We start from the raw sequence: 229,271 nt of genomic DNA on the forward strand, positions 1-229,271 counted from the left end.
GCCCTGCGGGCCGGTGGCACCGGTGGCACCCTGGTCACCCTGCGGACCCGTGGCACCGGTCAGGCCGGTCGAACCCGTGGCACCCTGCGGACCCAAAGGACCGGTGGCACCCGTGGAACCCGTGGCCCCGGTGTCGCCCTGGTTGCCCTGCGGACCCGTGGCACCGGTGGTCCCGGTGGCACCCTGGTCACCCTGCGGACCCGTGGCACCGGTCAGGCCGGTCGAACCCGTGGCACCCTGCGGACCCACAGGACCGGTGGCACCCGGGCCACCGTCGTCACCCTGGAAGCCCTGCGAACCCTGGACACCCGGACCACCCTGCGTGCCCGGGTCACCCTGGAAGCCCTGCGAACCCTGTGTACCGGGGTCACCCTGCGAACCCTGCACACCCGGGCCACCCTGCGTGCCAGGGTCACCCTGCGAACCCTGCACACCCGGAACGCCCTGGAGTCCCTGGAGTCCCTGGAGTCCCTGCACACCCTGGAAGCCCTGCGGCCCCTGCGGACCCGGGCCACCCGGCCCACCGGGGCCACCCTGGAAGCCCTGGAAGCCCTGGAAGCCCTGGGCACCTTGCGCACCGCTGCCCACGCCACCAATACCCTGCGGGCCCTGCACACCGGGGTCGCCCTTGTCCCCCTTATTCCCCTTGTCGCCCTTGTCGCCCTTGTCGCCCTTCGGCCCCTGAACGCCAGGGACACCCTGCGGGCCTCGGGAGCCCGTGTGGCCCTGCGGTCCCCGGGGGCCGGTGTGGCCACGCGGTCCCTGCGGTCCATGGTCACCGCCGAGCCGGTCTGCCTTGTCCCCCTCCGCCAGACCCTTGACGCTGTCCTTGCCCTTGCCACGGTCGGCACTCGTGGCGCCGTTCGGGCTGGGCAGCGCCACACTGCTGTTCGCGCCGGACCGGTGGATCGCGTCGGCGACAGCCACCGCGCTCGGAGCGATGTTGAGCACGACGGCAAGCGCGCCCACCGAAACCATGGTCGCGGATTTCACGCGTGAAACGCGCGAACTTCGCATTGTTCTACGGCTCACTGAGAACCTTCCTCGCGAAACTTGGGGAAGTGACCACACAAGGAGCACACGCACTGAATGCGCTCACCCCACCGTGGCAACCGACAGAGACATTGTTCACTTCCGACGATGGAATGACTGCGAATCAGCCCCTGGCATAGTCCAAAATCACCCGGGTGGCCGCAATGAGCCGAAATAGCGCAGCGCGAGCAAGAAATTCCGGATCAATGGAACTCGGCGACCGCGAGACTTCTGCGATACGCGCTGCAGGCGTCGAGGGAAGGCAGCAGGCCCGCCCGTCGGGCCTCCTCCAGCGTGGGCGCCGCCGCGTCCTTGTCGGAAAGGCACGGTACGAGATCCTCGGGCCAGGCGATGGCCAGCGACGGGTCGAGTGGATTGATCCCGAACTCCCGCTGCGGCGCGTAGCCCTCTGAACACAGATAGACAACCGTGGAGTTGTCCTCCATCGCCATGAAGGCGTGGCCCAGCCCTTCCGAGAGATAGACGCAGCGGTGTGTCGTGTCGTCCAACTGAACCGCCTCCCATTTCCCGAAAGTTGGGGAACCGGTGCGGATGTCGACCACCACATCGAGTACGGCGCCGCTGACGCACATCACGTACTTGGCCTGTCCAGGCGGAACCGACGCGTAGTGGATTCCGCGGAGAGTGCCACGAACGGAGCGAGAGCAGTTGGCCTGTGCGATGCGGAACCCCTGGCCGAGAGAATCGTGGAACCTTTCGCCCTTGAACCACTCATGAAATCGTCCCCTGCTGTCCGCGAAAACCGTGGGTGTGTCCACCCAGGCCCCTTCAATTCCCAGTGGTCGCACGTGACTGATTCCTTCCACCACGCAGCTGTTCTTGTCGAACTTGACGTCCGTGTCTTCGGGACATCTGCCGCGCGACTTTAGTCAGGAGAAGGACACCGTCACGCGAAAGCTCCGGGACCGGTGCGCAGCAGTTCCTCGCGACGTGATCCGGCGTCCCCGCTGTCCCGTGGGGACCCTACGAGGCACGGGGAATCCTCCAACAGGCCCAGCAGATAATGGCCGTATCCGCTCTTGAGCAGCGGCTGGGCCAGTTCCCGGAGCCGGCCGTCGTCGATCAGACCGGCCCGCCAGACCGCCTCCTCGATACAGCCGATCTTGAAGCCTTGGCGCTCCTCGATCACCCGCACGAATTCCGATGCCTGAACCATGGAGGCGAAGGTCCCGGTGTCCAGCCAAGCGGTGCCACGGTCGAGCCGGGTGACGTACAGTTCCCCGGCCTCCAGATAGACGCGGTTGAGGTCGGTGATCTCCAACTCGCCCCTGGCGCTGGGCCGAAGGCCGTGCGCGATCGCCACAACCCGGTTGTCGTAGAAATACAGTCCGGGCACGGCGTACCGCGACTTCGGCCGGGCCGGTTTCTCCTCGATGGACAGCACCCGGCCCCCCTCGTCGAACTCCACGACGCCGTAGGCCGAGGGGTTGGCCACCTGATAGGCGAACACCCTGCCGCCCTTCAGGCCGTCATGGCGGGCCAGCCGCGTGCCCAGGCCGCTGCCGTGGAAGATGTTGTCACCCAGAATCAGCGCGACCGGCTCGTCGCCGATGAAGTCGGCACCCAGGACGAGAGCATGGGCGATGCCCTCCGGACGTTCCTGCGCCAGGTATTCCAGCCGCAGGCCCAGTTGACCGCCGTCGCCGAGCAACCGGCGGAACTGGTCCTGGTCCTCCGGGGTGGTGATGATCAGAATCTCCCGGACTCCGGCCATCAGCAGTGTGGAAAGCGGGTAGTAGACCATCGGCTTGTCGAAAACCGGCAGCAGTTGTTTCGACACCGAACGGGTCAACGGCCACAGCCTTGAGCCGGTACCCCCGGCCAGCAGAATTCCGCGCACGCGATCACTCTAGGTGAATTGCCCACAGACACACCTTTTTGCGCGATGTGCGGCGTGTATCGCCCTACGCCGGCGCGCAACATACATACGCGTACACCTCGGCGGTCAGCGGCCGTCCGCGGGTCAACTCGCGTGCCGGGCATTCCAACAGGGGCCCGCTCTGTACGTTCTCGTACAGAGCGGGCCCCTGGTCTTTCATGATGCCGTCACCGCGGCCGGCCGTGACGATCGCTGGTCAGGGCAAGCCGGACCGGCCGCGGAGTTCTTCCTAGCCCAGGCGCCGCACCAGCGCGCGGTACTCGTCCCACAGTTCCTTCGGGGTGTGCTCGCCGAAGGTGTTGAGGTGCTCGGGCACGAGCGCCGCCTCCTCGCGCCACACGTCCTTGTCGACCGTGAGCAGGAAGTCGAGGTCGGCCTCGGAGAGGTCGAGTCCCTTGGTGTCCAGGGCGCCCTTGGCCGGCAGGATGCCGATGGGGGTCTCGACGCCCTCGGCGCGGCCGTCGAGGCGGTCCACGATCCACTTCAGGACACGGCTGTTCTCACCGAAGCCCGGCCACACGAACTTGCCCGCGTCGTTCTTGCGGAACCAGTTCACGTAGTAGATCTTCGGAAGCTTCGCCTGGTCCTTGTCCTTGGCGACATCGACCCAGTGCCCCATGTAGTCGCCCATGTTGTAGCCGCAGAACGGCAGCATGGCGAAGGGGTCGCGACGCAGCTCGCCGACCTTGCCCTCGGCGGCGGCGGTCTTCTCGGAGGCCACGTTGGCGCCGAGGAAGACGCCGTGGTTCCAGTCGAAGGACTCCGTCACCAGCGGTACGGCGGTGGCGCGGCGTCCGCCGAAGAGGATCGCCGAGATCGGCACGCCCTTGGGGTCCTCCCACTCGGGCGCGATGATCGGGCACTGCGAGGCGGGGACGGTGAAGCGTGCGTTGGGATGGGCGGCGGGCGTACCGGACTCCGGTGTCCAGTCGTTGCCCTTCCAGTCGATCAGGTGGGCCGGAGTCTCCTCCGTCATGCCCTCCCACCAGATGTCGTTGTCGTCGGTGAGCGCGACGTTGGTGAAGACGGAGTTGCCCCACAGCGTCTTCATCGCGTTGGCGTTGGTGTGCTCACCGGTGCCGGGGGCGACGCCGAAGAAACCGGCCTCGGGGTTGATCGCGTAGAGGCGCCCGTCCTCCCCGAAGCGCATCCACGCGATGTCGTCGCCGATCGTCTCGACCGTCCAGCCGGAGACGGTGGGCTCCAGCATGGCGAGGTTGGTCTTGCCGCAGGCGCTCGGGAAGGCGGCGGCGACGTACTTGGACTCGCCCTGCGGCGGGGTCAGCTTCAGGATGAGCATGTGCTCGGCGAGCCAGCCCTCGTCACGGGCCATGACGGAGGCTATGCGCAGGGCGTAGCACTTCTTGCCGAGCAGCGCGTTGCCGCCGTAGCCCGATCCGTACGACCAGATCTCGCGGGACTCGGGGAAGTGCGAGATGTACTTGGTGGAGTTGCACGGCCACGGCACGTCCGCCTCGCCCTCGGCCAGCGGCGCTCCGAGCGTGTGCACGGCACGCACGAAGAAGCCGTCGGTGCCGAGCTCGTCGAGGACGGGCTGTCCCATGCGGGTCATGGTGCGCATGGACACGGCGACGTAGGCGGAGTCGGTGATCTCGACGCCGATCGCGGAGAGGTCGGAGCCCAGCGGACCCATGCAGAACGGGACGACGTACATCGTCCGGCCCTTCATCGAGCCGCGGAAGATGCCCTTCTCCCCCGCGTCTCCTCCTCCGGTGAAGATGGCCCGCATCTCGGCGGGCGCCTTCCAGTGGTTGGTCGGGCCCGCGTCCTCCTCCTTCTCGGAGCAGATGAACGTCCGGTCCTCGACCCGCGCGACATCGGTCGGGTCGGAAGCGGCGTAGTAGGAATGCGGGCGCTTGATGGGATCGAGCTTCTTGAAGGTGCCCTTGTGAACGAGCTCCTCGCACAGGCGCTCGTACTCGGCCTCGGATCCGTCACACCAGACCACGTTGTCCGGCTGGGTCAGTGCTGCGATCTCGTTGACCCACGAGATCAGTTCCTTGTGCTGGGTGGGGACGGTGGAGGGAGCCGCGATGTCGCGCGCCACGATTGCTCCTAGATGAGGGGTTTTTTGTTGAGGCCCCGTGGGGGCTGCGACCCGGATGCTTCGGGGGCTGGATACCCATGGCGCTCATCCGGTGCCGACCGCACTCATTTGATCATCCGACGGGTTCGCCCATATGTCCAGAGGGCCTCACACGTGAGCGGAGTGACCATCGCCACGTGTATCCGCGATTCTTTGCGTACACGTTGGGTTCAGCTGAAGGTTCTTTTGCGTGGACGCCGCCTTGCGCCACGCTCGTGAGAACATGGCCACTCTTGTGCTGTTCAGTGCGCCGTACTGACACGTAACTTACGGTTCCGTAGGTAGGATTCCGCCTATGACTGCGCCCGTCCCCGACGCGCCCACGGACTCGCCGGCCGCAGGCCGCAGTCCCGCAGCGCTCTCCCCGTCGCATCCGGTCAAGCCCAAGCTCCGCGGCTGGCTGCACCTCGGCATGTTCCCGGCCGTCCTGATCTCCGGTCTGGTGCTCACCGCTCTGGCCAGTTCCACGCGGGCCCGCATCGCCTGCGGGATCTTCGTCCTGACGGCCTGCCTCCTGTTCGGAGTGAGCGCGCTCTACCACCGCGGCAACTGGAGCCCGCGGATGGACGGCGTGCTGCGCAGACTCGACCACGCCAACATCTTCCTGATCATCGCGGGCACCTACACACCGCTGACGATGCTGCTGCTCCCCGGCGCCAAGGGGCAGTGGCTCCTGTGGAGCATCTGGGCCGCCGCGGCGGCGGGGATCATCTTCCGGGTGTTCTGGGTCGGCGCCCCGCGCTGGCTCTACACCCCCTGCTACATAGCGATGGGCTGGGCGGCCGTCTTCTTCCTCCCGGACTTCATGCGCACGGGCGGCATCGCCGTGCTGGTCCTGGTGATCGTCGGCGGACTGCTCTACAGCGCGGGCGGTGTGATCTACGGGATCAAGCGCCCCAACCCCTCACCCCGCTGGTTCGGCTTCCACGAGGTCTTCCACTCCCTCACCCTCGCGGCGTTCGTCGTGCACTACGTGGGCATCTCGCTGGTGGCCTACCAGCACGGGTAACACACCTCCCCCTTCTCCTTCATGGCCACGGCTTCCGAGCCGTGGCCATTTTTCGTGTGCCTGACAGTAGATCCCCATTGACACCCACCACCTTTTGAGAGCTACTCTCATTTCATGGTTACTGTCACTCAAGACGATGGCGTGCGGCGCGACCCGCGCCGCTGGTGGGCCCTCGGGGCCCTGGTCGCGAGCATGCTCACGCTCGGATTCGACACGACGATCCTCAACGTGGCCCTGCCGACGATGGCGGGCGAACTCGGCGCCACCACCGGCCAGCAGCAGTGGATGGCGGACGCGTACGTGATCGTCTTCGCCGCGCTGATGCTCCCGGCGGGACTGCTCGGCGACCGGTTCGGGCGGCGCCGGATGCTTGTCGTGGGGCTCGGGATCTTCCTCGCCGGTTCCGTGATGGGCTCCCTGGCCGGCGACGTGAACTGGGTCATCGCGGCCCGCACGGTGATGGGCCTCGGCGCCGCGCTGGTCATGCCGCTCGCCCTGTCCGTGCTGCCCTCGCTCTTCGGACCCGACGAGCGCACCAAGGCCGTCGGCATCATCTCCGCCGCTTCGTCCCTCGGTCTGCCGCTCGGCCCGATCATCGGCGGCTGGCTGCTCAACCACTTCTGGTGGGGCTCGGTCTTCCTGGTCAACGTCCCGATGGCCGCGCTCGGCATCGCCGCCTGCATCTTCCTGCTGCCCGAGACGCGCGACCCCGCCTCCCCCAAGGTCGACGCCCTCTCCACCGCGCTCACCGCGGCAGGCCTCGGCGCTCTCATCTACGCGATCATCGAGGCGCCCGGCCGTGGCTGGGGCGACCCGCTGATCGTGGCCATGCTCACCGGGGCCGCCGTTCTGATCGCCGCCCTGGTGCTGCGCGAGCGGCGCATGGAACGCCCCATGCTCGACATGTCGCTGCTCACCCACCGCGGGTTCCTGTTCAACACGATCGCGGCGACCCTGGTGATGTTCGTCCTGTCCGGCCTGCTGTTCGTGCTGCCGCCGTATCTCCAGGCGGTGCTCGGCCACGACGCCTTCGGCACCGGCCTGCGGCTGCTTCCCATGATGGGCGGCCTGATCGTCGCGGCCCGGGCCGCACAACCGATCGTCGCCCGGTTCGGTTCCCGCGCGGTGGTCAGCGCGGGACTCGTGGTGCTGGCCTTCGCCGCGCTGCTCGGCAGCCGTACGACGGTCGACTCGGGCTACGGCTTCACCGCGCTGTGGCTGTCCATCACCGGCTTCGGCTTCGGTTTCTCGGTCGTCCCCGCGATGGACGGCGCCCTCGGCGCCCTGCCCCGCGACCGGGCCGGCAGCGGCTCCGGGCTCCTCATGACAACGCGCCAGGTCGGCAGCGCGATCGGCATCGCCCTCCTCGGCAGCCTGCTGGCGAGCACGTTCCGGGACCGCCTCGACGTCGCCGGGCTGCCCGCGAAGGCCGCCGACACCGCCGGGGAGTCCGTGGTCGCGGCGCACATCGTCGCCCAGAAGGCGGGCTCGGCCGATCTCGTGGCCTCCGCGAACAGCGCGTACGTCCATGGCATGGGCCTGGTCCTGCTGGTGTGCGGCATCGCGGCCCTCGTCACCGCCCTGCTGGCCGCGGCGTTCCTGCCGAACACCCCGGTCACGCACGCCACGAAGGAGGACGAGGACCCGGCCATGGCCACCGTTCCGGCGGATGCCGGACAATGAACAGCATGACGGCCGCACCCTCCCCCTTCAGCCCCGCCGACCGCCCTCAACTGGGACTCCGCGAGCGGAAGAAGATCAAGACCCGCGAGGCGATCCGCACCGCGACGTACGCACTCGTCAGGGAACAGGGGTACGACGCGACGACGATCGAGCAGATCGCCGAGCGCGCCGAGGTGTCGCCGTCGACCGTCTTCCGCTACTTCCCCACCAAGGAGGACATCGTCCTCACGGACGAGTTCGACCCGCTCATCATGGAGGAGCTGCGGGCCCGGCCCAAGGACGAGCCGTGGATGGACACCCTCCGGTTCGTGATGCAGAAGGCCATCCGGCTCGGCATCAAGGACGACCCCGAGGTGTCCCGGCTGCGGACCCATCTGATGGTCCAGGTCCCGGCGGTGCGCTCGCGGATGATGGAGAGCATGTCGGTCACCGGCAACATGCTCTGCCAGGCCATCGGCGAGCGCACCGGCAGGGACCCGGACAGCCTGGAGGTGCGGGTCTACGCGATGGCGATCATCGGCGGCCTGATGGAGACGTCCCTGTACTGGGCGGAGAACGACCACCGGGACGACTTCAAGGACCTGGTGGACCGCACGATGGACGTCCTGGAACACGGCCTCTCCACCGAAAAGCCCTGAGGCCAGGGCTCTGGGGCGTGACATCCTGACCGGGTGAACGGACCGGAGATCCATGTCGCCTTCGCCCCCGAACTGGGGATGTTCGTACCGCACGGGCGTCGTTCGGGAGCCACGGCGGTCGCCACCGACGGCTCCTCCACCCTCGGGCATGTCGTCGAGTCGCTCGGCGTCCCGCTGACCGAGGTCGGCGCCCTCGTCGTGGACGGCCGCGAGGTGCCCGTCTCGCACCTCCCCGGGGCCGGCGAGAGCGTCGACGTACAGGCGGTGGAGCGCCCGCAGCGGGTTCCGGGCGCCCCGCTCCGCTTCCTCCTCGACGTCCACCTCGGCACCCTCGCGCGCCGGCTGCGCCTCCTCGGGGTCGACGCGGCGTACGAGTCGACGGACATCGGCGACCCGGCGCTCGCCGCGCGCTCCGCCGCCGAGCGGCGCGTGATGCTCAGCCGCGACCGGGGGCTGCTGCGCCGCCGCGAGCTGTGGGCGGGCGCGTTCATCTACAGCACCCGGCCCGACGACCAACTCCGTGACGTGCTGGGCCGGTTCGCACCCGAGCTGAGGCCCTGGACGCGCTGCACCGCCTGCAACGGCCTGCTCAAGGAGGCCACCAAGGAGCAGGTCGTGGACCAGCTGGAGGGCGGCACCGAGCGGTCCTACGACGTGTTCGCGCAGTGCGAGGAGTGCGGGCGCGCCTACTGGAAGGGCGCGCACCACGACAGCCTGGAGGCCATCGTGGAGCGCGCCCTCACCGAGTTCGGGAGCCAGACACCTAGCGACGCCTGAGATCCTTGGCGCCGCAGGCCAGCCCGTCCCTGTTGGGATCGAGACCCAGCGGGTCGTCCTTGCCGTTGACCTTCAGACGGCCGTAGTCGTTCGTCTTCAGCCACGCGCAGCGCGAGGCCGTCGTCTTCTTGACGCCGTCCGGGAAGACGGTCGGCACACAGACGTTGATCGTCCCGTAGTGCCGGTCGCAGCCGGAGATCGTCGTGCTGACCTTCTGCGAGGTCCGCTTCTTGCCGCCCTTGGTGACCGTGCCCTCAAGGGAGTCGGCGAAGGAGTGGACGTGCGCCGAGGCGGTGTCCGTGGCCAGGGCGGCGGGGCCCTGGAGGTGCACCCACTTGGCGACCGAGGGCACCCCATTGGCGTCGACCGCGAAGAGCATGTACCAACCGGGCGGGGCCATGTTGGGGTTGCTCGTCACGTTCAGGTCGACGTTGTTGCCGTCCACCGACAGGGGCAGGTCCACGAAACGCTGGTTCGGGTCCGAGGAGTGCGTCACCGCGGCCGGGCGGATCAACTCGGCCTTCACGATGGGCCGGTCGACCGTGATGCGCTGCGTGTCCCCGTACACCCACTCGTTGTCGATCACCGAGGTGATCGTCGGACGAGTGCCCTTGAGGAGGTAGGGCGGGGTGTAGATGGACACGTTGTGATTCCAGGTGCCGTTGCCCGGGTTGTCGCCGGTGGCCATCACCCGGCCGTCGGGCAGCAGGAACGCGGAGGAGTGGTAGCCGCGTGCCTCGGGGTCGGCGGCCACCGGGTCGAAGGTGGAGGTCGCCGGGTCGAACATCGAGGCCTCGAACACCGGGTTGGCGCGGTTGTGCAGGCCACCGCCCGTCTCAAGGACCTTGCCGTCCGGCAGGAGCACGGCGGAGACGTACATCTTGCCCTGGTCGCCGGTCTCGGCGGCCTTGCCGTTGCCGAGGTCGACCGTGCCCTGCGGGATCTGCGGGCCGACGGTGTACGCCGGGTTCGCGGCCTTCAGGTCGATGATGTCGGTGAGCCGGTTCGCCTCCGGGTTGGAGTCGATGTTGCCACCGCCGATCGTCAGCACCTTCTGGTCCTGGGCCGGGGGCAGCAGCACGCTCGCGGACTGGTCGCGCTCGTCCTCGTCCTGGAGCCCGGGGATCGCCGTGACGGTGTTCGCGTCGTAGTCGTAGATCGCCGAACCCGTGCCGGGCGTGCCGTTGCCGAAGACATGGCTGCCCGAGTAGAAGAGCCGCCCGTCCTGCATCAGGATCATCGACGGGTACAGACCCCAGTACGACCAGGTCTGGTTGACCTGCCACAGCGGCAGCCACTGCTGCTGCGCCGCCGACCAGCGCTCGGCCGTCACCGACCCGGTGGAGTCCTCGCGCAGTCCGCCGAACGAGATGACGTCACCATTGCCGAGCTCGGTGGCCGACGGGTACCAGTGGCCGTCGTTCAGGTCGTTCGTCTTGCTGTACGTCTCGGTGACCGGGTCGAAGATGTACGAGTCCTTGTACCCCTCGTAGCCGTGCCCGCCCGCGACCGGGAACGCCTTGTTGCCGCTCATCACCAGCACCCGCCCGTCGGCGAGCTGGACGTGACCCGAGCAGAACATGTCCTTCGGCGTGGGGATCACCTTGTACGTGCCCTTCACCGGGTCGTAGACCGCGCTGGTGAACGTGCCCGCGTCGAAGTTCTCCTCGCTGTTGCCGGACCCGGCGATCAGCAGCACCTTGCCGTTGTTGAGGACGACGGAGTGCATGGAGCGCACCGGGTTCTGCGTGGGCAGCACGTCCCAGCGGCCGTCGGCACACTCGTCGGCGGTGGCGGTGCAGGTGGCCGGCGGGATCGGGTCGGCGACCTGTTCCATCGTGTAGTCGTCGGTGGTCGCCGAGCCGGTGCCGTACACCGAGACGCCCCAGGTGATGCGGTCGGTACCGGCCGGGACGGCGGGCGTACGGACGCTCGCCTGCGTCCAGCCCGCCGCCATGTCCAGCGTCTTGAGGTCGGTCCAGTACTGCCAGCCCGCCGTGGTGTCGTGCCGGAAGAGCGTGATCGCGGTGTCCGGCGTCGTCGACTTGTACCAGAGGCCGAGGTCGTACTGCTTGCCCGCGGTGACCACCGGCGCGCAGCTCGCGGACTCCGTGATCAGGGCCTTGCGGTCGCCGTCGACGCGCCGGGTCAGCGTGACCTTCATGGCCTTGGAGCCGGAGTGGGAATCGGCGACGGTGGAGAAGGTGAAGTCGTTGTCGCCCCAGCCGGACTTCTCCCAGCAGGACGGCATGCCGTCCGTGCCGTCGGTCTCGAAACCCGGGTTGGTGACGAGGTTGGCGGCGGAGGCGGGCTGGGGCGAGACGAGCAGCAGCCCGGCGGCCAGGCCCGCCACGGCCAGCAGTGAGGTTCTCCGTCTGGGTCGTGCGAGATGTTTCACGCGGCTCTCCTCTTTGTGTGACTCCCGCCCGCGGCCCCACTGCTGCGGCGCGGCAGATAGACCAGCGCCTCGGTGCCCACGAAGCGCAGGACGAAGGTCATCACCAGGGCCAGCGCGGTGGCGGACAGGGCGCCCATCCCGAAGTGGCCGACGAACAGGGCGATCAGCGGGATGCGCAGCACCAGATCGGCGTTGGCGAGCAGCGCGAACCGGCCCACCCGGTCCCACCAGCTGCGGTGCTTTCGGCGTTCGCGGAACAGCAGATGCTCGATGAGCAGGAAGTTCCAGGCGACGCCGAACTGGTTGGCGAGGATCTCGGCCGGTACGTAGTGCATGCCGGCGGCGGTGAGCGCGTACAGGCCGAGCAGGTTCGGCAGGAAGCCGGTGGCGCCGATCAGGCCGAAGACGACCATCCGGGCGACCGGCGAGGCGGTGCGCAGCCCGACGAGGTGACGCAGGAACCGGAAGCCCTCCTGCGCGGTCGACTTGGACTCGCCTGCGAACCGGTCCTGGAAGACGAAGGGCACCTCGGTGACCTCGCGGGGGCGGCTGCGGACGGCGAGTTCGAGGAGGATCTTGTAGCCGAGCGGCTGCAGGATCTCGGCGGTGACCGCGCTGCGGCGGATCGCGAAGAAGCCGCTCATCGGATCGCTGATACCGCGCAGTCGGCGCGGGAAGAGCGTCTTGGTCAGCCAGGTCGCGCCGCGCGAGACGGCGATGCGGTAACCGCCCGCGAGGCCCTCGCGGCTGCCGCCCTTGATGTACCGGCTGGCGACGACGAGCCCGGCGGCGGACCGCTCCCCCGACGCCACCAACTCCGGTATCAGGGACGGCGGATGCTGGAGATCGCCGTCCATGACGACGATCCAGTCGGAGCTCGCCGCCTTCAGCCCCTCGACGACGGCGCCGCCGAGCCCGCCCACGGCTTCCTCGCGGTGCAGCACGGTCACCGGGAACGGGCAGTCCTGCGCCTCCCGGGAGATCACCTCGGGGGTGTCGTCCGTGGAGTCGTCCACGAAGACGACCTCGCAGGGCAGCCGGGCGGGCACCGACTCGGTGATCCGGCGCAGGAGTTCGCGGATGTTCGCGGACTCGTTGAAGGTCGGTACGACGATGGTGACGGCGCCGGGTTCGGGAACTTCGGAGGCGCGTACGGCGGGATCGCCGAGCTCCTCGGGGACGGTGCTCTCGAAGCTGCTCATCGACTGCCCCCGGACGTCGTCGTGGTCATGGTGTTTCCCGTGCTCTCGTCGATCTGCCGGATCTCGATCCGGTCGGCGCCCTTGCCGAAGGTGGCGACCGGCGTCGAATGTTCGATGGCCGCCTTGACGTTGGGCAGGTCGACCGCGTCACGCCGCACCGTCGGGGAGGCGACGACGTAGTCGATGTCCTTCCAGCCGCGCGGCATCGTCTTGGTCACCGCGGGGTCGAGGTCCGCCTTGTAGAACCAGATGACGCCGAGCCCGGGCCGGTAGCCGTCGTGGACCAGGTCGAGCCAGAGGGCGTCGTCGACCAGGACCCGGGTGTCCGCCGGGTCCTGGACCTCGGTCTTCAGCCAGGTGGCCGCCGCCCGGTAGGGGGCGTTGGCGTCGGCGGTCACGGCGGTGCGGTCGCCGTCGTACCAGTGCGGCAGCACATAGAGCGCGGCGACCGCCACGAGCGCGGCCGCCGTCACCCGCCGTCCCCAGGTGACGTACGGCTTCTCCTCGTCGCTCCGCCACCTGCGCAGCACCAGATGGGCGAGGCTGGCGGCGCCTCCGGCGAGGACCAGCGCGAGGAACGGCAGCGCCTGGATGATGTACATCGCGGGCAGATAGCCGCTCGGGCGCAGCGCCACCAGGGCGAGGATCGCCACCGTGAGGGCGGGTCCGGCGAGGGCGCGGGCGGTGACGGACCAGCGCCAGGTGGCCAGGAGCAGCAGTGCTCCGGCGAGGCCTCCGACGATCAGCACCCGGTCGTAGTAGAGCCAGGAGTGCAGCACGCCGTACGAGCCGGTGCCGGGGTCGAGGATGAAGCCGGAGCCGGGGCGGCTCATCTGGTACGTGATGCCGTCCCAGAGCGAGACATGGCCCGCGCCCGGGAACAACTCGCCCTTGAGCAGGGCGAACAGCGGGTACGCGAGGCCGATCAGGGCGCAGGCGGTGATGGCTCCGGTGAGCGCGAACTTGCGGGTGTCGCGGTGGCCGTGGCGCCACATGGTGACCAGGAGCGCGGGCAGGACGACGAGCATCGTCTCCTTGGTGAGCACGGCGGCCGCGGCCGCGATGCCCGCCCCGAAGTGGTGCCAGAGGTGCCGGCTCGGGGACGCGGCGAGGCAGAACGCGAGCAGCGTCCACATCACCGCGATGTTGTCGAGGAAGATCTCGCGCTGGAGCACCACCGACAGCGGGGAGAGTCCGAAGAGCACCATCGCGAGGCCCGCGGCCCAGCGCGGCAGCGAGAGACGGCGCGCGAGGACGTACAGCAGGACCGCGCTGGCGGCACTGACCACGAGCATCGCGACGCGCATCGAGCCGACCGTCATCAGTGAGGGGCTGATGTGGGCGGGGATCCAGGTCAGGGCGGCTATCTGGATCCAGCCCAGGGGCGGGTGGTCGTACCAGTACGTGTAGTGCGCGAGGCCCTTGCCCTGCTGCACGGCCCACGCCTGGGCGAGATAGGTGCCCTCGTCGTCGCTGAGGGTGGGGTAGTCGGTGATGTTCCAGCCCTGCACGACGATGATCGCCAGCAGCAGGGCGCCGCACAACAGCAGGTCGGCACGCGAGGCGCGCAGCCGCTGGAGCGGCGGGCGGTCGTGGACGATGTCGGGCGCGGCGGGTCGCGTCGCGGGGACCGTGGACGTGGTCACCGCGGGAAGTGTCGAGGTCACGCGGGAAGGTCCTCTCGGGACTTTCGGTACGTTCGGGATGTTCGGGCCCAAGGACCGCGGCACCAAGGCCTGCGGCACCGGGGCATGCGGAACCAAGGCGTACGGAACCAAGGCCTGCCCGCCGGCGGGGACGCCCGGCGGGTGGCCTCAGGTCCTAGTGGGTCGCTTCGGCCTCGGTGAGGTGTGCGCCGACATGACTGGTCAACTCCCAGTCGTTGCGGCCCCTTTGCTCACGCCATACGGCACGGACGGCCGCGCCGGCGAGGAGCACCTGATAGAAGGGGCCACCGACCACGAGCTTCAGGTAGTGGACGAACCGGACGCGCAGCCCGTACTGCTTGCCGAAGTCGTGCAGTCCGACGAGCTCGAAGACGAAGGTGACCAGGGCGGTCACGGCCGGCAGGAAGGTGATGAACGCGATCCCGACGGGCACGTCGAGAAAGAGCGCGATGGCCACGTTGAGCGGGATGACCACCCCGGAGACGGCCTGCAGATACGGCGTCATCAGCGTGTAGCGGGCGAGCAACCGCTGTCCGAAGCCGGGCAGTTGCTTCCAGTCCTTCTTGCGGTAGACCTGCAGGAAGCCCTGGTTCCACCGGGTGCGCTGCTTCATCAGCGACACCAGGCTGCCCGGGGTCTCCTCCCGGGTCACCATGTCGGAGTCGTAGGCGACGACGACCTTCTTGCCGACGCTGGAGAGCCGTACCCCCAGGTCGCAGTCCTCGGCGAGGCACTCGGGGTCCCAGCCGTCCGCTTCCCGCAGTACGTCCGTCCGTACGAAGACGGTGTTGCCGCCGAGCGGGATGAAACCTTTTTGCGCATGCAGGTGCAGCCGCGAGCGGAACCAGAAGAAGTACTCCAGGCAGTTGCGCAGGCTGTACCAGTTGGAGTGGAAGTTGATGAGCTGGACCCCGCCCTGGACGACGTCCGCACCCGTCGTGCGGAACGCGTGGTCGACATGGGCGAGCAGCTCCGGGTGGACCTGGTCCTCGGCGTCGAAGACCCCGACGACGTCGCCGCGGCAGTGCGGCAGCGCCGTGTTCATGGCCTTCGGCTTGTTCTTCTTCTCGTGGTGGTCGACGACGACCCGCACCCGCCCGTCGCGGGCCTCGGCCCGCCGGGCGACCTCGGTGGTCTCCGGATCGTCGTGCCCGACGATGACGATGATCTCGAAGTCGGTGTGGCTCGATTCCAGCAGTCGCTGGATGGTGTGGTCGAGCACGGCCTGTTCGTGGCGGGCCGGCAGCAGCAGCGAGAACGCCAGCCGGTCATCGCCGTCCGGTCTGCTGAACCGGGTGGACGCGAGCACCTCGGGCGTGCGCCACGCGTGCATCTGCCACCAGAGAGTGAACGCCGCCATCCAGAACAGGGCCAGCGAAATGGCAGCAATAAAGACAGACGTGAGCAACAGATCCCCCCAGATCCCAAAACCCCCATTCGCGACGATGTGTCACATCCGCCGCGTCACGATGCAAAGACTATGGGCGATCTGTGAAGCGCACAGGCTGATCTGGTGAAGAGCGTGTTTCATCACAGTCGGATCATTTGCTGAACAATTCGAACACCGGTCGCGTTTCAGCCAGTTGATGAGCAGTCCGATGATGTGTATTTCAGCTGCTCAGAGCCGTTCGAAGCCGTTCGGGATCGGTCGTCGGAGCGTCACAAGTGAAGTTACGGCAGACATACGCGGCGGGTTCGCCCTGCACGAGGGGGCGGTCGGCGAGGAGCGGCAACTCGTCACTCTCCGGAGTGCCCACGGCGACCACGGCGCCCGGCGCGGTACCGAGCAGCGCCGTCCGGTGCAGGGCTTTTGTCAGGGGATGCCCCTCCGGCCCCACGACCGCGACCTCACGCGGCCCGTCGAGCAGCGCCTCCGCCACCGCGAGCCCCCAGCCGATGAAACGGGGAGCGCGCGGACCGAGCGCCTTCACGACGCCCAACGCCCTTTCGGCGGCGGTCCGATGGGGCTCGGCGCCGGTCAGAGCGGCATAGCTCAGCAGGGCACCGGCCGCCGCGCTCCAGCCGGAGGGCGTGGCGTTGTCGGTGGGGTCCTGGGGGCGGCGGATGAGCCGCTCGGCGTCGGCCGCGGTGTCGTACAGCGCGCCGGACTCGGGATCGGTGAACTGCGCGATCACCTGATCCAGCAGGAACCCGGCGAATTCCAGCCACACCCCTTCCCCGGTGACGGAGGCCAGCGCGAGGAACCCCTCGGCGACGTCCGCGTAGTCCTCCAACACCCCCGCGTTGGCCCCGGCCCGCCCGTCCTTGCTGGTACGGGACAGTCGCGCCCGGTCGTCCATGTGCACCCGCACGAGGAGATCCGCGGCGGCGATCGCGGCGTCCACGAGGTCGGGGCGGTCGAAGTAGGCGCCGGTCTCCGCGAGGGCGGCGACGGCGAGCCCGTTCCAGGCAGCGACGATCTTGTCGTCGCGTCCGGGAGCGGGCCGCTCGGCCCGCGCGGCGAGCAGCCGACGCCGCACGTCGGCCACCTTCTCCGCGTCGAACAACTCGTCCTGCTGGGGCAGTTGCAGCACGGAGGAGCCCTCTTCGAAGGTCCCCTCCTCCGTCACCCCGAAGTACCGGGCGGCGAGTTCGCCGTCCTCCGCGCCGAGAACCTCGCGGAGCTGCCGCGGGGTCCACACGTAGTACGCACCCTCGACGTGCTTCCCCGTGCCGTCGTCGCTGTCGGCGTCGAGCGCGGAGGCGAACCCGCCTTCGTTCGTGCGGAGTTCGCCCACCATGAAGTCGGCGGTCTCCAGGGCGACGCGACGGGCGAGCTCGGAGCCGGTGGTGCGCCAGAGATGCGCATAGACCCTGCACAAAAGTGCATTATCGTACAGCATCTTCTCGAAATGGGGCACAATCCACTCGCGATCCACGGAGTACCGCGCGAACCCCCCACCCAACTGGTCGTAGATCCCGCCCCGCGCCATCCGCTCACAGGTGTCCTGCGCCATCTGGAGCGCGCCCTCGGAACCGGTCCGCGCGTGGTGCCGCAGCAGGAACTCGATCACCATGGACGGCGGGAACTTGGGCGCACCCCCGAAGCCGCCGCGCGAGGCGTCGTACTCCCGGGTGAGCCCGAGCAGCGCCCCGGCCAGGTCCTCCTCGCCGGGCACCTCGCCGCTCCCGAAACTCATCTCCCGCTCGGCGAGATCCCGCACGATCTTCCCCGCGACCTCGGCGACCTCGCCCCGGCGATCGGTCCAGGCCGCGTGCACTCCCTCCAGCACCTGCCGGAACGACGGCATCCCGTGCCGAGGCGCGGGCGGAAAGTACGTCCCGAAATAGAAGGGCTCCGCATCCGGCGTGAGAAACACGGTCATGGGCCACCCGCCCTGCCCCGTGGCCGCCTGCACGGCCTCCATGTAGACGGCGTCGACGTCGGGCCGCTCCTCACGGTCGACCTTGATGTTCACAAAGTGAGCATTCATATACAACGCGACTTGTTCGTCTTCGAAACTTTCCCGTGCAAGGACATGACACCAATGACAAGACGAATAGCCGACGCTGAGCAGCACGGGCACACCCCGCTTACGGGCCTCCTCGAAGGCCTCGGCCGACCAGGGCCACCAGTCGACGGGGTTGTCGGCGTGCTGGAGCAGGTAGGGGGACGTCTCGTGGGCCAGTCGGTTCGGCATGTCATCCATCCTGCCTGACGGGGTCCATCCAGTCGTGGGGCCGCCCGACCCTCGGACGGTCGCTCACGCCGAGGCCACCCGATCCGCGCAACGCCACACGGGCTCAATCCGCGAGTAGTCCCACGAATGATCTCCCTTCACACCAGGTCGGACGAGGCAGCGCGTGAAAGCCGACGCGATGATCTCTCGTTTCTCTTCGAGGCCCAGCTCACCGGACTGCCAGCGGTGCCGCACGGCCGCCGACAACCGCACGTCCCCTCTCACCCCGGAGAAAAGCTGTCGTTCAAGGATCTCGTCGGCCAGCGGCCCGCTGATGCTGCATCGCCTACAACTGCGACAGGAGTACACGTAGGGGCTCCTCTTGCTTCTGCCCTTCTGGGCACACAGCGCGCCGCCACAGGCCGTGCCGTCCGGTAGGTCCGCCCCACACCGAAGGAAGCCGCTGGCGAGGTGCCGGGGAGCGGTCCCCCTCCCCGTGAGTCTCGGAGTACCGCTGCCCCTGTGCAGGTAGAGGCTGCCGGGCGAAAACGTCGCGCACACCGCCTGCCACTGGTTCGGCACGACGATGGGTTCCCACCTGCCGAGGACCGGCTGCCCCGTCTCCGGGACCAGCAGCAGCTCGCCTCTGTTGGCCCGAAAGCCGCACACCCTGGGTGCGGTCATGATCTGTGTGACGGTCTGGGCGTTGGGCCTACCGCCACGGGTGCCTTCCACCCCCAGTCCGCACCACTCACGCGCGATGGCCCGAACCGCCTTCCCTCCGATGCGGTCGGTGATCGCCTGCCGGACGAGCTTCGCCTCCTCGAAATGCAGGGTGATCCTGTCCTCCTGCCAGCCGAAGGGACGCGGCCCGCTGTGCGGCACACCCTCGACAGCGCGGGCCCAGTGCCAGTCCGACAGCCGCCGACTCCTTACGCGCGTCTCCGCCACCGCGACCTCCAGTGATCGCACAGCTTGCGCCAGGCCATCTTGCGAGTACGGATCTCGCACACCCTGCGGGTCGACGTAAACGCGTCCTGGCTGACCCGTCAGCGCGGCATAGAACCTGACGAGGTCCTCCGCACGGCGGTAGAGACGGTCGTCCGCGACGCAGATCACCCCTTCGATCGGCTGTCCGGTGTCGGTTTGCCCCCGCGTCAGGTCCGCGATCAGGCGATCGAATCCCGGCCTCACCACCCCGGCCTTGGAGGCGCTACGACCGTTGTCGCTGTACGTGGCAACCACCGCGCATCCGTATTCGTACGCGGTCCGTTCGTTGATCCGTAGCTGGTGACGGACCCCGTGCCCGTCGCGCGGCCGGGCGTCCTGCGATGTACGCGCGTAGGACGCGACGGGGATCAAACCCGCCGACTCGTGCACAGCACGGTGGTTCACGACACTCCCCGTTCGACCAATAGCCCGACAGTCACAAGAACGAGCGAGTGATCTCAAAGTCACCGAACCAGCCTCGTGATCGTCGCCCCCTCGCGCTCACGCCCCACACCAAGGACACTTGAGCGCAAGCGAGTTGCCGCCGGAGGGGGACGTGACATGCGGGAAGGCCATCGGGCGGAGGCCGAGCGGCTGTTGACCCGGGCCGTGGAGGAAGAGGTACGGCGCTCGGGCGGGCGGAGCGACGGGGCCGTGTTGCTGTCACGGGCCCGGCCCGCGCTCGACACCATGGCGGAGGCCGCCGCCGAGGAGTACGGGGCGTACACCCGGGCGCTGGACGAGGCGGAGGCCGGCCGGCTGACGTTCGGACAGCGGTACGCCCGGGAGGGCGCCGGAACTCCCCTGCTGGTGGCGGTGGTTGCCGCCGTCGCGGCCTGCGCGGCCGACCTGGCGCTGGGCACGGACGCCGCGGCGGCCGTCGGCGCGGGGGCGACCGTCGCCGTGGTGGGCGCGGCGACCACCGTGCTCAAGGTGACGGCCTCGCACGTACCGGCCGCGAGCCGCCGGGCGGGAGCCCTGGGTCAGCCGGGCGGCCCCGAGCAGTTGCGGCTCCAGTGGCTGACGGCGCTGGAGGTACGGGGCATCCGGCCCTTCCTCGATCAGCAGCGGGTGCTCAACGCCTCCGCGGGGGCCAAGCAGGGTGCGCCCCAGCTGCGGCGCACCGACAAGAGTGCCGCCGCCCGCAGACGCAACGTACTGGAGCAGTCGTTCGGTCAGCTTCCCGAGCCGGCCGGCCCGTTCACGGGGCGCCGGACCGAGCTGAACCGGGTGGCGCAGTGGGTGCACGCGGCCCGCGCCAGCACCGAGACGAAGCCGACCGTCGTCGTCCTGCACGGCGCCCCCGGATCGGGCCGCAGCACCCTCGCGATCCGGGCGGCACACAGCCTAAGGGACCAGTTCCGCGGCGCGTGCGTGGTGGACCTGCGCGGCGACAGCACCGACGAGCCGCCCCTCACCACCCGCGACGCCATGCTCCACCTCCTCAACCGGCTCGGCGCACCCCGCGAGCAGCTCCTCTTCCGTGAGAGTTCCTCGCAGGACCAGCAGGTCAGACGCCTCGGCGAGCTGTACCACCAGCATCTGACGGGCCTGCCCGTCACGATCGTCCTCGACGACGCGAGCGACGCCGAGCAGGTCCGCGCCCTGGTCCCCGAGCGCTCGGACAGCCTGGTCCTGGTCACGGCCCGCAAACCGCTCGACCTGCCCGCCGACCTCCCCGCCTGGGTGCACCAGCTCCCGGTCGACGCCCTGGACGCGGCGGGCGCCGAGGAACTGCTGAACGCGGCGGCGCAGGAGAAGCCGGACCCGTACGACGCCGAGGCCTCCGACCGGGTACGGGAGCTGTGCGGCAGCCTCCCCCTCGCCCTGCGCGTCGCGGGTTCCTCCCTCGGCCCGCGCACCCCGCGCCAACTGGCCTCCGACCTCGGCGCGTACGGCCCCGTGGAGCCGGTCGAGCGGGTGCTGTGGCTGCGCTACACCGACCAGACCGACACCGCGAGGCGTCTGCTGCGCCGGCTGGCGCTGGCCGGGCGGGCCTCGCTCGGCGCCGCCGCCGCTGCCTCCCTGCTGGCGACGGACGAACAGGAGGCCACCCGCCACCTCACCGCGCTCGCGCAGGCGGGCCTCATCGACCACGTCCGCGGCAGCCGCTACCGGCTGCACGACCTCGTCCGGGGCTTCGCCCAGGCACGGCTGCTCGACGAGGAGGAGCCGTCCGAGCGGACGGCGGCCCAGGAGCGCCTGATCGTGAACTACGCGGAGCTGGCCGACTCGGTGATCCGCCTGGTCGACGGCAAGACGTCGACGCGGGCGGATCAGTTCGGGCCGCACGGCTTCACCTCCCTCGACGCGGCCCTGCGCTGGCTGGACGACGAGTCGAGCTTCATCACGGCCGCCCTGCGCCACGCGGAAGACGTGAACCAAGCGGCCGTACTGAACCTCCTCGGCGCCCTGTGCGACTACTGCCTGCTGCGCGGCGACCTCTACCGCCTGGGCGAGATCAGCGAGTTGACGCAGGCCGTCGACCAGGGCCTGCTGGTGCGCTCGGTGCAGTGGCGCACCGGTATCGCGGCCCGCCAGCTCGGCGAGCTGGACAAGGCCCACACCACCCTGTCGTCCGTGGTGAACCTCTACTTCGAGGCGCACCACGACGCGGGCGCGGCCCGGGCCCTGGGCTCCCTCGGCATCACGCTCCACCACCAGGGCGACCTCACCGAGGCGGCCGCCAAGCTCCAGGAGGCCATGGACCTGCAGGCCTCCCCCGAGCTGGCGACGGACCGCGCGTGGACGATGCACGCGCTGGCCGCCGTGGAGCGCGACCGGGGCCATCTCGCCCTCGCCCTGAACCTGCTCACCGAGGCCCTGGTCCTGCACCGCGCGGGCGAGTCCGTGCACGGCGAGGCGTGGGCCCACTTCCAGCTCGGCCAGCTGGGCCTGCGGATGGGCGACGTTCCGCGCGCGGAACGGGAGTTGCGTGACGCGCTCGACCTGTACGGCCGTACGCGCGACGCCCGCGGCGAGGCCTGGGCCCTGACCCAGCTGGCCCGCGCCCGCCTCGTCGACGGCGACCCGTCCACCGCGGCCGAGGGCCTGCGCCAGGCGGCCTCCCGGCACCGGGAGAACGAGGACGCGCGCGGCGAGGCATGGACGATCTACTACCTGGGCCAGTCCCTGGAGGAGACCGGCAACCTGGACCAGGCGGTCCGTGAACTGGAACGCTCCCGCACGATGTTCTCGCGGATGCGGGACGTGTACGGGCTCGCCTGCGCCCGCCACCACTCGGCGCGCGTCACCCGTGACCAACGGGCCGCCCAGACCGGCTCCCTGCGCAACTCGGGCTTCGCCCGCCAGCTCCTGGTGGACGCGCGCGCCGACTTCCAGCGCATCGGCGTGGCCCACGGCGAGGCGTGGACCTGCCTGGAGCTGGCGGTGGTCGACGCCGGAAACGCCCGTACGCCGGGGGCCCTCGCCCTGTGCGACGAGGCGGCCGGCCTGTTCGCCTCGTACGGGGACCGGCGCGGCGAGGACTGGGCCAGGTTCCTGAGGTGCACCCTTCTGCCGTACGGCTCTCCGGGCGGCCTCGAAGTGGGCAGCGCCGTCGCCCAGGAGGAACTGGCGCAGCTCTCCCGCACCGGCCACCCGCTCCGCGACGGAAAGCTCGACGACTACGTGGAGGCCTACCAACTCTTGCTGGAACGGGGGGTCGACCTGGACGCGGGATGGCAGGCTTGGCGCCTGGGAATGGTGCCGAGCCGACACGCCCGGGAGGTCATGGGGGTGGCGGTGACCGCGGCGCGCTAGCGCGGTGGGGATGTTCGGGTACGAGGGGGACTTCGGTGTCGTTCGTCGGGCGCACGCGCGAACTCGCCGCGGCGCGGCGGGAGTTGGAGACCAGACGGCTCCTGGTGGTGAGCGGCGCACCCGACTCGGACCGGTCCGCGTTTCTCGACGCGGTGGCACGAGAGGTCGCGGACGAGGGGGGACTTCCGGTGTACCGCTTTCGGGTGGCGGACGCCGGGGAGCGGTCGGGGGAGGCCGGGCGGGCGCCGGGCGAGGCGGCGGACACGGTCGTCGAGGCCTGCCGGGGCGTGTTGGCCGTACGTCCCTGCGTCGTGGTGGTGGACGGAGTCCCCGGGGGGACGGCGGACGGAGTCCCCGCAGGGGCGGCGGACGGGTCGCTTCTCGCCGAGTTGATCGGCGCCTTCGCCGGGTCGCGGTCCCTCCTTCTGGTGGGCTCGACGGCCGCCCGGGAGGACGCCGCCGCCCTCTCCTCCGACTGGTGCGCCGACGGCTGGGCGCTGCTCGCCCGGGCCGCCGTCCACTGCGACCGGGGTGATCCGCGCGCGGCCGGACCGCTGCTGAGGCGGGCCGTGGAGGCCCACCAGGTCGCGGGCGACCGGCGCGGCGAGGCGTGGGCGGTCTTCCTGTACGGGCGGATGTGCCGATTACGCGGCCGGGCCGAGGACGCGCGGAGGCTGCTGCACGCCGCGCGGGAGACGTTCCGGGCGGTCGGTGAGACGTCGGGCGAGGCGTGGGCGGCCGGCGAACTCGCGCGGCTGGCCACGCGGTCGGGCTCCCCGGACCCGGACGCCCTCGCCGAGGCGCGTGGGCTGCACGAGCGCGCGGGCGACCGGCGCGGCGCCGCGTGGGCGCACCTGTGGTGGACCGTGGCACGGGCGGACGAGCCCGGCTTTCCCTGGCAGGAGGAGTTCGCGAGCGTCCAGGGCCGCTTCCATGAGGTCTCCGACCGGCTCGGGACGGCATGGACACTGCACCACCACGCACTGACCCTGGCCCGTACGGACGGGACGGACGGCGTGGACGGGACGGGCGGGACGGACGAGCGCCGGCGCGAGGCCGACCGGCTGTTCGAGGGGGCCTTGGCGCTCTTCGAAGCGGCGGACTGCCCGCACGGGCGGGCCTGGACCATGCTCGAGTACGCGCTCCGCTCCCCCGCCCACCGCTTCCTGAACGGCGAGTGGGCGGCCGAGATCCGCCATGTGTTCCACGGGATCGGCGACGAGGCGGGCGAGGCCTGGGTGGACCTCGCCGAAGCCGGACCGTCCCCGGGCGGCGAGCCGCCGTACGAACTGGCCTGCCGCTACCCCACCGCCCTGCTGGACACGCTCGGGTGGACCGAGGCCGGCGAACCGCTGATCCCGCGCGCCGCCCGCGACACCCAGCCCGAACCGCGTCCCGGCTTCCCACGCCCGGGGGACCGCGGCCGGTCCGACGACTCCCGGGCCCACGTCCGGCTGACCCTGCTCGACGACGTACCCGTCCCGGACGTGCCCGCCCGTATCGCCCTCGAAGTCGTGCCCGGGCCCGGGCACCCGTGGTCCACCGCCCCGCTCCCCCCGCTCACGGCCCGCGCGACCTCCCTCGGCCACGCGGAGCTCCACCCCGCACACGGCGTCCCCGCCGACGGGGCGGAGTTCCGCTTCACCCCGCACCGCCCCGGCTCGCACCGGCTGCGTTTCACCGTCGAGGACCCCGCCACCGGGACCGTCCTGCAGCAGGTCGAGGCCGAGATCGACGTCGTCCCGTCCGATCCGGGGCCGCACCGGCCCATCGCGCCCGCACCCCGTACGTCCGCGCGGAGGGCCTGAGCCCGATGGCCCGCGAACTTCTCAGCCAGGTCGTCCAGGACCCCAGCCGCGGCTTCACCCGCCGCCCGGCCGCCACCGTGCGTCACCCGGACCTGGTCCTCGCCCTCGACGCCCACGCCGACGACCACATCCGGGCCCGGATGTACGGCCCGGCCGCGCCCCCGTCCGCTACCGAGCACGCGCTGAGGCTGAACGTGAAGCCGGCCGCCGTCACCGCCGCCGCGGCGCATCTGCGGGCGCTGTGGAAACGGGAACTGGTCGACTTCCAGCCCGTCGACGAGCACGGGATCCCGGTCGGGGGCCGCCCCCACTTCCCGTACGCCACCTGCCCGGATCTCACCGCCGAGCCCCGGCAGGAACTGCGCGGAATCCTCGACGAGCTCGCCCGCCAGGGCTCCCACCTGCTGTACGGGGAACTGCTCGGCGACGGCGGTCGGGGCACCCGGCGCTTCGGTGAGATCCTGACCGACGCGCTGAGCCGCGAGGAGCCGTTGCGCTTCCGCGTCGACTCCGACCTGTTCCTGCCCTGGCCGATGCTCGCGCTGCCCGAGAACATCGCGCACGGGCCCGGCGGCGAGGCCTTCCGCCGTTTTCTCGGCTACCGGCACCAGATCGAGCAGACCGGCGGTCACCACCCGCGCTTCCCGGTCCCCGCCGGCGACGAGCACGACGCCCCGCCGCCGCCCTTGTCGCCGGTGGTGAGCCTGAATCACGACAAGGGCATCGACCCGCAGGGCGTCACCCGGGCCGCCGAGGTCGAAAGCGCCCTCGCCACCGGCACCGTCCGCGTCGAACGCGCCCTGCGCGACGAACTGCTGCGCGCCCTGCGCTGCGGCGGGCTCGACGAGCAGCTGATGTACTTCTGGTGCCACGGGCACTTCAGACCCGTCGCCGACGACAGCGCCCCGCTGTTCGTCCTTCGGCTGAGCGACGGCAAGGACATCGACGTCCCTGCGGTCCTCGCCGAGCGCGGCCTCGCCGACCCCCTGCTCGCGCAGCGCCCCTTGGTGTTCCTCAACGCCGGTTACGCCGGGCTGCCCGCCACCGCCGAGCCGGCACGCCTGGGCGGCGCGCTCATCGAGGCGGGCGCGGGCGGGGTGCTGGGGCCGCAGATCGAGATGCCGCAGCTGTTCGCCGCCGAGTACGCGCATGCGTACGTCACTCGCTATCTCGGCGGCCGGGAGACCGCGGGCGAGATCGTCCACGGGCTCGCCCGGTACTTCGCCGACGCGTGGAGCAATCCGCTCGGCCTCGCGTACGCCCTGCAGTGCGGCATGGACAACAGGCTGGAGCGGGCCACGGGATGACCGCGCCGACGGCCGCCCCTGCGTACGGAGGGACCCCTTCGTACGAGAGGGCGGTGCCGAGGGTGAGGGTGCGCACTCCGGCCACCCGCGGCCGGAGTCCGCACATCAGGCTCAGCCCTTCGCGGGCGAGGCCTTCCCTCCGGGACCGGCACCGGAGCCGCTCCCCTTGCCGGAGGCCGCGGTGCCCTTCCCGGGCTTCTCCGGGTCCTCCTCGAAGGTGACCTTCCCCATGTGCCGGTTCATGGACTTCATCAGCCCCCACACCGCCAGGGCCAACGCCGCGAAGACGATGAAACCGAGGACGCCGGGGGTGACCTTGTTCTCGTCGACCTCCTTGGCGAGGGGAACGAGGTGCGTCAGTGCCAGGCTTGCGCTCATATCAGGCATTGTCGCGGATGCCCGCGAAGAGGTCGTCCTCGGGGAGGGAAGTGTCGACCAGAGAGGTGGCGAGCTCGTACTCCTCGGTCGGCCAGACCTCCTTCTGGATCTCCATCGGGACCTTGAACCAGCCACCGTCGGGGTCGATCTGCGTGGCGTGCGCGATCAGTGCCTTGTCACGGATCTCGAAGAAGTCCGCGCACGGCACGTGCGTGGTCAGCGTGCGCTCGGTGCGCTCGAACTCGCTCCACCGCTTCAGCCAGTCCCCGTACGGCGACTCCAGACCGCGCTCAAGGAGGGCGCTGTGCAATGCCTCGGTCCTCGGGCGGTTGAAGCCCTGGTTGTAGTAGAGCTTCTGCGGCTGGAACGCCGGGCCGTACTCGGACTCCGGGTACTTCTCGGTGTCCGTCGCCCCCTCGAACGCCACCATCGAGATCTTGTGGGTCATGATGTGGTCGGGGTGCGGATAACCACCGTTCTCGTCGTACGTGGTGATCACCTGCGGACGGAACGAGCGGATCTGCCTGACCAGCTCTCCGGCCGCCTTGTCCACATCCTCGAGCGCGAAGCAGCCCTCGGGGAGCGGCGGCAGCGGGTCACCCTCCGGAAGGCCGGAGTCCACGAATCCGAGCCACTCCTGCTTGATGCCGAGGATCTCGCGGGCCTCGTCCATCTCCTTCTTGCGTACCTCGTGGATGTGCTCCTCGATGTACTGGTCGCCCTGGAGCTTCGGGTTGAGGATGGAGCCGCGCTCCCCGCCCGTGCAGGTCACGACCAGCACGTCCACCCCCTCGGACACGTACTTCGCCATGGTGGCCGCGCCCTTGCTCGACTCGTCGTCGGGGTGGGCGTGCACGGCCATCAGTCGCAGCTGGTCAGTCAAGACTCGATCCTCAGTAAGTCGGCCGGTGAGGCCAGTCGGCAAGTCGGCGCCCGGCGTGTTTCGGCGTCATGGGCGGCTTCTATAGTGACGGAATCGGGGGACGAATAATTCCGGGACCCCGTCCCCGAGAGGACGATCATGAGCACGGCGAGCACACAGCTGCCCGAGGGCCGGTACGGCCGCTCCGAGGACGCGCGCGCGGACCGGAAACTCAAGGTCATCGGCAGTGTGCTGGGCGTGGCCCTGCTCGCCCTGATGGGCTGGTTCGCCTACTACTACGTCTTCTCGAACAAGATCAGCGGTGAGGTGATCACCTTCAAGGCCGTCTCGGACAACGCGGTCGAGGTGCACCTGGAGGTGCGCAAGGACGCGAGCGCCCACGGCTACTGCACGCTGCGCTCGCAGGCCGACGACGGCAGCGAGGTGGGCCGCGCGGACTTCCGCTTCGACCAGGACTCCTCCCGTATCGACAAGGTCGTCACGCTCCGTACCACCTCCCGCGGCGGCACGGCGGAGCTGCTCGGCTGCCACGCCGACTGACACCACCCTCCGCGGTCCCCCCTGCACCGCTCGCCGCCTCCGGCATCGCCCGTGGCACCTACGCGCTGACCTGCGTTGACGTAATTCTGATGTCTTATGTCCTCCCCCTTCTGCCCGGGAATTGTTAGGCTCGTGGTTTCGCCCACCCGTGAAAGCACATTCTTCTGGGTAGGGCGATGCTTTGTATTCCCAGTACCTACGAGGAGCACCTGTGACCCAGACCAGCGAGAACGTCACCTGGCTGACCCAGGAGGCGTACAACCAGCTCAGGGCCGAGCTGGACTACCTGTCTGGTCCTGCGCGCACGGAGATCGCCGGCAAAATCGCGGCCGCGCGCGAGGAAGGCGACCTGCGCGAGAACGGCGGGTACCACGCGGCCAAGGAAGAGCAGGGCAAGCAGGAGCTCCGTGTGCGCCAGCTGACCCAGCTCCTGGAGAACGCCAAGGTGGGCGAGGCCCCCGCGGCGGACGGCATGGTCGCCCCCGGCATGGTCGTCACCATCGCCTTCGACGGCGACGAGGACGACACGCTGGACTTCCTGCTCGCCTCGCGCGAGTACGCCAGCGCCGACATCGAGACCTACTCGCCCCAGTCCCCCCTGGGCTCCGGCGTGAACGGCAAGAAGATCGGCGAGGACGCCCGGTACGAGCTGCCCAACGGCAAGCTCGCCTCGGTGAAGATCCTCAAGGCCGAGCCCTACAAGGGCTGAGCCGGGACCGACCACTGCGACGATGCCCCCGGCCGCGCCGGGGGCATCTTCATGCCCGCGTCACCACCGTCACCGTCTTGCGGGCCCGCGTGATGTTGCCCAGGGGCGCGTGCTCGGCGGTGACCCGCCAGGGCGTGAAGGACAGCGCGTCCATCTTCTCCAGGTTCACCGGGCCGGAGATGTCCTGCCGCGGCAGCCGCAGCTTGGCCACGGTGACGGACGGCGAAAGCTGCTCGGGCCACTCCACGGTGGTGTCCTCCACCGGCATGCGCTCCAGGTCCGCGCAGAGCTGTACCTCCGCGTGGCGAGGAGCTCCCGAGGACAGATCCGCAAAGGCGCAGGAAGATGGAACGGGAACTTGCCGAGTCGGTCGTCGTCACGTTCTCGGGCAGCCGCCTTCCCGGGGCCGTACCGAGGAGTTCGGCGTTCACGGCGACCACTTCCGGAACCTTGCTCGACTCGATCGCCGACCTGACCCATTCACCAGGAGGTAATCAATGGGCAAAGTTCTCGGTGACGTGCTGGGGCTTGCGGCCGGCGTCGCGATCAGCCCGCTCCCGATCATCGCCATCATCCTCATACTCGCCACGCCGCGGGGCCGTCTCAACGGCCCCCTCTTCACCCTCGGCTGGATCCTGGGGCTCGCGGCACTGGGCGCGGTGATGCTGGCCATCGCTTCCCCCGCGGGTGCCTCCTCCCACAATCAACCGGCCACCTGGGTGGGAGCCCTCAAGCTCGCTCTGGGCGTGTTCCTCGTCCTCTTCTGCGGCCGGCAATGGCACCGACGACCAAGGGATGCCTCACAGGCCCGGCTGCCGAAGTGGATGGGCGCGATCGACCGCCTCACGCCGGTCAAGGTCTTCGGACTCGGACTGGCCTTGGCCGCGCTCAACGCCAAGAACGCCCCGCTGACCATCGCCGCGGCCGCCTCCATAGGCTCATCAGAACTGCCGGTCGGGGAGCAGATCGCATCGCTGGCGATCTTCGTCCTGATCGCCACCCTCGGCCTGCTGGCCCCCCTGGGAATCTTCCTCCTCGGAGGAGAGCGAGCCAGAACCACGCTCGGCGACTGGAAAGACTGGGCAGCTCAGCACAATGTCGCCGTGATGGCAGTCCTGTTCTTCGTCATCGGGCTGAAACTGATCGGAGACGGCATCTCCATCCTCACCTCCTGACACGCAACGACAGAGGCCCCGGCGACTGCCGGGGCCTCTGGTCATCTGGTCGATTGAGCAGCGCCGGGGGTACAGCCGGAGCCGACATAACGCCAGGTGGCTTCTGTGGCCGTCCTCTCTCCCGGTCCCGCGCCACTCCTTCGGTGGGCAGCTCGTTCGGCGCGCAAGGCTGCGTATGTCGTCGAGTAGGCACGGGACTTAGAGGTCACGCAGATAGGCGGGGTGGCGGGCCCCGGCAGCGAACCAGGCACAGGTCTTGGTGATCATGGACTTGCGACGCTCTGTGATCACTGGGGAGACCTGTGCCTGTACTGCCATCGTGGCTGACCGAGCCGCTCGTGGGGCCAATTCGCTGCCCTGCTGCCTGAGCGGCCGCCTACGTGCCGACCCATCCGCTGGGCTGCCACCGCCCACGCATCAGCGACCGAATCGTCTTCGACAAGGTGCTGCAGCTCCTGCGCGTCGGCTGCTCCTACGAGGCGATCGCCGACACAACCTGCTCCGCCACCACGATCCGCAACCGTCGTGACGAGTGGATCCGGCTTGGCATCTTCGCCGAACTCAAGCGGATCGCGCCGGAATCCTACGACCGGATCGTCGGGCTCGTGCTTGATCAGATCGCTGTCGATGGCTCCATCACCAAAGCGCCCGGCGGTGGTGAGGTCGCCGGGCGCTCACCGGTCGACCGCGGCAAACGGGGCCTGAAACGCTCCGGCATGACGGATGGTTACGGAATTCCGCTCGGCCGCGTGCCGGCTGGAGCAAACCGTCACGATTCCCCGCTGCTCGCTCCGACCCTGGACCGCCTCAACAACCTGGGACCGCTGCCGGACAACATCACCGTGCACTTGGACGCCGGCTACGACTCGGACAAGACCCGCTGCACTTCTCGACGAGCGCGGCCTGCACGGCCGCATCGCGCGCAAGGGTGAGAAGGCGCCGATCCAGGCAGGCCAGAGGTGGCATGTCGAAAGGACCCACGCCTGGCAGAACGCCTTTTGCCGCCTCGCCCGCTGCTACGAGCGCCGGGCAACTGTCATCGACGCATTCTTCGACCTCGCCGACACCATCATCACCATCCGTAGCCTGATCCGACGGGCATGGACCCCCCATCGCTGGGACGGACGCCCGAACCCACGACCGTGAAGGCACGCCCATCTGGCGACCTCTCGCCGGCGTTCACAGCGAGCCGTCGTCGGTGGTCGGTGGGCCGGGCTGCGGGCCATGGGGGTGGAGGTGCCCCCGCCGATTGCTATCCCGGGGTGCTGTCTTCGGTCATGGCCTGGGTGCCGATGACGTTGAGGAGCCTGATCCGGTCGGCGGCGTCGCTGCCGGGAGCGGCGGTATAGGTGACGATGCGCAGATCGCTGCCGGGAGCAATGAGCACGTCACAGTCGAAGGTGAGTGTGCCGACGTCGGGGTGATGGACGGTCTTGGTGTCCGATTCATGGACGCCGACGATGCCCGTGTCCCACAGGCGTGCGAAGTCGGTGCTGACACCCCGCAGGTCCTTGATCAGGGAGCGCAGGCCGGCATCGGCCGGGTAGCGGGCGGTAGCCGCCCTGAGATCGGAGACCACGGCCGCCTCGAACCGGGCCTCCTGCTCGGGGGTGTGGCTGACCCGGCTCGGCAGACCGGCGAAGTGCCGCCAGACGAGGTTGCGCTCGCGTCCGCGCAGCGCGGATGCGTCTCCGAACAGGGCCGCCCACAACGGGTTCCACAGAATCAGGTTCCACGCGGCGTCATGCACGCTCAGCGGTGAGCCGTCCAGTTGGTCGAGCAGCCTTCGGACCCCCGGTGGGATGTGCGCCGACAGTTGCCCGGGGCCCGGCGCCGGCTGGCCCGCGAGGAGATACAGGTATTCGCGCTCGGCTGCCGACAGCCGCAGGGCGCGGGCCAGCGCGGACAGGACCTGCGCCGACGGGGAGGTGGCCCGCCCCTGTTCCAGGCGGATGATGTAGTCCACCGACAGACCGGCGAGCTGTGCCAGTTCCTCGCGGCGCAGCCCGGCGGTCCGACGTACTCCGCACGCGGGCAGCCCGACCGCTGCGGGGGCGATCCGGTCCCGCCAGCCGTGCAGGGCTCTGCCCAGTTCCCTGGATTCGCTCACCGTCCCAGTATCGCGTTGCCGCGCCCGGACAGCCTGGTACTGCCAGTCCACTGGCTGAGGCGGGCACTGTCTGTCCCTCCGCGAGGTGAGGAGGGTGGAGGCGTCACCACCCCACCGATCACGGAGTGAACACATGACCGTCACATTGATCACTGGAGCGAACAAGGGCCTGGGTTTCGAGACGGCCCGCCGCCTGATTGAGGCCGGGCACACCGTCTACGTCGGGGCACGCGATGCACACCGCGGCCGGGAGGCGGCCGACAGGCTCGGCGCCCGCTTCGTTCAGCTCGACGTCACTGACGAGGATTCTGTCAAGGCTGCCGCCGAATTCGTCCGCGCGGCCGTCGGCCGTCTCGACGTCCTGGTCAACAACGCCGGGATCGTGGGCGCGCGCAAGCCGGTCGGCGAGGTCACCGGGGCCGACATGCTGACCACGTACGACACGAACGTCTTCGGCGTCGTGCGCGTCACGCACACCTTCCTGCCGCTGTTGGAAGCGAGCGATGCCCCGGTCGTCGTCAACGTCGGCAGCGGTCTGGGCTCGCTGGCGGCGTGCGCCGACCCCAGCCGGGTGGAGTTCCAGGTAATGGCGCTGGATTACAACTCCTCCAAGACCGCGCTGGTCATGGTCACCGCGCAGTACGCGAAGGCTTTCCCCGCCATCCGGTTCAACGCCGTCGACCCCGGCTACACCGCCACCGACCTCAACGGCCACATGGGCACGCAGACCATCGAGGAAGGCACGGAGATCATCGTCCGTATGGCCTCGATTGGCTCCGACGGCCCGACCGGTGGCTTCTTCGACAAGACCGGCCCGGTCGTCTGGTGACGATCCGGTCGCTGATGCGCCTGCGATGGCAGCCCAGCGGGCGGGGCGGGTGGTAAGCCAGCCGCTCAGGCAACAGCGCGGCGAATTGATTCAAGAGCGGTTCGGTCAGCCACGATGTCGGGGCAGGCACAGATCTCCCCGGTGATCGCAGAGCGTCGCAACTCCCAAGGATCAACAAGATCTGCGCCTGCTTCGCCGACGGGGGGCGCCCCGCGCCAATCTGCGCGACCTCTTAGACACCACAATGATCACGAAGCCCGTGCCTGCCTTGTTATGCGCCCCAACCGGTCACAACCCGACCAGCCGCACGCCCCGGAACTTGCAACCGCCCTGCAACAGGGCCTCCCGGAACGCTCAGAATGGGGTCGCACCCCCGAGCTACCAGGAGGCCCTGCCTTCATGCGCGTACGGCCGGAAGATCACCCGACCAGGAACTCCGTTCGACCTGCAGGTTTCAAGATCGGTTGAGATGCGGCTTCTCACTGCAAGCGACGCCTCACCGACCTCGACTGAACCCACCACCCCGTTGATCCGTCAGATCACGAAGTACGACTGGAGCACTGGGCCACGAAGAGCACCCTGCGCTACGCCCAGCGCCACCCCGAACTGCTCATCGGTTTCCTGGCCGGAACCGGTCTGGAACTTGTCGCCCCCGCGTCAGCCCGTAGTCAGAGATCAGCATCAGCGGGGGTCTCGTCACGCGATCAGCCGTGGACGGTCTGCTTCACACCGTCCTTGGTGGTGATGTCCACGGACATACGCCACCTCGTACGCTTGCCGACCGTGACGGTGACCGTGTCCGCGAATTTCCTGCCGTGCAAATCCTTCGCCTTGATGCGGGCGCCGAACGTGGCGCTGTCGTCGCAGCCACCGACCTCGGCGCTGAGGCCGGTTCCGCTGGTGACAGTGAGACCGCCAGGTCCGAGACAGTCGTAGCGGACGCCTAGTTCGGCGATCCGGTCAGCAGAAACAGGAAGTTCGACCGTCCCGGGTCCGAGATGGCCCGGCGTCTCCTTTCCGCTGTCAGGACGGTCCGGATCAGACACCAGCACTGATTTCGACGGGCTGCCCACAGGAGCCCGATTTCCCCCTCCCCCACACCCGGCGGCCAGGATGACGATGACTGGCAGTACGGCCAGATGTCTTCTGCGCATCAGCTCTTTCCGTGCCAGGTTTCGCGACCCTCGTAGACCAGCCGCGCTGATCCACTGCGCAGCACCTTGGTGGTGCAGTTGGGCTGCGTCTGGTTGTAGTTCCACTTCGTGTACTTGACCTTCACACCCGCGTGCAGGTAACCGTGCCTCATGTTGTTCGGCACCTTCCACGACCACGTGTAGGTCGAGCTGTTCGTCCACTGCCATGCGAAGTGGTAGTCGAACGACGCCGACGCCTTGACGAAGACCACCTTCGCTTCGCCCGAGATCGATCCGCCCACGGTGGACGTCGTCGTCTTTCCCTTGTGGAAGGTGATGCTGATTGTCGTACCGCTGTCGCCGCCGGAACGGGGTTCCAGGTCCCGGTAGTAATTGTGACTGCCGGAAAAATCGTAGCCCGTGGTCATCGGGCAACTCATGGGCACAGCGGCGGACGCAGGTGTGGAGCTGATGACGGCCAGTGCCGCTGCGACACAGCCTGCCGACATGATTCGCGAAATTCGGCGCACGCGTTCCCCTCGGTTTTCTTTGGTCGACAACGGCCTCTCCAGCCGCCGAGGAGAGACCCTAGCGCCGACTCCCACCTCCGTTCGCACGGTTGAGCGAAACCTGAGGTGCGGCAACAGGCGGGACCGGGTCGCCCGTTCGGGTGCTGGTGCCCCAGTACTCCAGTTGCACTTGGCGATCTGACGGATCATCTGGGTGAAGGGTTCAGTCGAGGTCGGTGTGACGTCGCTTGCAGTGAGAAGCCGTGGCGTTCACGCTTTTCGGCTCTGGCTCAATTTCTGGATGCTGTTGGTGATCTTCACGCGGTGAGGTGAAGTCTGCCGGCTGTCCGTGAGTCGATGTTCTCGTGGTGCTGCACTGGTGCTGGGCTTGATCAAGTTCCGTGGGCGTCCGGATTCTTGGTGATGCCCAGGATGGGGAGTGCTCGTTGGGGCTCGTCGCGGATCGCCCGGGTGGTCTTGGCGATGTTGTCGGCTCCGAGGGATTTCAGCGCGCCGATGGCGAGGTTGCGGAGGGTCGCCATGGCCCGTGGTGCGGTCCCGGCGTGGACGGTGGAGGCGTCCTCGGCGAAGGTGACATCCCTGATGTGGTGCGAGGAGTTCTCCACGCCCCAGTGCCCGCGAATCGCGGCGGCCAGATCTGCGGGACCGGCTTGGTGGGCGTCGAGATTTGTGACGGCGTAGACACTCTCACGGGTCTCACGCCGGCCGGTCTGCTTGCGGCGGCGGTGGATGCGGATGGCCAGGCGGGCGTGGGGAAAGGCGATTCCGCCGAGTTTGTCGGCGATCGAGCAGGTCTTGATTGAGCGGGACTCGCGGCGTCCGTGTCCAGCCCCGGAAGCGGTGTGCTGGACTGCGATGGACTGCCAGGGCTGGGCGGCGAGTTGGGCGTGGACGGTGGGCTGGTTGGTCTTGATCACGGCGATGTAGTGGGCCTTCTTGGTCTCGACCAGCCAGGAGATGTTCGACTTGACCGAGTGCAGGGCGTCGAAGGTGACGACGGTGCCGGTCAGGTCCGGCGGTGCCAGCAGTGGACAGAAGTGTGTGGTTTCGTTCATCTTCGCGCCGGCTTCTACCTGGGCAAGGGTCACGACGGTGCCGTGGGTGACCGCGGAGAGCAGATGTCGGCGCGTCGCGATGAGACGGGCTGATCCCTTGAGTGCCTTGCCGTCGACAGCGATCACACGCGACGGCCCGAACCCGGAGGGCGACGAAGCCTGGGCGGGCTCGGTGGCGGCGCGGTGCCGGTCGGCCAGGTCCGCCGACGCTTACTGCGGCGTCAATGCCTGCTGCACACCCGCCGACCCCGGCGTCACCGTCACAGAAGCGAAGACCACATCCGGCTGCGGCTGCCAGAGCTGACCCGGACAGCCCTGAAGCCCCTCCCAACCGAGAGGGGCCTCAGGGCGGCGTGCCGTCAAGGCAGTTCCGAGGAAGCGGAGCCATCAACTGGTCGCCCGGCGGTACTTGCGGACCGCGAGCGTGCGGAAGACGACGATGATCAGGATCGAGTAGATCAGCGACGCCCAGACAGGGTGCTGCATCGGCCAGGCGTCAGACGGGGACAGGCCTGGGTCGCCGAAGAGCTTGCGGCACGCCTGAACGGTCGCGCTGAACGGGTTCCACTCAGCGATGTGACGCAGCCACGGGGTCATCTTGCTGGAATCCACGAACGCGTTCGAGATGAAGGTCACCGGGAAGAGCCAGATCAGTCCACCGGAGGTGGCCGCCTCCGGTGTGCGTACCGACAGGCCGATCAGCGCGCCGATCCACGTGAAGGCGTACCCCAGAAGAAGCAGCAGGCCGAAGCCGCCCAAGATCTTCCCGAAGTTGGTCGGGTCCACGGAGCCGGGGCGCCAACCCACGACCAATGCGACGATCGCGAGGACGAACAGCGTCAAGGCCGTCTGCACGAGGTCGGCAACGGTACGCCCGGTCAGCACTGCGCCGCGCGCCATGGGCAGCGAGCGGAACCGGTCGATGAGCCCCTTGTGCATGTCGTCGGCGATGCCCGCACCGGAGCTGGCGGTGGCGAACGTGACGGTCTGCGCGAAGATGCCCGCCATCAGGAAGTTCTTGTAGACGTCCAGATCGGCGCTGTTGCCGATCTGCATGGAACCGCCGAACACGTACGTGAACAGCACCACGAACATGATTGGCTGGATTAGCCCAAACAGAATCATTTCGGGAATCCGGGTCATCCGAATCAAGTTCCGGCGGGCGATGACCAGGGAATCGTTCACAGCACTCACTTCGCCTGCTCCTTCAAGGCGTTGGGCCGCCGGTCTCCGATGCGCGGCGAGATGGAACCTGACCGAGACGAGCGAAAAGGATTTGGAATCCGGGTCATCCGGATCACATTCCGCCGGGCGATGACCAGGGAGTCGCGCACGGGCTGGACGACGGCTCCCTGGGGGGTCGTCGCGGGGGCGGCGTCTGTCACGGCACTCACTTCGTGGCCTCCGTCTGCGCGGTTTCCGTCTGCGCGGTTTCGTTCTTCGCCGGGTCCTTCGCGGGGTCCTTCTTCGCCGCGTCCTTCTTCGGCTTGCGGCCCCTCGCGTCCCCCGCCACCCCGTTCTCCTCGTCCCTCGTCTCGGCGACATGTCCGGTCAGGGAGAGGAAGACGTCGTCGAGCGTGGGCCTGCGCAGCCCGATGTCGTCGATCTCGATGCCGCGGCCGTCCAGCTCACGGATGACCTCCGCGAGGAGCTTCGCGCCGCCGGTGACGGGCACGGTGAGCTTGCGGGTGTGCTCCTCGACGGTCGTCTCGCCCTTGCCGAAGCCGCGGAGCACCTCCGAGGCCGTCGCTATGTGCTCACGCTCGTGCACGACGACCTCGACGCGCTCGCCGCCGGTCTGCGCCTTGAGCTGGTCGGCGGTACCGCGGGCGATCACTCGGCCGTGGTCGACCACGCAGATGTCGTGCGCGAGGTGGTCGGCCTCTTCCAGGTACTGCGTGGTCAGCAGCAGGGTCGTACCGCCGGAGACCAGCTGCTTGATGACCTCCCACAGCTGCTGCCGGTTGCGCGGGTCGAGGCCGGTCGTCGGCTCGTCCATGAACATCACCGGCGGCGAGACGACCAGCGCGGCGGCCAGGTCGAGCCGGCGGCGCATACCGCCCGAGTACGTCTTCGCGGGGCGGTCGGCGGCCTCCGTCAGGTTGAACTGCTCGAGGAGTTCGGCCGCGCGGACCTTCGCGGCCTTCGCCCTCATCTGGTAGAGCTGGCCGACCATCTGGAGGTTCTCGCGGCCGGTCAGATACTCGTCGACGGCCGCGAACTGTCCGGAGAGGCCGACCCTGCGCCGTACCGCGTCGGGGTGCTTGAGCACGTCGACGCCCGCGACGACGGCCTTGCCGCTGTCGGGGCGCAGGAGGGTCGTCAGACAGCGGACGGCGGTCGTCTTGCCCGCGCCGTTCGGTCCCAGCAGGCCCAGGACGGTGCCTTCCGGGACATCGAGATCGACGCCGTCCAGAGCCCTTACGTCACCGAAGGTCTTCACCAGGCCTTCGGCATAGATGGCGCCTGGCATGTGAGTTCTCCACGTCGTTGGGGAATTTTCACGGTAACTTCTTACCTTTGCCCGTCTCGTCCCGTCTCACAGACTGCGACGGGCGCAGCGAGATGCTGGAAGCGGGCGGGGCAGGACACACCGTAACGCGATGTATCGCGTTACTCAACAGATTTTTCCGAGGTTCGAGGACAGGGGCCCTGACCTCGGACGATGGATGTCAGTCGATCAGTCGATGACCGTGTAGCCGGCCTCACGCAGGGCGCGGCCGACCTCGGCGCAGTGCTCCGGACCCTTCGTCTCCAGGTGCAGCTCGACCTCCACCTCCGTGAGCCCGAGCCGGGGATCGGTCCGTACGTGGCTCACATCGAGGACGTTAGCGTCCGCCACTGACAACACCCCGAGAAGTGTGGCCAGAGCGCCGGGACGGTCCGTCAGCCGCAGCGTGACCGCGAGGTAGCGGCCGCTCGCGGCCATGCCGTGGCGCAGGATGCGCTGCATCAGCAGCGGGTCCACGTTGCCGCCCGACAGCAGCGCGACGACCGGGCCCTCGAAGGTCCCGGGCTCGCTCAGCAACGCCGCGACGGGGCTCGCGCCCGCCGGTTCGACGACCAGCTTGGCCCGCTCCAGACAGAGCAGCAGCGCGCTCGACAGATGGCTCTCCGACACCGTGCGGACCTCGTCCACCAGTTCCTCGACGATCCGGAACGGCACATCGCCGGGCCGTCCGACCTTGATGCCGTCGGCCATCGTCGCCGGGTTGTCGATCGACACCGGCCGCCCCGCCGCCAGCGAGGGCGGATACGCCGCCGCGCCCGCCGCCTGCACGCCGATGATCCGCACATCGGGGCGCAGCGCCTTCACCGCGACCGCGATGCCCGCGGCCAGCCCCCCGCCGCCGATCCCGACGACGATCGTGCGCACCTCCGGGCACTGCTCCAGGATCTCCAGGCCGACCGTGCCCTGACCCGCGATGATGTCGGGGTGGTCGAAGGGGTGGATGAAGACCGCGCCCGTCTCGGCCGCGTACTCCTGCGCGGCGGCCAGCGTCTCGTCGACCACCTGACCGTGCAGCCTCACCTCGGCGCCGTAGTCGCGGGTGGCCGCGACCTTCGGCAGCGGGGCGCCGGTCGGCATGAAGACCGTGGAGCGCACGCCGAGCAGTGAGGAGGCGAGGGCGACGCCCTGCGCGTGGTTGCCCGCGCTGGCCGCGACCACCCCCGCGGCGCGCTCCTCCGGAAGCAGCCCGGCGATGCGCACGTACGCGCCACGCAGCTTGAACGAGCCGGTGCGCTGGAGGTTCTCGCACTTGAAGTGCACCGGGGCGCCCACCAGCTGGGACAGGTACCTGCTGCCCTCCATCGCGGTCGTCCGCGCCACGCCCGTGAGCATCTTCTGGGCGCCTCGTACGTCGTCCAGAGTCACCCTGGGCGAGGAGTCGGCCGTGCTGTAGCTCATGACCACCAGTCTCCCAGTTCACACCCGAGGACTCCTGGTGTGACCACGGGCCGAGACCGGTTTTACTCAGCGTCGGTACGACCCGCGTCCGGGCCGCGTACCCTTTCCCCCAACCCAGCTCCCCACGCATGAATTGAGCCCCCGGCCATGCCCACAACACCAGAAATGTCGATGGACATGACGACCGTCGGTGACACCGGTCTCCTCGACACGCTTCAGCACGAGGTCGCGTTGTTCGCGCGCCGTGCCGAACAGACCCGGCTCGGCGGAGTGGGGCAGGTCCGCAACTCCATGGACCGCGCCGCATACCTGCTGCTCAACCGCCTCGACAAGGAAGGCCCGATGGGCGTCAAGGCGCTCGCCGCGAGCATGGGCATCGACTCCTCGACGGTCACCCGGCAGGTGGCCCCGCTGGTCGACACCGGTCTGGTCAAGCGGACCTCGCACCCCGAGGACGGACGCGCCGTGGTGCTCCAGCTGTCGCCGCGCGGGCAGTCCCGCCTCGACGAAGTGCGCTCCTCCAGGCGGCAGTTGATGGCCGAGCTGACCCATGACTGGGCGCCGGAGGAGCGCGAGGCCTTCTGCTCGCTCCTCACGCGCTTCAACAGCGCGCTCTCGTCCCGGATGGCCACGACGGGGGGCGCGGCGGGGGAGCAGCCGGCTTCCTGACCGTCCCACCGCTTCCTGAGCCTTGACGCGCGCGTGTGTGTGCGGCTTCATCCGCGCGTGTCGTTTCGGCTTCACACGTGTGTGCCCCCGGACTCTTGACCGCGGGGCCGCGTCTGGCCTCATATGAGACCGGGTCCTTGTCGCACACGGTGCGGCCCGTCGTACGCGGCCGGACCCTTGGTTCCGTCAGGGTCGTCCTCGGGCGGGAGGCGTGGTGCGAGAACGGCGCGCGTTCCAAAACGCCCGCCGGGCCCGGGAGTTCGAGGCGTTCGTCGCGGGCGCGGCAGGGCGGCTGCTGCATGCCGCCACACTGCTCACCGCGGAGCCCCCGAACGCCAACCCGCGCGCGCGGCGCCTGCTGACGCTGGCACTGGCCCACACGTACGCCTCCTGGGACCGGCTGCGCGGTGAGGACCCGTACGACCGGGCCCGCCAGCAGCTGGCCGTCCGCTTCGCGCGCGGGGCGTGGCACCAGTACGGGGCGCTGGGACGCTCCCGCCCGTCCCCCTCGGGCGCCGGTTCCGGTTCCGTCGCCGTCCTGGCCCGGCTGACGCCCCAGGAGCGGCTGGTCCTGGTCCTGAGGATGTACGAGGGGGTCGCCGAGGAACAGACGGCGGCCCTGCTCGGGCTCCCCGTGGAACGGGTGCGGGCGATCTGTGCCAGGGCGATGACGACACTGCTGCACCCGCCGCGCGGACCGGCACCGACCATGGCGAAGGTGGTGCCGTCATGAAGCGCGGTGGTGCGGTCGTGAGATGGGTGGTGCGGTCGTGAGGTGGGTGGTGCGGTCGTGAACCTGCCCGAGCGCGAGGCGAACGTACGGCGGCTGCTGGACCAGAAGCAGCCCACCGTGCCGCCCGACCTGTACGCGGACGTCGTGCGCCGCGGGAGCCGGATGCTGCGCCGCAGGACGCTGGCCCGGCGGGTGATGTGGCTGCTGCTGTTCGCCGCGACCGTCGCCTTCGTGGTGTGGGCGTCCATGGCCCGCCCCTGGGTGGAGCCGCCTTCGCAGACGACCCCACCGCTGACGGGCTGGTGACCCCGAGGGGCCGACGTTGGACTCAGCCGAGAGCCTGCTGCAGGTCCTGGAGCAGGTCGTCGACGTTCTCGATGCCCACGGAGAGGCGGACGAGGTCGGCGGGGACCTCCAGGGCCGAGCCGGCGGCGGACGCGTGCGTCATGCGCCCGGGGTGCTCGATCAGGGACTCCACGCCGCCCAGGGACTCACCGAGGGTGAAGACCTTGGCGCGGTTGCAGACCTCGACGGCCGCTTCCTCGCCGCCCTCGACCTGGAAGGAGACCATGCCGCCGAACGCCTTCATCTGCTTGGCGGCGATCTCGTGACCGGGGTGCTCCGGGAGGCCCGGGTAGAGAACGCGGGTCACACGCGCGTGCCGGGTGAGCATGTCGGCGATCTTGGTGGCGTTCTCGCTGTGCCGGTCCATGCGCACCGAGAGCGTCTTGGTGCCGCGCAGCACCAGCCAGGAGTCGAAGGGCCCGGCGACCGCGCCCATCGCGTTCTGGTGGTACGCCAGCTCCTCGCCGAGCGCCTGGTCGCCGACGATCAGGGCGCCGCCGACGACGTCCGAGTGACCACCCATGTACTTGGTCAGCGAGTGCACGACGACGTCCGCGCCGAGCGCGAGCGGCTGCTGCAGGTAGGGGGTGGCGAAGGTGTTGTCGACGACGAGCCGGGCGCCCGCCTCGCGGGCGATCTGCGCGACGACGGCGATGTCTGTGATGCCGAGAAGCGGGTTGGAGGGGGTCTCCACCCACACGACCTTGGTCTTCGGCGTGAGGGCGGCGCGTACGGCGGCCGGGTCGCTGGTGTCGGCCACGGACCACTCGACGCCCCACCGCGAGACGACCTTCGCGAAGAGGCGGAACGTGCCGCCGTACGCGTCGTTCGGGATGACCACGTGGTCGCCGGGGCTGAGCAGCGTACGCAACAGGCAGTCCTCGGCCGCCAGTCCGGACGCGAACGCGAGGCCGCGACGACCGCCCTCAAGGGCGGCGAGGTTCTCTTCCAGGGCGGTCCTGGTGGGGTTGGCGCTGCGGCTGTACTCGTAACCGCCGCGCAGCCCGCCGACGCCGTCCTGCTTGTAGGTCGAGACCTGGTAGATCGGCGGGACGACCGCGCCGGTGAGGGGATCGGCGGTGTTGCCCGCGTGGATCGCGAGGGTCTCGAAGTGCTGACTGATGTGCCTGTCGCTCATGGGTCCCGAGCGTAGTGCGCTCGCGGGCCTGATGGCGGCTCACGGCCTGTGCGGGGCGCCTCACGGCCTGCGATCCGGGTCGGTACCGGACCGGAACCGGACCGGGTTGGCCAATTGTCGGACCCGTCTGGTTCGCTTGAGGCATGGAGATTCTCTGGGTCCTGATGGCGCTGGCCATGTTCAGCCTGGTCCTGCTGCCGGTCCTCCGGCGCAGGCGCACCGGCATTCAGCTGGTCTCGCCCGGCGACCCGGACGCGGCGGACCCGGCGAACTACGGCTTCCTGCGTCAGGAGGAGCTGGACATCCGTATGCCCGGACCGGACGGGGACCTCTTGGACGTCCTGGACCTGGTGCAGCGCACGCAGGAGTACCAAGCGGCCTCGCAGCTCCTGGCGGGCACGGAGATCTCGGGCGAGACGCGCTGGCAGCGGGTGCAGGCCTTCGCCGGCGCCGCATCCCTGGAGCTGCAGCAGCGTCCGGGCGGGGTCAGCGAGACGCCGGGCGGGCAGTGGCTGCGGGTGTGGCGGGCCGAGAAGCCCAAGGACGCGGGCGGCGCGGCGGTGCATGCGGAGTTCCTGGTACAGCAGGCGTGGCGGACGTCGACGCCGGGGACGGACGAGTTCCGGATCATCATGGAGGAGGCGAGGTCGGCCTGCGGCGAGGCGGCCCTGCTCTCCCCCGGTGACCCGATCCCGTACATCATCGAACTGTCGGTGGCCCGCGGACTCGCCTACCCCCGGCCGGAGTTCGAGGCGCTCTGGCTGAAGATCCTGGACCGCGCGCCGGCCCACATGGGCGCGCATCTGGCGGCCCTGCACTACTGGTGCGAGAAGTGGCACGGCTCGCGCGAGGTGGCGTACTCCTTCGCGGAGGCCGCAGCGGCCCGCGCCCCTCAGGGCTCCCTGCTGGCCGCGATGCCCCTCTTCGCGGTCTTCGAGCACCTCCCCGAGGTGAACCTGGTCCGCAGCTTCTACCAGAGCGAGGTCGTCACCAAGGCGGTCCACGGAGCGCTCTACGCGGTGCACGCGGCCCGCCCCGACGACCCGATGCTGGCGCACGTGCGCCACCTCCTGGTGCTCTTCCTGGTCCGCGGCGAGCGCTGGGCGGAGGCCATGAACCAGCTGGTGCACGTGGACGGCCACGTCGGCGCCCTCCCCTGGACCCTCACACCCGACCCGGCGGCGGACTACGCGCTCTACCGCGCCCTGGCAGTGGCGGGCTACGAGGCGAACGGCGGAACGCCGGCGTCACTGCCCCGCTGAGGGCGTACGAGCGCCGGAATCCCGACCGGGGCGCACCCGTTGAACACCACGGCGCCCCGGCCCCGTTCCCCTGCGACCCCGTGGAGACCGCATGTTCCTGCACAGCCGTACCCCTCAGCTCCCGACCGCCGAACAGGCACTGAGCGGCCGCCCGGAGCCGATCTTCACGGTTCCCGACCGGCACACCGTCCTCGGCAACCCCCTCCTCGGCCCCTACGCCGAGGGCCTGGAGATCGCCGACTTCGGCATGGGCTGTTTCTGGGGCGCCGAGCGCAAGTTCTGGCAGCTCCCGACGGGCGTGTACACGACCCTGGTGGGCTACCAGGGCGGCTACACCGAGCACCCCACGTACGAGGAGGTCTGCTCGGGCCTGACCGGCCACACGGAGGTCGTCCGCGTGGTCCACGACCCCGGCCTGATCTCCTACGAGCGCCTCCTCCAGGTCTTCTGGGAGTCCCACAACCCGACCCAGGGCTTCCGCCAGGGCAACGACGTCGGCACCCAGTACCGCTCCGCCATCCACACCCACACCCCCGCCCAGGCAGCCACCGCGGCCGCCTCCCGCGACGCCTACCAGAACGTCCTGACCTCCTCCGGCTACGGCACCATCACCACCGAACTCCTCCCCGCGGAAGACCGCGCCTTCTACCCGGCCGAGGGTTATCACCAGCAGTACCTTTCAGGCAGCAAAAACCCGGACGGGTACTGCGGGCTGGGCGGGACGGGGGTCAAGCTAAGTGACCCGTTCGGGCCGAACTGGGGGGCGTCCTGCCCGACGGGCATCGCGCCAGCGCCGGAGGCCACCGAGGAGTAGTCCGCTCAAGGTGACCCTGATCAGTCCCGGGCGATGGATAGGCTCACGGCATGGACGTCCGTGTGGAGATCGCCCGGGAAGCGAGTCCGGAACTCGTGGAGGCCTTCGGCCGGCTGCTACCGCAATTGTCTTCGACGGCGGACCCGCTCGGTTACGAAGCGATCGACCGGATGGTGACGTGTGATGCCAATACGGTGCTCGTCGCCCGGACATCCGACGAGATCGTCGGCACCCTGACTCTGGTGCTCCTGCCCTTGCCGTCCGGCTTGCGAGCCCGTGTCGAAGACGTGGTCGTGGACAGCGTCGCGCGGGGCCGGGGAGTCGCCGGCCTCCTCACCCAGGAGGCCTTGCGGATTGCCCAGGAGGCGGGCGCCCGGACGGTCGATCTCACCTCCCGGCCGGATCGTGCGGCAGCGAACCGGCTTTATGAACGTCTGGGCTTCCGGGCCCGGCAGTCGACGGTCTACCGCTTCCCCATCGACCGGTAGGACGTCCACGAACACTGAAACGCAGGCCGTCCCATGACCCGGATGGCTTCCCAGCGCTGAAAGCGGCTCCTCCCGAAGCGGTGGCGCCGACGTTTCACTCCCTCTCTCGCCGGGCCCGACGGATCATGTGGCGCGGCAGGCCGGCCTGGACGGGCGTCGCTGAGGGCACCGGCTCTGACGCACTCGAAAATCGCTGGCCGATGGGAAACGCTCGGCCCACCCTGTACGCCATGGAAGAACCGCAGCGCGCTGTCCGCGCACTCCACACGGCATCCACGATCACCGTCTACCAGGCGTACTCCCCGGAGATCGGCATGCCCGCGGTTCGCGAGGGCCGTTTTCCCGCCGTGTGGAAGCGGGACCGCATGACGTGGATCATCAAGCAGCGTTGACCGACCTGGATCCGCTGATCCCGGTGCGGCAGTGGGCGGGTAGGTGGTCGCGTGGCTCCATTGCTCCAGCCGCAGGTCGTGATCTTGGTGGCGGGGGCCGCCGCGTCCATGAGTTGCTGTCAGTACCAAAGGGTGAGCCCGACCGCGCCAACTCCCCTGCGCGCCGCGTAACGCAGCACCCGAAGCGGGCCGTCGATCAGCTCGTCGGTGTCGTGGTTCGGGTCGTCCGCCATCTCGTCCAGCCACAGCCGTATCCGGGCGGCCACATGGGCCCGACGTGGCGGGGAGAGGACGAGTGCTTGCTCGGCCGCGGGGAGCGCGGCCCGTACCTGAGTGGTATCGAGCAGGAACTGCCCGCAGCAGCCCGGGAGTCGGAGCGCCGTGTCGAGGCCGAGCCCCCACATGAGTGCCGCCGCGCCGTCGCCCCTGGGTACGGCGGCGCAGAACAAGCCTTCGCTCTCTTGCTGCGGGACTGCGTGAAGCAGATGGTCCTGAAACTCGTCCACCTCGGCCTTGTCGTTCCGGGCCTTGTCGACCGCGTCGGCGAAGCGGACGATTTCGTCGGTGCGCGACAGCCTCTCGGGCGTCCCGTCGAAGAACCCCGCGGGCTCGAACCGCTCGCGCCACGGGCTCAGGTCGACGGATGGCTCCGGCCACGTACCGTGGGCGCCCGCAACCTCGGGGAATCGGCGACGCGCTTCCCCAACGGCATCACCCGCCACGACGCCGACCACCCAGACACCCATCACGCTCATCCGCGCTCCTTCACGTCCACGTCGCTCACGACCGACGAGGGGGACACCTGATGCCGTGACCGGGAAAGTCACTCTTGGAGGGCCTGGCGCTGGTGGTGGCTTCGGCGCGCACGGGCCTGATGTCGCCGTCCGCGCCAGTGATCCGAGCCAGTCCACGGGGGCGCCGGTACGGGACCGTCCCCTTCCGGATCGATCCGTCGGCAGGCTCAGGCTACGACGCTCGCGGCACGGGCAGAGATACGGGTCGACGCGCAAGGGCAGCGGACTGGGTCCGGCCCTGTCCCACGAATGGTTGAAGACTCCTACACCGGCCAGGACGAGCTCATCGCCCACCTGCAGGGATGAGGGAATGGGCTCACCCGACCTCCCGCCCTCGGCCGGTCCGGGCGACAGCTGAATCGCTTCTCCCTCACTCGTTCGGGCGGAGCGAAAGTGCTCCTGCCCACTAGGCTGAGGCTTGGGACAGAATCGCGTCCATGGGAGCAGTCATGACCACCCCAGCCGCTGAGCAACCGCTCATCCCTCAGCCGCCTGCAACGGTCGCCACGCTACGGCAGGCCATCAGTCAGATCGCGCCCGCCTCGCTCCCCGCCTTCACACGGGAGCTGGACCAGGCGGCCGACCAGTCCCGGCAGGGCTCCGATCTTGCCCCTCTCCAGCGATTCATCACCCAGTGGGCCGTCTATGTCCACATCCAACGCCAGCCCAGTCTGGCAGCAGATTTCCGCCGCTGGGAGGACACCGCTGAGGCGGGCGACGCCACACAGGTACGACAGGCCGCCGCCGAGATCGGACGACTTCTCGACGAAGCCCACGCGGCCGTCGGTCTCTCAACCCGGTGAGCGCGGACTGGCACTGGGAATACGACCCCGATCACGACCACGTGGCAGGCGGCCTCCCCGCCCGCGTCGTGGCGGAAGTCGAACGTCTGGCCGGCCAGCTCGTCGACCTCGCCAGTACGGGAATCGACGTCAGTGATCTCGGCAACGGCCCGAGACCGGGCGGTCTACGTCGCATGGACGCCGCCGGCGGTTGGTTCTACTTCCTCGTGGCCCCGCGCGAGCCACTCATCATCATCGTCCGCATCGTTCCCCCGTTCGACGCTTTGTGACGCCAGGCCGTTTCTGCGTCACTTTCAGAGACCGGCCGAGTGGCTGGAGAGCCAGTCTGCGTGTTGGTCACGCACGCGGTCACGCTCTGCAGGCGTGGCAAGGATGACGTCTGCGCCGCCGTCGTAGGGATGGTGGACGCGTCGCAGTTCCGTGTCGGCAATGAAGACTTCGACGAGCACCTCGTCGCCTGATCTCCGCAGAGACCCGGCGGCGTTGCTGCGCGCGCTGGAGACCTTGGAAGCCAGCCGAGCGGTCCGGCTCAACGAGGTCGATGCCTTCGCCGTCCGGCGTCACGCGGAGAAAGCTGCCGGCCGACGCACCCCACGCCGCATCGACACACCGCAGATGACGGGCCCCCCTGGCCCAGCGAAACGGAACCCTCTCGCTTGGGACTCATCGCTGCCGTAGCGAACCGCCACGCGACGTTCCAGCGTTTTCCCTTCCCGGACGAGAGTCTGTACCGCGACAACCAGGCCCAGCAGCCGGCCGACCTGCTCGCCCGCCTCGACAGCTGTGCCACCTCGTACCTCACGAACCTCGGCCATGTGGACACCCCGACGCGAGACGCCCTGGCCGAGACGATCCTCGGAATCGAGAGCCTCATCCGTCCGGGCTACGCGCCCCTGAACGGTCACCTGCTCGTGTGGCTGCGCTTCGCGAACCTCGTCGCATACGCCGCAGCGGCCCCTCTTGGCCATTGAGCACTGTCACCAGCAGTACCTCGACAAGAACCCGACGGGCGTCGTGTCGGCTCCGGAGGTGTCGGAGAAGTAGCCGGACGTACCGGAGAAGTGGCCGGGAGAGGCGTCCTGCCGGGCCGGGAGAAACGGGAAGGTCGCGAACGGAGAGTGTGGGGAGGAACATCGGAGTCACGTAGGCAAGGTGGTGGCTATGGGGATGCCGTCGATGCATTTCAGCGAGAGTCCTGAGGATCCGTTCGCCCTTCAGCGCGGCGCCTCGGCTGTGCTCGACGATCGAGGCGCCGTGGTCGGCTGGAGCACACGTGCGCAGGAGCTGCTGGGCTATCCGGCCAAGGAAGTGATCGGACGGGCCTGGCAGGACCTCCTGGTGGACGCCCGTGACCTGCCTGTCGTGCGGTCCGTCGTCGTGGACGCCATGAGGACGGGGGGCTGGTTCGGGGTCCTGCCGGTCCGACACCGCGACGGACGGCGTATGGAGATGGGGTTCCGGGCCCGCGCGGTCACTCGGGACGGGGACAGTCAGGAGTGGATCCTGGTCGGAGCCCCCGCCGCGGAGGTCATCGCCTGGCAGCGGGACCGTGCGCTGCTGGACGGCCTGTACCGCCGGTCCCCGATCGGTCTGGTCACTTACGACCCGGACAGGAGAGTGATTCGGGTCAACCGTGCGGTCGAGAAGGCGAGCGGTGTCCCGGCCGAGGCGCCGGTGGGCCGTCGCCCCCGCGAATTCATGGTCGACGAGGACGCGGGTCCGACCGAAGAGCGGGTACGGCACGTCCTGGAGACCGGCGAGCCGTTGATGTTCAGGGAGCAGTCGGCCCGGGCACGTCATGATCCGGGCCGGGACCGGATCGTGTCCGTCTCGGCGTTCCGGATGGAAGACCCCTCGGGCCGGGTACTCGGCGTGGCCGAGACGATCGAGGACGTGACCGACCGCCACCGGGCCCAACGCAGGCTCGCCCTGCTGAACGAGGCAAGCGCCCGGATCGGAACCTCGCTGGACGTGGCACAGACGGCCCGGGAACTGGCCGAGGTGGCCTCCAACGGCCTCGCCGACTACTGCTCGGTGGACCTTCTGGAGCCGGTGACACTTGGTGACGAACCACCCCCCGGTGTGAGAGGTCCGCTGCTCCGAGTAGCCCTCTCGCCCCCGGAACGCCGGGTCCCCTACCAGGAGGGCGAGGTGGTCCCGCTCCTTCCGGAATCCCCGCAGGCGCGGTGCTTGGCCGAGCGTCGCCCGATTCTCGACCGGCTGCTGTCCCTGCGCCCCGAGTGGTACGCCATGGACCGGCGGCGGATCGAGATAGCCATGGGTCTCGGCGTTCATTCGCTGATCGTGGTGCCCTTGGTGGCGCGCGGCCTGATCCTGGGCGTGGTGAGCCTGTGGCGAGTGCGCCACTCGGAGCCTTTCGAGGACGACGATGCCGCGGTGGCCCATGAGTTTTCCTCGCGCGCGGCCGTCTGCATCGACAACGCGCGCCGCTTCACCCAGCAACAGAGCGCCGCCCTGACTCTGCAGCGCAGTCTGCTGCCGAGCGCGGCGTCCGACCTGCCGGCGGTCGAGGTGGCTTGTCGGTACCTCCCGGCGAGCGGTGAACCGGGCATCGGCGGTGACTGGTTCGACGTGATCCCGTTGTCAGGGGCCCGGGTCGCACTCGTCGTGGGAGACGTGGTCGGCCACGGGCTCCACGCCGCGGCCTCCATGGGCCGTCTGCGCGCCGCCGTGCGCACTCTGGCCAGCCTCGACCTGGAGCCGGACGAGGTGGTGGCGCGGCTGGACGATCTGGTCAGCCTGCTGGCCGCCGAGCTGGAGGCGAACGCCGACGACAGTGGGTCCGTGGTGGAGCAGATGCTCGGGGCCACCTGCGTGTACGCGGTCTACGATCCGGTCTCCCGACACTGCTCCCTGGCACGCGCCGGTCACCCGGCACCGATGCTGTCCACCCCGGACGGCGAGGTGACCGTGCTGGACCTGCCCGCGGGTCCACCGCTGGGTCTGGGCGGGCTGCCCTTCGAAACGTACGACCTCGACCTCCCCGAGGGCAGCCTGCTCACGCTCTACACCAACGGTCTTCTGGAGGCGCGCAACGGCGACATCGACGCCGCGCTGGAGCACCTGGACGAATGTCTCACCCACGTTGCCGATCCTCTGGACAGCACCTGCCAAGCCGTGGTCGAAGCGCTGCTGCCGAAGGAGCACCTCCCCAGCGACGACGTCGCGCTGCTCATCGCCCGTACCCGGGTTCTACCGCCACAGGATGTCGCCACCTGGCAGCTGCCCCTGGAAGCGACCGCCGCTGCCCGTGCCAGGGAGCTGGCCACGGCGAAACTGACCGAATGGGGCCTGACGGAACTGGCCTTCACCACCGAGCTGGTCGCCAGCGAGCTCGTCACCAACGCCTACCGGTACGCGGCCGGCCCCGTCACCCTGCGCCTCATCCGTACGCACTGCCTGATCTGTGAGGTGTCGGACGCCAGCCACACTTCCCCTCATCTCCGACGGGCCCTCAGCACGGACGAGGGCGGACGCGGGCTCTTCCTGGTCGCCCAGCTCACGGAGCGGTGGGGCACCCGCTACAGCCACGACGGCAAGACCGTCTGGACGGAGCAGCCTCTGCCGCACGCGTGACCCGCAGTCACCGAAAGCGGCGGTCACCTGGTTCCCCACGGACTGTCGTAGGCGGGTGAGAGCCTGGACCGGTGCTGATAGAGGGATTCGAGAACGCCCCCGTTGTCGCGGGGGAGGAACTGCTGACACTGCCGGGGTTCTGGGCGGCCTACCTGATGTGGCTGAGCGAGACAGAGGAGTACGACCCCGTCCCGGAGTGGTTCGGGGTCGACGGGGCCGATGCCGACGCGGCCTGCGACGTACTGCACGACGAGGACCAGTGGCCTGTCTTCCGGATCCCGTTCGCGGGCGGCCACACCGCGATGGTCCTCGGCTGCAACATGGCCGAGGATCCGGGAACGGAGTACTTCATCACCCACCCCGAGTGGGGACGGCACGGCCACCTGGCCACCCTCGGCGGCCATCAGGCCGGCCCGGGACTCTCCTGGCGAGAGCTCCACCACATCGCCCGCACGCCCGACCTCAACGCCCCGGGAGTCCACGCCGAGTACGCGCGCCTGCTCCTCCTGCTGCCGACGCTCGGCGACCAGGACATGCCCGAGGACGCCGCAGACGTACTCGGCGACGCGCCGGCGCGAGTCGGCCTCCCCGCCACGCAGGCGCCGTCCCTCGCCGAAGCGCTCCTCGCGGACCACCCCTTGTGGGAGCCGGCTGAATGGACGCTTCCTGCCGCCTCCCCGCTCTCGGGCAGCCAGGAGTCCTTCCACGGAATCCTGCACTGCGACGAGTCCATGAGTCCGCGGTGCGGTACTCACCTGGCCCAGGGCATCACCCGAGAGCAGAGCGACCGACTGGCCCACGCACTCGGCACCTGGCCCGAGGACTACCGCCGTTCGGATTGGCCGAGGCGGCCCTTCAGGTGATTGCCGGATGCCTTGTGAGCCAGGCAGTCGTCACAGGGGTACGACGTCTCAGTAGAGGACGGACCCAGAACGCCGTGAGGAGCTTGTCGATGTACGCAGCGATCCGGCGGTACGAAGGGGTGACCGATTCGGCCGAGGCCGCACGTCTCGTGAACGAGGGGTTCGTGCCGCTCATGCGCCAGGTCCCCGGCTTCGTGGCCTACTACTGGATCGATACCGGGGACGGAGCGATGGTCTCGACCAGCGTCTTCCAGGACCGGGCCGGTGCCGACGAATCGATCGCGAGGGCTGCGGACTTCGTACGGGACAACCTTGCGTCACTGCTCCCCAACCCTCCCCAGGTCATGGCCGGCGAGGTGGTGGCTTCCGCGTGACAGCGTGCGGACCGGCCGCATGAGATGGCACAGCCTCGATCTCAGGTGACGGGCACTCAGGGCAGAAGTCCTTGGTTCGGGCCATGTCCGCCCATCGGGCCCCCGCAACCGGAGGTGCCCGCCCACTCAGTGGTTCGGGCCTTTGGTCTGATGGTGAGAAACCTGTTCCCGTGCCGTCCGCCACCGTGACCGCGTCTGCTCGACCACACTGTCCCACTGTCGGTGGACCTCGTGGTCGGAAGGGCGGTGGCCCTGGCGGATCCGGCTGAGCTCGTCCCGTACTTCTCGTCCCAGTGCCGCCGACGCGACCAGGACGAGCATGGCTGCGAAGAGGGCTGAGATCATCGCGAAGACGGCGCCGACCACCCCGTAGCGTGCGGCGGAGGAGTTGAAGAGGCGCGGCATGTAGAGGGTCGCGCCCACCGAATAGGCCACCGTCAGAACGCCGGCGGTGACGCCGAAGGGGAGCAGGTCCGGCCCGCTGATCCGCTTCGCCGACAGGATCCGGCCGCTCCAGACGAGGAACGCGGCGGTCACCGGTACCTGACACACCGCGGCGGCCAGACCCAGCGCGCCCCCGCCAAGGAGCGCGGAGAGCGTCGCGGTGACCACCCCGTAGCCGCCGAGCGTGAGGATCCACCACAGGCCGTTGCGCGTGTTGCGCACGCTGAGAGGCTTGAGTTCCCATGCCTGTTCGAAGAGCCGCTGCACGGCTCGCGCGAAACTCAGCACCGAGATCGTCAGAAACACGACCCCGAAGATGCCCACGCTCGCACCGGTGCCTTCGGCAGGAGAGAAGAGGGAGTTGACCGCCGTGGCGCCCGCTCCGGTGAGGTCGTAGCGCTTGATGATCCGCTCTGCGGCGTCGTAGTGCACGAAGTTGCCGAGGACGGCGCCGAGGAGGATGGAGAGCGGGACCAAGGCCGTCAAGGCGCTGGACGCCAGGGCCATCGAGCGGTCGAAACCCACGATCTTCTGAAACCGGTTGATGACCCGCAGCGCGAAGGCGGGACGCAGCCAGAAGGTCAGCGTTCTGACGAGGCGCTCTCGATTGATCCCCGCCGTGCTGCCCTCCGTGAAGATCGGGACCTGTGGGACGACGCGAGCCTAACGGACGGTCGCCGCACCGATGAGGGGCGACACGAGCGGCCACCTGCCGGGCTCGAGCGCGGTGTCAGTTCTGGTCGATGAGCAGGTGGATGGGGCCTCGTAGGACGGGGCTGGGGCGGTACGGGGGTGGGTCGGTCACCAGGGTGGGGTCGGCCAGGCGGCGTACCAGTGCGGTCAGGGCGATCTGGGTTTCCAGTCGGGCCATCGGGCCGCCGAAGCACAGGTGGATGCCGCTGCCGAAGCCCAGGTGCTGGTTGTCCTGGCGATCGGGGTCGAAGCGGTCGGGATCGTGGAAGCGGTCCGGGTCGCGGCTCCCCGAGGCGAGCATGAGCATGATCTTCGAGCCCTTGGGGATGACGGTGTCGCCGACGGAGATGTCGCTGTACGCCGCCCGCCACGGAATGATGTGCACGGGGGGCTCGTAGCGCAGCAGTTCCTCGACCAGCGGTACGACCAGGTCCGGTTCGGCGCGCAGGCGTTGCAGCACCTCAGGGCGGCGCAGCAGCGTCAGCATGCCGTTGGTGATGAGGTTGACGGTGGTCTCGTGGCCGGCGATGAGCAGCAGGTTGGCGGTGCTGACGATTTCGGCGTCGGTCATCCGCCCGTCGGGCCCGTCGTCGTTGGCCAGCCGTGTCAGGAGGTCGTCGCCGGGGTGGCCGTGGCGTTGTTCCAGCAGTCCGCCGAGGTATTGGCGCAGGTCTTTGGTGGCCTGTACGCCGTTCTCCAGCTTCTCCTGCGGGTCGGTCTTGGGGTTGTAGTCGATCGAGTCGATGATGGCGTTCACCCACACGTGGAACCGCGGTTCGTCCTCGCGCGGCACACCGAGCAGGTGGCAGATCACGGTGACGGGGAACGGATAGGCGAAGTCGTCGACGATGTCGATCCGCTGTTTGCCCGCGAAGTCGTCGATCAGACCGGCGACGATGGCGGTCAGGTCGGGTTCCATGCCGGTCACGAGGCCCGGGGTGTGCGGAGGGCCGAAGTGACGCATCGCCAGGCGCCGCAGACGGTCGTGCTCGGGCGGGTCGAGGTTGATGAACGACGGCGTGGCGCGTTCCTGCATCGCGGGCATCGGATGCGCCAGGTTGCGGACGTCGGAGCTCAGGCGCGGGTCGTGCAGGATGCCGCTGAGTTCGCGGTAGGTGCTGATGACGTAACTGCCGTCCTCCTGCAGGGCCACCGGCGTCTTGCGCAGCTCGGCGTAGAGCGGGTACGGGTCGGCCCGGTTCGTGTAGTCGAGGATCCGGGGCAGGATATCGGGCGTCTCGGTCGTGGTCATGTCGCTTTCCCTCCTGTTCCGTCCTACCTGTTCCCTCCTAGCGGTGCTGCCGCATGGCGGTGACGCGCCGCTCTCCCGGGTCGTGGCCGGTGACGACCACCGTGGCGCCCTGGGCGAGCAGAGTGGGGCCGGGGAAGTCGACGGGCACCGGCTTCGCATCGAGGGGCTGGTCGGGCGTGGGGCAGGGAGGCGGGAAGGGCGCGGCCGTCTCGATCAGCTGCCGGTAGTGGTCCAGCCACTTGGCGTTGTTGAAGCTGACGGCGGCGGTGACGCGGCCCTGGTACCCGTATGCGGCGACAAAGCGGTGGTCGGCCACGGATCCCTGGGTGACGACGACCTCGTCGGCGTAGGTCGGTACACCGACGGACTTGATGTTGACGCCGAACTGGATCGACCAGAACGTCGGGATGGACAGGTGCGGCCAGCGGTCCGCCTGGGTGCTGACCATGTTGTGCGCCGCGATCTCGGCCTGCTCCACGGCGTTGGCCCAGTGCTCCAGCGAGATGAACCGGTACTCGTAGATCGGGTTCGGGCTGCGTGCTACGTCTCCGGCGACGAAGATGTCGTCGGTGACCAGGCCGTTGAGGTCGAAGGCGCGGCAGCCCGCGTCGCAGGCGACTCCCCATACGCCCACCGCCAGTCCCGAGTCGCGCAGCCACTCGGTGTTGCGGATGCCCCCGAGCGCCACGACCACCACGTCGGCGTCGACCGCAGTGCCGTCGGAGAAGTGGGCGCGACGAACCCGCCCCTGCGCGTCGCCCTCCAGCTGGGTGACCTTGACACCGCAGCGCAGGTCGACGCCGTGGGCGCGCTGCATGTCCGCCGCGATCTCGCCGATCATGGCACCGAGTCCCCCGACCAGTGGGGACGGCGCGAGTTCGGCGACGGTCACCGGGATGTCGCGCTCGCGGCAGATGGAGGCGATCTCGGAGCCGGTGAAGCCCGCGCCGATGATCAGTACGCGGGAGGGCCCGGCGGCGACCGCCCGCTGCAGGCCGTCGGCGTCCTCGCGCGTGCGGACCACGAAGACACCGTCCAGGGCCGCCTCGGCCTCGACGGGCCACGGCCGGGCCCGTACGCCGGTGGAGATCAGCATGCGGTCGAAGGGGATCGTGCGGTCGTCGGCGAGCCGCACGTGGTTGTTCGCCAGGTCAAGTCCGGCGGCGGGGACGCCCAGGAGCCACTCCGCGTCGATGTCACGACGCCGCGGCAGGGTGGTGCCGTCGGCCGGCACCCATCCGGTCAGCACCTGCTTGGACAGCGGGGGGCGGTCGTAGGGCTCCCCCAACTCGTCACCGATCATGGTCAGCTTCCCGGTGAACCCCTCGTCGCGCAGGGCCTCCGCGGCGCGCAGTCCCGCCAGTGACGCCCCGACGATCACCACGCGGCCGTCGCGCTTGAACCCTTGCAGGGTGTCGGCAGTGCTCATGACGGCGACGTCCCCACCGGCGCGTCCCGGCCCTCCAGCTGGTCGACCAGGATGGCCTGGAGCGGGCAGGCCGCCGCGGCGCGCAACACCTGTTGGCGCTGGGCGTCGTCGGGGTTCGAGGCGTACATCAGCGCTTCCTCGCCGTGCATCCGGAACGCGTCCGGAGCCAGGAACGCGCACTGCGCATATCCCTGGCACCGGGAAAGATCAACGACAACTCTCATCCGGACCTCCATTGCAGGGACCGCGAAGCGCTGCCTCAGGACCCGCGGACGAAGGGAGTGGGTAGGTCTCCGCAGGAAGAATCGACCATCGCGGATGAGGCCTCGGCGTCTGGAGAACCGCCCGGAGAACCTGACCTTGCCGACAAAAGCGTATCCCCCGTGCACGTGGTCCGCACGGTGAGGATTCAGGAGGCGGTGAGCATCCCCGCCACTCCGCCGATGAACGCGCTGAGCAGCGTCAAGGCGCCCAGCACGCCGAGCAGCACCCGCAGCCCGCGCGGTACTCGACGCGTACCTCCCTTGCCGCAGACGACCGCAATCCCCAGCAGCAGCACCATCAGGCCGAGCAGGGAAGTCGCCAGCCACCCGAACGAGGACGCGGTGCCCGTCTGCTCGTATCCGCCGGAGGCCACCCGCTGCAACGCGACCGTGTCGCCGACGGGCAGGTTCTTGCCGATCGAGGCGTTCGGGTCGACGACGGTGCCGTCGGAGGAGCGGAAGAGGCCACTGCAGTGCGGATACCGGTGGCCCCCGGCGTGTTCCCAGGCGCACGCTTCGACCCGGAGATGCCCCGGTGTGCCGGCCAGGCCCGTGGCGTAGGCGAAATGCGTTCCGGCGAACCAGGTCAGCCCGATGCCCGCGGCCACGAGAACGACGACCATGACCGCAGGACGGCCTGCCCGACCTCTTTCCCAGCGCCGAGCCCGGCCGTTCATCCGCTCTCCCCCGGAGTGTCCGCCCGAAACAACGCCCCGGTCGCCCCGGCCGTCCCAAGCTACGCTCCCGAACGCAATGTCCTCGTCCCTGGCCGCGACCCCAGGCCGTCGGGGTGGCGCTGCCCGGCGACGGTCACCACACGATCGCGACCTTCGACCGAACCGCTTCCTCCGACACCGAACCGAAGCGCCGCTGGTGGCGGCGCCGCGGCTGATGCGCGGAGGATGCGGCGGGCGGGGCCGCCCGCCCACGTCTCGGGGCGGGGGAACCAGCTGCCGCTCGGGCACCTCGCCCCGGCCCTCGCCGAACGCTTCGACGCGCCGATCGACTTCGGCGGGCCGCCCGGCTGACGCGTCTCCCTCCACGAGCGGGGTTTCGCATGATCAAGTGCCAACGCGTCGGTGGCCGGTGCCTCACTTCCGGTAGCCGAGGATCGTCATCATGCCGGACTCCGAGTGGTACTGGTTGTGGCAGTGGAGCATCCACAGGCCCGGGTTGTCGGCGTAGAAGTCGACGACGAGTTTGTGGTGCGGCACCACGTGGGCGGTGTCCTTGCGGGCTCCTTGCGCGCCGAAGCCGACGATGGCGAAGGTGTGGCCGTGCAGGTGCATGGGATGCCACATGTCGGTGGCGTTCATGAGGGTCAGGCGGATCTTTTCGCCCTGGCGGATCGGGTGGCGTTGCTTGATGTCGTACGGCTGGTGGTCGAAGGCCCAGTCGAACTTCTTCATCCCGCCGGTCAGTCTGATGCGCAGCTCGCGGTCCGGTTCGTCGTCGGTGAGGGCCACGGAGTCGTCCGGCACGAGGCGTCTGGCCGGGACGAGCTTGCCGTCGAGTTCGTCCGGGTGCACGGAGGGGCCGGGAAGATCCCCACCGCTGGTGCGCAGGACGGCCAGGGCTCTGTCGTTCTTGCCTTCGGCGAGCGCGACGAGCGGAAACACTCCGTCCTTGGCGGTGATCAGCACGTCGTAGCGTTCGGCCATGCCGAGCAGCAGCGTGTCCGTGGTCGTGTGCTCGACGGGGTAGCCGTCCGTGTGCGTGATCGTCATCTCGTGGCCGCCCAGCGCCACCCGGAAGGCCGTTTCGGCGCCGGCGTTGATGATCCGCAGCCGGATGCGGTCCCCCTTGCGGGCCCGGAAGACCGAAGGAGTGTGCGCGAGACGGCCGTTGACCAGGTAGAACGGGTAGTCGACGCTGCCTCCCTCGCTGTGCAGGATGCGGCTGTAGGACTTGTGCAGGACGCGGGAGGGGCCGTGGGGCTTCTCATGGCCGGATCCGTGTTCGTCGCTCTCGCCCATGTCCATGTCCGCCCGCATGCCCTTGCCGTCGACCAGCTGCGCGAGCACGCCGTCCGGGTTCGAGCCGTTCACGCCGTCCACCCAGTCGTCCAGGACGACGACCCACTCCTTGTCGTAGGACAACGGCTCCCTGGGGTCCTCGACGATCAGCGGGGCGTACAGGCCTCGGTCGAGCTGCAGTCCCGAGTGCGAGTGCAGCCAGTACGTGCCCGGGTGCGTCACGGCGAAGCGGTAGGTGAAGTCGTCGCCGGGCTTGACGGAGCGCTGGGTCAGGCCAGGTACCCCGTCCATGTCGCAACGCATGCGGATACCGTGCGAGTGCAGCGTCGTGGGCACGGGCAGATGGTTGAAGAGCTTCATACCGAGGGTGTCGCCCGCCGTGACCCGCACCTCCTTCCCGGGCAGCTCGTCGCCGTACGCCCACGATCTGACGGTACGTCCCCCCAGGTCGAGTTCGGTCTCGGCGGCGTGGAGCGTGAACGATCGGAGGGGGCCGCCATCGCGCTTCCTCTCGACGGCGAGGACCTCCGGATCGGACGGGTTCACGTATCCCTTGGGTCCCTTGGGGACGAAAGGCCTGCCGTCGTGGCCGCCGACTTCGCTCCCATGGTGCTCGCCGGGCCCGGGGTGCGAGCCGGGTCCGGAGGGAGCGTCGGACCCGGAGCAGCCGGCCAGGAGTCCCGAGCCGGCGGCCGCGATCGAGGCACCGAGCACGGTGCGCCGCGTAGGTGTGTGCATGAATGAATAACACACGTTTCAGGCTGATATGTCCCCGAACCCGGCACGGCGTGTCCTCCATTGGGGCAGGTCCCCACTCCCCCGCGACACTCCCCTGCACCACAAGGTCTAAGGTTAGGCTTGCCTTAGTCATTGATCGGAGTACCTGTGCACACCTTGGGGTCGAAGGCCGTCCTGGCCGTTGCCGTCGTCGGCGGTCTGCTGGCCGGATGTTCGTCCGGGAGCGGGGGCGGGGACAACGGCTCCTCGCGGAGCAAGAACACCGCCGGCGGCGACCGCAATCTCGTGAGCGGGGCCTCCGAGGGCCCCTCCGCCGCCCCCAGCGCCGTCGCCGCCGGGATGGGCGCGGGCAGCGCCAAGGACGGCGAATTCCCTCGGACCGTCGGGCACTTCGAGGGCAAGACGGAGATCAAGAGCGCGCCCGAGAAGATCGCCGCGCTCAGCACCGGACAGCTGGACGACCTGCTGACCCTGGGCATCGTGCCGACCGTGACGACCCGCGCGGACAACGCCGGGCTGGCGCCGGACTATCTGAACGACGCCTTCCCCGCGTACAAGAAGCAGTTGTCGGCCATGACCGACGCGGGGACCCGCACCGCGCCCAACCTGGAGACGCTCGCCGCCGCCAAGCCCGATCTGATCCTGATCAACGACTCGCTCGGCGACCTGTACCCGAAGCTGTCGAAGATCGCGCCCACCGTCGTGACGGCCGGCAACGGCATCAACTGGAAGCGGGATCTGCTCCTCGTCGGTGACGCGGTCGGCAAGGGCGACAAGGCGCAGGAGCTGCTCGACGGCATCGTGGGCGACGCCGCCACCCGGGGCAAGCAGCTCGGCGATCCCGCCGTGTCCATGGTGCGGTTCACGCCGGACCGGACGCGGATGTTCGGCGTGTCGTCGTTCACCGGCTCCATCGCCGTCGACATGGGGCTCTCCCGTCCCAAGTCGCAGCAGTTCAAGGCGATTTCGCAGGACATCGGGGCGGAGAGCATCGATGTCGCGGACGGGGACTGGATCTTCTACTCCGTGCAGGGCGACGCCTCCAAGACCGACGCGGGCAGCGTGCTCGCCGGGCCCCTGTGGAAGTCGATGAAGGCGGTCGAGGCGGGGCACGCGGTGAAGGTCGACGACGACCCCTGGTACCTCAACGCCGGCCCCACCGCCGCCCGGCTCGTCGTACGACAGCTCGCGGACACCCTCGGCAAGTGACCGCTCCCACGTCCGTCGCACGCCGCACGTCCGCCCCGGCGGGCGTGCGGCGCGCGACCTGGCTGGGTGTGGCCCTCCTCCTCGCCGTCACCGCCGCCGCCCTCAGCCTCGCCATCGGCACCCGCCCCGTCCCGCTGTCCGCCGTCCTCGACGCTCTGGTGCACGGCGGAAGTTCACCGGACGCGCTGGTCGTACGGTCGCTGCGGGTGCCGCGGACCGCGATCGGACTGACCGCCGGTGCCGCCCTCGGACTCTCGGGGGCGGCGCTCCAGGCGGTCACCCGCAACCCGCTCGCCGACCCCGGCATCCTCGGGCTCAGTCAGGGCGCGGCGGCCGGTGTCGTGTTCGCCATCGCGCTCGGCTGGGCGAACGGCTTCGACGGGTACGTCTGGTACGCCTTCACCGGCGCGGTCCTCGCCGCCTGCGTCGTGTACGCCATCGCCTCGCGCGGGCGCGGCGGCGCCTCCCCGGTGAAACTGGCGCTCGCCGGAACCGCCCTGTCGGCGATGACGGCGGGAGCCACGACCGTGGTCCTCACCTCGAGTTCGGCCACGCTGGACCAGTTCCGGTTCTGGCAGGTGGGCGCGCTCAGCGGGCGCGACGCGGCAACGGTGGGGCGCATGCTGCCCTTCCTCGCCGCAGGTGCGCTGCTCGTGCTGGCCTGCGCCCGCGGCCTGGACGCGCTCGCGCTCGGCGACGACACCGCACGGGCACTCGGTCACCGGGTCACGCTCGTACGGGGCTGTGCGGCGCTCGGCGCGACCGTGCTCACCGCGGCCGCGGTCGCCGCCGCGGGCCCCATCGCCTTCCTCGGCCTCGCCGTCCCCCACCTCGCCCGCCGACTGGTCAAGGGCGGCCACCGCTGGACGCTTCCCCTCTCCGCGCTGCTCGGCGCCGCCCTGCTGCTCGCCGCGGACGTGGCGGGCCGGGTGGTACGCGCCCCGGCGGAAGTGCCGGCCGGGGTGATGACCGCGCTGGTCGGCATGCCGGTCCTGGTCGTACTCGTACGACGCAAGGGCATGGCCTCGTGACCACAGCCCCCACGACGCCCACCGAGCCCACCGCGAACCGCACCACGTACCCGTACTCGGCCGGGCTCTCCGTGCTCCGTCACCGGCGCCTCTCCCTCCTCCTGCACCGGCGCGCCGCCGTTGTCGTCACCGTCCTCCTGCTGCTCCTCGCGGGCGTGATGCTGCTCGCGGCGTGCGTCGGGCAGACGTACGTCCCGCCGTGCGAGGTCTGGCGGGTGCTGCGCGGCCACGGCGGCCCCTACGACCTGGTCGTCGGCGAACTGCGGGTCCCGCGGATCGTGCTCGGCGCGCTGGTCGGGGCGGCGCTCGGGCTCTCCGGGGCGCTCGTACAGACCGTGACGCGCAATCCGCTGGCCAGCCCGGACGTCATCGGCGTCGGGCACGGTGCCGCCGCCGCGACCGTACTGGCGCTGGCCACCGGAACCGTCGCCTCGCCCGGCGCGCTGCCGGCCGTCGCCGTCACCGGCGGTCTCTCGGCCGCCGCCCTGGTGTACGTGCTGGCCTGGCGGCACGGAATGCAGCCGAGCCGGTTCGTCCTGACGGGGGTGGGCATCGGCGTCGCCCTCTCCGCCGTCGTCCAGCTCTACCTCACCGACAGCGAACTGGCCGCCGCCGAGCAGGTCAAGCTGTGGCTGACGGGCAGTCTGAACGGGCGCGGCTGGGAGCAGGCGGGCCCCCTCGCCTGGGTCCTCCTGCTCTCCCTGCCCGCCCTGGTGTGGGCGAGCCGCGCGCTGCGCCCGCTCGGTCTGGACGCCGACACGGCCGCCGCGCTCGGGGTCCGCGTGCAGCGCACCCAGCTCGGCCTGACCGTGCTCGGGGTGGTGCTCGCCGCGGTCGCGACCGGCGCGGCCGGCCCGGTCGGCTTCGTCGCCCTCACCGGTCCCCAACTGGCCCGCCGCCTCACACGCACCCCGCAACTCCCCCTCGCCGCCTCCGCCCTGACGGGGGCGCTGATCGTGGTCGGCGCCGACCTGGTGGCCCGCACGCTGGTGCCGCCGCTGGAGATCCCGGTCGGGGCGCTCACGTCCTTGGTGGGCGGTCCCTATCTGCTCTGGCTGCTGGGCGGATCGGGCCGCCGCTGACGGGATCGCGGTACGTACGGTGGAAACACCGAGGGCGCCTACCGGTCGTACGACCGGTAGGCGCCCTCGGTACTTCGTCCGCGACTAGATGGTGGCGGTGTCGATCACGAAGCGGTAGCGGACGTCACTCGCCAGCACCCGCTCGTAGGCGTCGTTGATCTCGGACGCGCTGATCAGCTCGATCTCGGCGCCGAAGCCGTGCTCGGCGCAGAAGTCCAGCATCTCCTGGGTCTCCCGGATGCCGCCGATACCGGAACCGGCGAGGGTCTTGCGGCCGCCGATCACCGAGAAGAGGTTGAGCTTGACGGGCTCCTCCGGGGCGCCCACGTTCACGAAGGCGCCGTCCGTCTTCAACAGGGACAGGTAGGAGTCCAGGTCCAGCGGGGCGGACACGGTCGACAGGATGAGGTCGAAGGTGCCGCGCAGTTCCTCGAAGGTCTTCGGGTCGCTGGTGGCGTAGTAGTGGTCGGCGCCCAGCTTCAGCCCGTCGTCCTTCTTGCGCAGGGACTGCGACAGGACGGTCACCTCGGCACCGAGCGCGTCCGCGATCTTGACGCCCATGTGGCCGAGGCCGCCCATGCCGAGGATCGCGACCTTCTTGCCGGGGCCGGCGTTCCAGTGCTTGAGCGGGGAGTACGTGGTGATGCCGGCGCAGAGCAGCGGCGCGGCCACGTCGAGGGAGAGGCCGTCGGGGATGTGGAGGGTGTAGTTCTCGTCGACGACGATCTTCTCGGAGTAGCCGCCGTAGGTCGGCTCGCCGTTCTTGTCGAGGGCGTTGTACGTGCCGACGCCGCCTCCGGTGCAGTACTGCTCCAGGCCGGCCTTGCAGTTGTCGCACTCGCGGCAGGAGTCGACGAGACAGCCGACGCCCACGCGGTCGCCGACCTTGAACTTGGTGACGCCGGAGCCGACCTCGGAGACGATGCCGGCGATCTCGTGACCAGGCACCATCGGGAAGATCGCCTCGCCCCAGCCCTCCTGGGCCTGGTGGATGTCCGAGTGGCAGATACCGGCGAACTTGATGTCGATCAGGACGTCGAACTCACCGACCGGGCGGCGCTCGATGGTGGTGCGCTCCAGCGGAGCCTTGGCGGCGGGAGCGGCGTACGCAGCAACAGTGGTCATGCCGGGGGTTCTCCTAAGGAGTGGTGTGTCCTGTGCCCGGCTGCCTTCGGTCGGGCACGCTCTACAGCCTGCCCGAGGGGACGGCCTTCACCCAGGTCACGGCTTTGCGTACGTCCGCTGGTCCTACTACTGGCGGGGTCAGCTTCACCGGCGTACGACCGTGAATACTGGACGTATGGACGAACAGCCCTCCCCGCCCCTGGACCGGCGTGCCGAGCTCAGCGAGTTCCTGCGCACCCGCCGGGCCCGGCTGAAGCCGGAGGACGTGGGGCTGCCCGACTTCGGCCGACACCGCCGGGTGCCCGGACTGCGGCGCGAGGAGCTGGCGCAGCTGGCCGGGGTGTCCGTGGCGTACTACACGCGCCTGGAACAGGGCAACGGACGGAACGTGTCGGCGGAGGTACTCGACGCGATCGCCCGCGCCCTGCGGCTGACGGACGCCGAGCACGCGCATCTCACGCACCTCGCGAAGCCCAAGGCGCACAAGAAGAAGCAGTCGGCGCGGCCGCAGCAGGTACGGGGCGCGCTGCGGCAGCTGCTGGACTCGATGGACGGCATCCCCGCGTACATCGGCGGGCAGCGTACGGACATCCTGGCCTGGAACCGGATGGCGGCGGCCGTGTTCGGTGACTGGTCGGAGCTGGCGCCGCAGGAGCGGAACTGGGCGCGGCTGGTGTTCCTGAAGCCCGAATACCACGATCTGTTCGTGGACTGGGAGCAGAAGGCGATCGACATCGTCTGCCTGCTGCGCATGGACGCGGGCTGCCGCCCCGACGATCCGCGACTCTCGTCGCTGGTCGGCGAGCTCTCGGTGAAGAGCGAGGACTTCCGGCGGCTGTGGGCCACGCACGACGTCAAGGAGAAGAGCCACGGGGTGAAGCGGCTGCGGCATCCGCTGGTGGGTGATCTCTCCCTCCAGTACGAGTCGTTCCGGCTGCCCGACGACAGCGAGCAGTCACTGGTCACTTACCACGCGGAGCCGGGGTCCGCCTCTGCGGAGGCGCTGCGCTTGCTGGCCAGCTGGGGGACGGACGCGACCCGCGCGGGCGCGACGACGCCCCAGTAACCCCGGCCCCCTTTGTACGTTCGTCGCCTGCGGGTCGGTGGGGGTTGCTCGCGCAGTTCCCCGCGCCCCTCGGACCGGGGCTCCGCCCCGGATCCCCGGCCGCCCGAAGCGCCTCGTCCGCGGGTCGGTGGGGGCTGGTCGCGCAGTTCCTCGCGCCCCTAAAAGCCTCGGCCCCCACCTTCAGCCCGTCCGGCGTCAGGGCTGGTACGGCGGGGCCGCTCCCCATGTCCACTTCGGTACCGGTTGGTCCCCCGGAGGGGTCGCGTCGGGGGCGGAGAAGTGGACGGCCAGCCGCGTGCCCCATTCCGCGTAGGCGAGGAAGGCGGAGCGGAACTCGGCGTCGGTGGGCAGGCCCGCGTCGTCCGCCGCGTCCTGGAGCAGGTTGACCCACCGGCGGCGCTGCACTTCGGTGATGTTCTTGCCGAGGTGTTTGGCGACCATGTGGTCATGGCCGCCCTGGGTCTCGGAGTAGGCGCGCGGCCCGCCGAAGACCTCGCCGAGCCAGAGGGCGACATGGGCGGCGTGTTCGGGGGCGAGGCCGGAGAAGACCGGTGCGAGGACGTCGTCCTTGAGGACCTTGTCGTAGAAGGCCTCGGTGAGGCGGGCGAAGGCCTCGGCGCCCCCGGCCCAGGCGTAGAGGGTGGGGACCGACGCGCCCGGGCCCCGTACCGTCGTCGGCGTGTAGTGGCGCATCTCCTCGATATAGGGGATGTAGGGCCGGATCTCGGCGAGGAAGCCGGGGAACAGCTCCGACTTCCGGAATCCCTCGACGTGGTCCTCGGTCGAGGTCCAGGTGATCCGCAGGACGAAGTGCTCGAAGTCCTCCTCGCAGCGCGCCAGCTCGTAGTCGACGCAACTCGGCGACGCGGCGAGCTGGGCCGCGGCCCGCGTGTAGGCGGCCAGGAACTCCGCGGACTTCTCCTCGGGAATGCGATACCGGATGTACTCCACGGTCTGGGTGGTCATGCTGCCCACGGAAACACGGACGGCCCGCCGGAAGCTGCTCTTCCGACGGGCCGTTCGCTATCGGCACACTTCACGTGGCCGCGCTACGGGATCACTTTCCGTAGTACGCGTTGTAGATCGAGACCGTCGACTTGTTGCCCTGCTTGTCGGTGATCTTCGCGTGGAAGGAGATGCCCTTCCCCTTCGCCGGGTTCTTGACGGTGATCTTGCCGTTCTTGACCTTGAGCATCTTCCAGGTCTGGCCGTAGTCGTACGAGACGTAGACGTACAGCGACTTGAGGTTCTTGCCCGCGGCCGAGCCCTGCACGGAGACCGGGATCGTGACCGTCTTGCCGGCCGCGACACGGCTGTCGAGGCCGGTGGTGGCGTTGAAGCGGACCGTGGAGGTGGGCAGCTTCGCGAAGTCGGCCTTCTTGGACTTGAAGGTCCAGCTGGCGTCGATCCGCGTGGAGGCCGCGGCGACCTTCACCGTGCGCTTGACCGAGGTCGTGAGCTTGTAGGTGGCCTCGGCGGCCGGGACCTTGAACTCCTTCATCCCGACGAGCGGGTCGTCGTTCGAGCCGACCTTCGCACCGTTGCGGTACAGCGTCGTCGTCACGGAGGTGTACAGCGAGGAGCCGGGGTGACCGCTCCCGTCGGCGAACAGCGGCAGGTAGCCCGAGATGCTGTTGCCGTCCCGGAAGACGCCGTAGTCCGCGTTGATCTTCGGACCGAAGACGGCTGTGTTGTACGTCCTCGTGTAGCTCTTGCCCGCCTTGAGGATCTGCGGGTAGTCGTCCGTGTAGTAGGCCTCGATGATCGGGGTCCCGGTAGCGTCGACGCCGGCGTCCTGCTCGAGGTCGAACGCCCACTGGACCTTCTCGCCGGTCGACACGTACAGCGTGCGCGAGGCCGGCAGCGTCTGGGGGACCCCGACGCTCATGCTGTCGTCGTCGGGCAGGAAGCCGTACGCGGTGACCGCGCCCGTCTTGCCGGAGGCCGCGGCCCCGAGGTTCGCCTTCACCTTGGCCAGCTCGCTCGCCTTGTAGTGCTTGACGTGCGCGCCCTGGAGCTTGGTGGTCTTGGTGCCCGTGAAGGTGTCGTACTCGGTGCTCGCACCCTTGGTCCACTGTCCGGACCAGCTCTGGAAGAGGCCGGAGGAGACCGCCGGGCCGACGTGCGCCACGCGCACGTCCTGGAAGGAGGCCAGGCCGATGCCGAGGCCGATGCCGGTGGCGTCGTCGAAGTAGTTGACGAGTGCCGACAGCGGCTTCGCCCCCGCGTCCGGCACCGTGATGTCGGCGCCCTTGGCGGTACGGGCGTCGAGGGTCACCGTGGTGTTCTTGGTGACGCTCAGCCGGGGCTGGATCAGCCAGTCGACCCCGCCCTTCGCCTCGACCAGGTCCTTCACGAAGAGGGAGTTGAGCACGTACTTGCCCTTGGGAACACGCAGGGTCGCGGTGTCGGCCGTGCTCTGCGACGTGTAGTCCCGGGCCTCGCCGACGCCGGAGTAGCCCGCCAGGTCGGCGAGGTGCGTGGGCGTCTCACCGGCACGGTCGACGTACTTGAGGGTGACGTCGTACGACTCCACCTCGCGCTCGACCGCGACGGCCGTGCGCACGGCCTGGCCACCGCCGCTCGCCGTCACGTACGCCGAGTACGCGCCGTCGAGGGTGCCCCCGAGCTTCGTGTTCGTGGTGACGTCGACGGCGGCCTTGCCGCCCGCCGGGACGGTGACCGTCTTGGCGCCGAGCGCGAAGAAGCCCGCCGGAGCCGCCTGGCCCTTGGGGTTGGTCGCGGAGATCGCCAGGGTCAGGGTGACGTCCTTCGTACCGAGGTTGCGGTACGTCAGCTGCTTGGTCGTCGCCGTGTCGTCGGTGTGCGGCCACTGCGCGACGCCGAAGCTCACCGAGGACGGGTCGGCGATCACGGTCTGCTTGATCGCCTTGTCGACGGCGATCCGGCCCGAACCCTGCTGGAACGGCGTGTACTTGCCGCCCTTCGCGGAGCCCGTCAGCGCGCTCTTGAGCTCGGTGTACGTCCAGTCCGGGTGTTCCTGCTTGAGGATGGCCGCGGCGCCCGCGACATGCGGGGTCGCCATCGACGTACCGGAAATGGTCAGGTAGCCCGCGGGCTTCTCACCGACCTCCTGGTCGATGAGGCTGCCCGGGGCCGCCGCCGCCGTGATGTCCACGCCGGGTGCGGTGACGTCCGGCTTGATGGCGCTGTCGCCGACGCGCGGGCCGGTGCTGGAGAAGTCCGCCAGCTTGTCGTTGTCGTCGACGGCGCCGACGGTGAGCGCGGCGTCCGCGCTGCCGGGGGAGCCGATCGACTCGGGGCCCTCGTTGCCCGCCGCGATCGCGAAGAGAATGCCCTTCTCGGCCGAGAGCTTGTTGACCTCGGCCTCCAACGGGTCGATGTCGGGGGTGTCCTGGCCGCCCAGGCTCAGGTTCACGATGTCGGCGCCCTGCTCGGCCGCCCACTCCATGCCCGCGAGGATGCCCGAGTCGTCGCCGCTGCCGGTGTCGTCGAGGACCTTGCCGTTGAGGATCTTCGCGCCGGGCGCGACACCCTTGTACTTGCCCCCCGACTTGGCACCGGTGCCCGCCGCGATGGACGCGACGTGGGTGCCGTGGCCGAAGTGGTCGGTCGCGTCGGCGGCGGTGGAGAAGTTCTTGGACTCGATCACCTGGGTCTTGAGGTCCGGGTGACTCGCGTCGACACCGGTGTCCAGGACGGCGATCTTGACGCCCTTGCCGTCGTATCCGGCCGCCCACGCGGTGGGGGCGCCGATCTGCGGCACGGACTTGTCGAGGCTCGCCTTGCGGACGCCGTCCAGCCAGACGTGCGCGATGCCGGAGGCCGTCTTCCCGTCGTCGGTGACCGCGGACCACAGCTCGGCCGCGTCCCGCTGCGGCGTCTGCACCGCGTCCGCGTTCAGGGCCTTCAGGCTCCTGCGCAGCGTGCCGGCGTCGCGGACGTCGGCCTTGGCAGCCGCCGCGGCCCCCCGGTAGCCGACGATCACCTTCAGGCCCCGCTGCTGGGACTTGCGGACCGCCGCCTTGTTGAGCTCGGTGACATCGAAGAGCCGCCGGTCGAGCTTGCCGCCGGCTATGAGCGCCTGGGCGTCGGCCGGCACCACCAGCGTGTGGCCGTCGGCCTTGCGGATCTGCACGGGCACGTGCTCGCGGCCCTTGGCCCGCTCGAAGCCGACGACGCGCCCCTTGGCGTCGACGACCACCCGGTCACCGGTGATCAGGGTGATGCGGTGCTTGGCCGTGATCCCCGCCGCTTTCCCGGCCGCGGACACACCCCCCGTGCGCTGCTCCGCCCGCGCCGACGCCGGGCTGGTCATACCCGCCGCCAGCGCCACGGACGCCGCCATGGCGATGGTCGCCGCGCACGCTCTTTTCACTTGTCTGCGCAAGTCTCCCCCTGGAGATCAGGTCCGGACGAATCCCCATTCATCCGGTCGGGGGAAGCCTCGTACGCATGCACGTACACCCCCCGGAATACGCAAGTATGCCCGGGGGGTGATAGCCCCCTCAATAGCGGGGTGAGGGTGAAGAGTTGACGGAGTTGTTCCGCTAAGCCCCCGCACGCTCCTTTTGCGCTTCTTTAAGCACCCGCGTTTTCCTTGACGGAGATCTTTCCCTTGCGAATCGTGGCGAGGCGCGGGGCCTTCTTCGCGATCGAGGAATCGTGCGTGACCATGATGAAAGTGAGCCCGTGCTCCTTCCACATGGCCTCGAGCACCTCCATGATCTCGTCGCGCATGGACTCGTCGAGGTTGCCGGTGGGCTCGTCGGCGAGCAGCACCTTCGGCTGCTTGACCAGGGCGCGGGCGATGGCGACACGCTGCTGCTGGCCACCGGAGAGCTCGGCGGGCAGATGCCCGAGCCGCTCGGCGAGTCCCACCGACTCCAGTGCGTCGGCGGCACGTTGCCGCCGTTCCTTCACCTTCACACCGAGGGGTACGAGGGCGGTCTCCACGTTTTCCTGGGCGGTGAGCGTGGGAATCAGGTTGAAGCTCTGAAAGACGAATCCGATGTTCTCGCTGCGCACTTTGGTGAGCTTCGCCTCGGACAGTTTGGCCATGTCCGTGCCGTCGAGTTCGACGCTGCCCGCGGTGGGCCGGTCGAGACCGCCGAGCATCTGGAGAAGGGTGGATTTCCCGCCACCCGTGGGGCCCTGGATGACGAGCCGGTCGCCGTCCGCGATGGTCAGGTCGACCCCGGCGAGCGCGTCGACCGTCTCCTTGCCCCGGGTATAGCGCTTGGTGACGCCTCCGAGTTCGTACATGGTGCAACTCCTGGATGAGGTGAAGGGGGTGCCCCGTGCAGCGGGCAACTTCGGGCACCCCCTTTGCGGGGGCTGGGCCGAGGGGCTGGGCCTATTCGACGCGGCGCAGGGCGTCCGCGGGGCGGAGTCGGGAGGCGCGCCAGCCGCCGAAGGCGCCGGCGATCAGACCACCGGTGATGGCGAGGGCCACGGCGCCGACGATGGTGCCGAGGCTGACGGGCGCGGTGAGCGCGACGTCGAGGGCCTTGGACGCGGCCTGTCGGCCGGGACCGCCGAAGCCGCCACCGCCACCGAAGCCGCCACCGCCGCCCTGACCTCCGCCGCCGCCCGAACCGCCCACCTGTGCCTGCAGGGTGGGGCTGATCTCGGTGACGGCATAGGCGCCCGCGAGGCCGATCGCGATGCCGAGGGCGCCGCCGACCAGACCGTTGACCATGGCCTCGCCGACGACCTGCCGGGTCACCCGGCCCGACTTCCAGCCGAGTGCCTTGAGGGTGCCGAACTCGCGCACGCGCCGGGAGACGGCGGAGGAGGTGAGCAGGCCGGCGACCAGGAACGCGGCCACGAGCACCGCGATGGACAGCCACTTGCCGACGTTCGACGCGAGACTGGAGGCGGTGGAGAGGGAGCCGGAGACGGTGGACGCGAGGTCGGCGGAGGTGGTGACCGTCGTCCCCGAGATGTTCTTCTGGATGGTGCTCTTCACGCTGGAGATCTGCTGCGAGTCCGACGCCTTGACGTAGATCGTGGTGACCTTGTCCTTGGAGCCGCTGAGCGTCTGCGCCTGCTTGAGCGGGATGTAGAGGTTGGCCGCCGCGTCACCGCTGTCGGGCGTGGCGATGCCGACGACCTTGTACTTGACGCTCTTGATGGTGACGGTGGAACCGACCTTGAGCTTCTTCTCCTTGGCGTACGAGACGTCGGCGACGACCACCTTGGCATCGGTCTCGGACGCCTTGAACGTACGACCGCTGGTGATCTTCGAGGAGGTCAGCGGGCCGAGGGCGGGCTTGGTGACGTCGGTGCCGTACACCGAGTAGTTGTTGACGTCGAAGTTGGCGCCGCCGCCCTCGACACGGCCCTGCGGGGACTGCTGGGCATTCGGGCGCCCGCCCCCCTGGCCGGTGCCACCGTTCTGGTTCTGCTGGAACTGACCCCGCGTGAACTGGCCGTTGATCCTGATGACCTGGAGGCTCAGTCCGCCGACGGAGTCCGCGACGCCCTTCTGGGAGTCGACCTTGGTGACCGTGGAGGCGGCCAGGGTCTGGAAGCCCTGCACCATGACGCGGTCGCTGCTCTGCTCCTTGGTGGAGCCGTTGTCGTTCGCGTCGAAGTTGAAGCGCGGACGCTGGCTGGTACTCGTCGCCGGCGCCGCCGCCTTGGTGACGGTCATGTCCGTACCCAGTCCGTACAGCGACTGGAGGACCTTGCCCTGCGCCTTCTCCATGCCGGACGACACGGAGCTGACCACGATGACCAGGGCGATGCCCAGGGCGAGTCCGGAGGCGACGACGAGCGCCGCCTTCCTGCGGCGGCGCAGTTCGCGCCTCAGGTAGGTGAAGAACATGGCGGAAAGCTAGGTACGGCGCGTGATGGCGCGATAAGCCCCGCATAAGAGGAGGATGAGAAGGCTGTGGCAGCCCGGGAATTCACCTGTGGGCGGTCCCTGAAGACTGTGAGAACGCCCGATGGCCCGCGCCCCTGGCGGGGTGCGGGCCATCGCACTGAGCGGCCGTCACGTTCGAACGACGAAGACCGCAACCATCAATTGAGGAACCACTGCGGCGAGCAGCCGTGTCCGCGAGAGCGGCGGCGGTTTAGCCGCAAAGAGGGGGATTACGCGGCCGAGCCGGCCTTCCAGGCGGACCAGCTCAGGTTCCAGCCGTTGAGGCCGTTGTCCGGGGCGATGGTCTTGTCGCCGGTGTTCTTGACGACCACGACGTCACCGATCAGCGAGTGGTCGTAGAACCAGGCCGCGGGCGTGTTCGAGTCGTTCGCGCCCTTGGTGTCGGACAGACCCACACAGCCGTGGCTGGTGTTCACCGCGCCGAAGATGGACTTCGCGCCCCAGTAGTTGCCGTGGATGAAGGTGCCGGAGTTCGACAGACGCATGGCGTGCGGCACGTCCTTGATGTCGTACTCGCCCTTGCCGTCGGTCTTCGTGAAGCCGACCGTCGAGCCGTTCATCCGGGTCTCCTTGAACTTCTCGGAGATCACCATCTGGCCCTGGTACGTCTTGTGCTCCGGGGATCCCGAGGAGATCGGGATCGTCTTGATCGTCTTGCCGTCCTGCGTGACCTTCATGGTCTTGGTCTGGGCGTCGACGATCGAGACCTGGTTGCGGCCGATCTTGAAGGTGACCGTCTTCTGCTGCACGCCGTAGACACCGCTCGCACCCTGGACGCCGTCCAGGTTGAGCTTGAGGGTGACGGTGGAGCCGCCGGTCCAGTAGTTCTCGGGACGGAAGTCGAGGCGGTTGGCGTTGAACCAGTGGCCGACGACCTCCTGGCCGCTGCTGGAGGAGACGGTGATCCCCTTCTGCACGGCGGCCTTGTTCGTGATCGCCTTGTTGAAGTTGATCGAGACCGGCATGCCGACGCCGACGGTGGAACCGTCCTCCGGCGTGAAGTTGCCTATGAAGCTGTTGGCCTGGGAGACCGTGGTGAACGAGGCGTTCTCGTGGGCGACGAGGCCCGCGGAGTCGGTGGCCTCGGCGGCCACCTTGTACGTGGTGGCGCGCTCGAGCTGGGAGGAGGGCTTCCAGCTCTTCTTGTCGGCGGATATCTGACCGGACACCGGCGTGCCCGTCTCGGTCGTCATGGTGACGGCCGTGAGCGTGCCCTTGCTCACGGTGACTGCCGCGGCGTTGTTGATGGAGGCGTTGTCGGAACCGTCCGCGGGCGTGATCTTGATCTGTGCCTGGGAGCTCTTCTTGGCCGCCGCCGCATCGGCCTGGGCCTGGGAGGTCTCGCCGTCCGAGGCAGTGGCCTTGCTGCCGTCCCCACTGCTGCACGCAGAGAGCACCAGCACTCCGCCGAGCAGGGCGGACGCGGCCGTCAGACCCTTGCGCCGCTTACTGTCCGTCATCACACGCTTCTCCATCGTCGCCGAATCACCTGGAACAACATCAGCCCCGTTCGAACCATCAACGCTACGACCGGTTCGTCCCATTCCACACACTTCCGAGGTGTGGACAACACCACGCCAGTCAACGACGTCAACCGAATCGACCCGAGCCGACGGACCCCGATCGAGTGGTACCGACAGCCGGACCGAATTCTGGTGCGGAGGTGGTCGGTGCGTCGTCGGAGACGACAAAACCCCGGGCAGCGGTTGCCACCCGGGGTCACGTTTTCCCCAAGAGGCGTCAGCCGACTCCGACTTCCTCGTCGTCATCCTCGTCGCCATCATCCTCGTCGAGGTCCCATTCCGGCGAATCGGGGTCGTAGTCGATCGGCTCGCTGCTCCAGGAAGCCTGGGCGAGGTCGACCCCGGGCACCTCGCTGACCAGGTCGAACGGGTCTACGAGATAGGCCAGGGCCTCGGCAGTGTCTTCCGTCACTGCATTCTCGGCGTGGGTCCGCTCGTCGGCCGGCATGCCGGAGTCGTCCGCGATGCGGCGCAACGCGGCCTTGGTGACGGCGTCCGCGTCATCGACTTCCAACACCAGCTCCACGCGAAGCCGGACAAATCGTGATGTCTCAGGAGTACTCATGAGACGGAGCGTACGGCCCGTGGCTCCCGCGACTTTCCCACGACCCGCGCCTTTCATTAGCATCGGCCCACACGGCCAATTCGCCAGCGCCACAAGGGGATCGATATTACGTGTCCGCCGCTCGTCGCTCGTTGCTGACCGCCACCGCAGCGGGAACCCTCCTGGGGGCCCTGTGGTTCGTCCCGTCCGCCAACGCGACTCCGGAAAAGCCTGTTCAGCACAGCAACATGTCGACGAACACCACGTCGAGAACCGCGCTGCAGGCCTCCACGGAGTCGGGCGACACCCCGTCGGGCGCCGCCGACGCGAGCGACGCCGGAGCGGACGGCACGGGCTCCGACACCACCGGGTCGCAGGACAGCGGGACCCGGCTCGCCGACACCGGAAGCGTCAACACGACGCCGTACGTCGTCGGCGGAACCCTTTTCCTGGGCCTCGGCGCCGGCTTTGTGACCTACTCGGTGCGCCGGGAGCGCACGGCGGCCTTCTGAGCGCGACGCTCCGGCCCGGAACCCCACGGGATACCCATGCGAGACCTGACCGAGCTGACTGATGTCGAGGAGCCCGCGTGGCCGCTCCTCTCCGAGGCGATCTCCAACAGCAGGGTGTCCATGGATGTGCTGCCGGTGGACCCGGCGCAGGCCCGTGGATCCCTGCTGCAACTGCAAGCCAGCGCGCGCTCCTCGCTCGGCTCCTTCGTGCTCAACTGCGGCGGGGTCCTGCTGGACAGCGGCTGGCTGCGCATCTACGGCAGCCCCGCCGACGACGCGCCTCCGGGGACGCCGAGCTTCGCCGAGATCAACGACCTCCCCGAGCGGTTCGACCCGGCATGGCGGCCGGAGGGCGGGCTCGTCATCGCCCATGACGTCCTCGGCGGCGTCTTCGTGGTCAACGGACCCGACCCCGCGCAGGCGAACCGCCCCGGCGGTCCCGGCGAGGTGCTGTACTTCGCGCCGGACTCCCTGCGCTGGGACGCGCTCGGCGTGGGCCACGCGGACTGGCTCCCCTGGCTCCTGGACGAAGGCGGCATAGAGCAGTTCTACGACACGCTGCGCTGGCCCGGCTGGCGCGCCGAGACGGGGCCCATGCCGGGCTCCCACGGGATCACCTTCGACCCGGTCCTGTGGACGGCCGCCAACCGCCGCGACCTTCCCGCGGCCCGCCGCCGCGCCGTCCACATGTCGGACCTCATGGACCTCCACCGAGGCACCGGCCTGGAACTCGACAAGATCGACCCGGGCTTCCTGGGCAACTTCGACGACTACTGAGAAGTCCCGGACCTCTGGGGGCGCGCCCCAGGAGCGCGCCCCCAGGGCGCGCCCCAGGGGCGCGGGGCCGTCACATATGCGGCTCCGCCGCGTGGGCGCGACCAGCCCCCACCGGCCCGCAGATACAAACGAACCGGGCTACGCCGCGCGACGCCCGCCGCCGCCCTGCCCGCCACGCTCCGTACGGCGCTGCTGCGGGGCACGCCCACGGCCACCGGAGCGGCCCGCACCCCCCGTACCGCCACCCGTGCCGCCACCGGCCGTGCCGCCGGCGGCACGCCGCGGCTGACGGCCCTGCGACTCCGCACCCGCACCCGAACCCGCTCCGGCCGGGCGCCTCGCCCCGCCTCCGACCCGCGGCCGTGACCGCTTCTTCGGCTGTTCGGGTTGCTGCGGCACCTCGATGACGACCGGGACGCCGGAGGGCTCACGGGCGCCGGTGAGGCGGGCGAGCTCCTCGTCGCTGGACGCGATCCGCGCCGTGCGCGGGGTGATGCCGGCGTCGGCCATCAGCCGCGTCATCTCCCGCCGCTGCTCGGGCAGTACGAGGGTGACGACGCTGCCGGACTCACCGGCCCGGGCGGTGCGTCCGCCGCGGTGCAGGTAGTCCTTGTGGTCGGTCGGCGGGTCGACGTTGACCACGAGGTCGAGGTCGTCGATGTGGATGCCGCGCGCCGCGACGTTGGTGGCGACGAGCGCGGTGACCTGACCGTTCTTGAACTGGTCCAGGGTGCGGTTGCGCTGCGGCTGGCTGCGCCCGCCGTGCAGCGCGGACGCCCGGACGCCGCTCGCGAGCAGCCGCTTGGTGAACCGGTCGGCGCCGCGCTTGGTGTCGACGAAGAGGATCACCCGGCCGTCGCGCGCCGCGATCCGCAGGGCGACGGCCTTCTTGTCGGTCTCGTCGGCGACGTGGAGCACGTGGTGCTCCATGGTGGTCACCGCGCCCGCCGAGGGGTCGACGGAGTGCACCACGGGGTCCGTGAGGAACATCTTCACGAGCCGGTCGATGTTCTTGTCGAGCGTGGCCGAGAAGAGCAGTCGCTGACCGCCCGGCTCGACCTGCTTGAGCAGCGCGGTGACCTGCGGCATGAAGCCCATGTCGGCCATCTGGTCGGCCTCGTCGAGGACCGTGATCGCGACCTGGTCGAGGACGCAGTCGCCGCGCTCGATGAGGTCCTTGAGCCGCCCGGGGGTGGCCACGAGCACCTCGGCGCCGCGCCGCAGCGTGCCGGCCTGCCGGCCGATCGACATCCCGCCGACGGCCGTGGCCACGCGCAGGTTGACCGCGGTGGCGTACGGCGTGAGGGCGTCGTCGACCTGCTGGGCGAGTTCGCGCGTGGGGACGAGGACGAGTGCGAGCGGCGCCTTCGACTCCGCCCGGCGACCCGCCGTACGGGCCAGCAGAGCGAGTCCGAAGGCGAGCGTCTTGCCGGAGCCGGTGCGGCCACGGCCCAGGACGTCGCGTCCGGCGAGGGAGTTGGGCAGCGTCGCGCCCTGGATCGGGAAGGGCTCGGTGACGCCCTGCGCGGCGAGAGTCTTGGTGAGGGCGGCCGGCATGTCGAGCGCGTCGAAGGAGTCGACGGCGGGCAGCGCCGGGGTGATGGTCTCGGGCAGGGAGAACTCCTGCGGCGCCACGGCCTTGCGGGCCGGGCCCTTGCCGGTGCCACGGCCGCCGCCGCGGCCCGCGCCCTTCGCGAAGCCGCCGGCCTGGGCGCCACCTCGTGCGTTTGCCGGCCGCTTACGGACGGGACGTTCGGATCGAGTCATGCTGGATCTGGATTTCCTTCCTGGGCCCCACGGACTGCACGCACAGCGCTCGCAACTGACAAGCACTCACAGCACGAGCCGGGACCCGCACCCCGAAGGTGCGGGCCCCGGCTCTGGAAAAGCGCGTCCCCGAAATCAGGCGGGGATGATGTTCTCCGCCTGCAGGCCCTTCTGGCCCTGCGCGACGTCGAACGAGACCTTCTGGCCCTCCAGCAGCTCACGGAAGCCGGAGCTGGCGATGTTGGAGTAGTGGGCGAAGACGTCGGGGCCGCCGCCGTCCTGCTCGATGAAGCCGAAGCCCTTTTCCGAGTTGAACCACTTCACGGTGCCAGTTGCCATGTTTTTCTCCTGAATAGGTAGGGCCCCAATCCGGAGATGCACCGGGAAAAGCCGGAGATGCCGGTAAAACAAAACGCGCCTGCGGAGGATTCCGATCAGGCGCACAAAGTAAATGGGTACCAAAAACGTATCAATGAGACAGTAGCACACTTCGGGCCGCCCCTGTGACAGCGCGGCGGCCCGAAGGCGCTCCGGTCAGGCCAGCGGTCCGGTCACCGGCTCCACCGCCGCCACCACCCGGCCGCCGCGCACGAACGCGTCCGCGGCCTCCAGGTCCGGGGCGAGGAAGCGGTCGGGGCCGGGGCCCTGGACGCCGGCCGCGCGGACGGCCTCGATGACGGCCTGCGAGGCGGGGGCCGGGGTCAGGCCCTCGCGCAGTTCGATCGCGCGGGTGGCCGCGTACAGCTCGATCGCGACGATACGGGTGAGGTTGTCCACAGCGGTGCGCAGCTTGCGCGCGGCCGACCAGCCCATGGAGACGTGGTCCTCCTGCATGGCGGAGGAGGGGATGGAGTCCGCGGAGGCCGGTACGGCGAGGCGCTTCATCTCGCTCACCAGCGCCGCCTGGGTGTACTGGGCGATCATCAGGCCCGAGTCGACGCCCGCGTCGTCCGCGAGGAACGGCGGCAGACCGTGCGAGCGGTTCTTGTCGAGCAGCCGGTCGGTGCGGCGCTCGGCGATCGAGCCGAGGTCGGCGGCGGCGATGGCGAGGAAGTCGAGGACGTAGGCGACCGGGGCGCCGTGGAAGTTGCCGTTCGACTCGACGCGGCCGTCGGGCAGCACGACCGGGTTGTCCACGGCGGAGGCCAGCTCGCGCTCGGCGACCGTGCGGGCGTGGGCGAGGGTGTCGCGTCCGGCGCCCGCGACCTGGGGGGCGCAGCGCACGGAGTAGGCGTCCTGGACGCGCGGGGCGTCGCCCTGGTGGTGGCCGGTGAGCTCCGAGCCCTTCAGCACGGCCAGCATGTTGGCGGCGCTGGCGCTCTGTCCCGGGTGCGGGCGGATGGCGTGCAGCTCGGGGGCGAGTACCTTGTCCGTGCCGAGGAGGGCTTCGAGGGAGAGCGCGGCGGTGACGTCGGCCGACTTGTAGAGCGCCTCCAGGTCGGCGAGGGCCATGACCAGCATGCCGAGCATGCCGTCGGTGCCGTTGAGGAGGGCGAGGCCCTCCTTCTCGCGCAGTTCGACGGGGGTGATGCCGGCCTCGGCGAGCAGCTCGCCCGCGGGCCGTACGACACCGTCGGGGCCCTCGGCGTCGCCCTCGCCCATCAGGGTCAGCGCGCAGTGGGAGAGCGGGGCCAGGTCGCCGGAGCAGCCGAGCGAGCCGTACTCGTGGACGACCGGGGTGACGCCCGCGTTGAGGATGTCGGCCATGGTCTGGGCGACCTCGGGCCGCACACCGGTGTGCCCGGAGCAGACGGTCTTGAGCCGCAGGAACATCAGCGCGCGGACGACCTCGCGCTCCACGCGCGGGCCCATGCCGGCGGCGTGCGAGCGGACGATGTTGCGCTGCAGCTGGGCGCGCAGCTCCGGGCTGATGTGCCGGGTCGCGAGGGCGCCGAACCCGGTGGAGACGCCGTAGACCGGCTCCGGCTTGGCGGCCAGCGCGTCCACGATCTCGCGGGCCGCGGCGAGGGCCGCCACCGCCTCTTCGGAGAGCTCGATCCGGGCGCCGCCGCGCGCCACGGCGAGTACGTCGGACGCGGTCACTCCGGACGTCCCCACCACCACAGTGTGCATATCCATATTCAGGAGCGTACGCAGTGAATTCCGTGATGTCACTAGTGGGTGGGCGGTTGACCCCTTACTCCGACGTACGTCACACACGCCCGCGCGGACTCAGGGGCGAGGGTGCTCGTGGCGCCCACGGAAGCGGCGGCGTTCGCCCCGCGCCGGGGAGGGCGCGTCGGCGAGACGCACGACCGGGTCGTCGGGGCCCTCGCGCCCGGCGACGACGGGCTTCGCGGCCCGTACGGCCTTCGCGCGGTACTGGGCGGCGTCGGCCAGCCGGAAGAGCCGCCGCGCCGAACGCACCGGACCGATCGGGTCCGCGGTCGAGGCGACCCCGCACGCCACCCCTTCCCCCAGCTCCAACTCGGCGGCGCGGCGGCAGAGTTCGTCGGCGATACGGACGACCTCGTCGGCCGGCGGGCCGACCGCGAGCAGGCAGAACTCGTCACCGCCGAGGCGGGCGGCGAGAGTGCCCGGGAGCATCGCCCCGCACAGCGACAGCACCGATCCGAACCGCTCAAGGAGCCGGTCACCGACGGCGTGCCCCCGGGTGTCGTTGACGTTCTTGAGTCCGTTGAGGTCACAGACGACGAGACTGACCGCGGCCCCTTCCTGCCGGTGCAGCTCGATGGCCTCGTCCAGGCGTACGTCGACCGCGCGGCGGTTGGCGAGTCCGGTGAGGGCGTCCGTGAACGCGAGGCGCCGGGCCTCCTCCAGGCGCTCGGTCTGGGCGAGCCCGGCGGCGACGACGGAGGCCAGCACGGTCGCGAAGTCCGCGTCGGCCCGGTCGAAGACGGGTGCCGTGACCGGGCGGGCCACATACAGCTCGCCCCACGCCCGTCCGTGCAGCACGATCGGGGCGACCACGCAGCAGCCGCGGCGGCGCCGACGCAGGGCGGCGACCCTCCCCCGGCTGACGCCGGGAGGCGCCCCCAGGTGGCAGTAGCCGACGGGACCTGCCGCCGGCCCGTCGACGGTCTCCACCCAGGCGTTCGGGCCACCGCCCCCGGCCCAGCGCTCGTGCAGGAACTCGGTGATCTCCGGGAACTGGTGCACGGGGTAGGCCTCGCCGTCCGGGAACTCCTCCTCGTCCGGCGCGCGTTCGCCCACGTTCGCCAGGACCCGCAGCCGGCCGAGCTCGCGCTCCCACACGGAGAGCGCCGCGAAGCTCCCGGCGAGCGCGTGGCAGGCGCCGAGCGCCGCGGCCCGCCAGGACTCGCGCGGGGTGCGTGCAGCCGCCATCCCCTGCGCCAGCTCCACCACGGCCCTCAGCCGTCTGTCCTCACCCATCACTCCAGGCTAGGGATATTCACGATGATTCGGGACATTGGTGAGGCGAACAGGGGTCCGAGTGGCCCTACCGGCGGGAGGGTGCCGGGAAGCGTGGGGGGCTACTCCCCCGGCCACTGCGGCGGACGCTTCTCGTTGAACGCGGCGACTCCCTCCGCGCGGTCCCCCGAGAAGGCGACGGACCGCCAGGCCGCGTCCTCCACCTCCAGGCCCGCGCGCAGGTCGAGCCCGTGCCCGAGCCGCAGCGCGCGCTTGGCGGCGCGCAGACCGACGGGGGAGTTGGCGGCGATGCGGGCGGCGAGCGCGAGGGCTTCGCCGCGGTCCTGGCCCGCGTCCACGAGTTCGTCGACGAGGCCCAGCTCCCTCGCCTCGGCCGCCTCCAGCCGCCGCGCCGAGAAGATCAGCTCGGCCGCGCGGGCCGCCCCGACCCGCCGCGGCAGCAACTGCGTACCGCCGCCTCCGGGAATCACCCCGACCGACACCTCGGGCAGCCCGAGCACCGCCGTACGGTCGGCCACGATCAGGTCGCAGGACAGGGCGAGCTCGAACCCGCCGCCGAGCGCGAAGCCGTGTACGGCGGCGATCGTCGGCATCGGCAGCTCCAGGACGCCGGTGTACGCGGCCCGTGCGACGGGGCGCTGGCGGACCAGGTCGGCATCGCTGAAGGAGTTGCGCTCCTTCAGGTCGGCGCCGACACAGAAGGCGCGCTCGGCGGTGGAGGTCAGCACGACCACGCGCACGTCGCGCTCGCCGCCGAGCGCCTCGCAGGCGGCCGTGATGGAGCGGGCCATGTCCGTGGACACGGCGTTCATGGCCTTCGGCCGGTCGAGGGCGAGCTCCGCGACGTACCCGTGCCGCCGTACGACGACGAACTCCCCGAACCGCCGCTCGTCCCCTTGCTCCGCCATGACACCCTCCCGGTGAACGGTTAACGCGGGTTAACTCCCGATGCCTCCGATCATCGCAGCCACCCCCGCCCGGCGAAACCCGTTCCCTCCCCTCCCCTCGCCCCACGCTCCCCGTTCGAGTGACATCCCGCCCAACTCCCGCCCCACGCCCCCAAAACGCGCATAACCTGCGCACCGCCGGATGCTTCGGGGGGCGCGGGCACATCGGGGAGGGATGACCATGACGAACAGCACGACGACAGACATGACGAGGCCGTCGAGCACACCGACGGACACGGGGCCCTCCGGGGGTTCAGCGGCTACGTCGGCGAGGTCGTCGGCCGCCCCCTCGCGGCCCGGCGACCCGGCACCCCGCCGGGCGCCGCGTGTGCCGACCGCCAACCCGTTGATGGCACGGATGCCGGGCGGCCGCCCCGCGGCGGGGGGCGATGGCACGCGGGCGGGGCGCGGGGCAGCCACCGATCCGCTGAGCGGCCACGCCGCGGCGGGGTCCCCGGCACCCGGCCGCGCTCCGGCGGCGCGTAGGGCCCCGGCCGATCCGACGGCCGGTCGCCCGGCCGCCGAACGGGCGACGCCGGATCCCAGGCCGACCGTTGGCATGGCCTGGGCCCCGGCGGGGGCCGGTGGCGCGGCAACCCGCCCCGCACCCCGCCCCGTAGGGGCCGACCGCACGCCCGCCGGTCGCCCGGCTGCAGGCCCCGCACCCGCAGGTGGCGCCTCCGCGGGGCTCACGGAGGGCGAGGCGGTCGGTCCGCCCCCGGAGCGGGGCGGCCGGGGGCGGCACCGTAAACCGCGGCCCCGGCGTGCGCTGTTCGCCGTGGGTGGGCTCGCGCTGGCCGCGGGGGCGTTGAGTCTGGCGCGGATGGCACCGGAGTCGGTGGTCGGCGGCGGGAGCGGGAACACGGAGGCGGAGCCGAGGTCCGGGGTCGCCACGGACGAGGCGCTCGACGCCGCGCCGACCGCCTGGACCGTGCCCTCCGCGCATCCTGCGCCCCGGGGCCCGACCGGCGCGCAGGGCGGGGCGAGCGCGACCCCGACCTCGGGCGTGAGCCCGGCGCCCGCGGCACCGTCGACGGCCGCCTCACCCTCGGCGACGGCGACGATCCCGTCCGCCCGGGCGAGCGCCCCCGTGGGGAGCGTGCCGGACACGACCGGCATCCCGACCGCGCCCGTCGTCGTCCCGTCGCAGCCGCACACGCAGCGTCCGCCGGCCCCGAGTCCCACCACCCACGCCCCGGCCCCGGCGCCCACCCAGAACCCACCGGGTCTGTGCGTGCCGATCGTCGGCATCTGTGTGAACGATCTGGCGGGCCCCGCCGGAGGCCCTTGAGGGAAGCAGGGTCTCTTGAGGGAAACGTCTCTCGAGGGAAGCAGGGCCTACGGCTGGTCGCCGTTTCGGCGGGCCAGCAGCCACGGTTCGACCACGCCGAGGCCGCGGACGGGACGCTGCCACATCGGCTGGAGGGCGAAGCGGTAGACGGGCGGCTCCTCGCCCTCCTTCTCCGCGGCGGCCGCGGCCTCGGCGGCCTCCGCCTCGGAGGCGGGCGCGTCCGCGGTGCGGATCAGTTCCTCCGCGAAGGCGCCGTCCACCAGGACGGCATCCCGTGGCGCTATCGACGTGAGCCGCGAGGCGAGGTTCACCGTCGTACCGAAGACGTCGCCCATGCGAGTCGTCACGGTGCCGAAGGCGATGCCGACGCGCAGCTCCGGCATCGTCTCGTCGTTGGCCATCGTCTCGATGAGGCGCAGGGCGATCTCGGCGGCGATCCCGGCGTCGTCCGCGGCGTACAGCACCTCGTCACCGAGGGTCTTGATGAGGCGCCCCCCGTGCGCGGCCACCAGGTCGGCGGCGGTGGTCTCGAAGGCCTCGACGAGCTCGCCGAGTTCCTCCTCCTCCATCCGGCGCGTCAGCCGCGTGAAGCCGACCAGGTCCGCGAAGCCGACGGCGAGGCGGCGGTCGACCATCTCCTCGTCGTCGCCGGCCTGGACGACGCGGCCGGTCGCGGCGGCGAGCTGGCGCCGCCATACGTAGACGATGAACTCCTCCAGCTCGGGCAGGAGCAGCTCGATCAGGGGGTACGTGACCTCGGTGCGCGTCATGCCCGGCTCGGGGGGCTCGGTCAGGCCCTCCAGGAAGGAGTCGATCTGCCATTCGGCCAGGCGGGCCGTGGTCTGCCCGGTGGAGCGGGCGACCTGGACCGCCATCGCCTCGCTCAGCAGGCCCGCCTCGACGAGACCGGCGAGGCGCCGCAGCGCCAGTACGTCGGCCTCGGTCAGCGCCTTGGCCTGGCCGATGTCGGCGAAGCCCATGGCCCGCCAGAAACGCGAGGCCAGTTCCATGGAGACGCCTGCGCTGCGGGCGGCCTGGAAGGGCGTGTAGCGGCGCTCGGCGCCGAGGATGAGCGTTTCGAGACGCAGCGCGAGGGGGTCCTCGCCGGAGTCGACGGACTCCTCGTCCATCCGGTTCTGCGCGTCCAAGCGGCTCTGTCCGTCCATCCGCCCGGTCGTCTCACCGGTCGGCCCGGCGGTCTTCTCGCCGGCCATGTCACCGTTCGTGTCGACGCGTGCGGGCGCCGGGTCGGTGACCGGCCCGGCGGTACGCCCCGGCTCACCGTCGGGGGCGGGGTGCGCACCCGTGCCGGAGCCCGTGTCGTCGACGGTCACGCCTGCTGCCCTTCCGATCTGCCGTGGTCAGGTATCGACCGCGCTCAACTCTACGGCAGGTGTGCGCTGGCTCACTCCTGACTCGTACGCCCGGTCGGAGCTCGGCACCACGATCGGTTCCGGACCCCACCGCTGAGTACGGTCCACCGGCCTCCTCGGCTCACGCCGGCCGCAGATGAACGATGTCCCCGGCTCCCACCGGCTGCTGTACGCCCTCCTCCGTGGCCAGGACCAGACGCCCGTCCCCGTCGACCGCCACCGCTTCCCCGGTGATCGACGTGTCGCCGGGCAGTTCGGCACGCACCACCCTTCCGAGGGTCGCGCATCCCGCGGCATACGTCTCCTGGAGACCGGAGGCGGCGGGGTCGCCGGCCACGGCCCGCCACTTCCCGTACCACTGCTCCAGGGAGCGCAGGACGGCCCGCAGCACGGTGTCACGGTCCGTGGTCGTGGCGCCCGCGAGGGCGAGGGAGCCCGCGCCGGGCACGGGGAGTTCGTCCTCGCGCAGGGTGACGTTGATTCCGATGCCGACGACGACCGCGTCGTTCCCGGCGCGCTCGGCGAGGATGCCGCCCGTCTTGCGCTCCTCGCCGCCCACGGTGACCAGCAGGTCGTTGGGCCACTTGAGCGCCGTGTCGACCCCCGCCACCCGGGACAGGGCCGTGGCCACCGCGACCCCGGTGAGCAGCGGGAGCCAGCCCCAGCGCTCGACGGGAACCCCGGTGGGCCTCAGCAGCACGGAGAAGAAGAGGCCCGAGCGGGCCGGTGCGGTCCACTGGCGGTCCAGGCGGCCCCGCCCGGCGTTCTGCTCCTCGGCGACGAGGACGACGCCCTCGTCGGCCTTCTCGTCCGTGGCGAGGGCCACGAGGTCGGAGTTGGTGGACCCGGTGCGCGGCGTGACCCGGACATCACCCCAGAGCCCGCCCTCGCGCACCAGAGCCCGGCGCAGGGCGGTCCCGTTCAGCGGTGGACGGTCCAGGTCGGACCACGGGTTGTCGTTCGCGTCTGAAGCATCTCGCGGCGTCATGCAACCCACCCTAGGTGTGGTAAACGCCGCACTGCCGAACGGTATCGGCACCACTACCCTACGAGTCAGTAGCAACCCCCTGAGCACATCACCCTCATATTCCCACTGAGCAGGCAGGGAGCCGCACCCCGATGTCCGAGCCGGAAGAGCTGCACCACCCCGACATCCACACGACCGCGGGCAAACTCGCGGACCTGCGGCGCCGCGTCCAGGAAGCGACGCACGCCGGCTCGGCACGCGCTGTCGAAAAGCAGCACGCCAAGGGCAAGTTGACGGCCCGTGAGCGGATCGAGCTGCTGATCGACGAGGGCTCGTTCGTCGAGCTGGACGAGTTCGCGCAGCACCGCTCGACCGACTTCGGCATGGAGAACAACCGGCCCTACGGCGACGGTGTCGTCACCGGCTACGGCATGGTCGACGGCCGTCCCGTCGCCGTCTTCTCCCAGGACTTCACCGTCTTCGGCGGCGCCCTGGGCGAGGTCTTCGGCCAGAAGATCATGAAGGTGATGGACTTCGCGCTGAAGACCGGCTGTCCGGTCATCGGCATCAACGACTCCGGTGGCGCCCGCATCCAGGAGGGTGTCAGCGCGCTCGGCATGTACGGCGAGATCTTCCGCCGCAACACGCACGCCTCCGGTGTCATCCCGCAGATCTCGCTCGTCGTCGGCCCCTGCGCGGGCGGCGCGGTGTACTCCCCCGCGATCACCGACTTCACGATCATGGTCGACCAGACCTCGCACATGTTCATCACGGGGCCCGACGTCATCAAGACGGTGACGGGCGAGGACGTCGGCTTCGAGGAGCTCGGCGGCGCGCGCACCCACAACGCGGTGTCGGGTGTGGCCCACCACATGGCGGGCGACGAGAAGGACGCCATCGAGTACGTCAAGCAGCTGCTGTCGTACCTGCCGTCCAACAACCTCAGTGAGCCCCCGGTCTTCCCCGAGGAGGCGGACCTCGCGCTCACGGACGAGGACCGCGAGCTGGACGTGATCGTGCCGGACAGCGCGAACCAGCCGTACGACATGCACGCGGTGATCGAACACATCCTGGACGACGCCGAGTTCTTCGAGACCCAGGCGCTGTTCGCGCCGAACATCCTCACCGGCTTCGGACGGGTCGAGGGCCGCCCGGTGGGCATCGTCGCCAACCAGCCGATGCAGTTCGCCGGCTGCCTGGACATCGACGCGTCCGAGAAGGCGGCCCGCTTCGTGCGCACCTGCGACGCCTTCAACGTGCCCGTCATCACCTTCGTGGACGTCCCCGGCTTCCTGCCGGGCGTCGACCAGGAGCACACGGGCATCATCCGCCGCGGCGCCAAGCTGATCTACGCGTACGCCGAGGCGACCGTCCCGCTCATCACGGTCATCACCCGCAAGGCCTTCGGCGGCGCCTACGACGTCATGGGCTCAAAGCACCTGGGCGCGGACCTCAACCTCGCCTGGCCGACCGCCCAGATCGCGGTGATGGGCGCGCAGGGCGCGGTGAACATCCTGCACCGCCGCACCATCGCCACCGCCGAGGATCAGGACGCCACCCGGGCCCGCCTGATCCAGGAGTACGAGGACACCCTCCTCAACCCCTACACGGCGGCCGAACGCGGCTACATCGACGCGGTGATCATGCCCTCCGACACCCGCTCCCACGTCGTAAGGGGCCTGCGTCAGCTGCGTACGAAGCGGGAATCACTCCCTCCGAAGAAGCACGGCAACATCCCGCTCTAGAACCCCGGACCCTTGGGAGCAGACATGACGATAAAGGTCGTACGGGGCAATCCGACCCCGGAGGAGCTGGCCGCCGCTCTGGCGGTGGTCCGAGCGCGCGCCGCGGCGGCCACCACGCCACCCGGCGCGCCCGGCACCCGGGACTCCTGGTCGGACCCCTCCCGCATAGCCGTCCAGCACCTGCCCCAGCCGGGCCCCACGGCATGGACGCGCACGTACTGGCCCGCCTAGAAGCACCCCGCCACCTCCTCGGCCATCACCTCGTACCCGGCGTCATTGGGGTGCAGGTGATCGCCGGAGTCGTACACACCCCGTAGCCGATCCGGATCCCCCGGATCGGCCAACACCCCGTTGAGGTCCACCACCGCGTCCCACTCCCCCGCCCCGAGAATCCACCCGTTCACCTCACGGCTCACCTTCGCCGCCCGCTCCCCCCAGTGATCGGACCCCCCGAAGGGGAGCAGCGTCGCCCCGATCGCCCGCAGCCCCCGCCCACGAGCCTGTCGTATCAACTCCCGGTACCCGTCGATGAGTTCATCGGGCTCCACCACCGGTGCGGGCTTGTACGTCGGCTGTTCGTCCGTCTCGCTGAACCCGATGTCGTTGAGCCCCAGCAGCACGACGACCGCCTCGACCCCGGCCTGTTCGAGAACGTCCCGCCCGAACCGTCGGACGCCCTTCTCCCCGTACCAGGCGGAGTCGTTCAGCAGCAGGTTCCCGCCGATGCCGGCGCCCGGAACGGGCCGCCCCGTGCGCTCGGCGAGCGCGTCCGACCAGCGGCGGTTCGCGCCCGGCGTCGAGCCGAACCCGTCCACGATGGAGTCCCCGAAGAGCACGACACCGTCCGTACGGCCGCCCGCGTCGACCTCGACGGCCGACAGGAAGTACCAGGACTCGCTCGTCTCGCCGAATCCGTCGCCGTCGAGGTCGTCGAGGCGGTCCCCTTCGCCCCGGTGGCTCGTCGCGAAGGCCTGGGCGTGGAAGGTCGCGGGCCCGGTGACGGCGTCGAGGTGCAGGGTGACGGTCACGGAATCCAGGGCCTCCACCACGAGTTCGGCGGGGTCGCTGGCGACCTGTCCGCGCGCGGGGATCTCGACGCCCCCGGCCCCCTCGAAGGTGAGCCGCCGCAGTGAGCCGGGCTCGACACCGGCCCCCTCGCCCGCACGGGCCACGGTGGCCCCGGCGATCCGCAGCGGCGAGGTGCCGTACGCGTTCGACAGTCGTATACGAACCCGGCCGCCGCCCGCCCCGATGCGGACGACCTGGCGCAGGGTCTGGCGCCAGAAGCCCTCCTGGGACCAGTTGGGGGTGAAGCCCACGGCGGGGAGCTGGGGCGATGCGGTCCAGGCGGTGGTGAACACGGCAGCTGCCTCCCTAAAAGGGACCAGAGTTCCTTTAGTGAATGCCATGACCGTAGCAGGCGGACGCACGCTAAAGGAACCCTGGACCCGTTTAATCGGGTCGGACGCAAGTTGAGTACGCATACTCAGGCGGTCGGCGTCCTCGCCGCCGCACGATCGAAGGCATGCTGTGGTCCGACCCGGAGAACGAGCCGCCCAAGGAACTTCGCGACATGCAGGAGATGCTGCGACGGCTCGGCCTTCTCATGGCGTTGGCCATGTTGCTCACGATGATCGTTCTCGGAGTGCTGTGATCGGCGTGCCGTGATGGGCATGCTCTGATCGGCGCGAGGTGAGCGGCGCGAGGTGAGACAGGGCGACGGGGGCGACACGCCCACGCCGATACTCTGACCGCATGACTGATCAGCCGCGCCGCCGCCTCGTGCTCGCCTCGCAGTCCCCCGCCCGGCTCGGCCTGCTGCGCCAAGCCGGACTCGACCCCGAGGTCATCGTGAGCGGCGTCGACGAGGACGCCGTCTCCGCCCCGACCCCCGCCGAACTCGCGCTCGCCCTGGCCGAGGCCAAGGCCTCCGTCGTGGCCGCCCGGACCGAGGTCCAGGGCGCCCTGGTGATCGGCTGCGACTCGGTCCTCGACCTGGACGGCGAGGCACTGGGCAAGCCCAAGGACGCCGAGGAGGCCACCGCACGCTGGAAGGCGATGCGCGGCCGGGCCGGCACCCTCCAGACGGGGCACTGCGTCTACGACACGGCCGCCAAGCGCTACGCCTCGGGGACCGCGTCCACGGTGGTCCGCTTCGGCGACCCGACCGACGCCGAGATCGCCGCGTACGTCGCCTCGGGCGAGCCGCTCCACGTCGCCGGGGCCTTCACGCTCGACGGCCGCTCGGCCCCCTTCATCGAGGGCATCGACGGCGACCACGGCAACGTCATCGGCATCTCCCTGCCGCTGGTGCGCCGCCTGCTGGCCGAACTGGGCGTGGGCATCACGGAGTTGTGGACCCCACGGGAGAAGTGATCAGGACGCGCTCGGTGTCGGGGGCGCCGTGATGGGGGATCCCCCGGTACCGCCGTTCGCGTCCCCGTTCGCGCCCCCGTTGCCGTCCTCGCCGCCCGCGCCCTCGCCCGGCGCGGCGTCGGCGGGACCCGCGCCGCGGTCGAAGGCCAACAGAGTGAACACGATCAGCCCGAGCGCCACCATCATGAACACGAACGCGCCCCAGCCCACCAGACCCACCGTGAACGCGCCGAGCAGACCGTGCACCACGGCGGCGCTGATCAGCAGGATGCGGCCGAAGAGGCCCGGGGCGCGGTCGCGCACCGCGACGAGCAGCGCGGCGACGCCGCACAGCGCGAAGTAGAGGCCGAACACCAGCCCCCCGACCTTGGACGAGACGGACATCATGTCCGAGTCGAGACCCGCAAGAGACATGTCCTGGCGGTCGACGACCACGCCGAGGAACCAGTTCAGCAGCGCGATGCCGATCGCCTCCACGAAGAGCACGATCGCCGCCACCCACGCCACCGGTCTACGCACCACCGGTCCCCACCCACTTCCGAGTGCTGTTACCCCAAGTATGTTCGAGACCTCCCGAACGCTACTAACGGGTAAACGCCGGGACAAGGGTTCGGCCGCGGGCAAAGAATCGTTGGGCCATTCGTAGGGACTCCACAAAGAAACGCTGTGCGTCGCAGCACGGCCTCACAGAGACCTTGGCCACACAGGAGGGCTAGGGTTCAGCCAAGGATTCCTGCGTACCGCGGTGTGACAAGGGATCTCGCGGGTCGAGCGAGCCTCGAATCACGCTCCGTGTGGGCAAGCTCACCATTGGGGACGGGTCGAAAGGTCGTGTCGGCAGTCCCTAAACTCGGCTTGTTTCAAGGAGGGAGCCATCGTGCGCAAGGTGCTCATCGCCAACCGTGGCGAAATCGCTGTCCGCGTGGCCCGGGCGTGCCGGGATGCCGGGATCGCGAGCGTTGCTGTGTATGCGGAACCAGACAGGGACGCTTTGCATGTCCGGGCGGCGGACGAGGCGTTCGCTTTGGGCGGTGACACCCCCGCCACCAGCTACCTGGACATCGCCAAGGTCCTCCAGGCCGCCAAGGACTCCGGTGCGGACGCCATCCACCCGGGCTACGGCTTCCTGTCGGAGAACGCCGAGTTCGCCCAGGCGGTCCTGGACGCCGGCCTGACCTGGATCGGCCCGCCCCCGCAGGCCATCCGCGACCTCGGCGACAAGGTCGCCGCCCGCCACATCGCCCAGCGCGCCGGCGCCCCCCTCGTCGCGGGCACCCCCGACCCGGTGAACGGCGCCGACGAGGTCGTCACCTTCGCCAAGGAGCACGGGCTCCCGATCGCGATCAAGGCCGCCTTCGGCGGCGGCGGACGCGGCCTGAAGGTCGCCCGCACCCTCGAAGAGGTCCCCGAGCTCTACGACTCCGCCGTGCGCGAGGCGGTCGCCGCGTTCGGCCGCGGCGAGTGCTTCGTCGAGCGCTACCTCGACAAGCCCCGCCACGTCGAGACCCAGTGCCTGGCCGACACCCACGGCAATGTCGTCGTCGTCTCCACCCGTGACTGCTCCCTCCAGCGCCGCCACCAGAAACTGGTGGAAGAGGCCCCCGCGCCGTTCCTGTCGGACGCCCAGGTGGCGGAGCTGTACTCCTCCTCCAAGGCGATCCTCAAGGAAGCCGGTTACGTCGGCGCCGGCACCGTGGAGTTCCTCGTCGGCATGGACGGCACGATCTCCTTCCTCGAGGTCAACACCCGCCTCCAGGTCGAACACCCCGTCACCGAGGAAGTCGCCGGCATCGACCTCGTCCGCGAGATGTTCCGCATCGCCGACGGCGAGGAACTCGGCTACGGCGACCCCGCCCTGCGCGGCCACTCCTTCGAGTTCCGCATCAACGGCGAGGACCCGGGACGCAACTTCCTGCCCGCCCCCGGCACGGTGACGCTGTTCGCCCCGCCGTCCGGTCCGGGCGTGCGCCTGGACGCGGGCGTCGAGTCCGGCAGCGTGATCGGTCCGGCCTGGGACTCCCTGCTCGCCAAGCTGATCGTCACCGGCGCCACCCGCGAGCAGGCGCTCCAGCGTGCCGCCCGTGCGCTGGAGGAGTTCCAGGTCGAGGGCATGGCGACCGCCATCCCGTTCCACCGCGCGGTGGTCCAGGACCCGGCCTTCGCCCCCGAACTGACCGGCTCCGCCGACCCGTTCACGGTCCACACCCGCTGGATCGAGACCGAGTTCAACAACGAGATCCCCGCGTTCACGGCCCCCGCGGACATGGAGACCGACGAGGAGCCGGGCCGCGAGACGGTTGTCGTCGAGGTCGGCGGCAAGCGCCTCGAGGTCTCGCTGCCGTCCTCGCTGGGCATGTCCCTGGCCCGCACCGGCCTCGCCGCCGGCGCCAAGCCCAAGCGCCGCGCGGCCAAGAAGTCCGGCCCGGTCGCCTCCGGTGACACGCTCGCCTCGCCCATGCAGGGCACGATCGTCAAGGTCGCGGTCGAGGAGGGCCAGGAGGTCAAGGAGGGCGACCTCGTCGTCGTCCTGGAGGCCATGAAGATGGAACAGCCCCTCAACGCCCACCGCTCCGGCACCATCAAGGGCCTGAGCGCGGAGGTCGGCGCGTCCATCACGTCCGGCGCCGCGATCTGTGAGATCAAGGACTGACAACACGGTCGTACGACACCCGAAGCGCCCGCCGAACCGAGCAATCGATCCGCCGGGCGCTTCGCCGTTCCCCGACAACCCCCGAACCGCTTTCCCCGGCCCCCACCCCACAGCCCGCCCCTCCGGGCCACGGGCCACGGGCTTGGGGGCCGGGTGACGGGCCGGGGCCGGGGGCCGGAGGCCCGGGGCCGGGGGCCGGGGCCGGAGGCCGGGGGCCGGAGGCCCGGGGGCGAGGCCGGGGCCGGAGGCCGGGGGCGAGGCCGGGGCCGGAGGCCAGGGCCGGGAGCCGGAGGCCAGGGCCGGGAGCCGGAGGCCAGGGCCGGGAGCCGGAGAAGTCGTCGCCTCAGCGGCGAGCGGCCGGGGAGGTCCGGCCCGGGGCGGACCGCATCTCACGAATCGCGACGACCCGCAGACCGTCCCCCCGGCGACGACCCACAGACCGCCTCACCCACCAGCAGGCCGCAGACCCTCCTCCGGGCCACAGCCCGCAGACCATCCCCCCGGGCCCAGGCCGCCCCAGGCCGCCCCAGGCCGGGGAATTCGTCAGCTCAGCCGGGTGAGCGGCCGGGGTGGGGCGGGGCGGGGTGGGTTCGGATCTCGGTGATTACGGACCAGGCGACCGACACCATCGGGACGGCGACGACCGCGCCGATCACACCGGCGAGGATGCCGCCCGAGATGACGGACAGGGCCACGACCACCGGGTGCAGCCGGACCGCCCAGCTCAGCACGAGCGGGTGCAGGACATGGCCCTCGATCTGGCCGACGACCACGATCATGGCGAGCACCACGAGCGCGATGATCGGCCCCCGTGAGGCCAGCGCGACGACCGTGGCCACGGCCAGCGCGATGGGCGAGCCCACCAGCGGGATGAACGCGGCGAAGAACTCCAGCAGGGTCAACGGCAGGGCCAGCGGCACGCGCAGCGCGAACAGGGCGATCCCGACCAGTACGGCGTTGGTGGCGGCCACGATGATGATGCCGCGGGTGTACCCGGCGAACGTCCGCCACGCGGCCCGCCCCCCGCGGCCCCAGGGATCCCGGGCACTCTCGGGCAGCAGGCCCTGGAACCAGTGCCAGAACCTGTCCCCGGAGTGGATGAAGAACAGCGAGCAGAACAGCGCGAGCACCCCTCCGGTCAGCACCTCCACCGCCCGCCCGACACCGCTGAGGGCGCTGCTGATCAGCGTGGAACGGTGCTCCGAGAGGTACGTCCTCACCTTGCCCTGAAAGTTCGACAGCACGGTGTGGCGGACGCGGAAGGGAGGCCCCTCCAGCCACCGCTGGATCCGCCCGATGCCCCCGGCGAACTGCTGCCCCAACTGGTCCCACTCGCCCGCGACCAGGCCGCCGACCAGCGCCAGCAGCCCGAGCATCAGCACCAGACTGCCCACCACACTCACCACGACGGCCAGCGACCGGGGCATGTGCCGCGCCAGCAGATCGGCCAGGGGACGCAGCACCGAGGTCACCACCAGCGCGAGGAACAACGCCACGGCGACCAGTTGCAACCGGCCCAGGATCTTGAAGGCCGCGTACACGGCCACCCCGAGCACCAGCAGCCGCCATGCGTACGCCGCGGCCACCCGCAGCCCCTGGTTCACCGGCACGTCGTCGCGCTCCGCGGCACGCCGGACCGCCGGCCCCGCCGTACGGAGCCGTGCCACCGCCTTCACTCCGCGGGCGGACCGGCTCCCCAGGACGACGTACCGCATCCGTCGCCGGTGCGAACGGCGCGATCCGTCGTTCACCTGTGCGTCACCGCCTCCCGTCGCCGTGTCAGGGACAGGTTGCGGGTGGACGAGGAGCCGTCGCAAGCCGGGACGCATGCGGACAAACCGCACCCGTACGCCGTGAGCTGCGGCGCTTCCCCGTAGCGCGACCGGGGGACGGTCGAGTGGAGGGTGCCCGGCGTACGCCATACGGCCCAGGGCGGTGCACGCCGGTCGAGTCGGTCAGCGGCGGCGCAAATCCGCCACTCGCGCCCGCTCCCCCGGGGACTGCTCGCCCAGGACGGTAGCGCTGCGCAACTGCGGTCCCGCACCCGGCACCTGGCCGCGGCGCGGACCGGGGAGAGGCATGTCCCGACGTGGCTGGCGCCCCGCCGGGACCGCGTCCCCTCCCGTGCCGCCGCCGGACTGCCCGGCCACCGCGATCTGTACGCCCTGATCCGCCAGGGCCTGCAGTTCGGTGACCGCGCGGTCGTCGTGCGCGGGCGGCTCGTCCGTGACCAGGCGGGTGATCAGATCGGTCGGCACCGTCTGGAACATGGTGTCGGTGCCGAGCTTGGTGTGGTCGGCGAGGACGACGACCTCCGCGGCGGCCTGCACCAGCGCGCGGTCGACGGACGCCGACAGCATGTTGGAGGTGGACAGCCCGCGCTCGGCGGTGAGCCCACTGCCGGAGAGGAAGGCCCGCGAGACCCGCAGTCCCTGGAGGGACTGCTCGGCGCCGCTGCCGACCAGGGCGTAGTTGGAACCGCGCAGGGTGCCGCCGGTCATCACGACCTCGACGCGGTTGGCATGGGCCAGCGCCTGCGCCACCAGCAGGGAGTTGGTGACGACGGTCAGCCCGGGCACCCGCGCGAGCCGGCGCGCCAGCTCCTGGGTGGTGGTGCCCGCGCCCACCACGATGGCCTCGCCCTCTTCGACGAGACCCGCGGCGAGATCGGCGATGGCCGTCTTCTCGGCGGTCGCGAGATGCGATTTCTGCGGAAAGCCGGACTCCCGCGTGAACCCGCCCGGCAATACCGCACCGCCATGCCGGCGGTCGAGGAGTCCTTCTGCCTCCAGTGCGCGCACGTCCCGCCGTACGGTCACTTCGGAGGTCTGGACGACGCGGGCGAGCTCACGGAGCGACACGGCCCCGTTCGCTCGCACCATTTCGAGGATCAATTGGCGACGTTCTGCAGCGAACACGAAACTGACAGTAACCCCAACGACCGTCTGCTTTCAGCAGTTTGCGCCGAATAACAGAAGTTGTTCGCATGGCAGTAGGTGAAGTGGTATACGCGCCTACTCGCGCCGCCTATGCCGTACGAATGGTCGACAACTCCCCGTGACCAGCGGGAAGTCGGGGTGGGACGTCAGCCTTCGTCGCCCGCCTTGCGGGTGTGCAACTGCCGGGCGACCTCGGCGATCGAGCCCGAAAGGGAGGGGTACACGGTGAACGCGTTCGCGATCTGTTCGACCGTCAGATTGTTGTCGACCGCGATCGAGATGGGATGGATCAGTTCCGAGGCGCGCGGCGCGACGACCACGCCGCCGACGATGATCCCGGTGCCGGGGCGGCAGAAGATCTTGACGAAGCCGTCCCGGATGCCCTGCATCTTGGCGCGCGGGTTGCGCAGCAGGGGCAGCTTGACGACCCGGGCGTCGATCTTGCCCGCGTCCACGTCGGCCTGCGAATAGCCGACGGTGGCGATCTCGGGGTCGGTGAAGACGTTGGACGAGACGGTCTTCAGGTTCAGCGGAGCGACCGCGTCGCCCAGGAAGTGGTACATCGCGATACGTCCCTGCATCGCCGCGACGGAGGCGAGGGCGAAGACGCCCGTCACGTCACCGGCGGCGTACACGCCCGGGGCGGTGGTCCTGGAGACCTTGTCGGTCCAGATGTGTCCGGAGTCCCTGACCCTGACACCGGCCTCCTCCAGACCCATGCCGCTGCTGTTCGGGATGGCGCCGACGGCCATCAGACAGTGCGAGCCGCTGATGACCCGGCCGTCGGAGAGCGTGACCTCGACCCGGTCGCCGACCCGCTTGGCGGACTCGGCACGGGAGCGGGCCATGACGTTCATGCCACGGCGCCGGAACACGTCCTCCAGCACGGCGGCGGCGTCCGGGTCCTCGCCCGGCAGCACGCGGTCGCGGCTGGAGACGAGCGTGACGCGCGACCCGAGCGCCTGGTAGGCACCGGCGAACTCGGCACCGGTGACACCGGAACCGACGACGATGAGCTCCTCGGGGAGTTCGTCGAGGTCGTAGACCTGCGTCCAGTTCAGAATCCGCTCGCCGTCCGGCTGCGCGTCGGGCAGCTCACGCGGATGCCCGCCGGTGGCGATGAGCACGGCGTCGGCGACGAGCGTCTCCTCGGTCCCGTCCGCGGCCCGTACGACGACCTTGCGCGAGCCGTCCAGGGACTGCATGCCCTCCAGTCGCCCACGCCCGCGCAGCACCCGCGCGCCGGCCCGCGTCACGGAGGCCGTGATGTCGTGCGACTGCGCGAGCGCGAGCCGCTTCACACGCCGGTTGACCTTCCCGAGGTCGACGCCGACGACCCGGGCCGCCTGCTCCTCGGGAGGGGTGTCGTCGGCGACGATGATCCCCAGCTCCTCGTACGACGAGTCGAAGGTGGTCATCACCTCGGCCGTCGCGATAAGAGTCTTCGACGGCACGCAGTCGGTGAGCACCGACGCCCCGCCCAGACCGTCGCAGTCGACGACGGTCACCTCCGCGCCGAGCTGGGCGGCAACCAGCGCCGCCTCATATCCGCCGGGTCCGCCACCGATGATCACGATCCGAGTCACGTACTCCATTGTCCCGCACGCTTCAAGATGCTTCCGCCCGGGGGCCGCGGCCGCCCGTATCCGAGCCCCTTCCGTTATGCGCTCATCCGTTATGCGCTTATGCGTTCTGTTACGCAAGAGGCTCCTGTGTTCCCTGCCGTACCCTCGACCTCATGTCGCTCTACGCCGCGTACGCCGGCAATCTCGACCCGCGGCTCATGACGCGCCGCGCCCCGCACTCGCCGCTGCGCGCCACGGGCTGGCTGAACGGCTGGCGGCTGACGTTCGGAGGCGAGCACATGGGCTGGGAAGGCGCGCTGGCGACCCTCGTCGAGGCCCCCCGCTCGCAGGTCTTCGTGGCGCTGTACGACATCGCCCCCCTGGACGAGGACTCCATGGACCGCTGGGAGGGCGTGGGCCTCGACATATATCGCCGGATGCGCGTACGGGTGCACACGCTGGAGGGCGAGGAACCCGCGTGGGTGTACGTACTGAACGGATACGAGGGTGGACTCCCCTCCGCGCGCTACCTCGGTGAGATCGCCGACGCGGCGGAGTCGGCGGGCGCGCCCCACGACTACGTGATGGAACTGCGCAAGCGTCCCTGCTGAGGGGCCCTTCCGCGCCCCGGGCGACCCTGCCGCCGACGCCCCTCGTGGGAAACACCGGCCCGCCCCGCTCCCACCCCTTCGTTGGAAACGACAAGACAACGATCGCAAGACCGTGACCTCTGTCATCTACGCGCGTAGGCCCGGACCGGCTACCCTCATGCGCGTGAACGCATCTCTTCTTCCGGACGACATCCAGGGCGACCCCCACGCCGCCGCTGACGCCGCAGCCACCCGCCTGCGGGAGCTCACGGGCGCCGAGACCCACGACGTCGCGCTCGTGATGGGCTCCGGCTGGGCTCCGGCCGTGGACGCCCTCGGCACCCCCGAGGCCGAGTTCCAGGTCACCGAGCTGCCCGGGTTCCCCCCGCCGGCGGTCGAGGGGCACGGCGGCAAGATCCGCTCGTACAAGGTCGGTGACAAGCGGACCCTGGTCTTCCTCGGCCGCACCCACTACTACGAGGGCCGCGGGGTCGCCGCCGTCGCGCACGGCGTGCGTACCGCCGTCGCCGCGGGCTGCAAGACCATCGTGCTCACCAACGGCTGCGGTGGTCTGCGCGCGGACATGCGCCCCGGCCAGCCGGTGCTGATCAGCGACCACATCAACCTGACGGCGACGTCCCCGATCGTCGGGGCGAACTTCGTCGACCTCACCGACCTGTACTCGCCGCGGCTGCGCGCCCTCTGCAAGGAGGTCGACCCCACCCTGGAGGAGGGCGTCTACGCGCAGTTCACCGGGCCGCACTACGAGACGCCGGCCGAGATCCGGATGGCCCGTGTCCTCGGCGCGGACCTCGTCGGCATGTCGACGGTCCTCGAAGCGATCGCCGCGCGTGAGGCCGGTGCGGAGGTTCTCGGCATCTCCCTCGTCACCAACCTCGCCGCCGGTATGACGGGCGAGCCTCTCAACCACGAAGAGGTCCTCCAGGCGGGCCGCGACTCCGCGACCCGCATGGGCGCCCTCCTCACCCAGGTCCTGGACCGCCTGTAGAGCTTCATCGCCCCCGCCGCCCCTACCCGTCCCATCCTCAACCTGGGGGCTCCGCCCCCAGACCCCCATCGGCCTGAAGGGCCTCGTCCTCAAACGCCGGACGGGCTGAAGATGCGCGCAGCGCCCCTTCAGGGGCGCGGGGAACTGCGCGAACGGCCCCCACGGGCCCGCAGCCGACACACCCACCCCCTGGCCGGGTACACAGCAAGGGCAGCACAACACAGAGAGGTTCACCCGACGTGCAGGACGAACTCATCGCACGGGCCGAGGCGTGGCTCGCCGAGGACCCCGACCCGGACACCCGCGAAGAGCTCGCCGAGCTCCTCGCCGCCAAGGACGTCCCCGAGCTCACCGCACGCTTCAGCGGCACCCTCCAGTTCGGCACCGCGGGCCTGCGGGGCGAACTCGGCGCGGGCCCGATGCGCATGAACCGCGCGGTGGTCATCCGTGCCGCCGCCGGCCTGGCCGCGTACCTCAGGAAGCAGGGCGAGACGGACGGCCTCGTCGTCATCGGCTACGACGCCCGCCACAAGTCCGCCGACTTCGCCCGCGACACCGCCGCGGTGATGACGGGCGCGGGCCTGCGCGCCGCCGTCCTCCCCCGCCCCCTGCCCACGCCCGTCCTGGCCTACGCCATACGGCATCTCGGCGCCGCGGCCGGCGTGGAGGTCACCGCCAGCCACAACCCGCCCCGCGACAACGGCTACAAGGTCTACCTGGGCGACGGTTCGCAGATCGTCCCCCCGGCGGACGCCGAGATCGCCGCCGAGATCGCCGCCGTCGGCAGCCTCGCCGACGTCCCTCGCCCGGACTCCGGCTGGGAGACCCTCGACGAGGGCGTCCTGAATGCCTACCTGGCCCGTACGGACGCCGTCCTCGCCCAGGACTCCCCCCGCACCGCCCGCACCGTCTACACGGCGATGCACGGTGTCGGCAAGGACGTCCTGCTCGCCGCCTTCGCCCGGGCCGGTTTCCCGGAGCCCGTGCTCGTCGCCGAGCAGGCGGAACCGGACCCCGACTTTCCCACCGTCGCCTTCCCCAACCCGGAAGAGCCCGGCGCGATGGACCTGGCCTTCGCGAAGGCCCGCGAGACCGGCCCCGACCTGATCATCGCCAACGACCCGGACGCGGACCGTTGCGCGGTGGCCGTCAGGGACGGTGCCGACTGGCGCATGCTGCGCGGCGACGAGGTCGGCACGCTGCTCGCCCAGCACCTGGTGAACCGCGGCGCGCGCGGCACCTTCGCGGAGTCGATCGTCTCCTCCTCCCTCCTCGGCCGGATCGCCGAGAAGGCGGGCCTCCCCTACGAGGAGACCCTCACCGGCTTCAAGTGGATCGCCCGGGTGGAGGGCCTGCGCTACGGCTACGAGGAGGCGCTCGGTTACTGCGTCGACCCGGACGGCGTACGTGACAAGGACGGCATCACCGCGGCCCTGCTCATCACGGAACTCGCCTCCGAGCTGAAGGAAGCGGGCCGCACCCTCCTCGATCTCCTCGACGACATCGCCGTGGCGCACGGTCTGCACGCCACCGACCAGCTCTCGGTCCGCGTGGAGGACCTGTCGGTCATCGCGAACGCGATGGGCCGGCTGCGCGAGCAGCCCCCGACGGAGCTGGCGGGCCTGCCCATCACCAGGTCCGAGGACCTGACGAAGGGCACGGACACGCTTCCGCCGACCGACGGGCTGCGCTACACGCTGGACGGCGCCCGCGTCATCGTCCGCCCCAGCGGCACCGAGCCGAAGCTGAAGTGCTACCTGGAGGTCGTGGTCCCGGTCGGCTCGCACACCGAGCTGCCCACGGCCCACGCGAAGGCCGCCGAGCTGCTCGCGGGGATCAAGCGGGACCTGTCGGCGGCGGCCGGCATCTGATCCCGCGTCTCGGATCCCGCGTCTCGGATCCCGCGTCTCGGATCCCGCGCCTTCGCGAGGGCCCAAGTCCAGGACTCAGCCACGTACGGGTGATTTCCGCCCGGCAGTTGACGCAGCGCTCCGGTGCGCCACCATCCGACCGAGGAACGGTTGGCGGTAGCGCACCGCCGAGCCCCAGGAGCTGCCGCGTGTCCTCGACCGCTTCCCGGCCGACATCCTCCCCACCCCGGAACGCTCCCGGCGCATTCCCCGCGACCACGAACACGAACGCGAGTACGGGCACGGGTGCGGGGACGAGCAGGAGCACAGGCATCCTGTGCTCCCTCCGCACCCAGCTGCGCCGGGCGGCCCCCGCCCTGCTCGCCTACGGGGCCGTACGCCTCGTGAGTCTGATGCTCCTCACCCTGTGGGCGCACCATCAACACCACGGCGTGTGGCCCGTCCTGGCCACGCAGTGGGACGCGGACTGGTACCTGGGCATCGCCCAGCACGGCTACACCCACCACCTGGGCACCCGGTACGACGCGAACAACCTCGCGTTCTTCCCGCTGTACCCGATCCTGGTCAAGGCGGCCGCGGTCCTGACCCCGGGTACACGCGCCACGACGGGCCTGGCGATCTCGATCGTCGCCTCCTTCCTCGCCGCGTGGGGAGTCTTCGCCGTCGGCCACCATCTGCACGGCCGGCGCGTGGCCCTGCTGCTGACGTTCCTGTGGGCGGCTCTTCCGGTCGGCCTGGTCCAGTGGATGGGTTACACGGAGTCCCTCTTCACGGCGTTCGCCGCCTGGTCGCTGTACGCGGTGCTCACCGGCCGCTGGCTCTGGGCGGGCGCCTTGGCGTCGTTGTCGGGCCTGACCCGCCCGACGGGCATCGCGGCGGCGGCCGCGGTCACCGTCACGGCCCTGCTCTCCCTGCGGCACCGCTTCTCGCCCCGCGTCCTCGCGGCCGCGGCCCTCGCCCCGGCGGGCTGGTTCGCCTACGTCGGCTGGGTGGGCGTGCGCCTGGGCCGATGGGACGGCTACTTCGCCGTGCAGCGGCTGTGGCACAACGACTGGGACGGCGGCGCGGAGACCCTGCGCCGTATGCGGGAGGTCCTCGTGCTCGACTCCAGGCCGGAGCTGTTCCTGGTGATGGTGACGCTCACACTGATCGTGTCCGTGGTCCTCTACGCCCTGAGCGTCTGGGACCGGCAGCCGCTCCCGCTGCTGGTCTTCACCGGCGTCCTGCTGCTGATCGTGCTGGGCAGCGGCGGCGTCTACTTCCCCCGTGCCCGCTTCCTCCTGCCCGGCTTCCCGCTCCTGCTCCCGCTGGCCCTCCATCTCTCCCGCGCCTCACCCCGCTTCCGGGCCCTCGCCGTGAGCGCGGCGCTGCTGGGTTCGGCGTACTGGAGCGCGTACATGGCGCTGGTGTGGCCGAGCGCGCCCTGAGCGGGCGTCCGTACGGCACCACACCTGGATTCGAACGTCTCTCGATTCACGGGGAGTTGGGCTGTCGCATGCTCCTCGGCTGCCTGCTCCGTCCCCGCGCGTCGCACGCTGGAGGGAAGCGCGGATGTGCTCCTCACCCCCCCTTGGACGCATCCGCCCGCCAGGTGTCCCGCGCCCCCGTCACCACGATGGGCGGGACGCCGCGCATGGGCCGGACACGGGGTTCAGCCCGCCCCCCAGGCAACTGAACCCCGTGTCGGGCTCCGACCGCGCAGCCTCACACGCGCATGAGGTAGCTGAAGCCCGTGTTCGGGCCGACGCAGGACTGGAGCGTGAGATCGCCCCAGTACAGGCCCTGGGACGGGGTGCCGCGGCCGGGGCTGACGTAGTGGGCGTACACGCGGTACTCGAACGTGCCGCGTGGCGTCGTGGCCGTGACGACCGTGCCCACGGGCAGCTTGGCGAACCGCTCGAAGCCGCAGTAGTCGTGGCCGACGACGACGGCGGTACGCAGCGCGTAGCCGTCCTCCGTCCCCAGGTCGGGCCCCGTCCACTGGACGGCGTCGCGGCACGCGTCCACCGCCTCCTGCCCACCGCGTACCACCCGGGCCGACCAGGAGCCGATGCGCAGGGTGGTCGAACCGTCCGGGCCATGCCGACCGAACGTCTCGGCACCGGCACCGGTCGACGGCTTCGGTGACGGCTTCGCGGGCGTGGTGCCGGGGCGCGGCGAGGTGGACGGGGGTGGCGTGCGCGACAGGTCCGGGAGCTTCGTCGTCGGCGACACGGTGGGCGCGCTGGGGGACGGCGAGGACGCCGGAGCGGGGTCGCGGGGCGGTGGAGTGGGAGTGGGCTCGGGCGTGCGGGGGCGGGCCGATGTCCCGAGCGGGGTGGGCTCGGCCGGGTCCGGGGCCGTCCGCTCGGTGGGCGGGACGGACGCGGGTGGGCCCGCCAACGCCTTGTCGGGCGCTCCGGGGACGGCGCAGCCGGCGAGGGCGACGCAGGCGACAGCGGCCAGCACGGCCGCGGTACGGGCCACCGCGCGGCGGGATCGTCCCTCGCTCGTCGCTCGAAGGGTGCCTGGCATCCGACGCCTCCCTTGGTGTGGTCGGTCGTCCTATCCGAAGCGTCCGTTCACGTAGTCCGTCGTACGCGGGTCCTGCGGGTTGTTGAACATGGCGTCCGTGGTGCCGTGTTCGACGATGGCGCCGGGGGTGCCCTGCTCGGCGAGGAAGAACGCGCACTGGTCGGAGACCCGGGCGGCCTGCTGCATGTTGTGGGTGACGATCACGATGGTGACCTCTTCGGACAGCTCGTGGATCGTCTCCTCGATGCGCCGCGTCGAGGTCGGGTCCAGCGCCGAGCACGGCTCGTCCATGAGCAGGACCCGCGGTCGTACGGCCAGCGAACGCGCGATGCACAGACGCTGCTGCTGGCCGCCGGAGAGCGCGCCGCCGGGCTGCCGGAGCCGGTCCCGGACCTCTTTCCACAGGCCCGCCTTCGTCAGGCACTCCTCGACGAGCCAGTCCTTGTTCTCACGGCCGGCCTTGATGCCACCGAGCTTCAGGCCGGCGGTGACGTTGTCGTAGATGGACATCGCCGGGAAGGGGTTCGGCTTCTGGAAGACCATGCCGATCTGGCGGCGGGCGTGGGTGATGCGGCGGCCGCGGTCGTAGATGTCCTCGCCGTCCAGCAGCACCCGGCCCGCGAGGGAGGCGGAGCCGATCAGTTCGTGCATGCGGTTGAGGATCCGCAGGAACGTGGACTTGCCGCAGCCGGACGGGCCGATGAGCGCGGTGACCTTGCGGGCGGGCATGGTGAGCGACACGTGCTCCAGGACCTTGTGGTCGCCGAACCAGGCCGAGATGGAGTCGGCCTCCAGGGTCGCCGGATTGCTCTCGCCGGGGCCGGTGCCGGAGACGGCGGGCCTGCTCGCCCTGGCGCTCCGCATCTTCACCGTCGGGTCGAGGATCTCGTCGACGAGTGTCGGGTTCGTGTCGGACATGATGGTGGAACTCCTCGTCGGTCAGAGCAGGTTGGGCAGCAGGCGGGTGGCGGCGCCGGAGACGGCGAGGCCGAGGGCGGTCAGCACGGGCACGCAGACGATCCAGGTCTGCCAGCGGCCCCACACGCGGTACGCGGCCATGGTGAGCAGGGCCGCGCCGAGCAGCCCCTGCGACCAGAGGAAGACCGAGAGCCAGGCGGCGTTCTCCGTGCCCAGGGCCTGTTCGGACTCGTCGATCCAGCCGAGCGTCAGCGGGCGGGGCGGCGCGGGCTGTACGGCACTCGCCAGGGTCGCGTCCACGCGGAGGGTGCCGGAGGGGGTGTAGGGCGCGCCGTCGGCGGTGATGAGCGTGAGCCGGCCCTGGCCCTCCTTGAGCGCGGGCGGCAGCGGGTCGCCCTTGCGGCGGATGGAGGAGACCTTGTAGGTGGCGGTGCCCTGACCGGTCGTCAGCCGGATCTCGGTGCCGAGGGGCAGTTGGTGCAGGTCGTTGAACGGGCTGCCGTACCCCCACTGACGGCCCATGAGCACGCTGGTGCCGGCCTGGCCCGGCAGCGGGGTGTCCCGGCGGTGGCCGGGGCCGGACATCAGCACCCCGGAGGTGGTGCCCTCCCCCACGACCTCCTTCAGACCCAGCGCCGGGATGCGCAGCAGGGCGACGGGCGCGCCGGGCTCCAGCATCTTGCCGTCGTAACCCCGCTGGCCCACCGGTGCCGTTCCGAGGGCGAGTTGACGGCGGAACTCGTCGTACGCGGTCTGCTGGTCACGCGCGTGCTGGAGGTGGCCGACGATGGTGAGGTTGGCGGCGAAGCCGAGCAGCAGCGCGGCGAGCACGCACAGCGCGGCCCCGGCGAACGCGAAGCCGGGCCGCTCGGCCCGCGGCGGCCCCGCGGCGGACCTGGGCTCGGGTGCGGGCGCCGGCACCGGCGGCGCGTCGGCCGGCGGGGGCGGGGACAACACGGTCACGGGGAGCGCTCCTGTGGAGAGGTGTGTGGTGGAGATACGAAGACGCGGGCGGCGGGGTGGGGGCCCGCCGCCCGTGCTCCCGAGCCGCTACGAGCGGGGGTCGCCGAACTTCAGCAGCCCCTCGCGGCGGCCGTACCGCACGGCGAGGACGCCGGCCGTGACGAGGATGACGGCTCCGAGGCCGGAGAACAGCGCGATCTGGCTGCCGGTGGAGGCGAGGCCCCCGGTGGGCGAGGTCCCGCCTGAGGTGGAGTCGCCGCCGGTGCCGCTGCCACCGGTGGTGGTGGAGCCGGACGTGGTGCCGGACGAGTCGCCCGAGGAGCCGTCGGTCGGTTCACTGCTGGAACCGTCGGTGGGCTCGTCGGAGGGGTTGTCCGTCGGGGAGCCGGTCGGGCTCGCCGTCGGGGACTCGGAGGACGGCTCGGGGACGGTGAAGTCCACCGCGAGCACCGGGTTCTTGCCGCCGGTGCAGTCCGGGCTGTAGTCCCAGTTGCTCGCCCCTGCCACGGCGTCGTCCGGCACGGTCAGAGTGGGCCAGGTCACCGTTCCGCTCGCGTCGGCCGTGGCGGCGGGGAAGGTGGCGTCGTTGTGGAACATGGCCATCGTGTACGTCGCGCTCGGCTGGCATCCGCGGATGAGGACCTTCACGGTCTGGCCGCGCTGCAGCTCGGGCTTGTAGGCCAGCAGCTTGCCCGCGGCGTCTCGCATCTCGTACCTCGGCAGCTGCACGGTCACCACGGAGGGAGCGGATTCCGAGGCTCCCCACTCAGCGGCGTTCCCCGGAGTGAAGCGGGCCGTGACGCTGTGGTCCCCCTCGGCGAGCGTCGACGTCTTGAACTCGGCCTTGCCACTGGCGACCGTGGCCTGGCCCAGCGTGGTCGCGCCTTCCAGGAAGGTGACGGTGCCGGCCGCCGCCGCGGGCGACACCGTCGCGGTGAGCGTGGTCTCCTCGCTGGGCGCGACCACGGCGGGGGAGGCGGCCAGCGCGACCTGGGTGGCCTCCGCGCCTTCGCCGACCACCCAGTTGTCGCCGGTGACGGTGATCTTCTGGGTCCAGTACGGGTCGCCCGGCACGATCGAGTCGGGCGGAACGGCCCAGTCGTAGTTGTCCACGCACCGCAGGCGCAACTCGTACGTGCCGTCACCCGTGATGGCGTCCGACAGGCTGCTGACCACCATCCCCGCGTTGTCCGCCGCGACCAGCGAGACCGCCGGGGTCGCCGCGGTGTAGGGGGCCTTGCTGGTGATCCCGTTGAGCGCCTTCACCTCGGTGCCGTCGGCCTTGACGACGTACAGGGCGAGGACGCTGTTCCAGTTGAGGTCTTCGATGGTGGCGGCGGGACATGCGCCGGGGATCCCGATCGAGCCGGCGATGGGCTGCGGGTCACTCAGCTTGCCGCCCGCGGGCGTCATGGTGAACTCGCCGACGGACGCCGCCCGGGCAGGCTGGGACTGGGACATGGCCAGGACCACGAGGCCCACGGCGAGTAAGGCACAGGCGGCCACGATCGCGGCCGCTCTTCGGAATGGTTGTGGCACTGTCACGGCGATGCCCCCCGGGGGACGGTTGACGGATTACGTGGACGGATTACGTGGACGGACGACAGCGCGTGGGGCCGGGCACCTGGAGGGTGCCCGGCCGTCACACGAGGATCAGATGGCGATCACGGATCAGCGCTCGCCCTTGAGGGACGCGGTGGTGCTGTCGCCGCAGTTGGACACGGCGCCGAAGCCGTAGGTCGCGATCGTGGTGCCGGCGGCGCAGACCTTCGAGCCCGTACCGACGAAGGTCTCGGCGATGACGGAGTTGGTGAGGTTGGCGGTCGGGACGACGTTGTAGACGTCACGGAGGAAGCCGGGGTCGAAGGCCGTGTTGAGCGCGATCGCGGAGCCCGTGCCCGTGGTGGGGGCCAGGCCGTTGATGCTGCGCAGGCGCGACTCGGCGCGACGGTTCGGGACGTCGGAGAGGCCCTTGCCCTGCGCGATCCACTGGGCGATCGAGTACGGCATGAGCTGGTTGCCGTTGAGGATCGCCGCGCCGTTGTGCTCCTGGATGGTGCCGTCGACGCAGGAGCCGACCTGCGCCTCGGTGATCCCGATGGCCGACAGCCAGAAGGTCCGGGTACCGGAGCCGGACTGCGGCAGCAGCGGCTGCGCGTTCGGGAACTCGGTGGAGTTGCACTGGTAGATCGCGGCCAACTGCGCCTTCGTCAGGTTCGTCGGCAGCGTGCTGCCCAGGTCGGTGGCGTAGGTCACACCGTCCTTGGCGTACGGGATCCACGTGAGGTCCGTGGTGGTGGTGTCCACCGGACCACGCGAGGAGCGGGCGAAGTCGATGCAGTGGGTGCCGGCGGTGATGTCGGCGTTCAGCGCGTTGATACCGGCCGAGGAGCCGTCCGGGCGGGCGACGGTGTCACAGCCGGTCGCCTTGGTCTTCACGGTGGCGGTGCCGGTGGCGTTCCACGACGCGACGATCTTGCCGCCCGCATTCGTGACGGCGTCGCCGATGCCGTTCATGACGTACTGCGTGGTGTCCGAACCGACACCCGCCAGCTGACGATAGTCGGTGACCGGGCTCGGGTCCGCCGAAGCGGGGGAGGCCAGGATGCCGAGACCGAGAGCCGCGACACCGAAAGCAGCGCCGACCTTGGCGCGAGACTTGACGTTCACTTCTGAACCCCTTGTTTTCTGGTTTTCGAAGGCTGGCCGTTCAAGCAAAATCCGGATCTTTTTCCTGCCGGCCCGTCGGTCGGCCACCGCAAACAATTCCAGGATTTCCGCGCGGTGACCAACCAATTCCCCGTGAGAGAAAGGTTACGGGCAGGCTTCCTAGGTGTCTCCTAGGGAGTCCGACGCTGCGCGAAATGCAGCATTATCGGGCCCGAAAGTCCTGCCGCCCCGCCCACGAACAGGACGACCAGAAGAATCCAGCGAATAATTCCCAGGATCTCTCCGGGGGTGAATCCCGCCTTGGCTTCCGCGACATTCTGCTGCGGCCCGGAGGAGGGTGGCGCGGAGCCTTTCACCGCGGCGGCGGAGTCCGAGGCCGAGGGGGTGGCGCCACCGCCCGTTCCGCCCGCGGACGCTCCGCCGGTGCCCCCGCCGGAGGAGGCTCCTCCGGTGCCGCCGCCGGATCCGAGCCCTCCCGCGTCACCCTGGTTCGACCCGTCGGACGAAGGGCCGGTCGCGGTCTCGCCGCGCTCCAGGGCGTCGGCGGCGGTCCGGGCCTGCAGACGCTGCTGGGCCGACAAGGGCGCGTAGCCGAAGGGCAGCTGGCCCGCCGACACACCGGGCGTCTGGCCCGATCCCGCGACGTACCTGATGAACTGGGCGTACGCCTTGCGGGCCTTCGCGTCCTGGTTCACCGAGGCCGCGGCGTAGGCGACGGCCGTCAGCGGATACGCCTGCCCCTTGGCTCGCGCCGGGTCGGGCTTGAGCACCGAAGCGTCTTCGGACGACGGCCGCATGGTCGCGACGTCGGCCGTGAGCGTGGCGGCCGAGGGCTTCACGAAGTTGCCGTCCGCGTTGCGCAGCGCCGCGGTCGTCAACCCGTAACGCTCCGCCGACGCGGCGTCGACGATCGCCATCACGGCGCGTTGACCCGACATGGGCGCGTCGTTGATGAGCTTGGCCGGCGCTTGGGCGGTGTCCCCCGACTGCCACTGGATGGTGCGGGTGTTGTTGCCCCGGCGGGTTCGCAGGGCCCCGTCGTGCAGGTCGGCCGTGAACGGGTCCAGGTCGGTGATCGTGTAGCTGAGAGGGGGTGTTCCGTTGCCGATGGCCGGCGTTGTCGTCGGGTCCACCTTGGGGTAGTCGGTCAGCGTGGTGTTCTGCGCCAGCTTCAGGTCCTGGAAATAGCGGTTCACCCGCATCCCCCATCGGTCCTTCGTCCCGGAGAGGAAGCCACGGGCGTCCGCGTCCGACTGGAGCCAGTTCCAGACGATCCGCGTGGTGTCGGAAGACTGCAGCGGAACCATGAGGCTTCTCAGCTGGTGATTGGTCAACTGCGGAAAACCTGGATTCAATTCCTTGAATTCCGGGTCCTGGACCAGGGAAGGGCTGTTCCCATTCAAATAATCAGGAGTGGCGCCCAGCGTCACGTCTTCCGAGTAGGAGTGGGTGAGCATCTTCGCCACGAGCCGCGGATTCAGTTTCATTCCCTGCACCACGCCGGACGGACCTTCTATGAAGAAGGCGATCGCCAGCCCGGACACCGCCACCGGCGCGTGCACGACCTTGGATCCGTCGTCCGGCCGGGCGACCGGATCGACGGTGAAGCCCAGCAGGGGCGAGTCGGCCGACGTGCTCAGGACCTGGCTCCTGGCCTCCTCCTCCCCGCCCTGAGTGAAGGCGAACGTGCTCCCCGTGGACGAGCACAGCTTCGGCTGCCAGGAAGTGACGGCGTCCGTCAACAGTTCGGAGCCGGCGGTGGGCAGCTCTGTCTGACCCTCCGGACAGAATGCGTCGACGGGCTGGAAGTCCAGACGGACGACCATCCGCTGAGCCCAGTTCGTCGCGGACAGCGGCGAGCTCTGCAGCGAATTGCCCGACTGGTTCGGTTGGGTGATCTCGGTGCCGTCCGCGTCGTGCGTGCCGCGCGGGACGACGACCAGCCAGCAGTGCCGCGGGACGGCGTCACTCCCGGCAGGCGCCGTGTTCATGCCGCAGCCCAGGTGGGACGCCTGGATGCCGTCCTGCGCCTCGAAGGTCACCTCGCCCGTGCCGTCGGCATAGGTTCTGGCGAACCGCTGCTCGTTGGTGTCCAGCGGACCGAAGTAGGTGAAGTCGTGGGAGGACTTGGTGGGAGGCAGGTCACCGACCGGGCGGAACGGGACGAAGCCACCGGGGTACTGGGTCTCCCCCGGATCGGTGCCGACCAGTCGGCCGTTGCCGGCCCCGAGGATCGAGCCGTCGCCGCCGAAGACGCACTGATCACGGTCGGGCCCGGCCGGGTCGTCGCCCCAACACTCCATGATCTGCAGGAAGTTGACGGCGGCGTTCTGCCCGTCGATCGTCGGCGCCCCGCCCTGCCAGGTGACCCGCACCCCCTGCGACCGCAGGTTCTTCGTCTGGTGGACGGTCACCTTCAGCTTGGAGAAGTCGTCGTACTTGCCCTGCTTCCCCGTCACCGTGACCGCGGAGTCCTCCGCCGTGCCGTCCGCCGCCGCGGCGGACGTGGTGGCGGACGGCAGCGGGAGCAGGGCCAGGACCAGCGCGGCCAGCAGCGCGCTCACGGCGGCGACGACGCGCCGCCGGGACCGGGCCATGGGGGTCATGGGGGTCATGGGGGTCATGGGGGTCATGGGGGTCATGGCGGTCATGCCACACCCCCCTTGCGGCGGGCGCGGTGGGACATCATGCGCCCGATCAGGGGTGGCCCGACGACCACGCCGATCAGGAGCACGGCCGACAGTGCCATCAGCGCGGTGCGCAGACCGAGGGCGTCGCCGGTGCCGAGGGAGACCGGGCTGGCGGCGACCGAGGTGTCGCCGGTACCCCCGTCGCCGCTGAGCACCTGGCCGGTGTCGGGGTCGACGACGCTACCTGCCGTCGTCCCACCCGTACCGCCGGTGCTGCCCGCCGTACCGCTGCCGCCGGTGGTGGTGCCGGCCGTTCCCGTCGCACCCGAACCGCCCGTCGAACCGGAACCGCCGGACGTGCCCGAGCCGCCGGTCGTACCGGAGCCGCCCGAGCCGGTGCCGCCGCCGGACGTACCGGAGCCGCTCGGCGAGGTGGGCTGATGGGCGCCGCCGGTGCCGGTGGCGCACTGGTCCGAACCCTTCTTGTCGCACGCCGCGGGATACGGGGCGTTCTGCGCCAGGAGGTTCTTCCCGTCACTGGAGAACGTCGGGTTGTTGCAGTTCTTGATGTTGATGCTGTCCGACACGGCGCCGGGGATCTTGCGCACCTGCTCCATGGCCGCCTGCACGAGGTTGATCGGCAGCGGCGAGTAGCCGAGCCGGTCGGCCAGTTGCTGGCCCTCGCAGAGGAAGTAGTTGTCGAACGCGCTCAGCGTGGCGCCCTTGGCCTTGGTGAACCCCATCTCCTCCTTGGTCGGGACGATCATGTAGCTGTAGCTGGACAGCGGGTAGGTGCGCCGGTCGCCGTACGTGTAGACCCCGTCCAGGTTCTGGGTGAGGTAGTTCGCGGACCGCGAGTCGTTGTTGATCTGCGCCTGGGTCAGGGCGACGGCCACACTGGAGGCGGTCGGCTCGACGTAGTACCCGGACTTGTTGAGGACCTTGACGACCGGGAAGCCCGCGTTCCTGGCGTAGGAGTACTCGACGTAGGTGATGGCGCCCTCGGCCTGGGGCTGCTTGGTGTAGCCCGCGACGCCGAGCGAGCCGGACTGGGCGACGAAGCCCGAGCCGGGGATGTTCGGGAAGTACGACGTCAGACCGCAGGGCGTGGGCTTGCCCGCCCGACGGCAGTAGTCGTTCCACAGGGTGCCGTACTGCTTGGACATCCACAGGGTGAACTGCGCGGTGGTGCCGGAGCCGTCGGAGCGGATGACCGGGACGATACGGCGGGCCGGCAGGGCCAGCTTGGGGTTGTCCGCCCTGATCTCCGGCGCGTTCCACATCGTGAGCTTGCCGGTGAAGATCTTGCTGAGGACCTCCCCGGACAGCCGCAGGTTGGTGACCCGGTTGCCGCCGATCTTCAGGTTGTACATGAACGACGTACCGCCGGCCACGATCGGCATGTAGGCGTACTTGCGCTGCGGCGGAGTGTCGGTCGTACCGAACTCCTTGAGGCCGTAGGGGATCTCGGACACCCCGAAGTCGGACGTGCCGTTCGCGAACTGGGTACGTCCGACCGACGAGCCCACCGACGCGTAGTTCACGGTCATGCCCTGCTGGCGTACGTTGCGGCGCCACTGCTCGATGGCGTTGGCGCTCCATGTCGAGCCGGATCCACTGATCTTCACGTAGGTGACCGCGAAGGCACCTGGCGGATGTACGGCCATGAGCGCGCAGACCAGTGCGACGACCAGCGCCAGCGCCTGGTACACGCGCACGCTGCGCGGACGACGGACGGGTGCGGATATCACGGGGTGCTCCTCGTCGATGCGGGACTGGTCGAGGCGGGGCCGGCCGACGGTCGGCCGGCGGTTGCGTACACGTCGAAGCGCTGCGCGTCACGGCGGGACGCCCTGACCCGGCGGTGTTCCTGGCGGCGGGTCAGCTTGCCCGGCCCCCGGCCGCCGACGACGCGGGCCGCGACGAACAGGACGAGCACCAGCACCAGGAGCACCGCCGCGGTGCCGAAGCCGCGGGCGATGTAGGTGGGCTCGGGGGACTCGACGAGCTTGAAGGCCGCCAGCGGCAGCGACACCATCGGGTCGTGGAGCGGGTTGGTGTTGAGCTCCTGGGTGAAACCGGCGGTCAGCAGGACCGGCGAGGTCTCTCCCACACCGCGCGCGGTGCCCAGGATGACCGCCGTGGTCAGCCCGGACCGCGAGGTGGGGAGCACCACGTGCCAGACCGTCCGCCACCGTGAGGTGCCGAGCGCGTAGGACGCCTCGCGCAGCGTGCCGGGGACCAGTCGGATCACCACGTCCGCCGCGCGGATGATGATCGGCAGCATCATCACGGAGATCGCGAGCCCGGCGGCGAGGCCGGACTGGCCGAAACCGAGGCTCAGGATGAAGGTCGCGTAGATGAACAGGCCGGCCACGATGGATGGCAACGCTGTCATCGCCTCGACGATGGTGCGGACGAACCGGCTGAAGGCGCCCGGGACCTCGTTGAGGAAGACCGCGCACACCAGCCCGGTCGGTATGCAGATCACCAGGGCGATGGAGATCTGCCACAGCGTGCCGACGATGGCGTGCACGATGCCGCCGACGCTGAGGGGCTCCAGCGGACCCGCGTCGGCCATCGACTCGGTGTAGAAGTTCAGGTGCGGCAGCGCCTCGCGCCCCTCGTAGAGGGTGTAGACGACCACGAAGGCCAGCACGGTCAGCATCACCAGGCCGAGGCTCTGGACGATCGCGGCGGCCACCCGGTCACGGACCGCGGGACCGTCCTCGTCGAAGGAGACCAGCAGCGCGTACAGGCCGATGAAGAGCGCGTAGGCGATGACGACGAAGCCCAGGGCGCCGTTGAAGGGCAGCAGCCGGTCGAAGATCAGCCAGGTGAGGGCGAGGGACGCGGCGCCGGCGCCGACCATGGCGTACACGTCGCTGGCGCGCAGCGTGGAGAGGTTCCGGCGCGAGTCTCCGCGCGTTGAACTCGCGCCGGGCCGGAGTGCGGGCAGGTGGGTGGCCGGGGCCGGGGGCGGCGTTCTCGGGGCACCCACGGGGCTCGGATCGGCCCCCGGCCCCTGGTCGCCGGGTGGGCTCTGTGGAGCGGTGACGGTCATCGGGCTCGGTCTCCTCAGGAGTCGCTCGTCGCGCCGGAACGGCTGCGGGCGACGATCGACGAAGCGGCGAAGTTGACCACGAGGGTCATCAGGAAGAGCGCGAGGCCTGCGGCCATCAGCGCCGACATGCCCATGGGGCTCGCCTCGCCGTAGCGCAGGGCGATCAGGGACGAGACCGAGCTGGTGCCGTTCTGCAGGATGTGCGGTTGGATCACGAACACCGGCGAGATGATCAGGTACACGGCGATGGTCTCGCCGAGCGCCCGGCCCAGGCCCAGCATGGTGCCGCCGATCATGCCGCCCTTGCCGAAGGGCAGGACGACGCTGCGGATCATGCCCCAGCGGTTGGCGCCGAGCGCGTACGCGCCCTCCCGCTCGCCGACCGGAGCCTGCGAGAAGACCTCCCGCACCACCGAGCAGATGATCGGCGCGACCATCAGGGACACGACCATGCCCGCGATGAAGGTGGAGGAGGTGTAGACCGTCGCGGTGGCGAGCGGGTCCTTCGGATCGGCGCCGTCGACCTTGAAGAGGGGGATCCAACCGAAGTAGGTCGAGATCCAGCGGGACACGCTGACCACGTGCCCCTGGAAGAAGAACAGGCCCCACAGGCCATAGACGACCGACGGCACGGCCGCCATCAGGTCCACGACGCTGATGAGGGTCTGGCGGATCCGCGGCGGCGCGTATTCGGAGATGTAGAGCGCGGTGCCCAGCGCCAGCGGTACGGCGAACACGATGGCGACCATGGCGATCAGCACCGTCCCGACGAGCACGGCCGCGATGCCGAAGTGCCCGCCTTCGGGCTCCCACGCCTCGGTGGTGACGAAGTCCCACTTCGCGACCGACAGCGCCTGCCAGGCCCGGTACGTCAGGAAGCCGCCGACCAGCAGCATGATCGCGAGGACCAGCCCGCCGCCGCCGCGCAGGATGCCCCTGAACACGCGGTCGGGCAGCCCCCGATCGGGGTGCAGGCGTCTCGGAGGGTCGTCCCCCGGAGCCACAGATCGCTCAAAGATTCGCGTCGTCACATGGGACGACACTCCTGACGCGTGATGGACGCACGCGCACACGAACGTGAACGAGACGCCCCCGAGGGGCAACTTCCGATGTTGACGTGAACGCGGCGACAGGAGAACGCGTGAGGGGCTGGGGTGCGCTCTTGTGGCGCACCCCAGCCCCTCACATGCACGATCGATCCGTCAGCCCCGTCCGCTCGCTCGGGGTCGTCCCCTCACTCGGCGTCGTTCCCTCACTCGGCGTCGTCCCACGGAATCGCCCCACCCGACCCGAGCTCGGCCAGAAGGGCCCGGAAGCGTTCATAGGCGGCCTGGCACGTCGAGTGCCGCTCGTAGGCACGCGAGGACACGGCCACGGCGCCGCCGGTGCCGTCACGCAGCCGCCAGACCCATCCACTGCCTTCCGCGGTGTGATGCACCGCGCCGGGTAATTTCCCGATGTCGGTACACAAGCGCTCGAACGCCGCTCGGCACTCGCCGTAGTTCCGGTACGTCCTCGCGGCCACGGCGATCACCCGCCCGTTCGTGGCAGTGAGCCGCCACGAGTAAGTGCCATCTGCACCTATATCTATTTGGCAGCGCGTGCCCGGTACGGCCGCGCCCCCCATTCTTGCCGCCATCCATCCCCACTCCTGTATCCCCATATCAGGAAGCCGCACGAGTCGACGCGGATTCGTCGGTCATGCGGCACACGCAGATTAGTGAGACCAAAGAGAAACTTGATCCACACGTGAAACACATTTCACGCGAAGGTTGCCCCTCGTTCATGCAGTCGACCATCAGGTCACCTCAAGAGTGGGCGAATTCCCCGACGCGCCGGCGGGGGGCCGCCCCCCGGGACGCCCGCCCTCCCGGCCCGCCACGAAGAGGGGCGGTACACGTAGGTGGCCTCCAGGTCCGCTGAAATTTGAACCGAATTTCCCCTTCGGCTTTCCACGGAAACGGCGCACTCGATATTCGCGCGCATTCCTCTCACCGGGAAATCGGCGACTCACGAAACCCTCATACAAACGTTCCGAAATCCCAAGGCAACGAGTACGCTGCACACGTCAATTCGGGCCTGCCGGTGTGAAATTGACAGGCCGCGGCATTCACATTGGGGAATTCGCATGCGTATGAGTTCAGCTGTCGCCGCTGCGTGTGGCGTCGTCGCCCTGTCCGCCCTCACCGTTCCGGCCGCGCACGCGGACGAGAGGTTCGGCGACACCGACATCACCGGCGTGGTCGTCAACGACGGCAACCCCGTCGTCGTCGGCACCGGCGCGAGAACCGTCACCGCCGAGGTCACCGCGACCGACCCGTCCGGTCTCCAGCAGGTCAACGCCACGCTCTACCACGGCCCCTTCGGCGCCCCGGACAGCACCGTGGCCTCGACGGCGGCCTGCGGTCCGACGGTCGCCACCACGACCACCTGCACCCTGACCTTCACCCTGACCCCCGGCACCGCCCCGGCCGACGACTCGCTGGCCGGCGACTGGCACCTCAGCGCCTACGCGATCGCTCCCGACAGCGACGCCGTGTTCCTGGACAGCGCCGCCACCGTCAGCGTGCTGCGCGACAGCCAGGTGAGCGTCGAGGCCACTCCCAAGCCGGTGAAGTGGGGCCGCGTCCTCACCGTCACGGGCGGCGTGCGCAACGCGGACTGGGCGACCGGCACGTCCGTCGGCGCCGAGGCCGGCCGACCCGTGAGCCTGCAGTTCCGCCCGAAGGGCAGCAGCACGTACTGCACGCTCAAGACCGTGCCGACCGCTGTCGGCGGCACCCTCTCCACCACCGTCCGCGCCTACTCCGACGGCTCCTACCGCTGGTCCTACGCCGGCACGGCCGACACCGCCGCCGCGGTGTCGGCGGGCACCTTCGTCGACGTGGTCGGCTGACCCCGAACGAACGGCGCCGGGCACCCCTCGGGGGCGGCCCGGCGCTGTACGGGGCCGGGAACGCGGGCGGCATGACGGCGTGCGGGGTGCGGGGACACCAGCGGCATGACGGCGTGCGGGGTACGGAACGCGGGCAGCTTGATGTCGTACGGGACCCGGAACACCGGCGACCTGACGCCTGCCGGGACCCGGAACACCGGCGCCTGATGCCTGACGGGACCCGGAACCCGGACAGCCTGATGCCGTACAGGGCGACGGGTCAGGGCCCACAGGGTCCGCCCTGGGCGACGACGGACACCGGTCCGCCGCACCGCCGTGGCGTCACCCCACCGCCAGCAGGATCACCAGGACCACGGCTCCCGCGACCGCGGGACCGATGACCTCGTACGCCCACCGCACGCTCACCTCGCCCTGCGCGCCCTCCGCGGCCGCCCGGGCCTCGGCGAGTTCGCGCAGGTCGTCCATGACCTGGTCGGAGTGCGAACGGGTGGGCCCGCTCGCCACCGAGGAGGTGCGACCGCTGCTGTCCGCTGCGGCGTTGCGCGCCTGCCGTCGGGCCGCGGCCTTGCGGGCGCGCAGGGAGACGGGGATCGCCCAGAGCTGGAACTTGGTGCCCTCGGCGTCGACCACCTCGTTGGAGTACCCGGAGCGCAGTGAGGCGACCTTGCTCCACGGCAGCACGACGACACGGAACGGGTTACGGACGCGCAGCCGGTCCTCGTTGGCGTAGACGGCGGGACGCAGGGTGAAGGCGGCCACCAGCGGAACCAGGAGGATCAGCGCGGCGAGTGCCAGCCAGGGGGTGCGGCCGTGGCCGGAGACCAGCGCGTCGATGCCGAGCCAGCCCGTGATGGCGAGCAGCAGTACGCCGCCCGCGATACCGGCGTGCGACCGGTAGATCCGGTCCTGCGACTCGGGTCGCGAGGCGTCCGGCACGGGTGGCTGGTCATCCGGGGTCGTCATGCCACCGATTCTGCCCGACGCCCCCTGAACACTTCCTTCACCCCCGCCCCACGCCGCCGCGTCGCCCCGGACGGGCGGGGATTCGTTCGTCCGCGGGTGGCCGAGAACTGATCGCGCAGTTCCCCGCGCCCCTGAGAACGGGGCTGCGCCCCGAATCCCCGTCCGGGCCGAGTGCCTTGCCCACGGGTCGACGGGGACTGCTCGCGCGGTCCCCGCGCCGGGGCGGGGCTGCGCCCCGAATCCCCGACCACTCCTGGTCGCCCGGCTGCGGGCGAGTGGGGGCCGGTCGCGCAGTTCCCCGCGCCCCTAAAAGCCTCGGCGCACCCGGCGTTCGAGAGCGAGCCCTTCGGACGACGCGGAGGTCCAGGGTCGGAGCCCCTGGCGGGGTGCCGGGGCGGAGCCCCATGGGGGTGCAGGGGCGGAGCCTCGTGGGGGCCGGGAGGGGCGGAACCCTGCGAGGTCCGGGGCGGCAGCCCCCGCGGGGTGCAGGGGCGGCAGCCCCCGCGGGGTGCAGGGGCGCAGCCCCACGGGGTGCAGGGGCGCAGCCCCGCGGGAGGTGCAAGGGGACCCCGGTGGGGTCGAAGGGGCGGAGCCCCTGGGGATGATGAGTCCCCCGGCTCGAGCGAAGCCGAGCACGGAGAGGGTAGGGGCGGGGCGCGTCCGGGCGTGGGCTCCCCCACACCCGTACCCGGGGCTGTACAGCCGCTACGCGCGTAGATATGCTCAGCTCGTGACCATGCCCACCTCTGCACCCGCACTCGGCGACGTAACCGCGTCGGACAGCACGCTGCGCCGCTTCCTCCACGGGCTCCCCGGCGTCGACACGGTCGGCCTGGAGGCGCGCGCCGCCTCGCTCGGTACCCGTTCCATCAAGACGACCGCGAAGGCGTACGCCATCGACCTCGCCATCTCGATGGTCGACCTGACCACGCTGGAAGGCGCGGACACCCCGGGCAAGGTCCGGGCGCTCGGCGCCAAGGCGGTCCATCCCGACCCCACGGACCGTACGACGCCCTCCACCGCGGCCGTCTGCGTGTACCCCGACATGGTGGCCACCGCCAAGGAAGCCGTCGCCGGCTCCGGCGTGAAGGTCGCCTCGGTCGCCACCGCCTTCCCGGCCGGCCGCGCGGCCCTCGACGTGAAGCTCGCCGACGTACGCGACGCGGTCGCCGCCGGCGCCGACGAGATCGACATGGTCATCGACCGCGGGGCGTTCCTCGCGGGCAAGTACATGAAGGTGTACGACGAGATCACCGCCGTGAAGGAGGCCTGCGGGACCAGCGCCCGCCTGAAGGTCATCTTCGAGACCGGCGAGCTCTCGACGTACGACAACATCCGCCGCGCGAGCTGGCTCGGCATGCTGGCGGGCGCGGACTTCATCAAGACCTCGACCGGCAAGGTCGCCGTCAACGCGACCCCGGCGAACACGCTGCTCATGCTGGAGGCGGTCCGCGACTTCCGCGCCCAGACCGGCGTCCAGGTCGGCGTGAAGCCCGCCGGCGGCATCCGCACCACCAAGGACGCCATCAAGTTCCTGGTCCTGGTGAACGAGACCGCGGGCGCGGACTGGCTGGACAACCACTGGTTCCGCTTCGGCGCGTCCTCGCTCCTGAACGACCTGCTGATGCAGCGTCAGAAGCTGGCCACCGGCCGCTACTCCGGCCCCGACTACGTGACGGTGGACTGATCACCATGGCATCCGCATCCGCATCCGCTTTCGAGTACGCACCGGCGCCCGAGTCCCGCTCCGTCGTCGACATCGCGCCCTCCTACGGCCTGTTCATCGACGGCGAGTTCACCGAGGCGGCGGACGGCAAGGTCTTCAAGACCGTCTCCCCCTCCACCGAAGAGGTTCTGTCCGAGGTCGCCCAGGCGGGCGCTGAGGACGTGGACCGCGCCGTGAAGGCCGCCCGCAGGGCCTTCGCGAAGTGGTCGGCCCTGCCGGGCTCCGAGCGTGCCAAGTACCTCTTCCGCATCGCCCGGATCATCCAGGAGCGCTCCCGCGAGCTGGCCGTCCTGGAGACCCTCGACAACGGCAAGCCGATCAAGGAGACCCGCGACGCCGACCTCCCCCTGGTCGCCGCGCACTTCTTCTACTACGCGGGCTGGGCCGACAAGCTCGACCACGCGGGCTTCGGCGCGAACCCCCGCCCGCTGGGCGTCGCGGGCCAGGTCATCCCCTGGAACTTCCCCCTCCTGATGCTGGCGTGGAAGATCGCCCCCGCGCTCGCCACCGGCAACACCGTGGTCCTCAAGCCCGCCGAGACCACCCCCCTCTCCGCTCTGTTCTTCGCGGACATCTGCCGCCAGGCGGGCCTGCCCAAGGGCGTCGTCAACATCCTTCCGGGATACGGCGACGCGGGCGCCGCGCTCGTCGAGCACCCCGACGTGAACAAGGTGGCCTTCACCGGCTCCACCGCCGTCGGCAAGGCGATCGCCCGCCAGGTCGCGGGCACGGACAAGAAGGTCACCCTCGAACTCGGCGGCAAGGGCGCGAACATCGTCTTCGACGACGCCCCCATCGACCAGGCCGTCGAGGGCGTCGTCACCGGCATCTTCTTCAACCAGGGCCAGGTCTGCTGCGCGGGCTCCCGTCTCCTCGTCCAGGAGTCGATCCACGACGAGCTGCTGGACTCGCTCAAGCGCCGCCTGTCCACCCTCCGCCTCGGCGACCCCCTGGACAAGAACACGGACATCGGCGCGATCAACTCCGCCGAGCAGCTGTCCCGTATCACCTCGCTCGTCGAGCAGGGCGAGGCCGAGGGCGCCGAGCGCTGGTCCCCGGCCTGTGAACTCCCCTCCTCCGGCTACTGGTTCGCCCCGACGCTCTTCACGAACGTCACCCAGGCGCACACCATCGCGCGCGACGAGATCTTCGGCCCTGTCCTGTCCGTCCTCACCTTCCGGACCCCCGACGAGGCCGTCGCCAAGGCCAACAACTCCCAGTACGGCCTCTCCGCCGGCATCTGGACCGAGAAGGGCTCCCGGATCCTCGCCGTCGCGAGCAAGCTGCGCGCGGGCGTCATCTGGTCCAACACGTTCAACAAGTTCGACCCGACCTCGCCGTTCGGCGGTTACAAGGAGTCGGGCTTCGGCCGCGAGGGCGGTCGCCACGGCCTGGAGGCGTACCTCGATGTCTGAGAAGACCGACAAGACCGAGCAGCAGCGACTGAGCGTCTTCAAGACCTACAAGCTGTACGTGGGCGGGAAGTTCCCGCGTTCCGAGAGCGGCCGGGTGTACGAGGTGACGGACTCCAAGGGCAAGTGGCTGGCCAACGCGCCCCTCTCCTCCCGCAAGGACGCCCGTGACGCGGTGGTCGCCGCCCGCAAGGCGTTCGGCGGCTGGTCCGGCGCGACGGCGTACAACCGCGGCCAGATCCTCTACCGCGTCGCCGAGATGCTGGAGGGGCGGGGGGACCAGTTCGTCCGTGAGGTCGCGGACGCGGAGGGCCTGTCGAAGTCCAAGGCTGCCGCGGTCGTCGACGCGGCGATCGACCGCTGGGTCTGGTACGCGGGCTGGACCGACAAGATCGCCCAGGTGGTGGGCGGCGGCAACCCGGTCGCGGGTCCCTTCTTCAACCTGTCCACCCCGGAGCCGACGGGCGTCGTCACCGTCCTCGCGCCCCAGGAGTCGTCCTTCCTGGGCCTGGTCTCGGTGATCGCCCCGGTGATCGCGACCGGCAACACGGTGGTCGTGATCGCGAGCGAGAAGTCCCCGCTCCCGGCGCTGTCGCTGGGCGAGGTACTGGCCACGTCCGACCTGCCGGGCGGTGTCGTCAACGTCCTCTCCGGCAGGACGGCGGAGATCGCCGCTCCCCTCGCCGCGCACCAGGACGTCAACGCGATCGACCTCGCGGGCGCGGACGACGTCCTGGCGAAGGAGCTGGAGATCGCCGCGGCCGACAACCTGAAGCGAGTCGTCCGTCCACAGGCTGTGGATTATTCACGGACGCCCGGCATCGAGCGCCTGACGGCCTTCCTGGAGACGAAGACGGTCTGGCACCCGACGGGCGCGCTCGGCGCCTCCGGCTCGTCCTACTGAGCAGTGCCCCGTGCCCCGTCCCGGGGCACGGGGCACGGGGCAGCTCACGCCCCCCGGCGACTCACACACCCCCCAGCAACCCCAACGCCTGTCCCGCCACCGGCACGCTCCCCACCGACTGCGCCTGCGCCAGCGGCCCCGTCAGGGCCCGCGAGGTCAGCGGCTTGAAGTCCGCGAGCTGGGTGCCCACCCCGTTGTCGAGCGGGTCGACCCCCGTGCCGGCGAGCGGGTTGGGCTTGAGGCCCGCGATCGGACCGGTGACATATCCCACCGAGCCGGTCAGGACCCCCAGTCCCGCCTGCGGGTCGAGGTGGCCCAGCGAGGTGGGCTGGGTGCGCGTCAGATCCACGGCGGGGGCCGCGTCCGCGACGGCCGGACTCGCGGCGGCGGCCGCACCGGCGGCGACCACCCCGAGCGCGACGGCGACGCGCGCGGTGGTGCGGGCCAGGGGGGTCTGCTGGTGTGCGTGTCGCGCCATCGGATGTCCTCTTCGGTGAGCGTGAGCGAATGCGGGCGGAGAGCAACGGGAATCGCACGCAGAGTAGTTGAACCAGATGCCGCCGCGGGCGGCGATGGCGGCGGATTCCCCTGTGCGGGTCAACAGACATACGGACGTAACCCCGATAATCCTTCGGGATAATGTTCCGGAGGCCTGCCGAAGCGCGGCATGGCCCGGCCGAGTCACAGAAGGTACAGAGAATTGGGTTCCCATCCTCCGATACCCACCCGTGTCGTGCTGCTCTGCGGCCCCTCCGGCTCTGGAAAGTCCCTTCTCGCGGCCGACTCCGGACTTCCCGTGCTCCGCCTCGACGACTTCTACAAAGAGGGCACCGACCCGACGCTCCCCCAGGTCGAGGGCAGCTCCGACATCGACTGGGACCATCCGCAGTCGTGGGACGCGGACATCGCGGTCGCGGCGATCGAGGAGCTGTGCCGTACGGGACGTACGACCGTTCCCGTCTACGACATCTCGCGGAGCGCCCGTACCGGCGCGGAGGCGCTGCACATCGAGCGGACGCCGCTGTTCATCGCGGAGGGCATCTTCGCCGCCGAGATCGTCGAGCGCTGCCGGGAGCTGGGGATCCTGGCCGACGCGCTGTGTCTGTCGCGCGGCCCGCTGACCACGTTCCGCCGCCGCTTCCTGCGGGATCTGCGGGAAGGCCGCAAGTCGGTGCCGTTCCTGCTGCGCCGCGGCTGGCGCCTGATGCGCTCCGAACGTTCCATCGTGGCCCGGCAGAGCGCGCTGGGCGCCCACCCCTGCGACAAGGCCGAGGCCCTGGGCCGACTGGCCGCGGCTGCCGCCGGACGCTGCACGGCACCGGCGTAGTCGGGGCCCTGCGCGAGGACACGTGAGGAGGCCACTCGCCGAAAGGGGCCACCACACGAAAAGAGGCCCAGGCGGACCCCCCGTCCGCCCGGACCTTTTCTCGTTTCCCCCGTGCTCCTCAGGGGTCCCCCGACCCCGTTGGTTTTCCCCCCGGTACTGCTCCCCCGTACCAACCGGTACTACCCGGTTGCCCGCTCCCCCACAGACCTTCAGGCGACGAGCTCCCCGAAGGACTCCTCCTCGTCACGGCCGAAGCTGAGGACCTCGTCCTCACGCATCCGGCGCAGCGACCGCCAGATGCTCGACTTCACCGTGCCGACACTGATGTCGAGGATCTCCGCGATCTCCGGGTCCGTGCGGCCCTCGTAGTAACGAAGGACCAGCATGGTGCGCTGGAGTTCGGGCAGCCGGGCCAGCGCCTGCCACAGCACGGCGCGCAGCTCGGTGCCGCGCATCGCGTCCGTGTCACCGGCGGTCTCCGGCAGTTCCTCGGTCGGGTACTCGTTCAGCTTGCGGCGGCGCCACGCGCTGATGTGCAGATTGGTCATGGTGCGGCGGAGGTAGCCCCCGACCGCGGCCTTGTCACTGATCCGGTCCCAGGCCCGGTACGTCGAGAACAGCGCGCTCTGCAGCAGGTCCTCGGCCTCGAAGCGGTCCCCGGTCAGGTGGTAGGCGGTTGCGTACAGGGAGGCGCGGCGCTCCTGGACGTAGGCGGTGAACTCCGCCTCCGACACCGAGCGACGTTCCCCCGTGGCCTCCCTGTACGCGGCTCCCCCGTGAGCTCCCCCGTTACCGCCGTTCTCCCCCGTGAAGGCGTCAACCACCGTCATGTACGTGGTGTGCTGACGCCCGGTGCCGCGAGCGCACCCCCGCCCGCTCACGGCACCGGACTTCTCCGAACCCCTGACGTCGTGGAGCCGCGTGACAACTGCGCTAGTGCTGGTGCTGTGCAGCGTGTTCATCTCGCGCCCCCCGTCGTGGAGTTCCGGTTCTTCGGTTCGTTCCGTCGTGCTGTGGTGCCGTCTTGCCGTCGTGCTCTCTTGCTTGTGTCGAAAAGCTTGCCCGGGCCACTTCATGGCCGTGTCCGCCGACTGTCACAGACCTGTCACAGGGCCCCTCCCCAGGCGCGTCACGGCACGATCACAGCGCGGTCACAGAGGAGAGCGGTACGGCTACGCGGACGCCCTTCGGACGCCTCCTTCTGTGCGGGAGATGGGTGGGAGCGCTCCAACTGTCGAAAGAGTCCCTCACCATGGGCCAGAATGACGTTCGTGCCTTCCCTGTTGCTGATCGAGGACGACGACGCCATCCGGACGGCCCTGGAGCTCTCTTTGACGCGCCAGGGACACCGGGTGGCCACCGCTGCCACCGGCGAGGACGGTCTGAAACTGTTGCGTGAGCAGCGGCCGGATCTGATCGTGCTGGACGTGATGCTGCCCGGCATCGACGGGTTCGAGGTGTGCCGGCGCATCCGGCGAACGGACCAGCTGCCGATCATTCTGCTGACCGCGCGCAGCGACGACATCGACGTCGTGGTCGGACTCGAGTCCGGTGCCGACGACTATGTCGTCAAGCCCGTGCAGGGGCGGGTGCTCGACGCCCGTATCAGGGCCGTGCTGCGGCGCGGGGAGCGCGAGGCCAACGACTCGGCGACGTTCGGTTCCCTCGTCATCGACCGTGCGGCCATGACGGTCACCAAGAACGGCGAGGATCTGCAGCTGACGCCCACCGAGCTGCGGCTGCTCCTGGAGCTGAGCCGCCGGCCCGGACAGGCGCTGTCCCGCCAGCAGTTGCTGCGCCTGGTGTGGGAGCACGACTACCTGGGCGACTCGCGGCTGGTGGACGCGTGTGTCCAGCGGCTGCGCGCGAAGATCGAGGACGTTCCGTCCTCGCCCACCCTGATCCGTACGGTCCGCGGAGTCGGCTACCGACTGGACACTCCTCAGTGACCCCACCGCACGACGAGCTCCGCGGCTGGGCCGCGGCGCGCCGGGCGATCCTGGCGGGGGTGCGCTTCACGAGTCTGAGACTGCGGCTGGTCGTGGTGTTCGGACTCGTCGCGCTCACGGCCGCCGTGTCGGCGTCGGGCATCGCGTACTGGCTCAACCGCGAGGCCGTGCTGACGCGTACGCAGGACGCGGTGCTGCGCGACTTCCAGCAGGAGATGCGCAATCACGCGAGCATGCTGCCGGTGCACCCGGCGCAGGACGAACTGCAGCGCACGGCGGGCCAGATGGCCAACAGCAGCCAGCGCTTCAGCGTGCTCCTCGTCGCCCAGGACGGCAACGGCAAGACGGTCATCGGCAACTCCGCGCTGGACACCTTCACGCTGGACGACGTACCCAAGTCCCTCCAGAAGGCCGTGAACAAGGAGCAGTCGCTCTCCTCGAACAACAAGTCGGCCTATCACCTGTACTGGCAGCGCATCACCGACCACGACAAGCCGTACCTGGTGGGCGGCGCGAAGGTGATCGGCGGGACGACGACCGGCTACATGCTCAAGTCCCTGGAGCCCGAGGCCAAGGACCTCAACTCGCTGGCCTGGTCACTGGGCATCGCGACCGGCCTGGCCCTGATCGGCTCGGCGCTGCTCGCCCAGGCCGCCGCGACGACGGTCCTCAAGCCGGTGCACCGCCTCGGCATCGCGGCCCGCCGTCTGGGCGAGGGCAAGCTCGACACCCGGCTGCGCGTCTCGGGTACGGACGAACTCGCGGACCTCTCCCGTACGTTCAACCACACCGCGGAGTCCCTCGAGAAGCGCGTGGACGACATGAGCGCCCGCGAGGAGGCGTCCCGCCGCTTCGTGGCGGACATGTCCCACGAACTCCGTACGCCGCTCACCGCGATCACCGCCGTGACGGAGATCCTGGAAGAGGAACTCGACGCGGAGACCGGCAGCGTCGACCCGATGATCGAACCGGCCGTCCGGCTGGTCGTCAGCGAGACCCGGCGCCTCAACGACCTCGTCGAGAACCTCATGGAGGTCACCCGCTTCGACGCGGGCACCGCCCGGCTGGTCCTCGACGACGTGGACATCGCCGACCAGATCACCGCGTGCATAGACGCGCGTGCCTGGCTGGACGCCGTCGACCTGGACGCCGAGCGCGGCATCATGGCGCGCCTCGACCCGCGCCGCCTGGACGTGATCCTCGCGAACCTCATCGGCAACGCGCTCAAGCACGGCGGCAGCCCGGTCCGTGTCTCGGTCCGCGAAGAGGCCGACGACCTGCTCATCGAGGTCCAGGACCACGGGCCCGGCATCCCCGAGGACGTCCTCCCGCACGTCTTCGACCGCTTCTACAAGGCGAGCGCCTCCCGCCCCCGCTCCGAGGGCAGCGGTCTGGGTCTCTCCATCGCCCTGGAGAACGCGCACATCCACGGCGGCGAGATCACCGCGGCCAACGCGCCCAAGGGGGGCGCCGTCTTCACGCTCCGCCTCCCCCAGGACGCCTCGGAGCTGCTCGCCGACGACGAGCGCGAGCGCGGACGGAACGGGAACGGTACGGAGGGCAGCGCCGGATGACGACCTTGGTACGAGGCCGAGGCGGGCGCCGACGGACGCCCCTCGCCTCTCTCTCCCTCCTGTCCCTCCCCCTCCTCACCGTCCTGCTCGCGGGCTGCGGCATCCGCTCCACCCAGGTCCCGACGGACTTCGGCCCGGCGCCGTCCCGGGTCCCGTGCGCGCTGTCCGGCCAGGACATCACCACCCAGTCCTCCCGTGGCATCCCGGTCCAGGTCTTCCTGATCTGCTCCGGGCAACTGGTGACGGTCGACCGGTCCGTGCGGATTCCCGACGGTACGGCGGAGGGGGCGCGGCGGGTTCTGGTGGCGCAGGGGCTCCTCGACGAACTCGCCGAGACGCCCTCCACGCCCGAGCAGCAGGCCGGCTACACGACCGACGTGCGGGGCGGGATGACGGTGAGCGGGCCTCGGCCCAAGGATCCCGAGGACGCGCTCCGTCTCAGCACTCCTCCCCAGGACCTGACCTCCGCGGCCCTCGCCCAGATCATCTGCACCTTCTCCGACTCCGCCGCCGCGCAGGACGACGGTTCGGTCATCCTCGGTGGCCCCGACGCCACCCCGTTGCGCAGCTACGAGTGCCCCACCGACGTCCGCGCCAACCCCACCACCAAGTCCCCGCCGTCCACGACGGTCGCCGGCGCGTAGTCAGGGGCGCGGGGATCCGGGGCGAAGCCCCGGGCTCAGGGGCGCGGGGAACTGCGCGGCCCTCCCCCACCGGCCCGCAGCCGAACCCCTACGCGCGACGCCGAACCCCTGCCCGCGGCGCCGAACCGTTCCCGCTCCGCACCGTACGTGTGGCGCATCCCTCACCCCTCAGCCCCAAGCTCACCGACAACCCGGAACCGATCCTGCCGACCCCCGCGTCTTGGGAGGCGTGCAACGTCAAGGCGAAGGCGGCGGCAGCGCCGTGACCCGCGTCCGTGCGGCAGGAGCTCTCCTCCTCGTCGCACATCTCGCGCTCGTCGCCTGGATCACCCTGCGTCCCCTGGACGTCCCCTGGGTGAGCCCCGCCAACCTCCGCCCGTTCGCCGGCATCAGAGCCGATCTCGCGCTGGGCCCGGTGGAAGCCGCCCGCCGGATGGGCGCGGGTCTCGGCCTGCTCGCTCCGCTCGGAGTCCTGCTCCCCATGGCCGGCGGCAAGCTGACGGCGTCCCCACTCGGCTCCCTCGTCCGCACGGTCGCCGCCGGCGCCCTGATCTCGCTGGGCATCGAACTGCTGCAGACCGGCGTTCCCGGCCAGGTCGTGGACGTCGACTCCCTGCTGCTCAACACGGTCGGCGTCGCCCTGGCCCATCTCGCGATCGTGCCGGCCGCCAGGGTCAGGCTCCGCCGCCGGGCCGAGACCCGGCGCCGCGCGGCCCTCCCCCGGGAGGACACGGCTCAGGGTCGGACCCCGACGATTCCCAGGGTCGGCATCGCCCCGTAGAGCGACGCTTCGCCCCCTTCGTCACCGTAGCGTTGAAGACATCGAAGCCGGAGACATCGAAGAAGACGCCGAAGAAGACGTCGATGTCCCAACACCCCGGCATCCCGCCACGGTTCACGAAGGAGCCATCATGACCGCCCTTGCCCGCCCCACCAACGGCCGCATGATCGGCGGAGTGTGCGCAGCGCTGGCGCGGCGCTTCGGCACCTCCGCGACCACGATGCGCGTGATCTTCGTTCTCTCCTGCCTGCTCCCGGGCCCGCAGTTCCTGCTCTACATAGCGCTGTGGATCCTGTTCCCCTCCGAGGACAAGGCCCGCACGGCCTGGTGACCCCCGCCCCACGCACGGCATGACACGCCGGTGGGGCGCACCCCCATCAGGGTGCGCCCCACCGGCGTTCGTACAGGCGAAAGACCGAAGCAAGCGGAAGGCGTCAGCCGAGCGGCAGCCCGTTCACCGGCAGACCGTGCGTCGGCAGGCCCTGCAGCGGCAGCCCCCCGAGCAGCCCGGCCACCGGCGCCGCCGGCCCGTCGGCAAGGACCTTCGCGACGGCGGGCTGGGCCGCGGCCACCCCCGCGCCGAGCGCGCCCTGCCCCTGAGTGAGCGCTTCTCCCGCACCCGGGAGCGCCGCCGCGGCGTTCTGCGCGGGCAGCGTCTGGGTAACGGTGTCCAGCGCCTGGGAGGCATCCGGCACGGCCGGGGCGGCGTTCGCGGCGCCCGCGCCGACGGCGGCGAATGCGGCACCGAGAGCGGCGACGCCGAGGGTCTTGGCAGCAGACTGCTTCATATTGAATGCGTCCTTGGATCCGTGTGACGGGGATGTGAGCGGTCCAAAAACGTAAACACGCCGAGCCACCCTCCGCAAACATCAGAAAGCAGCCGAGTCATGGAGAACAAGTGAAGACCCGGCTGCTTTTCGCTCCTCCGATCAGCCCTGTTCCCCCACGGAACCGCTGGTGGAGGCGGTCTGCTGGAACAGCCATTCGGACTTGAGCTCTGCATATCCAGGCTTGATCACGTCATTGATCATGGCCAGTCGTTCATCGAAAGGAATGAATGCTGACTTCATAGCATTGACAGAGAACCACTGCATATCATCGAGCGAATAACCGAATGCCTCGACCAGGTGCTCGAATTCGCGCGACATGCTCGTCCCCGACATGAGCCGGTTGTCCGTGTTCACGGTCGCCCGGAAGTGCAGGCGCCGCAGCAGACCGATCGGGTGTTCCGCGTAGGAGTCGGCGGCGCCGGTCTGGAGGTTGGAGCTGGGACACAGTTCCAGCGGGACGCGCTTGTCACGGACGTACGAGGCCAGCCGTCCGAGCTTCACCGAGCCGTCCGCCGCGACCTGGATGTCGTCGATGATCCGCACACCGTGGCCGAGCCGGTCCGCACCGCACCACTGGAGCGCCTGCCAGATGGAGGGGAGCCCGAAGGCCTCGCCCGCGTGGATGGTGAAGTGGTTGTTCTCGCGCTTGAGGTACTCGAAGGCGTCGAGGTGACGGGTGGGCGGAAAGCCCGCCTCGGCGCCCGCGATGTCGAAGCCCACCACACCCAGGTCGCGGTAGCGGTTGGCCAGTTCGGCGATCTCCAGGGCACGGGCCGCGTGCCGCATGGCGGTGAGCAGGGCGCCGACCCGGATGCGGTGACCGTTCTCCCGGGCACGCCGTTCGCCCTCCCGGAAGCCCTCGTTGACGGCCTCGACGACCTCTTCGAGGGTGAGCCCGGTCTCCAGGTGCTGCTCGGGCGCGTAGCGCACCTCGGCGTAGACGACCCCGTCCTCGGCGAGATCCTCGGCGCACTCGGCGGCGACCCGCACCAGCGCCTCGCGCGTCTGCATGACGGCGCAGGTATGGGCGAAGGTCTCCAGGTACCGCTCCAGGGACCCGGAGTCGGCGGCCTCGCGGAACCAGACGCCGAGTTTGTCGGGGTCGGTCTCGGGGAGCCCGGAATAGCCGGTCTCCTGGGCGAGTTCCACGATCGTCCCGGGGCGCAGGCCCCCGTCGAGGTGATCGTGCAGCAGGACCTTGGGCGCCCGGCGGATCTGTTCCGAGCTCGGGGTGTTCCGGATCTGGCTCGTCATTTTCGCACTGTAGCCCCTACGCGCGTAGATCTCCTGTCGTGCCGTCCGTCGATATGTAACGGTGACCAGGCGGACGGGTGGCGTACACCGTCACTTCTGACACTGTTCTGTCATGGCACAGCAAGCGACGCCGGTTCGCAGGGCCCGGCTGGGGAGGACGATCGGCCCGGAGCCGACGGCCGTCAGCGGAGTGGTTCTGCTGCTCCCGGGCGGCGACGAGGTCTCCGCGCGCAGACCGTCCCCGATGTTGGCGACCGCCTCCGTGCGCGCGCTCGGCCGCCGGCTCATGCGCGCGGGACACGCGGAAGGCCTGGCCGCCCATGTCGTGCACTACCGCTTCCGCGGCTGGAACGGTAGCGAGGCGCATCTCGCGAACGACGCGTCCTGGGCCGCCGACGAGGTCGTACGCCGCTACGGGGATGTGCCGGTGTGCCTCGCCGGTGTGGGCATGGGAGGCCGAGCGGCGCTGCGCGCGGCCGGGCACACCGCCGTCAACTCCGTTCTGGCGCTCGCCCCCTGGCTCCCCGAGGACGACGTGGCGGCGCCACCCGAACCGGTGAAGCAGCTCGCGGGGCGGCGCGTGCTGATCGTGCACGGCACCAACGACGACCGCACCGACCCGGAGTTGTCCTTCCGGCTCGCGGCGCGGGCGAAGAAGTCCAACCGGGACATCTGCCGGTTCGAGGTCCACTCCGACGGGCACGGGTTGCACCAGTACCGGTCCGAAGTGCACGCGCTGGCGGAGGACTTCGTGATGGGGGCGTTGTTCGGACGCGGGTTGGCGCGGCCGTTGGAGGATGCGCTGGCTGCTCCGCCGCCGTTGGGGTTGCGGATGCCGCTTGCCTCCGGCTTCGGGCGGGCGTTGCGTCGATAGGTCGTGCGCCGGCTGCGGGCTTGTGGGGGCTGGTCGCGCAGTTCCCCGCGCCCCTGAAGGGGCGCTCCTGGTGCCCCTAGTCGGGTAGCAGATGGCCCCTTCGCGACAGTAGGAACCTTTTGAAGGCTGCCACCGGTGGGGTGTCCGGGTGGCCGTCCAGCCATGCCACGCCGATCTCACGGACCGCTCTCGGGGCCGTGACCGTCAGTTCGACCACCCCTGGGCGGGGCACGGCCGGTGGGGGCAGGAGGGCGACTCCGAGGCCGGCGGCCACCAGGCCCCGTAGGGTCTCGGCCTCCTCGCCCTCGAAGGCGATGCGGGGCTTGAAGCCGGCCTCCTGGCAGAGGTCGTCGGTGATGCGGCGCATGCCGTAGCCGGGTTCCAGGGTCACGAAGGTCTCGTCGGCGGCCTCGGCGAGGCGGATGCGCTTGCGGGCGGCGAGGCGGTGGTCGGCCGGCACGACGAGCCGGAGCTTCTGCTCGTCGAGGAGGCGGCCCACCAGGTCGGGCGCGTCCGGCACCGGCGAGGTGAGGCACAGGTCCAGCTCGCCCGAGCGCAGCCCTTCCAGCATCGCCTCGCCGTAGTTCTGGACGAGGCTGAAGCGGACCCGGGGGTGGTCGGCGCGGAAGGCGCGGATCAGGCCGGGGACGGTCTCCGAGCCCATGGTGTGCAGGAAGCCGAACGCGACCTTGCCGGTGGCCGGGTCGGCGTCCGCGCGCACCTCCTCGGCGGCGCGCTCGATCTCGGCGAGGGCCCGTTCGACGGAGGAGAGGAACGTACGGCCCGCGGGGGTGAGGGAGACCGTGCGGCCCCGGCGTGCGAACAGCTCGACGCCCAGGTCCTGTTCGAGCCGGACCATGGCGCGCGAAAGGGTCGACTGGGGGACCCGCATCTCCTGCGCGGCGCGTGTGACGTGCTCCGTGCGGGCGACCCCGGCGAAGTACGCGAGGCGCGGGGCGAGCAGCCTCGACATGCCCGCGCTGTCTGCTGTGTCACTGGACGGTGACAGGTGAGGCCCTGACCTTTGCTGATGCACCATGGGAACGATTATGGCGATTCCATGCATTGGACGGATGAACGGCGGCTCTTTAGTTTCGAAGTATGCCTTCCGCCAGTACCGGGGCGTCCACCACCGTGGGCGCCACCTCCTCCGTCACGTCCTCCACCGCCGCCGTCGACTCCCGTCTCACCCCGGGTGGGCCCGGCTACCGCCGCATGAGCTTCGCGCTCTTCCTCGCGGGTGTGGCGACCTTCGCGCTCCTCTACTCCACGCAGGCCCTCCTCCCGCTCGTCTCCACGGACTTCGGGGTCAGCGCGAGCGAGGCGAGCTGGACGGTGTCCGCGGCGACGGGCGCGCTGGCACTGTTCGTCCTCCCCATGAGCGCGCTGTCGGAGCGGTTCGGACGGCGTACGTTGATGACGGCGTCGCTGGCGGTCGCGGTGACGGTCGGGCTCCTGGTCCCCTTCGCCCCGTCGATCGGCGCGCTGATCGCGCTGCGGGCGGTGCAGGGCGCGGCGCTGGCGGGCCTTCCGGCCTCCGCGACGGCCTATCTGGCGGAGGAGGTCCGCCCCAAGGCCCTGATCACGGCGATCGGCCTCTTCGTGGCGGGCAACAGCGTCGGCGGGATGAGCGGCCGGGTCATCACCGGCTGGGTCGCGCAGGAGTGGGGCTGGCGGGTGGCCGTCGCCGCGATCGGGATCATCGCGGTGGCCTGCGCGGTCGCCTTCCGTATGCTCCTGCCCGCGCCGAAGCACTTCACGCCCGGCTCGCTGCGGCCGCGGGTGCTGGCCCGTACGGTCCGTGACCACCTCGCGAACCCGCTGCTGCGCCGGCTGTACGCGATCGGCGCGCTGTTCATGATGGTCTTCGGCGGGGTCTACACGGTCATCGGCTACCGCCTGACCGAGGCCCCGTTCTCCCTCCCGCAGGGCATCATCGGCTCGATCTTCCTGGTGTACCTGGTCGGTACGGTGTCGGCGTCCACGGCGGGCAGGCTGGTCGCCCGCCTGGGCCGGCGCGGCTCCCTGTACCTGGCGGGCGGCACCACGACCGCCGGCCTGCTCCTCTCCCTGGTCGACTCCCTGCCCCTCGTCCTGCTCGGCCTGGTGCTGATCACCGCGGGCTTCTTCGCGGGCCACGCGGTGGCGTCCTCGTCGGTCAGCCACACCGCCAAGCAGGGCCGCGCCCAGGCCTCCGCCCTCTACCAGTCCGCGTACTACATCGGCTCCAGCGCGGGCAGCACGCTCGGCGCGGTCGCCTTCCACGCGGGCGGCTGGGCCGGGACGGTGGCACTCGGACTGTTCGCGGTCCTCGGCGTCGTCACGATCACGCTGCTCGGCTCCCACGCGGCCCGCACCCAGTCCCACCGCGAACCGGCCCTGGCACACTGAACGTCCCTGACGCTCCTACGTTCCCCCTGGTCGGACCCCGTTGTCAGTGGCGGCACCTAGCCTCCACCCGGTCAACTGGCCCGAACAGGGGGATCTTTCATGGAGTTCCGCGTCGATCGCGACGACCTCGCCGAGGCGGTGGCCTGGGCGGCCCGCACCCTGCCCACCCGCTCGCCGGTACCGGTGTTGGGCGGACTGCTGCTGGAGGCCGGTCCTGGACGACTCGGCATCTCGGGATTCGACTTCGAGGCGGCGGCGAGGATCGAGATCGATGCCGAGACGGGGGCGGGCGGTCTGATCCTCGTGCTGGGGCGCCGGCTGCTGGACATCTGCCGGGTGCTGCCGCAGGGGCAGGTGAGCTGCGCGCTGGAGGGGACACGGTTCACGGTGGAGGCGGGTGGCACCCGGTTCGGTCTGTCGACGCTGCCCAAGGACGAGTACCCGGCGCTGCCGGTGCCGCCCGAGCCGCGCGGCACCGTGGGCGCCGCCGCGTTCGCGACCGCGGTGTCCCAGGTCGCCGTCGCGGCCGGGCGCGACGACACGCTGCCCGTCCTCACCGGCGTGCAGCTGCGGCTGTCCGGCGAGGAGATGACACTCTCCGCGTCGGACCGCTACCGGTACGCCGTGCGCACCCTGGCCTGGAATCCCGAGGCCCCCCTCGACGGCGTCGTGGAGGCCCTGCTGCCCGCGCGTCGGCTGCACGAGATCGCCCGTTCGCTGGCCCGCTCCGGTGACGTGCGCATCGGGCTCGACCTCGCGGGCGGCGGGATGTTCGGCTTCGAGGGTGGGCCGATGCGGACGGCGGTGCGGCTGATGGAGGGGCGGCTGCCGCGGCACGGCTCGCTGTTCTCGGTGTCCGACGCCGCGGTCGCGGAGGTGGAGCGCGAGGCGCTGGCGGAGGCCGTACGGCGCGTCGCCGTCGTCGCCGAGGTGAACAGTCCCGTACGGCTGGACTTCACCGGTGACGGCGAGGGGTCCGTTCTGCTGCGCGCCGGATACGCCGACGACGTGGCCTCGCAGCGGCTGCCCGCGGCGCTGACCGGCACGGCGGAGATCACCGTCGCCTTCAACCCGGCGTATCTGCTGGACGCCCTGAACTCCTTCGAGCAGCCGCGGGTGCGGCTGGAGCTGCTGGGGCCGGGGCAGCGGGCGCTGTTGAGCGGGGCCGAGGCGGGGGACGGAACCGGGGATGAAGCGGGCGGTGTGTACCGGCATTTGCTCATGTCCGTGAAGCAATTGGTCTGAGCTCCGCTTTTTCCCACTCCGGGGGCCATTGTCAGTGGGCTGCGGTAGCTTCCGAAGTGCCGGCGCAACGACGCGACGGTGCGACGGGAACGGCCACAGGGGTGGGTTGGCTATGAGCGACGGTACGGCGACGACAGATCTGGACGTGCGGCTGGAGAAGCACCGGGTCGAGCTGACCGGGTACTGCTATCGGATGCTCGGCTCCTCCTTCGAGGCGGAGGACGCGGTGCAGGACACGATGGTCCGCGCCTGGCGGAGCTACGACAAGTTCGAGGGCCGTTCGTCGATGCGGTCCTGGCTGTACCGGATCGCCACCAACGTCTGCCTCGACATGCTGAACGCGGGCAACCGAAGGGCGCGCCCGATGGATCTGAGCGGTCCCTCACCCCTGGCTCAGGCGGCGCTCACCCCGCGCCCGGACAACACCTGGCTGGAGCCGATGCCCGACGCGCGCATGCTGCCCACGGTCAGCGACCCGGCCGAGGCCGCGGTGGCCAAGGAGTCGGTGCGCCTCGCCTTCATGGCCGCCCTGCAGCAACTGCCGCCCAAGCAGCGCGCCGTGCTCATCCTGCGCGAGGTCCTGGCCTGGAAGGCGTCGGAGGTCGCCGAGCTGCTCGGGACGACGGTCGCCTCGGTCAACAGCGCGTTGCAGCGGGCCCGCGCGACCCTCGCGGAGAGCGACGGCGCCGAGGCCGCCGTCTCCGACCCGCTCGACGAGGAGCAGCAGAAGCTGCTCGAGCGCTATGTCGCCGCGTTCGAGGGGTACGACATGACGGCGCTGACCGCGCTGCTCCACGAGGACGCGATCATGACGATGCCGCCGTTCGACCTGTGGCTGCGCGGCACGGGCGACATCACCGGTTTCATGACGACCCTCGGTGCCTCCTGCGCGGGTTCGCGCCTGCTGCCGGTCGCGGTGAACGGTCTGCCGGGATTCGCGCACTACAAGCCGGATCCGGAGGAGGGCGGCTTCAGTGCCTGGGCGATCCAGGCGCTGGAGGTCTCAGACGGCCGCATCACCGGGTTCCACTGCTTCCTGGACACCAAGCGCTGGTTCCCGCTCTTCGACCTCCCCCTCCACCTCGAAGCGGAGTCCGACTAGATCGAGAAGCAGGAGGAGGGACGGCGCCGGGGCGCGCAGACGGATGCGGCCCCCGGCCCGGCGGGCGGCGAGCTCCATCCTGGCCAGGGCGTCGACGGTGGCCAGGCCGGGTGGACCGAGGCCCGCGACATCGCAGACCACCACCCCGGCACCGGTCGCCGCCAGCCGGGCGCGCACGTCGTCACAGAGCCCCGGCACCTGGTCACGGGTGACGGGGCCGGGCAGCACGAGTACGGCGGGTGTCGTGGCGTCCACGGTCAGTAGACCGGCCGATGGCACGGAACTCATCGCGGAGAACCGACCGGTTCGAGGCGCGCGCCCGCAAAGGATCACATTGACCTGCGCCCCTCCCGCCCCAGAGGGTTGGGTGTATGCCCCATGAATCAGCGCCTTCCGTGATACCCGACGGCCTCCTCCGCTCGAAGGAGGCACCGTGCAAGGCGTGCTGACGGGCTTCGCGGTCATCGCCGTCGTCATCGGGGTCGGTTACGTCATCGGACGCCGCGGCTATCTCGGGGAGAACGGGCGGGAGGTGCTGACGAAGCTCGCCTTCCACGTGGCCTCCCCCGCGCTGCTGTTCACCACGCTCGCCCGGGCCGACCTGTCGGTGATCTTCTCCAGCCGGCTCCTGGTGACGGCGATGAGCACGGCCGCGGCGGCCGGCGTCTTCGTCGCGATCGGGGTCGTACGCGGCTGGGGTGTGGGCCGGACGACGATCGGCGCGCTGTGCTCCAGCTACGTCAACTCGGGCAACCTCGGCATCCCGATCGCGGTGTACGTGCTCGGGGACGCCTCGCTCGTCGCGCCCGTACTGCTCTTCCAGCAGATCATGGTCACGCCCATCGCACTCACCGTCCTCGACCTGTCGGGGGGCGGCGAGAAGGGCCCCCTGTGGCAGCGGCTGATCACTCCTCTGCGCAACCCCATCGCGGTCGGCTCGCTGAGCGGGGTCGCGGTGTCGGCGACCGGTCTCACGCTGCCGGGACCGGTCATGGACCCGCTCACACTGATCGGCAACATGTCCGTGCCCGCGGTGCTGCTGGCGTTCGGCATCTCGCTGTGCGGCAGCACGCTGCCCGGCCGGGGCGCGGACCGGCACCCGGTGCTGCTGTCCGTCGTCCTGAAGTCGGTGGGCCAGCCGCTGGCCGCCTGGGCCCTGGCCGTGGGCCTGTTCGGGCTGCACGGCGCGCCGCTGCTCGACGTCGTGGTCACCTCGGCGCTGCCCGCCGCCCAGAACCTCTTCACCTACGCCTCGCGATACCGGGTCGGCGAAACCCTCGCTCGCGAGTCGATCCTCCTTTCGACGATCCTGTCGGTGCCGGTGCTGGTGGTGATCGCGGCGGTGCTCGGCTGACGCTGGACGAACCGGCGTTCGCGGGCGGTCGGCGCACCAGAACGGGGCGCCGACCGATCGGGGACGTCAGTCGACGGGGAACACGCTGGTGTCGAGGGTGAGGTCGAAGGGCTCGGGCAGCGTCAACTTCTCGCCATACTCCACTGAGGCGAGCACTCGGTACGTGCCATCCTCCGGCGCACCGTAGAGCGTCGCCGTGGGACGACCACTGTGCCAGGGATCCAGGAGCAGGTAGAGCGGCACACCTGCCCAGGCGTAGCCGTGGACTTTCTTGATGCGGTCATGATTGGCATTGCTCTTCGACGTGATCTCGACAACCAGCTCCGCCTCATCCGCAGGGACACGGTTGCCGCTGCCCACCACTGACTCCACGGGCAGCACGGCGAGGTCGGGCACGAACAGGCCGTGCGCCCCTGGTACCTCCAGGCCCAGCGTCTGGTAGACCTCCCAGGACTCCGGAATCTTGGCGTACAGGCGCCTCTGCAACAAGGCTGCCGTGGTGTTGTGGTCCTTGGACGGCGGTGGTACCACGGTGACGATCCCCTCGATGATCTCCACCTTGCTGCCCTCCGGCCACTCCATCTCCTCCCAGAACCGGACGAGGTCGTCCCAGCTCTGCTCGGGGTCGCGGTCGACGGTGAGTGCGCTCATGGCGGTCTCCAATCGGTGCGTCACCGAGTCCAGCATGCCGAACGGGATCGGCGGACGTCCACCGATCCCGTTCACCCGTACGAGGAAAGCGCAGGTCAGGCGATACGTTCCAGCACGACCGGCGCGGCCTTGAAGTCCGTGCCCGCGGCCGCGATGTCGTAGGAACCCTCGACCGACTCCAGGGCGTACTCGAAGCGCTCGGGGGTGTCGGTGTGGAGGGTCAGCAGGGGCTGGCCCGCGGTGACGGTGTCGCCGGGCTTGGCGTGCAGCTCGACGCCCGCGGCGGCCTGCACCGGGTCCTCCTTGCGGGCGCGGCCCGCGCCCAGGCGCCAGGCGGCGATGCCGATGTCGTAGGCGTCCAGACGGGTCAGGACGCCGGAGGACGGGGCCGTCACCACGTGCTGCTCGCGGGAGGTGGGCAGCGCGGCGTCCGGGTCACCGCCCTGCGCGGCGATCATGCGGCGCCAGACGTCCATCGCGGAGCCGTCCGCGAGGGCCTTCGCCGGGTCGGCGCCCTTGATGCCCGCCGCGTCCAGCATCTCGCGCGCCAGGGCGATGGTGAGTTCGACGACGTCGGCCGGACCGCCGCCCGCCAGGACCTCCACCGACTCCCGTACTTCGAGCGCGTTGCCCGCCGTCAGGCCCAGCGGGGTCGACATGTCCGTGAGGAGCGCGACCGTCTTCACGCCGTGGTCGGTGCCCAACCCGACCATCGTGGAGGCGAGTTCGCGGGCGTCCTCGATGGTCTTCATGAAGGCGCCGGTGCCGACCTTCACGTCCAGGACCAGCGAGCCCGTACCCTCCGCGATCTTCTTCGACATGATGGAGGAGGCGATGAGGGGGATCGCCTCGACCGTGCCGGTGACGTCACGCAGCGCGTAGAGCTTCTTGTCCGCCGGGGCCAGGCCGTCGCCCGCCGCACAGATGACCGCACCGGTCGTGTCGAGGACGTTCAGCATCTCCTCGTTCGACAGCAGGGCGCGCCAGCCCGGGATCGACTCCAGCTTGTCCAGCGTGCCGCCGGTGTGGCCGAGGCCGCGTCCGGACAGCTGCGGGACCGCCGCACCGCAGGCGGCGACCAGCGGCGCCAGCGGAAGGGTGATCTTGTCGCCGACGCCGCCCGTGGAGTGCTTGTCGGCGGTCGGACGCGAGAGGGAGGAGAACTCCATGCGCTCGCCGGAGGCGATCATCGCGGCGGTCCAGCGGGCGATCTCGCGACGGTTCATGCCGTTGAGCAGGATCGCCATGTTGAGGGCGGCCATCTGGTAGTCGGCGACCTCGCCGCGGGTGTACGCGTCGATGACCCAGTCGATCTGCGCGTCGCTGAGCTCGGCGCGGTCCCGCTTGGTGCGGATGACGGAGACGGCGTCCATGGCCATGGCTTTCCTTCCGAAGACTTCCGAAAATCCGCGGCCCCTCCCGATCGGTCGTTCATCGTCCGGTCGTCGGGAGGGGCCGCGCAGGCGTTACTTGCTGAGATTCTCCGGCCCGAAGGCCTGCGGCAGCATCTCGGAGAGCGGCAGGATTCCGGCCGGGGTCTCCAGGAGCAGATCGGCCCCGCCGAACTCGTACAGCAGCTGGCGGCAGCGTCCGCACGGGACGAGGATCTCGCCGTGTCCGTCGACGCAGGTGAAGTGCGTCAGCCGACCGCCACCGGTGTTCAGCAGCTGGGAGACCAGACCGCACTCGGCGCACAGGCCGAGCCCGTACGAGGCGTTCTCGACGTTGCAGCCGGTGACGGTCCGGCCGTCGTCGACGAGGGCCGCGACACCGACCGGGAAGCCCGAGTAGGGGGCGTACGCCCGGGACATGGCGTCCCGCGCGTGCTCCCGCAGAGCCTCCCAGTCGACGGCCGTGGACCCGGCGTCGGCGGACGTCACTTGCCCTGTCCTCTCCGGTACGGCATGCCGTCCGCCTTCGGCATCCGCAGGTGCTGCGCGGACAGCGAGAGAACGAGCAGCGTCACGATGTACGGGGTCGCGGTCACGACCTGCTTGGGCACCTCGTTGGTGGAGACGTACCAGACGAACATCAGCGCCGAGATCAGGGCGGTGATGACGGCGGGGGTGTACCGCTTCTTCCACACCAGGTAGGCCGCGCCGAAGACCAGCAGGATCGCCAGCAGCAGGATCAGCGCGTGGACGTTCGTACCGCCGCCGCGCAGGTTGAGGCTGTCGGTGTAGCCGAACAGGCCCGCGCCGAGGGCCAGGCCGCCCGGCATCCAGTTGCCGAAGATCATCGCGGCGAGACCGATGTAACCACGGCCGGCCGTCTGGCCGTCCAGATACACGTTGGACGCCACGATCGACAGGAAGGCACCGCCGAGGCCGGCGAAGCCGCCCGAGATGATCACGGCGATGTACTTGTACTTGTAGACGTTGACGCCGAGGGACTCGGCGGCCACCGGGTTCTCACCGCAGGAGCGCAGCCGCAGGCCGAAGGCCGTGCGCCACAGCACCCACCAGGTGATCGGTACGAGGGCGACCGCGACGACGGTGAGCGGCGACAGGTCGGTGATCAGACCCGCGAGCAGACCGGCGATGTCCGAGATCAGGAACCAGCCCTTGTGGTTGAGCGTGTCCAGACCGCTGGAGAGCCCTGGGATGGAGAACGTGCCGAGCGAGTCGACCGGGGGCGACTGCTTGGAGGAGCCCTGCGGGACGCCCTCGAAGGTGAACTTCGACAGATAGCGGGTCGTGCCGAGCGCCAGGATGTTGACGGCCACACCGGAGACGATGTGGTTGACGTTGAAGGTCACCGTGGCGATGGCGTGCAGGACGCCGCCGAGGCAGCCGCCGATGATGCCGAAGGCGACACCGGTCCACGGGCCCCACTGGTAGCCGGCCCAGGCGCCGAACCAGGTGCCGAGGATCATCATGCCCTCGAGGCCGATGTTGACGACGCCCGCGCGCTCGGCCCACAGACCGCCGAGGCCCGCGAGTCCGATCGGCACCGCGAGGCGCAGCGCCGTGGACATCTGTCCGGTCGAGGTGATGCCGTCCGCACCGGTGATCAGGCGGACGACCGAGGTCAGAATCAGTACGCCCGCGATGATCAGCAGGAGTACGGGGAGCGAGAATCGGCGGCTGCCCTTGCCGGGCTGCTGCGCCTGCGGCTTGGCGACGGTCGCGGTGCTCATCGGGCAGCCACCTCCTTCGGGGAGTTGTTGTTGGCGGCGGCCGCGGCCAGTTCCTCACCGACCTGCTTCTGCTGGCGGCGCAGGCCCCAGACGCGTACGGCCTCATACGAGATGACGACCGCGAAGACGATCAGGCCCTGCATGATCGTGGCGATCTCCTTCTCGTACGCCACCGGGGTCGCGTAGTCGAGAGCGGGGGACGCCTTGTCGAGGAAGGCGATCAGGAGGGCGGCGAAGGCGATGCCGACGGGGCTGTTGCGGCCGAGCAGGGCGATGGTGATGGCGGTGAAGCCCAGTCCGGTCGGGAAGGTCAGGCTGTAGGTGTGGGCGTCGCCGAGCAGCAGCGGCAGACCGGACAGGCCCGCGACCGCGCCGGAGATCAGCATCGCGGTCAGCACCATCTTCTTGGCGTCGACGCCGGAGGCCGCGGCGGCGGTCTCGGAGGCGCCGGTGGCGCGCAGGTCGAAGCCGAAGCGGGTGCGGTTGAGGACGAGCCAGTACAGGACGCCCATGAGGATCGCGAGGAAGACGAGGCCGTAGATCTCGCCGACGTCCGAGCCGAGGTTGATGCCGGGGAACCAGCCGGACTTCTTCATGACGCCGGTCGTCATGTTGTTGCCGAGCTGCACACCGAACTTGTCGGAGAGGGTGAGGTAGCCGATGACGCTGGTGGCGATCGCGTTCAGCATGATCGTCGCGACGACCTCGCTGACGCCCCGGGTGACCTTGAGGACGCCCGCGATACCGGCCCACATGGCGCCGGTGAGCATGGCGACCAGCATCAGCACGGGGATCTGCAGGAAGGACGGCAGCGCGAGGTGCGCGCCGACCACCGCGGTCATCATCGCGGCGAGGCGGTACTGGCCGTCGACGCCGATGTTGAACAGGTTCATCCGGAAGCCGATGGCCACCGCCAGCGCGGCGATGTAGTACATCGACGCCTGGTTGAGGATCAGGACCTGGATGTCGGAGTAGGTGGCCTGCTCCAGCATCAGGGAGTACGGCTCGAACGGGCTCTTGCCCGAGGCGAGCAGCACGATCGACGTCAGGGCGACCGCCGCGACGAGCGCGATGACCGGGCCGGCCACCGCGAGGAGCACGCGCTCCTTGTCGAACTTCTTCATCGGGCCTCGTCCTCCGGGGCGGCGCTTTCCGCTACGTGCTCCAGGTGTCCGGAGGCGGCGCCGGTCATGGCCGAGCCGAGTTCCTCCGGGGTGACGGTCGCCGGGTCGGCGTCCGCCACGAGCCTGCCGTTGTAGATCACCCGCAGGGTGTCCGACAGACCGATCAGCTCGTCCAGGTCGGCCGAGATCAGCAGCACGGCCAGGCCCTCGCGGCGGGCCTCGCGGATCTGGTCCCAGATCGCGGCCTGCGCGCCGACGTCCACACCGCGGGTGGGGTGGGCGGCGATCAGGAAGCGCGGCTTGTGGCTCATCTCGCGGCCGACGATCAGCTTCTGCTGGTTGCCGCCGGAGAGCGAGGCGGCGGTGACGTCGATGCCGGGGGTGCGGACGTCGTACTCCTTGACGATCCGCCTGGTGTCCTCCTGGGCGCCCTTGATGTCGAGCCAGAAGCCCTTCGCGTTGGGGGCCTCGGTGACATGGCCGAGGATGCGGTTCTCCCAGAGCGGGGACTCCAGCAGCAGGCCGTGGCGGTGGCGGTCCTCGGGGATGTACCCGATGCCCTTCTCACGGCGCTTGCGGGTGGCCCACCCCGTGATCTCGTCGCCGAGGAAGGTGATGGCTCCCGAGTCCGCGTGCTTGAGGCCGATCAGCGCGTCGATGAGCTCGGTCTGACCATTGCCCTCGACACCGGCGATGCCCATCACCTCACCCGCGTGGATGGTGAAGGTGACGTCGTCGAGGACACGTTTGGCGGCACCGGGGGCGGTGGCCTCGGTGAGCACGTCGGCGCCCGCCGTCGCACCGGCCGAGCCGGGGGTCGCGGTCTCGGGCTGCGCGCCGGCCTCGCCGAGGGAGGCGCCGCCGCTGGCGTAGACCGTGAGGTTCTTGACGGTCAGCACGGCCTTGTCGGTGACCGTGGACTCAGCGGTCTCCGGGGTGGGCAGCTCGCTGCCGACCATCATCTCGGCGAGCTGGCGGGGGGTCGTCTCGGCGGGGACGGCCGTGCCGACCGTCGTACCGCGCCGGATGACCGTGATCTCGTCGGCGACCGACAGGACCTCGCCCAGCTTGTGCGAGATGAAGATGACGGCCAGGCCCTCCGACTTGAGCTCGCGCAGGTTGTCGAAGAGCGCGTCCACCTCCTGCGGCACCAGTACGGCGGTGGGCTCGTCCAGGATCAGGATGCGAGCGCCGCGGTAGAGGACCTTGAGGATCTCGATCCGCTGGCGCTCGGCGACACCGAGGCTCTCGACCAGGACGTCCGGGCGTACGTTCAGCCCGTACCGGTCGGAGATCTCCTTGATCTTCTTACGGGCGCCGCCACCGATGCCGTACAGCTTCTCGCTGCCCAGGACGACGTTCTCCAGGACGGTGAGGTTGTCGGCGAGCATGAAGTGCTGGTGGACCATGCCGATGCCGCGCACGATGGCGTCGGCGGGCGACGAGAAGCCGACCTGCTCACCGTCGACGGCGATGGTGCCCTCGTCCGGCTTCTGCATGCCGTAGAGGATCTTCATCAGCGTCGACTTGCCGGCACCGTTCTCGCCGACGAGGGCGTGGACCGTGCCCTTGCGGACCGTCAGGTGGATGTCGTGGTTGGCCACCACACCCGGGAAGCGCTTGGTGATCCCCGCCAGCTCGACCGCGGTCGACTGCGCGGTGAGCGGAGGGCTGCTGGACGCGTCGATGGCGCACTCTCCTTGGAAAAGGGGCCGATCTACGCGCGTAGCGCCCCTGCTTTAAATAGTGCTCGGACTGGCCGAGCTCGATTCGATCTCATTCTCGATCGAGTTCGATCTGGTTCGACCGGATTCAATCGGGTTCTCGATCTGATTCGGCTACGTCCGGTCCGAGCATTCTGCCGCGCGAACGGGGCGCGGGAAGGTCATCCTCCCCACACCCCGTTCCGTGGCCGTAACGCTTCCATTACAGCGTTGACTTGGCCATGGTTTCGACGTCCGGTGATGGCGAGTGGTTATCGCCCGGTGATGACGTCTTGACCTTGGCCGGGAGCCATGAGCGCGTTCAGGAGGTCTTGACCGTGATCGAGCCGTCCTTGATGCCCGCCTCGGCCTTCTTCAGCGCGGCCTGCAGGTCGGCGTTGTTCTTGAACGCCGGGTTCGAGTCGGCGAGGCTGACACCGCCGGTGGCGAGGCTGGCGCGGACGACGCCGGTCTCGGGCTTGCCGTCGTGGACCGACTTCGCGAGGTTGTACACGGCCCCGGCGACGTCCTTCATGGCCGAGGTCAGGATGGCGTCCTTGTACTTCGCCAGCGCGTCCTGCTTGTACTGGTCGGAGTCCACGCCGATCGCCCAGACCTTGTCCTTGGACGCGGTCTGGATGACGCCCTGCCCGGACAGACCCGCGGCGGCGTAGACGACGTCGGCGCCGGCGTCGATCTGGCCCTGCGCGGCGCTCGCACCCTTGTCCGGGCTGGAGAAGCCACCCTCGGCGGCGGTCTCGGTCAGGTACTGCGACTTGACCTTGACGCCCTTCTTGGTGTCCTCGACGCCCTGCTTGAAGCCCGCCTCGAACTTGTGGATCAGCGGGACGTCCACACCGCCGATGAAGCCGACGGTGTTCGACTTGGTGGTCTTGGCGGCGGCGACACCGGCGAGGTAGGAGGCCTGCTCCTCGTGGAAGACCAGGTCGGCGATGTTGGCCGCCTTGTCCTGCTCGTCGTCGATGATGCCGAAGGTGATCTTCGGGTACTTCGCCGCGACCTCCTTGACGGCCGGCGCGTAGGCGAAGCCGACGCCGATCACCGGGTTGAAGCCCTGCTTGGCGAGCTGCTCGAGGCGCTGCACCTTGTCGGCGTCCGACTCACCGTCGGTCGGCTCGACGGCCTGCGAGGTGTAGCCGAACTCCTTGTCGGCCTTCGTCATGCCCACGGTGGCGGCATCATTGAAGGACTGGTCGCCCTTGCCGCCGACGTCGTACGCGAGGGCGAGACCCTTGGTCTTGCCGCCGCTGGAGCTGGAGCTGGTGGCGTCGCTGGACGTTCCGCCACAGGCGGAGAGAGCAACGGCGAGGGTAGCGGTCGCAACGCCCGCAACTGTGATTCGGGACACCCGGCGCATGGAACTTGACTCCTTTGTGCAAGCGCCCATACCAGGCGCTGATTCCGCCGCAGCGTAACGCGCGTAGACCAGACGGAAAACCCCTTCTGTCCGGTCCGTTACCGAGCTGTGGCCACAGATGGCGCCCAGGTTACGGAACGCGGTGGGGCGCTTGCGGGAGGCAAAGCAAGGGGGGGCGGGGGCCGCGCGGTGGTAGGGGTGCGAGTAGCGGTGGTACGGGGGCGGGTAGCGGTGGTACGGGGGTCAGTAGTTGAGCTACAGAAAGTGCAGACGAGATTGGTCTTGCTCGGGTCTGCCTACCGTGGGGGCGCTTCGAGCTGACGAGGGACCGCACCGGCGCGCAGTTCGCGCAGGTCTGGGATGTGGTTGTAGAGCGTGCCTGGCGAGCGCCGAGCAGCTCGGCGATTGAGGTGATCGAGCGGCCGGGGTCGGGCAGCAGGTCGCGGGCGGCGCGGATGATCTCCTCGGTGGCGACGCCGGGGCGGCCGCCGACCCGGCCGCGGGCGGCGGCCAGGCCCTCCTTGGTGCCGATGACGATGAGTTCGCGGATGAACTCCGCGAGCGCGGCGAAGACGTGGAGGACGAGTCGGCCGCCGGGGGTGTTCGGGCAACCAGCTCGAGTGATCCGCTGCTTGCTCTATCCGCGTGGTGCGGTGATCTGCCGTACGGCGTGGACGACGGCGGCGCGGTGCTGGATCAGTCGCTGCGCCGGCCACGGGGTGCTTCCGCCGGTCGGGCTCATGCCGCCCGTGAGGCTGAACCAGGTTTGGGTCAGCGCCAGCACGAAAGCCACCAGGTCCTCCGGGCCGAGCTCCGGATCGACTCGGCCCTGCTCCTGGGCCGCCGCAACGGCGGTGGTCTTTGCGGTGTAGGTGGCGGCCTCCTGGTCGGTGGCGCCGGGGCGCTCCAGCAGTTTCCAGAAGAGCAGCCGCATCAGGTGGGGGTGGGCGACCAGGTCGTCGAAGATCTGTCCCGCGACTTCGGGGAGGTCCTCGGCGTCGAAGGGCACGGTTTCCGCGCCCACGGCCAGCACCCGCTCGATCACCGCGTCGAACAGCTGCTCCTTGCTGCCGAAGTAGGCGTAGATCCTTTGCTTGTTCGCATGGGCCGCCTCGGCGATGCGGTCCACCCGGGCGCCGGCCAGGCCGTGCGCGGCGAACTCGGCGGAGGCGGCGTCCAGAAGGCGTGCCTTGGTCGCGGCGGAGTCTCGGGCCATGCCGCCACTCTAGCAAGTAACCATCCAGTTAGTTTGACACCTGTGAAGGCGCGCCCCACCATAGAAACCATCTAGTTGGTTGCCCTGGCTCGGGTGACCTCGACACAAGGAAGATCAATGACGGAACTCCGCACGCTCGGCAGCCAGGGCCTCACCGTCTCCGCCCAGGGACTCGGCCTCATGGGGATGAGCGCCTTCTACGGCGGCACCGATGAGGCCGAATCGCTGGCCACCATCGACCGCGCCCTGGAACTGGGCGTGACCCTGTTCGACACTGCCGAGATCTACGGCCCCTTCACCAACGAGCAGCTCCTCGGCAAGGCGCTCACCGGCCGCCGCGAGCAGGCCCTGATCGCCACCAAGACCGGAATCGAGATCGGCGACGACGGTGCGGTGACCGGACTCAACGGGCGCCCCGAGTACATCCGCCGCGCCTTGGACCGCTCCCTGCGCCACCTGAACACCGACTACGTCGATCTCTACTACCTGCACAGGATCGACCCGCAGGTGCCGATCGAGGACACCGTCGGCGCCATGGGCGAGCTGGTGGACGCCGGCAAGGTCCGTCACATCGGCCTGTCCGAAGCCTCGCCGCGGACCATCCGCCGCGCCCACCGCATCCACCCGCTGAGCGCGGTCCAGACCGAGTACTCGCTCTTCGAGCGCGGCATCGAGCAGGACGGGGTCATGGCCACTCTGAACGAGCTCGGGATCGGCCTGGTCGCCTACGCGCCGCTGGGGCGCGGCTTCCTCTCCGGCGCGATTTCCAGCCCGGACGACTTCGCCGCCGACGACTACCGCCGCATCGACCCCCGCTTCCAGGGCGAGAACTTCCAGCGCAACCTGGCCGTGGTCGACGAGGTCCGCCGGATCGCCGCAGCCAAGAAGGTCACACCCTCCCAGCTGGCCCTCGCCTGGGTCCTGCACCAGGGCGCGGTCGCCATCCCTGGCACCAAGCGCCGCCGCTACCTGGAAGAGAACAGCGCCGCTGCCGCCGTAACCATCACCGCGCAAGAGATGGCCGCCATCGATGCGGTCGCCCCGCACGGGATCGTCGCCGGCGACCGCTACACCCCCGACCAGATGCAGCTTCTCAACGGGTGAGTACGGGGCCTCCCGGCAGGCGGCCCGCCACGGCTCGGCCTCCCCGGAGGCCGAGATGCAGCAATCCAACCAGTCCTGGGCGCTTGCGTAAGCGGCGTCCTCGGCCTCCCGAAAGAGATGAGCACAATGATCGACCATGTCTTCCTGACGGTGAGCGACAGGGAACGCTCAGTCGAGTTCTACAGTCAGGCGCTGAAGCCGCTGGGCATGCGCCACGTGTTCGACTTCGACGGCTCAACCGCCCCGGAGTGGGTCGGCGACCTCGCGGGGTTCGGGACCGACACGGCCTTCACGTTCTGGCTGCGCGAAGGCGACAGCCAGGGACACGCCGCGCACGTCGGCTTCACCGCACCCTCGAGAGAGGTCGTCGACGCGGCGTACGCGGCAGCCATGGCAGCGGGGGCGACCGACAACGGCGCACCTGGGGAGCGGCCCTACTTCGCTCCGGGATACTACGCGGCCAACGTCCTCGACCCCGATGGGTACAGCCTGGAGTTCACCTACCACGGGCAGCCCTGACCTGGAGGTTTTCCGCGGGCCTGCGTGGCGATGGTCCGGTCTGCCCCCCGCTTCACGGCGACGGCACCAGCACTGGCGGAAGAAGGACGACGACTCGCCCGTGACGGCGTTCGGGCGCCCATAGGCGGCGCCTGAACGCCGTTTCAGTTCAGGAAACGGCACTCACCGGTCTGGCCCTCGGGGGCGTCCGCAGCCTCCCCCGTCTCCCCCACTCCGGACAGACGCCCCTCAGGAGTTACATCGGTCGTGGCCACGTCCGTGTCGTGAAAGCGCCCCACCCCCGGCGTGCCCATGGGGGCGCGTCCGGGGGCGGGGCGTGGTTGATCCGCCTGACCGACGGAGTTACTTCGTGTTGACGGTGACCTTGCCGTCGATGATGTCCTGCTTGGCCTTGTCGACCGCCGCGACGACGTCCGTCATGGCCTTGTACTTCGGGTTGGTGTCCGCGAAGCCGACGCCGCCGGACTTCAGGTCGCCGCGCACGACGCCCGAGAGGGGCTTGCCGTCCACGACCGACTTCACCAGGTCGTAGACCGCGCCGCCGACGTTCTTCAGCGCCGAGCCCAGGATGTAGTCCTTGTACTTGGCGAGGGCCGACTGCGCGTACTGGTCGGAGTCGACGCCGATGGCCCACACCTTCTTGGCGGCGGCCTCGGAGATCACGCCCTGACCGGACAGACCGGCGGCGTGGTAAAGCACGTCGGCGCCCTTTTCGATCTGGCCGGCCGCCGCGTCCTTGCCCTTGTCGGGGCTGGAGAAGCCGCCCTCGGCGGGGGTCTGCGTCAGGTACTGCGACTCGATCTTGATGCTCGGGTTGACCGACTTGGCGCCCTGGTCGAAGCCCGCCTCGAACTTGTGGATGAGGGGGATGTCCACGCCGCCGATGAAGCCGATGTGGTTCTTCTTGGTCGCCTTGGCCGCGGCCACGCCCGCGAGGTAGGAGGACTGCTCCTCGGAGAAGACCATGTCGGCGACGTTGGCCGCCTTGTCCTGCTCGTCGTCGATGATGCCGAAGGTGGTCTTCGGGTACTTCGCGGCGACCTCCTTGATGGCCGGCGCGTAGGCGAAGCCGACGCCGATCACCGGGTTGTAGCCGGTCTTGGCGAGCTGCTCCAGGCGCTGCACCTTGTCGGCGTCCGACTCACCGTCGGTCGGCTCGAGGTCCCGGCCGCCGATTTTGAACTCCGTCTCGGCCTTCTGGAACCCGGCGTACGCGGCGTCGTTGAAGGACTGGTCGCCCTTGCCGCCGATGTCGTACGCGAGACCGATGCCCTTTCCGGTGTAGCCCGACGAGTTCTTGGACGAGCTCTTGTTCGAGTCGCTGCTCGTGTCGGTGCTCGACTTGCCACAACCGACCGCCGCGAGGGCGATGACCGAGACGGCCACCGCTGCTTGGGAGAACCTGGTCCTCCGAGACATCAGACGCACAGCAAGCACCCTTCATCCCCACGGCCGTCGCCGGTCCGCTTCCCCAACACGCCGCCGACGCAGCGATTTCGGCGCACAGTAACGCGCGTAGAAGGGGAGGGGAACGGGGTTTCTCCGGGCCGTTATCGAACCGTGCCGCCACCGGGTTACGTTTGCACGCCACCCGTTACGGCGGGGTGACGCAAGCGGACGAAGGGGTGCCGATCGGGGCATCGGACGGACCGGCGACCCGGGTACCCCTACGTCACTTGTGCGCCACCTCGGAGGGGACCTAGCGGATCGCGTCCAGCAGGGCCGCCGCGGTGAAGAGCTCGACTCCGACCGTGATGGCCGACTCGTCGGCGTCGAAGTCGCCGCGGTGCAGGTCACGGGTGGTGCGCTCGCCCGGCGTACGGACACCGAGGCGCGCCATGGCGCCGGGCACGTGCTCCAGGTACCAGGAGAAGTCCTCGCCGCCGAGGCTCTGCTCGGTGTCCTCGACGGAGTGCGAGCCGCGCCGCGAGGTCATGGCGTCATGGAGCAACTCCGTGACCGCCGGGTCGTTGACGACCGGCGGGACGCCCCGGATGTAGTTGATCTCGGACTTGGCGCGGTACAGGTTCGCGATCTCGTCGATGGCCGCGTGCACCAGGTCGGGCGCCTGCCGCCAGGCCTCGAGGTCGAGGCAGCGGACGGTCCCGGAGAGCTCGGCGTGCTGCGGGATGACGTTGCAGGCGTGCCCGGACTCGACCCGCCCCCAGGTCACCGCGAGCCCGCTGCGGGCGTCCACACGCCGGGCGACGAGGGACGGTACGTCGGTGACGACGCGCGCGGCGGCGGTGACGAGGTCGGTGGTGAGGTGGGGGCGCGCGGTGTGGCCGCCGGCGCCGTCGAGTGAGACTTCCAGCCGGTCGCAGGCGGAGGTGATGGGACCGTGGCGCAGTCCGATCCGTCCGGCGTCGACCTTCGGGTCGCAGTGCACGCCGATGATCCGCCCCACGCCCTCCAGCACTCCGGACTCGATGGCGTCGGGCGCGCCCCCGGGCAGGACCTCTTCGGCGGGCTGGAAGATCAGCCGTACGGGATGCGGCAGGAGCCCCTGGCGATGCAGCTCGGCGAGGACGAGCCCGGCGCCGAGGACGACGGTCGTGTGCACGTCGTGGCCGCAGGCGTGCGCGCGGTCGGGCACGGTCGAGCGATACGCGCAGTCACTCTTCGCGTCCGGGATGGGCAGCGCGTCGATGTCGGCGCGCAGGGCGAGCATGCCGCGTCCGCCGTCGACCGCACGGTCCCGTACGCGGTCCCGTGCCCCGTTTCCTTCGCCCTCCCCCGCACCTTCACCGGCGTCGATCCCGATGTCACAGATGAGACCGGTCCCGATGTCGAGCACGCGGGGCTCGAGGCCCGCCTGCTCCAGGCGTGCCTTGAGTGCCGCGGTGGTGCGGAACTCCTGGTTGCCGAGCTCCGGGTGCATGTGCAGGTCGCGCCGGAACGCGATCAGCTCGGCACGCAGGGCGTCGGGCAGGGTGCCGGGGAGCGCTGCTCCCCCGGGGACATCGGCCTCGTACTCTCGGGACATCAATTGGTTCACCCTTTGAAGGGTAGGGCGGCGGGGCGGCCAACTGACCCACGATCAACAAAACTTCAGCCCGTTAGGGGAAGAAACTTGGCCACGCGCCGCATAGGTTTCCGGTGGGATGGGTAAGCTCGCCCGCCTTTCCGGACGATGGGATCTTGAGCCAGACGGTATGCGCGCCCTGCCCGGACCGCATCCGGGCCGAAGGTCGACCGTCGCGTCCGGGACGATGGCCGACTGCCATGTCCGCCACGGTGGCCGACTGCGGTGACGGCCCGTGACCACGGGGTGACGCGGGCCCTTGATGCGGGCCGCCGCCCCTCTCTCGATCCAGTCCGCCGGGGCTGCCGGCGAACTCCCATAGGGGAACGCTCGGGGTGTCCGATCCCATTCCCTTCCCCTACGGTCCCACAGACCCGACCAAGATCATGCGCACGAATGCCTGAACACCACTCCCCGTCGACCCGGGCGCGAGGGGCCGCCGGGGTCCGCGTCGGAGGGGCGTGGGGATGACCTGGGGCTCCTGATCGGTCGACGGCGTCAGACGGCCGTGGTGCCGACCATGAGGATCTTGATCGCGACGGTGCCTCCGTCGATTTCATACGCGGCTCTGTAGGCGCCGACGCGCAGCCGCCGCAGGTTGGTATGGCCGAGCTTGCTGCTGGCGGCGGGTTCAGGATTCCGGGCGAGCTCATTGATCGCGCTGACGAGGGGCTTCACCGCGTCGCCGTCACGAGCCCGGAGTCGTCTGAGGCCTTCGGAGGCCGCTCGCTCCCAGATGATCGTGTGGCTCAAGAGGCTTCCGCTCCAGCGACGAGGGCGTCGATCTCGGCCTGGCTGGACGTCGGGCCGCCGGCGGCCTGCGCATAGAAGGACACGGTCACGTCGGCGAAGTCGATAGCATCCCCGCGCGCCTCTTCGTTCGGAGCCGAGTCGGCGAGCGCCTGGGTCCACCAGTAATTGAGGAACGCCTCGAAGCCGCCGGAGTCGGCCAGGGTGCCGAGTTCCGCGTAGAAGTCGGCGCGGTGATCGAGCCGTAGGGCTGCCCCGACGCCCTCAACGGTACGTCGGACGATTTCACCCGTGAACCCGGTGGCCTCCTGGGCCTCAGCCACCGCGTTCTGCCACTCGGTCGCCATCCGCGTCTCCTTTCGCCGTGCGGCCAAGGTACCGCCGCGGCACCTGCGCAGACGGCTCAGCAGGTTAGGCATCGAGGCCCCCGCGCATGTCCAGCTCCGCCCAGACGGTCTTGCCGACGGTGAGTTTCTCCACGGCCCAGCGGTTCGCGAGCGCGCGGACGATGAGGAGGCCGCGGCCGAACTGGTCATCCGCGACGGGCGTGGGGATATATGGAAGCCGCTCACCCCTCGGGTCGGTCACGGCGACGCGCAGCGCGTTGCCGGTCAGCGACGTCTCAACGCGGAACAGGCGGTCCCGTAAGCACCCGTGGAGCAGGGCGTTCGTGCACAACTCGCTTGCCAGCAGCGCCGCGTCCCCGGCGATGTCGGGGTGACCCCAGTCGACGGCGAGTTGGGCGACGTGTCTGCGGGCGCGGGGGATGTTGCTCGGGTAGGGGTGTAGTCCACGGAGTCGTAGCGGTCGTCGCCCTTGGGGAAGCGAGGGGGAGGGCAGGAGTTGGTCACGGGGTGCGTCTCCTTGCGCGAGGGTGCCAGATGGGGTGGCTCTGCCGCGCGGTGCCGGTTTGGGCAGCACGGTGCACTTCCGCCAACCGGTGTCGTTGGGTAGTCGCTTGAGAACTGACAGTAGTTGACTGGCGGCATGACGGGCAAGGAGTCTCAGGGAAATATGTCCCCTAGCTTTGCGACCCTGGTCGACGACCTGCACACTGGCCGCGACCCGGGAGGTAATCCGACGTGACCGCAGTCCCGTTCACGCGCGGCAACCGCGTATCCACCGTCCTCGCCCGCAAGTTGGGCGGTGAGCTGCTGACGCTGCGCGACACAGCCGGCCTGACGCAGCCACAAGCCGCGGAGGCGCTGTCGGCAACTGCGGCCAAGGTCGCCAAGATGGAGCGCGGCTGGGTCCCCTTCCGCGATCCCGACATCCAGATCCTGTGCGACCTGTACGGCGTGACCGACCCCAAGGTCGTGGAGCGGCTGCTGAACCTCGCCAAGACCGACCGGGGGCGCCGTAAGGCCAAGGGGTGGTGGAACCAGTACCCCGAGCTTCGCTCTCTGGTTGAGTACGTGGCCCTCGAGGACATCTCGACCGGAATCCGTACCTGGCAAGGCGCCTTCATTCCCGGCCTCTTGCAGACTCCGGACTACGCCCGGGCTCTCGCGATCGGCAACGCCGACTGGGATGACCCCGACGACATCGAGCGTTTCGTCGAGGCGAAGATCGCGCGGCAGGCACGCTTGACGGACACGAACCCTCTCAACCTGTGGGCTGTCGTGGGCGAGGGCGCTCTGCGCCAACTTGTCGGCGGCCGCGAGGTCATGCGCGTACAACTGGCGCACCTGGCGGAAGCGTCCCGCCTGCCCAACGTCAGGCTTCAGGTGCTTCCCTTCCTCGCCGGTTCCCATCCCGGGATGACCAGCGCCTTCAGCGTCGTCTCGTTCGCCGAACCCGGCGCGATGGACGTGGTCTACATGGACACCACCTCGTCTACCCTGTGGCTGGAGAGCGAGGCCGACGCCGCGCGCCACAACGCCACATTCGAGCGGATTGTCCGGAGCGGACTCGCTCTTCGCGATTCCACCGCCCTGATCGAACGCATCCGCAAGGAGTTGTGAGCTGTGCTGCAGTTCGAGTTCACCAAGTCCAGTCACAGCAGCGGCAACGGCGAGTGCGTCGAAGTCGCCCGCAACATACCCGGCACCGTCGCGGTCCGTGACTCAAAGGACGTGGACGGGCCCATCCTCCGGGTCGTCTCCTCGGCCTGGGCGGTGTTCGCGGTGCACATGGGCCAGTGAGCGAGCCGCCTCAGTCGTCGCCGACCTGGATCAGCAGAGCGAAACGGTCGCCGTCACTGCCGATGACAAACGTGTCGAACGAGCAGCTGGTGACACTGTCCACGCTGAGGTCGTCCCTGTTGGACCACCAGCGCGCGCCAGGACCGAGCACCCCCACCACACGTGCGGCGATCGGTTTGGCCTCGGCACGGTCCATGAAAGCGAACTCGGGGAACATGAGGTTCGCCGAGGCGAGTTCACCCAAGAGTGCGGTGGCCTCTGCCAGAGACTTGGGGTACAGCGACAGTTCGATCTGCGGCGCAGACGCCGGTCCGGTCGTGCCGTAGGCGTACTGGTGCCAGTACCCCTCGTGCAACTCGGCGACAAGAGCGTGCACTTGCTCGGCGACGGCCTTCGTGAGACCGCCCGACCCGCCGGTGGGCCAAAGTCTGCCCGCGCTGACGTACACGCGCAGTTCGTACGAGAGGCTCTTGAGCAGGACCGACAACTCGTCCACAGGCGCGGTCACTTCGCGTCTTCCTGCGGCGGGGGCCCGTACTGGGCCCGCGTCCCGCTGAGCCGCTCGGCGACCAGCGCGAGCCAGCCGCTCGGTGCGTACGGGGCCGGGGGATCCACCTCCATGCCCAGCTCGGCGACGGCGAGAGCGTAGTCGGACTCCTCCAGGCTGAGGGTGAGCAGCTCGTGGAGCTCCCCCACGAGGCGGGCCACAAGCTGCGGGGCAGTGGAGGACCGGTAGTCGTCTACGGCGGCGTCGTGGTCGTCGAACTCGTCCGGCATGTCCTGGGAGAACCAGCCGCCGAGGAACTGGGCGAGTTCGGGAAAGCGGGCGTGCCATTCCCAGTGGGTGGTGGGGGTGGCCGGGGGCGGGGCCTCGCCGGTCTCGACGCTGTGCTTGATGTGGTCGGCGAGGCAGGTCAGCCACTGCTCAATGTCCGCCTCGGTTAGCCCGACGTCCGGGATCGCGTAGAACTCGCCGAGGCGCAGGCGGAGTCGGCCGGGCGGGTTGCGGGCGTACTCCCGCAGCTGGGTCTCTGCCGTGGCCAGCGCCCAGGGGCGGGTGTGCCAGGTGTGGCGGAGGTAGGCGGTCAGGGCCTGACTGGGCCTGTCCGGGGTGTCGTCGGCGGGCTGCCCGGCGTAGGCGCGGATCACCTGGTCCAGTTCGCCGTACCGGCGGTCGTGTTCGAGGGGGCTCAGGGGCACGGTGATCAGCCTCTACTGGTCTCTACGGGGCTCTACAGATAGACGGGGAAGGTGGCCTGGACGACGAAGCCATGGGGGCGGGTCGCGTCGCGCTTGAGCACCACGCGGGCCGCGCGCACGTCCACGGGCTCACGGCCCGCCAGCATCATCGCCTGGATCAGCACCCGGCCGACCGGCTCGGTGCGCGAGGGCCACGATGCCTCGATCGTCAGACGGGGGCGGGTGGCCTGGGCGAGCCAGCGGTGGATCAACTGCTCGTTGGCGGTGACGACCTGCTGGGTGGCCCATTGGGCGGTCTCGCGGTCGGGGTAGGTGGCTGAACGGGTACGCATGGTGTGCCGATTGTCCCTCGTCGTGAATCTACCTGGGTTCCCACATCGGTGAGTGGAACTCTCTCATGTGCTCGCTGCAGAGGCGGGCGAAGTGGGGGAGGAACTCGGTGAAGTCGTCGCTACCCGAACCGCCGCGCATTCCAGCCCCGCAGAAGAATCTGTCCAGTTGATCCTCGGTGTGAAAAAGCGCCAGAGCTTCGTGACATTCGGCGACAGCAGCCGGAAGATTCCACGGGCATCCAGGGTGCGTCTCGTCGATGTACATGCGGATACCCTCCTCCGTGCTCGCGTCCTGCATGTCGTCGCTGACGGCCGCACCATCCTGCCCGAAATAAAGGGGCAGGATATTACTCAGACGCGGGAAGCGCACGATCAGTTCTCGAGCGGTTACCGGGGTATTGCTGATGCCTTCCCTGCCCAGCGGGGAAGCCCACTGTTCCACATAGTCGGCGATTTCCCGGAAGATGACAGCCGTACGTTCCTTGGGAGACCCTATGGGGAAATTATCCAAGGCACGGTGCGAACCATCGGGGTAGGACTCAAATAAATCGGCGGCAGTGCGGAGTTGCGCTCCGATTTCGTACCGGTTTCTACCGCCGCTCATTTCCGAGTTCCAGATGCCTCGAACGACAGGGAAAAGCTCCTGCTTCCACTCCGAAGCATCGTCCGGGATATTATTCTGGTAGCGACCGTAGCCCCTGAGGAGGTTCCTTGCTCCTTCGAGGCGAAAATACTCAATCATATCCTGGCGCGTAATAGCCATGCGGACCACCTGGCTCTGCTTGGCCGGCACGGACGTCATGACGGCGACCTTCGGATCGAACTTGTCATTGCAGACAAGGTGAGTCTCCACCCCAACGTCTTCCGCGTGTGAAGAGGGAACGGATCGGTCTTGATGTACTCCTTTGCGATGCTTCTTCCCGTCGTGTCGTAGGGAGTCTCATCGACGCAGATGTCCATGCGTCGTCTTCACGTGGCGTCGAAGGACCAGAAGAGGCCGATCTCCGTGTCGGTCACCGCGATCAGACCGAGATCCCAGTCGTACTGGGAGACAGGCGTGCAGCCAGTGATCGCCTCATAGAAGTCCGGAGCATTGACGGCGCTGCCGGTGCTCGCGCCCGGGTAACCGGCATTCGTGTAGAAGGAGGTCCCCTCCGGGAAGCGGGACAGGACCACCCGCGCCTTCCGCTCAAGTTCCGGCCGACGGGTGTCGAAGTTGTTGCGGGCGCGTTCCTTGGGGACATCCAGCCAGGTGGTGGACAGCACGACGAGCAGCCTTTCCACCGACGTCCGGGGCACCGTCCGCAGTCCACGCCGCCACGCGGCCGCGCCTTCCGGATCAGAAGGCGGCAGGACGAAGGGGAAGAATACGTCCTCCAGGCGTTCCTCCTCGCCTTTATCGGCGTCGAGCCACCTCCAGAACCGGGGATCCGTCACCTCCCTGCGCATGGCTGCCGCGGCATCCCGCACCCAGTCCTGGTGTTCGCGGGGCCCCACCAACACGTACGAGTACCGCCGCTCGTACATGCTGAGCGCCTCGGCCCAGGTCTCGGCGTCCAGCGTCGGCATCGCGGCTCCTTTTGACGGTCGTGTTCGGTGAGGGGACGGGAGACGGGAGGTCAGCCTATTCGGCGCCGGGGCGGGCCGGATCGGGGCCTATTCAGGCATGGAGGTGACCACGACGAAGGGTGGGTTGAGAGTGGGGTCGTATTTGAGGCGGGTGGCAACACCGTGCGCGTCGACCACCGGGGTCGCCTGGCCGTTGACCACTCTCGAGGTGCGGCCGGTCACCGGGGCCACGGCCAGCGGGCTGTTCGCGGCCGGACCCACCGCGCTGACCTCGAAGACCTTGGTCGGCGGGTCGGGAGGGGGCCCGGTCGCCAGCCACGCGTCGATGTCGCCGCTCTTCTGCCGGATGCAGTCCTGGGTGTATTTCTGGGCCGAAGCAAGGTCGACGAAGCTCGATGCCGCCGGGATCTTCGGCTCGCCGTTCCCCTTGGCCTGGTCGCGCAACCGCTGCAGGAGTTGGGCGTCGGTCTTGCCTACGTGCTTGTCGACGGTGTGACCACCGCCGAGGTCCTCGGCCATCGCCAGGTCGATCGTGTACTTGTACGGGAACGGGTTCTCCCCGTTCAGCAGCTTGTGCTCCTTCTTGAACTCGTTCATCGACCGGCCACCGAAGGCTTCGGCTCTGGCCTCCTCGGCTCTGAACGTGGGCGCGCTTCTGAGCGCCTCGTCCAGCTCCCACTCCAGCTCGAGCAGTGTGCTGGCCGCATCGCTGAACTTCTGCTGGTAGATCTCGACAGCCTTGTCCGCGGCCGCCCGGTCCATGTGCTGGCGGAAGGTCATGACCAGCTTGCCGAACATGGCGCTGCCTGCGAGTTCGAGCAGTTCCAGCGGGTCGAGCCCGGTCGTCAGGTCCGCCACCATCCCCTTGGCCGCGGTCTTGGCCAGGTTGGTGGTGGTCTCCCGGCAGGTCTTCGCCACCTGGGCCAGGTCGTCGCAGGTCTTCTGGATGGTGTCGGCGGTGTGGTGAAGAACCTCCAGGATCGGACGGCGTTGGGCAGGCGCCACCGTTCCCGAGGTTTTCCAGCTGCGACCGCCCTGCTGGGCAATGTTGCCTTGCGCGTCACGGTTACGACCCCACGCGGTAGTCCCCCAGATCGCCTGGCAGAACGACTTCATCGCGCCCTGCCACTCACTGTTGCCCTGAGGATCCGTCATATAGCTGATGGCGGAGGTGAAGTTGTCACCCGCCTTCAGGGCCGTGCTCCCGGCCTGGCGCCACGCGGTGGCCATCCCCTTGAGGTCGTCCTCGCGGGCGCCCGGGGTGATCTCATGCGTCTTGCCGAGGTTGAGCCCGTACTCGATGGCCGGCCGGATCACGTCCGCGAGGAAGTCCGGGATCTCGCCGAGCGCCCCGGAGATCGCCCAGGAGTCGGCGTCCTCGCCCGTCCCGGACCACCTGATGTCGTTGACCTTGCCGTAGCTGGGCTCCTTGTCGATGACGACCGGGGGCATGCGGCGCGGCGGCGGCCCTTGCATTTTGCGCGCGAACCAGTCCGCCGCCTGGTAGTTGTTGGCCGTCACCGTCAGGCCGACCGCGACGCCGCCGACGCTCACCACGCTGGTCGCCCAGGTCTCGATGAACTTCTCGGTGATCTGCATGTAGACGTTGGCGAAGGAATCGGGACCCCACCCTGTACCCGCCGACTGGCTGTACTGATTGAGCGCCTCGACCAGCTGGGTGGCGCCCTTGTCGTAGTCGAACTGCCCGTCACGCACCACTGCCGACGAGTAGTACAGGTGCGGTGGCTGCACGTCGAAACCACCACCACTGCCGCGCGTCGTCGGCGTCAACTGGTCCCGCTCCTGCTTGCGTTGGGCGTCACTGGGACGGTCGGCCATCAAGCACCTCCCCAGCCCCGCAGCACCGCCCGGTGCGCCGCCGCATAGTTGGCGTGGCCCGTCGTGACGTATTGGTGCAGCCACTTCTGTGCGGCCTGGAGGTCCTGGGCGGAGTGGTCCCACTCGTCGAGTTTGTCGACGAAGACCTCGCGGGCTTCGCCTTCCCAGGAGAGGACGACGGGGACGGCTCGGTCGTAGAGGTCGTCCAGTTTGCCGTTGAGCTTCTTGAGGATGTCCTCCAGTTCGACGGCGAGGTCGTGAAGGGTGGTGAAGGAGACGGCTATGTGGTCGTCGGCGGCATCTCCAGGCTGCATATTTCCCCCGGTACGTGAAAGGTGCCTCGTGGTCTGTGGGAGGTCAGAGGGCGTCAAGGCCACTGCTCGGGCGCGCGGGTGGGGTCGCCGACGCGGCGTCCGGGTTCGGGGTGGAGAGCCGGGCGACCTCGCTGCCCACGTCCACCCGAATCTGACGCATCCGCTCGACCACGGCCAGTTCCTGCTCCGTGAAGCCGTCGCGGCTCAGCCGCACGGCCTGCTCCAGGTGCTTCATCACTTCGCGGATGCGTACGGCGTCCTCGGTCGCCGCCCGGTGGAACTCGCGGTACGCCGTCGCCGCCGGGCCCCGCCAGCCCGCCTCGATGCGGTCGACGATCGAGTCCATGCGCTTGACCTGCTGGTCCAAGTGGTCCTGCATGTCGTCGAGGTCGTCGGCCAGCTTCGTCAGGTCCTGGTGGGAGACTCGCAGATTTTTTGGGCTGCCCTGATGGCCCGTACGGTCTCCCACGCCGACCCCCGTCGCGTCAGTCCGTCAACTCCCGTATTCGCACTGGTGATCCTAACAACTCACGCTCAGCACGCCCGGCTCACAGCACCGTCTGCCCCGCCTCCACCCGGTCGATCGCCCTGCGGGTCGCGGTGGCGAAGGTCCAGAAGGACGGGAGGAGGTTGGTGGCGCGGTCGGCGACCGTGTTCTTGCCGGGGGCGAACATCGCGGTGCGCAGGGCCGTGGTCATCTCCAGCTGGGCGCCCATGCCGAGGAGTGTGCGGTTGCAGATGTTGTCCGGGTCGATGCCCGCGATCTCCTCCTCCCCCGAGGCCGTCACCGCGCGGATGCCGGCCGCGGTGAACTCCTCCATCAGGTACTGGCGGAAGGTGGAGTTGAGGCCGCCGACGAGGACGGCCGCGGCGCCTGGTTCCAGGCCCGCCTGCTCCGGCTGGCAGCCGTGGAGGGAGACGACGTTGAGGCTGCCCGCGCACAGGGAGCGGGCGATCGTGTCGTCGCAGTGGGTGGAGGTGACGTGCAGCGCCCCGTTTCCGCCGCTCATCAGGCCCTCGAACATCCAGAAGTCGTGCACCGGGCCGGCCACCGGGGTGGGTGCGAGGTCGGCGGGGTGGTAACCGGCTATCGCCAGGCAGAGTTCCGAGGTGCCCCCTTCGATGCCGCCGCCGTGCGGGGCGATGACCGTGGAGCGGAGGAAGGGGGCGCGGCCGGTCCTGCTCTGGTCGTCGATCAGGTGGCGTCTGGAGCGGCGTCCCCAGTCCGTGCCCTCCGTCCAGGCAGGGTTGGCGTACAGGGCCGTGTTCGAGGCCTGTTCGGCGGCTGCCGCGGGCGTGGCGGTCACCGTCGCGGCCGCGGCGGCCGTGACCGTGCTCAGGACGGGTGTCGCCGCGAGCGCGGTGAGGAGGGTACGGCGTCTGATCTTCATGACGACCGAGGATGTCAGCCGAAGCGGCCCGCCACATAGTCCGCCGTGCGCTGATCCTCAGGGGTGCCGAAGATGTGTTCGGTGGGACCGTGTTCGACGATGCCGCCGGGGGTGCCCTGTTCGGCGAGGAAGAACGCGCACTGCTGCGAGACGCGGGCCGCCTGCTGCATGTTGTGGGTGACGATCACGACGGTCACCTGGCCCGCGAGTTCGTGGATGGTCTCCTCGACCCGGCGGGTGGACGTGGGGTCGAGCGCCGAGCACGGTTCGTCCATCAGCAGCACCTGGGGACGTACGGCCAGGGCGCGGGCGATGCACAGGCGTTGCTGCTGGCCGCCGGAGAGCGCGCCGCCGGGCTGGCGGAGTCGGTCCCGTACCTCCTTCCACAGGCCGGCCCTGGTCAGGCTCTCCTCGACCAGTTCGTCCTTCTCGCGACGGCCGATGCGCGTGCCCGTCAGGCGCAGACCCGCCACCACGTTGTCGTAGATCGACATGGCGGGGAACGGGTTGGGCTTCTGGAAGACCATGCCGATCCTGCGGCGGGCGTCGGTCAGGCGGCGCTCGGGGGCGTAGATGTCCTCGCCGTCGAAGAGCACCTCGCCGCCCATCGCGGCCGTGGGGATCAGCTCGTGCATCCGGTTGAGCGTGCGCAGGAAGGTCGACTTGCCGCAGCCGGAGGGGCCGATCAGGGCGGTGACCTGCCCGGCGGGCATCGTGAGGGAGACCTGTTGCAGCACCTGGTGGCTGCCGAACCAGGCCGAGACGGCGCGGGCTTCGAGGGTCGCGGGAGCGACGGCCCCCTTCGCGGCTCCCATCACGGTCCTGGCGGGCGCGACGGGCGGCAGGACGACGGTGTCGGTCGCCGTCGTATCGAGGGAAGCGGTCGCATCGGTCACGTCGGGCACCTCGTGGTGATCGTGGGTCTCGGGAAGGTTCACAGGGTTCACATCAGGTTCGGCAGCAGTTCGGTGGTGCGGATGGCCACCTGGAGGCCCAGGACCGCGACCACGGGGGCGAACACGATCCATGTCTGGTGTCGGCCCCAGCGGTGCCAGGTCCACACCGCGGCGACGGCGGCGGCCACCAGCGCCTGGAGCCACATGACCAGCGGCCACGGCACGCCGGAGGGGTGCGCGAGGGGCTGTTCGGACTCCGGGAGCGTGCCGGAGCGGATGACGGCCGCCGGGGTCTGGGCGGGGGTGGAGATCAGGTCGGCGTCGACGCGCAACACCCCGCCGGGCATGAAGTGCGGGCCGGTGGCCGTGACGAGGACGAGGCGGCCCTTGCCGGAGGCCACGGCGGCGGGCGCCTGATCGCCGGCCCGTCGTACGCCGAGGACCTGGTACTTCGCCTTGCCCTGTCCGGTGGTCACGGTGAACGTGTCGCCCGCGGCGAGCCGGTCGAGACGGCCGAAGGGACCCCCGTAGGCGGCCGCCCGGCCCATCAGCACGCTGGTGCCGGCCTGTCCGGGCAGCGGGGTGTCCCGGCGGTGGCCGGGGCCGTCGGTCAGGACGGCGGAGTCGGTGCCCTCCAGAACGACCTGGTGGACGTCGACGGCGGGGATGTCGATGAGGGCGACCGGTGTGCCGGGCGCGAGCAGTCTGCCCTCCTGGTCGGTCTGGGCCACCGGGGCGGTGCCGAGGGCGAGTTGGGTGCGCAGCGCGTCGTACGAGGCGTGCTGCGCGGCCCGTTCCTGGATGCCGCTGACGAGCAGCAGCTGGGCGGTGAGGCCGAGCAGCAGGGCGGCCAGGGTGAGCAGACCGCCCCGGGCGAGGTGCCGGACGGCGGTGACTCCCCGAACGCCCAGCCGCGGTACGGGCGTGGTGAGCGTGGTCTGTACGGCGACCGTCACGGCGACGCGTCTCCTTCTATGGCTTCACTGGTCGGGCCGTCGGGGAGGCCGCGGTCGCGGCCTCCCCGACGGGTGGTACGTCAGGTGGACTTGATGGTGAAGTTCGCGCCGTTCTTCGAGTTCACCGTCGTGGAGCCCGTGTAGTACACGTGCATGGTGTGCTTGCCACGGCCCAGCTTGGGCAGGGTGACGGTCACCCTGCCGCCGCTCAGCGTGCCGGTGGCGATCACCCGGGAGCCCTCGTAGACGCGGACCGTGCCGGTCGGCGTGGTGCCGGTCGCGGTGACTCTTACGCCGACCTTGGCGCGGCCGGTGTGGCTGACCGAGGCGGGCGCGGTGCTGCCGACGGACGGGGTCGCCTTGGTGATCGTCAGCTTGGCGGTCGTCACGGACGTGTTGAGCTTGGTGCTGCCGCCGTAGGACACCGTGAGGGTGTGCGTGGCGACCTTGAGGTGGTTGGACAGGCCGAGGGTGACCTTGCCGGAGCTGTCCAGGGTGCCGGTGCCGAGCGTGGTGGAGCCGTCCTTGACGGTCACCTTGCCGCTCGGGACGACACCGTGCGAGCCGGTGACCGTGACGGCGACCTTCGGGGTCTTGCCGTACGCGGTCGTGGCGGCGGTGGCCTTCACGGCGCTGGTGTACTTGACGGCGCCGGTCCAGGAGGCCGCGTTGCCGCTGCCGTTGAGGTTGGCGGCGGAGACCGAGGCGGTGTAGGTGCCGTTGGCCAGGCCGGTGAAGCTGTACGACAGGGTGGTGGCCGGAACGTCCTTGACGGCCACGACGGCGCCGTCCGAACCGGTCAGCGTGACGCGGTAGTCGGTGACGGGCAGCGCGGGCGCGGGGGTGGGGGCGCCCCAGGTCAGCTTGAGGTTCGCGTCGCCGGGGGTGACCCTCAGGGCGGGGGCGGACGGCGTCGCGGTGTCGATGCCGGACACCTCCAGGCCGCCGAGCTTGGCGTGCTTGGCCGGGTTGACCGAGCCGTTGTACGACTCGTTCAGGAAGCCGAAGTCGGCGATGACCTTCTCGGCGGTGTCGGTGGCGAGGGCCGCCTCGTGGGTGCCGCTGGTGACGAAGACGTCGTACAGCGCCTTGTCGAAGAAGACGCTGGTGGGGTCGATCGCGCGGCTCGGGACGACGTTGTAGACGTCGCGGCCGAAGGTGGCGTTCTCGAAGTAACCGCTGACCGGGGTGAGCTTGCCGTTCACCGTGGTCACCGGGCTGGTGGCGCCGGTGTCGCCGGGCAGCTGGACACTGGCCAGGTGGGCTCCGGCGGCGACCGCGGTCTTGCTGTAGTCGGGGGCGATGCCGTTGTTCTGGGCGATCCAGCTGCCCACGGAGAACGGGACGAGCGCGCCGTCCTCGGTGAGCGCGGCGTTGGCCTGGTTCTCCTGGACGGTCGGGATCTCCGAGGAGACCGTGGTCTCGGTCAGGCCGATCGCCGCGAGGAAGAACTTGCGGGTGCCGGAGCCGGCCTGCGGGAGGACCGCGTGCAGGGTCTGGCCGTTCAGCACCTTCAGGCGGGTGTCGCCGGAGGTGTAGATGTCGTGCAGCTGGTCGACCGTCAGGGTGTCGAGGGCCGAGCCGCGGACGGCGACGCCCACCGCGTCCCGGGCGAACGGGATGTAGGTGAGGGTGTTGCCGGAGGTGCTCGGGCCGCCGGAGGAGCGGGCGAAGTCGACCTGTCCCTTGACGGCGACACCGGTCGCGTTCGGGAACTTGTCACCCGTCAGCGACATGCTGAGGGCGGCGCGGCCCGGGCCGGACCCGTTGGGGCGCAGGAAGGTCGGGCCGCCGGAGCGGGTCTGGATGGTGGAGGTGGCGGCGCCGGGCACGAACGCGTCGTACGAGGCGATGCCCGCGTCGCCCGCCTTCACGGCGGTGCCGGCGTAGCTCTTGCCGTTGACGATGTCACCGGCGAGGGCGTTGAGGACGTCCTGGGTGGTGTCGGAACCCACGCCGACAAGCTGGCGGAAGGTCCCGGCGGGGGTGGGGTCGGCGGACGCCGGGCTCGCGAGAGCCAGCGTGCCGGACACCACGGCTGCGGCGACCATGGCCGCGGTGAGGCGCGTTGTGCGCATCGAGCTTCTCCTGTGGTTGAGCGTCGGTTGTACGGCGGTTCTGCGTGGGTGGATCTGGCAGGGTGGGGGGTCAGGCCGTCCGCCCCGACTGCCTTTCGGGGCGGACGGCCGTCTGTGGGGAGCCCCGGCCCGGTCGGACCTGGCTCCGTCGTCGTGGAGCACCGGCCCGGCGGGCAGGACTCCCTCCTCGGGGAGCCTCGGCCCGGTAGGCCCGGCCCCGTGGTTCGGGAGCCTCAGCCCGGCGAGCCCGGACTCCGTGGTTCGGGAGCCTCAGCCCGGCAGGCCGGACTCCGTGGTTCGGGAGCCCGAGCCCGGTGGGCCGGGACTCCCCTGCTCGGTGGGCCCAGGCCCCACAGGCCCGGCCCCCGTTCGTACGGGAGCGTGGGCCCGGAAGGGCTTGACTCCGTCGTCCAGGAACCTCAGCCCGGCGGACCGGACTCCGTGTCCGAGAGCCACAGCCCGGCGGGCCCGACTCCCCGTCCGAGAGCCCCGGCCCGGCGGGCCGGGCACGGGGATCAGTCCCGTCCCGGGGGCAGCAGCCTGCGCAGCCGTTCCGGGAGGGTCGGGGCGGGGATGGTCAGGGCGCGGCCGCCGGGCAGCGGCACACGCAGCGGGAAGCGGAGCCTGCCGCCGCCCGCGAAGGGCGCGCCGAGCCCGGCCACGGCGCCGAGCGCGGCGCCGACCGGGACGGCATAGCGGAGCGAGTTCGCGGGGTCGGCCGGTGTGGTGCCCTGGGCAGTGGTCTCGACGGCCTTGCCGCCGTCGTACGAGGGCGCGCCGCTGGGCGTGGGGCTCGCGCTCCCGCCGCCGGACACCGCACCGCCGGAGCCGGCCGTGCCGCCGGTGTCGTCGGTGCCGACCCCGGCCGACGTACCACCGGAGTCACCCGTGCCCCCCGTACCGCCGCTCGATCCTCCGGAGGAGCCCCCGGAGGAGCCGCCGCCGGTGGCGGACGGCCCGGTGTAGTGGACGAGGGCGTCGGCGGCCTGGGTCGTCTTCGCGCGCTCAGCCTTCGACAGCGGGGCGTAACCGGCCGGGAGCAGGCCGGGGTCCGCGCCGGGGACCTGCCCGGTGCCGGCGGCGTACGTCAGCAGCGCCGCGTAGGCCTTGCGGGCCGCCGCGTCGAGCTTGGCCGGGCGCACCGCCGCGTACACGAGTTGCGCGAGTGGGTAGGCGCCCTTCGCGGTGGCCTTGGCGGGACTGATCTCGGCCGCGTGGGCGCCGGACGCGGAGGACGCGGCGGCGGTGAGGGACGCGGTCGTGGGCGCGACGAACGTGCCGGCCGTGTTGCGCAGCCGCGCGGTCTGCAGGCCGTAGCGGGCGGCGGAGGCCGCGTCCGTGACGGTGATCACGAACCGGGAGCCCACCGTCTGCGGACCGGGGCTCTTGTACGCGGGCGGGCTGGCCAGCGGGTCCCAGGTCGCCTTCCACAGGCTGTCGGCGCGCCGGGTGTGCAGGGCGCCGGAGTGCATGTCCGTCACATACGGATGGAAGTCGATCATGCACTGCTCGTTGTCCTTGGTGGCGCCGGAGTTCGGCGGGATCGTGCACCAGGGGTCGCTCTTGGGGTACGTGTCGGTGTTCGCCGGGTCGAAGACGAAATCGGTCGGGTTCAGGTCCGCATTGGTGCTGAAGTACGGGTTGACGCGCATTCCCCAGTCGTCGGACACGCCCGCGAGGAAGTTGCGGGCCTCCTTGTCGGAGACGATCCACTGCCAGACGGCGCGGGCCGAGTCGGTGCGGCCGAGCGAGGTCAGCAGGTCGGTGTCGGTGGCCGGGGTCTCGGGGATGGACAGCTCCGCGAACTCGGGGTTGAGCGCGAGGAACTCGGGGTCGCTCGCGAGGCCCGCCGGGTTGTCCTTGGCCCAGCCGTAGCCCTTGGCGACGGTGGAGCCGAGGACCGCTCCCCAGGGGGAGTTGCGGTAGGACTCGGTGAGCAGCTTGGCGACCAGCCGGGGAGTGAGGTCGATGGAGTCGACCTTGGTTCCGGCGAGACGGCGGGTCGCTTCGGAGGCTCCGGCCCTGGGCCTGCGTTCGATGGTGAAGCCGATGACGGTGCCCGAGAGCGCGGTGGGCGCGTAGACGGTGCTGTCCGTCGGGGCGGTCGTGCCGGGGTCCGTGCCGAGGGCGCGGGTGGTGAAGGCGAGCCCGGAGGAGCCGTCGCCGGCGAGGCGGGAGCGGGTGTCGGGCTCGCCCAGCTCGGTGTAGCCGAACACCTTGCCGGTCGGGCACAGGGCCGTCTGCCAGCTGGTCATGGCGTCGGCGGCGAGTTCACTGCCGGTGGTGGCGCGTTCGTCGGAGCCGAGGGCGCAGTTGGTGCCGACCGAGTTGAAGTCGAGCTTGACGGCGACGCGGTTCTTCCAGTTGGTGGAGGAGACCGGGGAGCCGGCGTTGACCTGGCTGGTGTCGGCGTACGGCTTTCCGTCGAGGTCGAGGTGGCCCTGCGGGACGATGACCAGCCAGCAGGAGCGCGGCGTCGTACGGCCGCCCGCCGTGACCGGGACGCCGCATCCCAGGTGCGGCGCCTCGTTGGCGGTCTGCACCTCGAAGAACTCCTGGCCCTTGCCGTCGGCGCCGGTGCGGGCGAAGTCGACCTCGTTGGTGGTGTTGCGGCTGTACAGGGCGTTGTTCTGGGTACCGGAGGTGATCAGCGTGCCGTCGACGGACTTGAAGGGCACCTCGCCCTGTCCGGAGACGCCGCCGGCGCCGTAGCGGTCGTCCTGGCCGTAGTTGGTGGGGTCGGCGCTGTAGAAGATCTTGCGGGTGTCGTCGTACTCGTTGCCCGGCCAGTTGCCCCGGTCGGTGGTCGGGGAGGCGCCGTACTGGCACTGGGTGCGCGACGGGCCCGGGTTGCCCGGGACGCTGCCGTCGTCGTCGCCCCAGCACTGCATGATCTGCACGAAGTCGGTGTTGAACAGCGTGCCCGCGAGGGCGGTCGGGGCGCCGCCGGACCAGGAGACGGTGACCGCCTGGCTGGTGAGGTGCTTGGTCTGGCTGACCGTGAACTTCATGTCCTTGAACTCGCCGCGGCCGGAGACGGTGACGGCGGAGTCGGCGGCCTGCGCGCCGCTCGCCGCGGTCGCGGGCGCGGCGGTCTGGGCGACCGCGAGACCGGCCAGCGCGCCCACGGCGGCGCCGGCGACGAGGCGCACCAGCAGGTTGCGTATGCGCTTCATCGCGCGCCCCCGTCCGTGAGGTTCTCCGAGTCGCCCTTCCGGCCGACCCCACCGGCCCCACCGGTCCCGCCGGCCCCACCGATCCCGTCGTTCCCGCCCCGCCCGGCCATCGCCCGTGAGACGAGGGACGGCAGGAGCAGCAGCCCGAGCACCAGGGCCACGGCGAGCAGCATCAGCGTCTGGGTGGTGGTCCAGCCGCTGTGTCCGGCCACGGCGATCGGCTGGGCGAGGGCGATGGTGCCGTCCACGGCGGTACCGCCGCCGGTGCCGGTACCCGATGCGCCGCCGGTGCCGGGCGCCAGGGTCTGTCCGGTGTCGGGGTCGACGACGGGCTGGGCGCTGCCGCCCGCCGTGCCGCCCGAGCCGCCCGTGCCGCCACCGGCCGAACTCCCGCCGCTCGTAACGCCGTTCGCGGAACCGCCCGACGTGCCGCCGCCGCTCGTACCGCCCGTCGTCCCCGAACCCCCGCTGCCGCCGCCCGACTTGGCGCCGCCGCTGCCGGTGTTGCAGGCCGTGGCGCCCTTCTTGTCGCAGGCGTCCGGGTAGGGGGCGGTCTCGGCGAGCTTGTTGTGGCCGTCGGAGGAGAAGGTCGGGTTGTTGCAGCCCTTGATGTTGATGTTCTTGGCCTGCACGCCCGGGATCCGGCGGATCTGGTCGAAGCCCGCCTGCACCAGGTTGATGGGCAGGGGCGAGTAGCCGAGTTTGGGCATCTGCTGCTGGCCCTGGCACATGAAGTAGTACGAGAACGCGCCGAGGGTCTTGCCCTTGGCCTCGGTGAAGATGCCCTGCACCCGCAGCGGCAGGATCATGTACGAGTAGCTGGAGAGCGGGTAGTTGCGCTTGTCGGTGTCGTTGTAGACGCCGTCGAGCTGCTGGGTGAGGTAGTCGGCGGAGCTCTTGTTCGTGTTGATCCTCGCCTTGAGGAGCGAGACGGCGACGTTCTTCGGGGTCGGCTCGGTGTAGTAGCCGGCGTGGTTGAGGACCTTGGCGACCGGATAGCCCTCGTTGATGGCGTACGAGTAGTTGACGTAGCCGATCGCGCCCTCGCCGTAGTTCTGGGCGACGTAGCCCGCCACGCCCGGGTCGCCGCTCTGGGCGATCATGCCGGGCACGGTCGGGTAGTACGAGGTCTGCCCGCAGGCCCCGGAGCGGCCGACCTTGCCGCAGTAGGCCTTCCACAGCGACGCGTGCTGGTTGGCCATCCACATCGTGAACTGGGCGGTGGAGCCGGAGCCGTCGGAGCGGACGACGGGCACGACGGAGCGGTGCGGAAGCTGGAGCCCCGGGTTGTCGGCCTTGATCACCGGGTCGTCCCAGGTCTTGACGGCACCGGTGAAGATCTTGGTGACGACGTCTCCGGAGAGGCGGAGGTTGGTGACCCGCTTGCCGTTGACGGTCAGGTGGTACATGAAGGCGGTGCCGCCGGCCACGATCGGCATGTACGCGTAGCTGCCGGTCGACGGGCGTTCGGCTGCCGAGCCGTCGGTGGGGTGGGTCTGGAAGGGGATGTCCGAGACCGCGAAGTCGACGGTGCTGCTGAGGAACTGGCGGCGGCCGTCGGAGGAGCCGTTGCCGGCGTAACTGATGCGCATCCCGTACTGGTTGACGGCCTTGCGCCACTGGTCGATGGCGTTCTCGGCCCAGGTGGAGCCGGCCCCGGCGACCGGGGTGTAGCTCTCGGCCGTGGCGGTTGCCGCCGCGGGCCCGCCCAGCAGCCCGGCGATCATGCCGAGCAGGGCGCCGAGGGTCGCAAGGGCGCGCAGGCGCCCGAGGACGTTATGGAGGTGGCTGCGCATCAGTCGTTCTCTCCGGGGGCGGTGGGGTCGGCTGTGGCGGACGCTTCAGCAGGAGATTCGGCCTGGAACAGGGACAGGCCGGGGGCGTGCAGTTCGTCGAAGCGCGCCACGTCCTGCCGAGAGGCGCGGGCGGTGCGGCGGGCCTGACGTTTGGTCTGGTGGCCGGGGCCGCGGCCGCCGATCACACGGGCGATCACGAAGAGCACCAGGACCAGGGCCATGAGGACGGCCGCCGCGCCGAAACCGCGAGCGATCATGGTCGGCTGGGGCGACTTGACGAAGTTGAAGACGGCCAGCGGCAGGGACACCATCGGCCCGCTGGTGGGATCGGTGTTGAGCGCCGCGGTGAATCCGGCGGTCAGCAGGACGGGAGAGGTCTCGCCGATGCCGCGCGCGGTGCCGAGGATGACGGCGGTGGCGAGACCGGAGCGCGCGGTGGGCAGGACGACGTGCCAGACGGTGCGCCAGCGGGGTGCGCCGAGCGCCTCGGCCGCTTCGGTCAAGGTCCCCGGCACCAGCCGCAGCACGACGTCCGACGCGCGGATCACGATCGGCAGCATCATCACGCTGATCGCGAAGCCCGCCGCGAGGCCCGACTTCTGCATACCGAGGCCGAGGATCCAGACGGCGTAGACCATCAGGCCGGCGACGATCGAGGGCAGCGCGGTCATCGCCTCGACGATGGTGCGCACGAAGCGGGAGAAGCGCCCCGGGATCTGGTTCAGGTAGACCGCGCAGGCCAGGCCCAGCGGGATCGTGATCGCGAGCGCGATGGCGGTCATGGTGAGGGTACCGAGCATCGCGTGGGCGATGCCGCCGTTCGTCAGCGGGTCGAGCGGGCCCGCCGCCTGCATGTCCTGGGTGAAGAAGTTGCCGTGCGGCAGCGCCTCCCGCCCGCGCCAGGCCGTGAAGCCGACGACGAGGACGAGTGCCAAGAACAGCAGCGTGGCCGCGGTCCACAGCACGACGGTCATGACACGGTCCCGTACCGCCTGCCCGTCCTCCTCGAATCCCGTCAACACCGCGTAGATCGCGAGGAAGAACAGATAGGCGGTGAGGGTGAAGCCCAGGGCGCCGGAGAACGGGGCGAGTTCGCCGTACAGCAGGATCGTCACGCACAGTCCGGAGGCGGCGGCGCCGGTGAGGGACAGCACGCCCGAGCGGCTGGCGCCGCCGATGCGGCGCGGCCGGTCGGGGGGCAGGGCGGGCTCCGGCGCGGGGGCCGAAGGGGCGGCGGCCGGGGCGGCCTGGACGGGAGTCTGTTCTACGACGGTCATCTCATGCCTCGCTCTGTGCGCCGGACCGGGACCGGGCCACGACCGAGGAAGCGGTGAAGTTGACCGCCAGGGTGAGCAGGAACAACGCCAGGCCCGCCGCCATCAGCGCCGACATGCCGAAGGTGGAGGCGTCGCCGTAGTGCAGGGCGATCAGTGAGGAGACCGAGTTCGAGCCGGTCTGCAGGATGTGCGGCTGGATGGTGAAGACCGGCGAGATGATCAGGTAGACCGCGATCGTCTCGCCGAGTGCCCGGCCGAGGCCCAGCATGGTGCCGCCGATGATGCCGGCCTTGCCGTACGGCAGGACGACCGAGCGGATCATTCCCCAGCGGGTGGCGCCGAGCGCGTAGGCCCCCTCGCGTTCGCCCGCCGGGGCCTGCGAGAAGACCTCGCGCATCACCGAGCACTGGATCGGCGCGACCATGAGGGCGACGACGATCCCGGCGACGAAGGTGGAGGCCGTGTAGACGCTGTCGGAGGCGAGCGGTTCGCCCGGCTGGGCGCCGTCCACCGTGAACAGCGGTATCCAGCCAAGCCAGCTGGACAGCCAGCGCGACAGTCCGATCACATGCTGCTGGAGGAAGAACAGTCCCCACAGTCCATACACCACCGACGGTACGGCCGCCATCAGGTCGACCATCGTCACCAGGGTGCGGCGCAGCTTGCGCGGGGCCACGTCGGAGATGAACAGCGCGGTCCCCACGGCCAGCGGCACGGAGAGCGTCACCGCGACGGCGGCGATCAGCAGGGTGCCGGTGAGGACGGCCGCGATGCCGAACCGGTGGACGTCCGGCTGCCATTCGGCGGTGGTGAGGAAGGCGAACCCGGTGGCCTTGAGTGCCTGACCTGCTCTCAGGAGCAGGAAGAGACCGACCCCCGCCATGATGGCGAGGACGACGACACCGGCGGCCGTCAGCTGGTACCTGAAGATGCGGTCACCGATCCCACGGGCGGCGTACGGCCGCCGGGGCGCGGGTCTGTCGGAGTCCGATCTGTCGGACTCCACATGTGCGGACGCCACGTGTGGTCCCCCCACTGCGTAAACGAAACAGGCGTGCGGCGACCGATTGGTGCCGTGCGGGGAGATTCAATGGCTGGATCGTGTCGGTCCAACGCGCGATCTATGGATGGTTGACGAACAACATGTGTCCGTTCGGTGCAACCGGTGTGGAGGAGATTCGGAGTTCCTGTGTCCCGCCCGGACCGGGCCGCCGCCGCGAACTCAGGCGTGGAGCCTCTCGATCCTGGCCAGGAGGAGTTCGAGATCCCGCGTGGCACGGATGCAGAAGTCCTGGTCCCCGTGCTTGAGGTCGGACAGGACACCCGGGTACCCCGGAGCGGCTCCGGAGAGTTCGTCCCGCACCCTGCGTGGCTCGAGGTACCAGTTCTCGGCCGAGACGTCCGCGACCCACCCGACGTTTCCCTCGAACGTCTCGACGGTCGACGGGATCGCCTGACGTACCCGGTCCTGCGGGTCGGCGTAGCGCCAGACGACCAAGGGCGGGCGGACGAGGGAATCCAGCGGATCCACCCCGGCCGAGATCCGGAACCACGCGATCGTTCCGTGGGCCCGCAGTGCCCGCAGCACCTCCGCCGGGCCGATCACGAGAACGGCCCGGCGAAACCCGCAGGCCCCGACCTCAGCCCCGGATCGATCGACTTCATCAGTCTCATGTGGTGACTCGCCGGACGGCGCACGGCTTCCCTACGCCGATGCCACCGCCGACAACCGGTGTACGTCGCGTGCCGTCCCCGTCACCCCGGACAGGAAGCTCTGGGCGCGCGGGGAGGCGTTCTCCGTCAGCCAGGCCGGGTCGATGTCGCAGACGGCGACGCGGACCTCGGTGCCGGCCAGGGCCAGCGGCAACGTGTGGACGACCGTGGAGGGAAAGCTGAGGATCGTGCGGCCGATGGGGCCGCGGCGGGCGATCAGTTCCAGGGGGAGATCGGGGCGGACGATCTCCAGGCCCGTCTCCGCGGCCAGCCGGTGGAGCTTTTCGGCGCTCTCGCGGCGGTGGGCGAAGTAGCGGGTGGCGCCGTGGGACCTGGCGAGGGTGCGGACCGCCTGGAGATAGCGGTCCCCGTCGACGACACCCGTCTCGACGAGGGACGTGCCGACCAGGTCCGCGCCCTTGGTGAGGCGGGGCGGCCCGAAGCGGGCCCGGGTCCAGGAGAAGTCGTTGGCGGTGACGCGCACACCGATCGGGGTCTCGTCGATCGGCATCGAGGAGAACACCTCGACCGTACGACGCTCACTGGGCGTCAGCCGGCGCCTGGCCAAGGAGGACACCGGGGCGAAGAGCAGGTCGCGCGGGCCCGGGCGGCCACCCTTGCGGTGCCAGCGGACCAGGCGTTCGCCACGGGCGAGCTGGGCGACGAACTCCATCGTCGCCGTGCCGTCGTCGACCACGACCAGGTCGGGGGCGCGGGTGATGGTCAGGAGGAGTTGCACATAGCGGGAGAACGGGTCTCCCATGACGATGCGGCGGGCCCTGCGCAGCAGCGGGGCGAGGCCTCCGATGGTGTGGAAGGGCGCCGTGGTGCCACCGCGCGCCTCCTCCCAGCGGACCGCGTGGCCCTCGTCGCGGGCCAGTTCGGCCATGCGGCGCAGTTGGCCGCGGGTCATCGGGTCGTTGGGGGACAGGACGACGAGGGTGAGCCCCGCGTCGGGCGCCGTGCCGTGGTGGGCAGAGGTGTGCGCCCATTCCAGCACGTTCAGGAGCTGTACCGGACTCTCGACGAAGGCGAGAGTGTGGGGGCCGGCGGATCCGGCGCGGGGGCTCATCGACGTACGACCGTCCTGTCGTAAGGAGTTGTCGTAGGGAGGTGGGAGGTAACGCGTGGGGGGTTCTGGAGGTCAGGACCTCAGACCGTGACCGGCTCGCCCGCGGCCGCGGCGATCTCCGCCTCGGCGACGACACCGTTGACGCGGCGCAGCTTCTTCATCGGGCCGAGCTCCGACTCGTAGACCTTCTTGACGCCGTCACCGAGGGAGGCCTCGATGGTGCGGATGTCGCGGACGAGGCGGGTGAGGCCCTGCGGCTCGACGGAGGCGGCCTGGTCGGAGCCCCACATCGCGCGGTCGAGGGTGATGTGACGCTCGACGAAGGTGGCGCCCAGGGCGACCGCGGCCAGCGTGGTCTGCAGGCCCGTCTCGTGACCGGAGTAGCCGATCGGCACGTTCGGGTACTCGGCCTGGAGGGTGTTGATGACGCGGAGGTTGAGCTCCTCGGCCACCGCCGGGTACGTCGACGTGGCGTGGCACATGAGGATGTTGTCCGAGCCGAGGACCTCGACCGCGTGGCGGATCTGCTTCGGGGTCGACATGCCCGTGGAGAGGATGACCGTGCGGCCGGTGGCGCGCAGGGCGCGCAGCAGCTCGTCGTCGGTGAGGGACGCGGAGGCGACCTTGTGGGCGGGGACGTCGAACTTCTCGAGGAAGGCGACGGCCTCGGTGTCCCACGGGGAGGCGAACCAGTCGATGTTCTTGCTCTTGGCGTACTCGTCGATCTGGCGGTACTCGTCCTCACCGAACTCCACACGGTGGCGGTAGTCGATGTAGGTCATGCGGCCCCAGGGGGTGTCGCGCTCGATGTCCCACTGGTCGCGCGGGGTGCAGATCTCCGGGGTGCGCTTCTGGAACTTGACCGCGTCGCAGCCGGCCTCGGCGGCGGCGTCGATCAGCTTGAAGGCGTTCTCGAGCTCGCCGTTGTGGTTGATGCCGATCTCGCCGACGACGTAGACGGGGTGGCCGGGGCCGGCGGTCTTCGAACCGAACTGGCGCAGACGGGAGTTGGTGCTCATGGTGGAGAAGTTCCTTACTTGTCGAGGGAGTCGAGAGAAGGGCCGAGGATCCAGCTGGCGATCTCTCGGATCGCGCCGTCGCCGCCGGGGACGGTGGTGACCGCGCGTGCGGCGCCGCGCACGACGTCGTGGGCGCTCGCGACCGCCACGGGCCAGCCCACGAGGGCGAAGCACGGGAGGTCGTTGACGTCGTTGCCGACGTAGAGCACGCGCTCAGGCGCGATGCCCTGCTCCTCGCACCACTGCTTCAGTGCGAGGTCCTTGCGGTCGATGCCGTGCAGGACCGGAATCTTGAGCTTCCGGGCCCGGGCGGCGACCACCGGGTTCTGTTCCGAGGACAGGATCAGCATCTTCAGCCCGCTCTTGCGCAGGGCGGCGATACCGAGGCCGTCCCCGCGGTGCACGGAGACGAACTCCCGTCCGTCGGAGTCGATCAGCACCCTGTCGTCGGTCTGGGTGCCGTCGAAGTCGAGGACGACCGCGTCGATGTCTTCCGCGGTCGGGAGCGAACCGGGTCGGTTCGCGTCGAAGAGGGGGGCCAGCGCGCGGGCGCGGGCGAGGTCGTGCGGGTCGTCGATCTCCAGCACGCGGGCCGGGTCGGTGCGGACGAGCTCCGTGCGGCCGAAGAAGCGGTGCTGGTGCTCGCGCAGACCCGCCGCGTCCATGGCGTAGGCCGCGCCGGTCTCCAGGAGGTCCTGGGGCCGGTCCTGGCGGCGGGGCCGGAAGGACTTGTCGTGGTTGACGCCGTTGCCGCCCTCGGTGGACTCCTCGGCGGCGTCGCGCCAGATGAAGCCGTGGAAGTTGGCCACCGTCAGCGCGGTGTCGGCGCCGTTCTCGACGACCGCGCCCGCGACCCCGTCGATGTCCTCCCGCGTGATGAACGGGCTGGTGCACTGGACGAGCAGGACCACGTCGACCGTGGATCCGTGCAGCGCCTCGTGGGCGTCCAGGGCGTGCAGGACGGCGGCCTCGGAGGTGGCGGTGTCACCGGCGATGGCGGCGGGGCGCAGGACGACCTCGGCGCCCGCCTCGCGGGCGGCGGCGGCGATCGCCTGGTCGTCGGTGGAGACCACGACGTCCGTGACGAGCCGCGTCGCCCGGCACTCGCGCACCGCGCGGGCCACCAGCGGCACTCCGCCGACCGGGAGGAGGTTCTTGGCGGGGACGCCCTTGGAGCCGCCGCGCGCGGGGATCACCGCGAGCACCCGGCGCACCGGCGCCGCGTGACCCGCTTCCGAGTTGGTCATGCGCTGTTCTCCTTGACGAGGGACACGGGGAAGGCTTGGGGGATCGGCGGAAGACCTGAGGGATCGGTGGTGGTCACAGCTCCCCCATCCGCCGGATCACGGGGGCCACGCGCTGCACTCCGTGGCGGTAGGCGCCGCGGGCCGCCCGGCGGACGATCTGCCGTACGGGGCTCGGCTCCTTGTCGGCCGCGGGGGCGCCGGGCAGCGGGCTGCCGTCCGGGGCGAGGTGGTGGCGGGCGAGGATCCCGGGGAGGTAGCCGGGGGCGGTGACGGGCGTGTAGTAGGGGGCGAGGGGCAGCAGTCCGGGGGCCGCCAGCAGGCCCGTGATCCGGGCGCGCGCCTCGTCGAAGGCCGTCTCGTACGAGCCGTCGGCGGCGACACCCTGCCGGGCCACCCAGACCGGGTCGGGCGCCGGCTCGTGTCCGGCGTCGAGCTGGTCCCAGGAGGCGAGGCAGCCGGAGCCCACGAAGTGGTGGTTGCCGAGCGCCTCGCGCACCCCGAGGTCGCTGAGGACGACGGTGGGGATGCGGCGGTGCAGGGACTCCAGGGCCGCCGTGGAGCTGATGGTGACCAACAGGTCGGTGCGGTCGAGCACCTCGCCCATGTGGCCGTAGACCAGCCGGAAGTTGGCGGGCAGGTCGGTCTTCTGCGCCAGCTTCTGGTAGGGCAGCTCCTCGATGTGCGTGGTGTGCTCGCCCGGCTTGGAGCGCAGCTTCAGCAGCACCTCGCGGTCCGGGTGGAGACGGGCGTGCTGGATCAGCCGGTTCAGCAGGTACGTACGGTCCTTGCGGTTCTCCGGGACCGAGGGCTGGGCGGCGAAGACGACCGTGTACGGGTCGTGCTTCTCGTAGGCGGCGCCGCCCAGGAAGGGCAGTGCCACCTCCGTCACCGAGGAGGCGTCGGCGCCCACTCCCTCGTACACGGCCCGGAACCGTTCCGCGTCCTGTCGGGAGTTCGCGAGGACGAGGTCCGCGCCGTGCCGCAGCAGCAGGCCGTCGGCGAGCTTCTCGTAGACGACGCCGACATAGCCGGTGACGACCACGGGCCGCTTGCTCCGCCCCTCCCAGACATGGGCCAGGCCGTGCAGGATCGCCTGCACACCGCCGCCCACGAGGGCGATGACGAGGACGTCGTACGGCTCCCCTTCCATGGCGCGCAGGAATTCGACGGCGGTGACCTCACGGAGGGAATCCGCGCGGACGCCGACTTCTTCGAGCTGGCGGGCGGTGGGGGTGGCTCGGCCGCGCAGGAGATAACCGTCGAGCAGAATGTCCGATTCAGCCGGTGAAATGCGATTCGCGGTGAGCGAACCCCATTTCCACCGAGTGTCGGAATCCGCGAGAACGGCGACCCGCAGGGACTTCCTGGTACTTGCTGGCACGTCCAAGACGCTAGGAAGCCATTCCGAGTTGCGGCCCAACCTGAATACAACAAACGGTTAACAGCACATCGACGAATGGCGAATCAGGCCGTGATCGAGCCGGAAATCAGCTGGGTTCACTGCTTCGCCACGCGTCGTTCACCTGACATCTCACCAACGGTCAAGACGAATGCCGGGCCGCCGCCTAACGTCACGTGGGTGGTCAAGCTCTCCGTCATCGTGCCGTTCTACAACGTGCAGCAATATGCACCCGACACCTTGAAGAGCCTGCGTGCGAACGCACGTGAGGACTTCGAATTCGTTCTCGTGGACGACTGTTCACGAGACGAGACTCCGGACATTCTCGCGCGCGCGGAGCGCGAGCTCCCCGGCGCGGTGTATGTCAGACACGAGAAGAACGGAGGACTGGCGACCGCGCGCAACACGGGCATCGACGCGGCGCACGGCGAATACCTCACGTTCCTCGACGGGGACGACTGGCTCGCCCCCGGCTATTACGAACAACTTGTTGCCTCCATCGAACAGCTGGGCTGCGACTTCGTCCGTACGGACCATGTCCAGTGCACCGCGCGGGCCCGCACCATCCACAGGGTCCCGCACGGCCGGCGCGGAGTGGTGATGAACCCCCGCGACGCGATACTGCCCGCCGACCGCTCCACCTCCGTCGACTACGCCTACGCCTGGGCGGGCATCTACCACCGCCGGCTGGTCGACCGGGGGCTGCTGCACTTCACCGACGGCCTGCGGACGGCCGAGGACCGGCCTTGGATCTGGAAGCTGCACCGGGAGGCGGAATCCTTCGCCACGGTGGGGCTTCTCGGCGTGTTCTACCGGCGTGGTGTGGCCTCCTCCCTCACCCAGATCGGGGACGTGCGCCAGCTCGACTTCATTCGCGCGTTCGACCAGGTGGTGGCGGAAACCGCGGCGGACCGCGACGCCGAAAAACTCCTGCCCAAGGCCGTGCGCACCTATTGCGCGATCATTTCCCATCATCTGGGATCCATCGAAAGGTTCGAGCCGGCAGTGGCACGGAAACTGAAGTCGATGAGCGCCGTCGCTCTGCGGAACATGCCGCAGGACGTGCTCGACGACGCCCTCGACTCGATGGACGTGCAGCGCGCCACGCGGCTGCGCCGGCTGCGCCGCCGTCCGGCATCCGCCACGGGGGTGGCCGCGTGACCACCCAGATCTTCATGGCGTCCACGCTGTACGGCACGGCCACGCTCGCCGCGGCCCTGGACACCGACTGCTTCCGCCCCGCCGACCGGCGCATCCTGCTCGTCTCCAACAACGCGGCGACGCCCGAGACGACGCCCGGCCTCGACGAGATGCCCGGCTTCGAGCAGCTGCGCGGCCGCTTCGACGACGTGATCTCGTGGAACGAGACCATCTCGCCCTTCCACCCCGGCGGCTGGGCCCCGCGGCTCGACGACGTCCCCCTGTGGGAGCGGCATCTGCGGCTCGCCTGGAACCTCGGCGACGACGACATCGAGCTGGCCGTCGAGTCGATCCAGGTCAACCCGGCGCTCGGCATCTCGCAGATCTTCATGGGCGCGCCCGTCACCGTGTACGCGGACGGCCTGATGAGCTACGGCCCCACCCGCAACAAGATCGACCCGCTGGTCGGCACCCGGGTGGACCGCCTGCTCCACCTGGACCTGGTCCCCGGCCTCAAGCCACTGCTCCTGACGGAGTTCGGCGTCGAGCCCGAGATCGTACCGACGGACGCGTTCGTGAAGGTCCTCGCCGAACTCGTCGACACCGGTGACGAGCTGCCGTCGATCGACGAACCGGCGCTCCTGCTCGGCCAGTACCTCTCCGCGCTGGACATCCTCACCGCCGAGGAAGAGGAGAACCTCCACGTACGGATGCTGAAGGGCGCCCTCGCGCTCGGTCACACGCGGGTGGTGTTCAAGCCGCATCCTTCGGCCCCGGCCCGCTGGTCGCGCCTGCTGGAGAAGGAGGCCGAGAAGCTCGGCGCCGACCTCACCGTGCTCGACACCCCGGTCCTCGCCGAGGTGCTCTACCAGCGGATGCGCCCCGCCCTGGTGGTCGGCTGCTTCTCCACCGCGCTGCTCACCGCCTCGGCGCTGTACGGCCTGCCGGTCTCCCGCGTCGGCACCGGCCCCCTCCTCGACCGTCTCACGCCGTACGAGAACAGCAACCGCGTCCCCGTCACGATCGTGGACGCGCTGCTGCCCGAACTGACGGACGAGTCGGCGGTCAACGAGCAGCGCCGGAGCATGGACGTGACGGCACTGACGGACCTCGTCCGGGCCGTCGGCTTCGCGATGCAGCCGAAGATCTACCCGGATCTGCGCCCGGCCGCCGAGGCCTACCTGACCAGGCATCTGAACCACCACACCCGGCGCTACTTCAAGCGCAAGCGCCTCACCTCGCTGGCTCTGCCCGGCGCGGTCCCGGCGCAGCTGGCGTTCATCCCGCGCAACGCCACCGTGCGCCGCGTGGCACGCCGCGCCCGTTCACTGAAGCGGGCTGTGGGTCGCTGAACCGGTGTCCTGGGCCGGGCCGTCGCGGGCCGGCCCGGGAACCCGAAACGACATACAGGTGAACACGCACGGACCGTCGGGCGAATCGTCGGTCGGACGGCCAGGTAAACCTTATTAATCGGATTAGTGTGCTGTGGGTCCACTGAGTCCCGTTGAGGGGAAACCTGTGATCGACTCGCGCGAGGCCGTCCAAGTGGCCTCCACGGGCACCGTGGCCCGCACCGTCCTGCCGCCCACGGACGCACCGCCCCCCGCGAAACCGGCCAAGCCCCGGGAGACGCGGCTGCGCGCACTGGACGGACTGCGGCTGGTCGCCGCGCTGATGGTGGCCGCGTACCACTACGGCGGACGCGACGGCGAGGTCGCGAAAGCCTGGGGCAGCTCGCCGCGCCACCAGTTCCCCATGCTGCACGGGTACTTCGCGTACGGCTGCCTGGGCGTCCAGGTGTTCTTCGTGATCAGTGGCTTCGTCATCTGCATGAGCGGCTGGGGCCGCCCGCTGCGCTCGTTCTTCGCCTCCCGCGCCTCCCGGCTGCTGCCCGCGTACTGGGCCGCCATCATCCTGGTGACGGTGGTGTTCGCACTGCCGATGGTCGCGTTCAAGACGGTCTCGCCGAGCGACACCCTGGTCAACTTCACGATGCTGCAGTACCCGCTCGGCGTCGACCGGGTGCTGGGCGTGTGCTGGACGCTGTGGGCGGAGGTCCGCTTCTACGCCCTCTTCGCGCTGTGCATCGTCCTGCCCGGCGCGAACCGCCGCCGCGTGATCATGTTCTGCGCCGGCTGGACGCTGGCCTACGTCATCGCGCAGGGCGCCAAGATGCCGCTGCTGGACATCGTCCTGATGCCCGAGTACGCGCCGTACTTCATCGGCGGTGTCGGCCTCTACCTGGTGCACCGCGACCGCAAGGACGTGTACGCCTGGGGCATCGTGGCCGTGAGCTGGCTGATCGGCCAGCACTACGCGGTGCAGGGGCTGTGGCACGCCCCGCAGGCGAACGGCTTCTCCTACCGCACCACCTACGGCATCGTCCTCGTCGTCACCTTCGGCTACGTCGCGGTCGCCGCGATCGCCCTGGGCTGGCTGCGCTGGGCCAACTGGCGCTGGCTGACGGTCGCGGGCGCGCTGACGTACCCCTTCTACCTCGTCCACGAGCACCTGGGCTGGGTCGTCATCAAGGCCCTCCACCAGGGGCTGCACATCCCGTCGTACGCCACGTTCCTGCTGACGGCGACCAGCATGCTGGTCCTGGCCTGGCTCCTCAACCGGTACGTGGAGAACTGGCTGACGCCCAAACTGCGCACGGCGCTGGCGAAGCCCCGGCCGATCGTGGGGGCGTCCCGGCCGTAGGCCGCACCGCGGGTTCAGCCGATCCCGTACCGCGTCCCGATCCCCGCGATCACCAGGGCCAGCCCTTCTTCGAAGTGCCGGTCGTAGTCCTCGAACATCTCCGCGCCCGCCGCGGCCGACAGAGGGAAGTCGGCCATCCGGCGGGCGCGGTCGTCCACGTCGTAGCCCTCGCGGCGCTCCCCGGGGAGCGGCTGGACGCCCTGCTCCTCGGTGACGAACCCGAGGGTGTAGAGATAGGCCGTCGTGGCCGCCCGGACCGCCTGGGCGAGGGTGAAGCCCGCGTCAGTGAGCAGGCGCAGGTTCTGTTCCATCTCGACCGCGTGCAGAGTGCCGGTGAAGCGTGAGCCGCTGAAGACCCTGGCACCGTCGCGGTAACTCAGCAGCGCGGCGCGCAGTGCGCGGTTGGCCGTCAGGAGCCGCTCCTGCCAGGTGGCGCCGGGGTCGACCGGCGCGGCCTCGGTCATCCGGCGGTACATCTCCGTCGCCATCTCGTCGAGCAGCGCCTGTTTGTCCTCGAAGTGCCAGTACAGAGCGGGCGCCTTGACGTCCAGCTCCTTGGCGATGGCGCGCAGGGTCAGGCCCTCCAGTCCCCCCTCGTTCAGGAGTCTCAGGGCGGTGTCCGCGACGCGCTTGCGGTCGAGCGGCGCTCTTCGTTCCGTACTCACACTTGACAACTTAACACCGTTAAGGCCACGCTCGGAAACGCCAGCACTTAACAACGTTAAGGAGAGTGTGGTCATGGCAGCACAGGCAACGGCGGCGGGCGCGGTCCGGAACATCGGCTCGGACGTGGACGTGGACGTTCTGATCGTGGGGGCGGGCGCCGCCGGTCTCGCCCTCGGCGTCGACCTCGCCCGGCGCGGGGTGGACGCGCTCGTCGTGGAGCGGACCGACGGTCTGTTCCCCGGGTCGCGCGGCAAGGGCATCCAGCCGCGCACGAGGGAGGTCTTCGAGGACCTCGGCGTACTCGACGCGATCCACGCGGCAGGCGGCCCCTACCCGGTCGGGATGATCTGGCAGGACGGGAAGCCGCATGGCGAGCACCGGATGTTCGACCAGGCCGAGGCGAGCGACGATTCGCCGTACGCCGAGCCGTGGATGGTGCCGCAGTGGCGTACGCAGGAGATCCTCTTCGCGCGCCTCGTCGAACTGGGCGCAGGCGTCGCCTTCGGGCGCGAGCTGCTGACGATCACCCAGGACCCGGACGGGGTGACGGCCCACTTCGCCGCCGGCTCCCCCGTCCGCGCGCGGTACCTCGTCGGCGCCGACGGCGGCCGCTCGACCGTGCGGCGCACGCTCGGGATCGCCATGACCGGCGAGACGGTCGACCCGCATCCGGTGCTGGTGGCCGACGTCCGTGTCACGGGCCTGGACCGCGACCACTGGCACGTGTTCCCGCCCCGGGGCGACGACGACGGCGTCCTGGCGATCTGCCCACTCGCCGGCACCGAGGACTTCCAGCTCACCGCCCGGTTCCCGGAGGGGACCGAGCCCGATCTGTCCCTGGAGGGCGTACGGAAGGTCGTCGCCGCCCGCTCGCATCTCGCCCCCGAGGCCGTGACCGAGGTGCGCTGGGCCTCGGACTTCCGCCCGCGGGCGGCGCTGGCGGACCGCTTCCGCGCGGGGCGCGTCTTCCTCGCCGGGGACGCGGCACACATCCACTCCCCGGCCGGCGGCCAGGGCCTCAACACCAGCGTCCAGGACGCCTACAACCTGGGCTGGAAACTGGGTGCGGTGCTGGGCGACGGCGCCCCCGAGGCCCTCCTCGACTCCTACGAGGAGGAACGGCGGCCCGTCGCCGCGCGCATGCTCGACCTGTCCACGGCCGTCCACCGCGGCGAGGTCCGGCGCAGCACGCAGACGACGGGCCAACTCGGCCTGGGCTACCGGGACTCGTCACTCTCCACGGACCTGCGCGAGGGCCGCCCGGAGAACGTCCTGCAGGCCGGCGACCGCGCCCCGGACGCCCCTCTCCCCGACGGCACCCGGCTCTTCGACGCCTTTCGCGGCCCCCGCTGGACCCTGCTCGCGGCCGGGCCGGAAATCCAGGCACCGGCACTCCCCGTCCGCACGGTCGGCATCCCCGCGCACGAGTCGTACGGCACCGGCCTCTTCCTGATCCGCCCCGACGGTTACGTGGGGTGGACGGGCGACACGGCTTCGGGGCTGCGGGAGTACGCGACGCGCCTGGGTGTCCTCGCCCGGCCCCACTCCTAGGCGCTGGCCAGGGTGAGCTTCACGGCGAAGCCCAGGAACAGGGCGCCCGCCGCGGTCGTGGCCCCGGCCGAGAGCCGCTTGCGCCGCCGGAAGGCCGCCGCCAGCTTCGTCCCGCTGAAGATCAGCGCGGTGAGGTACAGGAAGCTGGCGAGCTGGGCGAAGGCGCCGAGGACGACGAAGGAAAGGGCCGGGTAGGCGTAGCCCGGGTCCACGAACTGCACGAAGAAGGCGACGAAGAACAGGATCGCCTTCGGGTTGAACAGGCTGATCACCAGCGCCCGCCGGAAGGGCCGCTCCTCGGCGGCCGGCGCGGCGGCGGCCTCGCTCTCCTCGGCCCGTTCGTGCCGGGTGCGCCACATGCCCCACGCGGCGCGCAGCATCCCGAACGCCAGCCATGTCAGATATCCGGCCCCGGCGTACTTCACGATCCCGAACAGCACGGCGTTGGCCTGCAGCAGCGAGGCGACTCCGGCCGCGGACAGGGTCATCAGCACGGTGTCCCCGCACCAGACACCCGCGGCGGCCGTGTATCCCGTGCGTATGCCCTTGCGGGCGGCGACGGACAGCACGTACAGCGAGTTCGGACCGGGAAGCAGAACGATCAGCACGAGTCCCGCGAGATAGGTCGGGAGGTCGATAACACCAAGCATGAGGTGGAGTGTCGCACGAGAGTACGACACCCCATCTCGGGGTTCCGCGAGGCGGGACGGTCAGCCGTCGAGGAGGGTGTCCACGTCCAAGGTGACTTTGACACCGATCGAAGGCGGCAGGGCGACGGACTGACCTCGCTTGAAGCGCTCGGGGTCGCCGTACGCGCCGTCTGTGGGGTCGGTGTAAAGGAGGACCTCGTCGTGCTTACGGTCCGCGATGAGGTAGGCCGGGAGGCCCGCCTGGGCATAGCACTCGACCTTTGGACCGAGGCCGTCGGACCAGTTGGAGGAGGTCACTTCGACGACGAGGCGGAAGACATTGGGCGCGTAGTAGTTCTTCTTCACATGAGCGTCGCGGAAGTCCTCGTCCACGACCGAGAAGTCGGGGATCGCGAAGTCCTCGGGCAGCGTGGGCAGCCACAGGCCAATGCCCTGCACATACTCCACCCCGCTTCCTTCGATGCCCGCCTTCTCGAAACCACGCCCAATCTTGGTCAACGACAAGGCGTGCGAGCCATCCGGCGGCGGTGTCACAACGAGCCTCCCCTGGAGAATCTCCACGCGGTGCCCAGGCAGTGCACGGGAGAGCTGTTCGGCGGCTTCGCCCAGCGTCAGCTCGTGTTGCAGTACGGCCACGGCATCCTCCTTTTCAGGGGCCACTCTTCATGAGCGTAACCGGGGGTGTGCGCCTTCCGCCCCCGATCACCCAAACGGGGTATTCACCCAGGTCAGAACGCATCCGTCGGCACATACGTCCCCCAAACCCCCCGCAACGCGTTGCACACCTCGCCCACCGTCGCGCGGGCGCGCAGGGCGTCCTTCATGGGGTAGAGGACGTTGTCCGTGCCCTCGGCCGCCTTCTTGAGGTCGGCGAGGGCCGCGTCCACCGCCGACTGGTCACGCTCGGCGCGGAGCTTGGTGAGGCGTTCGGCCTGCTGGGCCTCGATGGCCGGGTCGACGCGGAGGGGCTCGTACGGCTCCTCCGCGTCGAGCTGGAAGCGGTTGACGCCGACCACGACCCGTTCACCGGAGTCGGTCTCCTGCGCGATCCGATAGGCGCTGCGCTCGATCTCACCCTTCTGGAAGCCGTGCTCGATCGCGGCCACCGCGCCGCCCAGCTCCTCGACCCGCGCCATCAGTTCGACCGTGGCCGCCTCGACGTCGTCGGTCATCTTCTCGATGACGTAACTGCCGGCGAAGGGGTCGACCGTCGCCGTCACGTCCGTCTCGTACGCCAGGACCTGCTGCGTCCGCAGCGCCAGGCGCGCGCTCTTGTCCGTCGGGAGCGCGATCGCCTCGTCGAAGGAGTTGGTGTGGAGCGACTGCGTGCCGCCGAGGACCGCGCCCAGGCCCTGGACCGCGACGCGCACCAGGTTCACCTCCGGCTGCTGGGCGGTCAGCTGGACCCCGGCGGTCTGGGTGTGGAAGCGCAGCATCAGCGACTTCGGGTTCTTCGCGCCGAACTCCTCCCGCATCACCCGCGCCCAGATGCGCCTGGCCGCGCGGAACTTCGCGACCTCCTCCAGGATCGTCGTACGGGCGACGAAGAAGAAGGACAGGCGGGGGGCGAAGTCGTCGACGTCCATGCCGGCGGCCACGGCCGTGCGGACGTACTCGATGCCGTCGGCGAGGGTGAACGCGATCTCCTGCGCGGGCGAGGCACCGGCCTCGGCCATGTGGTAGCCGGAGATCGAGATGGTGTTCCACTTCGGGATCTCGGCCTTGCAGTACTTGAAGATGTCCGCGATCAGCCGCAGGGAGGGCTTGGGCGGGAAGATGTACGTGCCGCGCGCGATGTACTCCTTGAGCACGTCGTTCTGGATCGTGCCCGTCAGCTGATCGGCCGGGACGCCCTGTTCCTCCCCCACCAGCTGGTACATGAGCAGGAGCAGCGCCGCGGGCGCGTTGATCGTCATCGACGTGGACACCTTGTCCAGCGGGATGCCGCCGAACAGGATCCGCATGTCCTCCACCGAGTCGATGGCCACCCCGACCTTGCCGACCTCGCCGTGCGCGATCGGCGCGTCCGAGTCGTGGCCCATCTGGGTGGGCAGGTCGAAGGCGACCGACAGGCCCATCGTGCCGTTCGCGATCAGCTGCTTGTAGCGCGCGTTCGACTCCACGGCCGTGCCGAAGCCCGCGTACTGGCGCATCGTCCACGGGCGGCCCGTGTACATCGACGGGTAGACACCGCGGGTGAAGGGGTACGCGCCCGGCTCGCCCAGCTTCTCGGCCGGATCCCAGCCCTCCAGAACCTCGGGTCCGTAGAGGGGTTCGATGGGCAGTCCGGACTCCGACTCGCGCGCCATTGGTGTGCCTCCCACTGAAGTTACTTACTGGTAGGTCCGATCCTCGCCACGGACTGTAGCGGCGGCCGTGCGCGGGATGGAGAGGACCGCGCTGGGACCTTGCTCACAGGCTTCATCGCTCTCAGGATTCATTGCTCACACGCTTCATTCCCCAGGATCGCGCGTCGTTCGCAACCGGGCGCGCCTGGGGAGCATCTCAGGGGACACGACGACGCACCGGGGGTTGGAATGCGTACGACTGGTATGGGGAGATCGCTGGCCGCCCTCGTGGCACTCGTCGCGGTGGGCGGCTGTACGGCCCAGGCCGTGGACGCGAGCGGGAGCACGCACGGGAGCACGCAGGGAAGGACGCCGGGCAGCACGCGGGGCGACACGCCGCCGTCCGCCTCGAAGTCGGACCCTTCGGCCACGCCCGGGGACGACAAGCCGGGCACGACGCCGTCCGCCGCCCCCAAGGTCCTCTGGTCCCGCGGCGACAAGGGGAACGACGTCCGTGAGGTCCAGGCCCGGCTGCACCAGCTCGCCTGGCTCATCCCGGCGCCGACGGGAACGTACGACACCCCGACGGTCACCGCGGTGAAGGGGTTCCAGGGCAAGCGCGGGCTGCCGCGGACCGGCGAACTGGACGCCGTCACCTGGGAGCGGCTGCGGGGGATGACGCACAAGCCGGCCGCGTGGGAGCTGTACCCGTACGGCGGGCAACCCGCCGCGCGGCCCGACCCGCGCTGCATGACGGGCCGGGTGCTGTGCATCAGCAAGACGAGCCGCACCCTGCGCTGGATGATCGACGGGAGGACGGTCTCGGAGATGGACGTGCGGTTCGGCTCGCAGTACACGCCGACCCGCGAAGGGGTCTTCAGCGTCTACTTCAAATCGCGCTACCACGTGTCGACGATCTACCACACGTCCATGCCGTACGCGATGTTCTTCAGCGGCGGCCAAGCGGTCCACTACTCCCCCGACTTCGCGGCCCGCGGCTACTACGGCGCCTCGCACGGCTGCGTCAACGTACGGGACGAGGGGAAGATCGCGGCGCTGTTCTCGCAGGTCCGAGGCGGGGACAAGGTCGTCGTCTACTGGTGACGGCCGCCCGGAGAGGGCGGAAGGGGTGATGGGGCGCGGGCGGGACCGGGGGAACGTGTCCCGCCCGCGCCGATGTGCACCAGGCCTGGGTACGGGGGGAACCCCGGCTCGGTGCGACGGCCGATGACCAGTCGGCTCACCCAGTACTGCGTCGGCGCGACCGAAAACGTCACACCCGGGGGGAAGAAAATTCCGAGGGAGTGAGGAACCGCAGGTCAGAGAGCCGATTGCAGGGGATCGCCGGAGTACGGGTGGCCGGGAACGCACCCGGGCCGGATGGCCGAAAGCCTGCTCAGGAGGTCGGCGGCAGCGGGTGCTCAGGCAGTCGGCAGCAGCGGCGCGACGACCGAACGCGGCGACGGGGCGAGGATCCCGTTGTGGCCGTGATGGCCACCCGAGCCGGTGTGGCCGTCGCCGTCGCCGCCGTTGTACCCGCCACCGGAGCCGTTGTCCGAGCCGTCGCCGGAACCGCCCCCGGCCCCCTGGTCGGAGCCGGAGTCCGAGCCCTCGTCGCCCTGCCGGCCCTGGTCGCCCCGGTCCTCACCCGCGTTGGCGCCCGTCCGGCCCAGGATGCCCTTGCAGTACTTCGTCACGCGCCGGCCGCCGCCCGCGGCGTCCACCAGGACACGTCTGCGGCCGGACTCCAGGGTCTTGCCGTCCAGCACGTCGCGGCAGTACGCGCGCTTCTTGGCCCACCACTCGCGGGCGCGGGCCGACCGCCCCGCGTCGGAGGAGTCGGGCTGTCCGCTCGGCGCGCCGGGCCCCTGGGCCTCGTCGTCGCCGGAGCCGGCACCGGCCGGCGCGCTCGTGGTGGCGGCCGGGACCGGCACCTCGGAACCGTCGGCCTTCGACGCTCCCGGCGACGGCGTGAGGAACGGCTGCCGCGGTGTCTGTGCCGCGGAAATCGTCGCGGCCGGGTGCGGCGAGTCGTCACGGAACGGAGTCGGCAGCACTCCGGTTCCGGCCGCGACGGCGACCCCGCCGATCATCCCCGCGGCCAGCGCGGCGACGATCCCGAGGCGCACCGGACGGCCCCAACGGGGCCCCCGCGGGGCCGGAGCCGGACGGCCCAGCCGGACGAGACCCGAGTCGGCGGAGTGGGCCCCGGCCCCCGCGCGCACCCGTCCGCCGCGCTGGGCGACCTCGCCGTTCCGGCCCGCGCGCGCCTGCTGGAACGCGGCCAACGCGACGGCCTCTCCGGGGAGTTCGGCACTGGTCGGGGCGGGTTCGTGGGCCAGCGCACCGAGCATGTCGGCGAGCCGCTTGGCCCGGCCCTGGGTGTCGGCGTCGGCGGCTTCCAGCGGCTCACCACGCAGCAGACGCTCCGCGGCGTCACGGTCCAGCCACTTGTCCTGCTCGTCGGCCATCACATGTCCTTCTGCGTCCGCGAACGCGTATGCGTCACACCCGCGGACGTCACCGCGCGTGTGCGCGACTCTCTTCGTGACTCTCTTTGTGGGGGGACGGCGCCGAGGCCGCCTGCGGATTCCGGATCCGCGCCGAGCAGCTCCGCGAGCCGCTTGAGACCGCGGTGCGCCGCGGTGCGGACGGCTCCGGGGCGCTTGCCGAGGGTCTCGGCCGCGGTCTTGGCGTCGAGGCCGACGACCACGCGCAGCACGACGGCCTCCGCCTGGTCCTGGGGGAGTTGGGCGATCAGCGAGAGGGTGCTGTCGGTGGCCAGCGCCTCGATCGCCTCGCCCGCGGTGTCGGAATCCCCGGCCTTCGCGGTCAGTTCCGTCTCGTCACCGCCGATCGCGGGGCGGCGCCCGCGCATGCGTATGTGGTCGAGGGCGCGGTTGCGGGCGATCCGGGCGGCCCAGCCACGGAAGCGGTCCGCGTCACCGCTGAACCTCTCCAGGTCACGGGCGATCTGCAGCCAGGCCTCGGACGTGACGTCCTCCGCGTCCGGGTCGCCGACCAACGTCCGTACGTATCCGAGCAGCCGTGGGTGCACCGAGCGGTACACAGTCCGGAACGCGGTCTCGTCCCCGTCCTGTGCCGCAAGCACCGCGGCGGTCAGCCCCGCGTCGTCCCCCAGCACCGCGCGCACGCCTCTCTGCGCCTAAACCGGCGCCGCTCTCGCGGACCGGGTTGCTCGCCGTCGTGGTTCCTCAACTGATGGTTGCGGTCTTAGGCCCCTCATGGCTGCGGCAGTCCGTACCCTCCGCACCCCGGCGCGAATGGCACGTTACGGCCTGAAACCGTTCCCCGTCCATGTTCGTACAGGATGCAACTAACTGGTGACACAGCGAGGTGTGACAGAAAACGCAGCCGCGGCGCTGTAGAGAGTACGGGTCGCCGCGCGGCCCGTGCCGCGCGACGGTCGGGGCCTCTCCTGTGGGGGGTGGCGGCCCCGACCGTTGCCATCGGCCCCTCGACTCTCCTCGAACTCGCACCCCGGTCGGCGCTGCTCGCGCGGTCGCCAGTCGTCGCGCCGCCGGGTCCGTGCCCCGTGCGCCCCGTCCTCACGAGCGGCCCGGTACGCGGCGACAGCGCGCCCCTCGGCCTCCGGGTCGACAGGAACACCCCTTACGGCGAAGGCGAGCAGCGCGTCGAGGGAGGTCCCGTTCGCACCCATGTCCCTGCCCACCCCTGTCTGTCCTCGGCTCTGTCCTCGGCCGACCCCTTCCCGACGCTCGCCCCGAATCCCTTGGCGTCCGGAAGCCGTTGGGCATCACACCCCGGACTCCCCGTCGGCGCCGAGCTGCTGCGCCAGGCGCTTGAGGCCACGGTGGGCGGCGGTGCGGACCGCGCCCGGGCGCTTGCCGAGGACACGGGCGGCGGCGGGACCGTCGAGGCCGACGACCACCCGCAGCAGTACGGCCTCGGCCTGGTCGCGGGGCAGCCGTGCGACCAGTTCCAGGGCGCGCTCCGTGGAGAGGCTCTCCAGCGCCTGGTCGTGGGTGCTGTGGGTGCCGGGCAGTTCCAGTATGTCGTTCTCGAGCCCGGTGGCCCGGGGCCGTACCTTCTGCCTTCGCAGATGGTCGAGCGCGCGGTGCCGCGCGATGGTCGCGGTCCAGCCGCGGAACCCCGCCCCGTCCCCTTTGAACCGCCCGAGGTCCCGCGCGATTTCCAGCCAGGCGTCGGACGCCACGTCCTCCGCGTCGTCCCCGACGATCCCGCGTACGTACCCGAGCAGTCCGGGCTGCACGATCCGGTACGCCAGCGCGAAGGCCGCCTCGTCCCCCTGCTGCGCCCGCGCCACGGCCGCACCCAGCTCACCGTCGTACGCCTGTACGCGGCGGGGTTCCCCTCCCTGGCCCAACGCTGTCCTCGTTCGCCCCGAGTCGGTCAGAATGCGCACCGTGCGGCACGGTCGGCCGTGTCAACGCCCACGTGGTCATCTGCGTCGGGCCCCACAGAAACGTCACAGCCCGTCAGGCGCCCCGGGCGTCCCTCGGAACAGGTCCTGGCTCAGGCGTCCGTCTCCACCGGTTCGGGCAGCGGCGCCGACCGCGTCAGAGGGGCCGGCATCCGGTCCGCGTTCACCACGATCCCGGCGATCAGCGCGGCCAGCAGCAGCGCTCCCATCGCCCACCAGGTGGCCACGTTGAAGCCGTGCACGGCGGCCCGGGAGGCGAGGGCGCGACGGTCGACGCCGGGGGCCGCGTGCGCGGTCACGTACCGGGTCGTCACGCTCGCGGCGATGGTGTTGAGCAGCGCCGTACCGATCGAACCGCCGACCTGCTGGGCGGTGTTGAACGTGGCGGAGGCCGCGCCCGCGTCGCGGGGCGCGACGCTCACCGTGGCCAGCGAGATGGAGGTCATCATCGCCGTGCCCATGCCGAGGCCGAGCATCAGCATGCCGGGCAGGATGTGCGAGGCGTACGCGGGTGCCACCCCGACCTGCGCGATGATCGCCAGCGCGCCCGCGGCCAGCAGCAGCCCGGGGACGATGAGGGCGCGCGGCGGGACCCGGTTCAGGAGGCGGGCCGCGACCTGCGTGGAGCCGGTGATCATGCCGACGGTGATGGGGAGATAGGCGAGCCCGGTCTTCATCGGCGAGTACCCGAGCACGCGCTGCATGTAGTAGGTGAGGAAGAGGAAGACCCCGAACATCCCGATGGTGACGAAGAGGATGGTGAGGAACGCCCCGACCCGCTGCCGGTCCCTGACCACCGACATCGGCAGCAGAGGCACCCGGGCGCGGGTCTGCCAGAAGCCGAACACGCCGAGCAGCACGACCCCGGCGGCCAGCAGTCCGAGGACCAGTCCGTCACCCCAGCTCCTCGACTCCGCCTCCGAGAAGCCGTAGACCAGCGAGAGCATTCCGGCGGAGCCGAGCACCGCGCCTGGCACGTCCAGGCGCGCGTCCTCGTAGCGGCCGCCGCCGCTGAGCACCGCCAGGGCGCCGGCGAACGCGACCAGGGCGATGGGCACGTTGACGTACAGGCACCAGCGCCAGTCCAGGTACTGGGTGAGGAAGCCGCCCGCGAGCAGCCCGAACGCCGCGCCCGCGCCGACGATCGCGCCGAACACGCCGAACGCCTTGCCGCGTTCCCCGGGGTCGGTGAACGTCGTCGTGAGCAGCGACAGGGCGGCGGGAGCGAGCAGCGCGGCGAACACGCCCTGGAGGGCGCGCGCCCCGAACAGCATCCCGGAGTTCGCGGCCGCGCCGCCCAGCGCGGACGCGGCGGCGAAGCCCAACAGGCCGATCATGAAGGTGAGTCGGCGACCCGCGAGGTCGGCGATCCGGCCGCCGAGCAGCAGCAGTCCGCCGAAGGCGAGGGTGTACGCGGTGATGACCCACTGCCGGTTGCCGTCCGACATGTGCAGGTCGCTCTGGGCGGAGGGCAGGGCGATGTTCACGATGGTCATGTCGAGGACGACCATCAACTGGGCGAGCGCGATGACGACGAGCGCCCACCAACGGCGGTTGTCGGCCACGAGGCCTCCCGGGTCCGGCGGTTGCCCTCATGTTCACTCCGGAGACCGCCGTTTGGGAACGGTCGCGTACCTTAAGAACGGGCAATCTCGCCGCCGTTCGGGGCGCTTTCCCCTATCCCACGGCCTCGCGGCACAGCAGCCGCAGCGAGCCGTCGCCCGCGTAGCAGCGGCGGGCCTCGTCGATGGGGTCCCACAGGCGCCCGTCGGGGGTGCGCAGCCAGTGCTCGCCGCCCGTCTCCCACCACTCGGCGCCGGTGCGCCGGACGACGACCTCACCGGCGTACGCGCCGAAGCCGCGCAGCACGGTGTGGACGGCGGCGTACGGCGCCCCCTCCCGGCGTATCTCCTCGATCAGCCGGTCGACGCGCCACAGGCTCTGCGCCGAGTAGTCGAGGCGCAGCCGGGCGCCCTCGCGCATCGTCGCGACGGTGTCCGCGGCCCAGCGCACGGGCTTGGTCGCGGCGGAGGGCCTGGTCGCCCGGATCGGGTTCGCACTCGTTGCGTTCACACTCGTAGCGTTCACACTCGGAAGAGCGCCTTCCGGACGGGATTCGTCACGCGTCCCGGGCGCCTTCGCGACACCGGCCCAGGACCCCCATCTCCGGCCCCAGGACGGTCACAGGAACCCCTCAGGGAAACAGGTTTACGACCGTCCGCGCGCTCGGCGCGACACCACCGCGCGCAGGACGCGCCGCCCCTCCGTCGACACCTCCAGGGCGGGGCGCAGGCCGCCCGCGCCACGGCCCGCGAGCAGTTCCAGGACGGCGACCTGGCGGCGCAGTTCGGCCGCGACGAGTGGGCCGTCGGCGGCGACATCGAGGAGCCGGTGGATCTGCAGGGCCGCCGCCGAACAGGCGTCGGCCCAGGCGCGCAGGGCGGACGCGCAGGGGTCGTCGGGGGCGGTGGCGAGCATGCGGCGGGCGAGTGCGGCGGCGCGGTCCTCGTCACTCACGGCGGCCTCGGCCTCGGTCTCGGCCTCGGTCTCGGCCTCGGCTCCTGGGCCGGATCCGGGGGCGGGGCCGGGGGCTGCAGAGGGGTCGGCGGAGTCCAGTTCCGCCCGTGCCTTGGCGAGCCGTTCGCCCCAGGCGTCGCCGTCCGCGCCGCCGTCCGCGAGGCTCGACCAGAGCGGCCGCAGGACCTCGTCGTCGCCGCCCAGCAGGGGCACGCACCGATCCAAACAAGCCAGCCCGCTCGCTGCCAGACCACGCTCGTCGGCCTGAGCGATCAGGTCCACCAGGCTCATCACGCCTCCCTCGACAGGGCGCTCCCGCTTACGGAGCCCGCACTTTCCCTTACTGCGTGCTCCGGAGCGTGAGTGTCACAGGGGCACCACTCCGAGCCGGTCGAGGAACCGGAAGAGCAGGTTTTCGGCCAAGGGGTCGGCGTCCGCGGTCAGCACGGCGAGCAGCGGCTCGGCGACCACCGTGTGCCCGGCCTCCGCGGCCCAGGCGACGGCCCGTGCGGCGGCGTCGGAGGGCTCCAGGAAGTAGTCGTCGACGGTGAGCCCCTCCTCGTTCTGCCCGAGGTGCGCGGCCATCGCCGTGCGCGCCAGACAGGTCGTCCACGCGCCGCTGCCGGGCCCGGCCGCCTCGACGACCACACAGTCGCTGTTCATGACGTACCCGAAGAGCGCGGGCGCGCCGGTCTCCCGGGCGAGCGTGTTCATGCTCCCGACGTCGCCGTCACCGCTCGGGTACTCCCAGACCTGCCAGCCGTCGGGCGCCGTGGTCCGCAGCACCATCCCGTGCGCCGCGCCCAGCGCGTCCAGCTCCGCGAGCGGCCGCTCGCTTCTGCCCACGACGTAGTAGCCCCAGTAGCCCATGCCGGTTTCCCCCCGGTGGTGTTTCGGTTCGGCCGCGCCGAATACACCACAGGGGCAAGTGAATTGGCCAGGGAATCGGCCGAACCGGCGCGCCGCCTGCCCCCAACGGCCCAACGCCGACGGTCAGCGGTGGTCCCGGACGACCGCCGGGACCGGCTCTCCGGGCGGGACCGGGCCGCGCAGGGCCTTCTCGTTCTGCATCCGGGTCAGGCGCAGGACGACGAGGGCGGCGAGCACGGCGGCCACGAGGCCGGTGGCGTCCGCGAACAACACGTCGCCCGCGGAGACGTAGAGCTCCACGGCGGTCTCGGCCTTGCGGTAGCTGGCGAACCCGCTCCGGCCGACGACCAGCGTGATGGTCCACATCGCCCACCAGGCGTTGACGAGCCCGTGTGAGGTGCGGGAGCCGGCGGGACGGCTCGCGTCCCAGGTGTTCAGCATGATCCGGCGCGGGAACCAGAGGTTCACCACCGGCACGAACCAGCCCCAGCCCGTCCAGGCGCGCCCCATTTCTTGGCCGAACGGGTCGAACACCTCGGCGTTGATCCGCACCCGGTAGAACCAGACGAGGTACGCGACGACCGTGGCGGCCAGGGAGACCAGCTGCACGACCCCGACCGCGGTCATGACCGAGTCCGCGTGGTCCATGTCCCGCTGGACGGCCTCGCCGACCCCGCCGTCCAGAATGGTGCCCGCGGCGTCGTACACCTTGACGCCCGCCCAGATCGCGACGAGATCCACGGCGACGACCACGCCGAGCAGCACCGCGACCGCTCGCCCGAGGCCCACCGGCGAGCGCAGCCAGGCATCCCCGTGCGGCGGCGCCATGGTGCCCCCGGGCACGGGCATGGGCGTACTGGACATGAAACCCCCCGAATCACCGGCACATGAGACCGTGCCGGTAGAAGAAACCGGGCGCGCCCCCTCCCCAGGGGCACACCCGGCACACGATCACAGGGAAGATACGCCTCAGCCCAGCCGGTTCGCCAGATTCTTGAAGTCCGTCCAGGACAGCGTCGGCCGGCCCGGGTCCCAGAGTTTCTGGATCGTGGCGCGCAGCGGCATCCTGATCCCCGCCGCCACCTGGTCCTGGGTCTGGGAGTTCGCGCGGTCGGACCAGACGGCGAAGCTACCGCCGAGGATCTGGCCGTCGTACTTGGCGGGGACCGGTGTGGTGCCGCGGACGACGAGCGGGGTCCACTGCTCGTAGATGCGCTGCCCGGTCGGGTAGACGAAGGTCTGCGGCTCACCGAGGACGTAGTAGAGGTACTCGTCGTTGTAGTTGATGAGTTCCCGGCCCGCGCTCAGGTACTCGACGGGCGGGCGCGCGCCGAGCTCCTTGCCCGTCCAGTACGCGACCTCCAGGTCCTTGTCCGCCTGGACCGTGCCGCCGCGGAAGAACCCGTCGTTCCAGGCCCGTGCGGTCCGGTCGTGGCCGCGCACCACCTGGGCGCGGGCGTTGAGCCAGCCGGTGGTGAGGTCCGCGACGGTGGCGCCGGGGCCGTAGGCCTGCTTGGCGGCGGCTGCGAGCTGAGGGTAGGAGGTCGACGGGCTGGCCACGGTCAGGGCCTGGTACTCGTCGCCGCCGAGGTGCCAGTACGGGCGGGGGAAGAGACCGGTGTACTCGCTCAGCAGGTCGTCGACGATGGAGGCCGCGGCGGGCTTGGAGATGTCGACGGTGCCACGCGGGGCGGTTCCCGAGACGCTGCGCAGCTGGAGGTCGGGGTGGGCGGCGATCACGGCGCCGAGGTGGCCCGGCGAGTCGATCTCGGGGACCACATGGATGTGGCGACTCTCCGCGAGGGCGACGATGTCGCGGACGTCCGTCTTGCTGAGGTGGTCCTTCGACACGATCTCCGGGTGGGTGTCCGACTGGATGCGGAAGCCCTGGTCGTCGGAGAAGTGCAGCCCCAGCTCGTTGTACTTCAGATCGCCCAGTTCCCGGATCCGGTCCTCTATCCAGGCCGCGGAGTAGGGCTTGCGCGCGATGTCGAGCATGAACCCGCGGCGCGGCTTGGCGGGCTGGTCGCGCACGACGCCCTCGGGCGCCGTACCGCCGCCGTGCACCTCCTGCTTGAGGGTGCGCGTGCCGTAGAAGACGCCCGCCTCGCCGGGCGCGGAGATGGTGACCCGGCGGTTCTTGACGGTCAGGGTGTACGACTCCGGGTCGGCGCCGCCGGTGTTCAGGCCGAGTTCGACGTCACCGTCCTTGGCCGCCGTCTGTCCGGCGTACGACATTTTCAGCTCGTCGGCGAGCAGCTTTCCCTCGTCGGCGAGGCCGGCGTCGTCGACGACCACGCGGGCGCCCGCCGCGGGACGCCAGCCGGGGCCGCGCGCCGGGGTGTGTTCGCGTACGGCGGGGATGGTGCGAGGGGTCTGGGAGAGGGGGTAGGTCCGGGTCGGCGTGGGAGACGGTGGGGGCGCGGTCCCGGTCCGGTTCGCCGACCCGGCCGCCGTCCGGCCGGGATCGACGCTCGCCCCGGTCGGCGCGCCGGCGTCACCGGACGGCCACAGCGTGACGGTCGCCACCACGACGCCCGTCACCACCGCCACGCCGACCGCTATCAGTACCGGCCGCTTCCCGTCCTGCACCGGCGCCCGTCGTCGCCTGCCCGTGCTCACCGCACCACGCCCTTCGCTTCGGTATCCGAGGTCTACGCCCTGACGTACGCAGCGAGCGCCCCGTACGCCTCACGTCGTACACCCCCGGACGTTCCACGGTCCCCCTCTCCACGTCACCCGTCCACCGCACGTTCCGAAACTCTCCCGTCCGGGTGAAATTCGGGCATCCGTCGGACACGTCCCGCCAATCGTGGATAACGTGGCGGCACAACTCTCACTTCTTCCCCTGCCACACCACACGTGACGTTCACGGGACGTCACGGCATCCCGTCGACATCCCACCGCCGAGGACCCACGCTGCCTTCGCACCGTCTTCCACGCCTCCCCGGCCAGGTCGCCCCACCCGAGCAGAAGAGCGTGCCGTCGTCCCCGGCGCGCCTGGAGCCGTTCAACTCAGCGCCCGCCGACTCCGTCGTGCGCGCGCTCCTGAGTTGCTGCCGCAGCCTGCGCTGGGCCCACCGGATGGCCGATCACCGGCCCTACCCGGACCTGGACGCCTTCCTCGCCGCGGCCGACGAGGCGGCCTACGACCTCACCCCGGCCGACCTGACCGAGGCCCTCACGGGCGAGTCCCTCACACTGCTCCCGGACGGCGCCTACTCCGCCGCCCACACGGCCCTGAGCGCGGCCCACGCGGCCTACGAAAGCCGATTCGGGCACGTGTTCGTCATCTGTCTGGACGACTTCTCCCCGGAGGAATCACTGGATCAGGTGCTGGCCGGAATCCGATCACGATTGACACACGATCCCGAAGAGGAGCGGCTCGTCACGGCGGAGGAGCTGCGCCGTCTGGCCAGGGGGCGCCTGACGCGCCTCCTCGGGGACGAGGGGCCCTGGGCCGTCCGGAATAGCCCGAACGTGCCTGATTGATTGCCAGTTTGATCACATAGATAGGGCCGCTGTAAACGTTCCGACAAGTCGTCGCTACGATGGCCGGGGCCGGTGGACCGTACCCGGCCGGGCCGACCGACACAGAAGCCGGCAGGCCCCAATCCCCGCTCCCGGAGGGTTCTTCCGTGCCGGCTGGAACGCTGTACCGCGGCCGGGAAGGAATGTGGTCCTGGGTGGCTCATCGAGTCACCGGCGTCCTCATCTTCTTCTTCCTGTTCGTACACGTGCTGGACACCGCTCTCGTCCGTGTCTCCCCCGAGGACTACGACAGGGTCGTGTCCACGTACAAGAATCCGATCGTCGCGCTGCTGGAGTACGGCCTCGTCGCCGCCATCCTCTTCCACGCGCTCAACGGCCTGCGCATCATCGCCGTCGACTTCTGGTCGAAGGGCCCGCGCTACCAGAAGCAGATGCTCTGGTCCGTCGTCGGTATCTGGGTCGTGCTGATGGTCGGGGCCCTTTACCCCGTCCTCGGTCACGCATTCCGCGAAGTCTTCGGGAGCTGACGCAGATGTCCACTACTGAGACCGCCGCTTCCGGTATCGGCCCCGTCGAGGGCGCGGGTGAGTTCTCCGCGTACAGCGTCGACAACCCGGCGCCGTTCATCGAGGCCCCGCGCAAGCGCACCAAGAAGACCCCGAAGTCCACCCGTGGCAACTTCGAGATGTACGGCTGGCTCTTCATGCGCCTGTCCGGCATCGTCCTGGTCGTCCTGGTCATCGGCCACCTGCTCATCCAGCTCGTCCTCGACGGCGGTGTCTCCAAGATCGGCTTCGCGTTCGTCGCGGGCCGCTGGGCCTCCCCGTGGTGGCAGGTCTGGGACCTCGCGATGCTGTGGCTCGCGATGCTGCACGGCGCCAACGGCCTGCGCACGGTCATCAACGACTACGCGGAGCGCGCGAACACCCGGCTGTGGCTCAAGGGCCTGCTCTACACCGCCACGGTGTTCACCATCCTGCTGGGCACGCTGGTGATCTTCACCTTCGACCCGAACATCCGCTAGGCACGGGGCTGAGGTAACCGACTCATGCAGATCCACAAGTACGACACCGTCATCGTGGGCGCCGGCGGCGCCGGCATGCGCGCCGCCATCGAGGCGACGAAGCGCAGCCGCACCGCCGTGCTGACGAAGCTCTACCCCACCCGCTCCCACACGGGCGCGGCGCAGGGCGGCATGGCCGCCGCGCTCGCCAACGTGGAGGAGGACAACTGGGAGTGGCACACCTTCGACACGGTCAAGGGCGGTGACTACCTGGTCGACCAGGACGCCGCCGAGATCCTGGCGAAGGAGGCCATCGACTCGGTCCTCGACCTGGAGAAGATGGGCCTTCCCTTCAACCGGACGCCCGAGGGCCGGATCGACCAGCGCCGCTTCGGCGGTCACTCCCGCAACCACGGCGAGGCCCCGGTCCGCCGGTCCTGCTACGCCGCGGACCGCACCGGCCACATGATCCTCCAGACGCTGTACCAGAACTGCGTCAAGGAGGGCGTGGAGTTCTTCAACGAGTTCTACGTCCTCGACCAGCTGATCACCGAGGTCGACGGCGTCAAGCAGTCGGCCGGTGTGGTCGCCTACGAACTGGCGACCGGCGAGATCCACGTCTTCCAGGCGAAGGCCGTGATCTACGCGTCCGGCGGCACCGGCAAGTTCTTCAAGGTGACCTCCAACGCGCACACCCTGACGGGTGACGGCCAGGCGGCCGTCTACCGTCGTGGACTGCCGCTGGAGGACATGGAGTTCTTCCAGTTCCACCCGACCGGCATCTGGCGCATGGGCATCCTGCTGACGGAGGGCGCCCGCGGTGAGGGCGGCATCCTCCGCAACAAGGACGGCGAGCGCTTCATGGAGAAGTACGCGCCGGTCATGAAGGACCTCGCGTCCCGTGACGTCGTCTCGCGCTCCATCTACACGGAGATCCGTGAGGGCCGCGGCTGCGGTCCCGAGGGCGACCACGTCTACCTCGACCTCACGCACCTCCCGCCGGAGCAGCTGGACGCCAAGCTCCCGGACATCACGGAGTTCGCGCGCACCTACCTCGGCATCGAGCCCTACACGGACCCGATCCCGATCCAGCCCACCGCGCACTACGCCATGGGCGGCATCCCGACGAACGTCCAGGGTGAGGTGCTCCGCGACAACACGACCGTCGTGCCGGGCCTGTACGCCGCCGGCGAGGTCGCCTGTGTGTCCGTGCACGGCGCCAACCGTCTCGGCACCAACTCGCTCCTGGACATCAACGTGTTCGGGCGCCGTGCCGGCATCGCCGCCGCGGAGTACTCGGCGAAGGCCGACTACGTCGAGCTGCCCGAGGACCCGGCCTCGCAGGTCGTCTCGCAGGTCGAGCACCTGCGCAACTCCACGGGCACGGAGCGGGTCGCCGCGCTGCGCCTGGAGCTGCAGGAGTGCATGGACGCCAACGTGATGGTGTTCCGCACCGAGCAGACGATCAAGACGGCGGTCGAGAAGATCGCGGAGCTGCGCGAGCGCTACCGGAACGTCTCGATCCAGGACAAGGGCAAGCGGTTCAACACGGACCTCCTCGAGGCCATCGAGCTGGGCAACCTGCTCGACCTGGCCGAGGTCATGGCCGTCTCCGCGCTCGCCCGCAAGGAGTCCCGCGGCGGTCACTACCGCGAGGACTACCCGAACCGCGACGACGTCAACTTCATGCGCCACACCATGGCGTACCGCGAGGTCGGCGACGACGGCACCGAGTCCATCCGTCTCGACTACAAGCCGGTCGTCCAGACCCGCTACCAGCCGATGGAGCGTAAGTACTGATGGCTACCCCGACCCTCGACAAGGCGGACAGCGCCGGCCAGCCCGAGGCGGGCTTCGCCGACTCGCCGTACATCACCGCCACCTTCCGCATCCGCCGCTTCAACCCCGAGGTCGCGGCGGAGGCGGTCTGGGAAGACTTCCAGCTGGAGATCGACCCGAAGGAGCGCGTCCTCGACGCCCTCCACAAGATCAAGTGGGACCAGGACGGAACCCTCACGTTCCGTCGCTCCTGCGCGCACGGCATCTGCGGCTCGGACGCCATGCGGATCAACGGCAAGAACCGCCTCGCCTGCAAGACGCTGATCAAGGACATCAACCCCGCCAAGCCGATCACGGTCGAGCCCATCAAGGGTCTGACGGTCCTCAAGGACCTCGTGGTCGACATGGAGCCGTTCTTCCAGGCGTACCGCGATGTGATGCCCTTCCTGATCACGAAGGACACCAACGAGCCGACGCGCGAGCGTCTGCAGTCCGCCGAGGACCGCGAGCGCTTCGACGACACCACCAAGTGCATCCTGTGCGCGGCGTGCACGTCGTCCTGCCCGGTCTTCTGGAACGACGGCCAGTACTTCGGTCCGGCCGCCATCGTCAACGCGCACCGCTTCATCTTCGACAGCCGTGACGAAGCGGGCGAGCAGCGCCTGGAGATCCTCAACGACAAGGACGGCGTGTGGCGTTGCCGCACCACGTTCAACTGCACGGACGCCTGCCCGCGCGGTATCGAGGTCACGAAGGCGATCCAGGAAGTGAAGCGCGCGCTGATCACGCGTCGCTTCTGATCTTCCGGCCGGCCTTCCGGTCGTACGGCGCCGCGGGCCCCGTTCCCCTTGTGGGAGCGGGGCCCGCAGTCGTTGACGGACCGTGTTTTTCGGCCTTTCCCGGAGCGTGGAGAACGCGCCGGGCGTAGGGCCGCCGGTAAAAGCTTGTCGTTGGAAGCAATGATTCCGTTGTGTATCGCCCGCGCCGAGGCGGGTGAAGGCGCCCCAGAGTAAAGAAAACCTCATCGATATGAGGTTCCCCTGAGGGTACGGAAGGACCTTGCTCTCCGTAGTCGAATTCGCCATTGAGGGGCGATTGGCCTCTTGATAGGTTTCTCATGGGAAAGGCGCCCCGACTGACCACCGGGGGCCTTCGATCGGGACGGCCGGCGTACGCGGTAGGGAATTCTGCAGATTCCCGGACGCTCGGCGGCGCGCCTCGACGGGGGACAGGTGCAACTTCTTCTCTCCGGCCGAGCTGACCACTCTCCCGGATGAGGCCTCACTGTTTCCTGCGGCAGCCAGAGATCTGCCGCGTCATGCGCACCATCTCGCCGGCGAAACGACGACCTCATCTACCTGACGGTGCGCATGCGGACCGCCGATTCCGACCAGGTCGTGCAGACCAGCCCGGTGGAAATCGAGCAGGCCATCGACCGCGCCCCGCGCGCATTCCCGCTGAATCCGACGAAGCTTCCTGGCATCCCGCTGGCATTCGACGCCGCCGCCAATCGGTACGCACGCATGGTGACGGATTTAAAAAAACTTCCCGCGGCGCAGCGCAAGGCGGCTCAAGCCGATCTGGACAAGCAGTACGTGCCAGAGTTCCAGGAGATCCAGCGCTTCCTTTCCGCCCGGGCCGCGACGATGTACCCGGGGGCGGACATCGTGTCCGTCAAAGCCGCTTTCAAGACCAGGCCCATCATTCCTTTCTCGGAGCGCTATGTGACTCCGAAACCCGAAGAGAAAAGCAAGGGAATTCTGGAGACGTCGTGGATGGACTACGTTCCGGGGGTGGCCCGCTGATGCGCGGATGGGCCAAGTACGGGCCGGCGCGGATCGATGCCGGGCTGCTACGGATGGCGAGCCGTGAACACCGGCTGATCGGGATCGCGCTGCTGCGGATCGTGATCGGGCTGGCCACGGTCATGTACTGCCTCGCCGACTACGGAAACCGGCGGTTCCTGTGGGGCCCCGACTCCTACAACTCGATCCACACCGCGAAGGCGGCGCTGCCCCACGGCGCCTTCTCCCTCTATCTCTTCAGCCACTCCACGGTCTGGTTCGAGATCGTCTTCCACGCCACGATCCTGGTCTCCGCCGCCTTCATGGTGTGCGGCGGCAGGGTGCTGACCGTGGCCCAGGCCGTGCTGATGTGGTCGCTGCACAACCGCAACCAGGACGTGCTGGAGGGCGGTGACAACCTCGCCCAGATCCTCGTCCTCTTCATGGTCTTCACCGTCTCCAACGCCTACTTCGCGCCGGGGGCCAAGGCCAGGCGTGCCGGACTGCGGGCCCACAGCGCCCCGTCGGCCGGCACGGTCGTGCACAACCTGGCGGCGTATCTGATCGTCTTCCAGACCGCGGTCCTGTACTTCGCCGCGGGCTACTGGAAGATCACCGGGAAGATGTGGCAGGACGGCGTCGCCATGTACTACATCAGCCGCATCACGGGTTTCCAGATGTCGTCGACGTACGCGCACGCGATGGGCAACGCCTATGTCGGCACCGCGGTCAGCTACTTCACCGTCTTCGCCGAACTGGCGCTCCCGTTCGCGATCCTGTCCGCCCGCGCCTGGGTGCGGAAGGCCGACACCCTGGCGCTGGAGGGCATGCACCTGGGCATCATGGCCTGCATGGGACTGGTGTGCTTCGGGCTGCTGATGATCGGCGCGGACTGCACCTGCCTGCGGGACGAGGACTACCGGTCCCTCAAAGAGCGTGCGGCCGACGTCACTTCGCGCCTCGCCCAACGGCTGCGCCCCGCCGGTACCGTCGGCGCCGGACCCGCCACGGTCTCCGCGTTCGCCGCCCTCGCGCCTCGGGACGGGGCGGCCGATGCCTAGGCACGACAGCGCCGAAGCCGCCCGCGCCCTGGAGCGCTTCCTCCTGGCCGACCCCGGGCAGTGGGGCGAGCTGGCGCCGCGCGTCGTCGACGCCGTGGGCGACCGGCGGCTGCACGAAGTGGTCGGGGCGACACTCGCCCACGTGGGAGACCTGCGCTCGGTCACGGACGGCCCGGACGGGCTGGTGGTCCAGGGAACGGCGGGACGGACCCTGGCCTTCGCCACCGCGGACGCCGGCGGACGCCTCACCAACCTGCGCCTCGCCCCCGGCCCCTACCGGCCGCCCCGGCTGCGCGTCCCGGCCGGGGCACGCATCGCCGTGGGCTGGGCCCTGTGGTGCGTGCTGCTGGCCGTGCGCGTCGCGGCCTGCTGGACCGCCTCGTCGGTGACCGGCTGGTGCGGCGACGTCCTGATCGTGGCCGCCGCCCATCTCCTCATGGAGGGGCGCCTCACGCCCGCCCGGCTGCCCTGGTGGCTGCGCCGGGCCATGGAAGCGGGCGGCCCCGTGGCACTCGCCTCGGCCTGGCGGCTGCCCTCGCTGTCCGCCGGTCACCCGGGCACGGAGCTCGTGACCGGTGTTGTCCTGCTGGGCGGCGTCGCCGGGTATCTGGTGTGGGCGCGACGCCACCACTGGGGGGCCGAGTTGTCGGCGCCCCTGCGCTTCCCGCTGCGCGACGGCACCTGGCTCATCGCCCAGGGCGGCGGCCCCGGCCTGAACCACCACACGCCCCACCCCGAACAGCGCGGGGCGATCGACGTCATCGGCGTCGGCGCGCGCGGCGCCCGGCTGCGCTCCGGTGCGACGCCGGACGCCTACCTGATCTACGGCGCGAAGCTGTACGCCCCGTGCGACGGGGACGTGGTCTCCGCCGCCGACGACTACGCGGACCAGGTCCCCGGCACCATCCGCTACGAACCCCCCTACGGCAACCACGTGTTCATCGACACCGGCAGTGAACTGGTCAAACTCGCGCATCTGCGGCCGGGCACCGTGACGGTGACCACCGGCGACCGGGTGCGCGCGGGCCAACTCCTCGGCGAGGTCGGCAACTCGGGCAACACCACCGAGCCCCATCTGCACCTGCACGCCGAGCGCGACGGACTCGGCATCGACCTCCGCTTCACCGGCATCACCGGAACGCTGCACCGGGGACGCACGCTGCGTACCTGAAGGGCCCCTGAAAGCCCCTCACACCGGGGACCACCCCGCACCACCCTTGCGCCTCCCCTCTTCACGTCCGCCCGCGACCTCCGTACGTCCGGCCCGGACGCCACCTCGGCTCCCCAGAAGGGCTCACCCATGTCCGCGCACCCGCGCATACGCCCCGGCGCGCTCGCCGCCGCCGTCTGCACCGCACTCCTGGGTACGGCGCTGGCCTCGCCCGCCGCGCACGCCGCGGGCCCCTCCCCGCACCGGCACACCCTGTCCGGCTCGCGTCCCGGATACGCCACCGCCGGCGCGGACGCGGGCGCGGTACCGGCCGACCAGCGCCTCACCGCCCGCCTCTATCTCGGCTCCCGCGACCCGGTCGACCTGGCCGCGTTCCTCCGGCAGGTGACCGACCCGCACAGCCCGCGCTACCGGCACTTCCTCACCCCCGCCGCCTACCAGCGGCGCTTCGCCCTCGGACCGGCCGAACACCGGGCCGTGGCCGACTGGTTGACCCGGGCCGGCCTCACCGTCACCCGGGACACCGCGCACTACGTGGACGTCTCCGGCCCCGAAAGAGCCGTACGGCAGGCGCTCGGAAGCCCCATCCACCACTACCGCACGGCCAGGGGGACGGTCAGCGCGCCGTCCGGGGACCTCAGCGTCCCGAGCTCCCTGGGCACCGAGGTGGTGGCCGTCTCCGGGCTGTCCGCGCCCGCCGCCGCCCACCCGCAGTCCCACCGCACCACCACCCCACTGCACCCGCGGCCCTCCGGCACCACCGTCGCCGATGACGCGGGCGCCGTCTGTTCCCCCTCCTTCGGCGGGACCCCGGCCACCGGCCTGCCGACCGCCTACGGCGCGACACCCACGTACGCGCCCTGCCCGTACGTCCCCGCGCAGCTGCGTCACGCGTACGGCGCGGGCGGTGTCCACGCGACCGGCAAGGGCACCACCATCGCCATCGTCGACGCCTACGGCTCCCCCACCATGCCCGCCGACGCCGACCGGTACGCCCGTGCCACCGGTGACCGCCCCTTCCGTCCGGGCCAGTACAGCCAGCGGGTCACCCCGAAGGACTGGAACGTGGGCTCCGCGTGTGCGCCTCCCTCGTCCTGGGCCGGCGAGGAGGCCCTGGACGTCGACATGGCCCACGGTCTCGCCCCCGACGCGCACGTCCTCTACATGGGCGCCGACTCCTGTCTCGACGCCGACCTCATGGACGCCGAGGCCACCGTCATCGACCACCGCCTGGCCGACTCCATCTCCAACTCCTGGGCCGAGATCATCCACTCCGACCCCGGACATCTGACCCCGGACCTCGTGAACGCCTGGAACCTGCTGTTCGAGCAGGCCGCCGCGGAGGGCATCGGGGTGTACTTCGCCGCCGGGGACTGCGGGGACTCCTCGCCCGGCGCCGCCGAGACCGGCGTCAACTGCGACCCGAAGACCACCGCCGCCCAGGCGGACTTCCCCAGCGGCTCACCCTGGGTCACCTCCGTCGGAGGCACCACCCTGGCCCTCGACCGGCACGGGAACTACGCCTGGGAGACCAGCATGGGCGACGAGCTGTCGGTCCTCACCGACAGCACCTCCGCCGCCCGTGCATCCGCCTCCCGGGCATCCGGCAAGGCCTGGGGCCCCCTCCCCGGAGTGTTCGCGTTCGGCGGCGGAGGCGGCGCCGGCGACTTCCCGCAGCCCTGGTACCAGCGCGGGCGCACGCCCGCCCGCGACCACGGCACCCCGGTGCGGCGCACCACCCCCGACGTGGCCATGGAGGGCGACGGCGCGCTGCCCGTCCTGGTGGGGCTCACCGACGGCGGCGCCTTCCAGCTCGTGGGCTTCGGCGGCACCTCCGCCGCCACCCCCGCCTTCGCCGCGCTCCAGGCCGACGCCCAGCAGGAGACCGGCCATCCGCTGGGCTTCGCCAACCCGCTGCTGTACGCGCTCGGCGGCAGTCCGGTCTTCCGCGACGTCACCGACCACCCCGCCGCCGCGGGTACCGGCCCGCTCACCGTCGTCCGCGACTACGGCCCCTCGCCGACGGCCCAGGCAGCGTCCGACGACCAGCAGCGCTACGTCCTCTACGCCCTGGGCCGCGACTACGGCCTGCACGCCGTCCCCGGCTACGACGACGCCACCGGCCTGGGTTCCCCTTCCCCCGCCTATCTGCGGTGGATGCGCCGTACCGGCGGCATCCCGCGGTGACACCGGACGCCATCGTGGTGGGGTCGGGGCCCAACGGTCTCGCGGCCGCCGTGGTCCTCGCCGGGGCCCCGGCGTGCACGGCATGTGCGGCTACCACGCGGCGCGCTCGGCCTTGCACCACCTGGGGGACCCGGACGGTCAGCCATCGGTCTCCCGGCGCGGCCCGTACCTAATCTGATGGCATGTCAGATGATGTGTCGTACGAGCTGCTCGGCTTCGACAACGTACTGCTGCCCGTCGGGAACCTCGGCGCCGCGGTGGAGTTCTACGGGCGGGCCGGCATTCCGGTGGCCTTCCGGCTCGACGAGGCCGGGATCGCGCTGCTGAAGGTCGGCAAGGAGACGCCGGGACTGCTGCTGCGACTGGAGGACGAGCTCGGCCTCCGGCCGCCGCTGTGGGCCTCGGCACGGGTGTGGCTGGAGGTCGGGGACGCGCGGGCCACGGCCGACGCGCTGGCCACGGCGGGCATCCAGCCGCTCGCCCCCGTCTTCCCGGTCGCCACCGGCTGGACCGTCGAGATCGCCGACCCCTGGGGCAACGTCATCGGCTTCACCGACTACGGCAAGCGGCCCGAGCTGGGCCGCCGTCAGGCGTGACCCCCCTCACTCCGTCGCACCTCGCTCCCTCCTGACTTGAACATGTTCAAAAGCAGGTCTACATTCCTTCTCGACAGCGTTTTGAACGCGTTCAAGAAGGGGTGGGGACATGGACCTCACGGTCGTCGCGTACGTCATCTATCTGCTGGTCAGCATCGCGCTGACGGTCTGGGTGGCGCGCACGCTCAGCCACAACGGGCGGATCTTCCTCGCCGACGTGCTGCACGGGAACGAGAAGCTCGCCGATGCCGTCAACCACCTCCTGGTGGTGGGCTTCTACCTCGTCAACCTGGGCTTCGTCGCGCTGTATCTGAACGGCGACGACGGCGAGATCACCGACACCCGCGGGATCTTCGAAGCCCTGTCGACCAAGCTCGGCGTCGTCCTGCTCGTCCTCGGGGTCATGCACCTCGGCAACGTGTACGTGCTCAACAAGATCCGGCGGCGGGGCGTCATGGAGCGGGAGCAGCTGCCGCCCGTCGCGCCGACGGACTGGGTCGCGCCGGCGGCCGGGGCGTGAGCACCATGACCGGCCTCGAGGCCACCCGTGACCGGGACGCCGCAGGCGTCCCGGTCCTCGGGCTCACCGTCCTCTACGACGCCTCGTGCTCGCTGTGCACCCTTCTGCGCGACTGGCTGGGCAAGCAGCCCCAGCTGGTGCCGCTGCGGCTGGTACCGGCCGGTTCCGAGCAGGCCAGGGCGCTCTTCCCCGCCCTCGACCACGGCGCCACCCTCGACGAGATCACCGTCGTCGGGGACGGCGGTCAGGTCTACCGCGGGGCAGCCGCCTGGGTCGTCTGCCTGTGGGCGCTGCGCGAGCACCGGCCGCTCGCCCACCGGCTGAGCACCCCGGCCGGGGCCCGGCTCGCTAAGGGCGCGATGCTCGCCGCCGCGAAGTGGCGCTCCGCGCACGCCCCGCAGGGGTGGGGCGGGGGCGCGTACCGGCGGGGTGACGGGTGGGCGTACGAGCCGAGCATCGGGTGGATGTACCTGCCTCCCGGCTGTGACGAGGGCTCCTGTTCGACTCGTTAGGCTCTGTTCCCGTGCCAGCACCGACAGACAGCCCCGGCCCGGACGACACCAGCACGCCCGGGAAGGCCCAGGAAAAGGGTCCCGCCAAGAGCGAGCAGACCCGCGCGCTGATCCTGGAGACCGCGCTGCGGCTGTTCCAGGAGCGGGGGTACGACAAGACGACCATGCGGGCGATCGCCCAGGAGGCCGGGGTCTCCGTCGGCAACGCGTACTACTACTTCGCCGGCAAGGAGCACCTCATCCAGGGCTTCTACGACCGGATCGGCGCCGAGCACCAGGCGGCGATCCGGCCGGTCCTGGAGCGCGAGAAGGATCTGGAGGCGCGGATCGCGGGAGTCCTGAAGGCGTGGCTGGACGTGGCGGAGCCGTACCACGAGTTCGCGGCACAGTTCTTCAAGAACGCCGCCGACCCGGAGAGCCCGCTCAGCCCCTTCTCCCCCGAGTCGGCGGGCCCGCGCGAGGAGGCCATCGCCATACACCGCGAGGTGCTCGCCGGGTCGAAGGCGAAGGTTCCGGAGGAACTGAGGGACGTCCTGCCCGAGCTGATGTGGCTGTCGCAGATGGGGCTCGTCCTGTACTGGGTCTTCGACCGCACGGAGGGGCGCGAACGCAGCTACCGGCTCGCCGAGCGCGGCGCCCGCCTCACCACCCGGGGCGTCTCACTGGCCCGCTTCCGCGTCCTGCGCCCGCTCGTCCACGAGGTGCACGAGCTGTTCACGGACTTCCTGCCGGGGATGACGAAGATGCTGCCGGATCCGGGGCGGGGCTCCACGTTGGGGTGAAGCCGGTGATACGGGACATGGGGGAGACGTCCGGCCTACGATGATGTTCTCGACACCAGCCCATGGGAGGCACGTGATGTCCGCAGCAGCTGTCGAGCGACCGCACGAGGACCGGCCGCTGATCGCCGAGGCGAACCGGCTCATGGACCGCAATCCGGGGTACCGCGTCGAGATCATCGGAGGCTCGATCACCGTGACCCCACCTGCCAACGGTTCCCACGCCCGCGCTCTGTCCAGGTTGAGGCGCCCCTTCGTCGCCGCCGGTCTGGATGGCGACAAGACCGAAGTACTCGAAGGACTCGGGCTCTGGCTCCCCACCGGTGCCGAGGACTATGCGATCCCCGACCTCGCGGTCGTCGACGTCGACTTTGAAGATCACCTCGTCGAGAACAACTGCTACGACCCGATCGCGTTCCGTCTCGTCCTGGAGGTCACCTCCAGCAACTACGAGAACGACCTCCGCGCCAAGGTCGGCGCATACGCCAAGGCAAAGATCCCGGTCTACGTGATCGTCGACCGTAAGCACCAGCGTCTCCACGTGCTCACCGACCTCTCCGCAGACATGTACGCGAGCCACCGCGTCCACGCCCCCGGAGAGGTCGTCGCCCTGCCCGACTCCATCGGCGCCAAGGTCACCCTCGACGTCGATGAAATCCTCAAGGCCGGGCAGCCGAAGGCTAATTGACGGCGTCCACCTCCCCCTCCGTCAACTCCAGGTCGTGCACCAGCGGTTCGTCGGTCACGATGACGTGCCGGGCGCGGGCGCCGTACGACGAGGCCGTCGCCGACAGCAGATACGTGCCGGGCGCCGGTACCGAGACGATGTACGAGCCGTCCGCCAGTGAGGTCACCCGGTCCAGCTGACGCCCGCCCTTGCTGAGCAGGGTGAGGACCGCCCCGTCGACCGGCGCGCCCTCCGCATCGCGGACGAAGCCGTGCACGACCGTCGGTCCTCCCGCCGAAGCCCGCGGCAGCGACCCCGGCTCCTCCGCCGGCTCCACCGCCAGGTGCGGCAACCGCTTCTCCAGACCCGCCGGCAGCCACCAGTTGGACTTGCCCAGCAGATGCATCGCGGCCGGCACCAGCGCCGTACGGAGAATGAACGCGTCGAGCGCGACCGCCGCCGCGAGGCCCACGCCCGCCATCGCCGCCCCCGAGTCGCCGCTGAGGACGAAGGCGAGGAAGACACAGACCATGATCAGGGCGGCGGAGTTGATGACACGGCTGGTCTCCGCGAGGCCGACCCGGACCGCCCGCGCGTTGTCCTTCGTGTGCACCCACTCCTCGTGCATCCGACTCACCAGGAACACCTGGTAGTCCATGGAGAGGCCGAAGAGGAGGGAGAGCATGATGACGGGCAGGAAGGCGTTGATCGGGCCCTCCTTGCCGAGGCCCAGCAGGCTCAGACCCCAGCCCCACTGGAAGATCGCGACGAGGACGCCGAAGGACGCGGCGGCCGCGATCAGGTTCATCAGGGCGGCCGTCAGGGGCACCACCAGGGAGCGGAAGGCGACCATCAGCAGCAGGAAGCCCAGGCCGATGATGGTGGCGATGAAGAGCGGCAGCCGGTCACCCGTGACGGTCGAGAAGTCCTTGGAGATCGCCGTCACACCGCCGACATGGGCCTGCGCCCCCGCGTCCGGGATCACCTTGTCCCGCAGGGTGTCGATGAGCTGGTCCGTCTTCTCGGACTGCGGTGACGTGGTCGGTACGACCTGGATCACCGTGACGCCCTGCGCGGGCGGCAGCGCCGCGACCTGGGCGACGCCGTCGGTCGCGCGGATGCCCTGCACCAGCTTGTTGGTGTCGCCGCTGGTGGAGACCACCTGGAGCGGGCCGTTGAAGCCGGGTCCGAAGCCCTCCGCGAGAAGGTCGTACGCCTGCCGGGTCGTCGTCGACGCGTCGTCGTTGCCCTGGTCGGTCGCGCCGAGCCGCAGCGACAGCACCGGGATCGCGAGGATCGCCATGACGACGACGGCCATCACGGCGATCGAGCGCGGGCGCTTCTGGACGCTCGCCGACCAGCGTGCCGCGAAGCCGCTGGCGCGCTCCGGCTCGGGGCCCTCGGCGGCCAGCTTGCGCCGCTGGCGGCGGCTGAGCACCCGGGAGCCGAGGAAACCGAGCAGCGCGGGCAGCAGGGTGACCGCCGCGAGCACACTGAACACGACGGTGAGCGAGGTGCCGATGACCACGCCGTCCAGGAAGCGCAGGTTCGTCACGAGCATCCCGGCGAGCGCGATGCACACCGTGCCGCCCGCGAACAGCACCGCGCGGCCGGAGGTGTTGAGGGCGGTGACCGCCGACTCCTCCGGGTCCATGCCGCGCAGGATGCCGCGCCGGTGCCGGGTGACGATGAACAGCGCGTAGTCGATTCCGACACCGAGGCCGATCAGCGTGGCGAGCAGCGGAGCCAGGTCGGGCACCGACGTCACATGGCTGAGCAGCTGGGTGGAGAACAGGCCCGTGCCCACCCCGAAGATCGCGATGCCGATCGGGAGCAGCATCGCGAAGAGCGAACCGAAGGCGAGGAAGAGGACGACCGCCGCGGCCAGGATGCCGATCATCTCGGCGAGTCCGGTGGGCGGTTCCTGTACGCGCTGGATCGCCTGACCGCCCAGCTCGACGTGCACACCGCCGCCTCGGGCGCCCTGCGCGGTGTCGACCACGTCCTGCACCAGTTCCTTGGGCACCGCGTTCGCCTGTTCGGCGAAGGTGATCTGGGCGTACGCGATCTTGCCGTTGGCGCTGATCTGCGCCGCGCCCCGGTCGCCCGCGTACGGGCTGGTGACGCCGCCGACCCCCGCCATCTTGCCGATCTTCTCCAGCGCGGGCTGGATCCGGGACTGTACGGACTGGTCCCGGACGGTTCCGGTGTCGACCTTCCACACCACCGTGTCGGTGTCGCCCGCGCGCTCCGGGAAGGCCTTCTCCATCTGGTCGTACGCGCGCTTGGAGTCCGTGTTCGGAAGGGAGAAGACGTTCGCGTAATCCGTGCCCGCGGTCGAGGCCGCGGCCCCGAGCCCGAGCAGTGCCCCCACCCACAGCAACAGGACCACCAGCCGGTGCCGATAGCACCACCGTGCCAATGTCGCCACGCTCAACGCTCCTTAGTCGACCGGTCAGCCGGTCGTTCGGTTGTCGGTTGGTCCCCCAGGTCCTGGGACCAACCATCGACCGGCACGCTCGAGCGACGACACAGACCGCCCATGACTCTCAAGGAACTCCAAAGGGGGAGCCGCCCCCTGGCGCGACCCGCGTGCGGATACTGGGGGCATGACCGCTCACGAGGGGGCCACCGTTCTCGTCGTCGAGGACGAGCCGAGCATCGCGGACGTCCTGGCCATCGCGCTGCGCTACCACCGCTTCGAGGTGATGACCGCGGGCACCGTCCGTCAGGCGCTCACGCTCGCCGAACGCACCCGCCCCGACGCGGCGCTGCTCGACGTGATGCTGCCGGACGGCGACGGGCGGGCGCTGGGCCGTGAACTGCGTCTGCGCCGGCCCGACCTGGCGATCGTCTTCCTCACCGCGCGGGACGCGCCCGCCGAGATCGTCGGCGCGCTCGGTTTCGGCGACGACTACATCACCAAGCCGTTCAACATCGACGAGGTCGTCGCCCGGATCACGGCCGTACTGCGCCGCACACGCCCCGACGACGTCCTTCCCCAGCGCCCGCCGCTTCGCTACGGCGAACTCGAACTGGACGAGACGACGTACTCCGTGCACCGCGGGGACCGTACGGTGGAGCTCACCCCCACCGAGTACGCCCTGCTGCGCTTCCTCGTCCGCAACGGCGGCCGGATCGTGCCCAAGGAGCAACTCCTGCGGCACGTCTGGCAGTACGAACACTCCGCCGAGTCGACCGTCGTCGAGACGTACATCAGCTATCTGCGCCGCAAACTCGAACCCCTCGGCCCCCCGGTGATCCAGACCCGCCGGGGCGTCGGATACGGCCTCGCATGACCCCGGCAGCCCCGGACCCGGGAGTCGCCGCGGCGCATGCGGAGCCCTCCCCCCGCGCGGAAGCCGCAGACCGGACCGAGCTCGCCCTCTGTGCGGGGATTCCCGCGTACGTGAGTGTGCGGCGCCCTCGGCGTCACCACGGGGTCCACTCCTTGCGCGGCAAGCTGACGCTCGCGAACGTGGCGTTGCTGGCGCTGGGCATCATCGTGGCGACCGCCGTCAGTCTGATGGGCATGCGGCACTACCTGCTCGACCAGGTCGACACGGAACTGTTCAAGACACGGGAGTCGCTGACCGGTTCGCAGCTCACCCTCCACCAGATCGACTCGCTCACCGCGCTGGCCTTCGTACGCGAGCGGATGGTCCCCGGCGCGGACCGGTCCGACAAGCCGGACTCGATCTTCGCGGCGGTGGACGGCCACGGGACCCCGCTCAGCGTCGGCGGTTTCAAGCCCACCGACATCCAGCGTGCGCTGGCCGCCGCGGTGGACGACCCGAGCGCCCTCGCGCACGACCCCGCCCTGCACGACACGACCGTGCACGGCGCCTCCTACCGGGTCACCGGGGCCCGGCTCGCCGACGGCACGTACGTGCTGCTCGCCGCCTCGACCGACGCCCTGCACAAGGGCATCGCCAAGGCCCTCAAGCTCGATCTGGGCGTCGGCACCCTGCTGTTGTCGCTGCTCGCGGCGCTGACCATGATCAGCGTGAGCCGCCGGATGCGGCCACTGGAGGACATGGTGGAGACCTCGTCCGCCATCGCCGAGGGCGACCTCACCCGGCGCGTGCCCTCCAGCCACCATCCGACCCAGGAGGTCGAACAGCTGCGGCTCGCCCTCAACTCCATGCTCCACCAGGTGGAATCGGCGTACCGGACCCGCGAGCGCAGCGCGGCGCAGCTGCGCCGGTTCGTCGCGGACGCCTCGCACGAGCTGCGCACCCCGCTGTCGGCGATCCGCGGCTACCTCCAGCTGTACGAGAAGGGGATGCTGCGCGAGCCGGGTGAGCGCCGGCGGGCCTGGGACCGGATGAACGCCGAGGCCGACCGCATGGGACGCCTCGTGGACGAACTGCTCATCCTGGCCCGCCTCGACCAGAGCCCCGAGCTGCGTTTCAAGAACGTCGACCTGAGCCGTCTGGTACGGGACGCGGCCGAGGATCTGCGGGCCCAGCAGCCCGGGCGTCCGGTGACCGTGGGCGCCGACGGGACCCTGCTGGTGCACGCCGACGAGTCGGGGCTGCGGCAGGTGCTGGGCAACCTGGTGGCCAACGTACGCACCCACACGCCCGCCGACGTGCCGGTGCGGCTCGGTCTCGAACGGGAGGACGGGACCGTACGGCTGTGTGTCGCGGACCAGGGGCCCGGGCTGGCGGAGGAGGACGCGGCGCGCATCTTCGACCGGTTCTTCCGGGCGGGCGGTGGTGCGGGCAGCGGGCTGGGGATGGCGATCGTGCAGGGAGTGGTGGCCGCGCACGGGGGTGACGTGGCGGTACGGACGGCGCCGGGAGCGGGGCTCGAGGTCACAGTGACGCTTCCGACGCGGTGAGCTGCTTTAACAAGCACAGTGAGGTGCTTGAACAAGCTCGGTGACTCGCTTGAACATAAGCAAACCCGGATGATTGAACACCGGCCGGTACGACCTCGTACCCAACAGAAGAAGGCGGCCCCGACCTCAGCCTGGTCCGCCGCGCCACCACCGGGCTTCGCACGGAAGGACCGCCGGGTTGTCGTTCAACACGAGCTCTCGACAGCTGTCGAAAACGGACGAGGCGCCGGAGGACGTGCCCTCGCAGGAGGTCACGCCCCTGGACTCCCCGGAGGCGGGAACCCCCGAGGCCGAGACCGCGGAGGCCGAGACCCCGGAGGCAAGCGTTCCAGAGGCGGAAGCGCCGGAGGCGGACGCCGCAGAGGCGGAAGCTCCGGAGGCCGAGGCGGAAGCAGAAGCCGACCCCGAGCCGGAAGCCGCAGAAGCCCCTGAAGTCCCTGAAGTTCCGGAAGCGAAGGCTCCTGAGACCGAGACTCCCGAGGCTCGGACGGCCGAGGCAACGGCATCCGAGACGGAGACTCCTGGGGCCGAGGCTCCTGAGGCGGAAAGCCCCGGGGCGGAGGCCTCGGACGTCGACGCTCCGGAGGGCGCGGTCACCCCCCGCCCACGCCGGTGGCGGCGGGTCTGGGGCGGGTGGCGGGAGAAGTACCCGGTCGCGGCCCGCGTCCTCTGGTGGACCACCACCGCCGTGGCCCTCGCTGTCGTGGTCAGCGCGCTGCTCATGCCGACCCAGGCGGACAAGATCCGGGTGGCCGCTTTCGTGCGTCTCCCGGTGGAGGCGATCTTCGGCGCCGCCCTGCTGATCGTCCTGCCCCGCAGGCCGCGGATCGCCGTGGCGGTGCTCGCCGGGCTCGGCCTGGGCGCCCTGACCGTCGTGAACTTCCTCGACATCGGTTTCAACGAATACCTCGGGCGAGGCTTCAACGTCGTCCTCGACTGGTCCCTCTTCAGTGATGCGCAGGGGTACCTCCAGGACACGTTCGGCAAGGGTGGCGCGCTCGGCATCGCGGCCCTGGCCGTGACGCTCGTGATCGCCGTACTCGCCCTCACGACGATGTCGGTGATCCGACTGGGGAACCTGGCGGCCCGGAACACCGAGACGGCGACCCGCACGACGCTGGTGCTGGCCATCGTCTGGGTCACCTGCGCGGCGCTGGGCGTGCAGTACGCCGCGGGGATACCCATCGCTTCGGAGCACACCATGCAGGCCCTCCAGTTCAAGACGGAGCAGGTCCGGCGGACGCTGCGGGACGAAGCCGAGTTCGCCAAGATCGCGAAGAAGGACGACTTCGCCGACACGCCGCCCGACCAGCTGCTCACCGGGCTGCGCGGCAAGGACATGATGATCACCTTCATCGAGAGCTACGGCCGCAGCGCGATCGAGGACCCGGTCATGGCACCCGGGGTCGACGCCACGCTCACCGCCGAGAACGAGAAGCTGACCCAGGCCGGGTTCGCGGCCAAGAGCGGTTGGCTGACCTCGGCGACGTACGGCGGAAGCAGCTGGCTGGGCCACTCCACGTTCCTGTCGGGCCTGTGGATCAGCAACCAGCAGCGCTACCGCACCGTCACCGCGGGCGAGCGCCTGACCCTCCCCGGCGCGTTCAAGAAGACGGGCGCCTGGGACACGGTCGGCGTCATGCCGGGCGTCCAGAAGGCGTGGCCCGAGCAGAAGTTCTACGGCATCGACAAGCTCTACGACTCCCACAAACTCGGCTACAAGGGCCCGAAGTTCAGCTGGTCGACCATGCCCGACCAGTACGCGCTGACCGCCTTCGAGCGCCTGGTGCACAGCAAGAAGCACGACAAGCCGCTGATGTCGACGATCATCCTGACCTCCAGCCACCAGCCCTGGGCGCCGATCCCCACGCTGGTCCCGCAGGACCAGGTCGGCGACGGCTCGATCTACAACGCGATCGAGAAGGCCGGCAAGAAGCCCGGGGACATCATCACCGACTCCACCAAGTCGAAGCAGGAGTACGGCAAGTCCATCCAGTACTCGGTGTCGAGCCTCATCGACTACCTGGTGAAGTACGGCAACAAGAACACCGTGCTGATCTTCCTCGGCGACCACCAGCCCATCGCCCGGGTCAGCGGCAACCACGCCAGCCGTGACGTGCCGGTCTCGATCGTCGCCAAGGACCCGAAGGTCCTGGACAAGATCGCCGACTGGAACTGGGCGGACGGCCTGCAGCCGCAGCAGGACACCCCGGTCTGGAAGATGAACGACTTCCGCGACCGCTTCCTGACGGCGTACGGCTCGACCCCGGCGCCGTGATTCACGGGGCCGCGGACACCACGAGCGCCCACACGGTCTTGCCGTGGCGGCCCCGGCTCCACACCCCCCACGCCACGGCGACGCCCTCCACCAGGTGCAGGCCGCGGCCGGTCTCCTCCCCCACGGAGACCGGCCGCGGCCGTGGTGCGGCCAGGCCCTCGTCGGAGACCTCGACGAAGCAGGAGCCGTCGGCGAGGGCGGTCACCGCGACCTCGAACTCCCCTTCGTGACCTTCGTGAAGGGGTCCGTGGCGTACGGCGTTGGTCACGAGCTCGGAGACGATCAGGACGACGTCCGCGAGAGCCGGGTCGTCGGTGCTGTGGCCCCAGTCCCGCAGATGGTCGCGTACCCGGCGCCGGGCTAGTCCGACGGACGCCGGATGCCGGGGCAGCCGGAACGCGTTGCGTCTCAACACCTCAGCTCCTCACCGCGCACACACCTCCGGCACATGGTGCGCACATGGTGCCGCGTCGGGCGAGAGCGCGATGTCACCGGGGTGGGGGGCCACCCCGCGAGATCACGTCACGTGTCGTATCCGGCCCGGCTCATATCCAGCCCAGCCGCCAGAGGCGGAAGACACCGGTCCCGTCCGACAGATACTGGCCGCCTCCGACGTCCTCACTGCTGAGTACATACTCCTTGCGCTGCCACAGGGGAATCACGGGAACATCGCGGGCCACGATTTCCTGCAGTGTCTGGAAGTCGTCGGACGTGCGACTGCGGTCCTCGAACTGCTGACTGTCCTGAATCAGCCGGTCCACGTCCTTGTCGCTGTACCCGTTCTTCATGCTGTTGCCGGTGCCGACGAGCGGCGTGCTGAAGGTGTCCGGGTCGGGGAAGTCGGCGACCCAGCCGACCGCCCAGGCGTCCAACCGGCCCTCGGCGTACCGCTTCTGGAAGTCGGTCCACTCGTAGCCCTTGATGTCCACCTTGAACAGGCCGCTCGCCTCCAGCTGCCGCTTGAGCTCGGCGGCCTCCTCGCCGGCGGCGCCCCGCCCCTCGGCGTACCCGTAGGTGAAGCGCACCGGCGTCGACACCCCGGCCTCGGTCAGCAGGGCCTTCGCCTTCTTCGCGTCGGGCTTGGGGTAGGTGTCGAAGAACGACGTCGAGTGCCCTGTGATGCCCGCCGGGATCAGCCCGTACAGCGGATCGGTCGTCCCCTTGTAGGTCTGGCTGACCAGTTGCTCGCGGTTGATCAGCACGGCGACGGCCTGCCGTACGAGGCGGTTGTGCAGCGGTGAGTTCGCGCGGACGTTGAGGACGAGGTTGCGGGTCTCGGCGCTGTCGGACTCGGTGACGTGCTGGTCCGGGTCGCTCGGCGAGAGGGTGGCCAGCGTCGCGGGCGGCAGCTGACGCGTCGCGACGTCGACCTGCTTCGCCTTCCAGGCGCTCTCCAGCGCCTTGGGGGTGGCGTAGTAGCGCAGCACGGTGGGCGTGCCGCTCCCCTCGACGGCGCCCTTGTAGTTCTTGTTGGGCGCGAGGACGGCCCGCTTGTCCTTCGTATACGACTTCAGTACGTACACCCCGGTGCCGTCGGCGCCCGCGTCCTTGCGCAGGGCGTGCTTCGGGTAGCGGGTGCGGTCGACGATCGCCCCGGCTCCGGTGGCCACCTTGAAAGGGAAGGTGGCGTCCGGCGAGGACAGGTGGAAGGTGACCTTGAGGCCCTGGGCGTCCACCGAGCCGAGGGTGGAGAGCAGGGACGCGGGCCCCACCTCGGAGTTGATGGCCTTGACCCGGTCGAAGGAGAACTTCACGTCCTCGGCGGTCACCTTGCTCCCGCTCGGGAACGTCAGGTCGTCACGCAGGGTGCAGACATAGGTGTGCAGTCCCGCGCCCACGAACCCGCAGCTCTTCGCCGCGTCCGGCACGGGGGCGGCGCCACCGGGCTCGAACGTCAGCAGCGACTGGAACACGTTGCTGAACAGGGCCCAGGAGCCGGCGTCGTACGCGCCCGCCGGGTCGAGTGACGTGACGGCGTCCGTCGTCCCGACCGTGAGGGTCCTGTTGTGGTTCTCCCTGGACGGCAGTAACTGCCAGCCGCCCACACCCACGGCCGCCAGTACCACCAGCACCGCGAGAATCCGTATGCGAACCGATCGCATCGGCGCCCCTCCCCAGGCCACGCCCCGTGCCACTCCCCAGTGACGCGGATCACCCAATCACAGGTGTTTCGTCTGAGGGAAGAGGTGTCCGAAGAATTGGACGGGGTACGAGGGAAGACCGTTTCGCCCCTGTTTCACAGCCGGTTCTCAGGCTTGCAGGGACGCCAGCTCCACGACGGTGATGTCCGACGGCGCGCCCACCCGGGTCGGCGGCCCCCAGGCGCCCGCGCCCCGGCTGACGTACAACTGCGTGTCGCCGTAGCGCTCCAGGCCCGCGACCGTGGGATTGGCCAGTTCCGCGATGTAGTTGCCCGGCCAGAGCTGTCCGCCGTGGGTGTGCCCGGAGAGCTGGAGGTCGACACCGTGCTTGACGGCGTCGTGGATCTGGACCGGCTGGTGGGCGAGCAGCACCACGGCCCGCGCGGTGTCCCGGTCCCCCAGCGCCCTCCCGAAGTCGGGCCCGTGCCCCTCGCTCTCCCCCGCGACGTCGTTGACGCCCGCGAGATCGAATCCGGCCATTTCCGTCCGGGCGTTCTCGAGCGGGCGCAGACCCAGTTCCCGTACTTCCCGGACCCATTGCGCGGCACCGGAGTAGTAGTCGTGGTTGCCCGTGACGAAGTACGAGCCGTGCCGTGCCCGCAGCCGCGCGAGGGGCGCCGCGGCGGGTCCGAGGTCCTTCACACTCCCGTCGACGAGGTCCCCGACCACCGCGATCAGGTCGGGCTGCGTCGCGTTGATCGTGTCGACGACCCGCCGGCAGAAGTCCCGCCCGAGGGTGGGCCCGAGGTGGATGTCGCTGACGACGGCGATCCGGTAACCGTGCGCGGACCGGGGCAGTTTGGCCAGCGGCACGGTGACCCGCTTCACCCGGGGCCCGCGCAGCACCCCGTACGTCCCGTACCCCACGGTCCCCAGGGCGGCGGCCGCGGCGGCCCCGCCGACGGCACGCGAGACGAAGAGCCGCCGCGAGGGGGTGGTGACGGGCCGTGGCGGTTCGGCGGGTGCGGGCTCCTGGGGGGTCGCCGCTCCCGTCGGCACCGACTCCGGGTGCGGTACGGGTGCCGGGTGCGGTACGGCCGCGGAGGGGGCCGCGCGCCGCTCCATGACCCGGCGCAGCAGCGGTCGTACGACCTCCCCCGCCACCACCCCCAGCAGCAGATAGATCGACAGCGCCATCCACAGGAACCCGGGCCAGGCCAGCGCCTGCTGGAGCCGGAAGGGTGCACCGGCGCGCTCCGCGGTGACCGCGGCGATCATCAGCACCGGCCCGGCGACGAAGACCACCGTGCCCGCGCGCCGGGCGAGCCCCGGACCGGACGTCGTGTCACGCACCAGACGGCGCCACACGTACCAGTACAGCCCCGCGACCGTGGCGAGGGCGAGCAGTCCCACCAGTACGAAGACGATGACCAAGACGCCGTATCCCCCGTTGTCCGCCGTTGTGTTCCGTTGTCCCCCGTTTGCCCCTTGTTGCTATGACGTCTGGCGCAATGCGCGCAGTCCGCGGAACCCGATGCCGCCGACGACCGTCCCCAAGACAAAGGAGACGACGGCGAGCGTCAGGTGCACCCAGAAGTACGCCGTCGGATCCCCCGCGTCGTTGAACGCGAGCCCGCTGCCGTCCTTCCACAAATTCTTGACGAAAGTGACCCAGATGATCCAGCTCCACACTCCGAAGGCGAGCAGGAACCAGGAGACGGGGCGGCTGAGTTTCACGCTGAGGGACCTTTCATCACTGTGCCGGGCACCCGAAGCCGACCCGACCGGCCGGGGGTCCGGGGGTTGTCCCCCGGGTGGGCACAGCATGGGTCCAGTATCGCCGTCGCCGGCCGGGACCGGGCGCCGGGGTGGCCGGGACCAGGGGACTCCAGCATCGAGTGAGGGGACTTCCCGGCCCGCGCCCTGTAATTTCTCGACCGTGTCCGCCAACAAGAAGACCATCCGGCGATCGCTGCTGGTCACTTCCGCCACCCTGTTGACCCTTTCGCTGACGACGACGGTCCCCGTCTTCGCGGCCGACAAGCCGTCGTCGTCACCGTCACCGACGACGAGCCCGAGCGCGACTCCCCCGGCGAACATGTCGACGGTGGGCGGAGCGCGGCTGGGAGAGGCCGGGACCCAGGTGGCTCTCGGCGCGGGCGCCCCGGTGCTGCCCAAGGATGTGACCGCGCGCTCCTGGATCGTCACCGACGCCGAGTCGGGCGACGTGCTGGCCGCCCACAACGCCCACTGGCGGCTGCCCCCGGCGAGCACGCTGAAGATGCTCTTCGCCGACACCGTGCTGCCGAAGTTCCCCAGGACCGAGCAGCACAAGGTCGCCGTCACCGACCTCTCGGGCATCGGCGCGGGCTCCAGCATGGTGGGGATAAAGGAGGAGGAGACGTACAGCGTGCACGATCTGTGGCTCGGTGTCTTCCTGCGCTCCGGCAACGACGCCGTGCACGTGCTGTCGGCGATGAACGGCGGCGTCGAGCAGACGGTCAAGGACATGCAGGCGCACGCCGAGGACCTGCAGGCCCTCGACACGCATGTGGTCAGCCCCGACGGCTACGACCAGCCGGGCCAGGTGTCGTCGGCGTACGACCTGACGCTGTTCGCCCGCTCCGGGCTGCAGAAGAAGGACTTCCGGGAGTACTGCTCGACGGTGCGGGCGAAGTTCCCGGGCGAGACGAAGAAGAACGACAAGGGGAAGACGACCCGCGAGACCTTCGAGATCCAGAACACCAACCGGCTGCTGACCGGTGACGCCGACGTCTCCACGTACCAGGGCATCGCGGGGGTGAAGAACGGCAACACCACCAACGCGGGCGCCACCTTCACCGGTGTCGCCGAGCGGAACGGCAAGGTGCTGCTGGTCACCGTGATGAACCCGGAGAAGGACGAGCACAACGAGGTCTACAAGGAGGCCGCGCGGCTGCTCGACTGGGGCTTCGGCGCGGCCGGCAAGGTCACACCGGTGGGTGAGCTGGTGCCGCCGAAGGGCGTCGACACCGGCGCGCAGGCGGGTGCGACCGCGTCCGCCGGGTCCAACACGCCGGTGTCGTCCGGAGACCGGGGGACCAAGGCCTCGTCGTCGCCGGTGGCCGCCTCCGCGGCGGCGAAGGACGGTTCCAGCGGGATCGGCACCGCCCTGGCCGTCACGGGCGGCCTGCTCGCCCTGGTCGCCGGCGCCGCCTTCCTCGTCAACCGCCGCTGGCCCCTCCCCGACCTGATGCGCCGCCGCCGCTGACCTCCCCGAAGTCCCCTGGCCCCGCGGGCTCGTCGGCGTCGTCGGGGTCGCAGGGGTCGTCGTCGCGTTGCTTCGGACCGGAGTCGGCATGTCCGGTGGCCGTCCAGGCGGCGCAGAACAGGACCAGTTTCGCGGTGAAGTTGATCCACAGCAGCAGCGCGACGGGCACACCGAAGGCGCCGTACATGCTCTTCGACGCCACGCCCCGCATATAGCTGCTGAGCAGCAGCTTGAGCAGTTCGAAGCCGACGGCGCCCATCAGCGCGGCGACGACGAGCCGGTGGCGCGGCGGCTCGACGCCCGGCAGCAGGGTCAGGACGTACAGGAGCACCAGGAAGTCGGTGAGTACGGCGACGGCGAACGCGGCGGACTGCAGCGCCACGCTCCCCCAGTCGTGTTCGCCGATGCCGAGCTGCCGGGCCGTCCAGCCGACCAGCGAGGACGCGACGGTGGAGACGGCGATGGTGACGAGTACGGCACCGCCGAGTCCGACGAGGATCCCGGCGTCCACAAGCTTGCGCAGGAGGGGGTTCTCCTCCCTGTCGGGCAGCTCCCAGACCGCGCGCAGACAGTCCCGCATGGAGCCGACCCAGCCGATGCCGGTGAACAGCAGGACGGCGCCCGCGATGAGCCCGATGGTGCCGGCGTTCTGCACCAGCGCGTTGATGTCGAGCTGGTCGGAGATGCCCGGCACCTGCTCGACGATCTTGTCCTGAAGCTCCTTCTGCCGCTGGCTGGTGAGGGTGGCGGCGGCGATCGCGGCACCGACGGTCAGCAGCGGGAAGAGCGCCACGAAGCTGATGAAGGTCATCGCGGCGGCGAGCCGCGTCCACTTCACCCGGTCCAGACGCTCGTACGACCGCCACCCGTGCGTGGCCATCAGACGGGCGACCAACGGCCCCACGCCGGGGAGCTTTTTCAGCCAGTCCATGATCCGACTCTGCCCTCACCTCGGAAAACCCATGTCCGGGTACCCCAAAAACGCAGGACCGTGGCGAGTGCCATACCGATCCCCGCACCGGAGACCGTGTCGGCGCGTCGCGAGGTGAGCCCGAGGCCATAGTGACTGACGGCGACGCACAGCAGCTGGACGAGGGCGCCCGCGAGGTTCACGGCGAGGAACACGAGGAAGTCGGGGCACCGCCGGGGCCGACGCACGGGGTGGTGCCGGTACGTGCCGAGCGCGTTGCCGGTGTACGCGACCGCGCAGCCCGCCACGAACGACAGCGCCTTGGCGGTGAGCGGGTCGAGGCCCACCGGGCCGCGCAGCCAGAGGAAGAGTCCGAGGTCGGCGGCGTAGGCGAGGACGCCGACGGTGGCGAAGCCCAGGAGCTCCTGGGTCAGGGGCCGCTGGGCGAGGCTCACCAGTTCACGACTGCGAGCGCGTACATCGCGAGCCACACCAGTCCGATCAGGGCGAGCGCGCGGTCGCGCAGGACGACGTCCTCGGGCTCGCCCGCCGCGCCCCGGTCGGCGAAGACGGCGTACCGCAGGACGGCCAGGATGAAGGCGACCATGGACAGCTGGCGCCAGGGCAGCACTCCGGCGCTGGGCGCGCCGCCCTCCTCCAGGGCCCACAGGCAGTAGGCGAGCACGGCGACCCCGGCGGCCAGCTGCCAGACGAAGCGCAGATAGCCGGTGGTGTACTCGGTGAGCAGCGCGCGGGTGGCACCGGCTTTCCCGGCCAGCTGGAGGGCCTCGGAGTACCGTTTCGCCGCCACCATGAAGAGCGCGCCGAAGCCCGTGGTGATCAGGAACCAGCGGGAGAGCGGGATGCCGAGGGCGAGCCCGCCGATCATCGCCCGCATCAGGAATCCGGTCGTCACGACGGCGAGGTCGACGACCAGGACGTGCTTGAGGCTGACGCAGTACGCCAGTTGCATGCCGAGGTAGGCGGTCAGCAGTGCCGCGGTGACCGGGGAGGACAGCAGGGCGGCGGCGGTCGGGGCGAGGACGGCGAGCACGCCTCCCGCGGCGTAGGCGAGGGGGACGGGGACCTGGCCCGTGGCGACCGGGCGGTGGCGCTTGACCGGGTGGGCGCGGTCGGCTTCGGCGTCGCGGGCGTCGTTGATCAGGTAGACGGCGGCGGCGCAGGCCGTGAACAGGACGAAGACGAGCGCGAGTTGGATCACCGCGTGCCGGGAGAAGAGCTGGCCGGCCGCCGCCGGGGCTGCCACGACCAGCAGGTTCTTCACCCACTGGCGGGGACGGGTGGTCCTGAGGAGACCCCGGGCGAGGCCGGTGACGGTCCGTACGGGAACCGGGGCGGTCGGCGTGGGGTCCAGGAGCACCGTGCGTTCAGCCATGGCCGGCCTCGATCCAGCGGGCGCCCAGACGGGCCGTCAGGGCGCCCAGGGCGGCGCCCGCGAGCACGTCCGAGGGGTAGTGGACGCCCGCCACCAGCCGGGAGAGGCACATCGCGGCGGCGAGCGGCAGCAGCGGGCGGCCTCCGAGCGCGCCGAAGGCGACCGCCGCGGCCGTCGCGGAGGCCGCGTGGGAGCTGGGGAACGAGTGCCGTCCGGCCGTGCGCACCAGCGGGACGATGTGCGCGGGGCGTGGACGGCGCACGATCCGCTTCACGCCCATGCTGGTGAGGTGCGCGGTGGCGGTGAGCGCCGTGCCACGCAGCCACGCGCCGCGCCGCCCGCGGTCGACCACCGCGCCCGTGAGCCCGGCCGCGAGCCACAGCACGCCGTGCTCCCCGCTCCAGGACAGGGCGCGTGCGACGGCCGCCACGCGTGGATCCGTGCCGCGCTCGTGGAGGGCCGACAGCAGCCGACGGTCCATGCCGTCCCACCGTCGGCGGTCCATGTCGTCAAGGTCGTCCATGTGATCCCACTCTTCTAGGGAGTGGCCGCAGAATGATGGCAATCTTTGACGACATCCCATTAATCACCCATTTCGGTGAGGAGCCGCGAAGACGGGAGAGGTGAGGGCTTTATGCACCTTTTTCGCCGATACGGTCTCGGTCATGCCTGCCCACACCGCCTCCGACCCGGCCGGATCCGCCTCCGGCCCGGCCGAACCCGTCTTCGTCACGGGCTGGGGCCGCACCGCGCCGACCACCGCCCGTGTGGTCCGCCCGCGCACCTACGAGGAAGCGGCGGCCGCCGTCCGCGCCTGCGGGGTCCGCGGAGGCATCGCCCGGGGTCTGGGGCGGGCGTACGGGGACGCGGCGCAGAACGCGGGCGGGGCCGTGCTCGACATGACCGGCCTCGACCGCGTCCACGCGATCGACGTCGCGGGCGGGACCGTGCTCTGCGACGCGGGCGTGAGCCTGCACCGGCTGATGGAGGTCCTGCTCCCGCTCGGCTGGTTCGTACCGGTCACGCCCGGGACCCGCCAGGTGACCGTCGGCGGCGCGATCGGCGCGGACATCCACGGCAAGAACCACCACGTGTCGGGCTCGTTCGCCCGCCATGTCCTCTCCTTCGAGCTGCTGACCGCGGACGGCGCGATCCGCACGGTGGGCCGGGGCACCCCCCTCTTCGACGCCACCACGGGCGGCATGGGCCTGACCGGGGTGATCCTCACGGCGACCGTCCGGCTCCAGCCCGTCGAGACCTCGCTGATGTCCGTCGACACCGAACGCGCGGCGGACCTGGACGCCTTGATGGCCCGTCTCACCGCCACGGACCACCGCTACCGGTACTCGGTCGCCTGGATCGACCTGCTCGCGCGCGGCCGCTCGACGGGACGTGCGGTGCTCACCCGCGGGGAACACGCCCCCCTGGACGCGCTCCCCCCACGCGCGCGCCGGCGCCCGCTGGCGTTCCGACCGCCGCGGTTCCCGTCCGCGCCCGCCTTCGTACCGGAGGGACTGCTCGGCCGCGGGACGGTGGGCCTCTTCAATGAGCTCTGGTACCGGAAGGCACCTCGTGCGCGTGCCGACGAGCTACAGCGGATCCCGGCCTTCTTCCACCCGCTCGACGGGGTGCCGCACTGGAACCGGATCTACGGGCGCGGTGGCTTCGTGCAGTACCAGTTCGTCGTCGGACACGGGCGCGAGGAGGCCCTGCGGCGCATTGTGCGGCGCATCGCCGAACGCCGGTGCCCGTCCTTCCTCGCCGTCCTGAAGCGTTTCGGCGAGGGCGATCCGGGCTGGCTCTCCTTCCCGATGCCGGGCTGGACCCTCGCCCTGGACATCCCCGCGAACCTGCCGGGCCTCGGCGCCTTCCTCGACGAGCTGGACGAGGAGGTGGCCGGGGCGGCCGGACGCGTGTACCTGGCGAAGGACGCGCGGCTGCGGCCGGAACTGCTGGCCGACATGTATCCACGGCTGACCGAATTCCGTGAGCTGCGGGCCGAGTTGGACCCGCGCGGGGTGTTCACCTCCGACCTGTCCCGCCGCCTCGACCTCTAGAACCGGTCGACCGTCCCGCCTCCTCACCCCTCAAGGAGTTGTCATGAAGGACGCCTTCGGAGCCCCCCAGTCCCTGCTGATCCTCGGCGGCACGTCCGAGATCGCGCTGGCCACGGCGCGCCGTCTGATCGCCCGGCGCACCCGCACGGTGTGGCTCGCCGGACGACCCTCACCGGCCCTGGAACGGGACGCCGAGCACCTGCGCGCGCTGGGCGCGGACGTCCGTACCCTCGCCTTCGACGCGCTCGACCCCGAGTCCCACGAGACGGTCCTCGGCAAGGTCTTCACCGAGGGCGACCTCGACATGGTGCTGCTCGCCTTCGGGGTCCTCGGCGACCAGGCCCGGGACGAGCGGGAGCCGGTGGCCGCCGCCCGGATCGCGCAGACCAACTACACGGGCGCGGTGTCGGCCCTGCTGGTGTGCGCGCGGGCCCTCCAGACGCAGGGGCACGGCTCCCTGGTGGTGCTCTCCTCGGTCGCGGGCGAGCGCGCCCGTCGCTCCAACTTCATCTACGGGTCGAGCAAGGCGGGCCTGGACGCCTTCGCCCAGGGTCTGGGCGACGCGCTGCACGGCACCGGCGTCCACGTGATGGTCGTACGCCCGGGGTTCGTCCGTACGAAGATGACCGCGGGGCGCGCGGAGGGACCCATGGCCACCACACCGGAGGCGGTCGCGACGGCCGTCGAGGTGGGGCTGCGACGGCGCTCGGAGACGGTGTGGGTGCCGGGGGCGCTGCGGCTGGTGATGGCGGCGCTGCGGCACGTACCGCGAGCGGTGTTCCGCCGCCTGCCGATCTAGCTCGACGACGGCTGCCCGGCTCGACCGCCGCTAGCGGCTGGCGATGGTCCCGCGCTCCACGTCCACGTGGCCCGCCTGCGGTGGCACCACGGATCCGCCGAAGGGGAACTCCCGCAGCTTGCGCCACACACTGTCGGAGCCCTGCTCGTAGAGCGCGAACCCCGTGCAGGGCCACTCGGCGTCGTAGTCGGCGAGTTCATGGAACGCGCGGTCCATCGCCGCCTCGTCGATGCCGTGCGCCACCGTGACGTGCGGGTGGTACGGGAACTGCAGTTCGCGCGCCACGGGACCGGAGGCGTCGCGGACCCGCTGCTGGAGCCAGGTGCAGGCCTCGGCGCCCTGGACGACCTTCACGAACACCACCGGTGACAGGGGCCGGAAGGTGCCGGTGCCCGACAGCCGCATCGGGAAGGGCCGGCCGGCCACGGCGACCTCGGTCAGATGCGCCTCGACGGCCGGCAGGTCGGCGGCATGGACCTCCGTCGGCGGCAGCAGGGTGACGTGCGTGGGGATGCCACAAGCCGCGGGGTCGCCGAAGCCCGCGCGCCGCTCCTGGAGCAGGCTGCCGTAAGGCTCCGGGACCGCGATCGACACGCCGATCGTTACGGTCCCCACGTCGTCTCCTGTCGTCGTGTCCGGTGCGTCGTCGGTCGCGTCACCGGTTGCGTTGTCCTTCGCGTCGCCGGGCGCGTTGTCTGGTTCGTACTCAGCCGTCCGGCTATCGACTGTAAGGCCACGGCTGTGCTGTGGGCAGGCGCAGCCGTAGTGATGTGCAGCGCTCCGCCCAGTGGTACGTGTGTGCGGTCGTACGCCTCAGTGCTTGGCGGGCAGGAAGCCCACCCGGTCGTACGCCTGCGCGAGCGTCTCCGCGGCGACGGCGCGCGCCTTCTCGGCTCCCTTGGCCAGGATCGAGTCGAGCGTCTCCGGGTCGTCCAGGTACTGCTGGGTGCGCTCCCGGAACGGGGTCACGAAGTCGACCATGACCTCGGCGAGGTCCGTCTTGAGCGCACCGTAGCCCTTGCCCGCGTACTTCTCCTCCAGTTCCGCGATACCGGTACCGGTGAGGGTCGAGTAGATGGTCAGCAGATTGCTGATACCCGGTTTGTGCTCGCTGTCATACCTGATGACGGTGTCCGTGTCGGTGACCGCGCTCTTGACCTTCTTGGCGGTGGTCTTCGGCTCGTCGAGCAGGTTGATGAGGCCCTTCGGCGTGGACGCCGACTTGCTCATCTTGATCGACGGGTCCTGGAGGTCGTAGATCTTCGCCGTCTCCTTGAGGATGTACGGCTTCGGGATCGTGAAGGTCTCGCCGAAGCGGCCGTTGAAGCGCTCGGCGAGGTCGCGGGTGAGCTCGACGTGCTGGCGCTGGTCCTCGCCGACCGGGACCTCGTTCGCCTGGTACAGCAGGATGTCGGCGACCTGGAGGATCGGGTACGTGAACAGGCCGACGGACGCGCGGTCCGAGCCCTGCTTGGCGGACTTGTCCTTGAACTGGGTCATGCGGGAGGCCTCGCCGAAGCCGGTGAGGCAGTTCATGATCCAGGCGAGCTGGGCGTGCTCGGGGACATGGCTCTGCACGAAGAGCGTGCAGCGGTCCGCGTCGAGACCGGCGGCGAGCAGCTGCGCGGTGGCGAGCCGGGTGTTCGCGCGCAGGTCCGCCGGGTCCTGCGGAACGGTGATCGCGTGCAGGTCGACGACCATGTAGAAGGCGTCGTGGGACTCCTGCAGGGCCACCCACTGGCGGACGGCGCCGAGGTAGTTGCCGAGGTGGAACGAGCCTGCTGTGGGCTGGATTCCGGAGAGCACGCGGGGACGTTCAGAGGCCATGTTCACCATTCTCTCAGGTGCACCCGGGAGCTCGGGAACAGGTGGGAACAGAGCTCTCCCCGGAAGGAGGACCCGGGCGGATACTCGAGGCACGTGCTGGGGGCGGACGGGGGACACGCGTGGCGGGCCGAGGCAGACGGGTGAGATCGGGGATCGCGGTGTTCTCGGGTGTGGTGCTCGCCGTGCTGGCGGCGCACCCGGCGGGGGCTTCGGCACCGGTCGCGGGGCACAGAGGGCCGGACATGGCCCTGGTCATCGAGGGCGGCACGGGGCGCACGACCGCACTGCACTCCGGGGAGCGGGACTTCACACTGCTGTGGGACCTGCTGACTCCCACCTACATGGGGACGGTGCGGGTGCCGGACGCGTGGACGGCGGGCGACTTCCCGCCGGTACGGGCCACCGTGATGTGGGGCCTGAGCGGGGTCGGGGGCTGGCCGCAGACCGACAGCGCGCCGGGGGGCGATGTCGCCATGGGGCGCCAGGACCAGCTGTTCCTGGCCGCGGACGGCACGCCCTGGGTGCGCACGGACCCCTCGCCCGACGTGGTGGACGACGACATCCGCTGGCACCGCGCGTCGCGCTCGGTGTACGAGCGGGTGGTCGGGCGGGGGAAGCTGCTCGACGCCGCCGCAGGCGCACCGGGCTCGAAGCGGGGTGTCGAGGAGCGTGCGCGGTGGGTGCTGCCCGGCCTTGGCGCGGGTCTGCTCCTCGGGGCCGGCGGCGCCTTTCTGGTGCGCCGCGCGGCGGCCCGGCGGGATGGAGCCGGACCGCCGCGGGAACCACGACAGGAGCTGATCGACCTCTGAACCGGGAGGTGGGTCAGCCGAGGTCGATCTCCGGGTAGAGCGGGAACGGGGCCAGCAGGTCGGTGGCGCGGTGGGCGATCTCGTCGGAGATCTTCGCGTCCAGGACGTGCTGGGCCTTGGACGGGGCGCCCTTGGCGGTGGTGCCGGGCTCGGCGGCGGTGAGGACGCGGTCGATGAGACCGGCGATCTCGTCCATCTCGGTGGTGCCCAGACCACGGGTGGTCAGCGCGGGCGTGCCGATGCGGATGCCGGAGGTGTACCAGGCGCCGTTCGGGTCGGCGGGGATGGCGTTGCGGTTGGTGACGATGCCCGAGTCGAGCAGCGCGGACTCGGCCTGGCGGCCGGTGAGGCCGTAGGAGGAGGCGACGTCGATCAGGTTGAGGTGGTTGTCCGTGCCGCCGGTGACCAGGGTCGCGCCGCGCCGCATCAGGCCCTCGGCGAGGGCGCGGGCGTTGTCTACGACGGCCTGGGCGTAGTCGCGGAACTCGGGGCGGCGGGCCTCGGCGAGCGCGACGGCCTTGGCGGCCATGACGTGCGGGAGGGGGCCGCCGAGGACCATCGGGCAGCCGCGGTCGACCTGCTCGGCGAGGCTCTCGTCGCACAGGACCATGCCACCGCGCGGGCCGCGCAGCGACTTGTGCGTGGTGGTGGTGACGATCTGGGCGTGCGGGACGGGGTCGAAGTCGCCGGTGAGGACCTTGCCCGCGACCAGACCGGCGAAGTGCGCCATGTCGACCATCAGGGTCGCGCCGACCTCGTCGGCGATCTCCCGCATGATCCGGAAGTTCACCAGGCGGGGGTAGGCGGAGTAGCCGGCGACGATGATCAGCGGCTTGAACTCACGGGCCGACGTCCGCAGCGCCTCGTAGTCGATGAGGCCGGTGGCGGGATCGGTGCCGTACGAACGCTGGTCGAACATCTTTCCTGAGATGTTCGGGCGGAAGCCGTGGGTGAGGTGGCCGCCCGCGTCCAGGGACATGCCGAGCATGCGCTGGTTGCCGAAGGCCTGACGCAGCTCCGCCCAGTCGGCCTCGCTGAGGTCGTTGACGTTGCGGACGCCCGCCTCGGCGAGGGCCGGGGCCTCGACGCGGGCGGCGAGGACGGCCCAGAAGGCGACCAGGTTGGCGTCGATGCCGGAGTGCGGCTGGGCGTAGGCGTGCTCGGCGCCGAAGAGCTCGCGGGCGTGCTCGGCGGCGAGGGCCTCGACGGTGTCGACGTTGCGGCAGCCGGCGTAGAAGCGGCGGCCGACGGTGCCCTCGGCGTATTTGTCGCTGAACCAGTTGCCCATGGCCAGCAGGGTGGCCGGGGAGGCGTAGTTCTCCGACGCGATCAGCTTGAGCATCTCGCGCTGGTCGGCGATTTCCTGACCGATGGCGTCGGCGACGCGGGGCTCCACGGCCCGGATCACGTCGAGGGCGCTGCGGAAGGCGGTGGACTCGGTGGAGAGGGGCTCGGGCATGGACGGCCTCCGGACGTGGCGTTCAGCGTTCACGGGTCGGCCCAGGCGCACGGCACTCGTTGCCACGTCTCCCTGTCCGGACGACTCCGGGCCCTTCGGCCCACCTGTCTTTCCGGCCGGGGGTCCGGGGGTTGTCCCCCGGGAAGACACAGCATGGGCCGCTCCCCGATGGTCGATCCCATCCCAGCGCGCCAGTCACGGCCCGTCGCCAGCCTACCGGGCGCGCCGGATCGCCGGGTTCCCTCGTCCACCATGCGAGCGACGATATGAAGGGAGCCACGAGCCAGACCCCCGTGCGGCAGCGATGCCTGGGCTGCAGGAAACGGAGATCCCGTGACCACCACCGAACGACTCATCGCCTCGGCCGACGCGCACGGCGCGCACAACTACCACCCGCTGCCGGTCGTCGTGGCGACGGCGGACGGGGCCTGGATGACGGACGTCGAGGGCCGCCGTTTCCTCGACCTGCTGGCCGGCTACTCGGCGCTGAACTTCGGCCACGGCAACCGGCGGCTGCTCGACGCGGCGAAGGCGCAGCTGGAGCGGGTGACGCTGACCTCGCGGGCCTTCCACCACGACCGGTTCGCCGACTTCTGCGCGCAGCTCGCGCAGCTGTGCGGCATGGAGATGGTGCTGCCGATGAACACGGGTGCGGAGGCGGTGGAGACCGCCGTGAAGACGGCCAGGAAATGGGGGTACCGCGTCAAGGGCGTCCCCGACGGCCGGGCGAGGATCGTCGTGGCGAGCGACAACTTCCACGGCCGTACGACGACACTCAT

The 229,271-nt window shown here is 70.2% G+C and carries 210 protein-coding genes and 3 pseudogenes (1 of these 213 cut by a window edge); 88 read left to right on the forward strand and 125 right to left on the reverse strand.

The window, feature by feature from the left end; genetic code table 11:
* From ACZ7M3_RS07160 to ACZ7M3_RS07175, 4 genes are all read right to left on the reverse strand, one after another.
* The coding region (locus ACZ7M3_RS07160) for a collagen-like domain-containing protein (protein WP_472061426.1) at positions 1–969 on the reverse strand (969 nt) is incomplete at its 3' end.
* A gap of 266 nt (positions 970–1,235) precedes the next feature.
* The gene (locus ACZ7M3_RS07165) at positions 1,236–1,841 is read right to left on the reverse strand and encodes a dTDP-4-dehydrorhamnose 3,5-epimerase family protein (RefSeq protein ID WP_472061428.1); all 606 of its coding nucleotides are present in this window, start codon (positions 1,839–1,841) and stop codon (positions 1,236–1,238) included.
* 98 nt (positions 1,842–1,939) lie between these two features.
* Positions 1,940–2,893 (reverse strand): glucose-1-phosphate thymidylyltransferase RfbA, encoded by a 954-nt coding sequence (gene rfbA / locus ACZ7M3_RS07170; RefSeq protein ID WP_472061430.1) that lies wholly within the window; start codon positions 2,891–2,893, stop codon positions 1,940–1,942.
* 268 nt (positions 2,894–3,161) lie between these two features.
* On the reverse strand, positions 3,162–5,000 hold the full coding sequence (locus ACZ7M3_RS07175; protein ID WP_472061432.1) for a phosphoenolpyruvate carboxykinase (GTP): 1,839 nt from the start codon (positions 4,998–5,000) through the stop codon (positions 3,162–3,164).
* A gap of 334 nt (positions 5,001–5,334) precedes the next feature.
* Here ACZ7M3_RS07175 and trhA point away from each other — a divergent pair, with 334 nt between their 5' ends.
* The 4 genes from trhA (at position 5,335) to ACZ7M3_RS07195 (ending at position 9,146) form a co-directional block, all read left to right on the forward strand.
* Positions 5,335–6,048 carry a PAQR family membrane homeostasis protein TrhA gene (gene trhA, locus ACZ7M3_RS07180; protein ID WP_054234786.1) on the forward strand — a complete coding sequence of 238 codons (714 nt, stop codon included), beginning with the start codon at positions 5,335–5,337 and terminating at the stop codon, positions 6,046–6,048.
* Between the two features lie 114 nt (positions 6,049–6,162).
* Positions 6,163–7,731: an MFS transporter gene (locus ACZ7M3_RS07185; RefSeq protein ID WP_472061434.1), complete on the forward strand. Its 1,569-nt coding sequence runs from the start codon at positions 6,163–6,165 to the stop codon at positions 7,729–7,731.
* Positions 7,728–8,369 carry a TetR/AcrR family transcriptional regulator gene (locus ACZ7M3_RS07190; RefSeq protein WP_351310273.1) on the forward strand — a complete coding sequence of 214 codons (642 nt, stop codon included), beginning with the start codon at positions 7,728–7,730 and terminating at the stop codon, positions 8,367–8,369. The genes ACZ7M3_RS07185 and ACZ7M3_RS07190 overlap by 4 nt, the downstream gene beginning before the upstream one ends.
* A 33-nt stretch (positions 8,370–8,402) precedes the next feature.
* Complete coding sequence (locus ACZ7M3_RS07195; RefSeq protein ID WP_095852842.1) at positions 8,403–9,146, forward strand: Mut7-C RNAse domain-containing protein; 744 nt, start codon at positions 8,403–8,405, stop codon at positions 9,144–9,146.
* On the opposite strand, the gene ACZ7M3_RS07200 is transcribed toward ACZ7M3_RS07195, so the two are convergent.
* From ACZ7M3_RS07200 to ACZ7M3_RS07225, 6 genes are all read right to left on the reverse strand, one after another.
* The gene (locus ACZ7M3_RS07200; protein WP_472062167.1) at positions 9,133–11,397 is read right to left on the reverse strand and encodes a galactose oxidase-like domain-containing protein; all 2,265 of its coding nucleotides are present in this window, start codon (positions 11,395–11,397) and stop codon (positions 9,133–9,135) included. The genes ACZ7M3_RS07195 and ACZ7M3_RS07200 overlap by 14 nt on opposite strands.
* 143 nt (positions 11,398–11,540) lie before the next feature.
* The gene (locus ACZ7M3_RS07205) at positions 11,541–12,746 is read right to left on the reverse strand and encodes a glycosyltransferase family 2 protein (protein ID WP_351310269.1); all 1,206 of its coding nucleotides are present in this window, start codon (positions 12,744–12,746) and stop codon (positions 11,541–11,543) included.
* The gene (locus tag ACZ7M3_RS07210) at positions 12,743–14,413 is read right to left on the reverse strand and encodes an ArnT family glycosyltransferase (protein WP_472061436.1); all 1,671 of its coding nucleotides are present in this window, start codon (positions 14,411–14,413) and stop codon (positions 12,743–12,745) included. The genes ACZ7M3_RS07205 and ACZ7M3_RS07210 overlap by 4 nt, the downstream gene beginning before the upstream one ends.
* A gap of 154 nt (positions 14,414–14,567) precedes the next feature.
* Positions 14,568–15,821, reverse strand: a complete 1,254-nt coding sequence (locus ACZ7M3_RS07215) for a glycosyltransferase (protein WP_450431974.1) — start codon at positions 15,819–15,821, stop codon at positions 14,568–14,570.
* Between the two features lie 202 nt (positions 15,822–16,023).
* Positions 16,024–18,054 carry a thioredoxin domain-containing protein gene (locus tag ACZ7M3_RS07220; RefSeq protein ID WP_472061438.1) on the reverse strand — a complete coding sequence of 677 codons (2,031 nt, stop codon included), beginning with the start codon at positions 18,052–18,054 and terminating at the stop codon, positions 16,024–16,026.
* A gap of 63 nt (positions 18,055–18,117) precedes the next feature.
* On the reverse strand, positions 18,118–19,428 hold the full coding sequence (locus ACZ7M3_RS07225; protein WP_472061440.1) for a recombinase family protein: 1,311 nt from the start codon (positions 19,426–19,428) through the stop codon (positions 18,118–18,120).
* A 156-nt stretch (positions 19,429–19,584) separates the two neighbouring features.
* Between ACZ7M3_RS07225 and ACZ7M3_RS07230 the strand changes: the two genes are divergently transcribed.
* The 3 genes from ACZ7M3_RS07230 to ACZ7M3_RS07240 are packed head-to-tail and all read left to right on the forward strand — an operon-like array spanning position 19,585 to position 25,900.
* Positions 19,585–22,785 (forward strand): hypothetical protein, encoded by a 3,201-nt coding sequence (locus ACZ7M3_RS07230; protein WP_472061442.1) that lies wholly within the window; start codon positions 19,585–19,587, stop codon positions 22,783–22,785.
* Between the two features lie 35 nt (positions 22,786–22,820).
* A complete protein-coding gene (locus ACZ7M3_RS07235) occupies positions 22,821–24,593 on the forward strand; it encodes a hypothetical protein (protein WP_472061444.1) in 1,773 nt (590 codons plus the stop codon).
* Between the two features lie 5 nt (positions 24,594–24,598).
* Positions 24,599–25,900, forward strand: a complete 1,302-nt coding sequence (locus tag ACZ7M3_RS07240) for a hypothetical protein (RefSeq protein WP_472061446.1) — start codon at positions 24,599–24,601, stop codon at positions 25,898–25,900.
* A gap of 111 nt (positions 25,901–26,011) precedes the next feature.
* Here the strand turns inward: ACZ7M3_RS07240 and ACZ7M3_RS07245 are convergent, their stop codons facing one another.
* Positions 26,012–26,278, reverse strand: a complete 267-nt coding sequence (locus ACZ7M3_RS07245) for a hypothetical protein (protein ID WP_472061448.1) — start codon at positions 26,276–26,278, stop codon at positions 26,012–26,014.
* A gap of 1 nt (position 26,279) precedes the next feature.
* Positions 26,280–27,140, reverse strand: a complete 861-nt coding sequence (gene mca / locus ACZ7M3_RS07250) for a mycothiol conjugate amidase Mca (RefSeq protein ID WP_067369239.1) — start codon at positions 27,138–27,140, stop codon at positions 26,280–26,282.
* Between the two features lie 159 nt (positions 27,141–27,299).
* On the opposite strand from mca, the gene ACZ7M3_RS07255 reads away from it, so the two are divergent.
* Together ACZ7M3_RS07255 and greA are read left to right on the forward strand one after the other, a co-directional pair.
* Entirely contained in the window at positions 27,300–27,701 is a 402-nt protein-coding gene (locus ACZ7M3_RS07255; RefSeq protein ID WP_472061449.1) for a DUF4307 domain-containing protein, read from the forward strand.
* Between the two features lie 211 nt (positions 27,702–27,912).
* Positions 27,913–28,410 carry a transcription elongation factor GreA gene (greA, locus tag ACZ7M3_RS07260; RefSeq protein WP_472061451.1) on the forward strand — a complete coding sequence of 166 codons (498 nt, stop codon included), beginning with the start codon at positions 27,913–27,915 and terminating at the stop codon, positions 28,408–28,410.
* Between the two features lie 49 nt (positions 28,411–28,459).
* Here greA and ACZ7M3_RS07265 read toward each other — a convergent pair whose 3' ends face one another.
* Complete coding sequence (locus ACZ7M3_RS07265; protein ID WP_472061452.1) at positions 28,460–28,678, reverse strand: hypothetical protein; 219 nt, start codon at positions 28,676–28,678, stop codon at positions 28,460–28,462.
* Between the two features lie 229 nt (positions 28,679–28,907).
* On the opposite strand from ACZ7M3_RS07265, the gene ACZ7M3_RS07270 reads away from it, so the two are divergent.
* Both ACZ7M3_RS07270 and ACZ7M3_RS07275 read left to right on the forward strand, forming a co-directional pair.
* Entirely contained in the window at positions 28,908–29,585 is a 678-nt protein-coding gene (locus ACZ7M3_RS07270) for a GAP family protein (protein ID WP_351310252.1), read from the forward strand.
* Positions 29,586–29,887: 302 nt separating this feature from the next.
* Positions 29,888–30,731, forward strand: a pseudogene (locus ACZ7M3_RS07275) (IS5 family transposase).
* A 106-nt stretch (positions 30,732–30,837) separates the two neighbouring features.
* Here the strand turns inward: ACZ7M3_RS07275 and ACZ7M3_RS07280 are convergent.
* Entirely contained in the window at positions 30,838–31,695 is an 858-nt protein-coding gene (locus ACZ7M3_RS07280; protein ID WP_472061453.1) for a helix-turn-helix domain-containing protein, read from the reverse strand.
* A gap of 133 nt (positions 31,696–31,828) precedes the next feature.
* Between ACZ7M3_RS07280 and ACZ7M3_RS07285 the strand changes: the two genes are divergently transcribed.
* The gene (locus ACZ7M3_RS07285) at positions 31,829–32,524 is read left to right on the forward strand and encodes an SDR family oxidoreductase (RefSeq protein ID WP_355311508.1); all 696 of its coding nucleotides are present in this window, start codon (positions 31,829–31,831) and stop codon (positions 32,522–32,524) included.
* On the opposite strand, the pseudogene ACZ7M3_RS07290 reads toward ACZ7M3_RS07285, so the two are convergent.
* The 7 genes and pseudogenes from ACZ7M3_RS07290 to ilvA all read right to left on the reverse strand — a co-directional run.
* Positions 32,523–32,654: pseudogene (locus ACZ7M3_RS07290) on the reverse strand (IS5/IS1182 family transposase); the annotation flags it as partial. The gene ACZ7M3_RS07285 and the pseudogene ACZ7M3_RS07290 overlap by 2 nt on opposite strands.
* 574 nt (positions 32,655–33,228) lie before the next feature.
* Complete coding sequence (locus ACZ7M3_RS07295) at positions 33,229–33,570, reverse strand: hypothetical protein (RefSeq protein ID WP_472061454.1); 342 nt, start codon at positions 33,568–33,570, stop codon at positions 33,229–33,231.
* A 107-nt stretch (positions 33,571–33,677) separates the two neighbouring features.
* The gene (locus tag ACZ7M3_RS07300; RefSeq protein WP_355614370.1) at positions 33,678–34,085 is read right to left on the reverse strand and encodes a hypothetical protein; all 408 of its coding nucleotides are present in this window, start codon (positions 34,083–34,085) and stop codon (positions 33,678–33,680) included.
* 473 nt (positions 34,086–34,558) lie between these two features.
* Positions 34,559–35,368: an ISAs1 family transposase gene (locus tag ACZ7M3_RS07305; protein ID WP_472061455.1), complete on the reverse strand. Its 810-nt coding sequence runs from the start codon at positions 35,366–35,368 to the stop codon at positions 34,559–34,561.
* Positions 35,369–35,629: 261 nt separating this feature from the next.
* The gene (locus ACZ7M3_RS07310; protein WP_355614379.1) at positions 35,630–36,436 is read right to left on the reverse strand and encodes an ABC transporter permease; all 807 of its coding nucleotides are present in this window, start codon (positions 36,434–36,436) and stop codon (positions 35,630–35,632) included.
* A gap of 196 nt (positions 36,437–36,632) precedes the next feature.
* Positions 36,633–37,715, reverse strand: a complete 1,083-nt coding sequence (locus ACZ7M3_RS07315; protein WP_472061456.1) for an ATP-binding cassette domain-containing protein — start codon at positions 37,713–37,715, stop codon at positions 36,633–36,635.
* 207 nt (positions 37,716–37,922) lie between these two features.
* On the reverse strand, positions 37,923–39,152 hold the full coding sequence (gene ilvA, locus ACZ7M3_RS07320) for a threonine ammonia-lyase (RefSeq protein WP_472061458.1): 1,230 nt from the start codon (positions 39,150–39,152) through the stop codon (positions 37,923–37,925).
* 165 nt (positions 39,153–39,317) lie between these two features.
* On the opposite strand from ilvA, the gene ACZ7M3_RS07325 reads away from it, so the two are divergent.
* From ACZ7M3_RS07325 to ACZ7M3_RS07335, 3 genes are all read left to right on the forward strand, one after another.
* The gene (locus ACZ7M3_RS07325) at positions 39,318–39,821 is read left to right on the forward strand and encodes a MarR family winged helix-turn-helix transcriptional regulator (RefSeq protein WP_060899016.1); all 504 of its coding nucleotides are present in this window, start codon (positions 39,318–39,320) and stop codon (positions 39,819–39,821) included.
* Positions 39,822–40,035: 214 nt separating this feature from the next.
* Positions 40,036–40,554 (forward strand): sigma factor-like helix-turn-helix DNA-binding protein, encoded by a 519-nt coding sequence (locus tag ACZ7M3_RS07330; RefSeq protein ID WP_261685710.1) that lies wholly within the window; start codon positions 40,036–40,038, stop codon positions 40,552–40,554.
* 57 nt (positions 40,555–40,611) lie between these two features.
* A complete protein-coding gene (locus ACZ7M3_RS07335) occupies positions 40,612–40,860 on the forward strand; it encodes a hypothetical protein (RefSeq protein ID WP_351310242.1) in 249 nt (82 codons plus the stop codon).
* 22 nt (positions 40,861–40,882) lie between these two features.
* Here ACZ7M3_RS07335 and ACZ7M3_RS07340 read toward each other — a convergent pair whose 3' ends face one another.
* Complete coding sequence (locus ACZ7M3_RS07340; RefSeq protein ID WP_095852862.1) at positions 40,883–42,037, reverse strand: cystathionine gamma-synthase; 1,155 nt, start codon at positions 42,035–42,037, stop codon at positions 40,883–40,885.
* A gap of 143 nt (positions 42,038–42,180) precedes the next feature.
* Here ACZ7M3_RS07340 and ACZ7M3_RS07345 point away from each other — a divergent pair, with 143 nt between their 5' ends.
* From ACZ7M3_RS07345 to ACZ7M3_RS07360, 4 genes and pseudogenes are all read left to right on the forward strand, one after another.
* Positions 42,181–43,299, forward strand: coding sequence for a hypothetical protein (locus ACZ7M3_RS07345; RefSeq protein WP_351310238.1), 1,119 nt, complete (start codon positions 42,181–42,183; stop codon positions 43,297–43,299).
* 91 nt (positions 43,300–43,390) lie between these two features.
* On the forward strand, positions 43,391–44,113 hold the full coding sequence (gene msrA / locus ACZ7M3_RS07350; RefSeq protein WP_472061460.1) for a peptide-methionine (S)-S-oxide reductase MsrA: 723 nt from the start codon (positions 43,391–43,393) through the stop codon (positions 44,111–44,113).
* Between the two features lie 50 nt (positions 44,114–44,163).
* Positions 44,164–44,601: a GNAT family N-acetyltransferase gene (locus ACZ7M3_RS07355; RefSeq protein ID WP_472061462.1), complete on the forward strand. Its 438-nt coding sequence runs from the start codon at positions 44,164–44,166 to the stop codon at positions 44,599–44,601.
* 230 nt (positions 44,602–44,831) lie between these two features.
* Positions 44,832–44,978: pseudogene (locus tag ACZ7M3_RS07360) on the forward strand (DUF4291 family protein); the annotation flags it as partial.
* 134 nt (positions 44,979–45,112) lie between these two features.
* On the opposite strand, the gene ACZ7M3_RS07365 reads toward ACZ7M3_RS07360, so the two are convergent.
* The gene (locus ACZ7M3_RS07365; RefSeq protein WP_472061464.1) at positions 45,113–45,748 is read right to left on the reverse strand and encodes a hypothetical protein; all 636 of its coding nucleotides are present in this window, start codon (positions 45,746–45,748) and stop codon (positions 45,113–45,115) included.
* Positions 45,749–46,236: 488 nt separating this feature from the next.
* Here ACZ7M3_RS07365 and ACZ7M3_RS07370 point away from each other — a divergent pair, with 488 nt between their 5' ends.
* On the forward strand, positions 46,237–46,590 hold the full coding sequence (locus ACZ7M3_RS07370) for a DUF6247 family protein (RefSeq protein WP_472061466.1): 354 nt from the start codon (positions 46,237–46,239) through the stop codon (positions 46,588–46,590).
* On the forward strand, positions 46,587–46,859 hold the full coding sequence (locus ACZ7M3_RS07375; RefSeq protein ID WP_352049806.1) for a hypothetical protein: 273 nt from the start codon (positions 46,587–46,589) through the stop codon (positions 46,857–46,859). The genes ACZ7M3_RS07370 and ACZ7M3_RS07375 overlap by 4 nt, the downstream gene beginning before the upstream one ends.
* Positions 46,860–46,883: 24 nt before the next feature.
* On the opposite strand, the gene ACZ7M3_RS07380 is transcribed toward ACZ7M3_RS07375, so the two are convergent.
* Entirely contained in the window at positions 46,884–47,123 is a 240-nt protein-coding gene (locus tag ACZ7M3_RS07380) for a DUF3885 domain-containing protein (protein WP_472061468.1), read from the reverse strand.
* A 123-nt stretch (positions 47,124–47,246) separates the two neighbouring features.
* Between ACZ7M3_RS07380 and ACZ7M3_RS07385 the strand changes: the two genes are divergently transcribed.
* The 4 genes from ACZ7M3_RS07385 to ACZ7M3_RS07400 all read left to right on the forward strand — a co-directional run bounded on the left by ACZ7M3_RS07385 (position 47,247) and on the right by ACZ7M3_RS07400 (position 51,424).
* A complete protein-coding gene (locus tag ACZ7M3_RS07385; RefSeq protein ID WP_472061470.1) occupies positions 47,247–47,561 on the forward strand; it encodes a hypothetical protein in 315 nt (104 codons plus the stop codon).
* A gap of 190 nt (positions 47,562–47,751) precedes the next feature.
* On the forward strand, positions 47,752–50,187 hold the full coding sequence (locus tag ACZ7M3_RS07390) for a SpoIIE family protein phosphatase (protein WP_472061472.1): 2,436 nt from the start codon (positions 47,752–47,754) through the stop codon (positions 50,185–50,187).
* A gap of 71 nt (positions 50,188–50,258) precedes the next feature.
* The gene (locus ACZ7M3_RS07395; protein WP_472061474.1) at positions 50,259–51,050 is read left to right on the forward strand and encodes a hypothetical protein; all 792 of its coding nucleotides are present in this window, start codon (positions 50,259–50,261) and stop codon (positions 51,048–51,050) included.
* A gap of 89 nt (positions 51,051–51,139) precedes the next feature.
* Positions 51,140–51,424, forward strand: a complete 285-nt coding sequence (locus ACZ7M3_RS07400; RefSeq protein ID WP_095852882.1) for a hypothetical protein — start codon at positions 51,140–51,142, stop codon at positions 51,422–51,424.
* Positions 51,425–51,550: 126 nt separating this feature from the next.
* Here ACZ7M3_RS07400 and ACZ7M3_RS07405 read toward each other — a convergent pair whose 3' ends face one another.
* From ACZ7M3_RS07405 to ACZ7M3_RS07425, 5 genes are all read right to left on the reverse strand, one after another.
* The gene (locus ACZ7M3_RS07405; RefSeq protein WP_472061476.1) at positions 51,551–52,393 is read right to left on the reverse strand and encodes a YhjD/YihY/BrkB family envelope integrity protein; all 843 of its coding nucleotides are present in this window, start codon (positions 52,391–52,393) and stop codon (positions 51,551–51,553) included.
* A 205-nt stretch (positions 52,394–52,598) separates the two neighbouring features.
* Positions 52,599–53,813: a cytochrome P450 gene (locus ACZ7M3_RS07410; RefSeq protein WP_472061478.1), complete on the reverse strand. Its 1,215-nt coding sequence runs from the start codon at positions 53,811–53,813 to the stop codon at positions 52,599–52,601.
* Positions 53,814–53,850: 37 nt separating this feature from the next.
* Positions 53,851–55,242: an NAD(P)/FAD-dependent oxidoreductase gene (locus tag ACZ7M3_RS07415; protein ID WP_450432030.1), complete on the reverse strand. Its 1,392-nt coding sequence runs from the start codon at positions 55,240–55,242 to the stop codon at positions 53,851–53,853.
* Entirely contained in the window at positions 55,239–55,466 is a 228-nt protein-coding gene (locus ACZ7M3_RS07420; protein ID WP_097224946.1) for a ferredoxin, read from the reverse strand. The genes ACZ7M3_RS07415 and ACZ7M3_RS07420 overlap by 4 nt, the downstream gene beginning before the upstream one ends.
* 185 nt (positions 55,467–55,651) lie before the next feature.
* Complete coding sequence (locus ACZ7M3_RS07425) at positions 55,652–56,128, reverse strand: hypothetical protein (RefSeq protein ID WP_472061480.1); 477 nt, start codon at positions 56,126–56,128, stop codon at positions 55,652–55,654.
* Between the two features lie 279 nt (positions 56,129–56,407).
* Between ACZ7M3_RS07425 and ACZ7M3_RS07430 the strand changes: the two genes are divergently transcribed.
* Positions 56,408–56,533, forward strand: a complete 126-nt coding sequence (locus ACZ7M3_RS07430) for a hypothetical protein (RefSeq protein WP_472061482.1) — start codon at positions 56,408–56,410, stop codon at positions 56,531–56,533.
* A 63-nt stretch (positions 56,534–56,596) separates the two neighbouring features.
* On the opposite strand, the gene ACZ7M3_RS07435 is transcribed toward ACZ7M3_RS07430, so the two are convergent.
* Complete coding sequence (locus ACZ7M3_RS07435; RefSeq protein WP_472061484.1) at positions 56,597–58,219, reverse strand: multicopper oxidase family protein; 1,623 nt, start codon at positions 58,217–58,219, stop codon at positions 56,597–56,599.
* 147 nt (positions 58,220–58,366) lie between these two features.
* Here ACZ7M3_RS07435 and ACZ7M3_RS07440 point away from each other — a divergent pair, with 147 nt between their 5' ends.
* The 3 genes from ACZ7M3_RS07440 (at position 58,367) to ACZ7M3_RS07450 (ending at position 61,541) form a co-directional block, all read left to right on the forward strand.
* Positions 58,367–59,428, forward strand: a complete 1,062-nt coding sequence (locus tag ACZ7M3_RS07440) for an iron-siderophore ABC transporter substrate-binding protein (RefSeq protein ID WP_472061486.1) — start codon at positions 58,367–58,369, stop codon at positions 59,426–59,428.
* Positions 59,425–60,459 (forward strand): FecCD family ABC transporter permease, encoded by a 1,035-nt coding sequence (locus ACZ7M3_RS07445; protein ID WP_472061488.1) that lies wholly within the window; start codon positions 59,425–59,427, stop codon positions 60,457–60,459. Before ACZ7M3_RS07440 ends, ACZ7M3_RS07445 begins: the two co-directional genes overlap by 4 nt.
* Positions 60,460–60,530: 71 nt before the next feature.
* The gene (locus ACZ7M3_RS07450; protein ID WP_472062169.1) at positions 60,531–61,541 is read left to right on the forward strand and encodes a FecCD family ABC transporter permease; all 1,011 of its coding nucleotides are present in this window, start codon (positions 60,531–60,533) and stop codon (positions 61,539–61,541) included.
* Positions 61,542–61,625: 84 nt separating this feature from the next.
* On the opposite strand, the gene ACZ7M3_RS07455 is transcribed toward ACZ7M3_RS07450, so the two are convergent.
* Positions 61,626–62,666, reverse strand: a complete 1,041-nt coding sequence (locus ACZ7M3_RS07455; RefSeq protein WP_472061490.1) for an NAD(P)-dependent alcohol dehydrogenase — start codon at positions 62,664–62,666, stop codon at positions 61,626–61,628.
* A 175-nt stretch (positions 62,667–62,841) separates the two neighbouring features.
* On the opposite strand from ACZ7M3_RS07455, the gene ACZ7M3_RS07460 reads away from it, so the two are divergent.
* Positions 62,842–63,732, forward strand: coding sequence for a helix-turn-helix domain-containing protein (locus tag ACZ7M3_RS07460; protein WP_472061492.1), 891 nt, complete (start codon positions 62,842–62,844; stop codon positions 63,730–63,732).
* Between the two features lie 195 nt (positions 63,733–63,927).
* Here ACZ7M3_RS07460 and ACZ7M3_RS07465 read toward each other — a convergent pair whose 3' ends face one another.
* From ACZ7M3_RS07465 to ACZ7M3_RS07490, 6 genes are all read right to left on the reverse strand, one after another.
* Positions 63,928–64,698, reverse strand: coding sequence for a globin domain-containing protein (locus tag ACZ7M3_RS07465; RefSeq protein WP_472061494.1), 771 nt, complete (start codon positions 64,696–64,698; stop codon positions 63,928–63,930).
* 91 nt (positions 64,699–64,789) lie between these two features.
* Complete coding sequence (locus ACZ7M3_RS07470; protein WP_472062170.1) at positions 64,790–68,092, reverse strand: S8 family peptidase; 3,303 nt, start codon at positions 68,090–68,092, stop codon at positions 64,790–64,792.
* Positions 68,093–68,295: 203 nt separating this feature from the next.
* Entirely contained in the window at positions 68,296–68,979 is a 684-nt protein-coding gene (locus ACZ7M3_RS07475) for an ABC transporter ATP-binding protein (RefSeq protein WP_472061496.1), read from the reverse strand.
* Between the two features lie 91 nt (positions 68,980–69,070).
* Complete coding sequence (locus tag ACZ7M3_RS07480; protein WP_472061498.1) at positions 69,071–70,546, reverse strand: ABC transporter permease; 1,476 nt, start codon at positions 70,544–70,546, stop codon at positions 69,071–69,073.
* A gap of 269 nt (positions 70,547–70,815) precedes the next feature.
* Positions 70,816–72,081, reverse strand: coding sequence for a L,D-transpeptidase (locus tag ACZ7M3_RS07485; RefSeq protein WP_472061500.1), 1,266 nt, complete (start codon positions 72,079–72,081; stop codon positions 70,816–70,818).
* A 265-nt stretch (positions 72,082–72,346) separates the two neighbouring features.
* Positions 72,347–72,694 (reverse strand): hypothetical protein, encoded by a 348-nt coding sequence (locus tag ACZ7M3_RS07490; protein ID WP_054234746.1) that lies wholly within the window; start codon positions 72,692–72,694, stop codon positions 72,347–72,349.
* Positions 72,695–72,804: 110 nt separating this feature from the next.
* Between ACZ7M3_RS07490 and ACZ7M3_RS07495 the strand changes: the two genes are divergently transcribed.
* Together ACZ7M3_RS07495 and ACZ7M3_RS07500 are read left to right on the forward strand one after the other, a co-directional pair.
* Positions 72,805–73,185, forward strand: a complete 381-nt coding sequence (locus ACZ7M3_RS07495; RefSeq protein WP_472061502.1) for a cell wall protein — start codon at positions 72,805–72,807, stop codon at positions 73,183–73,185.
* Positions 73,186–73,221: 36 nt separating this feature from the next.
* Positions 73,222–73,962: a DUF2625 family protein gene (locus tag ACZ7M3_RS07500; protein ID WP_351316786.1), complete on the forward strand. Its 741-nt coding sequence runs from the start codon at positions 73,222–73,224 to the stop codon at positions 73,960–73,962.
* A gap of 138 nt (positions 73,963–74,100) precedes the next feature.
* Here the strand turns inward: ACZ7M3_RS07500 and ACZ7M3_RS07505 are convergent, their stop codons facing one another.
* From ACZ7M3_RS07505 to ACZ7M3_RS07525, 5 genes are all read right to left on the reverse strand, one after another.
* A complete protein-coding gene (locus ACZ7M3_RS07505; protein ID WP_472061504.1) occupies positions 74,101–75,729 on the reverse strand; it encodes a DEAD/DEAH box helicase in 1,629 nt (542 codons plus the stop codon).
* Between the two features lie 135 nt (positions 75,730–75,864).
* Positions 75,865–76,068, reverse strand: a complete 204-nt coding sequence (locus tag ACZ7M3_RS07510; RefSeq protein WP_028803001.1) for a cold-shock protein — start codon at positions 76,066–76,068, stop codon at positions 75,865–75,867.
* A gap of 195 nt (positions 76,069–76,263) precedes the next feature.
* Complete coding sequence (gene hutH / locus ACZ7M3_RS07515; protein WP_472062172.1) at positions 76,264–77,802, reverse strand: histidine ammonia-lyase; 1,539 nt, start codon at positions 77,800–77,802, stop codon at positions 76,264–76,266.
* Positions 77,803–77,901: 99 nt separating this feature from the next.
* Positions 77,902–79,083, reverse strand: coding sequence for a GGDEF domain-containing protein (locus ACZ7M3_RS07520; protein WP_472061506.1), 1,182 nt, complete (start codon positions 79,081–79,083; stop codon positions 77,902–77,904).
* 101 nt (positions 79,084–79,184) lie between these two features.
* The gene (locus tag ACZ7M3_RS07525) at positions 79,185–79,991 is read right to left on the reverse strand and encodes an enoyl-CoA hydratase/isomerase family protein (RefSeq protein WP_472061508.1); all 807 of its coding nucleotides are present in this window, start codon (positions 79,989–79,991) and stop codon (positions 79,185–79,187) included.
* A gap of 817 nt (positions 79,992–80,808) precedes the next feature.
* On the opposite strand from ACZ7M3_RS07525, the gene ACZ7M3_RS07530 reads away from it, so the two are divergent.
* Positions 80,809–81,321, forward strand: a complete 513-nt coding sequence (locus ACZ7M3_RS07530) for a hypothetical protein (RefSeq protein ID WP_472061510.1) — start codon at positions 80,809–80,811, stop codon at positions 81,319–81,321.
* Between the two features lie 47 nt (positions 81,322–81,368).
* Here the strand turns inward: ACZ7M3_RS07530 and ACZ7M3_RS07535 are convergent, their stop codons facing one another.
* Positions 81,369–82,451, reverse strand: coding sequence for an adenylate/guanylate cyclase domain-containing protein (locus tag ACZ7M3_RS07535; protein ID WP_229889303.1), 1,083 nt, complete (start codon positions 82,449–82,451; stop codon positions 81,369–81,371).
* 364 nt (positions 82,452–82,815) lie between these two features.
* Positions 82,816–83,682 (reverse strand): biotin--[acetyl-CoA-carboxylase] ligase, encoded by an 867-nt coding sequence (locus tag ACZ7M3_RS07540; protein ID WP_472061512.1) that lies wholly within the window; start codon positions 83,680–83,682, stop codon positions 82,816–82,818.
* A 131-nt stretch (positions 83,683–83,813) separates the two neighbouring features.
* Between ACZ7M3_RS07540 and ACZ7M3_RS07545 the strand changes: the two genes are divergently transcribed.
* A complete protein-coding gene (locus ACZ7M3_RS07545; RefSeq protein ID WP_095852904.1) occupies positions 83,814–85,406 on the forward strand; it encodes an acyl-CoA carboxylase subunit beta in 1,593 nt (530 codons plus the stop codon).
* A 24-nt stretch (positions 85,407–85,430) separates the two neighbouring features.
* Positions 85,431–85,637: an acyl-CoA carboxylase subunit epsilon gene (locus tag ACZ7M3_RS07550; protein WP_472061514.1), complete on the forward strand. Its 207-nt coding sequence runs from the start codon at positions 85,431–85,433 to the stop codon at positions 85,635–85,637.
* Here ACZ7M3_RS07550 and ACZ7M3_RS07555 read toward each other — a convergent pair.
* Positions 85,634–86,767: an SGNH/GDSL hydrolase family protein gene (locus ACZ7M3_RS07555; protein ID WP_472061516.1), complete on the reverse strand. Its 1,134-nt coding sequence runs from the start codon at positions 86,765–86,767 to the stop codon at positions 85,634–85,636. The two genes, ACZ7M3_RS07550 and ACZ7M3_RS07555, sit on opposite strands and share 4 nt — an antisense overlap.
* A gap of 164 nt (positions 86,768–86,931) precedes the next feature.
* On the opposite strand from ACZ7M3_RS07555, the gene mmpB reads away from it, so the two are divergent.
* Both mmpB and ACZ7M3_RS07565 read left to right on the forward strand, forming a co-directional pair.
* Complete coding sequence (mmpB, locus tag ACZ7M3_RS07560) at positions 86,932–87,060, forward strand: morphogenic membrane protein MmpB (protein WP_472061518.1); 129 nt, start codon at positions 86,932–86,934, stop codon at positions 87,058–87,060.
* Between the two features lie 101 nt (positions 87,061–87,161).
* Entirely contained in the window at positions 87,162–87,782 is a 621-nt protein-coding gene (locus ACZ7M3_RS07565; protein WP_261685739.1) for a Maf family protein, read from the forward strand.
* Here the strand turns inward: ACZ7M3_RS07565 and ACZ7M3_RS07570 are convergent, their stop codons facing one another.
* A complete protein-coding gene (locus ACZ7M3_RS07570; RefSeq protein WP_472061520.1) occupies positions 87,783–88,304 on the reverse strand; it encodes a hypothetical protein in 522 nt (173 codons plus the stop codon).
* 355 nt (positions 88,305–88,659) lie between these two features.
* On the opposite strand from ACZ7M3_RS07570, the gene ACZ7M3_RS07575 reads away from it, so the two are divergent.
* Positions 88,660–90,432: an acetyl/propionyl/methylcrotonyl-CoA carboxylase subunit alpha gene (locus ACZ7M3_RS07575; protein WP_472061522.1), complete on the forward strand. Its 1,773-nt coding sequence runs from the start codon at positions 88,660–88,662 to the stop codon at positions 90,430–90,432.
* Between the two features lie 548 nt (positions 90,433–90,980).
* On the opposite strand, the gene ACZ7M3_RS07580 is transcribed toward ACZ7M3_RS07575, so the two are convergent.
* The 3 genes from ACZ7M3_RS07580 to ACZ7M3_RS07590 form a co-directional block, all read right to left on the reverse strand.
* Positions 90,981–92,147 carry an AI-2E family transporter gene (locus ACZ7M3_RS07580; protein WP_472062174.1) on the reverse strand — a complete coding sequence of 389 codons (1,167 nt, stop codon included), beginning with the start codon at positions 92,145–92,147 and terminating at the stop codon, positions 90,981–90,983.
* Positions 92,148–92,387: 240 nt separating this feature from the next.
* Entirely contained in the window at positions 92,388–93,350 is a 963-nt protein-coding gene (locus tag ACZ7M3_RS07585; RefSeq protein WP_095852910.1) for a DeoR/GlpR family DNA-binding transcription regulator, read from the reverse strand.
* A gap of 167 nt (positions 93,351–93,517) precedes the next feature.
* Positions 93,518–95,017, reverse strand: coding sequence for an NAD(P)H-quinone dehydrogenase (locus ACZ7M3_RS07590; protein ID WP_472062176.1), 1,500 nt, complete (start codon positions 95,015–95,017; stop codon positions 93,518–93,520).
* Between the two features lie 92 nt (positions 95,018–95,109).
* Here ACZ7M3_RS07590 and ACZ7M3_RS07595 point away from each other — a divergent pair, with 92 nt between their 5' ends.
* The 4 genes from ACZ7M3_RS07595 to ACZ7M3_RS07610 all read left to right on the forward strand — a co-directional run bounded on the left by ACZ7M3_RS07595 (position 95,110) and on the right by ACZ7M3_RS07610 (position 99,833).
* Positions 95,110–95,547: a gamma-glutamylcyclotransferase family protein gene (locus ACZ7M3_RS07595; protein WP_075028313.1), complete on the forward strand. Its 438-nt coding sequence runs from the start codon at positions 95,110–95,112 to the stop codon at positions 95,545–95,547.
* 163 nt (positions 95,548–95,710) lie between these two features.
* Positions 95,711–96,535, forward strand: coding sequence for a purine-nucleoside phosphorylase (locus ACZ7M3_RS07600; protein WP_472061524.1), 825 nt, complete (start codon positions 95,711–95,713; stop codon positions 96,533–96,535).
* A gap of 239 nt (positions 96,536–96,774) precedes the next feature.
* On the forward strand, positions 96,775–98,406 hold the full coding sequence (locus tag ACZ7M3_RS07605; RefSeq protein ID WP_452967559.1) for a phospho-sugar mutase: 1,632 nt from the start codon (positions 96,775–96,777) through the stop codon (positions 98,404–98,406).
* Between the two features lie 188 nt (positions 98,407–98,594).
* Positions 98,595–99,833 (forward strand): hypothetical protein, encoded by a 1,239-nt coding sequence (locus tag ACZ7M3_RS07610; protein ID WP_472061526.1) that lies wholly within the window; start codon positions 98,595–98,597, stop codon positions 99,831–99,833.
* 277 nt (positions 99,834–100,110) lie between these two features.
* Here ACZ7M3_RS07610 and ACZ7M3_RS07615 read toward each other — a convergent pair whose 3' ends face one another.
* The 10 genes from ACZ7M3_RS07615 to ACZ7M3_RS07660 all read right to left on the reverse strand — a co-directional run bounded on the left by ACZ7M3_RS07615 (position 100,111) and on the right by ACZ7M3_RS07660 (position 112,690).
* Positions 100,111–100,920, reverse strand: a complete 810-nt coding sequence (locus ACZ7M3_RS07615) for a hypothetical protein (RefSeq protein WP_472061528.1) — start codon at positions 100,918–100,920, stop codon at positions 100,111–100,113.
* Between the two features lie 30 nt (positions 100,921–100,950).
* The gene (pstB, locus tag ACZ7M3_RS07620; protein WP_472062178.1) at positions 100,951–101,784 is read right to left on the reverse strand and encodes a phosphate ABC transporter ATP-binding protein PstB; all 834 of its coding nucleotides are present in this window, start codon (positions 101,782–101,784) and stop codon (positions 100,951–100,953) included.
* A gap of 75 nt (positions 101,785–101,859) precedes the next feature.
* Positions 101,860–102,801, reverse strand: a complete 942-nt coding sequence (locus ACZ7M3_RS07625; protein ID WP_472061530.1) for a sortase — start codon at positions 102,799–102,801, stop codon at positions 101,860–101,862.
* Positions 102,802–102,888: 87 nt separating this feature from the next.
* Complete coding sequence (locus ACZ7M3_RS07630) at positions 102,889–104,307, reverse strand: Ig-like domain repeat protein (RefSeq protein WP_472061532.1); 1,419 nt, start codon at positions 104,305–104,307, stop codon at positions 102,889–102,891.
* Between the two features lie 165 nt (positions 104,308–104,472).
* Positions 104,473–105,471 (reverse strand): hypothetical protein, encoded by a 999-nt coding sequence (locus tag ACZ7M3_RS07635; protein WP_472061534.1) that lies wholly within the window; start codon positions 105,469–105,471, stop codon positions 104,473–104,475.
* A 170-nt stretch (positions 105,472–105,641) separates the two neighbouring features.
* Complete coding sequence (locus ACZ7M3_RS07640; protein ID WP_472061536.1) at positions 105,642–108,122, reverse strand: hypothetical protein; 2,481 nt, start codon at positions 108,120–108,122, stop codon at positions 105,642–105,644.
* Positions 108,119–109,852, reverse strand: a complete 1,734-nt coding sequence (gene pstS, locus ACZ7M3_RS07645; RefSeq protein ID WP_472061538.1) for a phosphate ABC transporter substrate-binding protein PstS — start codon at positions 109,850–109,852, stop codon at positions 108,119–108,121. The genes ACZ7M3_RS07640 and pstS overlap by 4 nt, the downstream gene beginning before the upstream one ends.
* Positions 109,849–111,165 (reverse strand): phosphate ABC transporter permease PstA, encoded by a 1,317-nt coding sequence (gene pstA, locus ACZ7M3_RS07650; protein WP_472061540.1) that lies wholly within the window; start codon positions 111,163–111,165, stop codon positions 109,849–109,851. Before pstA (ACZ7M3_RS07650) ends, pstS begins: the two co-directional genes overlap by 4 nt.
* 14 nt (positions 111,166–111,179) lie before the next feature.
* Positions 111,180–112,109, reverse strand: coding sequence for a phosphate ABC transporter permease subunit PstC (gene pstC / locus ACZ7M3_RS07655; RefSeq protein ID WP_257016601.1), 930 nt, complete (start codon positions 112,107–112,109; stop codon positions 111,180–111,182).
* Between the two features lie 308 nt (positions 112,110–112,417).
* The gene (locus ACZ7M3_RS07660; protein WP_388395359.1) at positions 112,418–112,690 is read right to left on the reverse strand and encodes a hypothetical protein; all 273 of its coding nucleotides are present in this window, start codon (positions 112,688–112,690) and stop codon (positions 112,418–112,420) included.
* Positions 112,691–113,299: 609 nt separating this feature from the next.
* On the opposite strand from ACZ7M3_RS07660, the gene ACZ7M3_RS07665 reads away from it, so the two are divergent.
* On the forward strand, positions 113,300–114,061 hold the full coding sequence (locus ACZ7M3_RS07665; RefSeq protein WP_472061542.1) for a calcium-binding protein: 762 nt from the start codon (positions 113,300–113,302) through the stop codon (positions 114,059–114,061).
* Positions 114,062–114,382: 321 nt separating this feature from the next.
* Here ACZ7M3_RS07665 and ACZ7M3_RS07670 read toward each other — a convergent pair whose 3' ends face one another.
* Positions 114,383–115,024, reverse strand: coding sequence for a PH domain-containing protein (locus ACZ7M3_RS07670; protein ID WP_472061544.1), 642 nt, complete (start codon positions 115,022–115,024; stop codon positions 114,383–114,385).
* Between the two features lie 736 nt (positions 115,025–115,760).
* Between ACZ7M3_RS07670 and deoC the strand changes: the two genes are divergently transcribed.
* From deoC to ACZ7M3_RS07685, 3 genes are read left to right on the forward strand one after another with little or no spacing between them, the layout of a single operon-like run.
* A complete protein-coding gene (gene deoC, locus ACZ7M3_RS07675; RefSeq protein WP_450431649.1) occupies positions 115,761–116,711 on the forward strand; it encodes a deoxyribose-phosphate aldolase in 951 nt (316 codons plus the stop codon).
* A 5-nt stretch (positions 116,712–116,716) separates the two neighbouring features.
* Positions 116,717–118,165, forward strand: coding sequence for an aldehyde dehydrogenase family protein (locus tag ACZ7M3_RS07680; RefSeq protein ID WP_472061546.1), 1,449 nt, complete (start codon positions 116,717–116,719; stop codon positions 118,163–118,165).
* Complete coding sequence (locus tag ACZ7M3_RS07685; RefSeq protein ID WP_355308946.1) at positions 118,158–119,066, forward strand: aldehyde dehydrogenase family protein; 909 nt, start codon at positions 118,158–118,160, stop codon at positions 119,064–119,066. The genes ACZ7M3_RS07680 and ACZ7M3_RS07685 overlap by 8 nt, the downstream gene beginning before the upstream one ends.
* 61 nt (positions 119,067–119,127) lie before the next feature.
* On the opposite strand, the gene ACZ7M3_RS07690 is transcribed toward ACZ7M3_RS07685, so the two are convergent.
* Positions 119,128–119,544, reverse strand: coding sequence for a hypothetical protein (locus ACZ7M3_RS07690; protein ID WP_095852922.1), 417 nt, complete (start codon positions 119,542–119,544; stop codon positions 119,128–119,130).
* A 222-nt stretch (positions 119,545–119,766) separates the two neighbouring features.
* On the opposite strand from ACZ7M3_RS07690, the gene ACZ7M3_RS07695 reads away from it, so the two are divergent.
* The gene (locus ACZ7M3_RS07695; RefSeq protein WP_472061548.1) at positions 119,767–120,393 is read left to right on the forward strand and encodes a uridine kinase family protein; all 627 of its coding nucleotides are present in this window, start codon (positions 119,767–119,769) and stop codon (positions 120,391–120,393) included.
* Between the two features lie 209 nt (positions 120,394–120,602).
* On the opposite strand, the gene ACZ7M3_RS07700 is transcribed toward ACZ7M3_RS07695, so the two are convergent.
* A complete protein-coding gene (locus ACZ7M3_RS07700; RefSeq protein ID WP_075028321.1) occupies positions 120,603–121,355 on the reverse strand; it encodes a SigE family RNA polymerase sigma factor in 753 nt (250 codons plus the stop codon).
* Between the two features lie 309 nt (positions 121,356–121,664).
* Between ACZ7M3_RS07700 and afsQ1 the strand changes: the two genes are divergently transcribed.
* The 5 genes from afsQ1 to ACZ7M3_RS07725 all read left to right on the forward strand — a co-directional run bounded on the left by afsQ1 (position 121,665) and on the right by ACZ7M3_RS07725 (position 125,672).
* Entirely contained in the window at positions 121,665–122,342 is a 678-nt protein-coding gene (afsQ1, locus tag ACZ7M3_RS07705) for a two-component system response regulator AfsQ1 (RefSeq protein WP_054233761.1), read from the forward strand.
* Positions 122,339–123,916: an ATP-binding protein gene (locus ACZ7M3_RS07710; protein ID WP_472061550.1), complete on the forward strand. Its 1,578-nt coding sequence runs from the start codon at positions 122,339–122,341 to the stop codon at positions 123,914–123,916. The genes afsQ1 and ACZ7M3_RS07710 overlap by 4 nt, the downstream gene beginning before the upstream one ends.
* The gene (locus tag ACZ7M3_RS07715; protein WP_472061552.1) at positions 123,913–124,560 is read left to right on the forward strand and encodes a hypothetical protein; all 648 of its coding nucleotides are present in this window, start codon (positions 123,913–123,915) and stop codon (positions 124,558–124,560) included. The genes ACZ7M3_RS07710 and ACZ7M3_RS07715 overlap by 4 nt, the downstream gene beginning before the upstream one ends.
* A gap of 229 nt (positions 124,561–124,789) precedes the next feature.
* Positions 124,790–125,341, forward strand: coding sequence for a VanZ family protein (locus tag ACZ7M3_RS07720; protein ID WP_452967515.1), 552 nt, complete (start codon positions 124,790–124,792; stop codon positions 125,339–125,341).
* Positions 125,342–125,471: 130 nt separating this feature from the next.
* Positions 125,472–125,672 (forward strand): PspC domain-containing protein, encoded by a 201-nt coding sequence (locus ACZ7M3_RS07725; RefSeq protein ID WP_054233643.1) that lies wholly within the window; start codon positions 125,472–125,474, stop codon positions 125,670–125,672.
* A 103-nt stretch (positions 125,673–125,775) separates the two neighbouring features.
* Here ACZ7M3_RS07725 and ACZ7M3_RS07730 read toward each other — a convergent pair whose 3' ends face one another.
* The gene (locus ACZ7M3_RS07730; protein ID WP_095852927.1) at positions 125,776–126,129 is read right to left on the reverse strand and encodes an ATP-binding protein; all 354 of its coding nucleotides are present in this window, start codon (positions 126,127–126,129) and stop codon (positions 125,776–125,778) included.
* Between the two features lie 141 nt (positions 126,130–126,270).
* The gene (locus ACZ7M3_RS07735; RefSeq protein WP_095852928.1) at positions 126,271–127,425 is read right to left on the reverse strand and encodes an adenosine deaminase; all 1,155 of its coding nucleotides are present in this window, start codon (positions 127,423–127,425) and stop codon (positions 126,271–126,273) included.
* A gap of 112 nt (positions 127,426–127,537) precedes the next feature.
* On the opposite strand from ACZ7M3_RS07735, the gene ACZ7M3_RS07740 reads away from it, so the two are divergent.
* Positions 127,538–128,299 (forward strand): alpha/beta hydrolase family protein, encoded by a 762-nt coding sequence (locus ACZ7M3_RS07740; protein ID WP_472061554.1) that lies wholly within the window; start codon positions 127,538–127,540, stop codon positions 128,297–128,299.
* A gap of 76 nt (positions 128,300–128,375) precedes the next feature.
* Here ACZ7M3_RS07740 and ACZ7M3_RS07745 read toward each other — a convergent pair whose 3' ends face one another.
* Complete coding sequence (locus ACZ7M3_RS07745) at positions 128,376–129,338, reverse strand: LysR family transcriptional regulator (RefSeq protein WP_472061556.1); 963 nt, start codon at positions 129,336–129,338, stop codon at positions 128,376–128,378.
* Between the two features lie 62 nt (positions 129,339–129,400).
* Between ACZ7M3_RS07745 and ACZ7M3_RS07750 the strand changes: the two genes are divergently transcribed.
* The 3 genes from ACZ7M3_RS07750 (at position 129,401) to ACZ7M3_RS07760 (ending at position 133,037) form a co-directional block, all read left to right on the forward strand.
* Entirely contained in the window at positions 129,401–130,690 is a 1,290-nt protein-coding gene (locus ACZ7M3_RS07750) for an MFS transporter (RefSeq protein ID WP_472061558.1), read from the forward strand.
* Between the two features lie 99 nt (positions 130,691–130,789).
* Positions 130,790–131,935 carry a DNA polymerase III subunit beta gene (dnaN, locus tag ACZ7M3_RS07755; protein WP_472061560.1) on the forward strand — a complete coding sequence of 382 codons (1,146 nt, stop codon included), beginning with the start codon at positions 130,790–130,792 and terminating at the stop codon, positions 131,933–131,935.
* A 112-nt stretch (positions 131,936–132,047) separates the two neighbouring features.
* Positions 132,048–133,037 (forward strand): sigma-70 family RNA polymerase sigma factor, encoded by a 990-nt coding sequence (locus ACZ7M3_RS07760; RefSeq protein WP_472061562.1) that lies wholly within the window; start codon positions 132,048–132,050, stop codon positions 133,035–133,037.
* Here ACZ7M3_RS07760 and ACZ7M3_RS07765 read toward each other — a convergent pair.
* Positions 132,939–133,325, reverse strand: coding sequence for an STAS domain-containing protein (locus tag ACZ7M3_RS07765; protein WP_472061564.1), 387 nt, complete (start codon positions 133,323–133,325; stop codon positions 132,939–132,941). The genes ACZ7M3_RS07760 and ACZ7M3_RS07765 overlap by 99 nt on opposite strands.
* Positions 133,326–133,470: 145 nt before the next feature.
* Between ACZ7M3_RS07765 and ACZ7M3_RS07770 the strand changes: the two genes are divergently transcribed.
* Positions 133,471–134,391, forward strand: a complete 921-nt coding sequence (locus ACZ7M3_RS07770; protein WP_472061566.1) for an AEC family transporter — start codon at positions 133,471–133,473, stop codon at positions 134,389–134,391.
* Between the two features lie 66 nt (positions 134,392–134,457).
* Here the strand turns inward: ACZ7M3_RS07770 and ACZ7M3_RS07775 are convergent, their stop codons facing one another.
* The 8 genes from ACZ7M3_RS07775 to ACZ7M3_RS07810 all read right to left on the reverse strand — a co-directional run bounded on the left by ACZ7M3_RS07775 (position 134,458) and on the right by ACZ7M3_RS07810 (position 143,602).
* The gene (locus ACZ7M3_RS07775) at positions 134,458–135,042 is read right to left on the reverse strand and encodes a Uma2 family endonuclease (RefSeq protein ID WP_472061568.1); all 585 of its coding nucleotides are present in this window, start codon (positions 135,040–135,042) and stop codon (positions 134,458–134,460) included.
* A 95-nt stretch (positions 135,043–135,137) separates the two neighbouring features.
* Positions 135,138–136,421 carry a thymidine phosphorylase gene (locus ACZ7M3_RS07780; RefSeq protein WP_472061570.1) on the reverse strand — a complete coding sequence of 428 codons (1,284 nt, stop codon included), beginning with the start codon at positions 136,419–136,421 and terminating at the stop codon, positions 135,138–135,140.
* Positions 136,422–136,508: 87 nt separating this feature from the next.
* Positions 136,509–136,922: a cytidine deaminase gene (locus ACZ7M3_RS07785; protein ID WP_472061572.1), complete on the reverse strand. Its 414-nt coding sequence runs from the start codon at positions 136,920–136,922 to the stop codon at positions 136,509–136,511.
* On the reverse strand, positions 136,919–138,181 hold the full coding sequence (locus ACZ7M3_RS07790) for an ABC transporter permease (protein WP_355308959.1): 1,263 nt from the start codon (positions 138,179–138,181) through the stop codon (positions 136,919–136,921). The genes ACZ7M3_RS07785 and ACZ7M3_RS07790 overlap by 4 nt, the downstream gene beginning before the upstream one ends.
* Complete coding sequence (locus ACZ7M3_RS07795) at positions 138,178–139,305, reverse strand: ABC transporter permease (RefSeq protein ID WP_261689072.1); 1,128 nt, start codon at positions 139,303–139,305, stop codon at positions 138,178–138,180. Before ACZ7M3_RS07795 ends, ACZ7M3_RS07790 begins: the two co-directional genes overlap by 4 nt.
* A complete protein-coding gene (locus tag ACZ7M3_RS07800) occupies positions 139,302–140,993 on the reverse strand; it encodes an ABC transporter ATP-binding protein (RefSeq protein ID WP_472062180.1) in 1,692 nt (563 codons plus the stop codon). The genes ACZ7M3_RS07795 and ACZ7M3_RS07800 overlap by 4 nt, the downstream gene beginning before the upstream one ends.
* Positions 140,994–141,330: 337 nt before the next feature.
* On the reverse strand, positions 141,331–142,386 hold the full coding sequence (locus tag ACZ7M3_RS07805) for a BMP family lipoprotein (protein ID WP_351308303.1): 1,056 nt from the start codon (positions 142,384–142,386) through the stop codon (positions 141,331–141,333).
* 637 nt (positions 142,387–143,023) lie between these two features.
* A complete protein-coding gene (locus ACZ7M3_RS07810) occupies positions 143,024–143,602 on the reverse strand; it encodes a TetR/AcrR family transcriptional regulator (protein ID WP_472061575.1) in 579 nt (192 codons plus the stop codon).
* Positions 143,603–143,719: 117 nt separating this feature from the next.
* Between ACZ7M3_RS07810 and ACZ7M3_RS07815 the strand changes: the two genes are divergently transcribed.
* Together ACZ7M3_RS07815 and ACZ7M3_RS07820 are read left to right on the forward strand one after the other, a co-directional pair.
* Positions 143,720–144,706: an aldo/keto reductase gene (locus ACZ7M3_RS07815; protein ID WP_472061577.1), complete on the forward strand. Its 987-nt coding sequence runs from the start codon at positions 143,720–143,722 to the stop codon at positions 144,704–144,706.
* A 117-nt stretch (positions 144,707–144,823) separates the two neighbouring features.
* Positions 144,824–145,225 (forward strand): VOC family protein, encoded by a 402-nt coding sequence (locus ACZ7M3_RS07820; protein ID WP_383891240.1) that lies wholly within the window; start codon positions 144,824–144,826, stop codon positions 145,223–145,225.
* A gap of 342 nt (positions 145,226–145,567) precedes the next feature.
* Here the strand turns inward: ACZ7M3_RS07820 and ACZ7M3_RS07825 are convergent, their stop codons facing one another.
* The 5 genes from ACZ7M3_RS07825 to ACZ7M3_RS07845 all read right to left on the reverse strand — a co-directional run bounded on the left by ACZ7M3_RS07825 (position 145,568) and on the right by ACZ7M3_RS07845 (position 150,053).
* Positions 145,568–146,644 carry a BMP family lipoprotein gene (locus ACZ7M3_RS07825; protein ID WP_472061579.1) on the reverse strand — a complete coding sequence of 359 codons (1,077 nt, stop codon included), beginning with the start codon at positions 146,642–146,644 and terminating at the stop codon, positions 145,568–145,570.
* A 280-nt stretch (positions 146,645–146,924) separates the two neighbouring features.
* Positions 146,925–148,211 carry an amidohydrolase gene (locus tag ACZ7M3_RS07830; RefSeq protein WP_472061581.1) on the reverse strand — a complete coding sequence of 429 codons (1,287 nt, stop codon included), beginning with the start codon at positions 148,209–148,211 and terminating at the stop codon, positions 146,925–146,927.
* Positions 148,212–148,748: 537 nt separating this feature from the next.
* On the reverse strand, positions 148,749–149,003 hold the full coding sequence (locus tag ACZ7M3_RS07835) for a type II toxin-antitoxin system RelE family toxin (protein ID WP_472061583.1): 255 nt from the start codon (positions 149,001–149,003) through the stop codon (positions 148,749–148,751).
* On the reverse strand, positions 149,000–149,347 hold the full coding sequence (locus ACZ7M3_RS07840; protein WP_472061585.1) for a hypothetical protein: 348 nt from the start codon (positions 149,345–149,347) through the stop codon (positions 149,000–149,002). The genes ACZ7M3_RS07835 and ACZ7M3_RS07840 overlap by 4 nt, the downstream gene beginning before the upstream one ends.
* 64 nt (positions 149,348–149,411) lie before the next feature.
* The gene (locus ACZ7M3_RS07845) at positions 149,412–150,053 is read right to left on the reverse strand and encodes an ATP-binding protein (RefSeq protein WP_472061587.1); all 642 of its coding nucleotides are present in this window, start codon (positions 150,051–150,053) and stop codon (positions 149,412–149,414) included.
* Between the two features lie 29 nt (positions 150,054–150,082).
* On the opposite strand from ACZ7M3_RS07845, the gene ACZ7M3_RS07850 reads away from it, so the two are divergent.
* Together ACZ7M3_RS07850 and ACZ7M3_RS07855 are read left to right on the forward strand one after the other, a co-directional pair.
* Positions 150,083–150,964, forward strand: a complete 882-nt coding sequence (locus tag ACZ7M3_RS07850) for a DUF5753 domain-containing protein (RefSeq protein ID WP_472061589.1) — start codon at positions 150,083–150,085, stop codon at positions 150,962–150,964.
* A 3-nt stretch (positions 150,965–150,967) separates the two neighbouring features.
* Entirely contained in the window at positions 150,968–151,144 is a 177-nt protein-coding gene (locus ACZ7M3_RS07855; RefSeq protein ID WP_472061591.1) for a DUF397 domain-containing protein, read from the forward strand.
* A 10-nt stretch (positions 151,145–151,154) separates the two neighbouring features.
* Here ACZ7M3_RS07855 and ACZ7M3_RS07860 read toward each other — a convergent pair whose 3' ends face one another.
* The 21 genes from ACZ7M3_RS07860 to ACZ7M3_RS07960 form a co-directional block, all read right to left on the reverse strand.
* The gene (locus ACZ7M3_RS07860) at positions 151,155–151,652 is read right to left on the reverse strand and encodes a hypothetical protein (RefSeq protein WP_472061593.1); all 498 of its coding nucleotides are present in this window, start codon (positions 151,650–151,652) and stop codon (positions 151,155–151,157) included.
* Complete coding sequence (locus ACZ7M3_RS07865) at positions 151,649–152,344, reverse strand: contact-dependent growth inhibition system immunity protein (protein ID WP_472061595.1); 696 nt, start codon at positions 152,342–152,344, stop codon at positions 151,649–151,651. The genes ACZ7M3_RS07860 and ACZ7M3_RS07865 overlap by 4 nt, the downstream gene beginning before the upstream one ends.
* A 32-nt stretch (positions 152,345–152,376) precedes the next feature.
* The gene (locus ACZ7M3_RS07870; RefSeq protein WP_385385899.1) at positions 152,377–152,676 is read right to left on the reverse strand and encodes an RNase A-like domain-containing protein; all 300 of its coding nucleotides are present in this window, start codon (positions 152,674–152,676) and stop codon (positions 152,377–152,379) included.
* Positions 152,677–152,704: 28 nt separating this feature from the next.
* On the reverse strand, positions 152,705–153,529 hold the full coding sequence (locus ACZ7M3_RS07875; RefSeq protein WP_472061597.1) for a hypothetical protein: 825 nt from the start codon (positions 153,527–153,529) through the stop codon (positions 152,705–152,707).
* Positions 153,530–153,645: 116 nt separating this feature from the next.
* A complete protein-coding gene (locus tag ACZ7M3_RS07880) occupies positions 153,646–154,245 on the reverse strand; it encodes a hypothetical protein (protein ID WP_472061599.1) in 600 nt (199 codons plus the stop codon).
* 87 nt (positions 154,246–154,332) lie between these two features.
* Positions 154,333–156,084, reverse strand: a complete 1,752-nt coding sequence (locus ACZ7M3_RS07885) for an RNase A-like domain-containing protein (RefSeq protein WP_472061601.1) — start codon at positions 156,082–156,084, stop codon at positions 154,333–154,335.
* A complete protein-coding gene (locus ACZ7M3_RS07890; RefSeq protein ID WP_472061603.1) occupies positions 156,084–156,398 on the reverse strand; it encodes a WXG100 family type VII secretion target in 315 nt (104 codons plus the stop codon). Before ACZ7M3_RS07890 ends, ACZ7M3_RS07885 begins: the two co-directional genes overlap by 1 nt.
* 43 nt (positions 156,399–156,441) lie before the next feature.
* Entirely contained in the window at positions 156,442–156,867 is a 426-nt protein-coding gene (locus tag ACZ7M3_RS07895; RefSeq protein ID WP_472061605.1) for a WXG100 family type VII secretion target, read from the reverse strand.
* Positions 156,868–156,946: 79 nt separating this feature from the next.
* Complete coding sequence (locus tag ACZ7M3_RS07900; RefSeq protein WP_472061607.1) at positions 156,947–157,789, reverse strand: poly-gamma-glutamate hydrolase family protein; 843 nt, start codon at positions 157,787–157,789, stop codon at positions 156,947–156,949.
* A 14-nt stretch (positions 157,790–157,803) separates the two neighbouring features.
* Positions 157,804–158,604, reverse strand: coding sequence for a phosphate ABC transporter ATP-binding protein PstB (gene pstB / locus ACZ7M3_RS07905; protein ID WP_355619210.1), 801 nt, complete (start codon positions 158,602–158,604; stop codon positions 157,804–157,806).
* Between the two features lie 128 nt (positions 158,605–158,732).
* Positions 158,733–159,641: a sortase gene (locus ACZ7M3_RS07910; RefSeq protein ID WP_472061609.1), complete on the reverse strand. Its 909-nt coding sequence runs from the start codon at positions 159,639–159,641 to the stop codon at positions 158,733–158,735.
* Positions 159,642–159,721: 80 nt separating this feature from the next.
* Positions 159,722–161,719: an Ig-like domain repeat protein gene (locus ACZ7M3_RS07915; RefSeq protein ID WP_472061611.1), complete on the reverse strand. Its 1,998-nt coding sequence runs from the start codon at positions 161,717–161,719 to the stop codon at positions 159,722–159,724.
* A gap of 515 nt (positions 161,720–162,234) precedes the next feature.
* Positions 162,235–164,895, reverse strand: coding sequence for a hypothetical protein (locus tag ACZ7M3_RS07920; protein WP_472061613.1), 2,661 nt, complete (start codon positions 164,893–164,895; stop codon positions 162,235–162,237).
* On the reverse strand, positions 164,892–166,691 hold the full coding sequence (locus ACZ7M3_RS07925) for a substrate-binding domain-containing protein (protein WP_472061615.1): 1,800 nt from the start codon (positions 166,689–166,691) through the stop codon (positions 164,892–164,894). Before ACZ7M3_RS07925 ends, ACZ7M3_RS07920 begins: the two co-directional genes overlap by 4 nt.
* Positions 166,691–167,968, reverse strand: a complete 1,278-nt coding sequence (gene pstA / locus ACZ7M3_RS07930) for a phosphate ABC transporter permease PstA (RefSeq protein ID WP_472061617.1) — start codon at positions 167,966–167,968, stop codon at positions 166,691–166,693. The genes ACZ7M3_RS07925 and pstA (ACZ7M3_RS07930) overlap by 1 nt, the downstream gene beginning before the upstream one ends.
* Position 167,969: 1 nt before the next feature.
* Complete coding sequence (gene pstC / locus ACZ7M3_RS07935; protein ID WP_472061619.1) at positions 167,970–168,989, reverse strand: phosphate ABC transporter permease subunit PstC; 1,020 nt, start codon at positions 168,987–168,989, stop codon at positions 167,970–167,972.
* 201 nt (positions 168,990–169,190) lie between these two features.
* Positions 169,191–169,574: a hypothetical protein gene (locus ACZ7M3_RS07940; protein ID WP_472061621.1), complete on the reverse strand. Its 384-nt coding sequence runs from the start codon at positions 169,572–169,574 to the stop codon at positions 169,191–169,193.
* 99 nt (positions 169,575–169,673) lie between these two features.
* Positions 169,674–170,753, reverse strand: coding sequence for a hypothetical protein (locus ACZ7M3_RS07945; protein WP_472061623.1), 1,080 nt, complete (start codon positions 170,751–170,753; stop codon positions 169,674–169,676).
* An 80-nt stretch (positions 170,754–170,833) separates the two neighbouring features.
* Complete coding sequence (locus ACZ7M3_RS07950) at positions 170,834–171,772, reverse strand: N-acetylneuraminate synthase family protein (protein ID WP_351308368.1); 939 nt, start codon at positions 171,770–171,772, stop codon at positions 170,834–170,836.
* A gap of 14 nt (positions 171,773–171,786) precedes the next feature.
* Positions 171,787–173,019, reverse strand: a complete 1,233-nt coding sequence (locus ACZ7M3_RS07955; protein ID WP_355308979.1) for an N-acylneuraminate cytidylyltransferase — start codon at positions 173,017–173,019, stop codon at positions 171,787–171,789.
* A 73-nt stretch (positions 173,020–173,092) separates the two neighbouring features.
* Positions 173,093–174,400, reverse strand: coding sequence for a DUF6716 putative glycosyltransferase (locus tag ACZ7M3_RS07960; protein WP_472061625.1), 1,308 nt, complete (start codon positions 174,398–174,400; stop codon positions 173,093–173,095).
* A gap of 198 nt (positions 174,401–174,598) precedes the next feature.
* On the opposite strand from ACZ7M3_RS07960, the gene ACZ7M3_RS07965 reads away from it, so the two are divergent.
* From ACZ7M3_RS07965 to ACZ7M3_RS07975, 3 genes are all read left to right on the forward strand, one after another.
* Positions 174,599–175,579 (forward strand): glycosyltransferase family 2 protein, encoded by a 981-nt coding sequence (locus tag ACZ7M3_RS07965; protein ID WP_472062182.1) that lies wholly within the window; start codon positions 174,599–174,601, stop codon positions 175,577–175,579.
* Positions 175,576–176,910, forward strand: a complete 1,335-nt coding sequence (locus ACZ7M3_RS07970) for an alpha-2,8-polysialyltransferase family protein (protein WP_472061627.1) — start codon at positions 175,576–175,578, stop codon at positions 176,908–176,910. The genes ACZ7M3_RS07965 and ACZ7M3_RS07970 overlap by 4 nt, the downstream gene beginning before the upstream one ends.
* A 166-nt stretch (positions 176,911–177,076) precedes the next feature.
* On the forward strand, positions 177,077–178,261 hold the full coding sequence (locus ACZ7M3_RS07975) for an acyltransferase family protein (RefSeq protein WP_472061629.1): 1,185 nt from the start codon (positions 177,077–177,079) through the stop codon (positions 178,259–178,261).
* Positions 178,262–178,275: 14 nt separating this feature from the next.
* Here the strand turns inward: ACZ7M3_RS07975 and ACZ7M3_RS07980 are convergent, their stop codons facing one another.
* A complete protein-coding gene (locus ACZ7M3_RS07980) occupies positions 178,276–178,926 on the reverse strand; it encodes a TetR/AcrR family transcriptional regulator (protein ID WP_472061631.1) in 651 nt (216 codons plus the stop codon).
* A gap of 124 nt (positions 178,927–179,050) precedes the next feature.
* Here ACZ7M3_RS07980 and ACZ7M3_RS07985 point away from each other — a divergent pair, with 124 nt between their 5' ends.
* Positions 179,051–180,478, forward strand: coding sequence for an FAD-dependent oxidoreductase (locus ACZ7M3_RS07985; protein WP_472062184.1), 1,428 nt, complete (start codon positions 179,051–179,053; stop codon positions 180,476–180,478).
* Here the strand turns inward: ACZ7M3_RS07985 and leuE are convergent.
* From leuE to ACZ7M3_RS08000, 3 genes are all read right to left on the reverse strand, one after another.
* Positions 180,475–181,128 carry a leucine efflux protein LeuE gene (gene leuE, locus ACZ7M3_RS07990; RefSeq protein ID WP_393022583.1) on the reverse strand — a complete coding sequence of 218 codons (654 nt, stop codon included), beginning with the start codon at positions 181,126–181,128 and terminating at the stop codon, positions 180,475–180,477. The genes ACZ7M3_RS07985 and leuE overlap by 4 nt on opposite strands.
* 60 nt (positions 181,129–181,188) lie before the next feature.
* On the reverse strand, positions 181,189–181,764 hold the full coding sequence (locus tag ACZ7M3_RS07995; protein WP_472061633.1) for a Uma2 family endonuclease: 576 nt from the start codon (positions 181,762–181,764) through the stop codon (positions 181,189–181,191).
* A gap of 92 nt (positions 181,765–181,856) precedes the next feature.
* The gene (locus ACZ7M3_RS08000) at positions 181,857–183,437 is read right to left on the reverse strand and encodes an acyl-CoA mutase large subunit family protein (RefSeq protein WP_472061635.1); all 1,581 of its coding nucleotides are present in this window, start codon (positions 183,435–183,437) and stop codon (positions 181,857–181,859) included.
* A gap of 228 nt (positions 183,438–183,665) precedes the next feature.
* Between ACZ7M3_RS08000 and ACZ7M3_RS08005 the strand changes: the two genes are divergently transcribed.
* Entirely contained in the window at positions 183,666–184,520 is an 855-nt protein-coding gene (locus ACZ7M3_RS08005) for a L,D-transpeptidase family protein (RefSeq protein WP_472061637.1), read from the forward strand.
* A 317-nt stretch (positions 184,521–184,837) separates the two neighbouring features.
* On the opposite strand, the gene ACZ7M3_RS08010 is transcribed toward ACZ7M3_RS08005, so the two are convergent.
* The 9 genes from ACZ7M3_RS08010 to ACZ7M3_RS08050 form a co-directional block, all read right to left on the reverse strand.
* Positions 184,838–185,887 carry a hypothetical protein gene (locus ACZ7M3_RS08010; RefSeq protein WP_472061639.1) on the reverse strand — a complete coding sequence of 350 codons (1,050 nt, stop codon included), beginning with the start codon at positions 185,885–185,887 and terminating at the stop codon, positions 184,838–184,840.
* A complete protein-coding gene (locus ACZ7M3_RS08015; protein WP_261689102.1) occupies positions 185,887–186,561 on the reverse strand; it encodes an RNA polymerase sigma factor in 675 nt (224 codons plus the stop codon). The genes ACZ7M3_RS08010 and ACZ7M3_RS08015 overlap by 1 nt, the downstream gene beginning before the upstream one ends.
* Before the next feature lie 633 nt (positions 186,562–187,194).
* Positions 187,195–187,785, reverse strand: coding sequence for an RNA polymerase sigma factor (locus ACZ7M3_RS08020; RefSeq protein WP_351308403.1), 591 nt, complete (start codon positions 187,783–187,785; stop codon positions 187,195–187,197).
* A 149-nt stretch (positions 187,786–187,934) separates the two neighbouring features.
* On the reverse strand, positions 187,935–189,407 hold the full coding sequence (locus tag ACZ7M3_RS08025; protein WP_472061641.1) for an MFS transporter: 1,473 nt from the start codon (positions 189,405–189,407) through the stop codon (positions 187,935–187,937).
* Between the two features lie 112 nt (positions 189,408–189,519).
* A complete protein-coding gene (locus tag ACZ7M3_RS08030) occupies positions 189,520–189,915 on the reverse strand; it encodes a hypothetical protein (RefSeq protein ID WP_075028375.1) in 396 nt (131 codons plus the stop codon).
* 135 nt (positions 189,916–190,050) lie between these two features.
* A complete protein-coding gene (locus ACZ7M3_RS08035; RefSeq protein ID WP_472061643.1) occupies positions 190,051–190,650 on the reverse strand; it encodes a hypothetical protein in 600 nt (199 codons plus the stop codon).
* 75 nt (positions 190,651–190,725) lie between these two features.
* Positions 190,726–191,229, reverse strand: coding sequence for a hypothetical protein (locus tag ACZ7M3_RS08040; RefSeq protein WP_121415237.1), 504 nt, complete (start codon positions 191,227–191,229; stop codon positions 190,726–190,728).
* A gap of 123 nt (positions 191,230–191,352) precedes the next feature.
* A complete protein-coding gene (locus ACZ7M3_RS08045; RefSeq protein WP_472061645.1) occupies positions 191,353–192,078 on the reverse strand; it encodes a DUF4328 domain-containing protein in 726 nt (241 codons plus the stop codon).
* Positions 192,079–192,198: 120 nt separating this feature from the next.
* Complete coding sequence (locus tag ACZ7M3_RS08050) at positions 192,199–193,851, reverse strand: beta-N-acetylhexosaminidase (protein WP_472061647.1); 1,653 nt, start codon at positions 193,849–193,851, stop codon at positions 192,199–192,201.
* A gap of 357 nt (positions 193,852–194,208) precedes the next feature.
* On the opposite strand from ACZ7M3_RS08050, the gene ACZ7M3_RS08055 reads away from it, so the two are divergent.
* The 14 genes from ACZ7M3_RS08055 (at position 194,209) to ACZ7M3_RS08120 (ending at position 206,801) form a co-directional block, all read left to right on the forward strand.
* Positions 194,209–194,721, forward strand: a complete 513-nt coding sequence (locus ACZ7M3_RS08055; RefSeq protein ID WP_472061649.1) for a 2-oxo-4-hydroxy-4-carboxy-5-ureidoimidazoline decarboxylase — start codon at positions 194,209–194,211, stop codon at positions 194,719–194,721.
* Positions 194,722–194,867: 146 nt separating this feature from the next.
* Positions 194,868–195,248, forward strand: a complete 381-nt coding sequence (sdhC, locus tag ACZ7M3_RS08060; protein ID WP_075028381.1) for a succinate dehydrogenase, cytochrome b556 subunit — start codon at positions 194,868–194,870, stop codon at positions 195,246–195,248.
* Between the two features lie 5 nt (positions 195,249–195,253).
* Positions 195,254–195,745, forward strand: coding sequence for a succinate dehydrogenase hydrophobic membrane anchor subunit (locus ACZ7M3_RS08065; RefSeq protein ID WP_095852974.1), 492 nt, complete (start codon positions 195,254–195,256; stop codon positions 195,743–195,745).
* Between the two features lie 24 nt (positions 195,746–195,769).
* Entirely contained in the window at positions 195,770–197,524 is a 1,755-nt protein-coding gene (gene sdhA, locus ACZ7M3_RS08070) for a succinate dehydrogenase flavoprotein subunit (RefSeq protein ID WP_452964520.1), read from the forward strand.
* Positions 197,524–198,303: a succinate dehydrogenase iron-sulfur subunit gene (locus ACZ7M3_RS08075; protein ID WP_054233703.1), complete on the forward strand. Its 780-nt coding sequence runs from the start codon at positions 197,524–197,526 to the stop codon at positions 198,301–198,303. Before sdhA ends, ACZ7M3_RS08075 begins: the two co-directional genes overlap by 1 nt.
* 564 nt (positions 198,304–198,867) lie before the next feature.
* Positions 198,868–199,308 carry a DUF5819 family protein gene (locus ACZ7M3_RS08080; RefSeq protein ID WP_472061651.1) on the forward strand — a complete coding sequence of 147 codons (441 nt, stop codon included), beginning with the start codon at positions 198,868–198,870 and terminating at the stop codon, positions 199,306–199,308.
* Positions 199,308–200,348 (forward strand): hypothetical protein, encoded by a 1,041-nt coding sequence (locus tag ACZ7M3_RS08085; protein WP_472061653.1) that lies wholly within the window; start codon positions 199,308–199,310, stop codon positions 200,346–200,348. The genes ACZ7M3_RS08080 and ACZ7M3_RS08085 overlap by 1 nt, the downstream gene beginning before the upstream one ends.
* Positions 200,341–201,519, forward strand: a complete 1,179-nt coding sequence (locus ACZ7M3_RS08090; RefSeq protein ID WP_472061655.1) for a M23 family metallopeptidase — start codon at positions 200,341–200,343, stop codon at positions 201,517–201,519. The genes ACZ7M3_RS08085 and ACZ7M3_RS08090 overlap by 8 nt, the downstream gene beginning before the upstream one ends.
* A 129-nt stretch (positions 201,520–201,648) precedes the next feature.
* The gene (locus ACZ7M3_RS08095) at positions 201,649–203,706 is read left to right on the forward strand and encodes a S53 family peptidase (RefSeq protein ID WP_472061656.1); all 2,058 of its coding nucleotides are present in this window, start codon (positions 201,649–201,651) and stop codon (positions 203,704–203,706) included.
* Positions 203,707–203,888: 182 nt separating this feature from the next.
* Positions 203,889–204,302, forward strand: coding sequence for a VOC family protein (locus ACZ7M3_RS08100; protein WP_472061658.1), 414 nt, complete (start codon positions 203,889–203,891; stop codon positions 204,300–204,302).
* Between the two features lie 109 nt (positions 204,303–204,411).
* Complete coding sequence (locus ACZ7M3_RS08105; RefSeq protein ID WP_067366694.1) at positions 204,412–204,822, forward strand: hypothetical protein; 411 nt, start codon at positions 204,412–204,414, stop codon at positions 204,820–204,822.
* Between the two features lie 5 nt (positions 204,823–204,827).
* Positions 204,828–205,334: a thiol-disulfide oxidoreductase DCC family protein gene (locus ACZ7M3_RS08110; protein WP_472061660.1), complete on the forward strand. Its 507-nt coding sequence runs from the start codon at positions 204,828–204,830 to the stop codon at positions 205,332–205,334.
* 11 nt (positions 205,335–205,345) lie between these two features.
* Complete coding sequence (locus tag ACZ7M3_RS08115) at positions 205,346–206,116, forward strand: TetR/AcrR family transcriptional regulator (RefSeq protein ID WP_472061662.1); 771 nt, start codon at positions 205,346–205,348, stop codon at positions 206,114–206,116.
* Between the two features lie 76 nt (positions 206,117–206,192).
* On the forward strand, positions 206,193–206,801 hold the full coding sequence (locus ACZ7M3_RS08120) for a Uma2 family endonuclease (protein WP_097224999.1): 609 nt from the start codon (positions 206,193–206,195) through the stop codon (positions 206,799–206,801).
* Here ACZ7M3_RS08120 and ACZ7M3_RS08125 read toward each other — a convergent pair.
* Positions 206,794–209,202 (reverse strand): MMPL family transporter, encoded by a 2,409-nt coding sequence (locus ACZ7M3_RS08125; RefSeq protein WP_472062186.1) that lies wholly within the window; start codon positions 209,200–209,202, stop codon positions 206,794–206,796. The two genes, ACZ7M3_RS08120 and ACZ7M3_RS08125, sit on opposite strands and share 8 nt — an antisense overlap.
* A 187-nt stretch (positions 209,203–209,389) precedes the next feature.
* Between ACZ7M3_RS08125 and ACZ7M3_RS08130 the strand changes: the two genes are divergently transcribed.
* From ACZ7M3_RS08130 to ACZ7M3_RS08140, 3 genes are all read left to right on the forward strand, one after another.
* Positions 209,390–210,079 (forward strand): response regulator transcription factor, encoded by a 690-nt coding sequence (locus tag ACZ7M3_RS08130; protein ID WP_054233711.1) that lies wholly within the window; start codon positions 209,390–209,392, stop codon positions 210,077–210,079.
* Between the two features lie 110 nt (positions 210,080–210,189).
* Positions 210,190–211,626: a sensor histidine kinase gene (locus ACZ7M3_RS08135; RefSeq protein WP_472062188.1), complete on the forward strand. Its 1,437-nt coding sequence runs from the start codon at positions 210,190–210,192 to the stop codon at positions 211,624–211,626.
* Between the two features lie 178 nt (positions 211,627–211,804).
* Positions 211,805–213,904 (forward strand): sulfatase-like hydrolase/transferase, encoded by a 2,100-nt coding sequence (locus ACZ7M3_RS08140; RefSeq protein ID WP_472061664.1) that lies wholly within the window; start codon positions 211,805–211,807, stop codon positions 213,902–213,904.
* A 1-nt stretch (position 213,905) separates the two neighbouring features.
* On the opposite strand, the gene ACZ7M3_RS08145 is transcribed toward ACZ7M3_RS08140, so the two are convergent.
* From ACZ7M3_RS08145 to ACZ7M3_RS08160, 4 genes are all read right to left on the reverse strand, one after another.
* Entirely contained in the window at positions 213,906–214,319 is a 414-nt protein-coding gene (locus ACZ7M3_RS08145) for an ATP-binding protein (RefSeq protein WP_472061666.1), read from the reverse strand.
* Positions 214,320–214,449: 130 nt separating this feature from the next.
* On the reverse strand, positions 214,450–216,006 hold the full coding sequence (locus ACZ7M3_RS08150) for an ABC transporter substrate-binding protein (RefSeq protein ID WP_472061668.1): 1,557 nt from the start codon (positions 216,004–216,006) through the stop codon (positions 214,450–214,452).
* A 147-nt stretch (positions 216,007–216,153) separates the two neighbouring features.
* Positions 216,154–217,419, reverse strand: coding sequence for a metallophosphoesterase (locus tag ACZ7M3_RS08155; protein ID WP_472061670.1), 1,266 nt, complete (start codon positions 217,417–217,419; stop codon positions 216,154–216,156).
* A 60-nt stretch (positions 217,420–217,479) separates the two neighbouring features.
* Positions 217,480–217,722, reverse strand: coding sequence for an SCO4848 family membrane protein (locus tag ACZ7M3_RS08160; RefSeq protein WP_054233715.1), 243 nt, complete (start codon positions 217,720–217,722; stop codon positions 217,480–217,482).
* A 202-nt stretch (positions 217,723–217,924) separates the two neighbouring features.
* On the opposite strand from ACZ7M3_RS08160, the gene ACZ7M3_RS08165 reads away from it, so the two are divergent.
* Positions 217,925–219,235 carry a D-alanyl-D-alanine carboxypeptidase family protein gene (locus tag ACZ7M3_RS08165; RefSeq protein WP_472061672.1) on the forward strand — a complete coding sequence of 437 codons (1,311 nt, stop codon included), beginning with the start codon at positions 217,925–217,927 and terminating at the stop codon, positions 219,233–219,235.
* Here ACZ7M3_RS08165 and ACZ7M3_RS08170 read toward each other — a convergent pair.
* From ACZ7M3_RS08170 to ACZ7M3_RS08185, 4 genes are read right to left on the reverse strand one after another with little or no spacing between them, the layout of a single operon-like run.
* Entirely contained in the window at positions 219,189–220,166 is a 978-nt protein-coding gene (locus ACZ7M3_RS08170) for a YihY/virulence factor BrkB family protein (RefSeq protein WP_472061674.1), read from the reverse strand. The two genes, ACZ7M3_RS08165 and ACZ7M3_RS08170, sit on opposite strands and share 47 nt — an antisense overlap.
* Positions 220,154–220,600 (reverse strand): GtrA family protein, encoded by a 447-nt coding sequence (locus ACZ7M3_RS08175; protein WP_472061676.1) that lies wholly within the window; start codon positions 220,598–220,600, stop codon positions 220,154–220,156. The genes ACZ7M3_RS08170 and ACZ7M3_RS08175 overlap by 13 nt, the downstream gene beginning before the upstream one ends.
* The gene (locus tag ACZ7M3_RS08180) at positions 220,597–221,541 is read right to left on the reverse strand and encodes a decaprenyl-phosphate phosphoribosyltransferase (RefSeq protein WP_472061678.1); all 945 of its coding nucleotides are present in this window, start codon (positions 221,539–221,541) and stop codon (positions 220,597–220,599) included. Before ACZ7M3_RS08180 ends, ACZ7M3_RS08175 begins: the two co-directional genes overlap by 4 nt.
* Positions 221,534–222,064 (reverse strand): phosphatase PAP2 family protein, encoded by a 531-nt coding sequence (locus tag ACZ7M3_RS08185; RefSeq protein ID WP_472061680.1) that lies wholly within the window; start codon positions 222,062–222,064, stop codon positions 221,534–221,536. Before ACZ7M3_RS08185 ends, ACZ7M3_RS08180 begins: the two co-directional genes overlap by 8 nt.
* A gap of 142 nt (positions 222,065–222,206) precedes the next feature.
* Between ACZ7M3_RS08185 and ACZ7M3_RS08190 the strand changes: the two genes are divergently transcribed.
* Positions 222,207–223,598 (forward strand): FAD-binding protein, encoded by a 1,392-nt coding sequence (locus ACZ7M3_RS08190; protein ID WP_472061682.1) that lies wholly within the window; start codon positions 222,207–222,209, stop codon positions 223,596–223,598.
* A 43-nt stretch (positions 223,599–223,641) separates the two neighbouring features.
* Positions 223,642–224,397 (forward strand): decaprenylphospho-beta-D-erythro-pentofuranosid-2-ulose 2-reductase, encoded by a 756-nt coding sequence (locus ACZ7M3_RS08195; protein ID WP_097285943.1) that lies wholly within the window; start codon positions 223,642–223,644, stop codon positions 224,395–224,397.
* Between the two features lie 30 nt (positions 224,398–224,427).
* On the opposite strand, the gene ACZ7M3_RS08200 is transcribed toward ACZ7M3_RS08195, so the two are convergent.
* Together ACZ7M3_RS08200 and trpS are read right to left on the reverse strand one after the other, a co-directional pair.
* Positions 224,428–225,012, reverse strand: a complete 585-nt coding sequence (locus ACZ7M3_RS08200) for a 2'-5' RNA ligase family protein (RefSeq protein WP_472061684.1) — start codon at positions 225,010–225,012, stop codon at positions 224,428–224,430.
* Positions 225,013–225,210: 198 nt separating this feature from the next.
* On the reverse strand, positions 225,211–226,224 hold the full coding sequence (trpS, locus tag ACZ7M3_RS08205) for a tryptophan--tRNA ligase (RefSeq protein ID WP_351308493.1): 1,014 nt from the start codon (positions 226,222–226,224) through the stop codon (positions 225,211–225,213).
* 140 nt (positions 226,225–226,364) lie between these two features.
* Here trpS and ACZ7M3_RS08210 point away from each other — a divergent pair, with 140 nt between their 5' ends.
* Entirely contained in the window at positions 226,365–227,033 is a 669-nt protein-coding gene (locus ACZ7M3_RS08210) for a hypothetical protein (RefSeq protein WP_472061686.1), read from the forward strand.
* 13 nt (positions 227,034–227,046) lie between these two features.
* Here ACZ7M3_RS08210 and ACZ7M3_RS08215 read toward each other — a convergent pair whose 3' ends face one another.
* Entirely contained in the window at positions 227,047–228,543 is a 1,497-nt protein-coding gene (locus tag ACZ7M3_RS08215; RefSeq protein ID WP_472062190.1) for a glycine hydroxymethyltransferase, read from the reverse strand.
* Positions 228,544–228,825: 282 nt separating this feature from the next.
* On the opposite strand from ACZ7M3_RS08215, the gene rocD reads away from it, so the two are divergent.
* A protein-coding gene (rocD, locus tag ACZ7M3_RS08220) for an ornithine--oxo-acid transaminase (RefSeq protein WP_472061688.1) crosses the window boundary here: on the forward strand, positions 228,826–229,271 show its 5' portion. The gene runs 763 nt beyond the window's last position; only the first 446 of its 1,209 coding nucleotides appear in the window; its start codon is at positions 228,826–228,828; its stop codon lies off the right edge, out of view.

Source organism: Streptomyces sp. NPDC111656 (assembly GCF_055656965.1).

Bases quoted from the DNA above. Each gene is read 5' to 3' on its own strand.
- trhA (WP_054234786.1), top strand. From the start codon at position 5,335: ATGACTGCGCCCGTCCCCGACGCGCCCACGGACTCGCCGGCCGCAGGC.
- ACZ7M3_RS07185 (WP_472061434.1), top strand. From the start codon at position 6,163: ATGGTTACTGTCACTCAAGACGATGGCGTGCGGCGCGACCCGCGCCGC.
- ACZ7M3_RS07190 (WP_351310273.1), top strand. From the start codon at position 7,728: ATGAACAGCATGACGGCCGCACCCTCCCCCTTCAGCCCCGCCGACCGC.
- ACZ7M3_RS07200 (WP_472062167.1), bottom strand. From the start codon at position 11,397: ATGCCGTCCTGCTGGGAGAAGTCCGGCTGGGGCGACAACGACTTCACC.
- ACZ7M3_RS07205 (WP_351310269.1), bottom strand. From the start codon at position 12,746: ATGAGCAGCTTCGAGAGCACCGTCCCCGAGGAGCTCGGCGATCCCGCC.
- ACZ7M3_RS07220 (WP_472061438.1), bottom strand. From the start codon at position 18,054: ATGCCGAACCGACTGGCCCACGAGACGTCCCCCTACCTGCTCCAGCAC.
- ACZ7M3_RS07230 (WP_472061442.1), top strand. From the start codon at position 19,585: ATGCGGGAAGGCCATCGGGCGGAGGCCGAGCGGCTGTTGACCCGGGCC.
- ACZ7M3_RS07240 (WP_472061446.1), top strand. From the start codon at position 24,599: ATGGCCCGCGAACTTCTCAGCCAGGTCGTCCAGGACCCCAGCCGCGGC.
- ACZ7M3_RS07245 (WP_472061448.1), bottom strand. From the start codon at position 26,278: ATGAGCGCAAGCCTGGCACTGACGCACCTCGTTCCCCTCGCCAAGGAG.
- mca (WP_067369239.1), bottom strand. From the start codon at position 27,140: ATGGCCGTGCACGCCCACCCCGACGACGAGTCGAGCAAGGGCGCGGCC.
- ACZ7M3_RS07255 (WP_472061449.1), top strand. From the start codon at position 27,300: ATGAGCACGGCGAGCACACAGCTGCCCGAGGGCCGGTACGGCCGCTCC.
- ACZ7M3_RS07265 (WP_472061452.1), bottom strand. From the start codon at position 28,678: ATGCCGGTGGAGGACACCACCGTGGAGTGGCCCGAGCAGCTTTCGCCG.
- ACZ7M3_RS07270 (WP_351310252.1), top strand. From the start codon at position 28,908: ATGGGCAAAGTTCTCGGTGACGTGCTGGGGCTTGCGGCCGGCGTCGCG.
- ACZ7M3_RS07285 (WP_355311508.1), top strand. From the start codon at position 31,829: ATGACCGTCACATTGATCACTGGAGCGAACAAGGGCCTGGGTTTCGAG.
- ACZ7M3_RS07300 (WP_355614370.1), bottom strand. From the start codon at position 34,085: ATGACCACGGGCTACGATTTTTCCGGCAGTCACAATTACTACCGGGAC.
- ACZ7M3_RS07315 (WP_472061456.1), bottom strand. From the start codon at position 37,715: ATGCCAGGCGCCATCTATGCCGAAGGCCTGGTGAAGACCTTCGGTGAC.
- ilvA (WP_472061458.1), bottom strand. From the start codon at position 39,152: ATGAGCTACAGCACGGCCGACTCCTCGCCCAGGGTGACTCTGGACGAC.
- ACZ7M3_RS07325 (WP_060899016.1), top strand. From the start codon at position 39,318: ATGTCGATGGACATGACGACCGTCGGTGACACCGGTCTCCTCGACACG.
- ACZ7M3_RS07340 (WP_095852862.1), bottom strand. From the start codon at position 42,037: ATGAGCGACAGGCACATCAGTCAGCACTTCGAGACCCTCGCGATCCAC.
- ACZ7M3_RS07345 (WP_351310238.1), top strand. From the start codon at position 42,181: ATGGAGATTCTCTGGGTCCTGATGGCGCTGGCCATGTTCAGCCTGGTC.
- msrA (WP_472061460.1), top strand. From the start codon at position 43,391: ATGTTCCTGCACAGCCGTACCCCTCAGCTCCCGACCGCCGAACAGGCA.
- ACZ7M3_RS07355 (WP_472061462.1), top strand. From the start codon at position 44,164: ATGGACGTCCGTGTGGAGATCGCCCGGGAAGCGAGTCCGGAACTCGTG.
- ACZ7M3_RS07365 (WP_472061464.1), bottom strand. From the start codon at position 45,748: ATGAGCGTGATGGGTGTCTGGGTGGTCGGCGTCGTGGCGGGTGATGCC.
- ACZ7M3_RS07370 (WP_472061466.1), top strand. From the start codon at position 46,237: ATGACCACCCCAGCCGCTGAGCAACCGCTCATCCCTCAGCCGCCTGCA.
- ACZ7M3_RS07390 (WP_472061472.1), top strand. From the start codon at position 47,752: ATGGGGATGCCGTCGATGCATTTCAGCGAGAGTCCTGAGGATCCGTTC.
- ACZ7M3_RS07400 (WP_095852882.1), top strand. From the start codon at position 51,140: ATGTACGCAGCGATCCGGCGGTACGAAGGGGTGACCGATTCGGCCGAG.
- ACZ7M3_RS07410 (WP_472061478.1), bottom strand. From the start codon at position 53,813: ATGACCACGACCGAGACGCCCGATATCCTGCCCCGGATCCTCGACTAC.
- ACZ7M3_RS07415 (WP_450432030.1), bottom strand. From the start codon at position 55,242: ATGAGCACTGCCGACACCCTGCAAGGGTTCAAGCGCGACGGCCGCGTG.
- ACZ7M3_RS07420 (WP_097224946.1), bottom strand. From the start codon at position 55,466: ATGAGAGTTGTCGTTGATCTTTCCCGGTGCCAGGGATATGCGCAGTGC.
- ACZ7M3_RS07425 (WP_472061480.1), bottom strand. From the start codon at position 56,128: ATGGTCGTCGTTCTCGTGGCCGCGGGCATCGGGCTGACCTGGTTCGCC.
- ACZ7M3_RS07430 (WP_472061482.1), top strand. From the start codon at position 56,408: ATGCGGCGGGCGGGGCCGCCCGCCCACGTCTCGGGGCGGGGGAACCAG.
- ACZ7M3_RS07435 (WP_472061484.1), bottom strand. From the start codon at position 58,219: ATGCACACACCTACGCGGCGCACCGTGCTCGGTGCCTCGATCGCGGCC.
- ACZ7M3_RS07455 (WP_472061490.1), bottom strand. From the start codon at position 62,666: ATGACCACTGTTGCTGCGTACGCCGCTCCCGCCGCCAAGGCTCCGCTG.
- ACZ7M3_RS07460 (WP_472061492.1), top strand. From the start codon at position 62,842: ATGGACGAACAGCCCTCCCCGCCCCTGGACCGGCGTGCCGAGCTCAGC.
- ACZ7M3_RS07465 (WP_472061494.1), bottom strand. From the start codon at position 64,698: ATGACCACCCAGACCGTGGAGTACATCCGGTATCGCATTCCCGAGGAG.
- ACZ7M3_RS07475 (WP_472061496.1), bottom strand. From the start codon at position 68,979: ATGTACGAACTCGGAGGCGTCACCAAGCGCTATACCCGGGGCAAGGAG.
- ACZ7M3_RS07480 (WP_472061498.1), bottom strand. From the start codon at position 70,546: ATGTTCTTCACCTACCTGAGGCGCGAACTGCGCCGCCGCAGGAAGGCG.
- ACZ7M3_RS07485 (WP_472061500.1), bottom strand. From the start codon at position 72,081: ATGGAGAAGCGTGTGATGACGGACAGTAAGCGGCGCAAGGGTCTGACG.
- ACZ7M3_RS07490 (WP_054234746.1), bottom strand. From the start codon at position 72,694: ATGAGTACTCCTGAGACATCACGATTTGTCCGGCTTCGCGTGGAGCTG.
- ACZ7M3_RS07500 (WP_351316786.1), top strand. From the start codon at position 73,222: ATGCGAGACCTGACCGAGCTGACTGATGTCGAGGAGCCCGCGTGGCCG.
- ACZ7M3_RS07505 (WP_472061504.1), bottom strand. From the start codon at position 75,729: ATGACTCGATCCGAACGTCCCGTCCGTAAGCGGCCGGCAAACGCACGA.
- ACZ7M3_RS07510 (WP_028803001.1), bottom strand. From the start codon at position 76,068: ATGGCAACTGGCACCGTGAAGTGGTTCAACTCGGAAAAGGGCTTCGGC.
- hutH (WP_472062172.1), bottom strand. From the start codon at position 77,802: ATGCACACTGTGGTGGTGGGGACGTCCGGAGTGACCGCGTCCGACGTA.
- ACZ7M3_RS07520 (WP_472061506.1), bottom strand. From the start codon at position 79,083: ATGGGTGAGGACAGACGGCTGAGGGCCGTGGTGGAGCTGGCGCAGGGG.
- ACZ7M3_RS07525 (WP_472061508.1), bottom strand. From the start codon at position 79,991: ATGGCGGAGCAAGGGGACGAGCGGCGGTTCGGGGAGTTCGTCGTCGTA.
- ACZ7M3_RS07535 (WP_229889303.1), bottom strand. From the start codon at position 82,451: ATGGACGAGGAGTCCGTCGACTCCGGCGAGGACCCCCTCGCGCTGCGT.
- ACZ7M3_RS07540 (WP_472061512.1), bottom strand. From the start codon at position 83,682: ATGACGCCGCGAGATGCTTCAGACGCGAACGACAACCCGTGGTCCGAC.
- ACZ7M3_RS07545 (WP_095852904.1), top strand. From the start codon at position 83,814: ATGTCCGAGCCGGAAGAGCTGCACCACCCCGACATCCACACGACCGCG.
- ACZ7M3_RS07550 (WP_472061514.1), top strand. From the start codon at position 85,431: ATGACGATAAAGGTCGTACGGGGCAATCCGACCCCGGAGGAGCTGGCC.
- mmpB (WP_472061518.1), top strand. From the start codon at position 86,932: ATGCTGTGGTCCGACCCGGAGAACGAGCCGCCCAAGGAACTTCGCGAC.
- ACZ7M3_RS07565 (WP_261685739.1), top strand. From the start codon at position 87,162: ATGACTGATCAGCCGCGCCGCCGCCTCGTGCTCGCCTCGCAGTCCCCC.
- ACZ7M3_RS07580 (WP_472062174.1), bottom strand. From the start codon at position 92,147: ATGCGGTACGTCGTCCTGGGGAGCCGGTCCGCCCGCGGAGTGAAGGCG.
- ACZ7M3_RS07595 (WP_075028313.1), top strand. From the start codon at position 95,110: ATGTCGCTCTACGCCGCGTACGCCGGCAATCTCGACCCGCGGCTCATG.
- ACZ7M3_RS07615 (WP_472061528.1), bottom strand. From the start codon at position 100,920: ATGCCAGGCACCCTTCGAGCGACGAGCGAGGGACGATCCCGCCGCGCG.
- pstB (WP_472062178.1), bottom strand. From the start codon at position 101,784: ATGCGGAGCGCCAGGGCGAGCAGGCCCGCCGTCTCCGGCACCGGCCCC.
- ACZ7M3_RS07640 (WP_472061536.1), bottom strand. From the start codon at position 108,122: ATGACCGCCATGACCCCCATGACCCCCATGACCCCCATGACCCCCATG.
- pstA (WP_472061540.1), bottom strand. From the start codon at position 111,165: ATGACCGTCACCGCTCCACAGAGCCCACCCGGCGACCAGGGGCCGGGG.
- ACZ7M3_RS07665 (WP_472061542.1), top strand. From the start codon at position 113,300: ATGAGTTCAGCTGTCGCCGCTGCGTGTGGCGTCGTCGCCCTGTCCGCC.
- ACZ7M3_RS07670 (WP_472061544.1), bottom strand. From the start codon at position 115,024: ATGACGACCCCGGATGACCAGCCACCCGTGCCGGACGCCTCGCGACCC.
- deoC (WP_450431649.1), top strand. From the start codon at position 115,761: ATGCCCACCTCTGCACCCGCACTCGGCGACGTAACCGCGTCGGACAGC.
- ACZ7M3_RS07680 (WP_472061546.1), top strand. From the start codon at position 116,717: ATGGCATCCGCATCCGCATCCGCTTTCGAGTACGCACCGGCGCCCGAG.
- ACZ7M3_RS07685 (WP_355308946.1), top strand. From the start codon at position 118,158: ATGTCTGAGAAGACCGACAAGACCGAGCAGCAGCGACTGAGCGTCTTC.
- ACZ7M3_RS07690 (WP_095852922.1), bottom strand. From the start codon at position 119,544: ATGGCGCGACACGCACACCAGCAGACCCCCCTGGCCCGCACCACCGCG.
- ACZ7M3_RS07700 (WP_075028321.1), bottom strand. From the start codon at position 121,355: ATGAACACGCTGCACAGCACCAGCACTAGCGCAGTTGTCACGCGGCTC.
- ACZ7M3_RS07715 (WP_472061552.1), top strand. From the start codon at position 123,913: ATGACGACCTTGGTACGAGGCCGAGGCGGGCGCCGACGGACGCCCCTC.
- ACZ7M3_RS07725 (WP_054233643.1), top strand. From the start codon at position 125,472: ATGACCGCCCTTGCCCGCCCCACCAACGGCCGCATGATCGGCGGAGTG.
- ACZ7M3_RS07730 (WP_095852927.1), bottom strand. From the start codon at position 126,129: ATGAAGCAGTCTGCTGCCAAGACCCTCGGCGTCGCCGCTCTCGGTGCC.
- ACZ7M3_RS07735 (WP_095852928.1), bottom strand. From the start codon at position 127,425: ATGACGAGCCAGATCCGGAACACCCCGAGCTCGGAACAGATCCGCCGG.
- ACZ7M3_RS07740 (WP_472061554.1), top strand. From the start codon at position 127,538: ATGGCACAGCAAGCGACGCCGGTTCGCAGGGCCCGGCTGGGGAGGACG.
- ACZ7M3_RS07745 (WP_472061556.1), bottom strand. From the start codon at position 129,338: ATGGTGCATCAGCAAAGGTCAGGGCCTCACCTGTCACCGTCCAGTGAC.
- ACZ7M3_RS07750 (WP_472061558.1), top strand. From the start codon at position 129,401: ATGCCTTCCGCCAGTACCGGGGCGTCCACCACCGTGGGCGCCACCTCC.
- dnaN (WP_472061560.1), top strand. From the start codon at position 130,790: ATGGAGTTCCGCGTCGATCGCGACGACCTCGCCGAGGCGGTGGCCTGG.
- ACZ7M3_RS07760 (WP_472061562.1), top strand. From the start codon at position 132,048: ATGAGCGACGGTACGGCGACGACAGATCTGGACGTGCGGCTGGAGAAG.
- ACZ7M3_RS07765 (WP_472061564.1), bottom strand. From the start codon at position 133,325: ATGAGTTCCGTGCCATCGGCCGGTCTACTGACCGTGGACGCCACGACA.
- ACZ7M3_RS07775 (WP_472061568.1), bottom strand. From the start codon at position 135,042: ATGAGCGCACTCACCGTCGACCGCGACCCCGAGCAGAGCTGGGACGAC.
- ACZ7M3_RS07780 (WP_472061570.1), bottom strand. From the start codon at position 136,421: ATGGCCATGGACGCCGTCTCCGTCATCCGCACCAAGCGGGACCGCGCC.
- ACZ7M3_RS07790 (WP_355308959.1), bottom strand. From the start codon at position 138,181: ATGAGCACCGCGACCGTCGCCAAGCCGCAGGCGCAGCAGCCCGGCAAG.
- ACZ7M3_RS07795 (WP_261689072.1), bottom strand. From the start codon at position 139,305: ATGAAGAAGTTCGACAAGGAGCGCGTGCTCCTCGCGGTGGCCGGCCCG.
- ACZ7M3_RS07805 (WP_351308303.1), bottom strand. From the start codon at position 142,386: ATGCGCCGGGTGTCCCGAATCACAGTTGCGGGCGTTGCGACCGCTACC.
- ACZ7M3_RS07810 (WP_472061575.1), bottom strand. From the start codon at position 143,602: ATGGCCCGAGACTCCGCCGCGACCAAGGCACGCCTTCTGGACGCCGCC.
- ACZ7M3_RS07815 (WP_472061577.1), top strand. From the start codon at position 143,720: ATGACGGAACTCCGCACGCTCGGCAGCCAGGGCCTCACCGTCTCCGCC.
- ACZ7M3_RS07820 (WP_383891240.1), top strand. From the start codon at position 144,824: ATGAGCACAATGATCGACCATGTCTTCCTGACGGTGAGCGACAGGGAA.
- ACZ7M3_RS07825 (WP_472061579.1), bottom strand. From the start codon at position 146,644: ATGTCTCGGAGGACCAGGTTCTCCCAAGCAGCGGTGGCCGTCTCGGTC.
- ACZ7M3_RS07830 (WP_472061581.1), bottom strand. From the start codon at position 148,211: ATGTCCCGAGAGTACGAGGCCGATGTCCCCGGGGGAGCAGCGCTCCCC.
- ACZ7M3_RS07840 (WP_472061585.1), bottom strand. From the start codon at position 149,347: ATGGCGACCGAGTGGCAGAACGCGGTGGCTGAGGCCCAGGAGGCCACC.
- ACZ7M3_RS07870 (WP_385385899.1), bottom strand. From the start codon at position 152,676: ATGCGTACCCGTTCAGCCACCTACCCCGACCGCGAGACCGCCCAATGG.
- ACZ7M3_RS07880 (WP_472061599.1), bottom strand. From the start codon at position 154,245: ATGCCGACGCTGGACGCCGAGACCTGGGCCGAGGCGCTCAGCATGTAC.
- ACZ7M3_RS07885 (WP_472061601.1), bottom strand. From the start codon at position 156,084: ATGGCCGACCGTCCCAGTGACGCCCAACGCAAGCAGGAGCGGGACCAG.
- ACZ7M3_RS07890 (WP_472061603.1), bottom strand. From the start codon at position 156,398: ATGCAGCCTGGAGATGCCGCCGACGACCACATAGCCGTCTCCTTCACC.
- ACZ7M3_RS07900 (WP_472061607.1), bottom strand. From the start codon at position 157,789: ATGAAGATCAGACGCCGTACCCTCCTCACCGCGCTCGCGGCGACACCC.
- pstB (WP_355619210.1), bottom strand. From the start codon at position 158,604: ATGGGAGCCGCGAAGGGGGCCGTCGCTCCCGCGACCCTCGAAGCCCGC.
- ACZ7M3_RS07915 (WP_472061611.1), bottom strand. From the start codon at position 161,719: ATGCGCACAACGCGCCTCACCGCGGCCATGGTCGCCGCAGCCGTGGTG.
- ACZ7M3_RS07920 (WP_472061613.1), bottom strand. From the start codon at position 164,895: ATGAAGCGCATACGCAACCTGCTGGTGCGCCTCGTCGCCGGCGCCGCC.
- ACZ7M3_RS07925 (WP_472061615.1), bottom strand. From the start codon at position 166,691: ATGCGCAGCCACCTCCATAACGTCCTCGGGCGCCTGCGCGCCCTTGCG.
- pstA (WP_472061617.1), bottom strand. From the start codon at position 167,968: ATGACCGTCGTAGAACAGACTCCCGTCCAGGCCGCCCCGGCCGCCGCC.
- ACZ7M3_RS07945 (WP_472061623.1), bottom strand. From the start codon at position 170,753: ATGAGCCCCCGCGCCGGATCCGCCGGCCCCCACACTCTCGCCTTCGTC.
- ACZ7M3_RS07950 (WP_351308368.1), bottom strand. From the start codon at position 171,772: ATGAGCACCAACTCCCGTCTGCGCCAGTTCGGTTCGAAGACCGCCGGC.
- ACZ7M3_RS07955 (WP_355308979.1), bottom strand. From the start codon at position 173,019: ATGACCAACTCGGAAGCGGGTCACGCGGCGCCGGTGCGCCGGGTGCTC.
- leuE (WP_393022583.1), bottom strand. From the start codon at position 181,128: ATGCTTGGTGTTATCGACCTCCCGACCTATCTCGCGGGACTCGTGCTG.
- ACZ7M3_RS08000 (WP_472061635.1), bottom strand. From the start codon at position 183,437: ATGGCGCGCGAGTCGGAGTCCGGACTGCCCATCGAACCCCTCTACGGA.
- ACZ7M3_RS08005 (WP_472061637.1), top strand. From the start codon at position 183,666: ATGCGTACGACTGGTATGGGGAGATCGCTGGCCGCCCTCGTGGCACTC.
- ACZ7M3_RS08010 (WP_472061639.1), bottom strand. From the start codon at position 185,887: ATGGCCGACGAGCAGGACAAGTGGCTGGACCGTGACGCCGCGGAGCGT.
- ACZ7M3_RS08035 (WP_472061643.1), bottom strand. From the start codon at position 190,650: ATGAGCCTGGTGGACCTGATCGCTCAGGCCGACGAGCGTGGTCTGGCA.
- ACZ7M3_RS08040 (WP_121415237.1), bottom strand. From the start codon at position 191,229: ATGGGCTACTGGGGCTACTACGTCGTGGGCAGAAGCGAGCGGCCGCTC.
- ACZ7M3_RS08045 (WP_472061645.1), bottom strand. From the start codon at position 192,078: ATGCCCGTGCCCGGGGGCACCATGGCGCCGCCGCACGGGGATGCCTGG.
- ACZ7M3_RS08065 (WP_095852974.1), top strand. From the start codon at position 195,254: ATGTCCACTACTGAGACCGCCGCTTCCGGTATCGGCCCCGTCGAGGGC.
- sdhA (WP_452964520.1), top strand. From the start codon at position 195,770: ATGCAGATCCACAAGTACGACACCGTCATCGTGGGCGCCGGCGGCGCC.
- ACZ7M3_RS08075 (WP_054233703.1), top strand. From the start codon at position 197,524: ATGGCTACCCCGACCCTCGACAAGGCGGACAGCGCCGGCCAGCCCGAG.
- ACZ7M3_RS08085 (WP_472061653.1), top strand. From the start codon at position 199,308: ATGCGCGGATGGGCCAAGTACGGGCCGGCGCGGATCGATGCCGGGCTG.
- ACZ7M3_RS08090 (WP_472061655.1), top strand. From the start codon at position 200,341: ATGCCTAGGCACGACAGCGCCGAAGCCGCCCGCGCCCTGGAGCGCTTC.
- ACZ7M3_RS08095 (WP_472061656.1), top strand. From the start codon at position 201,649: ATGTCCGCGCACCCGCGCATACGCCCCGGCGCGCTCGCCGCCGCCGTC.
- ACZ7M3_RS08100 (WP_472061658.1), top strand. From the start codon at position 203,889: ATGTCAGATGATGTGTCGTACGAGCTGCTCGGCTTCGACAACGTACTG.
- ACZ7M3_RS08105 (WP_067366694.1), top strand. From the start codon at position 204,412: ATGGACCTCACGGTCGTCGCGTACGTCATCTATCTGCTGGTCAGCATC.
- ACZ7M3_RS08110 (WP_472061660.1), top strand. From the start codon at position 204,828: ATGACCGGCCTCGAGGCCACCCGTGACCGGGACGCCGCAGGCGTCCCG.
- ACZ7M3_RS08120 (WP_097224999.1), top strand. From the start codon at position 206,193: ATGTCCGCAGCAGCTGTCGAGCGACCGCACGAGGACCGGCCGCTGATC.
- ACZ7M3_RS08130 (WP_054233711.1), top strand. From the start codon at position 209,390: ATGACCGCTCACGAGGGGGCCACCGTTCTCGTCGTCGAGGACGAGCCG.
- ACZ7M3_RS08150 (WP_472061668.1), bottom strand. From the start codon at position 216,006: ATGCGATCGGTTCGCATACGGATTCTCGCGGTGCTGGTGGTACTGGCG.
- ACZ7M3_RS08170 (WP_472061674.1), bottom strand. From the start codon at position 220,166: ATGGACTGGCTGAAAAAGCTCCCCGGCGTGGGGCCGTTGGTCGCCCGT.
- ACZ7M3_RS08180 (WP_472061678.1), bottom strand. From the start codon at position 221,541: ATGGCTGAACGCACGGTGCTCCTGGACCCCACGCCGACCGCCCCGGTT.
- ACZ7M3_RS08185 (WP_472061680.1), bottom strand. From the start codon at position 222,064: ATGGACGACCTTGACGACATGGACCGCCGACGGTGGGACGGCATGGAC.
- ACZ7M3_RS08190 (WP_472061682.1), top strand. From the start codon at position 222,207: ATGCCTGCCCACACCGCCTCCGACCCGGCCGGATCCGCCTCCGGCCCG.
- ACZ7M3_RS08195 (WP_097285943.1), top strand. From the start codon at position 223,642: ATGAAGGACGCCTTCGGAGCCCCCCAGTCCCTGCTGATCCTCGGCGGC.
- trpS (WP_351308493.1), bottom strand. From the start codon at position 226,224: ATGGCCTCTGAACGTCCCCGCGTGCTCTCCGGAATCCAGCCCACAGCA.